The organism is Marinomonas sp. 63XJN7_7_ISO-PGPR-S23-202, assembly GCF_056173505.1.
In genome coordinates this window covers 2,906,611-3,137,296 of sequence record NZ_CM149677.1, presented here as the reverse complement: position 1 = coordinate 3,137,296, position 230,686 = coordinate 2,906,611, and the positions used below count along the sequence as shown (strand labels likewise).

General features: G+C 44.6%; 215 protein-coding genes, 3 tRNA genes, 1 other RNA gene and 1 pseudogene (2 of these 220 running past the window's edge). 143 read left to right on the top strand and 77 right to left on the bottom strand.

Features of this window, described 5'->3' with window-relative positions; all coding sequences use genetic code 11:
• Window positions 1-514, top strand: the 3' portion of a protein-coding gene (gcvA, locus tag AC0VYG_RS14595) for a transcriptional regulator GcvA (protein WP_067015426.1). The gene continues 374 nt to the left of window position 1, outside the view; only the last 514 of its 888 coding nucleotides appear in the window; its start codon lies off the left edge, out of view; its stop codon occupies window positions 512-514.
• 45 nt (window positions 515-559) lie between these two features.
• Window positions 560-850 (top strand): pyrimidine/purine nucleoside phosphorylase, encoded by a 291-nt coding sequence (gene ppnP / locus AC0VYG_RS14590; protein ID WP_475428694.1) that lies wholly within the window; start codon window positions 560-562, stop codon window positions 848-850.
• A gap of 72 nt (window positions 851-922) precedes the next feature.
• Here the strand turns inward: ppnP and AC0VYG_RS14585 are convergent, their stop codons facing one another.
• Together AC0VYG_RS14585 and gloB are read right to left on the bottom strand one after the other, a co-directional pair.
• Window positions 923-2,587: a lytic transglycosylase gene (locus AC0VYG_RS14585; protein ID WP_475428693.1), complete on the bottom strand. Its 1,665-nt coding sequence runs from the start codon at window positions 2,585-2,587 to the stop codon at window positions 923-925.
• A 54-nt stretch (window positions 2,588-2,641) separates the two neighbouring features.
• On the bottom strand, window positions 2,642-3,415 hold the full coding sequence (gene gloB / locus AC0VYG_RS14580; RefSeq protein ID WP_475428692.1) for a hydroxyacylglutathione hydrolase: 774 nt from the start codon (window positions 3,413-3,415) through the stop codon (window positions 2,642-2,644).
• 105 nt (window positions 3,416-3,520) lie between these two features.
• On the opposite strand from gloB, the gene AC0VYG_RS14575 reads away from it, so the two are divergent.
• Genes AC0VYG_RS14575 through dnaQ form a run of 3 tightly spaced genes read left to right on the top strand, consistent with a single transcriptional unit; the run spans window position 3,521 to window position 5,414 of the window.
• Complete coding sequence (locus AC0VYG_RS14575; protein WP_475428691.1) at window positions 3,521-4,261, top strand: class I SAM-dependent methyltransferase; 741 nt, start codon at window positions 3,521-3,523, stop codon at window positions 4,259-4,261.
• Window positions 4,258-4,701, top strand: coding sequence for a ribonuclease HI (gene rnhA, locus AC0VYG_RS14570; protein WP_199474545.1), 444 nt, complete (start codon window positions 4,258-4,260; stop codon window positions 4,699-4,701). The genes AC0VYG_RS14575 and rnhA overlap by 4 nt, the downstream gene beginning before the upstream one ends.
• Window positions 4,698-5,414: a DNA polymerase III subunit epsilon gene (dnaQ, locus tag AC0VYG_RS14565; protein ID WP_475428690.1), complete on the top strand. Its 717-nt coding sequence runs from the start codon at window positions 4,698-4,700 to the stop codon at window positions 5,412-5,414. Before rnhA ends, dnaQ begins: the two co-directional genes overlap by 4 nt.
• An 85-nt stretch (window positions 5,415-5,499) precedes the next feature.
• Here dnaQ and nhaB read toward each other — a convergent pair whose 3' ends face one another.
• On the bottom strand, window positions 5,500-6,999 hold the full coding sequence (gene nhaB, locus AC0VYG_RS14560; protein WP_475428689.1) for a sodium/proton antiporter NhaB: 1,500 nt from the start codon (window positions 6,997-6,999) through the stop codon (window positions 5,500-5,502).
• Window positions 7,000-7,146: 147 nt separating this feature from the next.
• Between nhaB and sohB the strand changes: the two genes are divergently transcribed.
• A complete protein-coding gene (sohB, locus tag AC0VYG_RS14555) occupies window positions 7,147-8,187 on the top strand; it encodes a protease SohB (protein ID WP_475428688.1) in 1,041 nt (346 codons plus the stop codon).
• Between the two features lie 208 nt (window positions 8,188-8,395).
• Here the strand turns inward: sohB and AC0VYG_RS14550 are convergent, their stop codons facing one another.
• The 3 genes from AC0VYG_RS14550 to AC0VYG_RS14540 all read right to left on the bottom strand — a co-directional run bounded on the left by AC0VYG_RS14550 (window position 8,396) and on the right by AC0VYG_RS14540 (window position 11,413).
• A complete protein-coding gene (locus AC0VYG_RS14550; protein WP_475428687.1) occupies window positions 8,396-9,733 on the bottom strand; it encodes a TRAP transporter large permease in 1,338 nt (445 codons plus the stop codon).
• On the bottom strand, window positions 9,726-10,283 hold the full coding sequence (locus AC0VYG_RS14545) for a TRAP transporter small permease subunit (protein WP_067343449.1): 558 nt from the start codon (window positions 10,281-10,283) through the stop codon (window positions 9,726-9,728). The genes AC0VYG_RS14550 and AC0VYG_RS14545 overlap by 8 nt, the downstream gene beginning before the upstream one ends.
• A gap of 95 nt (window positions 10,284-10,378) precedes the next feature.
• Complete coding sequence (locus AC0VYG_RS14540) at window positions 10,379-11,413, bottom strand: TRAP transporter substrate-binding protein (RefSeq protein ID WP_475428686.1); 1,035 nt, start codon at window positions 11,411-11,413, stop codon at window positions 10,379-10,381.
• 847 nt (window positions 11,414-12,260) lie between these two features.
• On the opposite strand from AC0VYG_RS14540, the gene AC0VYG_RS14535 reads away from it, so the two are divergent.
• Entirely contained in the window at window positions 12,261-12,482 is a 222-nt protein-coding gene (locus tag AC0VYG_RS14535; protein ID WP_475428685.1) for a VF530 family protein, read from the top strand.
• A 144-nt stretch (window positions 12,483-12,626) separates the two neighbouring features.
• On the opposite strand, the gene AC0VYG_RS14530 is transcribed toward AC0VYG_RS14535, so the two are convergent.
• The 7 genes from AC0VYG_RS14530 to AC0VYG_RS14500 form a co-directional block, all read right to left on the bottom strand.
• Window positions 12,627-13,109, bottom strand: coding sequence for a MarR family winged helix-turn-helix transcriptional regulator (locus tag AC0VYG_RS14530; RefSeq protein WP_475428684.1), 483 nt, complete (start codon window positions 13,107-13,109; stop codon window positions 12,627-12,629).
• Window positions 13,110-13,276: 167 nt separating this feature from the next.
• Window positions 13,277-14,038 carry a class II aldolase/adducin family protein gene (locus AC0VYG_RS14525; RefSeq protein ID WP_475428683.1) on the bottom strand — a complete coding sequence of 254 codons (762 nt, stop codon included), beginning with the start codon at window positions 14,036-14,038 and terminating at the stop codon, window positions 13,277-13,279.
• A gap of 27 nt (window positions 14,039-14,065) precedes the next feature.
• Window positions 14,066-15,043 (bottom strand): ketopantoate reductase family protein, encoded by a 978-nt coding sequence (locus AC0VYG_RS14520; protein ID WP_475428682.1) that lies wholly within the window; start codon window positions 15,041-15,043, stop codon window positions 14,066-14,068.
• A 93-nt stretch (window positions 15,044-15,136) separates the two neighbouring features.
• Window positions 15,137-15,898 carry an ABC transporter ATP-binding protein gene (locus AC0VYG_RS14515; RefSeq protein ID WP_475428681.1) on the bottom strand — a complete coding sequence of 254 codons (762 nt, stop codon included), beginning with the start codon at window positions 15,896-15,898 and terminating at the stop codon, window positions 15,137-15,139.
• Window positions 15,898-17,697 carry a branched-chain amino acid ABC transporter ATP-binding protein/permease gene (locus AC0VYG_RS14510; protein ID WP_475428680.1) on the bottom strand — a complete coding sequence of 600 codons (1,800 nt, stop codon included), beginning with the start codon at window positions 17,695-17,697 and terminating at the stop codon, window positions 15,898-15,900. Before AC0VYG_RS14510 ends, AC0VYG_RS14515 begins: the two co-directional genes overlap by 1 nt.
• Window positions 17,698-18,735, bottom strand: coding sequence for a branched-chain amino acid ABC transporter permease (locus AC0VYG_RS14505; RefSeq protein WP_067343451.1), 1,038 nt, complete (start codon window positions 18,733-18,735; stop codon window positions 17,698-17,700). It lies immediately after the preceding gene.
• A gap of 118 nt (window positions 18,736-18,853) precedes the next feature.
• Window positions 18,854-19,999: an ABC transporter substrate-binding protein gene (locus AC0VYG_RS14500; RefSeq protein WP_475428679.1), complete on the bottom strand. Its 1,146-nt coding sequence runs from the start codon at window positions 19,997-19,999 to the stop codon at window positions 18,854-18,856.
• Between the two features lie 650 nt (window positions 20,000-20,649).
• Between AC0VYG_RS14500 and AC0VYG_RS14495 the strand changes: the two genes are divergently transcribed.
• The 10 genes from AC0VYG_RS14495 to AC0VYG_RS14450 all read left to right on the top strand — a co-directional run bounded on the left by AC0VYG_RS14495 (window position 20,650) and on the right by AC0VYG_RS14450 (window position 28,581).
• Window positions 20,650-21,849, top strand: a complete 1,200-nt coding sequence (locus AC0VYG_RS14495) for an acyl-CoA dehydrogenase family protein (RefSeq protein ID WP_475428678.1) — start codon at window positions 20,650-20,652, stop codon at window positions 21,847-21,849.
• 60 nt (window positions 21,850-21,909) lie between these two features.
• On the top strand, window positions 21,910-22,272 hold the full coding sequence (locus AC0VYG_RS14490) for an IacB protein (protein ID WP_067015367.1): 363 nt from the start codon (window positions 21,910-21,912) through the stop codon (window positions 22,270-22,272).
• 30 nt (window positions 22,273-22,302) lie between these two features.
• A complete protein-coding gene (locus AC0VYG_RS14485) occupies window positions 22,303-22,821 on the top strand; it encodes a nuclear transport factor 2 family protein (protein ID WP_475428677.1) in 519 nt (172 codons plus the stop codon).
• 53 nt (window positions 22,822-22,874) lie between these two features.
• Window positions 22,875-24,164 carry an aromatic ring-hydroxylating oxygenase subunit alpha gene (locus AC0VYG_RS14480; protein ID WP_475428676.1) on the top strand — a complete coding sequence of 430 codons (1,290 nt, stop codon included), beginning with the start codon at window positions 22,875-22,877 and terminating at the stop codon, window positions 24,162-24,164.
• Window position 24,165: 1 nt separating this feature from the next.
• Window positions 24,166-24,648 (top strand): aromatic-ring-hydroxylating dioxygenase subunit beta, encoded by a 483-nt coding sequence (locus AC0VYG_RS14475; protein ID WP_475428675.1) that lies wholly within the window; start codon window positions 24,166-24,168, stop codon window positions 24,646-24,648.
• A gap of 33 nt (window positions 24,649-24,681) precedes the next feature.
• Window positions 24,682-25,437, top strand: a complete 756-nt coding sequence (locus AC0VYG_RS14470; protein WP_475428674.1) for an SDR family NAD(P)-dependent oxidoreductase — start codon at window positions 24,682-24,684, stop codon at window positions 25,435-25,437.
• An 86-nt stretch (window positions 25,438-25,523) separates the two neighbouring features.
• Window positions 25,524-26,477 carry a PDR/VanB family oxidoreductase gene (locus tag AC0VYG_RS14465; protein WP_475428673.1) on the top strand — a complete coding sequence of 318 codons (954 nt, stop codon included), beginning with the start codon at window positions 25,524-25,526 and terminating at the stop codon, window positions 26,475-26,477.
• Between the two features lie 28 nt (window positions 26,478-26,505).
• Window positions 26,506-27,009: a flavin reductase gene (locus AC0VYG_RS14460; protein WP_067015349.1), complete on the top strand. Its 504-nt coding sequence runs from the start codon at window positions 26,506-26,508 to the stop codon at window positions 27,007-27,009.
• A 45-nt stretch (window positions 27,010-27,054) separates the two neighbouring features.
• Window positions 27,055-27,216 carry an alpha-hydroxy-acid oxidizing protein gene (locus AC0VYG_RS14455; protein WP_475428672.1) on the top strand — a complete coding sequence of 54 codons (162 nt, stop codon included), beginning with the start codon at window positions 27,055-27,057 and terminating at the stop codon, window positions 27,214-27,216.
• 75 nt (window positions 27,217-27,291) lie between these two features.
• Entirely contained in the window at window positions 27,292-28,581 is a 1,290-nt protein-coding gene (locus AC0VYG_RS14450; RefSeq protein WP_475428671.1) for an amidase, read from the top strand.
• 211 nt (window positions 28,582-28,792) lie between these two features.
• Here the strand turns inward: AC0VYG_RS14450 and feaR are convergent, their stop codons facing one another.
• From feaR to AC0VYG_RS14410, 8 genes are all read right to left on the bottom strand, one after another.
• Entirely contained in the window at window positions 28,793-29,692 is a 900-nt protein-coding gene (gene feaR / locus AC0VYG_RS14445; RefSeq protein ID WP_475428670.1) for a transcriptional regulator FeaR, read from the bottom strand.
• 165 nt (window positions 29,693-29,857) lie between these two features.
• Window positions 29,858-31,357 (bottom strand): NAD-dependent phenylacetaldehyde dehydrogenase, encoded by a 1,500-nt coding sequence (locus tag AC0VYG_RS14440; protein WP_475428669.1) that lies wholly within the window; start codon window positions 31,355-31,357, stop codon window positions 29,858-29,860.
• Window positions 31,358-31,371: 14 nt separating this feature from the next.
• Window positions 31,372-32,976 carry a GMC family oxidoreductase gene (locus tag AC0VYG_RS14435; RefSeq protein WP_475428668.1) on the bottom strand — a complete coding sequence of 535 codons (1,605 nt, stop codon included), beginning with the start codon at window positions 32,974-32,976 and terminating at the stop codon, window positions 31,372-31,374.
• Window positions 32,977-33,408: 432 nt separating this feature from the next.
• A complete protein-coding gene (mhpA, locus tag AC0VYG_RS14430) occupies window positions 33,409-34,944 on the bottom strand; it encodes a bifunctional 3-(3-hydroxy-phenyl)propionate/3-hydroxycinnamic acid hydroxylase MhpA (protein ID WP_475428667.1) in 1,536 nt (511 codons plus the stop codon).
• Window positions 34,945-35,108: 164 nt separating this feature from the next.
• Window positions 35,109-36,137: a TRAP transporter substrate-binding protein gene (locus AC0VYG_RS14425; protein WP_475428666.1), complete on the bottom strand. Its 1,029-nt coding sequence runs from the start codon at window positions 36,135-36,137 to the stop codon at window positions 35,109-35,111.
• A gap of 24 nt (window positions 36,138-36,161) precedes the next feature.
• A complete protein-coding gene (locus AC0VYG_RS14420; RefSeq protein WP_475428665.1) occupies window positions 36,162-37,466 on the bottom strand; it encodes a TRAP transporter large permease in 1,305 nt (434 codons plus the stop codon).
• A complete protein-coding gene (locus AC0VYG_RS14415) occupies window positions 37,459-37,968 on the bottom strand; it encodes a TRAP transporter small permease (protein ID WP_475428664.1) in 510 nt (169 codons plus the stop codon). Before AC0VYG_RS14415 ends, AC0VYG_RS14420 begins: the two co-directional genes overlap by 8 nt.
• Before the next feature lie 122 nt (window positions 37,969-38,090).
• Entirely contained in the window at window positions 38,091-38,945 is an 855-nt protein-coding gene (locus AC0VYG_RS14410; protein WP_475428663.1) for a fumarylacetoacetate hydrolase family protein, read from the bottom strand.
• Window positions 38,946-39,062: 117 nt separating this feature from the next.
• On the opposite strand from AC0VYG_RS14410, the gene AC0VYG_RS14405 reads away from it, so the two are divergent.
• The 4 genes from AC0VYG_RS14405 (at window position 39,063) to AC0VYG_RS14390 (ending at window position 42,593) form a co-directional block, all read left to right on the top strand.
• Window positions 39,063-39,617 carry a VOC family protein gene (locus AC0VYG_RS14405; RefSeq protein ID WP_475428662.1) on the top strand — a complete coding sequence of 185 codons (555 nt, stop codon included), beginning with the start codon at window positions 39,063-39,065 and terminating at the stop codon, window positions 39,615-39,617.
• 105 nt (window positions 39,618-39,722) lie between these two features.
• Window positions 39,723-40,514 carry an IclR family transcriptional regulator gene (locus AC0VYG_RS14400; protein WP_475428661.1) on the top strand — a complete coding sequence of 264 codons (792 nt, stop codon included), beginning with the start codon at window positions 39,723-39,725 and terminating at the stop codon, window positions 40,512-40,514.
• 207 nt (window positions 40,515-40,721) lie between these two features.
• Window positions 40,722-40,994, top strand: a complete 273-nt coding sequence (locus AC0VYG_RS14395) for a hypothetical protein (RefSeq protein ID WP_475428660.1) — start codon at window positions 40,722-40,724, stop codon at window positions 40,992-40,994.
• Window positions 40,995-41,201: 207 nt separating this feature from the next.
• Window positions 41,202-42,593, top strand: a complete 1,392-nt coding sequence (locus tag AC0VYG_RS14390) for an aminotransferase (RefSeq protein WP_475428659.1) — start codon at window positions 41,202-41,204, stop codon at window positions 42,591-42,593.
• 90 nt (window positions 42,594-42,683) lie between these two features.
• Here the strand turns inward: AC0VYG_RS14390 and AC0VYG_RS14385 are convergent, their stop codons facing one another.
• From AC0VYG_RS14385 to AC0VYG_RS14345, 9 genes are all read right to left on the bottom strand, one after another.
• Complete coding sequence (locus tag AC0VYG_RS14385; RefSeq protein WP_475428658.1) at window positions 42,684-44,303, bottom strand: GMC family oxidoreductase; 1,620 nt, start codon at window positions 44,301-44,303, stop codon at window positions 42,684-42,686.
• 94 nt (window positions 44,304-44,397) lie between these two features.
• A complete protein-coding gene (locus AC0VYG_RS14380) occupies window positions 44,398-45,426 on the bottom strand; it encodes an extracellular solute-binding protein (RefSeq protein ID WP_475428657.1) in 1,029 nt (342 codons plus the stop codon).
• Between the two features lie 19 nt (window positions 45,427-45,445).
• Window positions 45,446-46,270, bottom strand: a complete 825-nt coding sequence (locus AC0VYG_RS14375) for an ABC transporter permease (protein ID WP_475428656.1) — start codon at window positions 46,268-46,270, stop codon at window positions 45,446-45,448.
• Window positions 46,270-47,154: an ABC transporter permease gene (locus AC0VYG_RS14370; RefSeq protein ID WP_475428655.1), complete on the bottom strand. Its 885-nt coding sequence runs from the start codon at window positions 47,152-47,154 to the stop codon at window positions 46,270-46,272. The genes AC0VYG_RS14375 and AC0VYG_RS14370 overlap by 1 nt, the downstream gene beginning before the upstream one ends.
• Window positions 47,151-48,230, bottom strand: coding sequence for an ABC transporter ATP-binding protein (locus tag AC0VYG_RS14365; protein WP_475428654.1), 1,080 nt, complete (start codon window positions 48,228-48,230; stop codon window positions 47,151-47,153). The genes AC0VYG_RS14370 and AC0VYG_RS14365 overlap by 4 nt, the downstream gene beginning before the upstream one ends.
• Before the next feature lie 381 nt (window positions 48,231-48,611).
• Window positions 48,612-49,937 (bottom strand): histidinol dehydrogenase, encoded by a 1,326-nt coding sequence (hisD, locus tag AC0VYG_RS14360; RefSeq protein WP_475428653.1) that lies wholly within the window; start codon window positions 49,935-49,937, stop codon window positions 48,612-48,614.
• A 114-nt stretch (window positions 49,938-50,051) separates the two neighbouring features.
• Window positions 50,052-51,539, bottom strand: coding sequence for an aldehyde dehydrogenase (locus AC0VYG_RS14355; RefSeq protein WP_475428652.1), 1,488 nt, complete (start codon window positions 51,537-51,539; stop codon window positions 50,052-50,054).
• A 166-nt stretch (window positions 51,540-51,705) separates the two neighbouring features.
• A complete protein-coding gene (locus tag AC0VYG_RS14350; RefSeq protein ID WP_475428651.1) occupies window positions 51,706-52,632 on the bottom strand; it encodes a LysR family transcriptional regulator in 927 nt (308 codons plus the stop codon).
• 365 nt (window positions 52,633-52,997) lie between these two features.
• Window positions 52,998-53,717, bottom strand: coding sequence for an XRE family transcriptional regulator (locus AC0VYG_RS14345; protein WP_475428650.1), 720 nt, complete (start codon window positions 53,715-53,717; stop codon window positions 52,998-53,000).
• 193 nt (window positions 53,718-53,910) lie between these two features.
• Between AC0VYG_RS14345 and AC0VYG_RS14340 the strand changes: the two genes are divergently transcribed.
• The 10 genes from AC0VYG_RS14340 (at window position 53,911) to AC0VYG_RS14295 (ending at window position 60,827) form a co-directional block, all read left to right on the top strand.
• Entirely contained in the window at window positions 53,911-54,195 is a 285-nt protein-coding gene (locus AC0VYG_RS14340) for a helix-turn-helix domain-containing protein (protein WP_067015323.1), read from the top strand.
• Window positions 54,196-54,445: 250 nt separating this feature from the next.
• Complete coding sequence (locus AC0VYG_RS14335; protein WP_475428649.1) at window positions 54,446-56,644, top strand: transposase; 2,199 nt, start codon at window positions 54,446-54,448, stop codon at window positions 56,642-56,644.
• Window positions 56,641-57,357 (top strand): AAA family ATPase, encoded by a 717-nt coding sequence (locus tag AC0VYG_RS14330; RefSeq protein ID WP_475428648.1) that lies wholly within the window; start codon window positions 56,641-56,643, stop codon window positions 57,355-57,357. Before AC0VYG_RS14335 ends, AC0VYG_RS14330 begins: the two co-directional genes overlap by 4 nt.
• Window positions 57,354-57,743, top strand: a complete 390-nt coding sequence (locus tag AC0VYG_RS14325) for a hypothetical protein (protein ID WP_067015314.1) — start codon at window positions 57,354-57,356, stop codon at window positions 57,741-57,743. The genes AC0VYG_RS14330 and AC0VYG_RS14325 overlap by 4 nt, the downstream gene beginning before the upstream one ends.
• 1 nt (window position 57,744) lies before the next feature.
• The gene (locus tag AC0VYG_RS14320) at window positions 57,745-58,383 is read left to right on the top strand and encodes a DUF3164 family protein (RefSeq protein WP_475449861.1); all 639 of its coding nucleotides are present in this window, start codon (window positions 57,745-57,747) and stop codon (window positions 58,381-58,383) included.
• A gap of 141 nt (window positions 58,384-58,524) precedes the next feature.
• The gene (locus AC0VYG_RS14315) at window positions 58,525-58,968 is read left to right on the top strand and encodes a Mor transcription activator family protein (RefSeq protein WP_083200887.1); all 444 of its coding nucleotides are present in this window, start codon (window positions 58,525-58,527) and stop codon (window positions 58,966-58,968) included.
• A gap of 354 nt (window positions 58,969-59,322) precedes the next feature.
• Window positions 59,323-59,817, top strand: coding sequence for an N-acetylmuramoyl-L-alanine amidase (locus AC0VYG_RS14310; protein ID WP_475428646.1), 495 nt, complete (start codon window positions 59,323-59,325; stop codon window positions 59,815-59,817).
• Window positions 59,804-60,304: a holin family protein gene (locus AC0VYG_RS14305; protein WP_083208285.1), complete on the top strand. Its 501-nt coding sequence runs from the start codon at window positions 59,804-59,806 to the stop codon at window positions 60,302-60,304. Before AC0VYG_RS14310 ends, AC0VYG_RS14305 begins: the two co-directional genes overlap by 14 nt.
• Before the next feature lie 20 nt (window positions 60,305-60,324).
• Window positions 60,325-60,525: a TraR/DksA C4-type zinc finger protein gene (locus AC0VYG_RS14300; RefSeq protein ID WP_067015293.1), complete on the top strand. Its 201-nt coding sequence runs from the start codon at window positions 60,325-60,327 to the stop codon at window positions 60,523-60,525.
• Window positions 60,522-60,827, top strand: a complete 306-nt coding sequence (locus tag AC0VYG_RS14295; RefSeq protein WP_475428645.1) for a hypothetical protein — start codon at window positions 60,522-60,524, stop codon at window positions 60,825-60,827. The genes AC0VYG_RS14300 and AC0VYG_RS14295 overlap by 4 nt, the downstream gene beginning before the upstream one ends.
• A gap of 179 nt (window positions 60,828-61,006) precedes the next feature.
• On the opposite strand, the gene AC0VYG_RS14290 is transcribed toward AC0VYG_RS14295, so the two are convergent.
• The 3 genes from AC0VYG_RS14290 to AC0VYG_RS14280 form a co-directional block, all read right to left on the bottom strand.
• Window positions 61,007-61,564, bottom strand: a complete 558-nt coding sequence (locus AC0VYG_RS14290) for a hypothetical protein (protein ID WP_475428644.1) — start codon at window positions 61,562-61,564, stop codon at window positions 61,007-61,009.
• A gap of 375 nt (window positions 61,565-61,939) precedes the next feature.
• On the bottom strand, window positions 61,940-62,965 hold the full coding sequence (locus tag AC0VYG_RS14285) for a methionine synthase (protein WP_475428643.1): 1,026 nt from the start codon (window positions 62,963-62,965) through the stop codon (window positions 61,940-61,942).
• Between the two features lie 26 nt (window positions 62,966-62,991).
• Window positions 62,992-63,969 (bottom strand): DUF1852 domain-containing protein, encoded by a 978-nt coding sequence (locus AC0VYG_RS14280; RefSeq protein WP_199474583.1) that lies wholly within the window; start codon window positions 63,967-63,969, stop codon window positions 62,992-62,994.
• Between the two features lie 435 nt (window positions 63,970-64,404).
• On the opposite strand from AC0VYG_RS14280, the gene AC0VYG_RS14275 reads away from it, so the two are divergent.
• From AC0VYG_RS14275 to AC0VYG_RS14195, 17 genes are all read left to right on the top strand, one after another.
• Complete coding sequence (locus AC0VYG_RS14275) at window positions 64,405-64,920, top strand: phage protein Gp37 (RefSeq protein ID WP_475428642.1); 516 nt, start codon at window positions 64,405-64,407, stop codon at window positions 64,918-64,920.
• A 45-nt stretch (window positions 64,921-64,965) separates the two neighbouring features.
• Window positions 64,966-65,136 (top strand): DUF2635 domain-containing protein, encoded by a 171-nt coding sequence (locus AC0VYG_RS14270; RefSeq protein ID WP_083200885.1) that lies wholly within the window; start codon window positions 64,966-64,968, stop codon window positions 65,134-65,136.
• A 2-nt stretch (window positions 65,137-65,138) separates the two neighbouring features.
• Window positions 65,139-66,596: a phage tail sheath subtilisin-like domain-containing protein gene (locus AC0VYG_RS14265; protein WP_475428641.1), complete on the top strand. Its 1,458-nt coding sequence runs from the start codon at window positions 65,139-65,141 to the stop codon at window positions 66,594-66,596.
• A 98-nt stretch (window positions 66,597-66,694) separates the two neighbouring features.
• Window positions 66,695-67,051: a phage tail tube protein gene (locus tag AC0VYG_RS14260; RefSeq protein ID WP_067015274.1), complete on the top strand. Its 357-nt coding sequence runs from the start codon at window positions 66,695-66,697 to the stop codon at window positions 67,049-67,051.
• Between the two features lie 94 nt (window positions 67,052-67,145).
• Window positions 67,146-67,520: a phage tail assembly protein gene (locus AC0VYG_RS14255; protein WP_199474586.1), complete on the top strand. Its 375-nt coding sequence runs from the start codon at window positions 67,146-67,148 to the stop codon at window positions 67,518-67,520.
• 118 nt (window positions 67,521-67,638) lie between these two features.
• A complete protein-coding gene (locus AC0VYG_RS14250) occupies window positions 67,639-69,429 on the top strand; it encodes a hypothetical protein (protein WP_475428640.1) in 1,791 nt (596 codons plus the stop codon).
• A complete protein-coding gene (locus AC0VYG_RS14245; protein ID WP_475428639.1) occupies window positions 69,426-70,640 on the top strand; it encodes a DNA circularization protein in 1,215 nt (404 codons plus the stop codon). The genes AC0VYG_RS14250 and AC0VYG_RS14245 overlap by 4 nt, the downstream gene beginning before the upstream one ends.
• Window positions 70,637-71,734: a phage baseplate assembly protein gene (locus AC0VYG_RS14240; protein ID WP_475428638.1), complete on the top strand. Its 1,098-nt coding sequence runs from the start codon at window positions 70,637-70,639 to the stop codon at window positions 71,732-71,734. The genes AC0VYG_RS14245 and AC0VYG_RS14240 overlap by 4 nt, the downstream gene beginning before the upstream one ends.
• Before the next feature lie 2 nt (window positions 71,735-71,736).
• A complete protein-coding gene (locus tag AC0VYG_RS14235; RefSeq protein ID WP_475428637.1) occupies window positions 71,737-72,366 on the top strand; it encodes a phage baseplate assembly protein V in 630 nt (209 codons plus the stop codon).
• Window positions 72,366-72,833, top strand: a complete 468-nt coding sequence (locus AC0VYG_RS14230; RefSeq protein WP_475428636.1) for a phage GP46 family protein — start codon at window positions 72,366-72,368, stop codon at window positions 72,831-72,833. The genes AC0VYG_RS14235 and AC0VYG_RS14230 overlap by 1 nt, the downstream gene beginning before the upstream one ends.
• 3 nt (window positions 72,834-72,836) lie before the next feature.
• Window positions 72,837-73,892, top strand: a complete 1,056-nt coding sequence (locus AC0VYG_RS14225) for a baseplate J/gp47 family protein (protein WP_475428635.1) — start codon at window positions 72,837-72,839, stop codon at window positions 73,890-73,892.
• Window positions 73,877-74,533 (top strand): YmfQ family protein, encoded by a 657-nt coding sequence (locus AC0VYG_RS14220; RefSeq protein ID WP_475428634.1) that lies wholly within the window; start codon window positions 73,877-73,879, stop codon window positions 74,531-74,533. The genes AC0VYG_RS14225 and AC0VYG_RS14220 overlap by 16 nt, the downstream gene beginning before the upstream one ends.
• A gap of 2 nt (window positions 74,534-74,535) precedes the next feature.
• Entirely contained in the window at window positions 74,536-75,552 is a 1,017-nt protein-coding gene (locus AC0VYG_RS14215) for a hypothetical protein (protein WP_475428633.1), read from the top strand.
• 12 nt (window positions 75,553-75,564) lie between these two features.
• On the top strand, window positions 75,565-76,068 hold the full coding sequence (locus AC0VYG_RS14210; RefSeq protein ID WP_475428632.1) for a phage tail assembly chaperone: 504 nt from the start codon (window positions 75,565-75,567) through the stop codon (window positions 76,066-76,068).
• A gap of 204 nt (window positions 76,069-76,272) precedes the next feature.
• On the top strand, window positions 76,273-77,325 hold the full coding sequence (locus tag AC0VYG_RS14205; RefSeq protein ID WP_475428631.1) for a hypothetical protein: 1,053 nt from the start codon (window positions 76,273-76,275) through the stop codon (window positions 77,323-77,325).
• Between the two features lie 274 nt (window positions 77,326-77,599).
• Entirely contained in the window at window positions 77,600-78,817 is a 1,218-nt protein-coding gene (locus tag AC0VYG_RS14200) for a phage major tropism determinant (protein ID WP_475428630.1), read from the top strand.
• Window positions 78,818-78,825: 8 nt separating this feature from the next.
• On the top strand, window positions 78,826-79,059 hold the full coding sequence (locus AC0VYG_RS14195) for a hypothetical protein (protein ID WP_475428629.1): 234 nt from the start codon (window positions 78,826-78,828) through the stop codon (window positions 79,057-79,059).
• A 163-nt stretch (window positions 79,060-79,222) separates the two neighbouring features.
• Here the strand turns inward: AC0VYG_RS14195 and AC0VYG_RS14190 are convergent, their stop codons facing one another.
• The 6 genes from AC0VYG_RS14190 to folX form a co-directional block, all read right to left on the bottom strand.
• The gene (locus AC0VYG_RS14190; RefSeq protein ID WP_475428628.1) at window positions 79,223-80,329 is read right to left on the bottom strand and encodes a class II histone deacetylase; all 1,107 of its coding nucleotides are present in this window, start codon (window positions 80,327-80,329) and stop codon (window positions 79,223-79,225) included.
• An 11-nt stretch (window positions 80,330-80,340) separates the two neighbouring features.
• Complete coding sequence (locus AC0VYG_RS14185) at window positions 80,341-81,492, bottom strand: MFS transporter (protein WP_475428627.1); 1,152 nt, start codon at window positions 81,490-81,492, stop codon at window positions 80,341-80,343.
• A 218-nt stretch (window positions 81,493-81,710) separates the two neighbouring features.
• On the bottom strand, window positions 81,711-82,709 hold the full coding sequence (locus tag AC0VYG_RS14180; RefSeq protein WP_475428626.1) for a helix-turn-helix transcriptional regulator: 999 nt from the start codon (window positions 82,707-82,709) through the stop codon (window positions 81,711-81,713).
• Window positions 82,710-82,994: 285 nt separating this feature from the next.
• The gene (locus AC0VYG_RS14175) at window positions 82,995-83,822 is read right to left on the bottom strand and encodes a hypothetical protein (RefSeq protein WP_475428625.1); all 828 of its coding nucleotides are present in this window, start codon (window positions 83,820-83,822) and stop codon (window positions 82,995-82,997) included.
• The gene (mfd, locus tag AC0VYG_RS14170; RefSeq protein ID WP_475428624.1) at window positions 83,819-87,229 is read right to left on the bottom strand and encodes a transcription-repair coupling factor; all 3,411 of its coding nucleotides are present in this window, start codon (window positions 87,227-87,229) and stop codon (window positions 83,819-83,821) included. The genes AC0VYG_RS14175 and mfd overlap by 4 nt, the downstream gene beginning before the upstream one ends.
• Before the next feature lie 4 nt (window positions 87,230-87,233).
• The gene (gene folX / locus AC0VYG_RS14165; RefSeq protein WP_475428623.1) at window positions 87,234-87,605 is read right to left on the bottom strand and encodes a dihydroneopterin triphosphate 2'-epimerase; all 372 of its coding nucleotides are present in this window, start codon (window positions 87,603-87,605) and stop codon (window positions 87,234-87,236) included.
• Window positions 87,606-88,076: 471 nt separating this feature from the next.
• Between folX and AC0VYG_RS14160 the strand changes: the two genes are divergently transcribed.
• From AC0VYG_RS14160 to sthA, 8 genes are all read left to right on the top strand, one after another.
• The gene (locus tag AC0VYG_RS14160) at window positions 88,077-89,414 is read left to right on the top strand and encodes a Na(+)-translocating NADH-quinone reductase subunit A (RefSeq protein ID WP_475428622.1); all 1,338 of its coding nucleotides are present in this window, start codon (window positions 88,077-88,079) and stop codon (window positions 89,412-89,414) included.
• 3 nt (window positions 89,415-89,417) lie between these two features.
• Window positions 89,418-90,614 (top strand): NADH:ubiquinone reductase (Na(+)-transporting) subunit B, encoded by a 1,197-nt coding sequence (locus AC0VYG_RS14155; protein ID WP_475428621.1) that lies wholly within the window; start codon window positions 89,418-89,420, stop codon window positions 90,612-90,614.
• The gene (locus AC0VYG_RS14150; protein WP_475428620.1) at window positions 90,607-91,407 is read left to right on the top strand and encodes a Na(+)-translocating NADH-quinone reductase subunit C; all 801 of its coding nucleotides are present in this window, start codon (window positions 90,607-90,609) and stop codon (window positions 91,405-91,407) included. Before AC0VYG_RS14155 ends, AC0VYG_RS14150 begins: the two co-directional genes overlap by 8 nt.
• Window positions 91,407-92,069, top strand: coding sequence for an NADH:ubiquinone reductase (Na(+)-transporting) subunit D (locus tag AC0VYG_RS14145; protein ID WP_475432548.1), 663 nt, complete (start codon window positions 91,407-91,409; stop codon window positions 92,067-92,069). Before AC0VYG_RS14150 ends, AC0VYG_RS14145 begins: the two co-directional genes overlap by 1 nt.
• Window positions 92,070-92,678, top strand: coding sequence for an NADH:ubiquinone reductase (Na(+)-transporting) subunit E (gene nqrE / locus AC0VYG_RS14140; protein WP_067015186.1), 609 nt, complete (start codon window positions 92,070-92,072; stop codon window positions 92,676-92,678).
• Window positions 92,679-92,717: 39 nt separating this feature from the next.
• A complete protein-coding gene (nqrF, locus tag AC0VYG_RS14135; RefSeq protein ID WP_475428619.1) occupies window positions 92,718-93,941 on the top strand; it encodes an NADH:ubiquinone reductase (Na(+)-transporting) subunit F in 1,224 nt (407 codons plus the stop codon).
• Window positions 93,942-94,267: 326 nt separating this feature from the next.
• A complete protein-coding gene (nqrM, locus tag AC0VYG_RS14130; protein WP_475428618.1) occupies window positions 94,268-94,504 on the top strand; it encodes a (Na+)-NQR maturation NqrM in 237 nt (78 codons plus the stop codon).
• Window positions 94,505-94,524: 20 nt separating this feature from the next.
• On the top strand, window positions 94,525-95,919 hold the full coding sequence (gene sthA, locus AC0VYG_RS14125) for a Si-specific NAD(P)(+) transhydrogenase (protein WP_475428617.1): 1,395 nt from the start codon (window positions 94,525-94,527) through the stop codon (window positions 95,917-95,919).
• A 120-nt stretch (window positions 95,920-96,039) separates the two neighbouring features.
• Here sthA and AC0VYG_RS14120 read toward each other — a convergent pair whose 3' ends face one another.
• Both AC0VYG_RS14120 and AC0VYG_RS14115 read right to left on the bottom strand, forming a co-directional pair.
• Window positions 96,040-96,594, bottom strand: a complete 555-nt coding sequence (locus AC0VYG_RS14120; protein ID WP_475428616.1) for a hypoxanthine-guanine phosphoribosyltransferase — start codon at window positions 96,592-96,594, stop codon at window positions 96,040-96,042.
• Between the two features lie 35 nt (window positions 96,595-96,629).
• Entirely contained in the window at window positions 96,630-97,472 is an 843-nt protein-coding gene (locus AC0VYG_RS14115) for a YihY family inner membrane protein (protein WP_475428615.1), read from the bottom strand.
• 363 nt (window positions 97,473-97,835) lie between these two features.
• Between AC0VYG_RS14115 and AC0VYG_RS14110 the strand changes: the two genes are divergently transcribed.
• The 8 genes from AC0VYG_RS14110 (at window position 97,836) to AC0VYG_RS14075 (ending at window position 106,351) form a co-directional block, all read left to right on the top strand.
• A tRNA-Arg gene (locus AC0VYG_RS14110) sits at window positions 97,836-97,912 on the top strand.
• A gap of 117 nt (window positions 97,913-98,029) precedes the next feature.
• The gene (gene tig, locus AC0VYG_RS14105) at window positions 98,030-99,358 is read left to right on the top strand and encodes a trigger factor (protein ID WP_475428614.1); all 1,329 of its coding nucleotides are present in this window, start codon (window positions 98,030-98,032) and stop codon (window positions 99,356-99,358) included.
• A gap of 74 nt (window positions 99,359-99,432) precedes the next feature.
• Window positions 99,433-100,065 carry an ATP-dependent Clp endopeptidase proteolytic subunit ClpP gene (clpP, locus tag AC0VYG_RS14100; RefSeq protein ID WP_067015172.1) on the top strand — a complete coding sequence of 211 codons (633 nt, stop codon included), beginning with the start codon at window positions 99,433-99,435 and terminating at the stop codon, window positions 100,063-100,065.
• A 17-nt stretch (window positions 100,066-100,082) separates the two neighbouring features.
• Window positions 100,083-101,366, top strand: a complete 1,284-nt coding sequence (clpX, locus tag AC0VYG_RS14095) for an ATP-dependent protease ATP-binding subunit ClpX (protein WP_475428613.1) — start codon at window positions 100,083-100,085, stop codon at window positions 101,364-101,366.
• Window positions 101,367-101,572: 206 nt separating this feature from the next.
• A complete protein-coding gene (gene lon / locus AC0VYG_RS14090; RefSeq protein ID WP_475428612.1) occupies window positions 101,573-103,960 on the top strand; it encodes an endopeptidase La in 2,388 nt (795 codons plus the stop codon).
• Window positions 103,961-104,090: 130 nt separating this feature from the next.
• Entirely contained in the window at window positions 104,091-104,363 is a 273-nt protein-coding gene (locus AC0VYG_RS14085) for an HU family DNA-binding protein (protein WP_475428611.1), read from the top strand.
• A 7-nt stretch (window positions 104,364-104,370) separates the two neighbouring features.
• Window positions 104,371-104,447: transfer RNA gene (locus AC0VYG_RS14080), tRNA-Asp, on the top strand.
• A 77-nt stretch (window positions 104,448-104,524) separates the two neighbouring features.
• Window positions 104,525-106,351 (top strand): SurA N-terminal domain-containing protein, encoded by a 1,827-nt coding sequence (locus tag AC0VYG_RS14075; protein WP_475428610.1) that lies wholly within the window; start codon window positions 104,525-104,527, stop codon window positions 106,349-106,351.
• A 142-nt stretch (window positions 106,352-106,493) separates the two neighbouring features.
• On the opposite strand, the gene AC0VYG_RS14070 is transcribed toward AC0VYG_RS14075, so the two are convergent.
• The 7 genes from AC0VYG_RS14070 to AC0VYG_RS14040 are packed head-to-tail and all read right to left on the bottom strand — an operon-like array spanning window position 106,494 to window position 114,500.
• The gene (locus AC0VYG_RS14070; protein ID WP_475428609.1) at window positions 106,494-107,423 is read right to left on the bottom strand and encodes a Dyp-type peroxidase; all 930 of its coding nucleotides are present in this window, start codon (window positions 107,421-107,423) and stop codon (window positions 106,494-106,496) included.
• A 57-nt stretch (window positions 107,424-107,480) separates the two neighbouring features.
• Window positions 107,481-109,313 carry a BatD family protein gene (locus AC0VYG_RS14065; protein WP_475428608.1) on the bottom strand — a complete coding sequence of 611 codons (1,833 nt, stop codon included), beginning with the start codon at window positions 109,311-109,313 and terminating at the stop codon, window positions 107,481-107,483.
• Complete coding sequence (locus AC0VYG_RS14060) at window positions 109,307-111,136, bottom strand: vWA domain-containing protein (RefSeq protein WP_475428607.1); 1,830 nt, start codon at window positions 111,134-111,136, stop codon at window positions 109,307-109,309. The genes AC0VYG_RS14065 and AC0VYG_RS14060 overlap by 7 nt, the downstream gene beginning before the upstream one ends.
• A complete protein-coding gene (locus tag AC0VYG_RS14055; protein WP_475428606.1) occupies window positions 111,133-112,146 on the bottom strand; it encodes a vWA domain-containing protein in 1,014 nt (337 codons plus the stop codon). The genes AC0VYG_RS14060 and AC0VYG_RS14055 overlap by 4 nt, the downstream gene beginning before the upstream one ends.
• Window positions 112,139-112,615, bottom strand: coding sequence for a DUF4381 domain-containing protein (locus tag AC0VYG_RS14050; protein WP_475428605.1), 477 nt, complete (start codon window positions 112,613-112,615; stop codon window positions 112,139-112,141). The genes AC0VYG_RS14055 and AC0VYG_RS14050 overlap by 8 nt, the downstream gene beginning before the upstream one ends.
• A complete protein-coding gene (locus tag AC0VYG_RS14045) occupies window positions 112,615-113,523 on the bottom strand; it encodes a DUF58 domain-containing protein (RefSeq protein WP_475428604.1) in 909 nt (302 codons plus the stop codon). The genes AC0VYG_RS14050 and AC0VYG_RS14045 overlap by 1 nt, the downstream gene beginning before the upstream one ends.
• Window positions 113,524-113,531: 8 nt before the next feature.
• Window positions 113,532-114,500, bottom strand: a complete 969-nt coding sequence (locus AC0VYG_RS14040) for an AAA family ATPase (RefSeq protein ID WP_475428603.1) — start codon at window positions 114,498-114,500, stop codon at window positions 113,532-113,534.
• Between the two features lie 129 nt (window positions 114,501-114,629).
• Between AC0VYG_RS14040 and AC0VYG_RS14035 the strand changes: the two genes are divergently transcribed.
• Together AC0VYG_RS14035 and AC0VYG_RS14030 are read left to right on the top strand one after the other, a co-directional pair.
• Window positions 114,630-114,851, top strand: coding sequence for a DUF2835 domain-containing protein (locus AC0VYG_RS14035; RefSeq protein ID WP_475428602.1), 222 nt, complete (start codon window positions 114,630-114,632; stop codon window positions 114,849-114,851).
• A gap of 40 nt (window positions 114,852-114,891) precedes the next feature.
• Window positions 114,892-115,932 (top strand): quinone-dependent dihydroorotate dehydrogenase, encoded by a 1,041-nt coding sequence (locus tag AC0VYG_RS14030; protein ID WP_475428601.1) that lies wholly within the window; start codon window positions 114,892-114,894, stop codon window positions 115,930-115,932.
• 142 nt (window positions 115,933-116,074) lie between these two features.
• Here AC0VYG_RS14030 and rmf read toward each other — a convergent pair whose 3' ends face one another.
• Window positions 116,075-116,284 carry a ribosome modulation factor gene (gene rmf / locus AC0VYG_RS14025; RefSeq protein ID WP_475428600.1) on the bottom strand — a complete coding sequence of 70 codons (210 nt, stop codon included), beginning with the start codon at window positions 116,282-116,284 and terminating at the stop codon, window positions 116,075-116,077.
• Window positions 116,285-116,402: 118 nt separating this feature from the next.
• Between rmf and rlmKL the strand changes: the two genes are divergently transcribed.
• From rlmKL to AC0VYG_RS14010, 3 genes are all read left to right on the top strand, one after another.
• On the top strand, window positions 116,403-118,577 hold the full coding sequence (gene rlmKL, locus AC0VYG_RS14020; protein WP_475428599.1) for a bifunctional 23S rRNA (guanine(2069)-N(7))-methyltransferase RlmK/23S rRNA (guanine(2445)-N(2))-methyltransferase RlmL: 2,175 nt from the start codon (window positions 116,403-116,405) through the stop codon (window positions 118,575-118,577).
• Between the two features lie 95 nt (window positions 118,578-118,672).
• Window positions 118,673-119,530, top strand: coding sequence for a formyltetrahydrofolate deformylase (gene purU / locus AC0VYG_RS14015; RefSeq protein WP_475428598.1), 858 nt, complete (start codon window positions 118,673-118,675; stop codon window positions 119,528-119,530).
• A 168-nt stretch (window positions 119,531-119,698) separates the two neighbouring features.
• Window positions 119,699-119,959, top strand: a complete 261-nt coding sequence (locus AC0VYG_RS14010; protein WP_199474630.1) for a formyltetrahydrofolate deformylase — start codon at window positions 119,699-119,701, stop codon at window positions 119,957-119,959.
• 117 nt (window positions 119,960-120,076) lie between these two features.
• On the opposite strand, the gene AC0VYG_RS14005 is transcribed toward AC0VYG_RS14010, so the two are convergent.
• Window positions 120,077-121,162 (bottom strand): DUF3549 family protein, encoded by a 1,086-nt coding sequence (locus AC0VYG_RS14005; protein WP_475428597.1) that lies wholly within the window; start codon window positions 121,160-121,162, stop codon window positions 120,077-120,079.
• Window positions 121,163-121,231: 69 nt separating this feature from the next.
• Here AC0VYG_RS14005 and AC0VYG_RS14000 point away from each other — a divergent pair, with 69 nt between their 5' ends.
• The 5 genes from AC0VYG_RS14000 to can all read left to right on the top strand — a co-directional run bounded on the left by AC0VYG_RS14000 (window position 121,232) and on the right by can (window position 126,159).
• Window positions 121,232-121,594: a YqcC family protein gene (locus tag AC0VYG_RS14000; RefSeq protein WP_475428596.1), complete on the top strand. Its 363-nt coding sequence runs from the start codon at window positions 121,232-121,234 to the stop codon at window positions 121,592-121,594.
• Window positions 121,591-122,484, top strand: coding sequence for a DUF1853 family protein (locus tag AC0VYG_RS13995; protein ID WP_475428595.1), 894 nt, complete (start codon window positions 121,591-121,593; stop codon window positions 122,482-122,484). Before AC0VYG_RS14000 ends, AC0VYG_RS13995 begins: the two co-directional genes overlap by 4 nt.
• Before the next feature lie 60 nt (window positions 122,485-122,544).
• Complete coding sequence (locus AC0VYG_RS13990; protein ID WP_475428594.1) at window positions 122,545-124,551, top strand: putative bifunctional diguanylate cyclase/phosphodiesterase; 2,007 nt, start codon at window positions 122,545-122,547, stop codon at window positions 124,549-124,551.
• 121 nt (window positions 124,552-124,672) lie between these two features.
• Window positions 124,673-125,512: a putative RNA methyltransferase gene (locus tag AC0VYG_RS13985; RefSeq protein ID WP_475428593.1), complete on the top strand. Its 840-nt coding sequence runs from the start codon at window positions 124,673-124,675 to the stop codon at window positions 125,510-125,512.
• Between the two features lie 11 nt (window positions 125,513-125,523).
• A complete protein-coding gene (can, locus tag AC0VYG_RS13980) occupies window positions 125,524-126,159 on the top strand; it encodes a carbonate dehydratase (protein WP_475428592.1) in 636 nt (211 codons plus the stop codon).
• A gap of 125 nt (window positions 126,160-126,284) precedes the next feature.
• Here the strand turns inward: can and AC0VYG_RS13975 are convergent, their stop codons facing one another.
• Both AC0VYG_RS13975 and AC0VYG_RS13970 read right to left on the bottom strand, forming a co-directional pair.
• Window positions 126,285-127,238: a LysR family transcriptional regulator gene (locus AC0VYG_RS13975; RefSeq protein WP_475428591.1), complete on the bottom strand. Its 954-nt coding sequence runs from the start codon at window positions 127,236-127,238 to the stop codon at window positions 126,285-126,287.
• 86 nt (window positions 127,239-127,324) lie between these two features.
• On the bottom strand, window positions 127,325-128,530 hold the full coding sequence (locus AC0VYG_RS13970) for an AGE family epimerase/isomerase (RefSeq protein WP_475428590.1): 1,206 nt from the start codon (window positions 128,528-128,530) through the stop codon (window positions 127,325-127,327).
• A 193-nt stretch (window positions 128,531-128,723) separates the two neighbouring features.
• Between AC0VYG_RS13970 and AC0VYG_RS13965 the strand changes: the two genes are divergently transcribed.
• Together AC0VYG_RS13965 and AC0VYG_RS13960 are read left to right on the top strand one after the other, a co-directional pair.
• A complete protein-coding gene (locus AC0VYG_RS13965; RefSeq protein ID WP_475428589.1) occupies window positions 128,724-129,926 on the top strand; it encodes an ROK family transcriptional regulator in 1,203 nt (400 codons plus the stop codon).
• Between the two features lie 120 nt (window positions 129,927-130,046).
• Window positions 130,047-131,537, top strand: coding sequence for a TyrR/PhhR family helix-turn-helix DNA-binding protein (locus tag AC0VYG_RS13960; RefSeq protein ID WP_475428588.1), 1,491 nt, complete (start codon window positions 130,047-130,049; stop codon window positions 131,535-131,537).
• Between the two features lie 150 nt (window positions 131,538-131,687).
• Here AC0VYG_RS13960 and AC0VYG_RS13955 read toward each other — a convergent pair whose 3' ends face one another.
• The 4 genes from AC0VYG_RS13955 to AC0VYG_RS13940 all read right to left on the bottom strand — a co-directional run bounded on the left by AC0VYG_RS13955 (window position 131,688) and on the right by AC0VYG_RS13940 (window position 134,837).
• The gene (locus AC0VYG_RS13955) at window positions 131,688-131,849 is read right to left on the bottom strand and encodes a hypothetical protein (RefSeq protein ID WP_475428587.1); all 162 of its coding nucleotides are present in this window, start codon (window positions 131,847-131,849) and stop codon (window positions 131,688-131,690) included.
• 252 nt (window positions 131,850-132,101) lie between these two features.
• Window positions 132,102-132,953: an HAD-IIB family hydrolase gene (locus tag AC0VYG_RS13950; protein ID WP_475428586.1), complete on the bottom strand. Its 852-nt coding sequence runs from the start codon at window positions 132,951-132,953 to the stop codon at window positions 132,102-132,104.
• A gap of 83 nt (window positions 132,954-133,036) precedes the next feature.
• Window positions 133,037-133,390, bottom strand: coding sequence for a HopJ type III effector protein (locus AC0VYG_RS13945; protein ID WP_475428585.1), 354 nt, complete (start codon window positions 133,388-133,390; stop codon window positions 133,037-133,039).
• A 244-nt stretch (window positions 133,391-133,634) separates the two neighbouring features.
• Window positions 133,635-134,837, bottom strand: a complete 1,203-nt coding sequence (locus AC0VYG_RS13940; protein ID WP_475428584.1) for a Bcr/CflA family multidrug efflux MFS transporter — start codon at window positions 134,835-134,837, stop codon at window positions 133,635-133,637.
• A gap of 277 nt (window positions 134,838-135,114) precedes the next feature.
• On the opposite strand from AC0VYG_RS13940, the gene AC0VYG_RS13935 reads away from it, so the two are divergent.
• Window positions 135,115-136,968: an ABC transporter ATP-binding protein gene (locus tag AC0VYG_RS13935; protein ID WP_475428583.1), complete on the top strand. Its 1,854-nt coding sequence runs from the start codon at window positions 135,115-135,117 to the stop codon at window positions 136,966-136,968.
• Window positions 136,969-137,050: 82 nt separating this feature from the next.
• Entirely contained in the window at window positions 137,051-137,380 is a 330-nt protein-coding gene (locus AC0VYG_RS13930; RefSeq protein WP_067015074.1) for a DMT family transporter, read from the top strand.
• A gap of 74 nt (window positions 137,381-137,454) precedes the next feature.
• Here the strand turns inward: AC0VYG_RS13930 and AC0VYG_RS13925 are convergent, their stop codons facing one another.
• The 4 genes from AC0VYG_RS13925 to AC0VYG_RS13910 form a co-directional block, all read right to left on the bottom strand.
• The gene (locus AC0VYG_RS13925; RefSeq protein ID WP_475428582.1) at window positions 137,455-139,212 is read right to left on the bottom strand and encodes an alpha-amylase family glycosyl hydrolase; all 1,758 of its coding nucleotides are present in this window, start codon (window positions 139,210-139,212) and stop codon (window positions 137,455-137,457) included.
• A gap of 94 nt (window positions 139,213-139,306) precedes the next feature.
• Window positions 139,307-140,536 (bottom strand): glycosyltransferase family protein, encoded by a 1,230-nt coding sequence (locus AC0VYG_RS13920; RefSeq protein ID WP_475428581.1) that lies wholly within the window; start codon window positions 140,534-140,536, stop codon window positions 139,307-139,309.
• Between the two features lie 77 nt (window positions 140,537-140,613).
• Window positions 140,614-141,450, bottom strand: coding sequence for an HAD-IIB family hydrolase (locus AC0VYG_RS13915; RefSeq protein WP_475428580.1), 837 nt, complete (start codon window positions 141,448-141,450; stop codon window positions 140,614-140,616).
• Window positions 141,451-142,151: 701 nt separating this feature from the next.
• On the bottom strand, window positions 142,152-142,577 hold the full coding sequence (locus AC0VYG_RS13910; protein WP_475428579.1) for a DUF3010 family protein: 426 nt from the start codon (window positions 142,575-142,577) through the stop codon (window positions 142,152-142,154).
• A gap of 357 nt (window positions 142,578-142,934) precedes the next feature.
• On the opposite strand from AC0VYG_RS13910, the gene AC0VYG_RS13905 reads away from it, so the two are divergent.
• Complete coding sequence (locus AC0VYG_RS13905; RefSeq protein WP_475428578.1) at window positions 142,935-144,167, top strand: pyridoxal-phosphate-dependent aminotransferase family protein; 1,233 nt, start codon at window positions 142,935-142,937, stop codon at window positions 144,165-144,167.
• Window positions 144,168-144,244: 77 nt separating this feature from the next.
• Here the strand turns inward: AC0VYG_RS13905 and yddG are convergent, their stop codons facing one another.
• From yddG to AC0VYG_RS13890, 3 genes are all read right to left on the bottom strand, one after another.
• A complete protein-coding gene (yddG, locus tag AC0VYG_RS13900; RefSeq protein WP_475428577.1) occupies window positions 144,245-145,141 on the bottom strand; it encodes an aromatic amino acid exporter YddG in 897 nt (298 codons plus the stop codon).
• A 128-nt stretch (window positions 145,142-145,269) separates the two neighbouring features.
• Window positions 145,270-145,989, bottom strand: a complete 720-nt coding sequence (locus tag AC0VYG_RS13895; protein WP_475428576.1) for a helix-turn-helix domain-containing protein — start codon at window positions 145,987-145,989, stop codon at window positions 145,270-145,272.
• Between the two features lie 11 nt (window positions 145,990-146,000).
• Window positions 146,001-146,909: a DMT family transporter gene (locus tag AC0VYG_RS13890; protein WP_475428575.1), complete on the bottom strand. Its 909-nt coding sequence runs from the start codon at window positions 146,907-146,909 to the stop codon at window positions 146,001-146,003.
• 337 nt (window positions 146,910-147,246) lie between these two features.
• On the opposite strand from AC0VYG_RS13890, the gene AC0VYG_RS13885 reads away from it, so the two are divergent.
• The 6 genes from AC0VYG_RS13885 (at window position 147,247) to AC0VYG_RS13860 (ending at window position 153,623) form a co-directional block, all read left to right on the top strand.
• Window positions 147,247-148,239: a Bug family tripartite tricarboxylate transporter substrate binding protein gene (locus AC0VYG_RS13885; RefSeq protein WP_475428574.1), complete on the top strand. Its 993-nt coding sequence runs from the start codon at window positions 147,247-147,249 to the stop codon at window positions 148,237-148,239.
• A 102-nt stretch (window positions 148,240-148,341) separates the two neighbouring features.
• The gene (locus AC0VYG_RS13880) at window positions 148,342-148,782 is read left to right on the top strand and encodes a tripartite tricarboxylate transporter TctB family protein (RefSeq protein ID WP_067015057.1); all 441 of its coding nucleotides are present in this window, start codon (window positions 148,342-148,344) and stop codon (window positions 148,780-148,782) included.
• A 2-nt stretch (window positions 148,783-148,784) separates the two neighbouring features.
• Window positions 148,785-150,293, top strand: coding sequence for a tripartite tricarboxylate transporter permease (locus AC0VYG_RS13875; RefSeq protein WP_475428573.1), 1,509 nt, complete (start codon window positions 148,785-148,787; stop codon window positions 150,291-150,293).
• 159 nt (window positions 150,294-150,452) lie between these two features.
• Window positions 150,453-151,133: a response regulator transcription factor gene (locus AC0VYG_RS13870; protein WP_475428572.1), complete on the top strand. Its 681-nt coding sequence runs from the start codon at window positions 150,453-150,455 to the stop codon at window positions 151,131-151,133.
• On the top strand, window positions 151,099-152,565 hold the full coding sequence (locus AC0VYG_RS13865) for a sensor histidine kinase (protein WP_475428571.1): 1,467 nt from the start codon (window positions 151,099-151,101) through the stop codon (window positions 152,563-152,565). Before AC0VYG_RS13870 ends, AC0VYG_RS13865 begins: the two co-directional genes overlap by 35 nt.
• The gene (locus tag AC0VYG_RS13860; protein ID WP_475428570.1) at window positions 152,562-153,623 is read left to right on the top strand and encodes an ABC transporter substrate-binding protein; all 1,062 of its coding nucleotides are present in this window, start codon (window positions 152,562-152,564) and stop codon (window positions 153,621-153,623) included. The genes AC0VYG_RS13865 and AC0VYG_RS13860 overlap by 4 nt, the downstream gene beginning before the upstream one ends.
• Before the next feature lie 37 nt (window positions 153,624-153,660).
• Here AC0VYG_RS13860 and AC0VYG_RS13855 read toward each other — a convergent pair whose 3' ends face one another.
• Complete coding sequence (locus tag AC0VYG_RS13855; RefSeq protein ID WP_475428569.1) at window positions 153,661-155,166, bottom strand: phospholipid carrier-dependent glycosyltransferase; 1,506 nt, start codon at window positions 155,164-155,166, stop codon at window positions 153,661-153,663.
• 517 nt (window positions 155,167-155,683) lie between these two features.
• Here AC0VYG_RS13855 and AC0VYG_RS13850 point away from each other — a divergent pair.
• The 9 genes from AC0VYG_RS13850 to AC0VYG_RS13810 all read left to right on the top strand — a co-directional run bounded on the left by AC0VYG_RS13850 (window position 155,684) and on the right by AC0VYG_RS13810 (window position 162,260).
• The gene (locus AC0VYG_RS13850) at window positions 155,684-156,364 is read left to right on the top strand and encodes a response regulator transcription factor (RefSeq protein WP_475428568.1); all 681 of its coding nucleotides are present in this window, start codon (window positions 155,684-155,686) and stop codon (window positions 156,362-156,364) included.
• Window positions 156,361-157,617 carry a sensor histidine kinase gene (locus AC0VYG_RS13845; protein WP_475428567.1) on the top strand — a complete coding sequence of 419 codons (1,257 nt, stop codon included), beginning with the start codon at window positions 156,361-156,363 and terminating at the stop codon, window positions 157,615-157,617. Before AC0VYG_RS13850 ends, AC0VYG_RS13845 begins: the two co-directional genes overlap by 4 nt.
• A 124-nt stretch (window positions 157,618-157,741) precedes the next feature.
• Entirely contained in the window at window positions 157,742-158,758 is a 1,017-nt protein-coding gene (locus tag AC0VYG_RS13840) for a pirin family protein (protein WP_475428566.1), read from the top strand.
• Window positions 158,759-158,946: 188 nt separating this feature from the next.
• A complete protein-coding gene (locus tag AC0VYG_RS13835) occupies window positions 158,947-159,462 on the top strand; it encodes an NADPH-dependent FMN reductase (protein ID WP_475428565.1) in 516 nt (171 codons plus the stop codon).
• Window positions 159,463-159,570: 108 nt separating this feature from the next.
• Window positions 159,571-160,110 carry an MOSC domain-containing protein gene (locus AC0VYG_RS13830; RefSeq protein WP_475428564.1) on the top strand — a complete coding sequence of 180 codons (540 nt, stop codon included), beginning with the start codon at window positions 159,571-159,573 and terminating at the stop codon, window positions 160,108-160,110.
• 300 nt (window positions 160,111-160,410) lie between these two features.
• On the top strand, window positions 160,411-161,475 hold the full coding sequence (gene trpS / locus AC0VYG_RS13825) for a tryptophan--tRNA ligase (protein WP_475428563.1): 1,065 nt from the start codon (window positions 160,411-160,413) through the stop codon (window positions 161,473-161,475).
• A gap of 37 nt (window positions 161,476-161,512) precedes the next feature.
• Window positions 161,513-161,935, top strand: coding sequence for a GFA family protein (locus AC0VYG_RS13820; protein WP_475428562.1), 423 nt, complete (start codon window positions 161,513-161,515; stop codon window positions 161,933-161,935).
• Between the two features lie 26 nt (window positions 161,936-161,961).
• Complete coding sequence (locus AC0VYG_RS13815; protein WP_475432571.1) at window positions 161,962-162,183, top strand: hypothetical protein; 222 nt, start codon at window positions 161,962-161,964, stop codon at window positions 162,181-162,183.
• Entirely contained in the window at window positions 162,147-162,260 is a 114-nt protein-coding gene (locus tag AC0VYG_RS13810) for a hypothetical protein (RefSeq protein WP_475428561.1), read from the top strand. Before AC0VYG_RS13815 ends, AC0VYG_RS13810 begins: the two co-directional genes overlap by 37 nt.
• Before the next feature lie 34 nt (window positions 162,261-162,294).
• Here the strand turns inward: AC0VYG_RS13810 and AC0VYG_RS13805 are convergent, their stop codons facing one another.
• The gene (locus tag AC0VYG_RS13805; protein ID WP_199474663.1) at window positions 162,295-163,743 is read right to left on the bottom strand and encodes an NCS1 family nucleobase:cation symporter-1; all 1,449 of its coding nucleotides are present in this window, start codon (window positions 163,741-163,743) and stop codon (window positions 162,295-162,297) included.
• A gap of 247 nt (window positions 163,744-163,990) precedes the next feature.
• On the opposite strand from AC0VYG_RS13805, the gene AC0VYG_RS13800 reads away from it, so the two are divergent.
• Window positions 163,991-164,659 carry a GntR family transcriptional regulator gene (locus AC0VYG_RS13800; protein ID WP_475428560.1) on the top strand — a complete coding sequence of 223 codons (669 nt, stop codon included), beginning with the start codon at window positions 163,991-163,993 and terminating at the stop codon, window positions 164,657-164,659.
• Between the two features lie 16 nt (window positions 164,660-164,675).
• Window positions 164,676-165,404 carry an aspartate/glutamate racemase family protein gene (locus AC0VYG_RS13795; RefSeq protein ID WP_199474665.1) on the top strand — a complete coding sequence of 243 codons (729 nt, stop codon included), beginning with the start codon at window positions 164,676-164,678 and terminating at the stop codon, window positions 165,402-165,404.
• Between the two features lie 108 nt (window positions 165,405-165,512).
• On the opposite strand, the gene AC0VYG_RS13790 is transcribed toward AC0VYG_RS13795, so the two are convergent.
• Both AC0VYG_RS13790 and AC0VYG_RS13785 read right to left on the bottom strand, forming a co-directional pair.
• Entirely contained in the window at window positions 165,513-166,373 is an 861-nt protein-coding gene (locus tag AC0VYG_RS13790; RefSeq protein ID WP_475432547.1) for a thioesterase domain-containing protein, read from the bottom strand.
• 6 nt (window positions 166,374-166,379) lie between these two features.
• Window positions 166,380-169,502 (bottom strand): annotated as a pseudogene (locus tag AC0VYG_RS13785) (amino acid adenylation domain-containing protein); the annotation flags it as partial.
• A gap of 415 nt (window positions 169,503-169,917) precedes the next feature.
• Here AC0VYG_RS13785 and AC0VYG_RS13780 point away from each other — a divergent pair.
• Window positions 169,918-170,799, top strand: coding sequence for an EamA family transporter (locus tag AC0VYG_RS13780; RefSeq protein WP_475428559.1), 882 nt, complete (start codon window positions 169,918-169,920; stop codon window positions 170,797-170,799).
• 37 nt (window positions 170,800-170,836) lie between these two features.
• Complete coding sequence (locus AC0VYG_RS13775; RefSeq protein WP_475428558.1) at window positions 170,837-171,184, top strand: VOC family protein; 348 nt, start codon at window positions 170,837-170,839, stop codon at window positions 171,182-171,184.
• Window positions 171,185-171,263: 79 nt separating this feature from the next.
• Here the strand turns inward: AC0VYG_RS13775 and AC0VYG_RS13770 are convergent, their stop codons facing one another.
• Together AC0VYG_RS13770 and AC0VYG_RS13765 are read right to left on the bottom strand one after the other, a co-directional pair.
• Window positions 171,264-172,295, bottom strand: a complete 1,032-nt coding sequence (locus AC0VYG_RS13770) for an asparaginase (RefSeq protein WP_475428557.1) — start codon at window positions 172,293-172,295, stop codon at window positions 171,264-171,266.
• The gene (locus tag AC0VYG_RS13765; RefSeq protein WP_475428556.1) at window positions 172,292-173,824 is read right to left on the bottom strand and encodes an aspartate ammonia-lyase; all 1,533 of its coding nucleotides are present in this window, start codon (window positions 173,822-173,824) and stop codon (window positions 172,292-172,294) included. Before AC0VYG_RS13765 ends, AC0VYG_RS13770 begins: the two co-directional genes overlap by 4 nt.
• Window positions 173,825-174,321: 497 nt before the next feature.
• Here AC0VYG_RS13765 and AC0VYG_RS13760 point away from each other — a divergent pair, with 497 nt between their 5' ends.
• A complete protein-coding gene (locus tag AC0VYG_RS13760) occupies window positions 174,322-175,134 on the top strand; it encodes a helix-turn-helix domain-containing protein (RefSeq protein ID WP_475428555.1) in 813 nt (270 codons plus the stop codon).
• A 3-nt stretch (window positions 175,135-175,137) separates the two neighbouring features.
• On the opposite strand, the gene AC0VYG_RS13755 is transcribed toward AC0VYG_RS13760, so the two are convergent.
• Both AC0VYG_RS13755 and AC0VYG_RS13750 read right to left on the bottom strand, forming a co-directional pair.
• On the bottom strand, window positions 175,138-175,338 hold the full coding sequence (locus AC0VYG_RS13755) for a DUF2986 domain-containing protein (protein ID WP_475428554.1): 201 nt from the start codon (window positions 175,336-175,338) through the stop codon (window positions 175,138-175,140).
• A gap of 124 nt (window positions 175,339-175,462) precedes the next feature.
• A tRNA-Leu gene (locus AC0VYG_RS13750) sits at window positions 175,463-175,547 on the bottom strand.
• Window positions 175,548-175,726: 179 nt separating this feature from the next.
• Between AC0VYG_RS13750 and queA the strand changes: the two genes are divergently transcribed.
• The 5 genes from queA (at window position 175,727) to secF (ending at window position 181,193) form a co-directional block, all read left to right on the top strand.
• Window positions 175,727-176,788 (top strand): tRNA preQ1(34) S-adenosylmethionine ribosyltransferase-isomerase QueA, encoded by a 1,062-nt coding sequence (gene queA / locus AC0VYG_RS13745; RefSeq protein WP_475432546.1) that lies wholly within the window; start codon window positions 175,727-175,729, stop codon window positions 176,786-176,788.
• Window positions 176,789-176,820: 32 nt separating this feature from the next.
• Window positions 176,821-177,939 (top strand): tRNA guanosine(34) transglycosylase Tgt, encoded by a 1,119-nt coding sequence (gene tgt / locus AC0VYG_RS13740; RefSeq protein WP_475432545.1) that lies wholly within the window; start codon window positions 176,821-176,823, stop codon window positions 177,937-177,939.
• Between the two features lie 75 nt (window positions 177,940-178,014).
• Entirely contained in the window at window positions 178,015-178,341 is a 327-nt protein-coding gene (yajC, locus tag AC0VYG_RS13735; RefSeq protein WP_067015003.1) for a preprotein translocase subunit YajC, read from the top strand.
• Window positions 178,342-178,418: 77 nt separating this feature from the next.
• A complete protein-coding gene (secD, locus tag AC0VYG_RS13730) occupies window positions 178,419-180,269 on the top strand; it encodes a protein translocase subunit SecD (protein WP_475428553.1) in 1,851 nt (616 codons plus the stop codon).
• 9 nt (window positions 180,270-180,278) lie between these two features.
• Window positions 180,279-181,193, top strand: a complete 915-nt coding sequence (gene secF / locus AC0VYG_RS13725) for a protein translocase subunit SecF (RefSeq protein ID WP_475428552.1) — start codon at window positions 180,279-180,281, stop codon at window positions 181,191-181,193.
• 172 nt (window positions 181,194-181,365) lie between these two features.
• Here the strand turns inward: secF and asd are convergent, their stop codons facing one another.
• Both asd and AC0VYG_RS13715 read right to left on the bottom strand, forming a co-directional pair.
• Entirely contained in the window at window positions 181,366-182,229 is an 864-nt protein-coding gene (gene asd, locus AC0VYG_RS13720) for an archaetidylserine decarboxylase (protein WP_475428551.1), read from the bottom strand.
• A gap of 25 nt (window positions 182,230-182,254) precedes the next feature.
• Window positions 182,255-183,739: an HDOD domain-containing protein gene (locus AC0VYG_RS13715; RefSeq protein WP_475428550.1), complete on the bottom strand. Its 1,485-nt coding sequence runs from the start codon at window positions 183,737-183,739 to the stop codon at window positions 182,255-182,257.
• 95 nt (window positions 183,740-183,834) lie between these two features.
• Here AC0VYG_RS13715 and motA point away from each other — a divergent pair, with 95 nt between their 5' ends.
• Together motA and AC0VYG_RS13705 are read left to right on the top strand one after the other, a co-directional pair.
• Window positions 183,835-184,689 carry a flagellar motor stator protein MotA gene (gene motA / locus AC0VYG_RS13710; protein WP_475428549.1) on the top strand — a complete coding sequence of 285 codons (855 nt, stop codon included), beginning with the start codon at window positions 183,835-183,837 and terminating at the stop codon, window positions 184,687-184,689.
• A 32-nt stretch (window positions 184,690-184,721) separates the two neighbouring features.
• Entirely contained in the window at window positions 184,722-185,633 is a 912-nt protein-coding gene (locus AC0VYG_RS13705) for a flagellar motor protein MotB (protein WP_475428548.1), read from the top strand.
• Window positions 185,634-185,717: 84 nt separating this feature from the next.
• Here the strand turns inward: AC0VYG_RS13705 and rsgA are convergent, their stop codons facing one another.
• On the bottom strand, window positions 185,718-186,755 hold the full coding sequence (gene rsgA / locus AC0VYG_RS13700; protein ID WP_475428547.1) for a small ribosomal subunit biogenesis GTPase RsgA: 1,038 nt from the start codon (window positions 186,753-186,755) through the stop codon (window positions 185,718-185,720).
• Between the two features lie 74 nt (window positions 186,756-186,829).
• Between rsgA and orn the strand changes: the two genes are divergently transcribed.
• The 35 genes from orn (at window position 186,830) to mutT (ending at window position 225,732) form a co-directional block, all read left to right on the top strand.
• Window positions 186,830-187,381 carry an oligoribonuclease gene (gene orn / locus AC0VYG_RS13695; RefSeq protein WP_475428546.1) on the top strand — a complete coding sequence of 184 codons (552 nt, stop codon included), beginning with the start codon at window positions 186,830-186,832 and terminating at the stop codon, window positions 187,379-187,381.
• A gap of 75 nt (window positions 187,382-187,456) precedes the next feature.
• Window positions 187,457-188,971: an NAD(P)H-hydrate dehydratase gene (locus AC0VYG_RS13690; protein ID WP_475428545.1), complete on the top strand. Its 1,515-nt coding sequence runs from the start codon at window positions 187,457-187,459 to the stop codon at window positions 188,969-188,971.
• 74 nt (window positions 188,972-189,045) lie between these two features.
• Window positions 189,046-189,498 (top strand): tRNA (adenosine(37)-N6)-threonylcarbamoyltransferase complex ATPase subunit type 1 TsaE, encoded by a 453-nt coding sequence (gene tsaE, locus AC0VYG_RS13685; protein WP_475428544.1) that lies wholly within the window; start codon window positions 189,046-189,048, stop codon window positions 189,496-189,498.
• Window positions 189,499-189,675: 177 nt separating this feature from the next.
• The gene (locus AC0VYG_RS13680) at window positions 189,676-191,004 is read left to right on the top strand and encodes an N-acetylmuramoyl-L-alanine amidase (RefSeq protein WP_475428543.1); all 1,329 of its coding nucleotides are present in this window, start codon (window positions 189,676-189,678) and stop codon (window positions 191,002-191,004) included.
• A gap of 52 nt (window positions 191,005-191,056) precedes the next feature.
• Window positions 191,057-193,009: a DNA mismatch repair endonuclease MutL gene (mutL, locus tag AC0VYG_RS13675; protein WP_475428542.1), complete on the top strand. Its 1,953-nt coding sequence runs from the start codon at window positions 191,057-191,059 to the stop codon at window positions 193,007-193,009.
• 1 nt (window position 193,010) lies between these two features.
• Window positions 193,011-193,943, top strand: coding sequence for a tRNA (adenosine(37)-N6)-dimethylallyltransferase MiaA (gene miaA, locus AC0VYG_RS13670; protein WP_475428541.1), 933 nt, complete (start codon window positions 193,011-193,013; stop codon window positions 193,941-193,943).
• A gap of 87 nt (window positions 193,944-194,030) precedes the next feature.
• Window positions 194,031-194,276, top strand: a complete 246-nt coding sequence (gene hfq / locus AC0VYG_RS13665) for an RNA chaperone Hfq (protein WP_199474685.1) — start codon at window positions 194,031-194,033, stop codon at window positions 194,274-194,276.
• 34 nt (window positions 194,277-194,310) lie between these two features.
• Window positions 194,311-195,606: a ribosome rescue GTPase HflX gene (gene hflX / locus AC0VYG_RS13660; RefSeq protein WP_475428540.1), complete on the top strand. Its 1,296-nt coding sequence runs from the start codon at window positions 194,311-194,313 to the stop codon at window positions 195,604-195,606.
• Between the two features lie 39 nt (window positions 195,607-195,645).
• Window positions 195,646-196,890, top strand: a complete 1,245-nt coding sequence (hflK, locus tag AC0VYG_RS13655; protein WP_475428539.1) for an FtsH protease activity modulator HflK — start codon at window positions 195,646-195,648, stop codon at window positions 196,888-196,890.
• Entirely contained in the window at window positions 196,890-197,777 is an 888-nt protein-coding gene (gene hflC / locus AC0VYG_RS13650; RefSeq protein WP_475428538.1) for a protease modulator HflC, read from the top strand. The genes hflK and hflC overlap by 1 nt, the downstream gene beginning before the upstream one ends.
• A 117-nt stretch (window positions 197,778-197,894) precedes the next feature.
• Complete coding sequence (locus AC0VYG_RS13645) at window positions 197,895-198,092, top strand: DUF2065 family protein (RefSeq protein ID WP_475428537.1); 198 nt, start codon at window positions 197,895-197,897, stop codon at window positions 198,090-198,092.
• A gap of 14 nt (window positions 198,093-198,106) precedes the next feature.
• Window positions 198,107-199,282, top strand: coding sequence for an ATP phosphoribosyltransferase regulatory subunit (locus AC0VYG_RS13640; protein ID WP_475428536.1), 1,176 nt, complete (start codon window positions 198,107-198,109; stop codon window positions 199,280-199,282).
• Between the two features lie 37 nt (window positions 199,283-199,319).
• The gene (locus tag AC0VYG_RS13635) at window positions 199,320-200,618 is read left to right on the top strand and encodes an adenylosuccinate synthase (RefSeq protein ID WP_475432544.1); all 1,299 of its coding nucleotides are present in this window, start codon (window positions 199,320-199,322) and stop codon (window positions 200,616-200,618) included.
• 177 nt (window positions 200,619-200,795) lie between these two features.
• On the top strand, window positions 200,796-201,494 hold the full coding sequence (locus AC0VYG_RS13630; RefSeq protein ID WP_067014940.1) for a response regulator transcription factor: 699 nt from the start codon (window positions 200,796-200,798) through the stop codon (window positions 201,492-201,494).
• 6 nt (window positions 201,495-201,500) lie between these two features.
• The gene (locus AC0VYG_RS13625; RefSeq protein WP_475428535.1) at window positions 201,501-202,847 is read left to right on the top strand and encodes a sensor histidine kinase; all 1,347 of its coding nucleotides are present in this window, start codon (window positions 201,501-201,503) and stop codon (window positions 202,845-202,847) included.
• A gap of 86 nt (window positions 202,848-202,933) precedes the next feature.
• An RNA gene (rnpB, locus tag AC0VYG_RS13620) (RNase P RNA component class A) lies at window positions 202,934-203,282 on the top strand.
• A gap of 286 nt (window positions 203,283-203,568) precedes the next feature.
• Complete coding sequence (gene mraZ / locus AC0VYG_RS13615; protein WP_067015808.1) at window positions 203,569-204,024, top strand: division/cell wall cluster transcriptional repressor MraZ; 456 nt, start codon at window positions 203,569-203,571, stop codon at window positions 204,022-204,024.
• Window positions 204,021-204,959 (top strand): 16S rRNA (cytosine(1402)-N(4))-methyltransferase RsmH, encoded by a 939-nt coding sequence (gene rsmH, locus AC0VYG_RS13610; protein WP_475428534.1) that lies wholly within the window; start codon window positions 204,021-204,023, stop codon window positions 204,957-204,959. The genes mraZ and rsmH overlap by 4 nt, the downstream gene beginning before the upstream one ends.
• Window positions 204,952-205,230 (top strand): cell division protein FtsL, encoded by a 279-nt coding sequence (gene ftsL / locus AC0VYG_RS13605; protein WP_475428533.1) that lies wholly within the window; start codon window positions 204,952-204,954, stop codon window positions 205,228-205,230. The genes rsmH and ftsL overlap by 8 nt, the downstream gene beginning before the upstream one ends.
• The gene (locus AC0VYG_RS13600; protein ID WP_475428532.1) at window positions 205,227-206,990 is read left to right on the top strand and encodes a peptidoglycan D,D-transpeptidase FtsI family protein; all 1,764 of its coding nucleotides are present in this window, start codon (window positions 205,227-205,229) and stop codon (window positions 206,988-206,990) included. The genes ftsL and AC0VYG_RS13600 overlap by 4 nt, the downstream gene beginning before the upstream one ends.
• On the top strand, window positions 206,991-208,472 hold the full coding sequence (locus tag AC0VYG_RS13595) for a UDP-N-acetylmuramoyl-L-alanyl-D-glutamate--2,6-diaminopimelate ligase (RefSeq protein WP_475428531.1): 1,482 nt from the start codon (window positions 206,991-206,993) through the stop codon (window positions 208,470-208,472).
• Window positions 208,466-209,812 (top strand): UDP-N-acetylmuramoyl-tripeptide--D-alanyl-D-alanine ligase, encoded by a 1,347-nt coding sequence (locus AC0VYG_RS13590; protein WP_475428530.1) that lies wholly within the window; start codon window positions 208,466-208,468, stop codon window positions 209,810-209,812. Before AC0VYG_RS13595 ends, AC0VYG_RS13590 begins: the two co-directional genes overlap by 7 nt.
• Before the next feature lie 14 nt (window positions 209,813-209,826).
• Window positions 209,827-210,909, top strand: a complete 1,083-nt coding sequence (gene mraY, locus AC0VYG_RS13585; protein ID WP_475428529.1) for a phospho-N-acetylmuramoyl-pentapeptide-transferase — start codon at window positions 209,827-209,829, stop codon at window positions 210,907-210,909.
• A 12-nt stretch (window positions 210,910-210,921) separates the two neighbouring features.
• Complete coding sequence (gene murD, locus AC0VYG_RS13580; protein ID WP_475428528.1) at window positions 210,922-212,274, top strand: UDP-N-acetylmuramoyl-L-alanine--D-glutamate ligase; 1,353 nt, start codon at window positions 210,922-210,924, stop codon at window positions 212,272-212,274.
• Window positions 212,271-213,488 carry a putative lipid II flippase FtsW gene (gene ftsW, locus AC0VYG_RS13575; protein ID WP_475428527.1) on the top strand — a complete coding sequence of 406 codons (1,218 nt, stop codon included), beginning with the start codon at window positions 212,271-212,273 and terminating at the stop codon, window positions 213,486-213,488. The genes murD and ftsW overlap by 4 nt, the downstream gene beginning before the upstream one ends.
• Window positions 213,481-214,551 carry an undecaprenyldiphospho-muramoylpentapeptide beta-N-acetylglucosaminyltransferase gene (murG, locus tag AC0VYG_RS13570; RefSeq protein ID WP_475428526.1) on the top strand — a complete coding sequence of 357 codons (1,071 nt, stop codon included), beginning with the start codon at window positions 213,481-213,483 and terminating at the stop codon, window positions 214,549-214,551. The genes ftsW and murG overlap by 8 nt, the downstream gene beginning before the upstream one ends.
• On the top strand, window positions 214,548-215,972 hold the full coding sequence (gene murC, locus AC0VYG_RS13565) for a UDP-N-acetylmuramate--L-alanine ligase (protein WP_475428525.1): 1,425 nt from the start codon (window positions 214,548-214,550) through the stop codon (window positions 215,970-215,972). Before murG ends, murC begins: the two co-directional genes overlap by 4 nt.
• Window positions 215,973-215,976: 4 nt before the next feature.
• Window positions 215,977-216,915 carry a D-alanine--D-alanine ligase gene (locus tag AC0VYG_RS13560; RefSeq protein ID WP_475428524.1) on the top strand — a complete coding sequence of 313 codons (939 nt, stop codon included), beginning with the start codon at window positions 215,977-215,979 and terminating at the stop codon, window positions 216,913-216,915.
• A 7-nt stretch (window positions 216,916-216,922) separates the two neighbouring features.
• Window positions 216,923-217,600 carry a cell division protein FtsQ/DivIB gene (locus tag AC0VYG_RS13555; protein ID WP_475428523.1) on the top strand — a complete coding sequence of 226 codons (678 nt, stop codon included), beginning with the start codon at window positions 216,923-216,925 and terminating at the stop codon, window positions 217,598-217,600.
• A gap of 76 nt (window positions 217,601-217,676) precedes the next feature.
• Window positions 217,677-218,951: a cell division protein FtsA gene (ftsA, locus tag AC0VYG_RS13550; protein ID WP_475428522.1), complete on the top strand. Its 1,275-nt coding sequence runs from the start codon at window positions 217,677-217,679 to the stop codon at window positions 218,949-218,951.
• Window positions 218,952-218,990: 39 nt separating this feature from the next.
• The gene (ftsZ, locus tag AC0VYG_RS13545) at window positions 218,991-220,232 is read left to right on the top strand and encodes a cell division protein FtsZ (RefSeq protein ID WP_475428521.1); all 1,242 of its coding nucleotides are present in this window, start codon (window positions 218,991-218,993) and stop codon (window positions 220,230-220,232) included.
• A gap of 120 nt (window positions 220,233-220,352) precedes the next feature.
• Complete coding sequence (gene lpxC / locus AC0VYG_RS13540; protein WP_475428520.1) at window positions 220,353-221,270, top strand: UDP-3-O-acyl-N-acetylglucosamine deacetylase; 918 nt, start codon at window positions 220,353-220,355, stop codon at window positions 221,268-221,270.
• Window positions 221,271-221,413: 143 nt separating this feature from the next.
• Window positions 221,414-224,116: a preprotein translocase subunit SecA gene (gene secA, locus AC0VYG_RS13535; protein WP_475428519.1), complete on the top strand. Its 2,703-nt coding sequence runs from the start codon at window positions 221,414-221,416 to the stop codon at window positions 224,114-224,116.
• Between the two features lie 15 nt (window positions 224,117-224,131).
• Window positions 224,132-225,352 carry a bifunctional glutamate N-acetyltransferase/amino-acid acetyltransferase ArgJ gene (gene argJ, locus AC0VYG_RS13530; RefSeq protein ID WP_475428518.1) on the top strand — a complete coding sequence of 407 codons (1,221 nt, stop codon included), beginning with the start codon at window positions 224,132-224,134 and terminating at the stop codon, window positions 225,350-225,352.
• Window positions 225,352-225,732: an 8-oxo-dGTP diphosphatase MutT gene (gene mutT / locus AC0VYG_RS13525; RefSeq protein ID WP_475428517.1), complete on the top strand. Its 381-nt coding sequence runs from the start codon at window positions 225,352-225,354 to the stop codon at window positions 225,730-225,732. Before argJ ends, mutT begins: the two co-directional genes overlap by 1 nt.
• 146 nt (window positions 225,733-225,878) lie before the next feature.
• Here mutT and gatB read toward each other — a convergent pair whose 3' ends face one another.
• From gatB to gatC, 3 genes are read right to left on the bottom strand one after another with little or no spacing between them, the layout of a single operon-like run.
• Window positions 225,879-227,324, bottom strand: coding sequence for an Asp-tRNA(Asn)/Glu-tRNA(Gln) amidotransferase subunit GatB (gene gatB, locus AC0VYG_RS13520; RefSeq protein ID WP_475428516.1), 1,446 nt, complete (start codon window positions 227,322-227,324; stop codon window positions 225,879-225,881).
• Between the two features lie 2 nt (window positions 227,325-227,326).
• The gene (gene gatA / locus AC0VYG_RS13515) at window positions 227,327-228,787 is read right to left on the bottom strand and encodes an Asp-tRNA(Asn)/Glu-tRNA(Gln) amidotransferase subunit GatA (RefSeq protein WP_475428515.1); all 1,461 of its coding nucleotides are present in this window, start codon (window positions 228,785-228,787) and stop codon (window positions 227,327-227,329) included.
• 13 nt (window positions 228,788-228,800) lie between these two features.
• Complete coding sequence (gene gatC / locus AC0VYG_RS13510; protein WP_475428514.1) at window positions 228,801-229,088, bottom strand: Asp-tRNA(Asn)/Glu-tRNA(Gln) amidotransferase subunit GatC; 288 nt, start codon at window positions 229,086-229,088, stop codon at window positions 228,801-228,803.
• A 236-nt stretch (window positions 229,089-229,324) separates the two neighbouring features.
• On the opposite strand from gatC, the gene AC0VYG_RS13505 reads away from it, so the two are divergent.
• Window positions 229,325-230,368 carry a rod shape-determining protein gene (locus AC0VYG_RS13505; protein ID WP_199474712.1) on the top strand — a complete coding sequence of 348 codons (1,044 nt, stop codon included), beginning with the start codon at window positions 229,325-229,327 and terminating at the stop codon, window positions 230,366-230,368.
• Between the two features lie 67 nt (window positions 230,369-230,435).
• Window positions 230,436-230,686, top strand: partial view of a rod shape-determining protein MreC gene (gene mreC, locus AC0VYG_RS13500; protein WP_475428513.1) — the 5' portion only. The gene runs 538 nt beyond the window's last position; 251 of the gene's 789 nt are visible here — the first part of the coding sequence; the start codon lies at window positions 230,436-230,438; the stop codon falls past the right edge of the window.

Sequence of the window (230,686 nt, the reverse complement as noted above, 5' to 3'; positions counted from 1 at the left end):
AATCAGTTCGTCGACGGGATTGATTGATTTCTCGGCTGGCGATATCGATATGGCGGTGTATTTTGGTTATGGTGATTGGGATGATGTGGAATCTCATTTCCTAACGCCTGCTAAATTATCGCCAGTTTGTAATCCTAAACTGATTCGTGCTGATAAACCGATCAACACTCCTGAAGATATGCGTTTTTACCCTTTATTACATGTGACGAAACGTAAGGACGAATGGCATGATTGGCTTAAGCAGAATGGCTTAGACCCGAAAGTATTCCGTCGCGGTTTGATGTTCTCCAGTGGGTCTTTGACGGCTGGTGCGGCGGCTCAGGGATTGGGTATTTCTTTATCGAATGTGGAGTTGGTCATGCCCGAGATTGAAGCGGGTACGCTTAAGGTATTGTTTGATCAGCCTTTAGTGACCGCGCGTTCTTTCTATTTAGTGTATGAAAAGCGGCGTAGTGTGACACCTGCTATGCTGGCTTTTAAAGAATGGATTATCGAAGAGATGGTTGGTAATTAGCAAGTTTTACATTGTTGTTATTCGTTGAATGGAGTGGTTGTAAGCATGAGTAAAGGTCTAACAGTAAATAGTTATTTCGATGATCAGGTGAAGTCCATTGCTTTGGAAAACCAAGAAGGGGTGTCCACTGTCGGTGTGATGATGGTGGGAGATTATGAGTTTGGGACCAGCAAAAGAGAATATATTACCGTGGTCTCTGGTGAGCTGACGGTAAAATTACCGGATGAAGACGATTGGAGAACGTTTTCTAAAGGCGAGGGTTTTATGGCGGAAGCGAATCAAACTTTTTCACTTCAAGTGAAGCAGGCCACTGCCTATCTTTGCCGCTACGAATAAATAACATATACAGCATATGGCAAACATAAAAAAGGCTGATTTAATCAGCCTTTTTTATGCTTAAAGAGTGGCTTAGCCACCAACCACATTGACTAGCAATGTCACTTTGTCACCGGGCTGAACGTATTTTTGTTTGCCGACTTCAGGGTTCCACTTTCTAATTTCATTTAAGGTCACTTTAAATTTATTGGCGACCATCGCTAAAGAATCACCTGGGTGAATCGTATAGACGACCTTTTTAATAATGCTACGATTGCTACTGTTAGCTTGTCGTTTTGGTTCAAGCCAGATGACCAGTTTTTTTCCAGGACGTAATGGATCCGCTAACCCCATATTGTTCCAGCGAGCCAGAGTTGTTGAGTTGGTATCGTATTTATTGGATATCGCCCATAAACTATCGCCTGGTTGAACGGTGTAGTTGATTTTGATGCGATTACGACCTGGTGCTCTGTCTTGCTTGGCGAGCAAGCGTTGATGTGAGCTTAGAGTGTAACTACTGATCTTATTACCCGCCACAGGAATCATCAGCTCTTGGCCGACACGAATCAATGTGGAGGACATTTTATTGACATCTTCTATGACATTGACTGTCGTGTTGTGACTCTTAGCAATGGCCCGTAAATTATCGCCCGCTTCCACGCGATAGCGAACCCATGTTACTCGATCCTTTTTCGGTATCTTCGCTAGGTTGGCCCGAAATAGGGCTGCTTTTTTTACGGGTATCAGCAGTCTATGGGGACCATTTGGTGCGGTAGCCCATTGATTGAACGCAGGGTTTAGCAAGTACACCTCGTCAATACTGATGTCAGCCATTTTGGCCGCCTGAGCAAGGTCAAGTTGTCCGCCAATATTCACGCTTTCAAAATAGGGTTTGTTTGGAATAAAAATAGGCTTGTAATGGTACTTGGCAGGATCCTTAATGATTTTAGCCAGAGCAAGCAGTTTAGGTACATAAGCACGGGTTTCTTTCGGTAAGTCCAAGGCCCAGAAATCGGTTGGTTTGCCTTCCCGTTCGTTTTTATGTATTGCGTTTAACACCGTTCCTTCACCTGAGTTATAGGCTGCTAATGCCAATAACCAATGACCATGAAACATTTTGTGGAGTCGAGTTAGATAGGCAATGGCGGCATGGGTAGAGTCGATGATGTCGCGTCGTCCATCATACCACCAGTCTTGATCTAAACCGTATATGCGCCCAGTTGAAGGGATAAATTGCCAAGGCCCAGAGGCTTGTCCATGACTGTAGCCAAAGGGGTCAAAGCCGCTTTCAACAATCGGTAAGAGCGCTATTTCTGTTGGGATGTGAGCTTTTTGCAGTTGAGTCACAATATAGTATAAATAGCGTTCACCACGTTTTGAAACACGATCAAGATAGCCAGGATGAGAGCTAAACCAGCGTAATTGAGAGGATAGCCGAGGTTTATTAACATTTAGGTTAAGCTTAAAACCGTTACGAATTCTGGTCCAAAGATTTTTGGGGGGTTGTGGTTTGCTCGCTTTTTGTTTGGATGTGGATGTATCAACGTCTTGAGTTGATGAAGAGGTGTCATTGTCATCAGGCGAAACAGGTGGAACCGTATCGATGAAACCGATTTTGTTAACATCGGCAGGTGTGGCATCTGAATCTGCGTCAGCTTCAAGGTCTGTTTTGCTGCTGCCATTCTGGATATTGGAGGCTGTTTGGCAACCCGTTAGTAATAGGCTTATCAACAAAACCCAAAAAAAATTTTTACTCATAGCTATCACAAATTGATTAAAAGTCGCAACATTTTAAAGATGTGGTATTTTAAATCAACCATAAGTGTCCTTTGCCCGCCTTACTTGACTAAATGCAGACGCTGGATCTTGGGCGATTTCTTCACCAAGTTGTAGTGCGGCATGCTCAATAATGTGAGTAGAATCAGTCCTTAGAAACGGATTGGTCGATTTTTCGAGGCCCATTTCACTGGGTAAAGTGACTTGGTTATTTCCTCTTTTTTCTTCACAGATTTTTTTTGTTTTTTGCAGTATAAGGTTGTTTGGATCAAGGTGTTCTGCAAAACGGTAGTTTGCCAGGGTATATTCGTGGGTACAATAGACGAGTGTGTTGTCAGGCAACTTGGCCAATTTATTCATCGCGGCAAGCATTTGCTCTGGTGTGCCTTCCATGATTCGTCCACAACCTCCTCGAAAAAGGGTATCGCCGCATAAAAGAATAGGGGTGTCAGAGCCGGAAAAATAACACAGGTGGTCCAGAGTATGTCCAGGTGTCTCTAACACGCTAAACTGACGAGAGAAAATGGAAACGCTATCGCCCTCATAGACAGGATGTGTAACGAGGTGTGTGAGGTGTTCTGGTCCGAATACGTCGCAATTGAAATGAGATTTTAACTCAGCAACACCACCTGTGTGATCGTGATGATGATGGGTAATGAGAATGCCACATAGGGTTAAGGTCTCTTGTTGGCAATATTGGAGGACGACACTCGCATCACCTGGATCGACGGCCCAGACCTGTGAACTATCTTTCTCTTTGATTATCCAGATATAATTGTCATTAAAAGCGTGAAGTGGAATCAGTGTCATTGTCACCCTATCCTTATTTCGTGTTATGGGCATTGGCACATGGGTGCTTATGTGTCTCCATGTTTTGCTGAATATAACGCCAAAATTAATTAGAGATTTCATTGTATGTTGGATGAGCAATCAAGACAATTGTTTCAAGCTTGGTATGAAAGCGATCTTGGGCAGCATCTTCGTCAGATTGAAGTAACCGAGGTAGAAAGGGAGATCGATCATGAGGTGGGTTATTATTTGGTGATTCAATCCCCGCTTCAAAATATTGCTCTTGAGAGCCATCGTTTGCGTGAAACGATGGTGATTGCGCCAGAGCTTGAACTAGGAGCGCCTAAAAATACCGTTGTCGCGAAGTCGAATGAACTACCTTTTGAATCGGATGGAATTGATGTGCATGTGATGCACCATACGCTCGATTTGTCTTTAATGCCTCACGATGACCTTCGCGAAGCGGCAAGAACCTTGTTGCCAAGCGGTAAATTAATCATAGTGGGTTTTAATCCATGGAGTTTGTGGGGGCTGCGGCGTTTTTTCTCAAAGCGTGCGGGCGCACCTTGGAATGCTCGCTTTATAAATCATCGGCGCTTAGAGGATTGGTTAAAAGTCGCAGGATTGTCATTAGATAATAAGCGCTTTGTGTCTTTTGAGCCGCCATTTCATAACAGTTGTTGGCGTCGGCGCTTTGCTTGGGTCCGGTATTTGCTAAAACCGTTAAAGCTTCCATTTGGTGGGGTTTACATTATGACGGCTACCAAGTTGACACCACGCTATATACCATTAAAGCCTCGTTGGAAAACGGCAAGAGTGCATGTGCCACCCTTTACTAAGCCGACAACAAAAGGAATGAAAGAGTGAAAAACGTTATTTTATATACCGATGGGGCTTGTAAAGGCAACCCAGGTATTGGTGGCTGGGGCGCTTGGCTCACCTTTGGTCAGCATGAAAAACGCCTTTGTGGCGGCGAGCGTGATACGACCAATAATCGTATGGAGTTAATGGGGGCCATTGAAGGGCTAAAAGCCCTTAAAGAAAAATGCCAAGTCACGCTTTATACTGACTCATCGTATGTACAAAAAGGCATTACGGAATGGCTGGCTGGCTGGAAGCGAAAAGGCTGGAAAACGGCCTCAAAGCAGCCTGTGAAAAATAAGGATTTGTGGCAAGCCTTAGATGAGCTGTGTCAGTTTCATGATGTAACCTGGAAATGGGTAAAAGGTCATGCTGGCATTGAAGGTAACGAAATTGCGGATCAATTAGCAAATCAGGGTATTGAAGAGTTGAGAGCGAAATCATGAGACAAGTTATTCTGGATACAGAAACAACAGGCATTGACCCTAAGCAGGGCCATCGCATTATTGAAATCGGTTGCGTCGAAATGGTAGATCGCAAACTGACCAATAACCACTTTCATGTTTACATTAACCCAGATCGCGAAGTGGAAGAAGAAGCGTTTAAAGTCCACGGTATCAGTAATGAGTTTTTGGCCGATAAACCGAGATTTCGTGATGTTGCGCAAGCGTTTTTTGATTTTATCAAAGGAGCGGAATTAATCATTCACAACGCGCCGTTTGATATTGGCTTTATCGATCATGAGTTCTCCCTGCTAGGGGGGTATCCCAAGGTTGCAGACGTTTGCGATGTTTTTGATAGTTTGGTGTACGCCCGTAAAAAACACCCTGGCCAGAAAAATAGCCTTGATGCTTTGTGTAAGCGTTATGGTATTGATAACTCGCATCGTGAATTACACGGGGCTTTGTTAGATTCTGAGATCTTAGGGGATGTCTACCTGTTAATGACGGGTGGGCAAACCAGTTTGGGATTAAGCAGCAGTTCGGAGCAGGATTCTAAAAGAAACGATGATACGGGTGGAACCATCTATCGACTCAGTTCTGATCGTCCAGTGTTAAAAGTCATTCGAGCCAATGAAAATGAGTTGAAAATGCATGAGGAACGTTTGGACTTGATAGAGAAAAAGTCCGGTCAAGCCTTATGGCGTATAGAGCATTAGCCGTTCTATTCTATTTTAGTCCCCTAGATCCCTCTGTTGTGGTAACAGAGGGATTTTTGGTTAACTCATTGATTCACGTGCTCTTTTACAGTAAGTAAGTCACACATAACCCTCCCGTCACACTTAAGATAACCGTGTAAGGCAAGGCCATCCAGACCATTTTTCCATAAGAAAGGCGTAGCAGTGGAGCAATGGCAGAAGTCAGCAAGAATAGAAAAGCGGCTTGACCATTTGGCGTGGCAACACTGGGTAAGTTTGTGCCTGTATTAATGGCGACGGCAAGAGTATTAAAGTGCTCAAGACTGATCATGCCAGACTGCAAAGCGGCTTTGACTTCTGTGATGTAAACCGTTGCGACGAAAACGTTATCACTAATCGCCGATAAGAGGCCATTCGCAATAAAGAACATGAGGGGTTGAGAATGGGTTGGCATATGCAAAACCGCATCAATAATCGGCTGAAAAAGATGTTGAGAGTGAATGACAGACACAATGGTAAAAAACACCACTAATAGCGCCGTAAAGGGCAGGGCTTCTTCAAAAGCATGACCAATACGATGCTCTTCTATTATGCCATTAAAGGCTGTTAATAAGACGATGACCATCAAACCAACCAGCCCCACTTCTGCAACATGAAAAGCCAGTGCGAAGATTAATAGCACCGCAACGATCCCTTGTATGACTATCTGTGCTTTGTGTTTCGGTGTGCTTTTTTTGGACTCTTCTTCTTCGAAGTTTTGCAAAATATTGCGAACGTTCTCAGGTAACGTAGCACCATAGCCAAACCAAGACATCTTTTCTAATACGATGACAGTGAGCAGTCCCATAATCAACACAGGGATAGAAACTGGAGCTATGCGCAGGAAGAATTCAATAAAATCCCAACCAGCGACTTTGGCTATCAATAAGTTTTGTGGTTCCCCTACTAACGTTGCAACGCCACCTAAAGCGGTGCCGATGGCGCCGTGCATCAAGAGGCTGCGCAAAAAAGAACGAAATTGCTCTAGATCATTAGCATTGACTGGCAAGATAGTATCGTCATTAGTGTGGTCGTATTTGTCGCTGGGCTGTCCTGAAGCTACTTTATGGTAAACCGAGTAGAACCCAATACTGACACTAATCAATACGGCGGTCACTGTTAACGCATCTAAAAAAGCGGACAGTAAAGCGGCGGCAAGGCTGAAAAATAACGAAATGGCAATTTTAGATCGAACCTTCACTAAGAGTTTATTAAAAATAAACAGCAGCATATCTTTCATAAAGTAGATGCCCGCCACCATGAACATCAATAACAGTATGACTTCAATATTGCTTGTTACTTCATGGTAAACCCCTTCAGAGCTGGTCAGATTTAGCATGACCGCCTCAATGGCAATCAGTCCCCCTGGTTGAAGTGGGTAGCATTTTAGTGCCATGGCAAGGGTAAATATAAACTCAACAATTAATAGCCAGCCTGTCACAAACGGACCAAGCAGGGCTAGTGACAATGGATTTAAGATAAGAAAGGCGATAATGACTTGTTTGTACCAAAGGGGTGACCCCCCAAGAAAGTTCTGACCAAATGCTTGTGAAAGAGTGCCTTTCATTCGTTGCTCCTTTGATGTGCTCGTTGCATATACAATTCTTATTCAGTGGATAATAGCTTATTCGCTCATAATCTTACGCTAGATGTTGCTATTTTTTCCATTTGCCCCAATATCATCAAGAACTTACCACGTTAGAGGAAGAGAATATTGGAAATTTTGACAGATTATGCAGGTTTTTTATTAAAACTCGCTAGTATCGTGATTGCGATTGGTGTGGTGCTGGCCATGATAAGCAACAGTAAAGGCAAATCTCGTTCTGGACGTCTCTCTGTCTCTAAGCTAAATGACAGCTATGATCAGATGAAATCAGAGCTGGATCAGCAATTGTTAGATAAAAAAGCGTTGAAAGAGAAAGCCAAAGAACGCAAAAAACAGAAAAAAGAGGAGAAGAAAACGCATAAAAAAATGCATTCACTCGATGCAGAGAACATAAAAAAACGTCTTTATGTATTGGATTTCGATGGTGACATCAAAGCCTCAGCGGTGACCACTATGCGTGAAGAGATCACGGCGATTTTGAGTGTTGCTCGCCCTGAAGATGAAGTGGTGGTTCGCCTAGAAAGTGGTGGTGGTATGGTGCATGGATATGGCTTGGCGGCCTCTCAGTTACAACGTATCCGTGAAGCTAACATCCCGTTGACGGTATGTGTGGATAAAGTCGCCGCCAGCGGTGGTTATATGATGGCTTGTGTGGCCGATAAGATCATCGCTGCGCCTTTTGCTATCTTGGGTTCTATTGGTGTTGTGGCGCAAATTCCTAACGTCCATCGCTTGTTAGATAAAAATATGATCGATGTTGAGTTACATACTGCGGGTCGTTACAAACGTACGCTGACCATGCTGGGTAAAAACACAGACGAAGGTCGTGAAAAGTTCAAACAAGATTTAGAAGACACCCATGATTTGTTTAAGCGTTTTGTGTCGACACAACGTCCGTCGTTGGACATCGATGCGATTGCTACTGGTGACACATGGTATGGTTCCGAAGCGGTAGATAATAGGCTGGTGGACCAAGTGATGACCAGTGATGCCTACCTCGTCTCTCATTATGAGCAAGCAGATGTTATTCATATTGCTTATAAACAGCGTAAGGCCATGAGTGAGCGTTTAGGCCTGTCTCTGTTTTCTGCCTTTGAGCAAAAAGCCGTCGCTTGGATCAGTAAAGTGATCCAGTCTCGAGGCTATTAAGGTTGACTGAGCAGTCTTACTATCATTTAGCCTTTGTATAGAGTCATTGGGTGCGCCGAGGTTCGTACCCGATGACTCATTTATTTATAATCATTAGGATGGTGTACTTTCTTGAGTTTGCATCACCATGAAGTTATCTAAATCTTTCAAGAATTTCTTCTTATCAGAAGGGCGAATCATCAAAGATGTATTCGCCCATATCAATCTCTTAGTTCGGCAGCCAAGTAACCAATGATGGGTAAAGGGCGACGATGGTTAGCGTTAATAGTTGCAGCATGACAAAAGGGATTGCGCCTTTGTATATCTCAGCCATGCTGATGTTGCTCGCTGCACTTCGTATGTAGAACAGTGCCATTCCAACGGGAGGTGTCAGGAAGGATGTTTGCAGACACAAGGCCATTAGAATCGCTACCCATACCGGATTAAAGCCAAAATTTACTAAAATTGGCATAACCAGAGGGGCTACGATCAAGACGATTTCCATCCAATCTAAGAAAAAGCCTAATAGAAATATGATGAAAATAACGCAGAACAACACACCTTCCGGACTCAATGGTAAGGCGTGAAGCGCGTTTTCAATCACTTCATCGCCACCGTAACCACGTAAGACGACAGAGAAGCAGGATGCACCAAAAATAAGTGCGTATAAGAAGGCGACAGATCGACCTGTTTGATAGCAGACGATACGTAAATCCAGCCATTTTAATCGGCCAGAGCTCCAAGCCAAAAAGGTGGCGCCAGCTGCACCAATCCCAGACGCTTCTGTAGGTGAAGCAATACCTGCAATGATGGAGCCTAATACCGTTAACACTAATAGGAGTGGTGCAAATAATGCTTTAGATATGTCTAAAATAATGTCGAATTTACTTATGTTGCTCTCTTCATCTAAAGCAAGTTTAGGCATATTAGCGGGTTTAAGCAGGGCATAAATAAAGATAAAAACTACGAAACTGGTTGCGAGTAACAGCCCTGGAATGATAGCCCCCATAAACAGGTCACCAACAGGGATTCGTAACTGATCTCCCATCACAACCAGCATGATAGAAGGTGGAACAAGAATGCCCAGACAGCCTGTTGCTCCGACGGTCCCAGCGCTGATCCATTTGGCGTAGCCAGCTTTAAACATAGTGGGTAAAGCTATGGTGGAAAGCAAAACCACAGATGCCCCAATAATACCAGTAGAAGCAGCCAGTACGACGCCAATCAAGACCACGGCGATAGCCAATCCGCCGGGGGTTTTACCTAAGACACGACGCATTGCTCCAATTAAGCGCTCAGCAATTCCGGAGCGATCAAGCATGAATCCCATAAAAATAAACATTGACATGGGAATGAGAGAATAGCTTGAAATAGTGGAAAATGTTCGGTTAGCGACAAACCCAATGGTGCGTAATTCTGCTACGTCGTATATGTTAAATGAGACAAGGATGCTGCCTAAAGTGGCAAATAATACCCCGACACCACCTAAAATAAAGGCAACTGGAAATCCTGAAAAGAGGATGAGCATAAAGATGGAAAACAGTAGAAAAACGAATAACTCACTCATGATGCGTCCCTTTATTCACTGGAGTTGATGGTGTGGATGTGCTGTTGGGTTGGATCAAAAAAGCTACATTGTGTAGCAGAATAGCCACACCTTGGAGTGCTAAAAGGCTTAATCCAAGGGCCATAACGCCTTTGATAAGGTAGCGAGCGGGTAAGCCAGAAGGCATTGGGGAGCCTTCACGTAATGACCAAGAATAGCTGGCCATTTCCCATGCATGCCATGAGACGAGAATAATATAGGGGAAAAACAAAAATAAAATGCCAAGAATCTCGACCCAAGCTCGGCGCTTAGGGCTGAACCTACAATGAAAAATATCAACGCGAATGTGTTCATCAACTTGATAGGTGTAAGCCAAGCAGGACATGACCACTATAGCATTTAGGTGCCATTGTACTTCTTCTAATTCCACCAAGCCGATATTGAACACATAGCGTAATATCACATTAACCAAGATGGTAATGATGAGAATAGGCAAAATGAGAGAGCCCGCTTTGCCGATAGCAACAGATAAGGCTTCAATTTTTTTAACAATGGAGTTTACGCAGCGCATCAAGAAATACTCCGATCATGTGTGATGAGGATAGGTAGCAGGTGTTAAAGATAAAACCGAGCATTACTGAGGGCGATGCTCGGTTTTATTAGGCTTTAATTACCTTTATATTCAGTCCATAAAGACACTTTTTTACGATAGCTATTGAGTGAGTCTAAGGTGCGTTTGAAATCTGCATCTTTGCTTGCTTCTTCACTCATGACTTCGTCTGTGCTTTTTTTGAAGGCGGCTAGAACGGCAGGAGGGAATGATTTGATTTTGGTACCTGCGGCTTTGAATTTCTTAATGGCTTCGGCGTTGGCGATAGTGGTAGAAGAGATTGTCCATAGTTGAGTTTCACGACAAGTATCTTCAATTAGGTCTTGTTGGGCTGCACTCATAGAGTCCCATTTGCGCTTATTAATAATGAGCTCATTGATTGCTGCAGGTTGATGCCAGCCGGGTAAATAGTAATATTTGGCAACTTTTTCAAAGCCCATTGCAGCATCAATCGCAGGCATGGAAAACTCCGTTCCATCTATGACGCCACGTTCTAGATTAGGGTAGATATCGCCACTACCAAGTAGTACAACTGACGCGCCAGCTTTTTTCATTACTTCACCAGCCAGTCCTGCGAATCGAATTTTTTTGCCTTTTAAATCATTCGGAGTGTTGATTTCGAAGTTATACCAGCCACCAGCTTCAGAATCCATTAAGCCACATGGGACGGTCACAACGCCTTGTTTGGCATATATATCACGCCATATTTTTAAGCCGCCGCCGTTATAAATCCAATCCAAATACTCTAATGCTGGTGGGCCAAATGGTACGCCGCCAAAAAGTTGTAGAGCAGGGAATCGTCCGGCAACGTAGAGTGGTGATGTGTAGCCAGCATCAAGAGTTCCTTGTTGAACCGCATCAAAGATTTCTAGCGGTGAAACCAGTTTTCCCGCTGAATAAAGTTTTACTCTTATGTCTTTTGAGGTGGCTTTGAGTCTGTCAGCTAAATGCTGAGCACTTTGTCCACTGGCAGGTAGTGTAAGAGGCCAGGCACTTTGAATATCTAGACGGACTGTGGAAGCACTAGCTTCGATGGATCCCATTAGGGCAATGGATGAAAGAAATGCAGTTACTAATGGCTTGTAAGGCATTGGGGGTCTCCTTGACGGTGCTCACTATCTAGAGATAGTTTGAGCTGCATTTGGCGGTTTGATCCGCAATAATTTTTATTTGAACTTTAATTCGACTCGCCTGAGAGGGAGTTATAATGCATTTTTATAAAAGCATATTTTTAATTAAATGTTCAAGTAAATGTTCAAGTAAATGTTCAAGTAAATATTCACGCATTCAAGTATTGTGCCAAGCTATATTATGTCGATTATTTTATTTGGAAGGGTAAGAAATAGTGTGCTCTAAATATTTTTTGATTGAGTTTTTTAATTTTAAGTTTTTGATTTTTATTCTTTTATTCATTCTTTATTGGTTTTTGGAGATGGTCGAGGAAGTTATTGTCGCTTGTTTGATGTGAAAATTTTATATTTAAAAAAATATGTTTATGATTGTAAAAAAATGTAAGTGCACCGTGGTTGAGCGATAATCTCGCAGGAAATAACTTTGGCGCGTTAGGGGTGCAGATTGGGAGAAGAAGATAAAGTATTCCGGTTTACTCTATTGAAGCTTTGTCTCCGCCAGTGCTCTTTATACGCAGGGTGGTATCACCTGATTGCCCTTCCTTTCAGCATCATTTAGAAGGTAATCGCGATAATCTACTTCACCTTGTAGGACAGTACCAGTTCATTCACAGGTTCGGCACATTCCACTCCATCACGGCAGAAAAAAGGAATCATAATCCCCGATTGTTTGAGTGTCTCCAATAAACTGGCTTTACTAGGAACTCGCTAGGTGGAGCCTTTTGGTCGCATTATCTTTAAGCGGCTTTTTTCTGTTTGCTGTATACTCTCTATCAAATAGCCAATTGAGTGATAGGAATAAAGAGATATGGTCGGAACACAAGTTAATAACCCTTTGCATGGTGTAAAACTGGAAAAGATTGTCACAGATTTGGTTGAACATTACGGCTGGGACGAGTTAGCGACTCGTATCAATATTAATTGTTTTAAAAGTGACCCCTCGGTGAAGTCCAGTTTAAAGTTTCTACGTAAAACCGAATGGGCTCGGGGTAAGGTTGAAACACTTTATATAGAGACGTTTGTCTCTTAAGTGGTCAAAGAGTGACAATTTCTCTGAAATCTAAGATTTAGCGTCACTTGCATCAACCATTGTCATAAATCATGCGGTTTATGTAGTGTGTAGTGATTTATATGTTCTTCGAGTCGTGGGAGAAGTGTTCAAGCTTTTCTTAGCTTAGTGTTCTGGTAGATTGTGGAACAGCTCTTCAAGTAATTTATTGAGTCTTTTTATTTTTGCTTCTGTCATGCCTTTAAAACTTTGTTTGAATAAATCTTTGGTGACACAACGGATATCTTCAACAGCAGCGATGCCTTTTTCTGTGATCATGACTTCTGTGACGCGGCCGTCATCACTTCTTACTCTTGTGTCTACAAGGCCATCTTGTTTCATGCGTTGAATGATTTTTGTTACAGTGGGCAGCTTTGCAATAGCGTGAACTGCAATCTGCGAGACACTGCAGGTGCCTTCTTCTTTTAGCGTGAATAAAATTCGCCATCTTGGGATGTCAAGGTTCACTTTTTTTAATGCTTTTTCAATGGCGGCGCTGTAACGACCATGAACTTGATTTAACCAATAAAATGGAAAATCTTCTTTATGGAAGTCATCACTTGCGGGATTAAATCGTTGACTTCGCGGTGTTCTAGGCTTGCTGCTCATTAAGAGTCCTTGATTTTAAGAAGGGTGAAAATGTACAAAAAATGACGTTTTTAGTCAATTGAATTATCAAGTATTTATATCAATAATGATTCTCATTTGCAAATTTTCTATAAGGTGTGCCGTGTAAAAGAACCAGCCATAGGTTGGCTGGCTCTTTTAAGGTTGTATTACCAACAAGGGCCTTTTTCAGATTCCATTTTGCGTACCATTGCACTGTAAAACTTGTCAGCAAAGCCACTATCTTTAATGAGCATTTGTGTTAGATCAGCACACTTCTTGCTTATGCTTTGTTCTAGTAATACATCTTCACCACCTAGCGCTCCAGACGTTACCTGAATTTCTGCAGCGCGTTGTACTGTCCAGAGAAGGAAGAAGGTGCGCTCTATATCAAATTCTCCCACTGCGATACCATGATTTCGTAAGACAAGAATATGCTTTTGCCCTAGGCTCTCCAGCATGCGGCTTTTTTCATCATCAAATAAAGTAATGCCTTCAAACTCATGATAACCAACACGCCCATAAAGTTGCGCGCCGTAAAAACTGTCATGGCTGAAACCTTGTTTTTTCATGGCGATGGCTGAAACTTCATTGGTGTGAGTGTGGATGACACAATGTATGTCTTCTCGTGCAGCGTGAATGGCGCCGTGAAGAGCAAAACCAGCCGGATTACCATCGTATGGAGAGTCGTCTAATTTATGGCCGTTAACATCCACCTTGATTAAATTTTCCGGGGTGATTTCAGTATAATTTAACCCGAATGGATTCACTAAATATTCGCCTTCAATGTGGGGCAGGCGGGCTGAGATATGATTAAAAATCGTCTCAGTCCAGCCGAAAAAGTCTATTAAGTGGTAGCAGTGAGCCAATTTTACGCGAAGCGCCCATTCTTCTTCGCTAATGTGGGTGGGGCGTTTTGTTGAATTGTTCATGAGTGTGTTCCCTCCATTTCGTCAGTGTTAAGAATTTGCTTGGGGTTGTGAGGCAATAAAGTGGGTAAGATCCAGCAACTGTTGTGTAGTCGTCATTGGAATGCTTACTTTGTTTGCTAGCTCTAAGACGGTGTAGCCGATTGCGTCAAGTTCTAAAGGTTGGCCTGCCTCGTAGTCTTGTAACATAGAGGTTTTAACTGCACCCATGCCTGCTCCAAGTTCCATGAAGGTATGAGGGTCAAAACGAATTCGGGCACCATAGGCCGCGGCAACCAGTAAAACTTCATCGAGTACTTTGCGCACGAGAGGTTTTAAGCGAGTGTCGCTATAGAGTTGCTCAAGTGTGCCTTTGGTCACCACAGAAAGTGGGTTAGAGGTGATATTTGCAGCGACTTTGGTCCATATCTGGTCGCGAATGTTGTCCGTGGCTCGCGCTTCGATACCGGCGTCTTCCATTACCTTTCGCACTTGCTCAAGTCGTTCACTCATTTGGTGATTGATTTCACCAAATACGATGAGGTGAGGGTTGGTTGAGGTGACGACACCTGGTGAGTTTCGAAATGCGGTAATAAATACCACGCAACCAATGAGGTGATTGTAAGGTAGCAATTTGCTAACACTGCCTTCAGGGTCGATGGCTTGAATGCAATCACCAGAAAATCGTCCCTCAATGCCTTGGAAATACCACCATGGAATGCCGTTTACCACAGGAATAACCATGGTTTTTTCCTGCAGCATAGGAGCGATCAGTTTTAACATCGTTGGCAAGGCGGGGGCTTTGCTACAAATAAAAATAAGATCTTGTGGGCCTAACTCTTCTGCTGAATCTGAGGCAATGACGTTAACTCTGTGTTCGCCGTCTATATCTGTGAGATGGATACCTTTCTTTTGAAGAGTCTCAAGCGTTGCGCCTCTGGCAAGTACTTTAACATTTTGACCTGATTTGGTTAGGCGGGCTGCGAGCGTGCATCCAATAGCGCCAGCGCCTGCAATACAAATGTTCATAATTCATTTTTCCATTAAAAAATGAGAGAGCCTCAAAGATGAGAGCCCTCTCCGGCTGTTGGTAAACTCTGTTTTTTTTGTGGGGGGATCTCCTTAGCTGGAAAGCAGTTCCTGGTGCTTGCTTGCTAACCCTAAATAGGCTTCGATCACCTTGGGGTCATTGGTAAGTTCTGCTGCTGGGCCTTGCATGGCAATTTGTCCACCTTCTAGAACATAGGCGTAATCCGCTACTTTTAGTGCTGCGCGAGCGTTTTGTTCCACCAGAAGTATTGAGACTCCTTGGCTACGTAAATCGGCAAAAATACGAAAAATCTCACGTGTAATTAATGGCGCTAACCCGAGGCTAGGTTCATCTAGCATTAAGAGTTTTGGTTTGCTCATCATGGCGCGACCAATCGCCAGCATTTGTCGTTCACCACCGGATAAAGTGCCGGCCTGCTGTTGGCGGCGTTCCCATAGGCGAGGGAAGAGCTTATAAATTTCGTTCAAGGTTTGGTTGTAACTTTTATCCCCGCGGCGGTAACGCTGGAACGCACCCAGTAATAGATTGTCTTGAACGGTCATGGTGGAGAAAAGCTCGCGCTTTTCTGGAACCAGACCAAGTCCATGGCCAACCAGGGTTTCAACATTTGGGCAGATAAAATCTTGGCCATTAAAGTGAATTGTGCCTTTGGAAGGCAATATTCCCATGATAGCCGACAGTAGTGTGGTTTTGCCGGCGCCGTTCGGGCCGATAACGGTGACCAAATTTCCTTCCTTGAGGGTTAGGTCGATACCGGTAAGGGCTTCCACTTTGCCATAGGCAACGTGAAGATCGCTGATGTCGAGTAGGTTTTTTTCTGTGGCTTGAGTCATTATTCTGCACCTCCCAAGTAGGCTTCTAAAACAGCAGGGTTGGATTGGACCTCTTCGGGTAAACCTTCCGCAATCTTTTCACCAAATTCCATTACCACAATTCGATCGGCAAGATTCATCACAAAGTCCATGTCATGTTCAACCAATAAAATGGCTAAGCCTTCTTGTCGTAGTTTCTTGAGTAGTTCTGCAAGAGCTTGTTTTTCCTTGTGGCGAAGTCCCGCTGCCGGCTCGTCCAGTAGCAACACGCATGGATCGGCACAAAGCGCACGAGCAATTTCAAGGATGCGTTGTTGCCCAAGAGATAGGCTGCCTGCTTCTGTGTAGAGGTGTTCGCCTAGACCAACTCGCTCAAGTTGGTATTGCGCTTCTTTTAGAAGGCGTTGCTCTTCTTCACGTTCAATGTGAAGTGCTGAGCTGATAATACCTTTGTTGCCGCGCATGTGAGCACCCAGTGCGACGTTTTCTAACACTGTCATTGTGGCGAGCAGTTTGACGTGTTGGAAGGTACGGCTCATGCCCATATGGGCCACTTGGCGAGAGCTTTTACCTTTTAAGCTTTGGTTCAAAAACAGTATTTCACCATCACTTGGTGTATCGACCGCTGAAAGCTGGTTAAACATGGTGCTTTTGCCTGCGCCATTTGGACCGATTAGCGCGAGTACTTCGCCAGCATGCAGTTTTAGATTCATTTGATTGTTGGCAACCAAACCACCAAAGCGGCGAGTAACGTTACAGGCTTCTAGTATCAATTTGCCTTTTTGTGGTAAATCCCGACGTGGTAGTTCGGCGGCGGAAGAGGTGATCTTTATATGGTTTTGATTGCGCCATGAGGCAGGTGCAAGCTTCACTAATAAAGGCCAAATGCCACCAGGTGAGCGTTGCATCATGAAAATAATTAACAATCCCAAAACAATGGCTTCGTATTGGCCATTGTCGCCCATGACAAGGGGCAACCAATCCTGAAGCCATTGCTTGAGCATGGTTAAAATGCCTGCACCAAGCAGTGCTCCCCAGACGCTGCCAACACCGCCAACCAATGCCATAAACAGGTAATCAATACCCATGCTAAGACCAAAAGGGGTTGGGTTGACAAAGCGTTGAGTGTGCGCGTAAAGCCAACCTGAAATAGCAGCGAAAAGAGCGGAAATTAAGAAAATCACCATTTTTGAGCGAAAAGTGTTCACACCCATGGATTCCGCCATTAATTGACCGCCTTTTAGGGCTCGAATGGCACGGCCTTCACGGGAATTAAGTAGATTGCTGGTAATCCAGACGGCTACCATCAAAATGGCCCAAATCAAGTAATAAATCTTTTCGCCTTTATCGAGAAGAACACCAAACAGGCTTAAAGACGGTAATCCACTGATGCCTGTGTAACCGCCCATGGAACTCATGGTGCCAAACAAGTAATACAGTGAAATGCCCCAAGCAATGGTGCCTAATGGTAAATAGTGTCCTGATAATTTAAGGGTAAGGGCGCCAAGGAACAAGGCAACAGCAGCGGTTAATAGTAAGCCGATAAGTAACCCCACCCAAGGTGATCCTGCCGACCAAGCGAGCCAGCTTGGTAGTTGTTCTGTGGTGGTTAGGTAGGCGGTGGAGTAGGCGCCAAGTCCAACAAAAGCCGCTTGACCAAAGCTGGTCATGCCACCTACGCCAGTGAGTAATACCAAACCCAATACAACCAGTGCATATAGACCAATATAGTTAAGTAGAGTGATCTGAAATGTGGGTAATACTTGGGGTGCAATGGCGAGTATGACTAAAACAATAATAATTAAATTACGCGATTTCATTTATTCGTCATCCTCTACATTGTGGCTATTCATCGAGCGCCAGATTAAGAATGGAATAATCAGGGTGAAAACGATGATTTCTTTGTAATTACTTGCCCAAAACATGGAGAAAGCTTCGATCATGCCAACTGCGACAGCGCCAATGGCGGCAATGGGGTAGCTGACAAGGCCACCAATAATGGCCCCGACAAAACCTTTTAGGCTGATGATGAACCCCGAGTCGTAATAAAGGGTGGTGATGGGGGCGATCAAAATCCCCGATGCGCTGCCGATAAAGGCGGCTAGGGCAAAAGTGGCCTTGCCAGCAAAAATCGGTGAGATGCCCTGTAAACGAGCCCCCATTCTATTTACCGCTGTGGCGCGAAGTGCCTTGCCATATAGCGTGCGCTCAAAAGCAATGAATAAAGCCACAATGAGGAAGATAGAAACCAGAATGACCCATAGGGTTTGGCTTTTTAACATGACGGCACCTAAGCGGAAGCCCGTGTCTGAAAAAGGTTGTGTGCGAGCCCCTTCAGGACCAAACAATAATAAACCCACGCCTACCATGGTGACATGAAGGGCAATGGAGACAATCAGTAAAACCAGTGCGGGAGCATCTGCTAATGGCTGGAAAAATAAACGATATATAATGGGGCCAATGGGCACGATTAAGCAAAGTGTTAATGCTATTTGGGCGATCATTGGGATTTCTGATAATGACAAATTATTTAGCAAGGCGATTATGATCACGGCATAGCCAAGTTTAAGAGCGATCATTTTCATTTTGTTTCGATCAATGTGGCGTTTGATTTGTTGGTATACATCAAGTGCGCAATCGATTAAAACTAGACCTAATAATAGCCATTCCAATTTTGGTGTTTTGCCCATCTGCATGGCGGCCATTGTTAACGCGCCAAATGTCACGAATTCTCCTAATGGGATGAGAAGTATTCGCGTGACCGTAAAAACCAGCAAAATTGATAGGGCCAATAAGGCGTAGATGGCCCCATTGGTTAGGCCATCCTGTCCAAGCAGTGTGGCAATCTGAAAGTTCATTTAATGTGATTCCTTTTGTTCTCATTGATTTTTGTGGCTTCGTGGCGACAAATTTTTTTTAGTTTTTCTTATGGAGGTGGGCTGGCTGGTGTACGCCCACCTCCTTATGGGGCGGGTGTTATTTTAATAGTGTCCATTTGCCGTCTTTGACAGTAATTAAAACGCGGCCGCGTTCGTCAAAGCCGCTGTGGTCTTCTGCTGTCATGTTATATACGCCCTGTGTAGCAGGCATTTCTTTGGTCTTTTCCAGTGCATCACGGAGTGCGCTACGGAATTCTGCTGAACCTGGTTTGCCTGACTTTAGTGCGCTTGGAATGGCGTTCTCAAGGAGTAGGCCTGCATCTAACACATTGCCGCCGAAGGTAGCGGGTGTTTCGCCATAAAGTTTTTTGTAATCTGCGATGTATTTTGTGGCGATTTCTTTGGAGGGGCTGTCTGGTACTTCATCTAAAACCAGCATGGAGCTTGCGGCTAGGATGGTACCTTCAACGGCTTTGCCGCCAAGACGGAGGAAGGGGTCTAGTGCTGCACCGTGTGTTTGGTAAATTTTACCGCTATAACCTTGCTCTTTAAGTGTGGTTTGTGGCATTACCGATGAGCTTCCAGGTGCGGCAATCAGAACGGCATCTGGATTGGCCATTAGGATTTTTAAGCCTTGACCTGTCATGGAAGTGTCTTGGCGCTGAAATTGTTCATTCGCGACAATTTGAATGCCTGCTTTTTGGGTTAGGTCTTTCATTACCTTGGCCCAGTTTTCACCATAGGGGTCTGCTGTCCCGATAAGTCCAATGGTTTTGATGCCGGTTGCTTTCATTTGTTCGACCAATGCTTTGGCAATTAGGTCGTCATTCTGTGTGGTTTTGAAAACCCATTTCTTTTGTTTTGTCATTGGCAATACAACGGCAGCGGTCCCAACTGGCGCTAACATTGGAGTACCTGATTCTGCCGCGAATTGAATAACGCCCATTGCGTTGCCTGAACCACTTGGACCTATGATTGCGTCCACATGTTCTTCGTCAATTAACTTCTTGAATGCTTTAACCGTCGCGGTTGGATCGCTTCCGTCATCCAGCGATATGTAGGTGATTTTTTCACCACCAGCAGAGGTGGGAAGGAGTGGAATGGTGTTTTTTTGAGGGATACCTACTAGCGCGATAGGTCCAGTAGTGGAGCTGACTACGCCAATTTTTATGTCAGCGTTTGCTAGCGGTGTGAGTAGCGAAGAGCTTAGAAATAAAGCAGATATTACTTTTTTAGGTGTCATGAGAGGTTCCTTTTATGTCGTTAACACTACTTGATGTTTACAGCGTTTTTTTATCCCCTAGAGATCATTATTCGCCTCTTTAACGGGTAACTATTTTTCTAGCTATTTTTATTGGAGTTATGCGCTTTCATATCTTAATCAGAAGTTAGCCTGCCACTGTTTTTTGTAAAAAACAACACAAAAAAATAAATAAAAAATGCATGAAAAAGCGCTTTTCTCTCATATTTTTAGTTTTCATGTAGAGGAGAGAGATGTTTTTGTTTTGACTTATTTTTGCCATTAAAAATCGACTTTTTTGCTTAATTTTTGTTTTAAATCAGCTGTTTAGTGTATTTTTGTGCGTTTTTATTGACATGATTTTTGTTTGATGTCCGGTTTTTAACCTGTTATTTTGTTGATAATTAACTTGAAAAATTAGTTGACAAGTAAAGTAATTAATAAGACCTTATTAATATTCTTTATACGTTAACTTAAGGTTTTTGAGTGGTGCAAAGCGGGATGTTGGATGACGGTGGTTTCTGTTGTTCGATGGTGAAAGAGAGAAGTTCTTAGTCTTTTTATCGATGCAGTAAAAAACAATAAGAACCTTCATTTGAACAGTGTATTCGTCCTATAGGGTCGTAACTAAATCTGCATTAGAGGAGCTAATTATGAGTCTGAATAACATAGGTACGCCTTACCAAGAAGAAAAGTCCTCAGGATCTGTATTTGATGCTTTGGGAACTGAGGCGTTTGAGCAAGTGATGAGCGACATTAGAACTCGTGCACGTAATAACGAGTTCGATAGCCAGCAATTTATTAGCCAGGACGTTATTGAGAAATTTCGCAGTTTGGGCATTTACCGTGCCTTGGTTTCTAAAAAATTTGGTGGTGATGAAATAACAGCGGCTCAATTCTGTGAGGTTGTAGAAGAAATTTCTAAGGCTGACGGTTCGGCAGGTTGGGTAGCGAGTTTTGGAATTGGTGCCATCTACCTATCCGCATTGCCTCTGGCTACTCTAGAGAAAATTTATGCAGACTCACCAGACATTGTTTTCGCTGGGGGGATTTTTCCACCTCAACCGGCAGAGCTTAGTGCAGGAAATTACAATGTGAAAGGTCGATGGAGCTGGTCTAGTGGCTCTAAAGGCGCTGATATGATTGGTGTCGGTATTTTACCTAAAGACGGCGCGGGCGAAACAATCGGTGCACCTCGCATGGCTGTGATGCCTTCAAGTAAATTAACAATCGAGCATAACTGGGATGTGACCGGGATGGCCGGTACGGGTAGTCATGATTTGGTTGTCAATAACGTTGATGTTCCTGAAGACTGGACTTGTATTCGTGGTGGCGCGTCTAGCCTAGAAGGCTCTATATTCCGTTACCCATCGCTTTCTTTAGCGACTCAAGTGTTGGCAGTCGTTAGTTTGGGTATCGCGCGAGCGGCGTTGGACGAACTTAAAGCCATGGCGGCAGGTCGTGCTTCGGTGACTGGCGCTCCAAATATTGGCGAGCGTCCTCTAACTCAAGCGGAAGTGGCTAAGGCTGATGCGGATCTACGTGCAGCACGCTGTTTCTTCTACGATGCAATCAATGATGCTTGGCAGACGTTAGAGAAGAACGAAGACTTGTCTGTTCAGCAAATTAGTTTATTACGTCTTTCTTCGACCCATGCTTCTCGTGTTGGCGCTGATGTTGCGCGTAAAGTGCAAATGGTCTCCGGTATGACGGGCGTTTATAAGAGCAGCCCATTATCGCGTTTTGTTAACGATGCGCAAGTGGTTACTCAGCACGCTTTTATGGGTGACATTACTTGGCAAAATGCCGGTGCCATCTTCTTCGGGCAAAAGCCATTACCAGGTTATTTATAAGAAATTAGCCTAATTTTATCTATTTTTAGACGAACTTTTTGATTATTGGAGAAATGTATTATGAGCGATAAAAAACCATTACGCGTACTGTTTTGCATGGGGATTAACCAAAACTTTATGGATGCAGCACGCGATGAGCAATTAGATGTTTGGGCGGCATTTGGCGAAATGTGGAATGGCATTCACGATATGGATGGTGTTGACGTTATCGGCAATATGGACGATGACCAAAGTATGGTTGGTCCGTCTGCTGGTTACCCTTGGACAACCTATCTGTTGGCTGATGTAAAAGACTACGACACTGTGGTTGCCTGCTGTAACTTGCTACGTACGACAGCGGTAGGTGATACACCATACAAGCTTTGGCGTTACGTGAAAATCGAATCCCGTATCGGTCGTGAACTGATTGTACAACGTGCCTAAGGCCTAACGATAAATAAGAAGGGTACAAGTATGAAGGACACGAATGAGCTAGAAGCGATATTGGCACGAGTTGACGCTTTAGAAAGCGACCGCGCGATTCGTGCTTGTATCAATCGTTATATGGATCTATGTGATCACCTAAACCCAGCGACTCCATTGGATGAATTAGGTGACTTGTTTACCGAAGACGCCAAGTGGGAAGGCAAGGGGGCTCGCTATTCGAAAAGCTTCGGTGGCTATGAAGGTCGTGATGCCATTGTCGCTATGTTGTCGAAATACACCGTTGAGCCGGCGCATTTTTCGTTAAACGTGCATTACCTGTCATCCGAAGTGATTCGCGTGGATGGCGATAAGGCTTTTGGTAGCTGGAACATGATCCAAGTGTCTAGCTTTAGTGCAGGGGGTTCTCATCTCAACAGTGCCCGTTTGAGCGTGTCGTTTCGACGTGATAACGGCGTATGGCGAATGGCACATTTTCAAACAGAGAATCTGTTTAGCCGTCCGGTATCGGATTGGAATGATGATGCCACATTGCCTGTACCTAAATAAGCTGGTGCGAAAGCGATAGGGTCGATGTCTAAAAGATTAAAGAGAGAAAGAAGATGAGTGAATTAATTGCGTTGAAAAATATCAGTCAAAAAGCGGCAGATATGGTTGAAGAGGGTCGCGTCCACAAAGCGTTGTATTCAGACCCAGAAATCTTTGAAGAAGAACTGGATAAAGTGTTCCAAAACACATGGGTCTTCATTGGTCACGAAAGTGAAGTGCCAGAAGCGGGCAGCTTTAAAACGTCTTTTGTTGGTCGTCATCCTGTTATCTTGAGCCGCGACCGTAAAATGAACCTACATGTTTTGCTGAACCGCTGTCGTCACCGTGGTGCAACCGTGTGTGAAGGCCGTAAAGGTAAAACGAAAGCTTTCACCTGCCCATATCACGGTTGGGGGTATGGTTTGGATGGTGGTTTGCGTGCGATCCCGAAAGTAGAAGAATACGAAGGGGTTCTTGATAAAAGCGATTTGCCACTAGAAAGTTTGCGTCATGAGTCGTATCAAGGTTTGGTTTTTGCGACCTTTAAAAGCGACATCGAGCCACTAGAAGATTTCTTGGGCGGCGCGAAAAAATGGATCGACTTGTTTGTTAAGCAAGGCGGCGGTTACCCATTGAAAGTGTTGGGCGAGCATCGCTTTAATTTCCCAGGTAACTGGAAAATTCAGCTTGAAAACACGACGGATGCTTACCATTTTCCAATCATCCATAAGTCATTTATCAGCTCGTTGGATAATGCCACTGCGGACATTTTTGATTTCCTAGATGGCGACGGCTTCGTTGAAGATTTGGGGCATGGACACAGCGTCATGGTAATGATTCCTGACTTAGTGGATTTAGAGGCAGATTTGGATCAGCCGATTCCAGAGCGCTTTGAAGATCTTGCACAGGCGTTGCGTGATGAAGGTCAAGACGAAGAACAAGTGAAACGCCTTGTACGTGCTGCCCATGGCACAGGCTTTAACTTGAACTTATTCCCGAACGTGTCTTGTTCAATGGCGTTTTTCCGCGTCTTACGCCCCGTTAGCGTTGGGGTAACAGAGATTCAACACGTTGCTATTGGTGGTGAAGGTGCTCCGGCGCCCTTTAACCGTAAACGTATGCGTTTACATGAGCATTTCCAAGGACCTATGGGCTTCGGTACACCAGATGATGGTGAAGCATGGGAGCGTGTTCAAAAAGGATCAATGGCGGGTAAAGATGGCTGGATTCTTGTTAACCGCGGTATGGAGAATTTACATACATCTCCAGATGGTAATGTCGCGGGTGCTGTGTGCTCTGAAACAGGCATGCGTGGTGCGTATCAAAAATACAAGCAAATGATGGCCGCCGAAGGGGAGAAATAAGATGACAATTAATACAGACCTGCTTAATAAGGCAACGGCGTTTATTTGGCACGAAGCTGATTTGTTAGATCACAAAGAATATCAAGAATGGTTGTCTCTTTGGGATAAGACCGGTTTATACATTGTACCGACCGACAACAATGAAACGGATTATGAAAACACCTTGAACCTAGCGTTAGATGATGCCGATATGCGTCGTATGCGAGTGGCTCGCTTGGAAAGTGGTGAGTCTGTGTCGGCAGACTCAGTCAGCGGCACCGTTCGTATGATATCCCGTGTGCGTGTCTTAGAAGAAGCGGCCGACTATGTGGTTGTGCGCTGTGCTATGACATTGAATGAATTGCGTCACGGTAATCTCGTTTCATACCCAGCTGACTTAGAGTATCGCTTAAAACCAACCGCTGACGGTTTTGTGATTGCTCGTAAAGTGGTCAAACTGATGCATGCTGACGGCTTCTTACGTACAGTAAGTTTCATCTTTTAACGGTCTTTGATGACCCAAAAAGAGGGCGAAATAATGTCTCAATCTACACAATCAAACGTGGCACTGGTAACTGGTGCCGCGCAAGGACTTGGATTTCATATCGCATCACGTTTGTATGCGGCGGGTTTTCGTGTGGTATTGACCGATGCCAATGTTGAAGCGGCTAAATCCGCTGCGCTTTCCCTTGATCCAGAAGGGAAAAACGCCATTGCTTGCGAGTTAAATATCGCTAAGAAGTCCGATTTCGATAATGCACTGAAGTTTGCTCAGGCTGAGTTTGGTGCATTGCATGTGCTGGTCAATAACGCGGCGGTAACGAAAGCCACACCAGTGATGGATATTTCCCCAGAAGAGTTTAATGAGGTGGTGAATATCAATCTTGGCGGTGTGTTTATTGGTTGTCAGGTGATGGGTAAACACATGGCTGAACAAGGCTATGGCCGTATCATCAATATGGCGTCTTTGGCTGGGCAAAATGGAGGCACTTCAACGGGGGCTCATTATGCCGCTTCCAAAGGTGGCATTTTGACGGTGACCAAAGTCTTTGCCAAAGAGCTGGCTAGCAAGGGGGTAACCGTTAATGCCATAGCGCCTGGCCCGATTGATTCGCCGATGGTGACCGCTTTGGTACCAGAAGAGCGCTTGCCAACCTTGTTGGGGGCGATTCCTGTTGGTCAACTAGGTGATGCGGACTTTATTGGTGACATGGTCGTGCAGTTTGCTCGTCCAGAAGCCTACTTCACCACCGGAACAACATGGGATGTCAATGGCGGTTTGTTTATGCGTTAAGCAGTGTTGTCTGCTTAACGAGTTCTATTTGAGTTATGTTTGTGAACCAGGGTCCCGACTTCGGCCTGGGTCGGGAGGAGAGTTGCATGTCTGAAACATTATTGAAAGTCGTTGTTCGTAAACGAGAAAACCACACTGACGGTGTGATGGCTTTAGAGCTTGCGAGCCTCAATGGTGAGGCATTGCCAGCTTTTGAGGCCGGGGCGCATGTTGATGTGCATTTAGGTGATGATCTGATTCGTCAGTATTCACTGTGTAGTGACCCTGCAGACACCAGTGCATATCGTTTAGGTATTTTAAAAGATCCGAACTCCCGTGGTGGGTCGGTGGCTGCTCATCTTAATTTGCAAGAGGGCTCCGAGCTAACCATTGGTATTCCGCGTAACCACTTCCCATTAGAGAAAAGTGCTAAGCGCTCTATATTGATTGGTGGCGGTATCGGAATCACGCCGATGATTGCGATGGCGTATTCCTTGAAGGCAGAAGGCAAGGCGTTTGAGTTGCATTATTGCAGTCGTTCACCTGAAACAAGTGGTTTCCTTGATGAGTTAGCGTCTTGTTCATTCGCCAATCATGTTGATTTACATTTTGATTCTGAAGATCAGCGTTTGGATTTGGAAGCGGTTTTGAAAGACGTTGATGCGGATACTCATCTTTATGTTTGTGGTCCGAACGGTTTTATGGACTGGGTGATTAGCACAGCGAAAAATCTCGGGATGGCGGATAGCAACGTACACAAAGAGTTTTTTAACGTGGAAGTTGAAACAGGCGGTGCAAGCTTTGAAGTCGTTGCTGAGCAAAGTGGCGTTACGGTGCAGGTTGGCGAAAACGAAAGTATTGCTGATGCACTAAAAGCGGCTGGCGTGAAAGTGAAAGTTTCCTGTGAGCAGGGGACATGTGGCACTTGTCTTTGTGATGTGATTGAAGGCACGCCGGAGCACCGTGATGTTTATCTGACGGAAGAAGAGAAAGAAGACAATGATCAAATTACTTTGTGTTGTTCTCGTTCACTTTCTCCTCGACTTGTTCTCGATATTTAATACCCCCTGATAAGGGAAGGAGAATACTATGATTGATACAAAACTATTCCGCGATGGCATGTCTATGCTGGGTGGTGCCGTGTCCGTGATCACTACCGATGGTGAAGCTGGACGTTTTGGTTTTACAGCAACCGCTGTAACCAGTGTGACAGATGAGCCACCGACTTTGTTGGTGTGTATGAATCGTAACTCATTCGCTAATCCTCACTTTAAAAAGAACGCGGTATTGTGTGTGAACGTATTGCAAAGTCACCATCAAGATGTTTCTTGGGATTTTGCCAACCGTGATTTAACCAGTGAAGAGCGCTTTGCTAAGCATCAATGGACAACGCTTACAACGGGCGCGCCTGCACTGGATGAAGCCTTGGTTAGTTTTGATTGCGAAATCCATGAAAGCCATGAAATTGGCTCTCACAATGTCTTTTATTGCCGTGTGAAAGACGCAAAAGTCGGCACGGATGGTCAAGGCTTAGTGTATTTCAACCGAGCTTACCACTGCTTGAATGAGCAGTCCGTCGCTCAAACAAAGTAATCCATAGAGAGGCTGTGATTGCTCACTATCGATTGACCGCTTTAAGTGAGCAATCATAAGGATCGTCAGCTTGATGGCGTCTTGTCTTCCTTCAGCGCTCTACCTGCCATTATCCATGGGATGGATGGTGAAATAAGCATATTGCAAGACAGAGGCTTTCGTTGTGGTAGCAACGCAGTGAAAGTCATCTTGGCGCGCAGGGCGTGATGTTAGGTCGAGCGACTTTATTTACTCTAATGAGATTTTAAATTCTTTTTTACAACACGAGTAGGCAGTTTATTTATGAATAAGAGCATTGATGTAAATGAAATGGGCTTGTGCCAAATGCTACGCGCCATAGAAGAAGGGGATTGCACTACTGAAGCGATCATTCACGCTTGTTTTGATCGCATAGAAGCCCGTGAGCCTGAGGTGGGTGCTTGGCAAAAGAAGCGCACTCGTGATGAATACCTTGCTTATTATCGAGCTGATAAAGCCTTCTTTGATGCCAGTTTATTAAAAGGGCTGCCATTGGGTGTGAAGGACATTATTGATACCGAGGAAATGCCAACGGAAATGGGCTCATCGATTCATGCTGGACGACAGCCAGTTGAAGACGCAACCTGTGTCGCCTTAATTCGTGCTGCGGGTGGCATAGTGTTAGGGAAAACCGTTACGACAGAATTTGCTTATTTTAAACCGGGAAAAACCAAAAATCCTGCCGATTTAGAACGTACACCGGGTGGCTCGTCTAGTGGTTCTGCTGCTGCCATTGCTGACAACATGGTGCCAATGGCGTTGGGTTCTCAAACCGCAGCGTCGGTGATTCGTCCTGCTGCTTATTGCGGTACCATTGGTTACGTAGGAAGTCGTGGCGAATTTTCATTACGCGGTGGTCAGCCATTGGCGCAGTCGCTTGATTCACTGGGGCTGTTTGCGCGTAATGTCGAAGATATTCAGCTACTGCGCGCGATCTTGTTGCGTCAGCCTGTTTCTATTAAAGCGAGCGAATCAATAGCGCCAAAATGCGTATTGGTCTGTCATGGAGAATCGGTCGGTGAGACGTCACCAGCGATGGAAAGTGCTACACAAAAGGCTGTAGATAAGCTCAAGGCGCAAGGCGTCAAAGTGGTTGAGTTGGATGCTGGTAATCGCATAAAAGACATGGTGAACCACCATATTAATATCATGGCCTGGGAAGTGTGTCGTAACTTAGTGATAGAATCCTTTCAGCCAAACCAACTAAGCGACCCATTAGCCACTTTGATGGAACAAGGTCTTACTATGGATCGTTCAAGTTATGTCGCGTCATTGGAGGCAGTGCAAGCGTGTCGAGATTGGTTATGGCGTTATGTGCCAAAGGCTGATGCCATCTTAGCGCCAGCCGCACCAGATATCGCACCGCTAGGTCATGCAGCCACTGGGGCACCACACATGAGTCGTCCTTGGCAAGCTATGGGGCTTCCTGTGATTAACGTACCGGGCATGAAAGATGAAAATGGCATCCCTTTAGGATTGCAGCTTATCGGTAAAGTACGTGAAGACGATGACCTATTGAGCCATGCTAGCTGGTTTAAAGAACTGTTAAATTAAGTTGTCTTGCTCTGATAATAAGTGTGGCTTATTCGATTTATGCTATCTAATGAATAGGGACGCTAAACTTATGGTTACTTTTCACTAGAGAAATACGTGTTTTAGTGTCCCTGTTTAGATCAATATTTCGATAAGGTTTTCATCGTATTAGAGAGTGTTGATCTTTTGAGGATAAAAAAATAAGCCGCAAAATATGATTGAACGAGCTTAATTACGCTTGGCTTTTTCGCCACTGTCTTGGAGAGACCCCTTTGACTCGCTTAAAGGCGCGAGATAGTTGTGATGCGTCTGAAAACCCCCAACGATAAGCCACTTCCGTAATTGATAATGGTTGTTGCATTGCATCCGCAGTAAGCATGTCTTCACAGCATTTTTCGATGCGCATCTGCAAAATAAATTGAGCTACGCTGAGATTCTCTTCAGAGAAAAGTCGATAGAGTGATCTTTTCGACATGTTCATGGCGTTTGCTATATGGTCTGGACTAAGGTTTTCTTCGGTCAAAAGGCGCAATATGTGCTGTTTAGCTCGTTCTTTCATCAAAGACGCTGAGTCACTATTTGTATGCTCAAGGGAAGGTTTGATTAACGCGCTAATGGCGTACTGCAATGCATCGCCATCTTCCTGAAAAGAGGGGTTTTGGTAATCAGTATTGGCCAATTGACGTAACATAGTCAGTAACATTTGACTGCTGGAACGGTTCTGAGCAATTTTGGTGATTCGGTGTTGTGCGTGTATAGAGCATAAACTGTCAACATAAGCTTTTGGTAAATGCACGGACATTTGTTGTATTAGGCCTTGGGGATGCATGTCGTAAGGCAAAGACGAATCAATAAGCGCAATTTCGCCTGGTAACAATAGGTCTTTGTTATTCGACCAAGAAAACCCCATGGTGCCTTGCTTTTGTAGAATGACAAAATAGTGTTTGTCGTCTTGGCTCGTTGACTTTGAGCGGACTATCTTTTCTGCATTGGTTTCGATGTGAACCACATCCAAACCGTTATGATCATCCAGTCTCATATTGCCGATAAAAGGGATGTTGCGATGTGGTTGAGTGTCAAAATTGCCGCAAATAGAGTGTACAGAGTGTTCCCAGCGATCTAAGTCGAGCATTTCTTTCTCCCATTATGCATGGCTCTCTAGAGATCGACTTATTGATGTATAAGTACCTTAAAAGTCATGCGAATTTAGTTGAAATATAAACTATTTCAGCAAGTATTGTTCCAACTAAATTCACATGATGTCAAGGTCTAATCTTTTGCAGTTTTCTCTTGGTTTTTAGTAGCACATGATCACGGATTTGACTTCGGTATAGTCATTGATGAATTCACGGCCAAACTCTCGGCCGACACCGGATTGTTTAGTGCCCCCAAATGGCACAGAAGGGTCAAGGATAGAGTGCATATTGACCCAAACTGTACCAGACTCAATTTTCGGGATCATTCGCATGGCTTGAGATAAGTTATTGGTCCAGATACTGCTGCTTAAACCAAATGGCGTATTATTGATTAGATCAATTAACTCTTCTTCGTCTTCATAAGGCATAAAGCTAATGATTGGTCCAAATGTCTCTTCTTGCATGAGTGTTTCATCAACGCTGGATGCTTGCACTATCGTAGGCTCAACAAAAAAACCTTCGCCCTCAATGGCTTTGCCGCCGTGTAAGACTCGGCTTTCTTTGTGGGCAATTTCTAAGTATTCGCAAACCTTGTTGAATTGCGGTTCGTTAGAGAGGGGGCCGAAATAAACACTTTCATCAAGCGGAGAACCAATTTTGGCTTCACTCAATTTTTGTGCGAGCTTCGTTGTTAATTCGTCAAGGCGAGAGGAGTGAACATAAACACGTTCTGGTGCGGCACATACTTGGCCTTGATGTATGTAACCCAACTGAAAAAGGCCGCCAACAACCCGATCAATATCCGCATCTTTTAAAACTGCAGCGGTGTTTTTGCCACCTAGCTCTAAAGTGCAGCGAGTCAGATCAGCGGAAGCTGTTGCGCTAATTTTCTTGCCTGTCGCGACAGAACCGGTAAAAGAGACTTTGCGAACTTTAGGGTGTTGGATAAGTTGTCCACCAACATCGCCTTTGCCATTTACTATGTTAAGAACACCGTCTGGTACGCCAGCTTCTTTTGCTAATTCAGCAATACGCAGAATAGTCAGCGGTGTGAACTCACTTGGTTTAAGAACAATGGTACAACCAGTACAAAGTGCCGCGCCGATTTTCCAACAGGCAATCATGACCGAAAAATTCCAAGGTAAAATACCGGCGACGACGCCAATGGCTTCTCTGCGAGTGAAAGCACTGTATTCTTCCCCTTGCATAGAAGGAAAAGACGGCGTCATGGTTTCGCCATTTATTTTAGTGCTCCAACCAGCGAAATAACGCAAGAACATCGCGCTTTGTTGCACTTCAAACATGCGTGAAAGGTGGATGGATTTGCCGCTACACAAGGTTTCTAATTGGGCAATTTCTTCCCCGTTCTGTTCAATTAAATCCGCCAGTTTATTGAGGATAACGCCACGTGTATAAGGGGATGTTTTCCCCCAAGTACCTTTAAATGCTTGGTAGGAGGACTCTATTGCCGTGTCGACCTCTTGAGCTGTGGCGCAGTGAATTTTAGAAATAATGGCTTCTGTCGCAGGGTTGATAATATCGAATGTACCACTGGCAGGCGTTTGAGCATTTTTAGTGTAGCTTGATTGGCCATTAATGAACTGACCATGTTCTTGTTTCAAAAAGCCTTGGGTAGCATCTAATAATGGAATGTCTGACATAATGTTATTGCTCCTTAATTTGAAGAATTTAGTGTGAAGTGCGCGCCGCGCTCGCCAATCATCATGGCAACGGCGTTGGTGTTACCACTAGGTACTTGTGGGCAAATAGAGAGATCCACCACTCGAAGGTTTTTGGTGCCGTGAACTTTGAGTTCTAAGTCAATGACAGAGTCACTACGAGACACTCCCATTTTGCATGTGCCGCCGGGGTGGTAGACGGTTTTGATATTTTGACGCACAAAGGTTTCCAACGCGTCTGTGTCATCGATAGCAATGTTATTTGGCTCGACCACCTTCTTGATGATGTTTTTTAATGCGGGTTGCTCCATGGCTTTTAGGCCCATTTGAACCGCGCGAATTTGGTTTTTTACATCATCGGGGTGTGACAAAATTTGAGCATCAATTTCGACTAAGTCGCTTGGGTTATTCGATTTTAAGCGCACTTCTCCACGGGATTTAGAGCGTAGATGGCCCACCTTGATCGAAACGCCATGACCTTCTGCCTCGGGCTTTTCGCCTGGGGTGTTGTCAAAATTATCAAGCAGAGGAAGGAAGTGAAATTGAATGTCAGGGCGACCCACATTTTCGCTGTCGATAAAGGCTCCGCCTTCCAGAACGTTGCTGGTTAATAAGCCAGAGCGAGTCGTCATCCACTGCATCATATGTTTTATGGCCGATAAGCCTTTATCTTCATTGAAAATACTGATGTCTTCTTTGGTGGTGGCATTGATCGACATATGTTGGTGATCGTGAAAATTCTTGCCGACGGGAAGGTCTATCTTAGGGTCAATACCCATCGCACTAAGATGCTCGGCAGGGCCAATACCAGACAGCATAAGAATTTTAGGGCTGCCAAATGCACCTGAGCTGATGATGACTTCTTTGCGAGCTTTTGCCGTTATCGCTTCACCATCTTTTATTGAATAGACGACACCTGTGGCGACATCGCCTTCAATATTTACTTTATGAACAAGGGCATCTGTCTGAACGGTTAGGTTTGGATTATTGATAACGGATTTGAGGTAGGTTTGCGATGTACTGGCACGCTCACCATTTTTTGTGGTGGTTTGGTAAAACCCCGTACCTTCTTGTGAGGCGCCATTAAAATCATTGGTGTAAGGCAAGCCCATTTGTTGGCAGGCACGAATACAGGCTTGTGTTAAAGGGTGACGGTATCTATTTTCACTGACAGGAACGGCACCCGTTTCACCATGATAGGTGTCGCCAAGGCTTTCATTGGCTTCGGCACGTTTGAAAAAGGGTAGTACATTCTCATAGCCCCAACTTTCGCATCCCCAGATAGTCTTCCAATCATCGTAATCTTGTTTTTGCCCGCGAATATAGATCATACCATTCACTGAGCTGCCACCGCCTAACACTTTGCCTTGTGCGATTAACATTTCGCGGTTGTCGCACTCAGGTTGTGGAAGCGTCATATAGGGCCAAGATTTTTGTTGGAAAACCTTAACAACAGTGGCCGGGATTTTATGAAATAAACTGCTGTCTTTTTCGCCTGCTTCGAGCAGAAGCACTGATCCGGCGTTTGCTTCGATAAGACGCGCTGCGACCACACAGCCAGCTGAACCTGCTCCTGCAATAATGTAGTCAAACTCTTTCATTATATGTTCCTCTTTATAATCTTTTATTATGATTCCCCATTAAACGCATTTGCCTTGATTTGTCGCATGGCAATCAGTGCCAAAAAAATGGCATTTTTGGACAACTTTTAAAGTGTCTGTCACTTCCTGCTTTATTTGTCATGGTCGAGAAATAGGGTTGAGGGGGGGATTTGGCTGAGCTGTGTTTAAAGCCCGTTTTGCTAGACGTTGGCATATTTTTAGGTCAGTTGAATAGAAAAAAGCGCGTCACTTGAGTGATGCGCTTTTTTTATGTTTGTGGTGTGTCTTTTGTCACTGGCTGTTGGCAGGTGCTAGACGACGAGGTTATCGATCAGTGTGTATCACGTAGATGCTGCCATCGATCATCAAAGTGTTATTGTTGATGGTCGTCTTCACGCTTCGAGGTTTAAAAGTATAAGAGTCGTAACATTATCAGACACAATGGATATCCCTATTTGTCACAACTTGTGATGGCGATTCGGGAGCCTCTAACAACAAGTCTCTAAGCTCATCAACGTTGTTAGCCGTCCCAAAGATGTAACGATCAGCACGCGTCAATACAGCATTTGTACCCAATTGATCTAGATATTTAATCATATTTGGGGCCTGGTCTGGCGTAATAACTTGTAGATTGTGGGCGTCTATATCTAATGAAGATAAGTCAATTTCAAAACGTAACGGATCAATAAAAAGTGCTGAAGCATAGCCAATTTGATCATCAACGTATTTGCCACTTAGCAATTGTGGTTGAGCAAAAAGTCGCCCTGACTGCTCCTTATTGCCCGCCGCTAGACCGGAGCCTAAATTCGGAGAAATAGATTCCATCTGAGTAGAACCATCATCTCTTTTAAATGCCGCTTGCAATGCCTTTTCAGTAGCACAAGCATTTATCAGTCCACCAAGACGGACAGCTGTGCCAATATACGCTTTAACATGCGGGTGACGCTCTGTAGCATAGCTATTCAAGAGTGAGTCATCATGTCCTTTTTGAGCACAAACTGCTAATTTCCATCCCAAATTTGAAACGTCACGAATACCAGCACACATGCCCTGTCCCATAAATGGTGGAGTCACATGCGCTGCATCACCAGCAACCATCAAGCGTCCTTTTCGCCACTGTTTAACAATCTTTGATTTAAAAGTATAGACAGCAGAACGTTCAATCTCAGCTTCTTTTTCAGTAACCCAATTTTCCAGTAGCTTCCATACCTGTGTTTGATTTGTTATGTACTCATTGGTTTCTTCATCCAGTACTTTAAACTCCCAGCGACGACGATTTCCAGGGCTACGTACATAAGTCGCCGAGCGTTCCGAATTACAATATTGAATGGAGTGATCACCCAGAGATGGCTTATCCTTATTGAGTAGCACATCAACAACCAACCAGCGTTCACTGAAGCCAAGATCCTCCATTGCATCATCGATTGTGTGACGTACGAGTGAATTAGCGCCGTCACAGCCAACAACATAGCGAGCAAATATAGTCTGTGTACTACCATTAGCTCTATCTTTTATCTCAACCGACACTTGATTACCAAGATCATTAATATCAGTCGCTTCACAAAGGCTTTTAAACTCAACACTTGAGTAACGCTTTAGTCCATCACGTAGTATTTTTTCTAAATCAGGTTGATGGAAGCGATAACTAGAATGCCAGCCCTGAGGACTGATTTCTTGTGGACGAGGCCAATCAAGAATCAGTTTTCCTGCCTTATCTACAAATCGCATTCCAGGGTTCACTCGAAGTGTTGCTGCGACCTCATTTCCCAAATCAATAGTCTGGAACACTCGCATCACTTCATCATCAAAATGAACAGCACGAGGAAGATTGTAACTATCTTCTTCACGATCGATAATTAGCGTATCGATACCACACTTACCAAGCAGATTCGCGAGGGTTGCCCCCACTGGGCCATTACCTACTATGACTACATCGTAATTACTTTTAAGGGTTATCTTGTTACTCATGTCCATTGTCCTCACACATAAAATACCATTAAGCGAAAAATCACCTAATAAAAAAGCACTACTAACGATATGAGGTGAGCGATACGTTATGATGCGATACCACTAGATTACATCTGATACAACTAACACATCATACTGGTGAATCACCTCGAATCATCCCCTCACTATTTAGTACGACTTACTTCACGTGCTTTATTTAAAGTAACAGAACCATCTATATCGAACCTTTTTTGTATATCTAGCCAAGCATCGGCGGAACCACTAAGAGCCGTAGCCCATTGTTCTTTCTCCGCTTTTGTTAGCTTGATCAGATTAACATTTGGATCTTTATAGAAACGTTTCGCCTGATCTGTATCATACTGATCGACTATATCGGCGATCCACTCGCTTTGTGCACGTCCAGACATTTGATTTATAACATTTTTATCCGCATCGGATAGCGACTCATAAGTTGACTTATTCATTACAATTGCTAGAGGAGAAGCTGTTAACTCTGTCATAGTGACCTGAGGGGCCACTTCATTGAGACGAAATGATTTATAAGCATCAAATACCCAAATAGCCCCATCAATAACACCTCGATCCAGGTTTTCATATACCTGAGGCGCGGGAATTGAGACGCCACTCCCACCCAACATAGAAATCAGTACTGAGCCGTAAGGTGACGGAGTTCTGATTTTCATTCCTTCTAGATCTGCTGGCAAACGCACTTCCTTCTTTCTTGATAAGATGCGATAGCCATGTGTACTGAACAAAGCAATCAATTTAAAATCTTTGTATTCGCCCACTAGGTCACCCGACTCTAGAAGAGAATTAAGTACATTCGTGCCTTGCTTACTGGTTGGTGCAATGCCGGGAACCTCAACCACGCTGGTCAACGGAAATAAGCCCGGTGAATAGGATTGAACAATTAAAGCAACATCAGCGACACCTTTCTTAACAAGTTCTTGCTGTGCTGATGGTGCGCCTAGAATGCTACCTGGATAAAGTTTGAAACGATTACCTTTTGATAGTTGTTCATTGGCATGTTCAATCCAAGTAGATAGAATTAAACTATAGAACCCTTGCGCTGGCTCAAAGCTTGATACGCGCATTTCACGCGCTTGAGCCGGTGCTAATGCAACGATATTTAAAGTGATAAACAGTACACAACTAACCGAGTATGATCTGAGTTTCTTATATTTATTATTCATTGATATCTCCAGTTTGTTTTTAATTTAACGAACATTTAGAGGTAACCACAGCACGATCGCTGGGATCATGACTATGATTCCAATTCGTAATAGATCTGCGACGACAAACGGTAAAATTCCTCGCCATAGCTGAACCAAGCGAATCTCGCTAAATGCAACACGCACTACAAACAAATTCATTCCCACAGGCGGAGTAATTAAACCTAACTCAACCACCATCACTGCATAAATACCAAACCACACTAAGTTAATTCCTGCGGCATCCGCGATAGGAACAAACAAAGGAATAGTCAATAGAATCATGGCAAGCGAATCCATAACCGTACCTAATACAAGGTAGATAATTGTCATTAACAAAATCAGCAATAAGGGATGTTGAATCAGATCACCAAACAGTGAAGTCAACGAAAACGGTAAACCTGACAGAGCAAGATAGAAGTTAAAAATATTAGCGGCAATTAATACTAGATAAAGTGCACCGCAAGTCAGCGCAGTACTGATTGAAGCCATCACAATCCCTTTCAATACTAATCGTCGAGATAGCAACCCATAAGCCGTCACTAGTCCAACCCCTACCGCGGCAGTTTCATTGGCAGTAAACAGACCAGACCAAAGCCCTCCCATCATCACAGTGAACACACCCACAGGTGCAGTAACATCTTTTAACGCATCTATACGCTCAGCTCGATTTGCTTTTGGACTATCTGGCGCTTTCTCCCAGCCCATGAACAGTGGTATATAAATCGCTAAGCAATAAAGAGCGATCGCAAGTACAATAGGGCCCAATGCCCCCAATAGCAGAGAGTTAATAGATTGTTCAGCCAAGAAACTATAAATAACAAGAATGGTTGAAGGTGGAATCAATATGCCCAAAGATCCACCCGCTGCAACTGAGCCAGCAGAAAGAGACAAGGAATAACCCGCTGATTTCATCTCTGGCATTGCAATTCGGCTCATGGTGGCTGTTGTCGCCAGCGAAGATCCGGAGATCATGCCAAAGCCTGCGGATGCGCCAACAGTAGCCAACGCCAACCCACCTTTACGGTGGCCAATTAATTGTTTCATTGAGTTATACAGACGTGATGATAAGCCGCACTCCGCAGCAAGATTCCCCATAAATACAAATAGCGGAAGTACAGTTAGGGTATAGTTATTCAGTGAATTCCAAACCGTTGATGATGCAATTGTTGCTGAGGGGGCAACACCAAGAATCCACGCACACCCAGTAAGACCAACCAGCCCCATGGCAACGCCGATAGGAACTTCAAGAAAAATCAGTAGGATCACAACAAGCATCCCACTACCGCCAATAATTAGCCCACTATCCATTCTGAACATCCTCACTTTTCGCACTTTTGGCTCCACCAAAACTTTGCACTGCAGCGTAGAGTGATGCCATCAATGCCAGCAGTAATGTAAAAACAACAATGGATAGTAAAATATAGATAGGTATACCAGTATCAGGCGTTATTTCAGGACTGCCAAATTTTTCTATCAACTGAAGTCCGCATGCAACCAACAGTAACATAGCGAATAGGACAGACAGGCTTGCCCCCAGAATCCCCAAACTTTTATTTACCCACACCGGAGCAAATTCACTAAGCAATTTTGCGGTTATATGTCCGCGTCGAGCATAGGCAACTGGCATTGACAGCAACGCACCAAGAGCGATGGTTAATGTCGTCAATTCAATTGCACCATTAATATGACTGTTGAACAGTGCACGTGCACCGATGTCGCTTAGAGTGATTCCCGCCCCCACTAAAAAACAACCGGAAGCGGAAAGTAACAGCACCTGACTAATGATCGAGGTCACAACATATTTAGACATAGCTTAGGGTCCCGTATAGTGCGTTATATTTTATTTTTTTATAAACTTGGAGAACCGTTCTGCTAATTGATCTAACCGAAAGCGAACTGTTCTACCGAATAAACAGAGACATAATCAAAGATCTATTCGGCTGCTATTTTGTTAATCAAGGTTCCCACCCTATCAACTTCGATCTCAACCACATCACCTGGTTTCATCCAAACTTGTGGGTTGCGACGAGCACCAACTCCGCCAGGCGTACCAGTAACGATTACATCGCCTGGTTGTAGCGGTGCAATTGTTGAAGTGTAGGCAATTTGTCGCTCAATACTGTGAATCATCATGCTAGTTAATGCATGTTGCAGAACTTCACCGTTTAAGCGGGTAGTAACCGACATAACCGTTCCAGCCGGAATTTCATCTGATGTGACCATCCAAGGGCCAAAACCTCCAGTCTTCCAGAAATTTTTACCTGGATCCCATTGTTGGGAATGTTTCTGCCAATCACGCAAACTACCGTCGTTGTAACAAGCATAGCCAGCAATATGATCCCAAGCGTCGGCTTCGGATATACGACGCCCTGGTTTGCCAATAATCACTGCCAACTCGCCCTCATAATCAAGCATCACAGACTCTTTCGGACAAATAATTTCATCGCCATGCGCTGTTTGAGAATCGGCTATACGTAGAAAAAAAGTAGGATTTTCATTTACCTCTCGATTGGTTTCGCGCACATGCTCGCTATAGTTCAAACCACAGCACCAAATCTTGCCTGGATTCGGAATCACTGGGAGTAAAGTCACTGACGCCAATGGGTAATCAGCGACAGCACCTTGTGTCGCGGCTTCAGCTTCTTTGAATGCGTCAGCGGCAATGAAGGCACGTAGGTCAACATATAGACCTCCTAATGCTTTCCCTAAGTCAACGATTCCGGTATCTCCATCAACTACGGCGCCAAAACTCGCTTCGCCATTCACAAGAAAACTGATCAATTTCATAATTCACTCCAGTATCATATTTGTTGTTTTTTCCCAATATTTGGGATTTAATTACACAAATTGATAATTGTCAACGCCGATTAAACTATTTTTCAACGTCACGACAGGATGAAAATAATGAAAAAAAACGGGTTTAACTTCAGCCATATTGGTATTTATGTGAACGATTTAGCCGCGATGGAATTATTTTATACAAACGTACTAAAATTCACGGTGACAGATAGGGGGGATCTTGAAGGGCCCAATGGGTCAATGACGCTAACTTTTATGAGTAGGGATCCTGATGAACATCATCAGATTGTATTAATAAGTGGTCGACCTGAAAATCTAGAGTTTAATGTCATTAATCAGATTTCATTGAGAGGAGATAGCCTTACGTCGCTTAGAGCAATGCTTAAAACACTAAAAGAGGTTGGAGCTAAAAATATTGACCCTGTTACACACGGAAATTCTCTGTCTATCTACGTTCATGACCCCGAAGGCAACCGCATAGAGCTTTACATCAATATGCCTTGGTATGTAAATCAACCGATGCGTGTACCTGTTGATATGTCAGTTGATGACAAAACCTTAATGTCGACACTTGAACAACATGCACGCTCATTGCCTGGTTTTCGCCCAAGGGAAGAGTGGCGTGCAGAAATGGCAAAAAAAATGGGATTAACAAATTAAACTAATGTGAGTGCATAGTGAAAAGTGTTGCTGGAGTAACCCTCTTTAGTTACCCATATATCTATGTATACTACACATCCTCATTCCAAAGGAGTCGCATGTAAAATGAGTAGTCCTGGACGCGTATTAGCCATACTCCAGCTTTTTTCAAAAGATCGTCCAGTTTGGAATCCAGATCAAATAAACGAGTTATTGGGTTACACACGAACAACCGGATATCGTTATGTAAAAGAGTTAGTCGATACTGGTTTCTTGAAAAAGGTTTCTACTGGCCTGTACTCCCTTGGACCACGCATTATCGAGCTTGATTATCAGCTTCGAGAAAGTGATCCCTTGTTACTCGCAGCAAAACCTATCCTTGAGGAAATTTCTCTAGAAACAGGTTATAACAGTGTCATCTCGGAACTGTTTCTCAATTCTATGCAAATCATTGATACCTATCGAGCTAGCCCACAGACGGGTCTTGAATTAACCTATGGAAGAGGGCGCCCTCGTCCCTTTTTAATATCCGCGGCTCCCAAAATCTTACTTTCCGGCTTGAAGTCTAATCAACTTAAAGGCGTCTTTACTCATTACAAAGAGCAGATTAAAGACAGTGAGATGGGGCCCAGTTGGGAAGATTTTCGCGCATATTTAAAAGACGTAAAAAGACGTGGGTACTATTGCTCGTATGGTGAACTGGAAACAAAAATAGGTGCAGTGGCTGTGCCTATTTTTAATCGTGATGGTGATGTTGCAGCGGCATTTGCATTGGTTGGAAATGTAAACAAAATTCGTACAGAAAACCCTGATGTATTAGCCCAAAAAATGCAACAAGTCTCGCAGAAGATTACTCAACGCATCGAAATTTCGACTGATATTTATGAGACAATGAGTGATTTAGAGAAGGGCGAATAGATGTCACTTCCTGCTTTATTTGTCATGGTCGAGAAATAGGGTTGAGGTGGTGTTATTTGGCTGAGCTGTGTTTGAAGCCCGTTTTGCTCGGCGTTGGCATATTTTTAGGTCAGTTGAATAGAAAAAAGCGCGTCATTTAGGTGATGCGCTTTTTCTGCGTTGGTTGTTTCTCTCACTGATCTCTCACAGAGGGTACGAGTGCTTTCTATGAATCATTATTCCTCGCAAGAGAGTGTCGCCCTGTTGGATAAAGCGCAGGGCTTCACTCTCTTTTTTGCAAGCCTATTTTCGAGAATCATAGGGGAGTTTGACGACCGAGCCTTGATGAAAACCTTTGGGCAAGTCGGTGCCAGTGTGTTTATAGTGCCATCAGCCATTGCCAAAGAAGTCGAAAAACCGTTTCAGGTTGAAAGCATCAGCCGCAATCAAAAATACATTCCGATCAGCCTTAAGGGCAACAATGGATATGAATGGCGTTAAGCAACGCTTGTTATGGCCACATTAAGCCATCAATCACACCTTTTAGAGAAACGCTGAACCAAAAAAAACGAGCAATTTAAGCGTATTCATTAGATCTGTTTTTTTAATGTAGTACTAAAGAAATATGTATTTTAACTATAAACAGCAACGCTTTATGTTAAGGAGGCTAACTATATTTCAAAGGTTCAATAAGGAGTCATCCAGAGAATGAATTACACTGATAAAAACATGCAAGATGTCTGGAAAAAAGATAAAGACCATCACATTCACCCTTGGACTGATTTTGCGACCTTCGAAGACACTGGCGCTATGATTTTATCTAGTGGCGATAACGCCCATGTTGTAGACGGTGAAGGAAAAAAATACCTAGATGGTATTGGTGGATTATGGTGCGTCAACATTGGCTATGGCCGCCAAGAGATTGCCCAAGCCATGGCGGACCAAGTTATGAAAATCCCTTATTATTCGGCATTTGGCCATCATACAACACAACCAGCTGCAGAACTTTCCGCTAAACTTGCTGAGCTGGCACCGGGCGACCTAAATCATGTTTTATATGGCTGTGGGGGTTCAGTGGCAAACGATACCGCTGTTCGCTTAGTGCACTTTTACTTTAACCAGTTAGGCAAGCCGACTAAGAAAAAAATCATCTCTCGTATCGATGCTTACCATGGTAGCAGCTATATGACGATGTCTATCACTGGGGTCAAATTCGACCATATTGGTTTCGATGTAGAAAAAGACCTAGTTCACCATATTTCTTGTCCCAATCCTTACCGCCGACCAGAAGGACAAAGCCTAGAAGCCTTTTGCGATGAGAAAGTACAAGAGCTTGAAGATAAAATTCTTGAGCTAGGGCCAGACAATGTGGCGATGTTTTTTGCAGAACCCATCATGGGAGCTGGCGGGGTGATCGTGCCACCACCGGGTTACCATAAACGCACGTTAGACGTATGCCATAAATACGGTGTGCTATACATTTCTGACGAGGTCGTTACTGCCTTTGGACGCTTAGGCCATATGTTTGCTTCCGAAGAAGAGTTTGGCATTGTTCCTGACATCATTACGTGTGCGAAAGGTTTAACCTCTGGCTACACACCGCTTGGCGCAACCATCATCTCCGATAAAATCTACAACGTCATCAACAAACCACAAGCAGAAGGCGCCTTGTTTACACATGGCTATACCTACTCTGGTCACCCTGTTAGCTGTGCTGTCGCGCTTAAAAATATTGAGATATTAGAGAGAGAAAAGATTTGCGACAACGCCAAAACAATGGGCGCTTACTTTGAATCGCAACTACGTACCCTAATGGATCTGCCGATTGTTGGGGACGTACGCGGCAAAAAATTCATGATTTGTATTGAGAATGTCGCGAATAAAGAAACAAAAGAGCTGATTGATGCCAAGGCCAAAGTCGGTGACCGTATTGCGAATCATTGTGAAGAAGCCGGCTTATTAGTACGTCCTCTCGCTCACATGAACATCTTGTCTCCACCTTTGATTCTTACCAAAGAAAACATCGACTTTTTGGTGAGTACATTACGAACCGCGATCGAAAAAACAATCTCAGATCTGAAAACAGATGGATTTCTTTAAGTGGCTTATTAGGTTCCTCCCAGCCCTATAGATGAGCCTTTTTGAGGAGCTAAGCTTACGCTTAGCTCCTCTTTTTTTATGGTCAAAAGCTTACTGAGTCACAGACGTTGCGTTATTTTCTGACAATATGGCATCAGATGCTTTTTCCCCAATCATGATGCAGGGAGCATTGGTATTGCCACTTACCAAAGTCGGCATAATTGACGCATCCACAACGCGAAGCCCTTGTAATCCATGTACTTTTAGATCGACATCAACCACAGCCATAGGGTCTATTCCCATCTTACAGGTCCCTACAGGATGAAAGACCGTCGCACCATACTCACGAATATACTCAAATAGCTGCTCGTCGGTTTGTACCTCTTTACCGGGCAACATTTCTTTCCCTCTTACACCATCAAAACTCGAAGACGCGAGTATTTTTCGAGCCATTTTAATACCTTCGATCAGGGTTTTAGCGTCCCTGTCATCACTGAGCATATTGAAATCGATATTAAGTTCTTGGTTTTTCCCTAGGGTTACTTCACCCAGACTCTTAGGTCTTAGCACACAAGTGTGAATCGCATAGCCATGACCCCATTCAAATAAGCGTCCTCGGTGGCTGCGATAACCAGGAACAAAGTGAAATTGAATATCTGGCACCGTTTCTTGTTCCGAGGAAAAAGCAAAACCGCCAGCCTCGACATAATTAGTGGATAACCACCCTTTACGATTGAACAAATAACGCCATGGTGAAGTGAAAATGGCAGGCAGCGCCTTTAAAGAAAACCCCAAGGTTTTAGGGCTGCTTGAACGAACCGTCACTAAACCATCCACATGTTCCTGCAAGTTTTTCCCCACGCCAGGAAGGTCATGCTTTACATCGACACCCGCATTAATGAGGTCGGATTTAGGCCCTATGCCTGACTTCATCAAAATATGCGGACTACCTAACGCTCCAGCACATAAAATAACCTCTTTATTTGCCTTTATCTCCGAACTACCGGCTGCGTTTTTTAGCATAACGCCAGTGGCTTGCTTGCCATTGAGAATGACCTTCTCTACCGTGCAATTCGTCAGAACATCAAAATTGGCTCTTTGTGATAAGATTGGAGCAACGAACGCTTGATAACTTGATAGTCGGCGACCATTTTTTTGCGTGAGATTGTAAATGCCCCCTCCATAACTGGAATGACTATTAAAGTCTTCGTTATGAGGTAATCCAATAGCCTGCTTGGCGGCTTCTAAAAATTTATAAGAAAAAGGATTGGGATCTTTTGCCTTATCCACCAATAACTCGCCAGTAAATCCATGATAATCCGGGTTTTGATGTAATTGGTTGCCTTCTGATTTTTTGAAGTAGGGTAGCACATCTTGCCACCCCCAACCTTCGCACCCCAATGAGGCCCATCGTTCATAATCACTCTTATCGCCACGAATATAAATCATGCTATTCATAGAGGATGACCCACCCAACACTTTCCCTCTTGGCGTATGTAGGGATCGATTATTCATGGTTTTTTGCGGCGTAGAGAAGTAGTTCCAACTGAAGTGTTTGCTTTTATATAAAGTGATGGTGCCTGCTGGTACCTGTACCCTCGGGTTCGCATCCGAGCCCCCCGATTCGATAAGACATACCTTAATATTGGGATTTTTACTCAATCTATTAGCAAGTACACAGCCAGATGAGCCTGCACCTACGATAATATAATCATAACCTTTGCTAATCATATTAATTACACTCTGTTTAAAATTGCTGTCTAACTAGAATTTGAAATAAAAAAAGCCAAGAGAATCTTGGCTTTAGAAAAGAAGGTCTAGAAAGTTATTCGAGTAATGTGGTCCAAACACGGTCGACCAATTTTTGTGCCTTAGGAGAGCAAGCCTGAGCCATAACAACAGGAACCGTTGGGAAAAGTTCTGGTGCATTTTCTTGCGTATTAATGGACTTGCTTAAATCAACCTCAACGGCTGGAGAATGACCGTAATAATTAGCTTGCTCTGTTGCATGCTCTTTTTCGCTAATCCAGTTGATGAAGGCTTTGGCATTCTTCACATTAGACGCGCCTTTGGGTACGACCAAAGAATCCATCCATCCTACTAAACCTTCTTTTGGTTGAGCGTATTCGATTGGCGCACCATCTACTCGGCGGGCTTTCATAGAGTTGCCGTCCCACCAGCTGTGCATCGCTACTTCACCGCCTCCAATTCGCGATCCTATATTGTCTGAGCTGTAAACCGCCACATAGGGTTTCTGCTTTTTCAACAAATCAAGAACTCGTTTCATCTCCTTGCTGTCTTCACTGCAAAAAGGAATGCCTAAATAGAGTTGAGCGGCTGGTATCACTTCATCTGGGGTACTAAACACCGCAATTTTTCCCTTCAGAGCCTCAGTGGGTTCAAAGAACTCCTTCCAAGATGTCGCTGGTCCATCGTATAGATCACGATTTACCGTGTAGCCCGCGCTACCATATGCGAACGGTATAGAGTACTCAGAGGTTTTATCCCACCATTGGTATTGCCATTGCTTATTAACATGCTTAAATGCAGGCATTTCATTCGCATGAATATTTTCAAGCAAGCCTTCTTTAATCATAATATCGACAAAGTGCTGGCTTGGAGAGACTAAGTCATAATTGGTTGTGCCCGATTTCAACTTCGCCAATAAATCTTCATTCGATGTATAGCTATCAAAGACCACTTTAATGCCTGTTTCAGATTCAAACTGGCTAATCAGCTCAGGCTTAATCGATTCAGCCCACGCGTAGATATTCAACGAGCCTGCTGCTTGAACAGACAATGGTAAAGATGAAGCGATAACCGCTGCTGTGAGCGCAGTTTTAAAGTATTTCATGTCAACGTCCTCTTTAAATTTAATGTTTAGATTTACTTTTTTTATTTGCTAGAAACCAACAGGGTGTCGCCACAACAATTGAGACCATCATGATCAAGGTTGAAATGGCATTTAATTCAGGAGATACGCCTTGTTTAACCAAGGAAAATATATAAACAGGAAGTGTGGTTGCACCGCCTCCAGATAATATGTTGCTTGTTATAAAATCATCCATAGAAATAACAAAACTCAGCATGGCCCCAGAAAATATACCGGGCATAATAATGGGCAGTGTTATTCTTCTAAAAGCGATCCAAGGAGAAGCGTATAAATCTTGAGCGGCTTGTTCTAAATCTAAATTCATACCTTGCAACCGTGCTCTAATAGGTAAGAAAGCAAAAGGAATACAAAAACAGGTATGGGCTAGAATTAGCTTGAGCATGCCGTTTTTAATTCCTAATTGAGAGAACAGAATTAAGATCGCAACAGCAAAGACAATTTCTGGAAGCATCAAAGGCAAATTAACAACGGTATTTGATATATTTTTGAACTTAATTGTTTCACTTCGTGTTAACGCTAATGCGGCTAAAACGGCAATAATAGTGGCGAATATCGTAGCAAATATAGCCACAGTAAAAGACACTCTCAAGGAGTCCATTAGGGCACTGTTTTCAAGAGCACTTTTATACCATCTTGTAGAAAAGCCTCCCCACATGGACACTATCTTATTTTCATTAAATGAAAAGAACACAATGACGAATATTGGAGAGTATAAAAATACAAAAAATAAAATAGAAACTAAACCAAACCCTGGATATTTTCTTGGATCAGAATCATTGATCAAACCACTCAATAAACGCTCCATTAGTTAACTCCTCTATTGGATAGTTTATTTGCTCGTTGAGATTGAATAAGCATAAATAGAAGAACAACACCTAATAGTAGAATCGTTAAACTTGAACCAAAAGACCAATTACGGGATACCCCAAACTGATTTTGAATCAAGTTACCTAACATCATGGTTTTGCCCCCACCTAATAAGGTGGGTTCCAATACTGTTCCGAGACATGGAACAAAGACAAGAACAAAACCCGCAATAATCCCTGGCTTACACAGAGGCAAGATAATCTTCTTAAAGGTTGTAAATCGAGTCGAGTACAAATCACTAGCCGCTTCTAATAGTCGAACGTCTAATTTTTCAATACTGGTATAAATAGGCAGAATCATTAATGGGATATAGCTATAAACCATGCCAGTTAACATGGCGCCATTGGTATATAAAAAGCTGTCTATGTTGCCGACAAGACCAAAGAACCTCAGCCCAGATTCTAAGACACCATCATCTCCCAAAATTAATACCCAAGCATAAACTCGCACCACCATACTCACCCAAAAAGGAAGAGTGACCAGATAGAGTAATAAGGTTTTAACTTTGGTGTTTTGTCTTGATATGTAATAGGCAACAGGAAACCCAACAACAAGGCATAATACGGCGGTCACAATAGATAAAATGATGGTTCGAATCACAACTTCTATATAGTGAAAGTTTAATACTAGGTTTTCATCCCAATCATAACTATAAAGAATTTGAACATAGGAATCTAAAGAGAAAATACTTTTAAACCCACCATACGGATCGGATGTCATAAGAGAAACATAAAAAATAATACCGAGCGGTATGATCATCAAAAATGACATGATGATATAAGCAGGAATCACTCCCCAGAAATGTATTGATAATTTTTTCATTCGTTTAACACCCTTACTGATTTAGGTGAAAAACTCAAACTTACTATCTCATCTTGTTCGTATTTAACATCATCACTTATGCTGTTTCTTTTTGAGACTTTAATATTAAAGCCGTCATTCAAAACCACATTATAATGAGTGTACCCTCCCATATAAGTAGAATGAGAAATGCGACCATTAATGGCTATTTCAGCACCAGCTTTATTAATAGATATTTTTTCAGGTCGTAAAGAAAGGGTAACCTCATCACCCGTTGATACAGTGGGTAAGTCAGCATCGTTTTGCGTTAGACTTACCCCAAATGAGGTTTCAATGATGGTAGCGTTTTCTCTTTTATCTAGAACTTTAGCCGACATAAAATTCGTTTCACCAATAAAATCAGCAACAAATTTATTGGCGGGGTTTTCATAAATATTAATCGGAGAGTCGATTTGTTGAATCTTCCCTTCTGCTAATACACAAATACGATCGGACATCGCTAACGCTTCTTCTTGGTCGTGCGTCACAAAAATGAAAGTGATACCAGTTTTACGCTGGAGAAGTTGTAGCTCTTCACGCATCGCCTGTCTTAACTTTAGATCTAGTGCGGATAGAGGTTCATCAAGCAAAAGTACCTCTGGCTCAGGGGCAAGTGCTCTTGCTAAGGCAATACGCTGTTGCTGCCCACCAGATAGTTGAAAAGGATAACGGTTTGCATATTGTTCCATATGAACCAGCTTTAGCATCTCCTCCACCCGCTGCTGGCGCTTTGCTTTATCCCAATTGATCATCTCAAGACCAAAAGCCACATTTTCTGCCAATGTCATATGTGGAAAGAGTGCGTAGCTCTGAAACACCGTATTCACACGACGCTTATGGGCAGGGAGCTGGTGGATGTTAGAGCCATGAAGTTTTATTTCACCCGCGTTTGGCATTTCAAAACCAGCAATCATTCTGAGTAACGTGGTTTTTCCACAACCACTTGGACCTAATAAGGTAAAAAATTCGTTGTCATGAATATCAAATGAAATATTTTTAGCCGCCTCATAAGAACCGTAGCGTTTTGAAATATTTTTAATTTGAACGGATTCACTCATATTAAAACTCACACATTATAAATCGACATTAATGGGCTAAAGCGATGTATATGCTTTATGTATGAATCGAGATTAACTTGAATGGCTTTATTACATAAATAATACTTTTCTAATCCTCTGTATTAAAAATACCGATGCTACTCAAGTGCGCACTAAACTAAGGTTTAGACAATAAAAAAACCTTCTAGACCTTTATAAAATGTTCAAAAGCCTAAAAAATTAAAGTAAAAGCTCAAAATTAGTGCAAAAAATTATTTTCCGCACCATTGCAAGACAGAATGAGAAATTGAGATAAGATCAAAGAACTAAGAAAGCTTTATTTTTATCAAAAAAAAGAGCAAGAAATTTCTTTCCTACTCTCTTTTTTAATAACAATGTATGTCACATCTTTAAGTATTGCTTTCTAATGGCTGATACGGCATTCGAGTGAGCATCAAAGCCCTCATAGTTCGCTAGCTGTTCAGCGTGTTTGGCCATTTCTGGGTAACCGAACTCAGTAACATAAGCGACAGACATAAACTTCATAAAGTCCATAACACCCAATGGAGACACCGTTTTCGCGGCACCTGATGTGGGCAGTACGGCATTACATCCCAATACATAATTGCCTAATGTACTCGGTGAATGCTGGCCGAGCAGCACTTCCCCTGCGTTTTCTATCAAATTAAGAAATTGCCACGGGTCCGTACTCAGAATTTGCAAATGCTCTGGCGCATAATCATTGATGAACTGAAACGCACTTTGCTTGGTGGAAGCCAAAACAATCCCACCCATGGCACCACACAATACCGTTGAAGAGTAAGAGGTTCTCACGTCTTCCATTCTCCCCCAATGCTCAGGAAGAGCGGCCAAAGCTTCCTCCATTACTTTACGACTGGTGGTGACTAAAAGAGCCGAAGAATCCGGTCCATGCTCAGCTTCGATCAACAGATCGAGAGCCGCTAAACCACCGTCCACAGAATCATCCGCAAATACAATGGATTCAGAAGGGCCAGCAGGAATCCCCGGATCAATGATGTTTGATAACAACGTTTTTGCAGCCACCATCCACGGACTACCAGGCCCAACGATTTTTTTACATTGTGGAATGGTCTCTGTTCCATAAGCCACTGCGGCAACCGCTTGAGCGCCTCCACATTTGTACACATCCTTAATACCAATCTCTTTTGCCGCAACCAAGGTGGCCGCATCTACCGAGCCATCCGGTCCTGGAGGCGTAATCACAATCGTTTGCTTAACTCCTGCAACAAGAGCCGGAATCGCGTTCATTAAAAGTACGGAAGGAAAAGAACCTTTGCCTCGGGGCACATAACAAGCCACTGAGGAGATGGGTAAAAAGCGCTCGCCAACAAAGCTTCCCTTACGGACCTCTTGCAAAGTCATTTCACCAGGCTTTTGACTTTCGTGATAACGACGAATATTACTCGCGGCAAAACGAATAGATTCATGGGTCGTCTCATCAAGCGATTGCTCTGCGATAACAAACTCGTCCTCGGTGACTTTCAATTGATCGAGTGACAAGGACACACCATCAAACTTGCTGGTAAATTCAAGCAGTGCGTTATCCCCGTGCTGTTTGACCTGCTCAACAATTGGGCGAACGTTATTGAGATAATCACTTAAATCAGATTCTGTACGTTTTAATAAAAGCTGTCTTGCTTCGCTAGACAAGGCATCTAGCTCCCAAACACTTACTTCATGTTCCATAGTGCATCCTAACAATGACATTGTCAGCTAAAAAAGACTGGTCCTAGCCTCCTAAAAAGGCGCCTATTCCAGCCCGTTATTTACGCTAATCTCGGTAACTTCTTGAGGTTTTTGCTAAGACAGTTTTATCCAAGTTGTCTTCAACTGAGTAAACTTATCCAAAGCATATAAAGACAAATCGCGACCAAAACCGGATTGTTTATAACCACCAAAAGGCGTCGTAAAATCCAGCGCGTCTACTGTATTGACAGACACCGTACCGGCTCGCAATCGTTTTGATACTCTATAAACACGAGAAACATCATTACTCCATACCGAAGCCGCCAACCCATAAATAGAATTGTTTGCAATATCAATGGCTTCTTCTTCACTATCAAAACCAATAATAGAAGCCACGGGGCCAAAGATCTCTTCTTTTGCCACGTCCATTGAAGGAGTCACTTGATCAAAAATGGTTGGGTATAAAAAGCGTTTGCTTAGGTCTGCGTTCCCACCCAAGACTAATTTGGCTCCCTGCTGTTTCGCTGTTTCAATGGCACCTAATATTCGCTCGACTTGAGTTTGATCAATGATTGCCCCGACCTGTGTTTCAGGATCAAGCGGATCACCAATTACCAACTTTTCAGCCGCCTCTACAAAGGCCTCTACAAATTTAGCGCGAATGTTATTATCAACCAGAATCCTAGAGTTCGCGGAGCACACTTCGCCTTGATTGAAAAATATGCCATTAATTGCCCCTTCAACGGCTTTATCAAGATCACAATCCGCAAAAATCAAATTGGGGCTCTTACCGCCTGTTTCTGGCCAAACCTGTTTCATATTGGACTCGGCTGAGTACTTCAAGAAACGTTTGCCTGTCGCAGTCGAGCCCGTAAAAACAAGACTATCCACATCGTTGTGTAAACCCAGTGCTTGACCTGCAACCGCCCCAACACCCGTGATGATATTCAATACGCCATCAGGCAAACCTGCCTCTTTTGCTAATTCAGCCAACTTCAAAACCGTATGCGGTGATTCTTCTGCGGGTTTTAAAACCACGGAATTACCTGTCACTAACGCAGGGGCTAACTTCCAAACCGCAATATCAAGCGGGAAGTTCCAAGGAACAACCGCCCCGACAACACCAACAGGTTCACGCGTAATAGTGGCAACATTATTGGCGTCGGTTGGCGCAACATCACCGTAAATTTTGTCTATCGCTTCGGCATACCATTCAATGCACGCGGCCGATCCGGGAATATCAAGGTTAAGCGCATCAGCCACTGGTTTGCCCATATTTAGTGACTCAAGAAGGGCGAGTTCCTCTAGGTTCTGGCGAATCAAAGCCGCTAACTTTTTCAACACCTCTTTGCGATGACTTGGAGAAGACATACTCCATATTCCGGACTCAAATGTTCGCTTGGCCGCAGACACCGCCAAATCAACATCTTTTTGCTGACAGGCTGCCATATTAACAATAATCTCACCTGTTGCTGGGTTCGTGACCTCATAAGTTTCACCACCGTAAGCGGAGTGCCACTTGCCGTCTATCCACGCTTTATCTTGATAAACTAAGGTATTTTTCAGCTCTAACCAGCCTTGTTTCGTAGTAGGTGATGACATCTTGTATCCTTTTCAACGCATAATTAATTTCATTCGATGGAAACACATCTCCAGCCTCTGACAAATATCAAATCCTGAAGCATTGCTTTTGAAAAACTAATCCAGTCACAAAGTCGGAAAATTCACCCAGAGATAAATGATCTGATTGCTTAAATTGGAAGAGCGGCTATATCGACAGCGAAGCGGTAATTTCCTCGGTATAGTCTTTTAAAATGGCTAAAAAAGCTTCTCCAGCGGGGGTTAAGGGATTCTGATGTAACATCGCAACCCCCATTGTCAGAGGCGTAACAGAGCCCTCGATAGGAATAGCCACCAAGTTAGAGTTATCCGCAAATTTATCATCCGTAATGGGGACATTAAGCAAAGAGTAACCAAAGCCACTCTCTACCATGCCACGCGCCATACCTGTCGACTGGGTATAGTGGGCAATATTGGGCTTAAGACCATTATTAAGGAATAAGGAAGTAAAATATTGTCGGCTAATGGGCCAATCCAACATGATCAAAGGATAAGGTGCTAAGTCTTCTAAACTGACCGAGTGTTGATCAGAAAGCGTATGATCTTTATTGATCAAAACATAAGGAGGCAAAGAGGCTAAGGGGTAAAAATCAATCGTATTTGGTAACTCCATATCATAGGTAATTCCCATATCATAATGAGAGTCGAGAATGCCGCGGATCAAATCTCGCTGGTTCATTTCATCGCAATCAATGATGACATTTGGATACTTATCAGAAAATCGCTTCATGAGTATCGGTATTAAACGTGGAGTGAAAGTAGGAAAGCTGACTAACTTTAAAATACCCGACACCTCACTTCCCAGACTCTCAGCGAACTGAGCCAATGCACTCGCTTCGTCTAATAGCTTACGTGCCTTACGATAAAACTCTAATCCTTGAGACGTTAGACTTAACCCCTGTGCGTGATGTCGGATAAAAAGCTTGAGACCCGTTACCTTTTCCAAATGCATAATCGCAGAGGAAATAGAGGGCTGAGAAACAAACATTATCTCTGCGGCTTGAGTCACGCTACTTAATTCACCCGCTGCGGTGAAATAACGTAACTGCTTCAACGTAAAATGTACTGGAGTCATTCTTAAGCCTTCAACGAATAAGATAGGTTAAATAATAAAAATACTTACTCTGTATAAGCAAAACCTATACCAAAAGAAGAACCGCTGATCACGATAGGCACAAGACAAAAATGAACAGGTCCTGTTTATTAACGAAAGACATAAAAGAAATGAAAAATATGGAAGGGAGTTGTCACTTCCTGATTTATTTGTCATGGTCGAGAAATAGGGTTGAGGGGGTGTTATTTGGCTGAGTTGTGTTTAAAGCCTGTTTTACTAGGCGTTGGCATATTTTTAGGTCAGTTGAATAGAAAAAAGCGCGTCACTTAGGTGATGCGCTTTTTTTGTGTTTGTGGCGTGTCTTTTGTCACTGGCGTTAGCCGGTGTTAGATGTCTTTGCCGATCCAGACAACGCGGCCGATGACTTCTAGGTCGTTGGCTTCATTGGGTTCGATCATTTGCTCTTTGTAGTCTTTATTGTCGCTAAGCAAGAGTAAGCCTTTATTGATAAGTTTTTGCACACGTTTGACGACGAGGTGGTTGTCGGTGCGTATTACGTAGATGCTGCCGTCGATCATGTCGCGCTGGCTGGTGTCGATCATCAAGGTGTTGTTATCACTGATGGTCGGCTCCATGCTGTCACCACGGGTGAAGACAAGGACGAGATCTTTCTCGTTGAGGCCACGATATTTCAGCCATTTGTGGCGAAAAGCGAGAAAACGTGTAGGTTCTTCTTCCATGGGGGCGGTGCCAGGTCCTGCGGATACTTGGATTTTGTAGCCTGGGATCATGGCGAATTCTTTGGTGATGTCGTCTTTCGGTTGCGCTTCTGTCGATGACGCTACTTGTGAAGCATTGTCCGTTTTTCCTGTAACGAGCCAGTTGACAGACACACCGCCGGCTTCGGCGAGGGCCAGCAAACGCGTTAGGGTGGGCTCTGAGTCGCCTTGCTTCCATTTACGAACCACAGATTCAGACACGCCTGACAAACGTGCGAGCGCGCTGGTGCCACCCACTTTCTCTGACAGCATGTTTATACGATCCTGAAACGAGTCATACCCTAATTCGTCCAAGTGTGACCCATTATTTGGTATTTTTTCTTTCATTTAGATCGCTCTTAAGTCTCTGATTTATATAAACTTATTTTCATAAACGCACAAAAAGGCGAATTATTGTCTCGTGTGACCGCACAAATGTGTTGATTGGTCGTATGATTGTGCTATCTTATTAAAGGCAAATCATGAACAGAGCAACTCAATAGGGTTGTTCTATAAAACTGCATAGAAGGAAGCCAAAAAAATGAGCAAGCAATGTACTCACTCAACAACACTCTCTGACTGGCATCGCCAAGACATTATGGCGGCGATTCGCAAAAAAGGAACCACACTCGCCGAGTTAGGTCGCCAGCATGGCTATGAAAGCCCAGCGGCGCTCTACAATGTCTTTAACATGTCCTATCCAAAAGTGGAGCGTATTATCGCTGCCTTTTTGGAATCACATCCCAGTGAGATATGGCCATCCCGATACCAAAAGTCGGATATTGATTTTAAAACATCCATCAGTTTAACGCACTTAAAGAAGTAAAAACCAATTAACTTTAGTAAACCAATAGATAAATAACAAAGCAACGAAAACCGCGTCAATAAATCGTCACTAGGACGATTAACTATAGCAAAGGATGCCGTTATGCACAGCAAGCACCATATTGAATCCGTTAAGACATACGCTCTATAGCGTCTTGTAACAAGCCAACCCCATAAAAATCAAATAGATAGGCGATTCCAAGGCATCGTCCTAGGAAAGTTGCGCCCAAAATTTAGGGTCGGAGACACACATGAAACAATGGTTAACCGCAAAAGATATCAGCGAGCAGCGTTTGCCAGGGCTACCTGAAAGCAAAAGTGGCGTGCTGCGTTACGCAAAACTGAATAATTGGGAATGCCAAACCACCGCTTCCAGTGGCGGTTTGCGCTATGAATTCCACATTTCGAATTTATCAAAAGCCGCTCGTGAGGCGTTACAAGAGCAGCATCGCCTAGCGGTATTGAAAAAAATGACTTTGCGGCCCACCGCAGGGCAAAACAATAGGGCGTTAATCGCACCAAGCAGTAAGAACAACACCAGTATCCGTCAGCGTGATACGGCCAATAGTCGCGCTATGGTGTTGCGTGCTATCCAAGGCATGGTTGATGAAGGCATTAGCCAAGAAAGCGCCATCGCGACGATTTTGACGCAAGCGCAGTTGGGCACCTTAGGGCAAAGCAATCCGGTGTTGGAAAAAGCCTTAGCCGAATCAGTGGATGCCCGAGGGCATACTCGTTACGTTCATTCGTGCGATTCACAAACAGCAGGGCGCTCTTATCCGAGTAAACGCAGCATTATGCGTTGGTTTGCCGAAGTGAAAAAGCAGGGCGATTTGATCCCTAAAAAACGTGAAAAAGCCCCTTTGCCCAGTTGGTTTGCCACGTTTCGAACATTCTATAACGTGCCAGAAAAACCCAGTGTGAACGGCGCCTACGAGCTATTTCGTGACAACTGGCAGGGCGACGAACCTTGTCCGAGCATTTACGCGGTGCGTCGTGCCTTGAATAAGTTGGGCAAAGTCGAACGAGAAAAAGGCCGTATGGGCAGCCACGATTTGGTGAACATTCGACCCTTTGCTCGACGTCGTTTCGACCATCTTTTGCCCTGCGATATTTACAGCGCCGATGGGCATACCTTTGATGGAGAAGTCTCCCATCCGCTCCATGGTCGTCCGTTTCGTCCAGAGATCACGACCTTTATCGATATTGCCACTCGCCGAGTAGTGGGTGTGTCTGTGACCTTGGCAGAATCCGGTATCGCCGTGTTGGATGCCTTGATGGATGCCTGCAAATGTGGCGTGCCAGCGCTTATTTATGTGGACAACGGCTCGGGCTATGTGAACCACATGTTAAAGGACGAAGCAAAAGGCATTCTTGCTCGGTTGGGGTCTGAAATGACTCACTCCTTGCCGTACAACTCGAAAGCGCGAGGGGTCATCGAGCGTGTGCATCAAACTTTATGGGTGGCTGGCGCGAAGACTCTGCCAAATTATGTTGGCCAAGACATGGATCGCCAAGCAAGACTGGCCAATTTTACCGCCTCACGCAAAGGCGCACAGGGGAACGGTCCGATCAGCACCATGAGTTGGGAGGCCTTTATGAAATGGGTCGACGAGCGGGTGGACTGGTACAACAAGCGCCCCCATAGCAGTTTGCCGAAGATAGACGACCAAGGCACTAAGCGCCACCAAACCCCTTTGGAAGTTTGGATGGATAAGGTCGCTACTGGCTGGGAGCCGTTGGAACTTAGCAACGACGAGATCGCCCATGTGTTCCGTCCCCGAGAAGAGCGCACCGTGGTGCGTGGCGAAGTGCGTTTGTTCAACAATCGCTATTTTTCTCCTGAACTTGAAGAGTTTCACGGCCTTAATGTGCATGTGGCCTATGACATTCATGACGCAAATCGCGTTTGGGTGTTCGACATGGAAACCGGTGAACTGATTGCTCAAGCCGATTGGAACGCCAACGAGAGCAAATATTTCCCTGATTCCATGCTTAACCAAGCGCGGGAAAAACGTGCTCAAGGTCGTTTGAATCGGGCGATGAAAAAGGTCGACGAAATTGAAGCAGAGCGCACTGGCAATGGCACCTTAGAGGCATCGCCTTCTGCGTTTTATCTAGAAGAGCAGAACCGTTTGGATGCCTGGCAAGGGGCGTTTTCTCTCACCAGTGCGCAACGAATCAATACACAGCAGGCCGAGCCGATTATCGACTCCGTTGCTCAGCAAGCAGACAACGTACGCCAACCAGCCAATCCTTATGAGCCCTTGTCGCCTGCGGGTCGCTATGCCTTATACCAAGCGTGTCAGCGTGATCCAGAGCAGGCGCAGGCGCATCAACGCTGGCTCGGTACCTACCCGTTAACCAAAGAGTATCAGTATTTTCGTTCATTAGATGAATCGTCCCATGAACGAGACGACATCAACAAAAAACAGGAGCCGTCATCATGATAGGAATCGCGCAAACCGCCAACCTCGCCCTGTGCGACATGGCCATCGAACGCGCCCAAGCGCGCACCCAATCACTGCCCGGCATGGTGTGCCTATATGGCCCCAGCGGCACTGGCAAATCCGTCGCGGCAAGCTTTGTGGCGAATCGCCGTCGTGCTTATTACGTGCAGGCGAAAAGCGTCTGGACCAAGAAGTTTTTCCTGCAAGCCATCTTGCGGGAAATGGGCATCAGCACGGTGAAAACCTTGCCAGAAATGCTGGAAATTGCCGCCCAAGAACTGGCGTTGTCGAATCGGCCTTTGATCATCGATGAGATGGATCACCTGATCGACAAAAACGCCGTGGAGCTGGTGCGAGATTTATATGAATCCAGCCAAGCGGTGATCCTACTAATCGGCGAAGAGCGCCTGCCAGACAAGTTGAAAAAGTACGAACGTTTTCATGGTCGCGTCCTCGATTGGGTGCCTGCCCGTTTGGTGGATTTAGACGATGCGCGCCAACTGGCGACCCATTATGCACCGAGCATCGAGGTGGCCGACGACTTATTAGACATGCTCATCGCCCATGCGGCAGGCAGCATTCGGCGCATTGTGGTCAACCTTGAGCGCATCCACGAAGTGGCACTGTCTTGTGGTTGGACCATTGCCGACCAAGCGAACTGGGCCAATCGCCCACTGTATACCGGCCATGCGCCAAAAAGGAGGTTGTTATGACACAGCACAGATCGAATACCCAAGCCTTAGTGGATGTATCCGCCTGGGGAGAAGAGCCACCCCATTTTATCCGCTTACTGGCCGATGCGGTGGCCTTGAGCAGCCGCGCCACCGTAGCCCGTCAAATTGGCGTGAGCCGTTCGGCGGTATCGACCTTATTGTCGAACCGTTATCCGAGCAAAACCACCAATAAAATCGAGCAAAAAGTGGTGGATGCCCTAGGGCGAGTAAATTGCCCCACCTTGGGGGACATCACCTCTGCGAAATGCCATCGCACACGGATTCGTCCTTTTATGAACACCAATAACCAAACCATTGCCCAGTTTCGCGCTTGCGCCAACTGCCCAAACAACCCCAATCGCCGGAGTCAACAAGATGAGCAATAGTATGAATCACACACAGCAAGAGAGCCAATCGTCCATCATTCCAATGGGCTACCGCCAGAATGCCAGTGGCCACTTGGTACCAGAAAGCGCCATTCGCGAGCAAGATTTATTGCGCGATCAAGTGGTGCAAAGTTTGGTGCCCAAAGCCCTTGAATTGCATAACGCCTTGCAGGCATTTAAACAACTGGCCTTGCAAGACATCGACGACTTGATCCAAATCGCCGGAGAACGCTACGGTGCCAAACTGGGTGGTAAAAAAGGTAACGTCAGCTTAACCACCTACGATGGCCGTTATAAAATTCAGCGGGCGTTTCGCGAAGTCTTGGCCTTTACCGAAGAGATCGAAGCCGCCAAAGGGTTAATTGATTCTTGTCTATCACGCTGGAGCGAAGGGGCTAACGACAACATTCGTGCTGTGGTTAGCCAAGCCTTTCGAACCAACACCAAAGGCGAAATCAAAACCGGAAAAATCCTCGACTTGATGCGTTTAACCATCGAAGACGACGAATGGAACCGCGCCATGGATGCCTTACGGGATGCTCTCAAATCCATCGGCACCGCCGTCTACGTGCGCATCTACGAACGCATCGACAACACGGATCAGTATCGCCCCGTACCGCTGGACCTTGCTGCCTTATAAACTAGCCAGCCACGATACTTGTCACAAAAAGAGAAACGACAAAACCACCCATCGAGGTGGTTTTTTATTGCTAGTGATCCGCTAAAATTCATTGACCGTTAGAATTTTTTACTAACGCATCACCATGCTAGTTTTCTTAGCATGATGACTTTAGAACCTTGGCAATCTTTATTGCCCGACTCAGCGCAGCAGCTTATTCATGTAATTGGATGGGCCGATACGGCGCGTCTTATTAATACCTTTGGCGGGACGACTTTGCCGATGCCGTCTGGCGTAAACGCCATTGGTCGCGCCACGTTAGCGCTGTTAGCCGAGAAAATGGGCGATGAGGTAACACAAAAACTCGCCCAATATTACGGTGGCGCGCCCTTGTACGTACCCCGATGTTCAGCGGCTCTGCGTCGTGCTCGGGATAATGTGATTATCAGTGAATTTGAAGCTCGTATTCGTGCCAAAGAAACCGCCACCAGTGCGGTGAATCAGTTAGCCATGGAGCATAAACTCACGGATCGTCGTATTTGGAAGATTTTAAAAACCACCCCGCCGGATGATCCCACACCGGATTTATTTCAAGGCTTTGCCTAATTCATTGTCTCTTACATGGCCCTAATCGGGCCTTTTTTATGTCTGCGATTTTGTTATTTCCCCTTAAAAAAGGTGAATTTCAATGATATGAACTCAATTACCTCTTCGCTCCAACAAGGTGATTTCGATGCAACGACGTTGCACGATAGTAAGGGGCTGAAAGTCTGATACAGCAGAGCGGAACAGAACTCATCCATATAAAGCCATTAAGCTAATCCAACGAAACAAGCAGCACAAATCTCCCCTCTATTACTGAATCCATCCAGTCAGGTTCCTTCTCTTGTGTCTTGTAATGTGAGGCAAAGCTCGCGGCAGTTGGCCGTGTGTGAGGTGTATTTTGAAGAGGAGAAAACGATGGGAGCCCGTCGACAGTTAAGCGTAATCGATAGTGTGATTATTCACCATGCAGAAACCCCTAATGGCCATGTGTTTACGGCTGAACAGATTGATCAATGGCATGAAGCGCGCCATTTCGAACGAGACATGAGTATTTGTCCGGGTTATAGCCCGTTAAAGCACATTGGCTATCACTATGTGATTGAGTTAGACGGCACGATTCAACGTGGCCGACCACTGGAAGAGGTGGGGGCGCACACCTATGGGAAAAATGCCAAAAGTATCGGTATTTGCCTGATTGGTATGGATAAATTTGCTTTGGTGCAATGGCAACAGTTGCTCAAGCTTATTCAAAGTTTGGATGACAAGTTAGCCACTTCGCTGGCGGTGTACGGCCATAACCAATTTAGCCCGAAAACCTGCCCAGGTTTTAATGTTCCAGCTTGGATTAGTCGCAAGTTTCGGCCGTTGGATCAACATATTTTAGAAGGTGACTTCCATGGGGTGGTTTAGCGATTTGTTTACGTCGGGAGCGGGATCCTTGGTGTCGTCCATTGGCGAGGTGGCGGATCGCTTTATTGAATCGCCGGACGATAAAAACGCCTTCAAGTTGCAAATGCAAACCCTGATCCAGCAACGAGACAGTGAGATTGAGCAGAGTTTGCGCAAAAACTTGGAAGCCAAAGAGCGCGTCTTAGTGGCGGAGTTAAACCAAGGGGACAGCTACACCAAACGGGCTCGCCCCACGGTGGTTTACGCTGGGCTGATTTTTATCGCGATCAATTATGTGGTTTTTCCTTTGCTTGCCCGCATAGCGACGGCCACGGGTGTCACAGTGGATGCCTCGCCGTTGGCGGATTTGCCTGGGGATTTTTGGTTGGCATGGGGAGGCATTTGTGCGACTTGGTCGATCGGCCGAACCATAGAAAAACGTGGAACGCAGACCCCGCTTACGCAAGCGGCGACGGGCTCTAAGCCAGTAACCAGCTTGCTTAAGTAAGGATGGGATAGGACAAGATTATGGATTTATTAGATTGGGCGGCGGACTTAGAAGAAGCCTTTCGTGCTGCCTCGATTCAACAGCACAGACAACAAGGGGAGGCGACCTTCACAACCCATTGTGTGGACTGTGATGAGGTGATTCCCGCCCCACGGCGGGCAGCGCTACCGCATACCACACGCTGTATCGATTGCCAGCAAGATGAGGAGAAACGCCAATGACAACCGATTGGGGGCAATGGAAATTTTGGTTTGATGTAGGGCAGTGGGGGATTATGCTGATGTTATCGGGCTGGATGTTTATTGACAAAGGTCGTGCTAAAAACAGCAACGCCATTCGCGAGATGGCCATGAGCCAACAAACCTTGGACAAACGCATTACCCAGCTCGAAAACAAAGCCGCCACCCATGAAGACATCGCCAAACTCACCGCCGAGATGGAAGGGTTAAAAAGCACCTTAACCCGTCTGACGGTGACAACAGACCGGATACACGACTATTTATTGAATAAGAAGGAGTCTTGATTGCTGCTGAAAAAGCTTTATTATTGAGAGCGTTCCTGCTCTGCATCGCATCAGGCATTCGAGACTGCATTAAGGTCCGTCCCGTGCAGCCAGCCCATTCTAAAGCGATTACAAGCTAGTTTGGTGCTGAGATCAGGCTCCTTTTTGGGGCCTTTGTTTTTTTGTAAAGTCTATTAGAGTTATGAGAATAGCACTTCCTGATCGAACTTTAATGACTCTATCTGCTCCCTTAATTTCAGTTTTTTATCCGCTTTTTCAAAAGCTGAAGGGCTCATGTATGAGATAAGCCTTTCTAGATCACTCACTTCTTTGATCTTAAGAAACTCCTTGCTCTTATTAATATAGACAAGAGACATCTTTTTCCTTTTCAACAGTTCGATGGCATTACTAAGGGTTCCGGTGCTTTGAGTGTCCCAAACCATAAACCCATAGTCGCAATCTTCGGCCATTTTTATGTCTTTCGCTGTGAAAAAAGCTCTTGTGCCAGATGGGGCATTGGTCTCAATGAGTTGTGTTTGCCAATGACCCAAATTGTTCCTGGGCGTTTTCCCTGAGCAATAGACAAGAACTGATTTGCTGGCTTTGGATATCAGGTATTGTTGAATAGAGCTATCCACACCATTAGCATCACCAACGATGACTTGGTAATTTGAGTCAATAATATTGTTGATTCTTCCCAACACATTTGTGTCTAAGTTCTTGATTCCCATAGAACCTGAAATGAATACTTTATGCATCGTTATTTCCGTGTCACTGTAGATAGCCTAGTGTCCAAGGCCCATAAATCCGTTTAATGTTCACATCCATGTAACAACCTTTTAGCTTTATTTGAGAGTAAAGTCCTTATCTCAGGAAGCGTTATATCACACATTTCCTGTCAGTTCATTTAACGCTTTTTCTACAGATCCCCTCACGCCTTCAAGCCTCGACCCACTATATTGCCCTGTGTTTTTCGCGAAATCCGTTTCTAACAGGGGGCTAACGGGGTCTGCGTGGCGGTTATTTTGTGGGGGGAATGTTTTTTATTGGAGAGAAAAAATCAGGGTGCCGAGTGGGCAACCTGATTGGCTAAGGGTAGCAATAGGGGAGCGGTATTAGGTAAGGTCGATTTATTAGCTAAGTTCTTGGCGAACGATGGCGGCGCCAGCGCTTAAGGCTTCGAGTTTGCCTCTGGCAACGTCCCGGGATAACGGTGCCATGCCACAGTTGGTGCATGGGTACAGTTTGTCTGCGTCTACATATTGCAGTGCTTTGCGTAAGGTATCCGCGACTTCTTCTGGGGTTTCGATGATGTCGGTGGCAACATCGATGGCTCCCACCATGATTTTCTTACCGCGAACGAGCGCCATTAATTCCATAGGTACCCGTGAGTGATGGCACTCTAAGGAGATAATGTCGATGTTAGAGGCTTGCAGTTTAGGGAAGATTTCTTCGTACTGGCGCCACTGTGATCCTAAAGTTTTCTTCCAGTCGGTATTGGCTTTGATGCCATAGCCATAACAAATATGGACGGCGGTCTCACATTGTAGGCCTTCAATGGCGCGCTCAAGGCAGGCAACGCCCCAGTCGTTCACATCATCAAAAAAGACGTTAAAGGCCGGTTCATCAAACTGGATAATATCCACCCCTGCTGCTTCCAGCTCTTTGGCTTCTTCGTTGAGGATTTTGGCGAATTCCCAAGCCAGTTTTTCTCGGCTTTTGTAATGGTCATCATAGAGAGTATCGACCATTGTCATGGGGCCAGGAAGGGCCCACTTTATGGGCTGCTTGGTCTGCTGGCGTAGAAATTTGGCGTCTTCGACGAAGACGGGCTTCTGACGAGACACCGCGCCGACCACAACAGGGACGCTCGCCTCATAGCGGTCGCGGATGGTGACGGTTTTACGGTTTTCAAAATCCACACCGTTAAGGTGTTCGATAAAGGTGGTGACAAAATGTTGTCGTGTTTGCTCGCCATCGCTGACGATATCAATGCCAGCATGGCTCTGCTCATGAAGAGACACTCGTAAGGCATCGCGCTTGCCAGCAATGAGGTCGTCACCCTGTAATTTCCAGGGTGACCAGAGTGTTTCTGGTTCAGCAAGCCACGATGGTTTAGGCAGGCTACCAGCGGTGGAGGTGGGTAATAATGTTTTCATAATAAATGTCTTATCGTTGAGGTGAATTAGTGCGCCGCATTCGCGGACCATTGTTCAAGGATGTTTTGGTAAGGCTTAATAAAGTGCTCCTCAGTAAACTTTCCTTGCTTGATGGCCAGTTGGCTGCGTTCTTCTCGATCGTATTGAATGGGCGTCAATGAATGATCTTGATGTTGTAAGCTCGGTTTGAAACGCTCACCAGCCGGGGTATTGGCGTGATAAATCTCGGGCCGATAGATTTTTTGGAACGTCTCCATGGTGCTGATGGTGCTGATCAGTTCTAGATTGCTGTAATCGTTTAGCAAGTCGCCAAAGAAATAGAAGGCCAATGGCGCTTTGCTGTTTTGCGGCATGAAATAGCGAACTTGTAGCCCCATTTGTTGAAAGTAATGCTCGGTCAGAGAGGATTCGTTGGGTTGGTATTCCACGCCTAATACTGGGTGTTGGTTATTCGAGCGCTGGTAGACCTTGCTCTCTGCGACACTTAGGCAAATAACGGGCAGTTTACTGAAATGACGCTGAAAAGTGGTGGACTGAACAAAGTGCTTAAATATATTGCCGTGCAAGGTGCCAAAGTTTTCGGGAATCGTAAAGCGTGATTGATCCTTGTTGTGGTCAAGCAATAAAACACTGAAATCGTAATCACGGATATAAGACGAAAAGTTATTACCGATCATGCCTTCAATGCGTTGATTGGTTTGATGATCTAACACCGTGGTTTGCAACATTTCAATGGTCGGGAAGGGGCGTCCGTTGCCTTCAATATCCATATCCACGGAGACAATATCCAACTCAACGGAATAACGATCGCCATTGGGGTTGTCCCAATGGGCTAGGGCATTGAAGCGTTGATTGATCATGCGCAAGGTGTCACGCAGGTTGTCATAACGTCTCTCACCCCTGGCTAAATTAGCGAAGTTGGTGGTAATGCGGGTGTTATTCGAAGGCCGATAGTTCTCGTCGAAACGAAGGGTCTTAATGGAAAAGGCAAAATTCTGGCTCATAATGTTCGTTATCTCATTTCTGTGATGTCTCTCAAGGGGCTTCCCTGCTTTGGATGATCTTTCGATTGCGTCAAAGTCAGCAAAACAATGTATGCCAGTACTCTAGTCTTGATTTTTGTATGAGTAAAATTCTATCTATTCACTATTTGTTGAATAAAATTAATAGTTCCTGTTTTGTGATTCGAATGCATTCCCCTTTCTAATAGGGCGACGGCGCTTTTGTGCTGACCTTCTTTTTTCTCCACTGAACTCTCTTTTCCTTACTGAACTCTTCTTTTGCCCTCTCTTCTCTTGTTTTGTTTTTTCTTCTAACGCTGAACTCTGTCTTGGTTCGTGAAAGTTGGCTTCCCTTTAATCTTGCCTTATCGAAACGCAGACGCTTTTCGGCGCTCACCCAGCGGGTGAGATGAGTTTTCAATATGAGGGTTTTATTTGATGTTTGCTCAAGTAGACAGTGCGCTTAAAGCCGCGATTACCACGGCCTTGGGCAGTCATGTGAAAGAGGTGGCGAGCCACCCGGGTCATTGGAGCAAGGATGTGGTGAACAGCATGTTGCTGAGTGCGCCAGCGGTGTACACCAGTTTCACTAAGGGCAAGTTGTCCGATGTGAACAAGCTAAAAAGCCGCTGGACGCTGTATTTGATCACCCAGTATCCCGCAGGCGATGAGCAATCGTCCGCGTATGCCTTGATAGTGCGTTTGCTGCAGGCTTTGCATGGCTTGGAGCTGGAGCAAGCGGATGGGCTGATGTTTAAGTCGGTGAAGAATCTGGCGTACTTGGCGGAGGATCAAACCGGTTATCAATGCCATGAGCTTGAGTTTAGTTTGCTGATGCCATGGCCAGATCAGGTGGCACTTGACGATCTGGACGATTTTTTACGCTACCACGCCGATGCGACAACGCTCGATGGCAAGCAGGTCTTAATCGCCGCTGACACCAAGGTCTTGTAGGTGGGACTTTCGACCTACCAGAGACATTTTAGCAAAGGAGCAAGTATGCAAGCAAAAGCCGCCGTGACTGTTCGCCCTGCCAAAGGGCGTCAGGTACGCAAAGAGAACGGCCAGATCATACCGAAGGACGGTATCGATGTGGTGCTAACGAGCTATTACCGTCGTCGTATTAGCGACGGCGACCTTATCGCCATTCAATCTTTAGGAGACAAATAATTATGGCTATTTCTTTTGACAATATTCCCGCGACGCTACGCAATCCAGGGACGTACATTGAGTTCAATAACGAGCTGGCAGGCGCGTCGTCCACTATGTTCAAAGTGGCCATTGCCGGTCAGCGTTTGAATACAGGCACACAAGCGGCGGGCATTCCGGTGCGTGTAACCGATCCCACTCAAGCGACGGCCTTATTTGGTCAAGGCTCGATGTTGGCGGGTCAATGTGCGGCGTTTTTGAATGCCAATACCGATACCGAAATGTGGGCGATTGCCCTAGACGACAACGACAGCGGCACAGCGGCCGCAGGCTCAATTACCGTCGCAACCGCTCCGGTTAGTGCGGGCACAGTGGCCCTGTATGTGGGTGGTACACGCTTAAGTGTGGGAGTAAGTGCCGGTGATTCGGTGGCAACCGTTGCCTCGTCCATTGCGGCACAAATCAACGCGGCATTGGATCTGCCTGTTACAGCAAGTGCAGCGGATGCGGTGGTGACTGTCACGGCACGTCATAAGGGCGAAGTCTTTAATGGCTTGGATTTGCGTGCCAGCTTCTACGATGAAGCCATGCCGTCTGGTTTAACGCTTTCGTTTGCAAATCTATCTGGCGGTGCGGGTAACCCAGATGTGTCAGTGGCCCTGGATGCCATGGGCGATGAGTGGTTTAACTGGATGGTCTGTCCGTTCACGGATACCGCCAACCTGGTGTCTCTTGAGACGGAATTGGGCGATCGCTTTGGCCCTATGCGTCAGATTGGTTGTCGTGCCTTTATTGCTTTTGCCGGCACTCATGGGGAAACCGGTACGTTTGGCTCAAAACGCAATAGCCCGCACGTAAGCTGCATGGCAACGGGCACTAGCCCAACGCCGACTTATTTGGTATCGGCGATTAACGCGGCGGTGGCGGCGAAAGCCTTGGCGATTGATCCAGCGCGTCCTCTGCAAACCTTGGTATTGAAAGGCATGTTGGCGCCAAGTCGCCATCAGCGTTGGAGCCAAAGCGAGCGCAACTTGTTGTTGTTCGATGGTATTTCCACCTTCACCGTGGGCAGCGATGGCACCTGTCGTATTGAGCGTCAAATCACCATGTATCAAAACAATGCCAGCGGCTTAAGCGATGCCAGCTATTTGGACATCTGTACGCCAGAAACCTTGGAACGCATTCGTTACGAACAGCGTTTGATGATTTCGCAACACTATCCACGTCATAAATTGGCGAGCGATGGTACGCAATACGGCGCAGGTCAGGCGATTGTGACGCCACAGATTATTCGCGGTCAGCTGCTGTCTTTGTACCGCTCTATGGAGCAAAAGGGCTGGGTTGAGGATTTTGATACCTACACGGAAAAACTCATTGTGGAACGCGATGCAGACGATGCGAACCGTCTGAACTGGCGCGATACACCGAACCTGGTGAACCAATTGCGTGTGAGTGCAGGCAAACAACAATTCATCATTTAACTCAGAGGAGCCTTTTCTACAAAGGAAGGGCTCACCGTTTTTAATCCGAGCGTTTAACAGAGCGCTTGAAACAATGCTTAACAAGTAGGAGCAAAGACATGGCTAAGGTCGCAAAGAAACTGTATTTCGATATTCCAACGATTGGACGCGTGAACTCGCTGTCTGGCGCAACGTTTAATCCAGGCGGCAGCAAGCGTGATGCCGTGATGGCCGACACCGGTGTGGCAGGCTTTACCGAGGAGCCAGTGGCCCCATCGTGTGAATTCAAAATCGTTAATACCAGCGATATTGATCAAAACCTGTTGCGTAATTTGGTGGACGTAAATGTCACCGTACAAGACGACAACAACAAAGTGTGGGTCATCAACGGCGCTTGGATGACCGAGCCACCGGTGTTATCCGGCGGTGAATACAGCTGCAAAATGCAAGGCATCAGTGCGGATTTGGTGAAGTAAGCCCAATTCGTCGCCATTGGCGCAGAGCAACACATAGCAAGGTGGGCGCTTAGGCATAAGTGCCCCGTGAGACCATCGATTAGAGGAAATCATCATGCATCAAGTCACGTTAGAAAAAGGCCTTATGGTCGGAGAAAAACAGCATCTTAAGGCCACTTTGCGGCCGTTATCGGCGGGGGACATCATCGCCGCCATGGAGGAATCCGAGCGAGTGATAATGGCCCCCAATGGGGAAGGCAAATTTGAGCCCACTTTATTGCTGTCCAATGCCTTAATGGGCGTCAACACACTGCGTCGCCAAGTGGCCTCCCTTGGGGAGATCCAAGGGCCACTGGAAGTCGAGCAGTTCAAGTTGTTGTCGGATGTCGATTTGGACTTACTGCAAAAGGGCGTGACGGCGATGGACATGGCGACCGCTAAGGCGATGGTTGAACGGGGGCGAGATGTCGCTACGGGCTCAGACGATTGAGCGAGCCTTAGTGCTTTTCTCAACGCGACTCCCTTGGACTCGTAGCGATTTTCTTTCCATGACAGAGCGCCAGCTAGTGCGCCTGTCTAGCAATCTCAAAGGGATTAAGTAGGTATTTATGAGCGATCTAAAGGCATCTCTTGCGGTGGGGACAGCGGAGAACTTTGTACAGCGTGCCCAGCAATATGCGGATGCGGTGTCAGCAATGGGCCAGCGAGGCAAGCAGGTAATGGGTGCCTTTAGCAGCTCGTTAGGGCAGGCATCGGCTTTTATTGAGCGTTTACAAGCGCAACTGGGTGAGCCCAAAAAGCAAGACAACGAAACAGGGCAGGACGCGAGCGATAAAGCAGAAAATTCCCCGCTAGATAAGGTACTGGAACAAGCCGAAAGCCTCGTGAATGAGCTTTCCCACGCCGTGGATACAACGTCGACGGTGATTGAAGGGGTGTCTAACGCCGCAGGTGAAGTCAACGAGTTTTCTTCGGCATCGGTATCGGCATGGCAAGCCATTACCAGCAACAAGTCGAAAACCAGTAGCGAATACTGGAGCGGCGTATTTCAAAGCGTTAGCAACGCATACAAAGAAGGCAAAGACGTGGTGACTTCCGTGCAAACAGTGGTCGACACGTTATCAGGCAAGGCTTTGGATAAAGGTAAAGAGGCGAAGAAACCGACTGTCTCCACCTCCCCTTTATCCAAAGACGTCTTGGCAACGAACGCAGAAACAGCATTAACAGAACATAGGCTTGCTGGTGGGGCGAATAACAAAGGGGCGACGCCAGCGGCGAATGTGCAGCGCGTCTTTGTGGTCAACATGCCGAAATCTGGGGTGTTCGCAGTACAGCGCGATCAAACCAATGTGACTTCCGTGCAAACAGTGGTCGATACGTTATCAGGTAAGGCTTTGGATAAAGGTAAAGAGGAGAAGAAATCGACTGTCTCCATCTCCCCTTTATCCAAAGACGTCTTGTCTCAAACAAATAAGAGACAAAAGAATAAGACACAAAATGTGTCAAAGAAACGAAGACCCGCTGGTGGGGCGAATAACAAAGGGGCGACGCCAGCGGCGAATGTGCAGCGCGTCTTTGTGGTCAACATGCCGAAATCTGGGGCGTTCGCAGTACAGCGCGATCAAACCAATAACACCAGCGAGCCTTCTTGGTTAGACCAGGTCAAAAGTGCCGTCGATATCGGCAAGGATCTGTTGGATCTAGGCAAGGGTATTAAAGACTTTCGTAATGGCGGCACAAAAGGCGAGTCCCTGTTGGACCTGAGTGATATCGCTGGCCGGAACGAGAACAGCGGCGCAAAAGCCCATGGTAAACCACAGAGTTTGTTGCCGCATCTAGTGGACAAAGTGGATGCGGATTTTGACAAGCCTGCGGTGCCTGCGAAGCGTTTTCAGCCATCGAAATGGATAAAGGGCATTAAGGGCAATGGTGTTGTCAACGCCCTGGCGGGTTCAGCTGAGCTGGCGGAAGTATGGAATGGCGATGCCAGCGTGAAGGAAAAGGTCAAGCAATCCGGCGGCGTGGTGGGCTCGGTCGTCGGGTCTGGCTTAGGTACCTGGGGCGGAGCCGCGGCAGGGGCCGCCATTGGCTCGGTGGTGCCCGTGATTGGCACGGCGGTGGGTGGTCTGATCGGTGGCGTTTTGGGCTCCATGGGCGGTGGTGCCGTTGGGGAATCCTTAGGCAGCCGTTTAACCAGCTGGTTCACTGGTGACGATGAGGAGAAGGCGCCTAGCAAAGCAAGTAAGCCCAACGCACAGGGGGCGGCAGACGCCGCGCTAGATAAAGTGCACGGAGAAATCAAAATCAGCGTGGAAGACAAGCGTGTAACGGTGTCGTCGGTGACGGCCCATAACCTGAACTTGTCCATCGCAGGAAGTTCAATGGGAGGCCATCCATGACGTGGCGAGATCGATTACAGCAAGGCACCTTTCGTGGTGTGCGCTTTTTTACCGAGCAGGCCAGTGGCCAAGCCGGTCGACGGGTGGCGGTACATGAGTACCCGCAACAGGACGTGTATTTTGCGGAAGATTTAGGCAAAAAAGCCGAGTCTGAACGTTTGACACTCTTTGTTGCAGGGCAGGATTACGACCTGGCGCGCAATCAATTGATGCAAGCCTTGAATAAGCCTGGGGCGGGTAAGTTGGTGCACCCCTATCTTGGCACCTTGATGATTCAGGTAACGGATTACGACTGGACCATCCGTACGCAACGGGGCGGATACTGCCAATTCACCGTGCAATATGTGCGGGCTGGGGCTTTATCTTTCCCTGTATCAATCAGCAGCGCCAGTGTGTTAGCCAAGGCGATAGACCAAGCGTCGCAAACGGTACAAGCGGATTTTGCCAAGACGTTTAGCGTCGATAAAAACGCGTCTTTTGTGGAAGACGCGGCGCGGGATTTACTGCAGCAAGGCGCCACCTTACTGAGTCATTTAAACGGTCAAATGATGGGATTATTGACGCCGTTATCGCAGGTAGAGAGCAAGGTGGCGGACAAGATCGACGATTTTGTCGGCAAGCTGGACGACTATCTGACGAACCCAGAAGCACTGGCCAAAGGGGTGAGCGAAGTTGTGAGCACGGTGTTTGACGACATGGACGACATGAAAGCCGTGTTGTCTGGCTATCAAGAGACCTTGGACACCTTCGCGACGGATCTGACCAAGCAAGTGAATACCGTGACCATGACCTTTAATCGGCAACAGGAAGCCTTGAACAAAGCGGCGTTGAATACCCTGTTTACGGCCAACGCGACCTTGTCCATGGCCCAGGCCATGGTCACGCAAACGGGCTTGTTTACCACCTTAAATGAGGCGCGTAAAACGCGGGATCTGGTGTTGGCGCAAATCGACGATTTGATCGAAGTGGGCACGGATCGAGCCTACGAGGCGTGGGCGGATGTGCAAACCGCCATTATGAAACGCATTGATGAGCTGGAGCCAAACTTAGCGACGGAAGCGACAACGCAATTAGAGCAATCCGTCCCTGCGTTGGTGATGGCGTACAACCTTTATGGGGATGCCCGTCGTGAGTTGGAGTTTATCCGCCGTAATGGATTACCCAACCCTTGTAGCGTGCCCGCTGGTGTGGAACTGGAGGTGCTGAAATGAACGAATTACAGCATGTGTTTGGTGCCAAGGAGGGCGCCACTGATCGATTGTTGGTAAGCATTGATAACAAGGTGCATCGCTTTTGGACGCAAGCCACCATTGCTCGCTCCATGGAGCGGGGGGCCCATTCGTTTGAATTGTCCCTGACGGACAGCTTAGAGGCCACTGGCCTAGGCGGCCACAGCGCGTCAGCCCGTGCCGTGCAACCCGGTATGAGCGTCACCGTGTACGTCAACGATGAGCCCATCATTGCTGGTTATATCGACGATGTGAACGTCTCCTACTCCAGTAAGAGCCATCAACTGAACGTGACGGGGCGCAGCAAAATCGGCGACTTGATCGATTGCACCACCGTGGGTAAGCAATTTCAGGTCGGACAAACTCTGGCGGGCATTGCTCGTCAATTATGTGCGCCCTTTGGGATTGAGGTCAGCGTGGCAGACAGTGCCAAAGACGCCGCCAACGACGTGTTCAAGAGTGATCAAATGTTGGATCTTGGGCAATCCATTTGGGAATTTCTCGAAGGGTTAGCGCGTTTGAAAGCCGTTCTCTTGGTATCGGATTGGTCAGGGAATTTGCAGATTACCCGAGCGGGAGCGGACTTGGCCGAGGTGGCCTTGGTACTTGGAGAAAACATCCAAAGTGCTTCTGGTCACTTCAGTGCCCGTGGGGTGTTCAGCGAATACACGGTGACAGGGCAACAGATGAAAACCCCATCGACGAATCAGGATGCTAAAGCCATTACCCAGAATCAGGCCAAGGTAACGGCAGCGGGGCGCTATCGTCCGTTTGCCTTGAGCGCCGATGGACCAGCGGATGTGGCCGCCTGTGAAACACGGGCTAAGTGGCAGAAAAATGTGAACGAAAGCCGCGCCAAAACCATGACTTATACCGTGCAAGGCTGGCGACAAACGCCGAATGGCACGCTTTGGGCACCCAATGCCTTGGTCTCGGTGCAAGACCCTTGGATGGGCTGGGATGGGGAGCTGTTGATCACGGAAACCCGTTTGATGCTCAACGAAGGTGGCTCGACGACGGAGATTCATCTGTTGCCAAAAGGGGCGTTTGATCTTAAGCCCGTTAAGGGGAAGTAAGCATGGATATGGTAAACAGTTTAGTTCGAAAAATCCGCCGTTTGGCGGGGCGTGCCTTGATTCGTCGAGTGCGATACGCCAATAAGATTCGCTACTTTCAAGTCCAGCAAGAGGGCGGCATGCCCCTAGACAACGTGGAGCATATGGAGCCCTTTGGTTTTACCTCGCATCCCTTGCCGAATGCGGAAGCCGTGGTGCTGGCCTTTAATGGCAATGGCTCCAACAGCGTCGCCATTATGGCGGGAGATCAGCGTTATCGCTTGGTGATCGACGAAGGGGAAGCGGCGGTTTACAACCACCATGGGGACAAGGTGCATCTGAAAAAAGACCGCACCATCAGCGTGGAAGCGGCCACTAAAGTGGAACTGGTGACGCCCCACACCCATATGACAGGCAAGTTGACCGTGGCTGAGACGATCGAGGCCCAAGGGCACATCACCTCGCAAGACAAAATCACCGCTGCGAGCGTGGTGCAAGGGGCCAGCTTTGTCAACGCCGCAGGCTCAGGAACCCTAGACAAAAACGGCACCATGACGGTGACAGATGTGGTCGCTGGTGGCATTAGCTTGAAAAAACATACCCATATGGACGCAGAAGGGCGTCCGACAAATCCCCCGACAGGAGGTTCGTAATGATGATTTCTTTAGCGTACAGCAATGAACTTGGCGGTTTAGACATCGTCCCCGCCACCGACGACGCGCTGACTTGGTTGGACAATGCGATTTCCATCTCGCTCTTTACCGATGCGCGAGCCAATGACGATGATCTCTTGCCCGATGGCAGTCAAGACAAACGCGGCTACTGGGGGGATATGGATTTGCCCGATAAGCAAAGCTTGGGCAGCAAGTTGTGGTTGTTGAGCCGTAGCAAGATTACCCAAGAAACGCTCAACGCCATGCACGATTACCTCACTCAGGCAGTGCAGTGGCTGATCGACGAAGGGCACTTGCAGGCGATCAATATCAAGGTGGAGCGGGACAGGGCAACACAACAAGGAGTTGGGGATCCGAATCGGGTGAATTTTCGCTTGGATTGCCAACTAAACAATGGCGAGTGGGTGTCGGTTTTTAGAGCACACGACATAACAAATGGAGAGTAAAAGATGGCTTTTTCACGCCCAACACGAACAACAATTCAAGCTCGTGTCGCCGCTGACATAGAGCGACACAGTGGCCAAAAAGCCACTCGCCGAGGGGATGTGTATTACCCATTGGCACAGGCGGTGGCCGGGGCTGCCCATGGTTTGCATGGGCACCTGCAATACAACGTCGACCAATTATTTGACGACACATGTGATGATGACAACTTGCTGCGCCGCGCCGCTGAGATGGGGATCTATCGAACCCATGCCTCCCGCGCGTCGGGCACGGCGACGATCATCGGGAATAACGGCGCCACCGTGCTGGTGGATACCTTATTGCAAACCGACGACGAGGCGACCTATCGCGTCACCCAAGCGGCCACCATTGCCGATGGTCAAGCGATACTTGCCTTGACGGCGGTCAACGCGGGCAGTGCGGGTAACTTACCGGCAGGCAGTACATTGCGCTTTGTCAGTACCCAGTTGGATATCGACGTGGAAGCCACCGTCATCAGCCTTACGGGTGGTAGCGATATGGAGGCCATCGATCGAGTGCGCAAGCGTCTAGCCGAACGTCGTAAAAATCCCAGTATGGGAGGCAATAAGGCGGATTACATCACCTGGACCTTAGCGGCCCATAACGATGTGACTCGGGCCTGGTGTTATCCCCATGAATCGGGATTGGGGACGGTGACGGTGCGCTTTGTCACGGAGGATTTACCGTCGCCCGTGGCGAGTGAGGCACATCTTGCCGCGGTGAAGGCGTATATCGATGAAAAGCGCCCTGTCAGCATGAAACAGTTTTATGTCTTGCCAGTGATCGCGAAGCCTTTGGACATTCGTTTTACCACGGTTGCGCCGAACACCGCTGCTGTGCGAGCTGCCATCATCGCTGAGTTAAAGGACTTGCTGCGTCGTAAAGCCGAGCCTGGTGGCACCTTGTTTTTGAGCCAAATACGGGAAGCCATTTCCCTGGCTTCAGGGGAAGACAACCACGTGATTGACTTAACCCAGGATGTCACCTGTGGCAAGGGTGAGTTTCTGGTATTAGGAGAGATCTCATGGGCAGCAGGCTAACGAATCAAACAACGGCGATGAATCAATCATTCGCCAAGCCAGTGCTCAGCGAGCCAGTCAGCGAATACCAGCATGCTTTACTGGCGCTCTTGCCCCGGGGTAACGCCTGGGCCAAGGTGCCAGATTCTCAGTTGGGTAGGCTGATGGCAGGCATTAGCGAAGAGTTGGCGCGAGTGGATCAGCGGGCGTTGGATGTCTTAAAAGAATCTCACCCCAGCCAAGCCTATGAAACCTTTGCTCAATGGGAGGCGGAGTATGGTTTGCCTGATCCTTGTAGCGGCGTTGATCCGTCGTATCAGGAGCGGTTGGCGGCTTTGCTGCAAAGCTATCGTATGAAGGGCAGCCAGAGCCGAGAGTTTCTGATCGAGATCGCCGCCATCATGGGCTATCAGATCACCATTACAGAGTATGCACAACGTTTATATGGTGACCATTACGGCGATATCTACGGCGTGAAAAACGCTGATTATGTATATATCTGGCAAATTAACGCGGCGAAATACAGCCCAAAAACACGGCACTATGGCGATCCATGGGGGGATAGATATCGCACCTGGAGCAACCAACGACTCGAATGTGTGTTCAACCGCCTTAAACAGGCCCATACACACCTTATCTTCAGTTATCACGACAGGAAATAATTATGGACTATCCAAACAGAGATGACCTATTAAATGGAAAATTTACCGATGGCGATCCGGTTAACGATATTCCCGCCAGTCGGGACAACGCCGCGCAGATGAACGCGGTGTATGACGAAATTCGCGCCGCCATTCAAGCGGGAGGATTGACGCCAAACACAGATGATTTAACGCAATTGTCCGCTTCGATCCGTAAACAGACCCGATCTAAACAAGGCTTTAGCGTATCGGGAGATGCCAATGCCATCGTGCTAACCAGCATGGCTGGTAAACCTAAAGTGACCGAACTAGAAGACTTCGATGAAATTCAATTTATGGTATCGGCCACCAATACCAGCGCCTCGGTGACTGTGAAAGTGGATGGCCTTGCGCCCGTGCCACTTTCGAGCGTGGTGGCGGCCAATCAGTTGTTTGTTGGTTCGTTAGTGACATTAGTTTATCTACAAGGGCGTTTTCAACTAAAGCAAGCGATTAACCCTAAAACAGGGAGCCAAGTGAGCGATATCGGCAAGCTGATTATGGATTCCTTAGACATTATGGAAGTCGGTGAAGTGGCGCTTAATGGCGCTACGCTAAGTCGTACTGAACACCCGATTTTATGGGCAAAAGTACAGGCTACGTCGAACTTAGTGGATCAAGGCAAGAAAAACGCCAACCAGAAAAACTACGCGGGTTACTATGGCACAGGCGATGGTAGCACTACCTTCACTCTACCTATTGTTGGCGGTGAATTTATCCGAATGTTTGATGATAGTCGGGGTGTGGATGCAGGGCGAGTGTTTGGGTCTTGGTCTGGCGATGAGCTAAAAAGTCATAGACACAGGATTACTGCTGCTGATGTTTATAATCCTGCATCAGCTTTTGTTATTAATGATAATTCTGGTGACCGTATTGTATCGTCAGACAATATCCCTGGAACTAATGCGACCATACGTAATGGGAGGTATATCACAGAGTATGCTGGCTCATCAGAAACGCGCCCGCGTTCTATCGCTTTCTACGGTAAAACACGATTATAAGGAGAGATCAAAATGCAATTATATACCTTTAAACAAGGCGAGACCTACCCCGTTTTTGTTGGGCAGCTAGAAGCGGCCATCGATTCTGTAACGGGAAAAGAATTGATACCCGCTTATGGTACGCAAGAACCAATCATTGATGAAAAAGCGGGCTTTCAACGCTATTTTAAAGACGGTAAATGGCACTACGTTGTCGATCAAATCGGCAAGGAATACTGGGATGCCGATGGCACCAAGCACACCATTTCTGAATTGGGTGTAGAGGTACCAAAAGAGGCACTGTTAGAAGCGCCTGTGATTCCACCTAGCACCGACGAATTAGCGGCTCAGGCCCGTGCTAAACGCGATGCTTTGGTGGATCGAGTGACCCGTGAAATCAACCGCTTGGAAGACGCGGGTAAAGACGCCAAAGCATGGCGAGACTATCGTATCGTCTTACGAAATGTGCCAGAACAAGCAGGCTTCCCACAAGAGATTGATTGGGGCAAACAGCCTGCGGCCTTCACTGGGAAATAGGATTGGAAAATAAAAGCGACTAATTAAAGCTGAGAAGTCGCTCTGTCACTGATCTCTAACAGAGGGTACTTGTTCCTTCTATGAATCATTATTCCTCGCAAGAGAGTGTTGCCCTGTTGGATATAAAACAGTGCTTCACTCTCTTTTTTGCAAGCCTATCTCCCTAAGAGGATAGGTAACGAATACATTCAAAGGAGACAGTCGATGAACTACCCAGATAGCAATGATCTTTACCAAGGCAAATTTACTGATGGCGACCCACTAACAGGCCTTCCTGCTAGCCAAGACTCCGCCGAACAAATGAATGCGGTATACGATGAGCTGATTAATCTAATTCGAGAAGGGGATGTGGTCGAAAATGCCAGCGCCTTATCCCAGCTTGCTTTATCGGTGAAAAACCAAATACGTGGCACATCCGTTATGACCACTCGTGGCGACGCTAATGACATCCAATTGACCTCACCTGCTGGTAAGCAAACCGTCCAAGCGCTAAAAGATTATGACAAAATTTACTTTCGAGTAAATCTTTCAAATTCACAGAGTAACATCACCCTGACTATCGATGGACTAGCCCCTATAGCCCTGTCCAATGTAGTGGGCGCGAATCAGCTATTACAAGGCGCATTGGTGACCGTTACCTACCTCGATGGCAGTTTTTGGCTCACCGATCAAATCAATCCCAAAACCGGTAACGATGTAAATGATATCGGCAAACTCATCGTCGACACCACCAACCATACGGCTCCTGGGGAAATCGTGCTCGATGGCTCAACACTGAGCCGAGCAGATCACCCCATCTATTGGGCTAAAGTACAGACCATCTCCAACCTTATCGATCAAGCCCAAAAAGACGCCGACCAGAAGACTTATGCTGGTTATTACGGCACTGGTGATGGCAGTACTACCTTTACCTTACCAATTGTAGGCGGCGAATTTATTCGTATGTTTGATGATGGGCGAGGAGTGGATAAGGGAAGGGGTTTTGGCTCTAGACAGAAAGGTTCGGCTGTTTCGGCAAACGAAAGGTTTGAGGGATATGTTCATGGAATAGAGGTGAATTCATCTTCAGGAGGATCTCAGGATTATAGAGATAAGTTAGGTGTGGATTATGGCGATCCTAGTGATTATGATGGTACCCGAGCCATCGCAATAGAAACCAGTCAAGTAAAGGACGGTGATTGGATGAATGATTATAATTGGGGAGGGGGCGAGTCTCGCCCGCGAAATATTGCTTTCTACGGTAAAACCCGTTTATAAAAATCAGTAGTTCTTCTTTAAGCCCCTCAGAGCTATCGTCTCTGCGGGGCTTTTTAATGTCTGTGATTCACGTTGTGAAAAGCTAACACTGAACCCTGACAGACAGCACCCATCGCGCTTTCCCCGCATTATAAATACCAAGAAAAGCGGCGGGCTTTGCTCAAACCAAGTCTACCTCCTTTCTTTTTCTTCTCTCAATAAGCGATACCTTGCACCAGCCGCCTTCTGCGTCTGACTCGCTGATTGGAGTAACAACCTAAATAGGAGACAGTCAATGAACTACCCAGATAGTAATGACCTTTATAACGGCAAATTTACCGATGGTGATCCACTTAATGACATCCCTGCCAGCATCGCCTCAGCAGACCATATGAACGCGGTTTATGATGAGTTGATTAATGTCATCAAGTTTGCGGGCGTAACCCCAGAAGCTAACGCGAAAGATCAGTTAACACAAGCGTTGGAATTTTACCGTAATGCAAGCCATCTAAACGCAGGAACCTTACCGATTGCTAGAATGCACGGTTCTAAAACGTTATTCGAAAAAAATATTGCCTCCCAGCCTGCATTCCAGCTTGATTCTGAGACGTTGAAAAACGCAGCAGACCTGACTGTTGCAGTAAATGGCGTGGCTTACGAGTACAGAGAAGGCGTGGAGTTGGTGTTGCCGGGCTCTATGTCAATCGGCACAGATTACGCAATCTACGCGACACCCGATGGTTTAGTTGTGTCTCCTAATTTCACCGTGCCCGAAGGCTATACAGCCCAGACATCTCGTCGCGTGGGCGGGTTTCACTATCAAAATGGCGAGATTAACGAATTCTCATTGTATGACGTGAAATACTGTCCAAATGCTCGCAATGCTCAGACGAAATCGAATGACCCTCGAGGGATGTTTCGGATACCTGGTTACGGTTGGTCTGATATTTATTTGCTCAACACGACGCCAGATTTGCTGGGAACTAGCGCATTCGGTGCGCAGATAGCGGACGGAGACAGCCCGCCGAAGAAGCCTGCGTTTTGGGGTGGTGACGGAACGGCTCAGTATTCGAGTTTCACTCAGTACGTTGCAGTGGAAGTGCTGTCAGCGTACGGCAAGCGCCTGCCTAGCCAGCACGAATTCGCAATGCTGGCGGCTGGTGTGGAAGCGGGCTATGCAGTAGGAACGGATCCTGGAACTGTACAGTATGATGCTCCCACCACAAGCCGATTTGGCGCTGTCGGAGCAAGCGGTGTTATGTTGCAATGGGCTGATGAGAACTGGGATAGAGGCAATGGGCTCAGCGGTTATGATGTTTATGCAGCAGACACAAATGGAGCTGGCCGAATTTACACCTCTGGCACTTCTGGGGTGGGCGCGTTAGTAGTCGGAAGCTCCGTTGGTGTGCCTGCTCGATCAGGATCTAGGGCGACAGACTGGACTTTTGAACCGTGGAATTCGTTTAACTATGTAAGCGCCCGAGGCGTCTGTGGTCACCTTGAGCAACTATAGGAGGAAATATGAAAGGCTCAACAAAAATATTAAATACACCTGATGATTTAGCGATGTCACAAATGACGCAAGAGCAGATTATCAAAATGGCAACGATCAAGGTGAGGACGGATAAGGCTGTCTATCCAGATGACTATGATAAAGAGCTAAAATCTGGTGATGACGGATATATCGAGCCGGATTATCAGTATGATGAGAAAATTGACCAAGCAGTATTAGATCGATTTGGAATTATTCATTAAGGGTTTTGCCTAGAGTATCGAGCAAATCAAAATAAAAAAGCGGCCTATCTTAACCATAGATAAGCCGCTTTTTTGTGATGCCAATTATCACGGAAAACACTGACATAAACGGCAGTACATGACAGAGTGAACTAACTCACAATTTAGTCTGCCATTTTAGACGTTATAAAACGGTTTTCTTTAGTTGGTCGATGGTTTGTTTTTGGTATTCAACAAAATCGGCGCTCGGTTGCTGTAAGCTAATGAATTCTAACAGCGGGTCTTCAACGTCTGTTTTGTGTCCCGATAAGGCTTCCATGGTTGCTAGACCACAAAAGGGCACATAACTTTCTGCATAGCCTCCTTCATGGGCCAATACTAATCGACCTTCACAGAGTTGCTCAGCTGCTTTTTTGAGCATTGTTGTCATTGCTCGGAAGGTATTGCTGTGAGCTTGCATTCTCGCCAGAGGGTCAACGGCGTTGGCATCATAACCACAAGCAACGATGATTAAGCCTGGCTTATATGCTTCTAATGCTGGTAGTACAATTTGTTCGAAAGCATAGATATACGCATCGTGACCGCTGCCGGGGAGTAACGGGATGTTAATATTATACCCTTCGCCTTTTCCTACTCCTCGGTCGTTCGCGCCGGAATAACCAGGAGGAAAGCAATTTTCTTGATGAAGAGAAATGCTGAGCACATCATCACGTTCTAGGTATATATGCTGAGTACCATTACCATGGTGTACATCCCAGTCGACAACCGCAACGCGCCCTAGGTTGTGCTTCGCTTTTGCTTTTTCAATGGCAATAGGAATGTTTGCTAGAAAACAAAACCCCATTGCTTGGTTAGGTAGGCAATGGTGACCTGGTGGTCTGCATAATGCGTACGCATTGATCACCTTCCCTAACATAACGTCTTCTACCGCTTGGCTTACTAATCCAGCTGATAAACAGGCAATTTCAAAGCTGCCGTTCCCAATGCTTGCATTGGGGCCGAGTTCTCCACCGTTGAGATCACTTAACTCTTTGAATTTTTTAAGATAGATTTCTGGGTGAATACGTTGTAAATCTTCATAATCAGAAGGAGAGGCGCCATTTACGTTAAGTTTTTGAGTCAAACCCGAGCGGTCCATTAGATTTTTCAAGCGTCGTTTTGTCTCGGGAGACTCAGCATGGCTGGAGCCAGACGGAGGTTGTACCCAGCCTCCAATAGGAAGGGGGCCGACGTAGGATCCAGCAACGTGCCAGAAACAAGTTTCATTATAATAAAAGCCTGTAGTTTTCATTTTTGAGTTTCTTACTGAGTTTTTGGTTGGAGGTAGAGTGTTAGGAGTAGCGATGCAAAGGCCAGTGCCAAAGCAAAAATCAGAACGGAGTGAAAACCTCCGAATTTCTCAATCATTAAGCCAGCGACCATTGGACCAATGGCAATACCGCCGCCTATAACGAGGTTGCTGAGGTTCATAATTTGACCGTTACGGTCCAATTTAGATATGGTTGCGAGTATGAAAGGCAAGGAAAACGTCCATGCAAATTTGAAGCTAAAAGCCGCAAGATTAAACATCGTTCTATTTGGCGAGAACAGAATGATAATGCCTAACATCATTAGCCCGTAACCAACAATGAGCAGCCAGGTATAGTGACGACGACCGCCTAACAAGGTAGCGACAAGCGACCCCGCAATACCAAACAATGTTGCGATGGCCAAAACATTGCCACTTGTTTGACTATCAATTCCTATTGAAGACGCTATTGAGCCGATAAATGTCCACACTCCCATTAAGCTAATGTAGAACAATAGAATCGCAATTAATCCAATAATTGCGTGGCGGGGAATACGGGATGGGGTGTCAGATTCAGGGTGCCTTTTTGTGATGGTCGCTGGTAATAAACGGGTTAGAGGTAGGCAAACTAGCATCAAGATGGCCATGGCTAAGAAAAAAGCTTTTAAGCCAAATTCTTGAAATAGACTTGGCAGAATACTCAGACCAAGTGCCCCAAGTCCTAATTGACCAAATACCCAAAGGCCATAAGCTCTGTCTGGTTTAGGTAACATAGAGGCTGAGGTCATACAGATCACCATTAATGATCCACCTGCAATCCCACTGATCATCCTAGTAATAATCAGTGAGGTGGCAGAGTCCACTGACATTGAGGCAAGGTTGGCGAGGATAAACACCGCACCAAATAGAAGTGATATTGTTTTTAGGTTATAGCGTGATAACCAAAAAAGAGCGGGAAGGGTGGCTAAACTCATAGCACCATTTTCAGCCATAAAGAGTAAACCGATTGCGGATGGCGTCATATGACGTTCAGTTGCTAATTGACTTGCCACCACGGGGCCCATTAATAGCAGTGATGGGACAATGGCGGCAATGACTACAATGGCCAGTGTTGTAGCGTTAGCGGATTTTATGAGGGGGTTAGATTGAATATCAGGATTGATCATGCATCACCTCTCAATATCCAAACGATGAACCAGTAAAATTGATGAGGTAGTGGAGGGGGATTCCTCCTACTATCTGAGGCAGTTTTTTTGTGCGGATGTTGTTCATTTTATGTTCCTTTTGTGTGTTTTTGAACGTAGTTAGCCCCAAGCGCCATTTTGGTACTTGTGAGATTTTTCTTGTTAGAAAGTTGTTATTTGAGAACTGAGCTATGAATTTACTAAGAGCTATTTTTTGTGGGCAGTTCGGCTAATAAACGACTAATATCGGCCTTATTGTGTACTTCAAGTTTGGTATAAATGGATTTTATGTAGTATCGGACGGTATTGGGTGAAATGCCTATTTCTAGGGCGATTTCTTTATAGGTAAGACCTTGTCCAAAACGGATAGCCACTTCTTTTTCTCTGGTCGATAATTGATCAATGGCAGAGATAGGATGGGCAAGCAGTAGAAAAACATCGACCTTCGCTTGAATATCAATGACCAGATGACGGCCATTAATGCTCTTTTGAGTAGGGTTAAAGGGTAATTGTGGTCCATGCCAATCTGGGTATTCTGTTTGAATCAATTCAGCAAAAGCCGGCTCACTACTGCGCAAAAGACCATTGTTATCACAGGTGGCAAGTGCAACATCGGTACCATTTTGGGAGCCAAAAAGTTCGTGACAGTTTCGAATATGATTAATGGATGAAGCCGCAAGTAAATGGGGCATTAATGCTTGAAAGAGTTGTTGCTCCAATGTTGAAAACATCGGTGCGTATTTGTCTCGATATATACTTAGATGGTTGCCTAGTCCAGAAATTGTATCATTGTGTTGCACACACATGATTTTGTTAAAATGAAACTCATGACCCAGTTTTATTAAATGCTCTGACACCTTGTCAGTTTGTAGATTTATACTAATGGCCTCACCGAAGTTTTTTTGAACCAATTCGATGGTATTGTCAAAAAAACGCATCTTATACCACGCATCGAAATAGTTGTCCGGCAAGTTGTAGAAGTAGCAACTGTGCATTGCGCCAGGTGTATAGATGTTCTCAGAGCCTCTGCCCCACCAAGCAGACTTAAAGGGAATCATTGATTGAAGACATTCCAGCATCGTTTCCAGAAAATGTTCCAAAGGTTCTTCATTCGCCAACCGATAGACCTCAAGTAGTGTTCTACTGAAAGCGTCGATAATGGCGCCCTCGGAAGTACAATGGTGATCTAATTTTGGCATTTCGACTCCAGTATGAGCGATCCTAAAATTGACTATAAATTGATCTTATCCCTATTTTTGATCGGTAAATACCCTACAGATGTAGGGGGAGTGGTAAAAAATAAGCGCGTTTTAAGCTGAAATGTTATTTAAACAGGCATTTTTTGGTTGAGTCTTTTGTATAAGCAACTTAACTTATGTTAAGAGGGAGAGTGATGCATTAACAAAGAGAGAAAGCGCTTCCTTGCATTGAATTTTGGTCTTCCTTTAACCCCTTCCAGATCACCTATCGATTAATACATTGTATTAGGGCGTGCTTGTCGTGCTGTTTGTTCCGGCTGTAGTGTTTGTCCCATTTGCCGTGTCTGTTTCTGTGGTATCCGAGCTTTGTGTTTTAAGTCGATCTAGGTTTCGCTGTTGAATGGCATCGTCTAGTTTCATTGGCTCGAAGTAAAGTAGGGTGCCGATAATAGGGTGGTCAAGATAGTTTAGTTTTTTGCTGGCAGTCTTATTTTTCAGCTCAACATTTAACACTTGAGTAGGCATGGGGCCAAGGGGTTGATCGCTTGCTTGTCCGGGACTGTCTTGATTGCTACTTTGAAGGTCTGTGCTGTCGTTGCTTGTACCCTCAGGCGATGTGGTTTCAGGTAGTGGCGTAAAGAGATAATGGTGATATTTGATGTCTGTTTCTAAGTAGTGAGCATAGCGAACAGAGATGGTGCCGGTTAGTTCAGGGTAGCCATTGGTGTTGGCATCACTGTGGAACGATTCATGGATAACATCGCCTCTTTTATCAAAAATCAAAATCCACCGTTCATTGATTAGCACCGGAGCATGGGGAGCAATTTTATTTTTAAAGTCATCAAAAGGAACATACAAGGGTTCAATATCGGCCCCTTTGGATGAGTTGTCGTCCGTGTTAGTGTTGTCTACTGGATATTGCGGGAGCGCACTCGGGTCTTTGACCTTTTGATAAGTAATCTTCTCGCTAGAGGCATAGCTAGGCCATATAAAGGTCAATAAATAAGCCTGATAAGCTCTGGCAGTGTCTGGATTGATATCGTCACTATCAGCAGCGAACAGAGGGGTGCTGAGTGATATCAGAGTGAGTAGGAGTATGTAATATCGTTTCAATGTAATTGTTCCAGCGTTTTGTAGGTTTGTTGGAAGCGCTCTTCTGCGCTGCTCATTGTTGCCATGTATTTTAGTGTATCCGATCCAACCAATTTATATTGGTCTGGCTTTGTCTGTATGAGCTTGATCAGTTTCATTGGATCAACAGGGGTTTTACTACTGAAGAATATTTTACCTTCTTTTTGATTCGCTTCAATTTTAGTGATGCCAAGCTTCTCCGCTTTGAGCTTGATGTCCGCTTGACGAAACAGATTTTTCGTTGGGTCGGGCAATAGACCAAAGCGGTCGATCATTTCCACTTGTAACTCTTTCAGCTCTTCATTATTTGAGGCACTGGCAATACGTTTATACAGAATTAAGCGCGAATGCACATCACCTAAATAATCTTCTGGTATCAAAGCCGGAACACGCAAGTTGATATCGGTTTGTGCCGGAGAGCTAATATCCACATCAGGGGATTCACCATTTTTTAGGGATTTGACAGCTCGGTCAAGCATGTCCATAAATAAAGAGAAGCCGACGTGTTCAATGTGTCCGCTTTGCCCTTCACCTAATAGTTCCCCCGTGCCGCGAATCTCTAAGTCATGAGTTGCTAAGGTAAAGCCTGCGCCAAGGGTGTCGGCCATGGTGATGGCTTCAAGACGTTTCTCTGCATCTTTGGTAAGCTTTCTGTCTTTGGGTGTCAGTAAATAGGCATAAGCTTGGTGATGAGAACGGCCAACGCGACCACGTAGTTGATGAAGTTGGGCTAAGCCAAATTTATCCGCCCGTTCGATGATAATGGTGTTGGCGTTAGGAATGTCTATCCCTGTTTCAATAATGGTCGAACACACTAATACATTGGCGCGTTTGTGGTAGAAATCGGACATCACTTGTTCGAGTTCTCGTTCGCGCATTTGTCCATGCCCGACCAGTACCCGAGCCTCAGGTATGAGTTCGCTTAGCTCTTGCGCGGTTTTTTCAATGGTTTGAACTTCATTATGTAGGAAGTAGACTTGGCCGCCACGATGTAGCTCACGCAGGATGGCCTCTTTTATTTGGTATTCGTCTCTTTGTTTGATAAAGGTTTTGACTGACAAGCGTTTTGCCGGCGGTGTGGCAATAATCGATAAATCGCGAATGCCAGAAAGAGACATATTCAATGTACGAGGAATGGGTGTGGCAGTTAAGGTTAGAATATCCACTTCTGCACGCAAGGCTTTGAACTGATCTTTTTGTTTCACCCCAAAGCGATGCTCTTCGTCGATGATAACTAAGCCAAGGTTTTGGAATCTAATATCGCTTTGAATGAGCTTATGGGTACCAACAACAATGTCGGCTTTGCCTTCTTCAAGCCTTTTTACGGCATCAGTGGTTTGTTTGCCTGAGCGAAAACGAGATAGGAGTTCTATTTGCACGGGCCAGTCGGCAAACCGGTCGCAAAAGTTTTCGTAATGTTGTTGTGCTAGCAAGGTCGTTGGGACCAGCACGGCAACTTGTTTACCGCCAGCCACGGCTAAAAAAGCGGCACGCATGGCAACCTCGGTTTTACCAAATCCGACATCACCGCAAATCAGCCGATCCATGGGTTTCGAGTTAAGCATGTCTTTGACCACGGCATCGATGGCCAGTTGCTGATCTGGCGTTTCTTCGAACGGGAAACCGGCGGCAAATAGCTCATACTGTTCGTCGGGTCGACTAAAAGCATGACCAACACGTGCTTCACGTTTTGCATAAATTTCTAATAGTTCGGCGGCGGTATCACGGGCTTTCTCAGCCGCTTTTTGTTTGGCAACACTCCATTTGTCCGTGCCGAGCTTATGGAGTGGGGCGTTTTCTTCGTCGGCCCCTGTGTAGCGAGAGATTAATTGCAACGACGAAACGGGTACATAGAGCTTGGCATCGTTTGCATAGCCGAGAGTTAATAATTCAGTTTCTTGCCCATCTATTTCTAAATTGGTAAGTCCTAGATAACGGCCTACACCGTGATCAATATGAACGACGGGGGCGTTGAGACGAAGTTCGGTTAAGTTGCGAATGATGGCGTCTTCATTGACGTCACCGTGCTTACGTCGGCGTCGCTGAGAAACACGCTCCCCAAGGATCTCACTTTCGGGGATGAGGGTTATCTCGCCCCGTATTTGGAAACCACGGGAAATACTTCCTTCGCTAATGGCAAGAGGACTTTTTCCTGAGATAAAAGTGTGCCAGCTTTCACTGTAGTCAGGGTTGATTTTGTATTTTTTTAACAGCTCTAACAGGGCTTCACGACGACCAGCGGTTTCCGCGACGATGAGCACACGAGTGTTTGTCTCGCTAAGGAAACGTTCCAATTTACCGATAGGGTTGGGGGATTTTGAGTCGATTTTGACATCACTGATTGTGGTGAAACGATCGTTTCTGCCGTTTTTTGTAAAGATAACGCTAGAGAATTGGTTCAAGGCCGCAAAGAGTTCATCTTCTCTTAGGCAAATTTCATCAGGTGTCAGAATAGGTCGTTCGATATCATAGTTGAGTGATTCGTGGCGGCTTTTGTAATCAAGTTGAACGCTGGCGACTTGTTCATTAAAACTGTCGGTGCGAATAATCAGTGCTTCATCGGTGAGGTAATCGAAAAAATGACTGGTCTGGTCAAAAAATAAGGGCAAGTAATATTCGATACCTGATGGAATGATGCCACTGGATATGTCTTGATAAATAGGGCTGGATAGTGGGTCGACATCAAAACGTTCTCGGAACGCTTGGCGAAAGTGCTGTATGCCTTGTGCGGTAGTGGGAAATTCTTTTGCGGGTAGCATATTAATTTCAGCGACTTTTTCGATGCTACGTTGGGTCTCCGTATCGAATAAGCGAATGGTTTCAATATCGTTATCGAACCAGTCAATTCGAATGGGGGTGTTGGCCCCCATCGGAAACACATCCATTAAAGCACCACGAACTGCAAACTGACCATGCTCGTGAACATTGTCAACATTCAAATAACCTGCATCCGTCAGTTTTTGAGCGAGCTTTTCTAATGGTAGCGTTTGTCCTTCCTTGACATGAAAACGTTGAGCTTCTAAATGTTGGCGAGGACAAAGTCTGATAAAACAAGACGCGACGGTTGTCAAAATAATAGGGTTGGAGGATTCTGACAGCTTAGCTAAGGTCTCGAGACGCTGGGAAACAATGTCCTGATGGGGAGAAAAGGCATCGTAGGGGAGTGTTTCCCAATCACTAAAGCGTAATATTTCTTGCTCTTGGTCGCTTAAGAAGGTGAGTTCATCTTCCAGTTCGTTGAGTTCGGATATGGTATCCGTGATGAAAACAATAGGGCGTTTTTCCTGTTTGGCAATAGCCAGCAGTTGTAAGGCACTGCGGCTACCGTCAATGCCAGGTAGAAGGTTTTTGTAACCGGGTTTTAAATTAAGCGACAGAGTATCTGGCATGGTATTAATCGATGTCTTTTGTAGCGCAAAGAGTTAGGGAAACAGAGTCGGCAAAGCGTAATGCATGGGGTTTTTCAATTTTTACTTTTACTGAGCAGACGTTGCTGGGCTTCATGCAAAGAGTGAGTACATCGGAAGTGAGCTTCTCAAGTAATAGGAAACTATTCGTTTCGACGTGATGGATGATTTCTTTGCATATGGTGCGATAATTAACCGCTTTATCAATATCATCGGTTTGGCTTGCTTCAACTGCTGGGTAGTCAATCCAAGCGTTTATCACAACATCTTGTTTGTTTTTCTTTTCCGATTCGTTGAAGCCTATATAGGTACGTAGCCGAAGGTTCTCAATGTGAATTTGGGCATTGGCTTGCTTCATAAATGTCTTATCTTCCTAATAGTATTGGTGAAGTTGAGCGAAAAAACCGTTCCATATAGCTAGCTAGTATTATTGTGTCGTTTTCACTGAATGATGGCAACTGAAAGTCATGCACATTGTGCCAGCCTATTTTCTGTCGCATTTAAGGGCCTTTTTGTGACTAACCGTGAGTAGACTGTTTAAAAAAAGGATAAATAGAGTAAAAAACGCATATAATGTGCGTTTTTTGTACAGCTGGCGTATTAATATGGACGAATATCGCGAAAACAGTAAAGGATAAGTCCGAAAGAAACTGTGGAATAGTAGTCAAGGCCAACAATGATCACTATAATACCTCGGTTTTTTGGTGAAGTGGATTTGCGTTTTATAACAAACATTTCGTTTGCTATTCGCTTTCGAATGTTTTCCCGGAGGGGGTCGTGAGCAAAACGTACAACGCTTTTGTGTTCAATTTATTGTTGGGCAGAACATATGTATAAAATTACTAAAGGCCTAGATCTTCCGATCAGCGGCGCTCCCAATCAGGTGGTTGAGAATGTGGCAGCGGCAAAATCAGTTGCTGTGATCGGTCCTGACTATCATGGAATGAAACCCACCATGATGGTTCAGGAAGGGGACAAGGTCAAAAAAGGACAGGTCATCTTTACGGATAAGAAAACGGAAGGGGTAAAGTACACCGCTCCTGCCTCAGGTGTTATCTCTTCTATTCACCGCGGACAACGACGTGTGTTTCAGTCTGTGGTGATTGATGTGGAAGGAAATGAAAAAGAGACTTTTGCTTCATACGCTGGCACAGAGTTGAAAGGTCTTGAGCGTGATAAAGTGGTTGAGAACTTAGTTGATTCTGGTTTGTGGACGGCTTTTCGTACTCGCCCGTACTCTAAAGTGCCTGAAATTGCCTCTGAACCTCATTCTATATTTGTTACAGCAATGGATACCAATCCATTGGCCGCCTCTCCTGAAGTTGTTTTGGCCGATCAAGGCGAAGCTTTTGCTGATGGTCTAACTATACTGACACGTTTGACATCAGGAAGCGTTTTTGTGTGTAAAGCGCCTGATGCGAAAATTCCTACGACGTCAGATGTTAAAGTAGAAGAGTTTGCGGGCGTTCATCCTGCTGGTTTAGCTGGTACGCACATTCATTTCTTGGACCCAGTTAGTGAAAAGAAAACCGTTTGGTCCATCAATTATCAAGATGTGGTGGCAATCGGTAAGTTGTTCCTGACAGGTGAACTGTTTGTTGAGCGTGTAATAGCCGTTGCTGGCCCTCAGGTTAAAAAACCACGTCTTGTTCGTACCCAGTTAGGGGTAAACCTTGATGTGCTAATGGCTGATGAGCTAAAAGACGGTGAAAACCGTATTATCTCTGGTTCTGTTTTAACGGGCCGTAAAGCGTTTGGGCCATTTGCTTACCTAGGTCGCTATCATAATCAGGTTACTGCGCTTCAAGAAGGACGCGAACGTGAAATGATGCATTACTTGCGAGCAGGTGCCAAAAAACATTCTGTCTTGAATGTTTTCTTGTCTAAGCTCACAGGGACATCATCATTTGATATGACAACAACGACCAATGGCAGTGATCGTACCATGTTACCACTTGGTCATTTTGAACGCTTAATGCCGCTAGATATTTTGCCAACTCAATTGTTGCGAGCATTGGTGGTAGGGGATACAGAACAGGCGCAGAAATTAGGCGCTCTAGAGTTAGATGAAGAAGATTTGGCGCTGTGTACTTACAGTTGTTCGGGTAAGTTTGAATACGGCCCGATCCTTCGGGATTGTCTAACTCTGATAGAGAAAGAGGGTTGATTTATGGGGCTTAGAAAAGTACTCGATAAAATGGAGCCTGAGTTTCATGCAGGTGGTAAATATGAAAAATGGTATGCGCTCTATGAAGCGGTTGATACGATTTTTTATCGCCCAAGCTCAGTAACGAAGAACGGTTCTCATGTACGTGATGCCGTTGATATGAAACGCATCATGATTTTGGTGTGGCTATGTACTTTCCCTGCCATGTTTTTTGGTATGTACAATATTGGTTTTCAAGCTAATACGGCTATAGCAGCCATGCATACTAGTGCTGGTGACTCTTGGCACCAGTCTATCATCGGATTTTTGGCCGGTCATAACCCTGCTAGTATTTGGGATAATATGGTGTACGGGGCCGCTTATTTTTTGCCTGTTTACCTTGTTACCTTTGTTGTGGGTGGTTTTTGGGAGGTCTTGTTTGCGACCGTTCGTAAACACGAAATAAACGAGGGTTTCTTTGTTACCTCAATTCTATTTGCTTTGACAATGCCACCGACTGTGCCGCTTTGGCAGGTTGCGCTGGGTATTACCTTTGGTGTGGTATTGGGTAAAGAGGTATTTGGCGGCACAGGTAAGAACTTTCTCAACCCTGCATTGGCGGGTCGAGCGTTCTTATTCTTTGCCTACCCTGCTTCCATGTCGGGCGATTCTGTTTGGACGGCGGTTGATGGTTTCTCCGGAGCAACACCATTAAGCCAGATTGCGGCGAATGGTGTGACGAGTTTGAGCACAACTTGGTCTGATGCTTTCTTTGGCTTTATTCAAGGGTCGATGGGAGAAACATCAACCTTGGCGATCTTTATCGGTGGTGCCATTCTAATGGTGATGCGTGTTGCTGCTTGGCGAATCGTTGCAGGTGTGATGATTGGTATGATTGCAACATCTTTGTTGTTTAATTGGATAGGTTCCGATACAAACCCAATGTTTGCAACACCTTGGTACTGGCATCTGGTGCTGGGCGGTTTTGCTTTCGGCATGATGTTTATGGCGACGGATCCGGTGTCTGCCTCTATGACTCAGCGTGGTAAGTGGTTCTATGGTGCTTTAATTGGTGTAATGGTGGTGTTAATTCGTGTGGTTAACCCTGCTTACCCAGAAGGTATGATGTTGGCAATTTTGTTTGCTAACTTGTTTGCACCTTTTATTGACCATTTTATCGTTCAGGCAAACATTAAACGGAGGATTGCACGCAATGGCTAGCGGTAACGAAAGCATCAAAAAGACGATATTAGTTGCGCTGGCTCTATGTTTGGTTTGTTCTATCTTTGTTGCGGCTGCGGCGGTCGGCTTAAAACCGATTCAAAAAGCCAATAAAGCTCTAGACCGGAAACAAAATATCTTGGCGGCGGCTGGGATGTTAGAGCCAGGTAAATCTGTTGACGAGCTTTTCAAACGTGTTAAAACGCGAATTGTTAATCTGGACACAGGTGAATTTGCTACTCCAGAGGAGCTCAAAGCAGCGGGTATAAATCCACTAACATACGATCAAAAAGCGGCGGCTCAAAATCCAAAATTGTCTCGCGCTTTACCATCTGACCAAGATCCAGCGGATATTAAGCGTCGTGCTAAATTCGCGCCTGTATATTTGGTGATGTCTGGCGATAAAATCAATAAAATTGTCCTACCTGTTCACGGCTACGGACTTTGGTCAACAATGTATGGATTTATAGCGCTTAAGAATGATTACTCTACTGTTGTTGGTTTTGGTTTTTACGATCAAGGCGAAACACCTGGATTAGGTGGTGAAGTAGACAATCCAAACTGGAAAGCGTTGTGGAAAGGTAAAGAAGTTTATAACAACCAAGGCAAGCCCGTTATTCGCTTGGTAAAAGGTGGTGTAAACAATGCTAGTCCTGATGCTATTCATGAAATAGATGCTTTATCTGGGGCGACCTTGACCAGTCGTGGTGTGACGCATCTGGTACAGTACTGGATGGGTAAACATGGCTTTGGGCCTTTCTTGGCAAAGCTTCGTAGCAAAGGAGTTCAATGATGTCTGAAGTAAAAAAAGTCCTTTTTGGACCCATTTTAGCGAATAACCCAATTGCTCTACAGATCTTGGGGATCTGTTCGGCTCTTGCGGTGACCAGTAGCATGAGTGTGAGTTTGGTAATGGCGATTGCGTTGACCTTGGTAACCGCCTTTTCTAACTTCTTTATTTCGATAATTCGTAATCATATTCCTAGCAGTATTCGTATCATTGTGCAGATGATCATTATTGCTTCTTTGGTTATTGTTGTGGATCAAGTGCTACGTGCGTTTGCCTTTGAAATAAGTAAACAGCTTTCCGTGTTTGTTGGTTTGATCATTACAAACTGTATCGTTATGGGGCGTGCAGAAGCCTATGCTATGCAAAATGGCCCTGTGATGAGCTTCTTGGATGGTATTGGTAACGGTCTTGGGTACAGTGCCATGTTGATGCTGGTTGCCTTTTTCCGTGAGCTGCTTGGTGCGGGCAAACTGTTTGGTCACGTGGTTTTTCAAACGGTCCAAAACGGTGGTTGGTACCAGCCCAATGGATTGATGCTTCTTCCTCCAAGTGCCTTTTTTGTTATTGGTCTTATTATCTGGGTGTTACGCTCAGTGAGAAAAGAACAAGTGGAAGAGCCTGAATTCAAAATAGCGGCTAATTCACGTACGCAGGAGGCTTTATAAATGGAACATTTAATCAGTTTATTTGTTAAGGCTGTTTTCGTTGAGAATATGGCGTTAGCCTTCTTCTTGGGAATGTGTACTTTGTTGGCTTTGTCCAAGAAAGTTGAAACAGCTCTTGGTCTTGGTGTGGCGGTTATTGTGGTGCTTGCTATCACCGTTCCGCTAAACAATTTGCTGTATCAGAACCTGTTGAAAGATGGGGCGCTTGAGTGGGCAGGATTGCCTAATGTCGACTTAAGCTTCTTGGGATTATTGAGCTATATTGGTGTTATTGCCGCAGTGGTTCAGATTTTAGAGATGACGCTTGATAAGTATGTTCCAGCATTATACAACGCGCTCGGTGTGTTCTTACCTCTGATTACTGTTAACTGTGCCATCATGGGGGCGTCGCTGTTCATGGTTGAGCGCGATTACAATTTCAGTGAAAGTGTGGTTTACGGTGTTGGCGCAGGGATCGGTTGGGCTTTGGCAATTGTGGCGTTGGCGGGTATTCGTGAAAAACTCAAATATTCGGATGTGCCAGCGGGTCTACGTGGTTTAGGTATTACCTTCATTACCGTAGGCTTGATGAGCTTAGGCTTTATGTCGTTTTCGGGCGTGCAGCTTTAATTGCATAAAATGGACAACCAAGAATAAGGTTTAGCAAACATGAACTTAGAAATTATTCTAGGTGTAGTGATGTTCACTGCGATTGTGCTGGCTCTGGTGGCGATTATCCTCGCTGCCCGAGCTAAGCTGGTGAGCTCTGGTGACGTCACGATTAGCATCAATGGTGAAAAGGAAGTGACTGCACCTGCAGGTGGTAAGTTGCTTCAAACCCTAGCAAATAGCGGTATCTTTTTATCCTCTGCCTGTGGTGGCGGGGGAACGTGTGCGCAGTGTAAGTGTAAGGTGTTAAGTGGTGGCGGTTCTATGCTGTCCACTGAGCAGTCTCACTTTACTCGTCGAGATGAAAAAGAAGGTTATCGACTTTCATGTCAGGTATCGGTTAAACAGGACATGGAAGTTGAGGTGCCAGAAGAAGTGTTTGGTGTTAAGGCTTGGGATTGTACCGTTGAGTCTAACCCCAATGTGGCGACCTTTATCAAAGAGTTGACGCTTAAACTCCCAGAAGGCGAAAACGTTGATTTTCGTGCCGGTGGTTATGTTCAGCTAGAAGCGCCACCGCATACGGTACATTACAAAGATTTCGATATCGAAGAGGAGTACCGTGGAGATTGGGATCAATTTAATCTTTGGAAGTTTACCTCTAAAGTGGATGAAACCGTCATTCGCGCTTACTCGATGGCTAACTACCCAGAAGAGAAAGGGTTGGTTAAGTTTAATATTCGTATTGCTTCGCCGCCACCAAGAAAAGATGATGTGCCACCTGGTCAAATGTCATCCTATGTTTTTAGTTTGAAGCCTGGTGATAAGATCAAAGTATATGGTCCGTTTGGTGAGTTCTTTGCAAAAGATACCGATGCTGAAATGGTCTTTATCGGTGGTGGTGCTGGTATGGCGCCCATGCGTTCTCATATTTTTGATCAGCTCAAGCGCTTGCACTCTAAGAGAAAGATTTCTTTCTGGTATGGTGCTCGAAGTATGCGAGAAGCGTTTTATATTGAAGAGTACGATAAGCTTCAAGAAGAAAATGAAAACTTCGAATGGCATTTGGCCTTGTCAGATCCGCTTCCAGAAGATAACTGGGAAGGTAAAACGGGCTTTATTCATAATGTGTTGTATGAAAACTATTTGAAGGATCATCCTGCACCAGAAGATTGTGAGTTCTACATGTGTGGACCTCCAATGATGAATGCGTCTGTTATTAAAATGCTAGAGGACCTTGGGGTTGAGAAGGAAAATATTCTTCTTGATGACTTTGGTGGCTAGCAACCAAAAAAGACCCGCCTCTTAGGTGGGTCTTTTTTTATAGAGGGATTGGGTAGGTGGTGTGTGAGGTGTTTGGATTAGAATTCAACAACTTATCATATTTTCTCCTAATTTGATTGGCTTTTTAGATGGGGTAGAGTGCGCGCCTTATGCAAAAAGCTTTATAATGGGGTACCAGATAATGAAACGGAGGTTGGCTAATTCGCTAACTTTCGAATGAGTAGTTGAGTGATGTTAGGCGTTAGTTATTCATCCATTAGCTAGCGCACCTTAACTACCTAAATATGGAAAGGCTTGTAGGGCCTTTTCAGATAGGAGGATTAATTATGTTAACTGTTGTTTTAGTGTTTGCTTTGATGTTGGTTGTTGTTGCTGCAATGGCTGTTGGTGTGATGATGGGAAGAAAGCCTATTGCAGGTTCTTGCGGTGGCATGAGTGCACTTGGAATGGAAGTCGCATGTGATATTTGTGGTGGAGATAAAGGGAAGTGTGAAAAAGAGTCTAAAAAATTAGCCACCAAAAAAAGTGTATCGGATGAAGCATTCTACGATGCATCTAAGTAATTGTATTTGAAGGGGATAAAATGACGACGAGACATTATGATGTCGTAGTATTAGGCACAGGCCCTGCTGGTGAGGGTGCTGCGATGAATGCAGCCAAAGCTGGAAAAAAAGTGGCCGTAGTGGAAGCAAGTCCACAAGTGGGTGGTAGTTGTACGCATCTTGGAACGATTCCATCAAAAGCACTGCGCCATGCGGTAAAAGAGATCATTGTTTTTAATACCAACCCTATGTTCCGTGATATTGGTGAGCCTCGTTGGTTCTCATTTCCTAAAGTGCTTGACCGTGCGAATAAGGTCATCGATAAGCAGGTAATGGGAAGAACCGAATATTATGCGCGTAATCGTATAGATATTTATTTTGGTCGTGGCAAATTCAAAGATGCGAATACCATTGAAGTAAACACCTACGAACGTGGTCCTGAGGAGTTGGTTGCCAAAAATGTTGTCATTGCGACAGGTTCTCGTCCTTATCGCCCCGCTAATATTGACTTTACTCACCCTCGTATTTATTGCTCAGACACGATTTTAAGTTTGAGCCATACACCCCGTTCTTTGATTATTTATGGTGCGGGCGTTATCGGTTGTGAATACGCTTCTATTTTTTGTGGTTTAGGGGTGCGTGTTGAGTTGATTAACCCAGGCAAGAAATTGCTTAGCTTCCTAGATGAAGAAATTACTGATGGATTGAGCTATCACCTGCGCGATGGTGGCGTGCTAATTCGTCATAACGAAACCTTTGAGTCAGTGGAGACCACAGACCGAGGTGTTGTATTGAATATGGTATCCGGTAAAAAATTGCGAGCGGATGCGCTGTTGTTCTGCAATGGCCGATCCGGTAATACGGAATCGTTAGGGCTTGATAGTATTGGTTTAGAGCCAAATGGACGTGGACAGCTATCAGTGAATCATATGTATCAAACGGCAGTAGAAAATGTCTTTGCGGCTGGTGATGTGATCGGTTGGCCCAGCTTAGCAAGTGCAGCTTATGATCAAGGTCGTGCTGTTGCTGCCAATATGTTTGGTATAGAGGGTGGTCACTTTATTAGTGAGGTGCCAACTGGTATCTATACCATTCCTGAAATCAGTTCGATTGGTAAGACTGAGGCTGAGCTAACCGCAGAGAAGGTGCCTTATGAGGTTGGGCGTGCATTCTTTAAGAATACGGCACGAGCTCAGATCACAGGGGAAGCGGTTGGTATGTTGAAAATTCTTTTTCATCGCGAGACGCTTGAAATTTTGGGGATCCATTGTTTCGGTGACCAAGCGTCAGAGATTATTCACATCGGTCAAGCTGTCATGAAGCAACCGGGTGAACAAAATACCTTGAAGTACTTTTTGAACACGACGTTTAACTATCCAACGATGGCCGAAGCTTACCGTGTGGCCGCATTAAATGGCTTTAACCGCGTCTTCTAAAGCGGTTGTTTTGTATTGAATGAGAACTCTGTAGCTTGCTCGAAGAGCAAAAGCAAAAAGGGCGCTATCTTCCTAAGTTAGCGCCCTTTTTTACGGACATAGGGTATAAAAAACGCTTGATTAGCTATCTTTAATGGCGTAAATGCCTTTTAGATTACGAAATGCGCCTTTGTAATCCATACCATAGCCAAATAAAAAACGGTCTTCTACGTCCACACCAATATAATTTGGTGTTAGATTGATTTTGCGGTTATGCAGTTTATTGATAACCGTTGCCGAATAGACTTTGTGGGCCCCTTGTTGTTCGAACCATCCGATGATGGCTTTTAAGGTGTGACCTTGGTCAAAAATATCGTCAATAATTAAGATGTCACGATTTTTTATATCGGTTTGAGGATAGCTCAGCCATTGAAGAGCGGTGCTGCCTTCTGTATCCATTCCATAACGAGTGGCATGAACGTAATCAAGCTCTAGTGGAAAAGAGAGTCGATCAAGTATGCCAGCAGTAGGTATCAGTCCGCCATTCATGACGCAAATAACTAAGGGGAAAGTGTCTTGTAGGTCTCTGGTGATTTGTTCGCCCATTTTATCTAAGGCACTCTCGATTTGTTCCTTGCTGACTAGGCAGTCGGCTTGCTCTAAAATGGTGTTTAGATCGTTAATTTTGTTGATCATAGCTAACTCTATTAATAAATTTCGGCAATTTTAACCTAATCTTGATCGAATGCTAAGCTCTTAATGTGATGTATGCTCGCGCAAAGGCAAGTTGATGCCAAAATAATGATCCATGTGAACTGTAGCCAGATCAAAAAAATCGGCAAGGCAGCAAATGCCCCATAAACGACTTGGTAAGAGCTAAAAAAGTGAGCGAAGCTACCAAATAAGGTGTTCAGCAAAAACAGTCCAATGCTGCCAATAAATGAGGCAAAGGCGGCAATTTTCACTGAAACATCGGTATTAGGAGTCAAAAAATTTAAGGTAAACAGCATAAAAAAGTACAGTGCAGAACTGCCAAAGTCGATTAAGTTCTTTATCGATTCGCTCGCTTGAATGTCTCTGATTTCATAGGACAATAATGTGCCGTATAAGCTCAGAGAGGCGGCAAAAATAATCGGACCAAGGGTGAGGATTGCCCAATAAGTAAGCAGCTTGTCGCGAATTTTACGTTGCTTTTTAATATTCCAAATGGACTGGACGCTACCCTCAAATGTGTTCAGTAGTAGAAGGGCTGTAATAAACAGAGTCACGATACCAGCAGCAGGAAGGTTTTTTGCCTGTTGAGAAAATTTAATTAAATACGGGAAGATAGTATCTGTTGTTCCTGGTGTTAGGTGGGTGCTGAGAAAATTAAAAAGTTGTGTTTGCATGTCTTTAAGAGCTGGCGTTAGGCCAAGGATGCCGATCACGATAGTGATGATCGGTACAGCGGCCAATAAACTTGATAACGTGAGTTGTGCTGCTCGTTGTGTCAAATTGCTTTGTATAAACCGTGATGAAGTATGATGAGTGTAGCGTTTACTAAGGATATAGAGATAACGGAAACGCTCTTGCATCAGATAATCCTCATAAATTAAGCTCAAGTGAGTGATTTTATCATGCCTGATTTTATTCAGTATATCGCCTATTTGTCATGCAAATAGTTGAGATAAGTAACAGTATGTGCACAAAGCACAAATATGGTGCAAGGTGGCTCAGGTTGGGGCGTTGGGCTTGTTTTATTGTTTGATTGTAGGTAGTATGTGTCTTGTTCCTTTTGTGATATTTGTTCCGTTGAAGACTAAATTTTTAGTTGAATTCGGTTCCTTGGTGACGAAAAGTCATTTTTAGCCCAGTTTACTGGGCTTTTTTATGTCTTTGAGTTGACGATTGATATTCCATCCCTATAATAGCCCACCAAATGAAATGTAATGAGCTTTGTTCCGTTAGCTCAGTTGGATAGAGCAACCGCCTTCTAAGCGGTAGGTCACTGGTTCGAATCCAGTACGGAGCACCATTTCAGTCCATTACTTTAATAGGTTTAAATTTAGGTTTTGTTGCTGTTGTCGACTGGTGATTAAATTTAACCGTGACAACATCAACAAGTTAAAACACATTCCCGAGAGGAAGTTTTATGCAAGTTTCTGTAGAGACAACGTCTCCAATCGAGCGCATTCTTACAATCAGCGTTCCTGCTGCTCGAATCGAAGAAAAAGTAAGTTCTGAAGTGGCTAAAACTGCGAAAACTATCCGTATTGATGGTTTTCGTAAAGGCAAGGTGCCTGTAAGCGTTGTTAAAAAACGTTATGGTCAAGGTATTCGCATGGAGGCTATTGAGCAAATTATGCGCGATGCCTACATGGAAGCACTACAAAAAGAATCTATTCAACCTGCAGGCATGCCATCTATTGAGCCTAAAAACGTTACTGAAGGCGCAGATCTTGAATTTGTAGCAAAAGTGGAAGTTTATCCAGAAATTACATTGGCTGATGCATCCACTATCAATGTTCAGCGTGTTAATTCTGAAGTGACTGATGCTGATGTTGATACAATGCTTGAAACGCTTCGTAAGCAAAATGCTGATTGGTCTGCTGTTGAGCGTGAAGCGGCTGATGGTGATCAGGTGACAATCGACTTTGTTGGCTACCTTGGCGATGAAGCGTTCGAAGGTGGTGCGGCACAAGGTCATAAGCTGGTTCTTGGTTCTAATACTATGATTCCTGGCTTCGAAGACGGTATCCTTGGTGCTAAAACAGGTGAAGAGCGCACTATCTCTGTCACTTTCCCTGAAGACTATCAGGCAGAAAACTTGAAGGGTAAAGAAGCAACCTTCAAAATAACGGTCTCTGAAGTAGCAGAACAAATTATTCCTGAGTTGAATGATGCCTTTGTTGAGAAGTTTGGTCTTGAAGAAGCAACAGTAGACGCTTTGCGTGCCGAAGTTCGTAAAAACATGGAGCGTGAATTGAATCAAGCTGTGAAAGCGAAGTTGAAAAACAGCTTGTTTGATGGTCTATTATCTATTAATAGTGATGTTCAAGTGCCATCCGCTATGGTTGATCAAGAAGTAGATGCGTTGCGTAAGCAAGCTGCCCAGCAGTTTGGCGGTGAAGGTTTCGATGCATCTCAGCTACCAGCTGAATTATTTCAAGAAGAAGCTTCTAAGCGTGCTAAACTGGGTTTGTTGATTGCTGAAGTGATTAAACAGCAAGAGCTAAAAGTGGAAGAGGATCGTGTTCATGCGTTCCTTGAAGATATGGCCCAGGCTTATCAAGAACCACAGCAAGTGATCGATTACTACTTGAAGAACAAAGAACAGCTTTCGCAAGTTCAATCTGCTGTACTTGAAGAGCAAGTTGTTGATAAACTGTTGGAAACAGCCCAAATTACTGATGTAACATTGGGTTATGAAGACGCTATCAAGCCAGAAGCCCAAGTTGAAAAAGAAGGCGAAGAAGCATAATACTCTTCTTATCTTTTTAAATAAGGCCGGCATAGCATTTGTTATGCCGGCTTTTTTGTATTAAGGAATGCGATATGAATTTGAAAAACCCAACTACTGGTCCTGTTGCAATCACTAGCAATGGTCTTGTTCCAATGGTTATAGAGCAGACAGCTCGTGGAGAAAGATCATTCGATATCTATTCGCGTTTGCTCAAGGAGCGAGTCATTTTTTTGGTGGGCCAAGTGGAAGATCACATGGCGAATCTGGTTGTTGCTCAGTTATTATTTTTAGAGTCTGAAAACCCGGACAAAGATATTCACTTGTATATTAATTCTCCAGGTGGTTCTGTCACGGCGGGGATGTCCATTTACGATACCATGCAGTTCATTAAACCTGATGTCAGTACTATGTGTATTGGTCAGGCGGCTAGCATGGGGGCGCTATTGCTTACAGCAGGTGCTGCTGGTAAGCGTTATTGTTTGCCTAACTCCCGTGTTATGATTCACCAGCCATTAGGTGGATATCAAGGTCAAGCCTCTGATATTGAAATTCATACACGTGAAATTTTAAGTATTAAACACAGACTCAATGAGATCATCTCATTTCATACTGGTAAGGCCATTGAGGACGTTGCCGTCGATACAGATCGTGATAACTTTATGAATCCAGAAATGGCGAAAGAATACGGTCTAATTGATGATATTTTACAAAAACGAACTGTTTAAAAAAAAGGGTGGAGTAAATGTCGGATGATAAATTTAGCAGCCGTGGTGACCACTCTGATCGGCTACTATATTGTTCTTTCTGTGGAAAGAGCCAAGATGAAGTAAAAAAACTGATTGCAGGGCCATCGGTTTATATCTGTAATGAGTGTGTGGATCTTTGTAATAACATTATCACGCAAGAGTTGTTGCAGGGGGATTCATCGGGTGAAGCGAGTGACGAATTACCCACACCATCTAAGTTAAGAGCGGCGCTTGATGATTATGTTATTGGGCAAGATAAGGCCAAGCGTGTTCTAGCCGTTGCGGTTTACAACCATTACAAACGTTTGCGTCATCAAGGAAAAACGGATAATAACGTTGAGCTTGGCAAGAGTAATATTTTGCTGATTGGTCCGACTGGTAGTGGTAAGACCTTGTTGGCTCAAACGCTTGCTCGCGTTTTGGATGTGCCATTTACCATTGCGGATGCAACCACTTTGACGGAAGCGGGTTATGTAGGCGAGGATGTTGAAAACATCATCCAGAAATTGCTACAGAACTGTGATTACGATGTCGAAAAGGCGCAGCGTGGTATTGTCTACATTGATGAGATCGACAAAATTTCGCGTAAGTCTGACAACCCATCTATTACCCGTGATGTTTCTGGTGAAGGGGTTCAGCAAGCGCTATTGAAATTGATCGAGGGAACGGTTGCTTCTGTGCCGCCTCAAGGTGGTCGTAAGCATCCTCAACAAGAGTTTTTGCAAGTAGACACATCCAATATTCTATTTATTTGTGGTGGTGCATTTGCAGGTCTTGAGCGTGTTATCAGCGATCGCACAGAGAAAAGTAGTATTGGTTTTTCTGCAACGGTGAAAAGTAAGGAAGAAGGGAAATCCTTTTCTGAAGCGGTTCACAAAGTAGAAACAGAAGACTTGGTTAAGTTTGGTCTCATTCCAGAATTTGTTGGGCGATTACCTGTCGTCGCAACGCTTTCTGAATTGGATGAAGAAGCGTTGGTGACCATTCTGAGTGAGCCTAAGAATGCTTTAACTAAGCAATATCAGCATCTTTTTGAGTTGGAAGGGGTTGAGCTTGAATTTACGCCGGAATCTCTAAAAGAAGCGGCGAAGCTGGCTCTTGTTCGTAAGACTGGTGCTCGAGGTTTGCGTAGTATTTTAGAATCGTCGCTATTAGATTGCATGTACGACTTGCCAACACGTAGTGATGTTGTGAAAGTTGTGATGGATGGTGCTTCAATGCGTGGAGAGTCTTCGCCATTGATGGTTCTTGAAAAAGAAGAATTAGCGAAAAACGGATAATTTGAGTTTTTCAGCTATAGTTAAAAGCCGAGTATGAATCTTTGTATTCATAGTCGGCTTTTTTTTAGTGTGAGATTTAGAGGCAGCATGTACACTTAATTCAACATGCTGATACGGTTGTTTTTTTTATTATTGTCCTTATCTCTTTCCTAATCATAGAATGAAATGAAAGTGCGCGGTATTTTGCGCCCGGATTGGAAAAAAATATGTCGAAATTCTTGAAAATGCCAATGTTGCCTCTACGCGACGTGGTCGTATATCCCCATATGGTGTTGCCGTTATTTGTTGGGCGTCCTAAATCCATTGCTGCTCTTGAGGCTGCGATGGAAAATGATAAGTATGTTTTTTTGGTTGCTCAACAAGATGCCTCAAAAGATGACCCGCAACTGGGTGACTTATATTCGATTGGGACAACGGCGAAAGTCATGCAATTGCTTCGCCTTCCCGATGGTACGGTAAAGGTTCTGGTGGAAGGGGGGAGTCGTGCCCGTTTAGATGGCATTGAAGATGATGGTGAATTCATCTCAGGCCGCATTACTGAAATAGAGTCAGAAGATGATGAAGGTGCCGAGCATACGGCGATTCGTACAGCGCTTCTGAAACAGCTCGATGAATATGTGGCTGGTAGCAAGCGCATTCCTGCCGAAGTTGTCACCTCTGTGAAGTCCATTGATGATTTATCGAAGCTGATTGATAGCATTACCGGCCACATGAGTCTGAAGTTGGAAGATAAACAGCAAGTGCTTGAGATTGCTTCATTGACTGAACGTGGCGAATATTTGATGGCTTTGATGGATGGCGAATTAGATATCGCTCATCTTGAAAAAAATATCCGTAGTCGTGTTAAAAAGCAAATGGAGAAAAGCCAGCGTGAGTATTATCTGAATGAGCAAATGAAAGCCATTCAGAAAGAGCTAGGAGACATGGAAGACGGCGGTAACGAGCTGGATGTCCTTCAAGAAAAAATCGATGAATCGGGCATGAGTAAAGAAGCGACCGAGAAAGCGGAAGGGGAGTTGAAAAAGCTGCGTATGATGTCGCCTATGTCGGCGGAAGCAACGGTTGTGCGAGGTTATATTGACTGGTTGATTTCACTGCCTTGGAAAAAACGTAGTAAAGTGCGTAATGATTTGGCTTACGCTGAAAAAGTGTTAAACCAAGATCATTTTGGTTTGCAGGATGTGAAAGAGCGTATATTAGAATTTTTGGCAGTACAACAACGGGTTAAAAAGGTTAAAGGTCCTGTGTTGTGTTTGGTGGGGCCGCCAGGAGTGGGTAAAACCTCTCTGGGTCAATCCATTGCTAAAGCGGTTAATCGTAAGTATGTGCGTATGTCGTTGGGTGGGGTGCGAGACGAAGCTGAAATTCGTGGTCACCGCCGCACTTACATCGGTTCTATGCCGGGTAAATTGCTACAAAAGCTAGCTAAAATTAAGGTGAAAAACCCGCTATTTCTCTTGGATGAGATTGATAAAATGGGAATGGATCAACGTGGAGATCCAGCATCGGCACTGCTTGAAGTGTTAGACCCAGAACAAAATCACACGTTTAGCGACCATTATCTTGAAGTGGACTATGATTTATCTGATGTGATGTTTATTTGTACGTCAAATAGTATGAATATTCCAGGGCCTTTGCTGGATCGTATGGAAATTATTCGTATCCCAGGCTATACAGAAGATGAAAAGCTAAATATTGCCAAGCGCTATCTATTGCCTAAGCAAATCAAGCTAGCGGGCTTGAAAGACAAAGAGATCGATGTCTCTGACGACGCGATAATGGACGTTATCCGTTACTATACCAAAGAAGCGGGTGTACGAGGTTTGGAGCGTGAGCTGAGTAAAATTTGCCGCCGTGTTATCAAGCAGCAAACACTGAATAAAGGCGCTGATACGGTTGTGGTCAGCTCTGATAATTTGGAAGACTTCTCAGGAATTCATAAGTTTAGTTACGGCAAAGCGGAAGAGAAAAATCAAATTGGTCAGGTAACTGGTTTGGCGTGGACGTCGGTTGGTGGTGAGTTATTGACCATAGAGGCCGCTGGAGTGCCTGGTAAAGGTCGTCACGTTAAAACGGGCTCATTAGGCGACGTGATGCAGGAATCGATTCAGGCGGCTCTCACCGTCGTCAGAAGCCGTGCTGTTGGCTTGGGGATCGATGCGGATTTCCATGAGAAGACCGATCTACACTTACATGTACCTGAAGGTGCCACTCCAAAAGATGGTCCAAGTGCAGGTATTGCCATGTGTACAGCCATCGTTTCAGTTCTGACCAAGATCCCTGTTAAGGCGTCAGTTGCCATGACAGGTGAGATTACTCTACGGGGTGAAGTATTACCGATTGGGGGCTTGAAAGAAAAATTGCTGGCGGCTCATCGTGGAGGAATTAAAACGGTTGTTATTCCACAGGAAAATGCTCGGGACCTAAAAGAAATCCCGGATAATATTAAAGCCGATATGAAAGTTATTCCGGTTAAATGGATTGATGAGGTGTTGGACATTGCTTTAGAGTACATTCCTTCACCAAAAAAGGAAGAAACATTAACTTCTAAAGAAAAAACTGTTGATGAACAAGAAGCTGTGAGTCATCATTAGGTCAAACCCAGTGTTGACACGGGGTAGGAAGGGCTTGTATAACTTTGGCTCGGCCTTATCTATGAGCATTATTTTAATACAGTGCCGAAATGATTCTAAGGATCTACTTAAAATACTGAAGGGGTAAAACGTGAATAAATCTGAACTGATTGAGGCTATTGCGGCTTCTGCTGATCTTTCTAAAGCTGCTGCTGGCAACGCGTTGGATGCTACGTTAAAAGCAATAGAAGAAGCGTTGTCTAAAGGGGATCAAGTAACTTTGGTAGGGTTTGGTACTTTTCAAGTAAAAGAGCGTGCAGCACGTACAGGTCGTAATCCTCAAACTGGTGCGGAGATTGAAATTAAAGCGGCTAAAGTTCCTAGTTTTAAAGCAGGTAAAGGTCTTAAAGACTCTGTAAACTAAGGGGTCAGGAGCAGTAGTTCAGTTGGTTAGAATACCTGCCTGTCACGCAGGGGGTCGCGGGTTCGAGTCCCGTCTGTTCCGCCACTAGACACAAAAAGGTGTATTCCGTGCGGAATGCACCTTTTTTATTTAGAAACATCATTAACTCATGTGGAGGCAGAATGCTCCAAGATATAAGAGATAAGTCACAAGGCATCGTGGTTAAGATCATTGTTGGTTTTATTGTCGTGACTTTTGCTCTATTTGGCGTCGAGGCCTTAGTCAAAAGCTTTACCTCAACCGATAAGGTCGCTAAAGTGGATGGTACTGATATTACTCGTACGCAGATGTTGCAACAAGCGGATCTTCAACGTCGTCAGTTGATTGCTATGTCCAATGGTCATGTCAACCCAGCGATGCTACAAGAAAATGTACTGCAGAAGAATGCATTAAATGAGTTGATTCAAAGTGCCTTAGTAGACAATCAGATTGCGTCGCTTAAATTAGGTGTATCGGATGGTCAAGTTGATTCTTATTTGCTGCAGAACCCTCAGTTTCAAACCAATGGTAAGTTTGATCAAACCAAATACGTGGAGTTTATTCGTAGGTTGGGCTTTACCCCTTTGGCGTTTAAAAATCGTGTGCGCGAAAGCATTTTGTCTCAACAGCTTGAACGAGGTGTTGTAAATTCTGATTTTGTTCTTCCTTATCAGGTTGATAGTATTGCTCAGTTACAATCTCAAGAACGTTCTTATGATTACGTTAAGTTCTCTTTAGCTGATCAAGCTGAGAAAACCAATGTGACAGATAAAGAGCTAAAAGCCTATTACGATGAACATAAAAATGAATTCATAACGCCTGAGCAAGTAAAAATTAATTATGTTGAACTCACAGCGGCTGATTTTGCGAACAAAGTAAAAGTAACCAATGCTGAACTTCAAGATGCGTATAAGGCGTTTGTTGCTGGGCTTCCTAAAGAAGAGCGTGAAGCATCCCATATTCTGATTGACAATACTCATACTGAGAAACAAGCGAAAGCGATCTTGGATAAGATCAAGGCTCAGTTAGCGAAAGGGGTAAGCTTTGCTGACTTAGCCAAAAAGTACTCTGATGATCTAGGCTCTAAGAAAAAGGGCGGTGAGTTAGGGTATATTACTCAAGGGACGATGGTTAAACCGTTTGAAGACGCTTTGTTTAGTATGAAGAAAGGTCAGATTAAAGAGGTAAAAACCAAGTATGGCTGGCATTTAATTAAGTTAGAAGCCATCAAAGATCCAAAAGTCCCTTCTCTTGCTGATAAAAAAGCAGCCCTAGAAAAACAAATCATCGCTAAAAAAGCACAAGAGGCGCTATTCGCGGCTCACGATAACATTTCTGATTTGGCCTATGCCAGCGATCAGCTTAAACCGCTTGCCAATGAGTATGGTGTGAAGATTCAGACCAGTAATTACTTTAGTCGTGAGGGTGGCAGTAATGCGATTACTTCGAATGCGGCGGTTATCAGTGCGGCGTTTGGTGATACCGTTCTTAAAGATGGTCAAAATAGTGATTTGATTGATTTGGGGAACAATAAGGTTGTTGTGATTCATCTTGCGGATCATAAACCTAAGTCAGTTCAATCTTTTAAACAGGCGAAAAAAGAAGTCACATCTAAACTAGTGCAAGCAAAAGCAGAAGCCGCCATTATGGCTCAAGCGAAAGCGGCAGAAACGAATCCAAATACTAAGTGGACGTCCGTTAAGTTAGCGAAGCGTGGCCAGGATGAAATTGCTTCTTTAGCCTTTACCATGGCGCACCCGGAAGGTAAGCCTGTTATGGCTATTAAGAAGTTAGATAATGGCGATCTTGTTTTAATTCGACTAGACAAGGTTCAGGCCGGATCTGACAAGGCCTCTGATCGCCAAGAGCAGGCTTATGGACAATATCTTCGTGAGACGGAATCTAATATGAATCTTAGATCACAAAGAGAATGGTTAAAGAGCAAAGCAGACATAGAAACAAACCTGTGATCTAGCTATTCTTAGATAAATTTGTCAAAGCAATAGTATGAAAAAGCCAGCAACTGCTGGCTTTTTTTGTTTTATGGCGTTGTGATTGGCTTTGCTGGTTATGACACGGTCATCATTTATCTAGTCAAACAAAGAGACGGTTTTACTCGCCATTCCCCATGCTTTCTAACCAAGTAACGGAAGGAACAAAGAAGGCATTACCTGTTTTAGCTGTGGTGTATTGCATTAGATGATCTTGATTGCCGCTTTCATCACCTTCAATCATGCTTTTTAACATTCGGTTGAAAATGGTGGGGGTTTTGCTGTAGCTGGCAAACATAAGACCTTTACAAGTTAATGAGGCGAACGGCATGCTGTGACGGAGTATTTCCAGCGATTTTCCATTGTGGTCTTTTATGGAAGTTCGTTTAGTGTGAGCATGGACGGATTTATCTGTGGAGGCGTACTCTTCATTTGCGTACTTAGTGCGTCCGTAGGTGTCTTCTTGAGCTTTAAGGTCTAGCTGTTCCCATTTGTTTAGATCATGCTCAAAGCGCATGAGATTTAGATAGGAGCCATCTTTAAAGTGTATATCTTCCTCACCGACAAGTGCTACCGCTTTTCTTGCTTCCCCTTCAGGATTTTCTGTGCCGTCGACAAAGCCTGTTAGGTCTCGATTATCTAAGTATTTGAAGCAGCTGATCTCGTCGATAATGTTCAGGCTATTATCAAACGCTTGATATAGAGCGTTGGCCAGTAAATAAGAGGTATCCCTACGCATTGAGCGGATGTGGAATACCAGATCTCCTTTTGTCTCGCCCACTTCGATATCATTATGGGCAAAATGAGGGAAGGGCGCTAATTCTGCTGGACGCACGTTTGAATCAAAATAATGCCATGCAGAATCACTGATACCGATAGAAGCATAAAGGTGCACGTCTGGGAATTGTTGCTGCAGCTCTCTGATAATCGTCGGGCTCATGGCGAGGGCTTTTTTCGCGTCAGCAATGCGCTCTTTTTTGACATCAAAGGTGATAAATAAAGCATCACTTGAGGCTTCTGGAATGATGCCAGACTGAAATGTATGGGTCATGACTTATCGCTTTCTCCGTCTGTTTTCTTCATGAATACGTAAATAAAAGCCAGTGACTTAAAAGTTGGGATAGAGTGCCTTAAGCTGACTGGCTTGAGTTTTTTTAGGTTGTCCCGTTTGATACTCTTCTAGTGCATCAGCAAGTGGGGTCCCCTGCCATTGATGGCTGGCTTGGTTTGAATACAGCATCAGCTCTGCCTCCATCAGGAGCTGCGTCAATGTGACAGAACCTGCGAGGCGCTTAATGTCTTCTATGCTGTGTATTTGTTCGTCTCCCCAGCGGTGGCGAGCCCATTCTAAAAGGTGCGACCTTAGCTCTGTAATATTGTCTTGTCGGCAGCATTCAATCAAGCTTTGAAAGGCGCTTTTTTCATCACTACTGGTTAATGGCGCAAATTCTTTCAGTGTCGGTACATTGGCCTCGTCGTCTTTTGATTTTTTCTTTTTCCAAAATAGTAACAGACAGGCGAGCAGTAGCAGAATAAGCAAAATAGCCAAGCCAATAATGCCATACAGGCGCCAATTGACCTCATTCTGCTCTTTCACTAATTGAGGGTGTATGGGTTTGGGGGTGTTATCTGATGGATTGGCTTGATCGTTTTCGTGCTTGGTCAAAGATATAGGAGCAACAGAGGGCGATTGTGGTGGCAGAGGATTGTCGAGTGCCTTTGGCTTTTGTGTGCCATTGTTTGTTGTTGCACTTGCGCTTGTTGGTAAGGGAGCAACGGTCAATTCGGGTGTGCTTTGCGTCACGGTTTTTTCAATGCGCTTGTTGGTATCCCAGTAGGTGACGGAAACATCTGGTAGTTTAATTGTGCCCTTTTGTGTGGGAACAACTTGAATTTTAATGGTCTGATGACCAATGATGCCTTTGTCATTCTTTTGGCTGCTAAATGTTGCTGGCTCTGGATAGAGTTTGTAGGCTTTGGTGCTATTGAAAGTAAGCTGAGGGATTTGTTCGGGCAGGGAATCTTTCGCGTTAATATTAATTGTCCAAATGAGCGTATCTCCCACGCGTACCGTGCCTTTAGGTTTCTCTAGTTTGGTGTTGATGGTAACGCCTTCGCTTGGTAGCCAGTTATTATTTGTATAGCTAGGAGGGATAGGTAAGACCTGCAAGTTAATGGGCTGACTTTGAATTCTAATAATGCGTTGTCCCGACCCCATTTGCATCATGGCTTGCATGGTTTGTGGGGCAATGGTGATTTTTCCGCTTTTTTGTGGGAAAGCTAGGTACTTACGAGTGAGTACTTGGTAGCGCGTGCCGTTAATATCCTTGAATTCGCTTTGGTCATCTTTAAGTTGTTCAAAAATCAAATCAGGGTTAGATGGCACAGAGATGTTAGCGTTGTTAAGCGATACTGATGTATACAACTTCATTGTGAAAATGACTTGTTGTTGCAAATAAGGGGTATCAGACGAGACTTGAGTTTTCAGCATGACCAGTGGGTTGCCGTTTTTATCTAACTGTTCAGGCGCGTTTTTAACGGTCAGTGTCAGAGGCTGGGAAGAATATTGACCAATTTTAATCGGAGGGATGGTAAAGGTTCCGACGGACTTAGGCATGAGCGAGATGACCCAGTAGCTCATGGCCGTGTTGCTGCCTAGGTTAAAGCTAAACTGACTGCTTTGGCTTTGGCTAACAATATCGAAGTCTTTTTTTAATGGCGTGAGATCTGGGCCGTTGCCTGTGTTGGTGAAGTCGGCTCTTATGGTCAGTTGTACAATATCGTTTTCGGTCACGACATTTTTATCAAGAGAGGCGGTTACGCTATCGGCATACGCTGGTAACGCCAAAGAAAATAATCCCGTAATAAGCAGCGTTGCCAGAGAAAAGTGCATTTTTCTGATTAAGGCAAACATGAAAAAATAAAACTGCTTCATTACCATGGGTTAATCCCATCCTCTTGATTGGTGTAATTTTCGTGGCTTTTTTCTTGATGTAAATACCACAATTTGCGCTGTAATAGTGTGCCAGGATTGTCCTGTATTTGTCTGAGCCATTGTTTTAAGGCTTGCTTCTGTTCTCTATTGAGTTCAGCCTTAGCGGATTCCTGTTGCTGCTGTTTTTTTCCAGACGCTTGCTTATTATCCTCAGACGATGGCTTTTTGTCTTGTTTTTCAGGACTTTTATTCTGTTTTTTTGCGGCTGAATCATGGGGTGCTTTATCCGATGAGCGAGAAGGCGGTGTTTGTTTGGATGAGTGGTTTTGCTTGCTGTTCGAATGGCTTTTTCCCGATGAGTTATGTTTATCCGATGAGTTGTTTTTATCAGATGAACTATTTTTGTTTGATGAAGACTTTTTATTAGGTTGTCCTTTCTTATTAGATTGTTTTTTGTTGTTAGCATTTTTTGCTTGTTGCTGTTTTTTTTGCTTCTCTAGGTACTTTAGATTGTCTTGAGCTTTTTTCATGGAGGGATCGAGGGCGAGCGCTTTTTTATAGGCGTCAATTGCTGGTTGCAGTTTACCTGATAGGGCAAGTGCATTGCCTAGATTGTAAAAATCAGCGGCGCTTTTGCTGATGCTGGAGAGTGTATTAGCGGCTTGGCCGTATTTTCCCAAGGCATATTCGGATGCCGCTTTCCAATCTGGTTGCTGAAAATATTGGTTCGCTTTTTTCCATTGATCGTGATTGGCGGCTTCTTGACCTAGTTGATCTGGGGTTTTGAACCAGTCTAATGGTGAGGCACTTGCTTTATTGGATGGCAGCAAAAAGACTGCCAACATCAGCGTTAAGAGCATGCCACGACGAAACTGAAAGGCGAGCCACAGCAGAAAAGGGAGTGCAAACCAATGACCTTGATCGATCCAGTGATAGCTTCGGTTATCCGCTTGTTGATCTTTTGCGTGTTGGTCGGTGTTTTGCGTAATGGCATTTAATTGCGCAGGCGTTAAGCGGCCGTGGTAAAAGTGCGCATGGATCGTTTTTGCGAATGCTTTTAACTGATCGACAGGCGTGTGTGGAATGACGTTCTTTCCGTCTGATGTCAGTATTTGTCCATTGGGTAATAGGACAGTCCCCCCTTTCTTGGTGCCAATCGCTATCAAATCCGTGTGAAGGTGACGACCAGCCAAAAGAGATGGAATGACTTTTTTGTCTTTTGCATCCAAACTATCGGTCAAAATGATGAGGTGCGCGGATGTTTTCTTATTGGGGATGAGTGAGAGAGCATCTTTGATGCCACTGGTTAGATTGCTTCCATAAACGGGCATGATGATGGGCTCTAACGCCAATAAAAAGTGTGTGATGGTATTTTTATCTTGGCTGAATGGGGTAATGGTATAAGCATCCCCAGCATACGCGACGAGAGAGATTTCGCCGTCTTTACTTTGTCCTAAAATGTCCCGCACTGTTTGTATTAGCAATGTTTGGCGATTGGGTTGAATGTCTTTTGCATACATGGAAAGAGACTGGTCAATCACGAAGATTGTTTTACTACTGGACTCATACATCATAGAAGGCGCTTTTACCCAGCTTATGCCCGACAGCCCGATCACGCATAGAGAGATAGAGAGTAAGCCTAGCCATTTATTTATCTGGCTCGGTTGTTCGGATTGTTCCAGATGAACGAGTAGGTTTTGATCAATGGCTTTACTGAGTGTGTTGCTCCCCGTATTTTTATAGCGAATCAGGAAAAACAGTAGCCAGACTAATGGTAATAGAAGCAGCCAATAAGGGCGTGCGAAATGAATTATAGAAAATATAGTCATGGACGTTTCCTCATGCTGGACTTAGATCGGCTGAGGGAAAGTTTGCCGCTAGTGAGCAGAGTCAGAGCAAAAAAGATGAGCGACGCCAGACCTAACCAGTGAAAATAGCTGGTAATAGGTCGCTGCCATATCGGTTGCGCTTTCATTGGTTCAAGCTTATTGATATCCGCGTAGATGCGTTTTAAATCTTGGGTGTTTCTGGCTCGGAAAAACTGTCCGCCTGTTTTATGCGCAATGCTTTTCAACAATTTTTCATCTAGATCGCTGGATGGGTTGATGGTTTGTGGACCGAAAAAACCTTGTACGACCATACGGTCAGCACCAATGCCAATGGTATAGATTTTGAGGTGTTGTGACGCGGCGAAGTCAGCTGCTTGTTCTGGGTTGACTTGTCCAGCGGTGTTAGCACCATCTGTCATAAGGATGAGGACTTTTTTGTCATCCGGTTTGTTTTCTGTGCGTTGAATGGCCAAGCCAATGGCATCGCCAATGGCGGTTTGCTGTCCTGCAAAGCCAATTTGAGTTTGCTGCACTAACTGGTTAATGGTCTTTGTGTCGAAGCTAAAAGGCGCTTCTAGGTAGGCTTTGGTGCCAAATACGATTAAGCCAATGCGATCACCATGGCGTTTTTTGATAAAGTTAGATAACACCCATTTTTCGGCAGTTAACCGATCAACTGGTTGATTGTTTAGTTTCATATCTTTAACTTGCATGCTGCCCGATAAATCTAGCGCAATCATGATATCTCTTCCGGATGGAACCACTTGCGTAGGAGCACCTCGCCATACGGGTCTGGCAATACCAACCACAAGACATATCCATGCGAGTAATAAAAACATTAATGGCAAGCTAATAGCATGTTTACTAGGGCGCTTTTCTTCATGATTTTGTAGATATTTTGCATTTGGAAACCAGATGGCCTGGTCTTTCTTGGCCACTTTGGGCAAAAAGTAAAATATGACTGGAACGGGAAGAAGGCAAAGAAGCCAAGGCCAAGTAAATTCAAACACGGTGCTTCCTTATCCAATAACAAGTTAAACGGATCATGGTCGTTTTTTGTTCAGGCGTTAACGACACATCGGCACGATACTGACCGTTAATGAAATCGTCTCCTAACTGATCAAAACGTCGTTTTTTAGGCAAGGTGCTGTCTATTTGTGCTATTAAAGACTGTGATGGGAGGGCGGCTTGGCTGATTTTATTTTCACTTATTAAGCAGCGACGAATTAACTCATGGCAGGCCGTAATGAGCTCTTTATCACTCAAATTATCGCTGGTATTTTTGAGTACCATCAGTGCTTCACGACGATATTTTCGTTTACTGCGTCTTTTAAGTAACACTAGCGTAAGGCTGATGAGGGCGATAATTATGCAGGCAATCACCAACCACGTCCACCATACAGGTGGCCACATGGGGATGGCTTCGGGTAATAAGTACCCTTTATGAGGTAGATTGAGTGGTGTGCTTGTCGGTGTCATTAGCGTAATGCTCCTTGATCAAGCAGGTATTTAGCAATTTTTTCAGGGGATTCGCTAATATCAAACAATTGATGGCGAATGCCTATAGAGGCTAATTTTTTTCGCAATCTAGCACTGTCTTCGAAGAAGTCTTTTTTGGCTTGTTCGGTACTTTTTTTCGTTACTTGGAGGGTTTTAGGGCCATCGGCATCGGCAAAACGGTATTCACCTGGTGGTAACTCAAACGCATGATGATCGAAAACTTGCACCCAATGAACACGATTATGTTTAGCTAATTGCCATAAAGAGAGTTGTTCTTGTTCGTTCCAAGTGTGCTTGTCCGTTAAAATGATGACATCTCTGTTGTGAGCTTTGGTCGTGATGGCTGAGCGATGCCAACAGGCTGTGTGCGGTTCATACTGTCGGTTTTTGACTTGGGTGGCGGTGGCCAAATGGGAGAGGAGATGATGGATGGACCGTTTACCGCTTTGTTCATGGCTTTCGTTGCCAAACACAAAGCGATATGACAGCTTGTCACCTTGTTGTTCGCTACGCCAAGCAATGATACCCGCAAGCTGGCTCAACCGAGTCGAAATAAATGTATGACGAGTGCTAAAATACGCCGTTTGCGATAGCCCTAAAAATAATAAACGTTGATGATCATTCTCCTGACTATAGACGCGGGTGTGTGCGTGGCCTGTTCGAGCGGTGACACGCCAGTCAATGTGTCTTAAATCATCGCTAGGCTGATATTGTCTCAGCTCTAGCATTTCCATGCCGTGCCCTTTTTGATTGGAGCGTCGCTCACCATTTTTAAGGGTAAAGCGTGTTGCTTTGTTGGCACGTCCTAGGAGCTTTGCATAATGGGCCAACAGGGCAAAATCCGTTTCTTCAAGTTCTGGTGAATCAGGTGATAATAATGGATTCATGGCAAAAATTATAAAGCAGGTACATGGTTAATTAACCGTGTGAGTAATTCATCCGTTGAAATACCGCTTGCTTGTGCCTCAAATGACATGATAACGCGATGGCGGAGAACCGGTAAGGCAACTTCTCTTACGTCGTCGGGTGTGACAAAGTCACGACCATTTAATAGGGCGTTCGCTCGGGCACAGCGATCTAATGCAAGAGTGGCACGTGGGCTCGCACCAAAGTCAATTAAACTTTCACCATTCGGACTGAGCCCTAGGTAGTGTTCTGGATGGCGAGTCGCCATGACCAGTTGTACAATGTAATGCTCAACAGATTCTGACATATAAAGTGACAAGGCTTTTTGTTGCAAGGCTAAGATGTCAGTTGGTGTACAAAGCGCCGTCGTCGCGGTGGCGAGCGTTTTGTGTTGATCTTGCTGGCGGACGAGTCGAAGTACTTCTAATTCGCTTTCAGTACTGGGATAACCTAACTTTATTTTTAATAGAAAGCGGTCAAGCTGAGCTTCTGGTAGTGGGTAGGTTCCTTCTTGTTCAATGGGGTTTTGCGTGGCGATCACAAAGAAGAGCGGAGGCAGTTGGTAGCTGTGGTTGCCAACGGTGACTTGGTTCTCTCCCATGGCTTCAAGTAAGGCGGATTGTACTTTTGCGGGGGCTCGGTTGATTTCATCGGCTAGGACGACTTCGTTCATAATAGGGCCAGCAACAAATGTAAATTGCCCCGTTTCCTGCTGATAAATATCTGAGCCTGTCACATCGCCAGGTAGTAGATCTGGGGTGAACTGGATGCGCTGAAAACGGCAGTCAATGGCACCTGCAAGCGCTTTTGCGGCGGTGGTTTTGGCGATACCTGGCGGTCCTTCAAGCAACACATGGCCATTTGCAATGAGTGCAATCAGTAATTCTTGAGTTAAGTCAGGTTGACCGATAACGGCATGATTAAGGTGATCTTTTAATCTTTCAATTACTGATTCCATCGAACCTAAGTACCTCATACTTCTGTCAAAAAGGGTGTCAACACAATATAATGCGTACCATCTTATCGGATTCAAAACTTTACGTACAAGGCGTTAGTTGTAAGAGTAGCGTAAGCATAGGAAAGAAAAGTGGCAAACATTGTCGTAGAAGTGACATTGAGTGCATTACAGTACCAGACTCTGTACTCAGGACAAGCTAAAAATGTTGTCGCGCATAGTCTAGATGGACGTAAAGTTCAGTTGCCTTTATCTGCTTTTCGGCGCTTTGTTACCCATGGAGGCATTGATGGGATTTTTGACGTAGAATTCGATGATCAACATAAATTAGTGGCCATAACGCGAATACGTTAGTTCGCCCATTTTATACTTAACACGGTTAGGAGCCTTGTCTATGTATCACCTTGCTCGAGCACTACTCTTCAAATTAGATCCTGAAGTGTCTCATGAATTATCATTGGATCTTTTGACGGCGAGTAGTCGGTTGGGGCTAACGAGGTTTTTTGATGGTTTGCCTTCTTCTCAGCCTGTTGATGTGATGGGGTTGCGCTTCCCGAATGCAGTAGGGTTAGCCGCTGGGTTGGATAAAAATGCTGATGCGTTTGAAGCGCTTGGTGCATTGGGGTTTGGTTTTGTCGAAGTCGGTACTGTGACGCCAAAAGGGCAGTCTGGTAATCCCAAGCCACGGTTATTTCGTTTGCCCGAGTACGAAGCCATTATTAACCGCATGGGATTTAATAACAAAGGCGTTGACCATATGGTTTCGCGTATTAAATCCCATCGCTATCCAGGTATTCTTGGGGTGAACATTGGTAAAAATTTAACCACGTCGGTGGAAGAGGCCGCAGCGGATTATTTGACTTGTTTTGAGCAGGTGGTGCCTTATGCCGATTACATTACGGCCAACATTAGTTCGCCGAACACGCCTGGGCTGCGCAGTCTGCAATTTGGAGACAGTTTGGCGCAATTGATTAACCCGCTTGTTCAGGCCAGAGACCGCTACCAAAATCAATATGGCAAGCGTGTTCCTTTGGCGGTGAAAATTGCCCCAGATATGACAGATGATGAAATTAAGTTAGTGGCGGATACCCTAGTAGAACAGGGCGTGGACGGTATTATAGCAACCAATACCACCTTATCTCGTGATGCGGTTCAGGGTCATCGCTTCGCAAATGAAGCGGGTGGTTTAAGTGGTGTTCCTGTTCGTGAGGCTTCTACTCATGTGGTTCATGTTTTGGCGGAGCGTCTGAAAGGTGCCTTACCCATTATCGGGGTGGGGGGGATCTCAAGCGGTGATGATGCTATAGAGAAACTTCAAGCAGGGGCTCAACTCGTGCAGATCTACTCCGCATTCATTTATCAAGGGCCTGAGTTAATTAAAGAGGTAGTCGCCAGTACGGACGCATACTATCGAGAGTTACGATTGGATAGATAGAGGCAGTTGCTCGCCCATTATGGCGAATAAATGCCTCTGATATACGTAGAGTTGTAAAAAACAGGCGGGATAGACCCGCCTGCTTTTTATAAGAGCTTTTTTGATTTGCTCATTGTGATACGACATCTGAATAACGAGAAAATTAATGTACCATGCTGAATGTTTTGTGGGTGCCTTCGACGGGGGTTAAACCACTCCACATGTCTTCGCGTCCTTCGCGCCATCCAGCGAGCCAATGCGAGCGGGCATTTTCATGGTATTGCATAGAAAGGCCTTTTGTTTTGCCTGCCATCCCTGCGCGGTAGCCACGGATATAAGCGCGATGATGAAGGTCTCGTTTTTGCTTCTTCATTAGTTTTTTCCTCTTATTCTTTTCCATGTTGAACTTTGAAACTAGTAGAGAATTGATGAATTGTCTAAAAACTCTTTGCTCTAACACATTTATAGAAGGTTTAAAAAAGTAATTAAAAATGAACACACAAGTAGAAACTGTGGATACAGTCGGTCAGGCTTACCACTTAGAGATTACCTGTCCACTGGGATTAGAGAATGTGCTTGAGCAAGAGCTGCACAGTGAAGGTCTAATGAACACTCGTTTAGGCGAAGCTCAAGTCAAATTGACGACCGATTTAGAAGGTATGTACAAGGCCTGTCTTTGGTCTCGAGTGGCCACGCGGGTTATGTTGCCTGTTGCCAACTTTAAGATGGAGTCAGTCGATGATCTCTATGAAGGCGTAAAGGCTATTGCGTGGTCTGATCATATGACGGCAGCGAATACCATTGCCATCGATTGTCATGGAACAAACCATCATATTCGTAATACGCAATTTGGTTCGGTCCGTGCGAAAGATGCGATTGCTGATTACTTTGTAGCGTTTTCCGGCGAGCGTCCTAATGTTGAAAAGGTACAACCGGATGTGCGAATTTCCATTCGTATTAAGCGTGATATTGTGACCGTGAGTATCGACCTGTCGGGTGACAGCATGCACCGTCGTGGTTATCGTCAACAAGGCTCTATGGCGCCACTGAAAGAAAATCTTGCCGCAGGATTGCTGCTCCGAGCGGGGTGGAACCGTGATTGTGGGTTAACACAGCTGATTGATCCCATGTGTGGCTCTGGAACCTTCTTAGTCGAAGCGGCGATGATGTCACTCGATATGGCGCCTGGTTTACGCCGAGGCTACTGGGGGTTCAAAGGTTGGAAGCAGCACGATCATCGTTTATGGCAGCAACTGATGGATTTTGCCAAAAACCGCAAGAAAGATCCGGCTGAGTTAGGTATTCGTTTCCAAGGTACGGATCGAGAGCAACGTGCTATTGCCGCGTCCCGGGAGAACATTAAGCGTGCTGGGCTGGTGGGCGTGATTGATGTGTCCATGGCGTCTTTCCAGCAGCATGATTTTGTCATTGACCAAGAAAAGCCCGGATTAGTGATTTGTAACCCTCCTTATGGTGAGCGTTTGGGGGATGAAATGGCGTTAATTGCTTTGTATCGCCAATTGGGAGAATGGGTTGTAACGCATGTGCGTGGTTGGCAGTTTATGATGCTAACCAGCAACGAACATTTAGCCCGTCAGATTCCGGTTCGTCCTGAGAAAAGTACCCGGGTGATCAATGGTGGTTTAGAATGCCGTGCCTATCGATTCCCGTTGCTGGATGGTCACATTAAAGAAGATGCTGTGGCGCAATCCATCATGACTCCTGGTGCGCAAATGTTTGCCAATCGTTTGCAGAAGAATGCCAAAAAGCTGAAAAAATGGGTCGAAAAAAACAACATCGAGTGTTACCGGGTTTATGATGCCGATATGCCTGAGTACGCAGTTGCTATTGATGTTTATCAGGATTGGGCGCATGTTCAAGAGTATAAAGCGCCCAAAAGTGTTGATCCGGAAAAAGCAAAGCAACGCTTGTTTGAAGTGGTGTCGTCTATTCCAACCGCGCTTAATATTGCGGAAGCCAATGTGATCGTCAAGCATCGCCAAAAACAAACCGGTAAAGCACAATATGAAAAACTAGATCAGTCTAATCATGAGATAATCGTCAAGGAGTACGGTTGTGAGTTTATTGTTAATCTGAAAGATTATCTGGATACGGGGTTATTCTTGGATCATCGTCCAGTACGGAAACTAATACAAGACCGTGCCAATGGTAAACGGTTTTTGAATTTGTTTTGTTATACCGCATCGGCTTCGGTCCATGCAGGGGAAGGGGGTGCCCGCAGTAGTTTAAGTGTTGATATGTCTAATACCTATACTGAGTGGGCGCGACGCAATATTGAGTTAAACGAATTCTCTGAGCGTGACCATAAGGTTGAGCGGGCCGATTGTATTGAATGGTTGCGTCATAGTAACGATGAATTCGATTTAATTTTTATGGATCCTCCTACCTTTTCTAACTCGAAGAAAATGTCAGAGATCCTGGATATTCAACGGGACCATGGGGAATTGCTGCGCCTAGCAATGGCGCGCTTATCGAAAGACGGCGAGCTAATTTTTTCAAATAACTACCGCCGTTTTGTTTTGGATAAGGATATTGAAGAAGAATTTGCTGTGCAGAACATTACTAAATTAAGCATGGACCCAGATTTCGAACGAAATACGAAAATCCACCAATGCTGGATTCTCCGCCACCGTTCTGAAAGCTAAGTTGTGTTTTTAATGGGCAAATATTTTGTCCATTAAAGTGACGGGCTGTAAAGAGCTCTAATGATATGTATTTAAAGGTTTTATAAGTTTGTAGTATGAAGAAAACATTTCGTCTTGTTATTAGTTGTCCTGATCGTATCGGGATTGTTGCGGCCGTGTCTCAGTTCTTAAATGAACGTAAAGGATCGATAGCAGAAGCCAGTCACCATACGGATCAAGAATCTAAATGGTTTTTTATGCGTCATGAGATCGATGCAGAGTCTTTGTCCGTTGATGTGGCAACCTTTCGTGAAGAGTTTGCATCGGTCGCCGAAGAATTTGATATGAAATGGTATGTCAAAGACAGCGAAGTGCTGCCTAAGGTCATGTTGTTGGCCACTAAAGAATCCCATTGTTTAAACGATATTATGCACCGTTGGCATACTGGAGAGTTGAACTGCGAGATTGTTGGGGTGATTGCTAACCATGAGTCACTCCGTTCTATGGTGGAATGGTATAACATTCCTTATTACTGCATTCCTGTGCCGAAAGAAGATAAGATGCCTGCCTTTCATCAGATTGAGAAATGTATTGATGAGGCACAGGCAGACACCATTGTGTTGGCGCGTTATATGCAAATTTTCCCTGAATTTTTGTGTCAAAAATATCAGCACAAGGTCATCAATATTCACCATAGCTTCTTGCCTTCTTTTATTGGGGCGAAGCCCTATCATCAAGCGGCAGTACGTGGTGTGAAATTGATTGGGGCAACCTGTCACTATGTCACTGCAGATCTGGATGCTGGTCCAATCATCGAGCAAGATGTTATTCGTGTTCGCCATAGTCATACGGCGACGGATATGGTGCGCTTGGGTAAAGACATAGAGAAGCTTGTATTGTCCCGGGGGCTGCGATACCACTTGGAAGACCGAGTAATCGTGCACGGTAATAAAACCATTGTGTTTGCTGATTAATTCTATCTCATTGAAAGTTGCGGAAAAAAGAAGGCCAAGTGTCTTCTTTTTTTATGTAATCATTCAAGGATAAGTATAGTTTATTATTGTTCACTTTTTGTTCTGTAAAATATTGTCTATAGTTAAGTTCAAGTGGTTCAAAAATAGACAGCTTATGAGGGGAGCGTTATGAAGCTTAAGCTAACACCAACTCAAAACTTATGCGTCGGTTATTTGGAATCAGGTTTCGAGGTTGTTCAGATGGAAGAGCAGTTTTTCTTTGTAAAAGGCGATAAGCGTCAGAAGGTGTTGCCAAAAACATTGGAGGCACTGGTCAACCGAGGGGCTCTGAAATACACCACACAAGGAGATTATGAACTGAGTGATGAGTTTGTCGAGCACAGAAAAAAAATGTGTTCTCCTGTGCGTAGCAAACATACTCGACATTAATCCTTAGTGAGCTCGATCCGTTATCGAGTGCATTCATGGCTCAGAAAAAGCCAATCGTTTAGGGCGATTGGCTTTTCTTATTAGGTGCTGTTGGCAGCACGATAACCATACGCTTGCTTATTGAAGGGTGTTGGGTGCCTGAGTAAAGAGATGGCTTACTGCTTGCGCCATGGTTGCGCTAATGCGCTCTTGTCTCAATAGGGTCCAAAGCGGTTGCCGCGTTTCAGGATGTTGGCTTAACTCAATGGCAATTTGCTTAAACGCGATGAAAGCATCGTCTCTATGAGCCAATTTTTCCATGACGATTCTTAATAATTGGCCGTCACTGGCCAGCCAATGGGGGCATTTTGCTGCTAATGCTGTGATCGGATGAGTTTGCTCATCTGAGCATTCAGTTAAATTGCCTAACATAGCAAATAATGGCAACAGCAGGTTGTTGTTCAACGGTGTATTGGAAAGCGCCCGGAGGTAACTTGCTTGCATCAATGGATCTTGTTCAGCAAGTAATTTATCGATTAATGTGTTTTCAATGTCTGCTGGTAGCGTTTGATGCTCTAAAGAATGGCAAAGGGCGCTAACAAGAGGGTTGGGAGCATGAATCAAAGCCTTTTTGATAAGAGAGCTGTGTGTTTTGCTATTTACTTGCACGGCTAATTCCGCAATGCCCTGAAGTCCAAGGGCTTGCCATGAGTCGTCTTGTTGATCAGATATATTTTCGTTTAGTCTATTCGTGACATAGTCCACGACACCCTCATAATAATGTGAGGCGGGTGTACCTAGTTGTTTTGCTAGTATGGCGTGGAAATTGGCCATTCGTTCTTGGTCCGGTTTAAACGCATAGGGACTATCTTCTAGCGCCTCTGCTAGTCCTGCCTCTTCCCCTTTGTGTAATATTTTATCAACGATGGTTTTGATAAAATGATCACGTGTTCCTAGGTTTAATGCGCCTGACTCGTCTAATGGGAGCTTGATAAACCAGATAACAGCATGGTCTGCTGTTTTTGCTTTACTGGTATCTTTCGTTCTCAGTAAGCAAGCCAGCCAAGCATGTTGGCGAAATGGGTAAGGGTAAGCTTGCTGTTTTTTATCAAATTGGATGGCTTGTTGTGGTGTGATTTTCGTAATGCGACGACCAAGATCAAAAAAGCTTGCTTCACACCCCACCATCTCAAAAAGATCGCCAAGCGATTCAATGTTTTTCATGATAAATTAGATGCCTATCAAAGGGTTAAAATTTCCTTTATGTTACCGTTTTTTACGGGAGAAATCAGTTTGAATACAGCTTATCCTATTCATTCTCGACTGGCCGACCTTTTAATTGATGTAGAAATGGTGTTGCGTGCGGGCGGTCTTTGGGAGTGTGAGCAACCCAGTGAAAAGGCCATGCAAAGCCGCGTTCCCTTTTGTGTTGATTCCATGAGTTTCGCTCAATGGTTGCGTTACATTATGATAGAAAGATTTAAAGTCTTGATTGCGCATGGAGCGCCATTGCCAACGCAATGTTATGTTTCTCCCATGGCTGTTGAGGCGTTTAAGGGATTGGACCAAGTGAGGCTCAATACACTCGTGCAGTGTCTTGATAAAATCGATCAACACTTGAGTAAACAAACCTTGTTAGATGATTCTGCGCAATGACGATGGTGGGAGTTAATCCATATATCGCTGATTTGGCTTGGGTGGTCGGTTGTAAGCAAGGGGATTTTAGCCAATACCCTGCCGTCAATCTCATTGAAAGTGATGTGGATGTGTCCCAATTTTGGGTGCCAGATATCAATGAGAGGCTGGCGGTGCTGGCGATGAATCCCGAGCCATTAGAAAATGCGGTTCGTGCCTGTAAATCCCATTTCTTAGGCAGCTATTTCGAAACCTTGTTTTCGTTTGCCATGCACCATTTATCCAGTCTTAACGTCCTTTGTGAGCATATCCAGGTTAAGGATAAGGACAAAAGAACGCTGGGAGAAATAGATATGCTGGTGGAAACTCCTTCTGGAGAGTGTATTCAGTTTGAAGTGGCTATCAAATTTTATTTGGAGCGTAGCGATTTGTATCCGCATCACTGGATTGGTCCCAATAAAAATGACAGTTTGAAAAAGAAAGTAGATCGAGCGCGTCGCCATCAGTTGCAAATATTGAAGACAGAAGAAGGGAAGCGAATATTACAGTCTGTTACTAACGATATCTCTTTTCGGGCAAAGTTACTTATTTTTGGTCGCTTATATTTGGCTTTATCCAGCCCCGAAAAAGTGATTTCGTTTTGCAATCATTCCCATTTTGGTGGATGGATTAGGGTGTCCCAAGCCGATCTTTTACTGCCTTTCTTCTCATATTACATGTATTTGAACAAGCCACATTGGCTAACCATTTCAAATAGTTCTCGCGATTTATGCTCCTTTGAAGCACAATGCATGGATGAATGGAGAAAATCATTCCAAGAGGATGTTCGCCCGAAACATATTGTGTTGTTGAGGGAGTTGGAAGGTCGTATGTCCTGTCACTTTGTTTTTATTGTGCCAGACAATTGGTAATATTTTAAAAGTGAAGGCGCTTTTAATATTCAGCTTTTCCTTATGTAGAATGAATTTTTCATGAGTCAGACTGCGAATAAAATAAATGATGCTTTGTGCATTGCGTTGTGGGTTATTGATACAGATCGAGCCAGCATTGCTTGGAGTAACCGTCATGCTAAAACTTTGTTGAGGCAGAATACTTCGACTGCCAATTTTGAGGGAGGCTTCTTCTTCGATCATGACTTTCTAGCCACGCTAAGATTGATGGTTGTGGCTTACGACATCGGTGAGCAAGTTACTTTTGAATGGCCAACCCCCCTGGGGAAGGACGATGCTATTGAATGTGTTAGCACTATTATTTCATTAGGTGGCGAGCGCCGTGGTTTAGCGGTTCAGGCACTCTTGTCGAATGGATCCCCTCTGGATATCGAAATTGGATTGATTAAACAACTTGGTAGCTTGTCTGTTGCCATGCTCAATTATGATGGCGGCTTCCTTGAAGTGAGTGATGTGTTTGCTTCTCGTTTTGGTGCTGTCTCGTCGATGAGTGATTTATTTGTCACTAACAGCAATGTCTCTGCATTTATGAGTAAGCTGTCCCTTGGTCAACCCTTTACTCAAGAAATTCGACTGTCCACGCTTAATGGCGTGCGTTGGCATCAGTTGGAGGTAGTGTTTCACCCTGAAGGCAAAGTGCTTTTAATGGCGAACGATATTCAGCAAGAGAGAGGACGAGAGAACGAAATCTTCCGCTTGCACCACTTTGATATGTTGACAGGGTTACCGAATCGCTATCATTTATATCAAACGTTAGAGAACATCCTAGAAAGTGGTAATAAACGCTTTGAACATTGGGGTATTCTTTATCTGGACTTAGATAATTTCAAAATTGTTAATGATACTTTTGATCATCGTGTCGGTGATGAGTTGATTCAGCAAGTCGCATTGAGAATTCAAAGTGTCATTCCGAATAATGCGGAGTTATATCGCTTAGGTGGGGATGAGTTTGTTATTTTTTTGACCAATATATTGGGTGTAGAGAGCTTACAACAAGTCGCGAATCTCATTACTCGAAATGCGTTGAATACGTATTTTATAGCCAATATGGAAATGATGGTAACGGCCAGTATCGGCATCGCTTGTTACCCTGAACATGGTGATAATGTCGATCACCTGCTTAAAAATGCCGATGCAGCGATGTATCGTGCGAAATCGATTGGTCATAATACCTCCTTTGTCTTCGATGTGGATATGATCGACACCATTCGAGCGCATTTAACGTTAGGTGGTGGTTTACGTAAGGCCATTGAAGAAGAAGAGTTTGAATTGTTTTATCAACCTAAAGTGCGCTTGTCAGACGAAGTAACGGTTGGTGCCGAGGCTTTGATCCGCTGGTTTCACCCTGAGCTAGGGCTCATTAGTCCTGATCAGTTTATTCCTATGGCAGAAGAAAGTGGGATGATTTTACCTCTTGGTGAGTGGGTCATACGCACGGCATGTAAACAAATTAAAACTTGGCAGGATCAAGGCATTCCCCCCATTAGTGTATCGGTAAACTTGTCTGGTCGTCAGTTTATGCAGACAGATTTAGTCGAAATGGTAGCGCAAGTGCTTGAAGAGACAGGCGTCGACTCCCAATACTTAGAACTTGAGCTAACGGAAAGCATGCTAATGGCGGATGCTCAACAAACCATAGAGAAGTTACATGCTTTTCGTAAGTTGGGCGTAACCTTATCGATTGATGACTTTGGGACAGGTTATTCGTCTTTGGCTTACCTTAAAAAATTTCCTATTCAAACGCTAAAAATAGACCGCTCTTTTGTGAATGATCTTGGTATTAGTGGTGGGGATGATGCAATTGTTAAAGCCACCATTGCCATGGCAAAAAGTTTAAATCTCAAAGTGATTGCCGAAGGGGTGGAAAACCGCTCCCAAATCGATGTGCTTAATGGCTTTCAGTGCCAAGAGGTTCAGGGGTATCTTTTTGCTAAACCTATGAATACTAAAGACTTTGTTCACTATATGAAAACTCAAAAAATGATCGGCGTTAGTGAGGCTTTGGACTCTGCGACATCGACTGTTTAAGCAATATTAGAAAAGACTTGATGGATGAGGCTCTGTTTTAACAGAACAAGTCACCTTCCTGGCTTGTCTATCGGGAATGATGTCCATAAACTAGGTAAAATTTATAAATTTTGGAAGCATTGTGTCAACGTTAGAAAGCCTTTCGTGCCCTATCGATCAATTACCTCTAAACCAACAAGAGAGAAGTTTACGTTGTGCCAACGGTCATACTTTTGACTTGGCTAAATCAGGCTACGTTAATTTGTTGCCAGTGCAAAATAAGCGCTCTAAACAGCCTGGTGACAGCAAAGAGATGGTGCAAGCGCGTCAATCTTTTTTAGAATTAGGTCATTATTTTCCAATTGTCGAAGAAATTACGCGCACTTGGCCTGTGGTTTTGAATGCGAAACCCACTGTTCGCATATTGGATGCGGGTTGCGGTGAAGGCTATTACCTGCAACATTTAGCGAAACGTTTGGCCGACTCGTCAATGGTTACCGAGTGCGTGGGAGTAGACATTTCTAAATGGGCGGTCGCGGCGGCCAGTAAACGAGATAAATCAACGTCTTGGGTGGTAGGTAGTAATGCTAGCTTGCCTACCCCAGCGGGGCGTTTTGATGCCATTTTATGCTTGTTTGGTTTTCCTGCTTTTTCTGAATTTCAGCGTGTTTTGTCGGATGGTGGTGTATTATTATTAGTTGATGCAGGTCCCGATCATTTAATCGAACTGCGTCAGATTTTGTATCCATCTATCCATGAATACAAAGCGCCCTATAGAGAAGGAATGGAGGATTTTCGTCTTATTCAAGAATCCAGTTTGAGCTATTCGTTTTCTTTGTCCTCTCAAGAGGAGATTCAGCAATTACTTTGTATGACGCCACATATACATAAAGCCTCTTATGCCGGCAAGGAAGCCGTCAAACAACTTAGCAATCTGGCGTTGACTGCTAATATTTATTTTCGTTGGTATCAAAAAGGATGAAGTTATAAAACATGCCTAATAGTTTGGATACGCTTTTTGAGAGGAATAAAGCTTGGTCTGAAAAGGTCACAGCGGAAGATCCTGAATTTTTTTCCACCTTATCCCAACAGCAGCGTCCTGAATATTTGTGGATTGGTTGCGCTGATAGTCGCGTGCCAGCGAATCAGATTGTTGACTTGTTGCCCGGTGAAGTGTTTGTTCACCGTAATATTGCCAATGTGGTGGTTCATACCGATTTGAATTGTTTATCCGTGATTCAATTTGCGGTGGATGTGCTAAAAGTGAAACACATTATGGTGGTCGGGCATTATGGCTGCGGTGGTATCAAAGCCGCAATGGATTCCCGTGAGCATGGCCTAATCGATAATTGGCTACGTCATATTAAAGATGTCTATCGCTTGCATAAAGCAGAAGTGGATGCCATTGGCGATGACTGTGAGCGCTTTGATCGTATGTGTGAATTGAACGTTATAGAGCAGGTTGCTAATGTGAGTCAGAGTAGTATTGTGCAGAATGCGTGGCGTATCGGCCAGGAGTTGCATGTGCATGGATGGTGTTACAGCATTAATAATGGTCGCATTAAGGATCTAAAAGTGTCTGTAAAAAATGCTCAAGAAGCACAAGACCAACTCAATAAAGGGTATTGAGAGTTCGGCTTGCCTTATATAAGGCAAGCTTGAAGACTGTAGTTTCTCAGTGTGCCGTTCAACATAACAATATGTCTTCGCTGGTTTATGTTGAACGGTCAATAAGCAAGACTGCCTTATGGTGCCTATAGGTGGTTGTTTTCGGCAATGGCTCTTGCGCACCCTGCGATGGTCGAACGTAACCATATGTGGCCTGGGTCGTGCTGCAGTAATGGGCTCCAAAGCATCTTCAGTTCAACGGGAGGAATATCAAAAGGAGGCGGTAAGACCACAACATTTTTGTTACCTTCCATCAGTTTGGTTGCCAATGAGGGTAACGTAGCAATTAAGCCCAATTGTTCCGTAGATCGCATCGCCACGTTATAGTTGCGCGTGAAAAGACGAATGTTTCGCTTAAAACCAAGGTCGGCTAAGCTACCATCTACCCAGCCAAGCTTTTGTACTTCTTCAGGTTGAATGCCAACCCCTACACCAAAACCTGTTTTGCTGACCCACACGTGAGAAGCTGCCAAATATGTATCCAGCGTAAAGTTTTTTGCTATGTCCGAATCGGCTGGTAATAAGCAGGAGAAGCGATCTACCCAAACGGATTTCTGATGAAAAGACTGCGGTAATGTATCGAAGCGGTTAATCACCAGATCAACTTTGCCTTTTTCCACATCATGAAAACTAACATCACTCGGATTCATGACGTCTAAAATGACACTTGGTGCTTCGCTTTGCAGCTTTTTCATTAGCGGAGGAATTAAGGTGGCTTCCGCATAGTCACTTGCCATAATGCGAAAGACGCGTGAGCTGGATTCTGCTTCAAAGTTTTGGCCAAGGTGCAGCACTTCATCTACAGATTGAAGAATGCGTTGTACGCGGGGCTGTAATTGAATAGACAGTGCTGTTGGCATCATGCCATCACTGGTGCGAACCAATAATGGATCATGGAAAAGATCTCTAAGACGTCTTAAGCCGTTACTCATGGCTGGTTGGGTAATCCCCAGCTGGTTAGCAGCGTGAGTCACATTTTGTTCGCGTAACAGGGAGTCTAAATAACGAAGTAGGTTTAGATCGATTTTATCTAGCTGCATAAGGGGCTCATGTCAATTTGCACTTGCTTCATGATACTGTATTTACGTGTCAAATAGAACGATCAGCCCCGAATTATGGCATCAAATTACTTTTTTCGAGTCAGTTGAGAGATGACTTCATAACAGGCCCCCATTGTATGGTAGTCCGTTTTTCCAGCAGGGCTTTTGCAATCGTCATATGCTTGGTTGTTCTGCTGCAAAATACGAAACCAAGCGCCGTACTTATGATCAATCATATGTTGCCAAGCGTACTGCCAAATAGCCTGATAACGCTGCCAGTAGACGTCTTTGCCTGTCGCTTGAGCGAGCATAGCGGCGGCGGCAAAGGATTCGGCTTGAACCCAGAAGTATTTATCACCATCACAAATATTCCCTTCGGGATCGTAGCCATAGCAAAGACCTTTATTTTTCTCATCCCATGCTTTTTCCCAGGCTTGATCGAAGAGATAGATTGCTTTATCAACGAACCCGCTCTGAGTCTGTTTTTCTAGGTTGACTCGTTGGTGAATCAATAATAACAGTTTGGCCCACTCGGTTTGGTGGCCCGGTTGGAATCCCCAAGGGCGAAACAAGTGTTTCGGATCGTTTTTGTTGTATTCCCAGTCAATCTGCCAATCTTGGGTATAGTGCTCCCAGATTTCTCCTCCGGCAAGACTGGCTTGTCGTTGGCAAATGTTTTCAGCAAGGAGAATGGCTCTATCCAGATAAGCGGTTTCTCCCGTGGCATCATAAGCGGCAAGCATTGCTTCACAAGTATGCATATTGGCGTTTTGCCCTCGATAAGGCGAAACTTGCTGCCAGTCTGCGGAAATTTCATCCTTATACAGGCCATATTGTTCATCCCAAAAGTGCGTTTCTAATAAATCGACGGTTTCTTGAATCCATGGATAGGCCTCCGTTAGGCCCGCTTGATAGGCACAGGAGTAAGCCAGTAAGACGAAAGCGAGACCATAACAGTGATTGGTTTCATCAAGATTGGTGTCTTTATTAAGCAGCCAGACATACCCGCCATTATCTCGTTTATGTCTCTCCCTTAGATAGTGTATTCCATGTTGCACAGCCGCTAAATATTCGACTTTGGGTTGGTTCTGATAAGCTTTGGCGTAGTTAAAAACAAATCGAGTACTGCTGACTAAATGACGTGTGTCTTTGTCATAAATATCGCCGTTATCTTTAAAAAATTGGAAAAAGCCACCATTAGGGTCGATACAGGCAGGATGATAAAAATGCATAGTGGAGTCTATATGCTGCTGTAAAAAACCCACAGAACGAAAGTTGGGAAGTGTGCTCATATGGTTTTCCTTATTATTGATATTAATGGGTTTTATGATTGTTTTTACGCTCTTTTTTAGACATAGTAACGACCAGAGATAACAGAATACTAGCGCTTTTTTGTCCCTTAAATCCATCTTCTTTCGTCATCTCATTATCACGGGTCAATACTCAACCATAGAGCGTTTTATTATTTACCAAAGAGTCATGTTTATGAAATCCCTTGGCAGCACATCAGAACAAAGTCGCATTTATAACGAACGAATTATTTTGCATTTAGTGCGCCGGCGCCCCGGCATTTCTCGGGTGACAATTGCCGAAGAAACAGGACTTAGTACACAAACCATTTCGGTGATTACTTCATCCTTACTGGATCAAGGCTTGCTTGAAGTGTCAGGTAAAGTGCGTGGAAAGCGTGGTCAACCATCGGTTAAGCTAAGCATTAATGCCCAAGGAGCCTATGGACTGGGAATCAATGTTGACCGTGATCATATCAGTGCAGTATTGCTGGATTTTAGTGGGCATTGTGTTTTATCTCTGGAACGGGATGTGCCGTTTCCAACGGAGCAAGTGGCAAAAGACATTGCAAGTGAGTTGATCAGTGAAGTGAAAGCGCGCCTTCAGGACGATTGGATAAAAGTTAAAGGGATTGGTTTGGCGAAGCCGGATTATATGGATGGTTGGCTAGACTCGTTAGTGACTGATAGCGAGTTGCGAGTGGATTTAGTTCGCTTACAGGCAGAATTAACCTATTGGCAATCCGATGCGTTTGAGACCTGGTTAGCCAGTGAAACGGGCTTAATGTGCTATAAAGAAAACGATGCTGTTGCGGCGGCAACCAGTGAATTATTGTTTGCTCAAGGGACTCAGGTAAGGCACTTTTTCTATCTATTTGTCAGTATTGCTTGCGGGGGCAGTATTGTTGCGGATGGTGAGTGCTATCTTGGTGCTCACGGTAAAGCGGGTAGCTTTGGGTTAATTCCTACCTTATCGGGTAAGCATGGTCGTTGGATTCTTGAAGCGTTATCTCTTTCCTCATTAAGGCGGTTTTTTGCCCATCACCTTCAAGAATATCCACAGTCGCATGAGGCTTGGAAAGCACCAGATGTTGTGGGTTTAATTGATAGATGGAGTGGCGAGGTTGCTGAAGAAATACAACCAGCCCTCAGCGCGGTGATTGCATTGCATGATCCGCAGATGATCATGATTGGTGGGCGTTTACCCGTTGCAGTTGTTGATCATTTGATTCGTCATATGACTCGGTTACTTAATCAGCAAAGCGTTTTGCCTGTGCCTACGATTAGTGTTGCTCAGCATACAGCGACAGGAGTAACCATGGGGGCGGCGGTGCTGCCCCTTTATGAAACCTTTGCTCCTCAGCGTGATGTTTTGTTGTTAACTACGAATGTCAAGTAATTGACATCCATGCGAACGGGGCGCGCGTGGTGAGTTTATGGGTTGCGCTTGATCACTGAAATAGTGATGTTATTCACATACTATCGTTTACGACAGAGAATATTTACCACAGAGAAAACTATGCGTTTAGAGATCCAGTGTGAAGATAGAATTGGCATGATAAGGGGGATTCTTGATTTTTTTATCCCTTACCAAATTGATATTCGCTTGATTGAAACGGACTCAAAGCGCCGATGTTTGTATTGCGGTTTTCCCGATATTCCTTTTGCTGATTTGCAGTCTTTGTTAGCGGATATTCGTCGTCTTGATGGGGTTGAGGACGTTAAGACTGTTATGTTTACGCCCTCGGAGCGTGAGTATAACGCCTTGAATACCTTGCTTGAAGCCTTGCCAGATGGCGTTGTTGCGGTGGATTTAAAAGGCTATATCACTATGGCCACCGAGTTGGCTGCGGCGGATCTGGGAGTGCCGATTGGCGCATTAGTGGGAAAGCCGTTACAGCAGTTTATCAAAGGAGTGAATTTCTCCAGAATGGCTTGGGAAGACATGGCAGAGGGAATCAGTAAGCGTATTCGTCTGCAAAATAAATCGGTTCTTTTGGAAATGAAGCCCATTTTTGTTCCAGATGGAGAGGGTCATGCTAATCCAGCCGGTGCGGTTATTCATTTAAAATCCCAAGCAAGGTTGAACCGGCAAACAGAGCATTTTAAACAGGCACCGGATATTGAAAAGCATCTTGAAACTTATTTTCAGAAGGACGTCATTCAAAGTGCGGCCATGTGCGACATGCTACAAAAAGCCAAAGCGTTTTCTATCATGTCAGAGCCCTTATTGTTGTATGGGGATGTAGGGACGGGTAAAAAAGAGTTACTGCGTGCTTTATATCAGTATTGGTTAGAGCAGCAAGCGGACGGTGGTGCCCTGATGCTTCGTCATGCTCGCGAGATAAGTGCTGAGGACATTGCTAAATTGGATCATGCTTCTGGCTGGTTTGCCATTGAAGAATTGGAATATTTGGCGCCAGAACTGCAGGTAGATTTGGCGAATTGGTTATTGCGTCAGCCAGAGCATTCGACCAGTGAACAAAGAAAAGTAAGGCTTATCGGATTGACTTCTTTGCCGAAAACGCAACAGATTGGCGAACAGATCCATTCGACGTTGTATTTTGCATTATCTTGTTTGCAATTGCGTGTTCCCTCACTAAAAGAGCGTACAGATGATCTTAAGGGGCTGGTTCAGCAGACACTTCAAGGGTTATGTGAGCGTTACAGTGTCCCTATGCCAAGCTTGACTAAAGCGGCTTTAGTCAAGATGTCGTTATACTCTTGGCCGGGTAATATCAAAGAGTTAGAGAATGTATGTTTACAATCACTTGGTTTGGGGAAAAGCCAATGGGATGCCGATGACCTTGTCTTAACCGATGATCGGAACGAAGAAATAGCGCTTGAGCTTGTGGATGGCTCTTTAGATAAAACGCTGAAGTTATGGGAGTCACAGTTATTGCGGCAATTGTACCCACAGTTTCCGAGCACTCGGCGTTTGGCGAAAGCTGTGGGATTAAGTCATAGTGCGATTGCGAATAAACTAAAAGAGTACAATATTGGTGGCTGAAGAAGAGGAAGGAATAAACAATAAAAAAAGCCACTCATCGAAGATAAATAGCTTTTCGTTGTGCGTTACTTTCTTGGTAGGTGACCCTTCATGGTAGCGGTCAACTTGAACTGTGAGTCTGTACTGTACCAGACCTGCAGTGGCCAAGCATTAGTAATAGCGGCGATGAGGCATGCGCTTAGGGGTTTTTTTCTCAGTCTCAATTTTAATCGGCTGCATAGTTTTTTTGGGCTGAGAAACTTGTCTCTGAATAGTCACTGCAAAAAATGCAATGGCAGCACAAGCAGCTACGAACATTATAAATTCAAACATAGTGTCTCTCCAAAAATATCTTTATCTTTATTAAGACAATCATGAGTCATAATCATGACTGCGTAAAGCCTGTTTTGTTGTAATTAAGTAAATGGGGATGATCAAAGTCAAAAACAACCCTATTTAAAAACGATCACATTTTTAGTCATTTTGAGTGTTAATTGATCTAAATTGATGATTCGTCAAAAAGGTCGATATACTAGCCTTTTTGATGAATCATGGTGATATAACCTATACTAGCTGGAAAAACGGTTAAAGACTGTATCGTTCACGTAAATATCGAGCAACACCGTCTTCATCATGGTGGCCGATTACATTGTCTGCTGCCTTTTTTATATGTTCTAAGGCGTTGTCTGTGGCGTATGCTTCATCTGCCATGGCAAACATGGTTAGATCGTTATCCCCATCACCAAATGCGATAACACGTTGAGCTCCTATCTCCTCTTTCAATTCCATCAAAGAAGAGCCTTTACATGCACCGCTATGGTGTATATCCAACCAATAAGCGTCTTTATTATAAATGCCACCACCGGAATAGGCGGTGATGTGTTTGTGTTCACGACTGTCTACCACAATGCGTTCAATTAATTCGGGTCGACCTAATGCACTGATGTTTGTGATAACAGCGTGAGGATCGAGTTCTTCAATAGGGTGAAGGCTTAGTTGATCGTGGCTGCCTAATTCATTGGCAATGTGATCGCTCAATCGGCCTTTTAGTGCTGGGTGGTAGACTTTATGTGAGCCGTTTTCATCCAAACAAAACACGAATGGCGTGATCTCGTGCATTTCGAAAGATAAGAGTGTTTGGGAAATTAACTCAGGAGTTAAAAAGTTGCGATGGCGATAGGTTTGGCTGTTGGGATTCCACCATTCCACACCGTTTTTGAAAATTTGCCAGAGAGGAAAGTCATGGCCTGCGATACAGGGCTTTGCGGCAAAATGCGTGCGTCCAGTGGCCACTGTATACGCTATTCCGGCGGCTTTTAATCGTTCTAGTGTGTCGCATGTATAGTCTGATAGACGCTGACCCTGATTTAATAAGGTACCATCCAAATCAAATGCTAATAAATCCATCTCTACCTCACGTTCATAGGGCTTATTCATAGGGAAAGGCACTATGGATAGCACTGTTGTGTTAACAAGCCAGTATAGAGTTGAAGACTGGCTTGTTCGAGCCGAACAATTGATTATTCGGCTTTTTTGCTTAACGCCACCCCATCAAAGGTGATGCCATCCCAACCATGTTGCATAAATTGACGAATGTTTTGATGATCTGTCCCTTCTGGATTTTCTAACACGTCGATGCGGTAGAAGTGACCAAATAAAGGTAAGGTTTCTTCAGGAGAAAGCTGATGTAATTGAGCAAAGTAAAAAATTTTACAGGAGCCATTGTTTTCGTTTAGCCCATTGACTAGTTGGCCATTAGTAAACGAGGTTGCAGTGAAGGTGTATTCGTTTTCAATGACGCTAATGACTTCTTTAAACTGTACTTGATCTGGTGCGCCTTTGACTTGTTCTAATATTGAGTCGGTTGTTAACATGAGTTCTCCATTCTTTTACATCTGAAAGAAGAGGCGAATACGCCTTGTGCATCTCGGATGATCATATGGCTCGCCTTACAAGCCTCTAATCGCTTGTTATTCAGGCCATGCCGGAACAATAACCGATCTGCACTTATTGTCATCTTTCCTTAAAGCCCGCTATGGCTTAGGGGATTATAAAACGGAATGCTAAATATTTGCACGACCATTACATTGTTAACCGATTGAAAAGTCTTTATTAGATTTATGCGGCCTCTTCTAACTCTGGGGAGTCGAAGTACCTGATGACAATTTGATAAGTTATCACACATAGCACACCACACGCTGCCATGGTGCCAAGCATGGGGATAAAGGTGCCGTTGTCTAGCAAGCTGACGATGACACCGCTCAATGCCCCAGAAGAAAATCGTAAAGTTCCTGCTAAGGCTGCGACACTACCGTTATGCTTGCCAGAATGCTTTAATGCACCCGCCATAAAGCCGCTACCTAAGATACCAATACATCCGGTAAACAGCATACAACTGATGACGAGTGCAGCCAGAGGCGGATGTTTAAAGAAGGTTAAGACAATCATTGCAACGGTGGCGCCGAATAACACCCTGACAGTGTATTTAACCAAATATTCAATACCAACTTTTTCGACAAAGCGATTATTAATCGTCGTGGCAATCATCATGGTGATGATATTGAGGCCAAATAGAAAGCCGAAATGGGAGGGTGCCACATCGTATAGTTCAATATAGACAAATGATGATCCTGTTACAAAACACATTAAGCCTGCAAACTGAAAGGATCCCGCCAGAATGTAACCCACCACAGCAGGCTTTCTCAGAATAACACCATAATTACTTAGGGCAGATTTAAAGGATAACGGTGAGCGATTATCTTTATGTAATGTTTCTGGGATGGTCTTTAAAAATAGCCAGATGGCTACGGCCGCGATAAGCGCTAAGAAGATAAAAATAAAGTGCCAATTAAATAAGGTTAAAATCGCTCCCCCTACAATGGGGGCAACCAAAGGTGCTATGGACATGACTAGGATGACCATGGACATGGCTTTGGCAAATTGGTCGCTTGAAAGGCCGTCTTTGACTAATGCCGGAATGCTGACGGCGACCGCTGCACCGCCAACAGCTTGTATGGCACGACCAATGATCAAAGTACTGAAGCTATGTGAGAACGCACAAAAAATGCTACCAGCAATGAAAAAAGAGAGGCCTGCAACGACAACTTTGCGGCGACCAATGGCATCGGAAATAGGGCCAAATAAAATTTGTAGCACAGCAAAGACAATTAAGTACATGCTGAGTGTCATTTGTACCAAATGAATGGGAACATTTAAACTCAATGCAATGGTGGGTATGCTGGGTAAATACGTATCGATCGCCAGTGGCGTAATGCCAGCCAAAAGACCGAGTACTAAAAAAACAGGTAAGGTTAATTTCATAAAGTTAGCTGCGCATCAATATAGAGAAATAGAGCATCAAATTTCGATTTAGGCTTTTGTCTGATGCTGGGTCGGATATTATAAGGGCTTATAATCAATATCATTCCTTTGAAATGTGTAAGCACTGTGGACAGTTGCTTTTTTAAGCAAGGTTTTGCCCTGTTTTGCCACTATTTAGTAGTAGACTAGTCGGATTTTCTCAATGACTTTGATCTTTATCATAGATCTTAGCATTAATGTTTGTCGAAGCGTCAAAGATTAATGAACAAGGAAGCATATGTTACGTTTTTTTGAAAAATGGGTGGATCCTTACCCTGAAATAGAGGTGCGTGAAGCGCCCAATACGTTGTTCGCTTTTTGTCGATACTATTCAAAAGGAGTCGAAATCCCTCTGCTTGTCATGTCGATATTAACCGCCACTATTGCGGTTTTGGAAGTGACGATGTTCAGCTTTATGGGCCAATTGGTCAACTGGTTGGTCAAGAAAAACCCCGATACCTTTTTAAAGGATGAAAGTGCTCATCTTATTACGATGGGGGTTGTGGTGCTGGTGGCGATGCCGTTAGTGTCATTTTTACACTCGGCTGTCCTGCATCAAACTTTGCTGGGGAATTACCCTATGCGCATACGCTGGATGTTTCACCGCTATGTGCTGAAACAAAGTATGACATTTTTTCAGGATGATTTTGCTGGCCGCGTCGCAACAAAAGTCATGCAAACCTCCCTGGCGGTTCGGGAAAGTGTCATGAAGCTGATGGATGTGTCGGTATACATCATCGTGTACTTTTTTTCCATGTTGTTTTTAATAGGGCAAGCGGACTTTCGATTGGTGGTGCCTATTCTTATTTGGATGGTGCTGTACCTTATTTTGCAATTTTACTTTGTTCCTAAATTGAAAAAAGTTTCCTCTGAGCAAGCCGATGCGCGTTCGAGTATGTCGGGGCGTATCGTCGATAGTTACACCAATATTTCGACTGTTAAGTTGTTTTCACATACACAGCGTGAAGCCAGCTATGCGAAAGACAGCATGGACCTTTTTTTGCGAACGGTATACAAGCAAATGCGCTTGGTGACGGGGCTGAATGTAGGGGTACAGATTTGTAACTATCTATTGGCTTTTTCCGTGGCTGGCTTGTCTATTTGGCTATGGAAAGAAAGCATTATCAGTGTGGGAGCCATTGCGATTGCGGTGAGTTTAGCTCTGCGCTTAAATGGCATGTCCCAGTGGATTATGTGGGAAGTCAGTTCGTTATTCGAAAACATCGGCACGGTTATGGATGGTATGAAAACCATGTCTAAACCCTTGTCAATCCAAGATAACGCTGGTGCGAAACCATTGCATATTACCAAAGGCGAAATTTGTTTCGAACACGTTCATTTTCATTATGGGAAAAAACACCGAAAAGTCATCGAAGACCTTAATTTTACGGTCAAGCGGGGTGAAAAGGTGGGCTTGGTCGGTCGATCTGGTGCGGGTAAATCGACCATCGTCAATTTATTGATGCGTTTTCATGATAGTGAATCGGGGCGAATTCTTATTGACGGGCAAGATGTCAGTAAGGTGAAACAAGATTCGTTGCGTTCTCACATTGGATTGGTGACACAGGATACCTCTCTATTACATCGTAGTGTTCGGGAGAATCTATTGTATGGTCGTCCTGATGCAACAGAAGAAGAGATGATTGCGGCGGCGAAAAAAGCAGAAGCCCATGATTTTATCCTGCAGTTAACTGACCCTTATGGCAATAAAGGGTACGATGCAATGGTGGGGGAGAGAGGGATAAAGCTTTCAGGTGGGCAGCGCCAACGTATCGCGATTGCGCGAGTGCTTTTAAAAGATGCGCCATTGTTGGTCTTAGATGAGGCAACATCCGCTCTAGATTCAGAAGTAGAAGCGGCCATTCAAGAAAGTTTGTATCGTTTGATGGAAGGGAAAACGGTGATTGCTATCGCACACCGTTTGTCTACTATCGCAGCCATGGATACGCTCATTGTATTGGATCAAGGTAATGTCGTGGAGCAGGGGTCTCATGATGAGTTGATTCAACATGGCGGTATCTATGCCAAACTATGGGCACACCAAACGGGCGGCTTTTTGGGGGAAGATATTGTTGAAGAGGCAGTTTATTAACGATGTTTGAAAAAACTGTCGGATAGTAGAGCGAGTCATGTAAGTAGAATAATCCAGTCCATTGGTATAAGAGGGGAATAGAATGACATACATAATTTTATGTTTGGCGATTGTGTGTGAAGTGTTCGCGACAACGTCGTTAAAAGCGTCCGATTCCTTTTCTAAATTAGGGCCAACGGCCATGGCTCTGATAGGTTATTGTGTATCCTTTTATTTGCTTAGTGTGGTGATGAGAACACTCCCTACTGGTATTACCTATGCTATTTGGGCGGGACTGGGGATTGTGCTGATATCCTTGTTTGGTTATCTGTTCGCGGGTGAAAAATTGGATCTTGCCGCATGGCTGGGGATGAGCTTGATCGTGATTGGCGTGGTGATTATTAACCTATTTTCTAAAACGGTTAGTCACTGATTCGTTACAGAGACTATGCAAGCGGTGCTTATGATACGCACCGCTTGCATAGATGACATGATAACTTATCTTTACTACACAAGTTTTACCTTACCTTTCTTGTTTGCTAGCCATAAAAATTGGTAGGGCATTAAAGTGACTTTCGCTAAATGATCTTCATATACCGTGTCTGTGACCAAATCGGTCCAGTCGTCTGTGGCGATAAGGTTTAGTTCTGATAAGTTAAAGCTTTGCGGCTGATCCGTTATATTGAAGATTGCAAATAAACTTTGGCGACGGTCTAAGCTTTGGCGCCAGAAAGCAAATAGATGATCTCCCATATGTAGGATGTACTGGGTGGCGTTGGGGTGAAATGCTGTTTGTGCTCTCCGTATCTGAGCTAAATTAGTGATGGCGTTGAACACTTTTTGGTGATGGGTTGGGGTGTTAAGGACGTGCTCTAAATCGTCCATCTTCCAAATATGACGGTTAATAGAACGAAATTGCCCTGTATTATCCACTCGATCCACATCGTTTTCTGTGCCAAAAAAGCTATGTATATAAAACGCTGGTACTCCTTCCAGTGACATCATTACCGCCGCCGCGCAATAGAATCGAGCAAACTGCCATTGATCAGGGCCTTGTTGTACTGAGCCTGCTAAAGCGTTCCACAGACTGATGTTTATCTCATAAGGCTTCGCTTCACCGCTGGGTGTGGTGCGAGAACTAATGCGTCCTCCAAAGCGTTTCATGGTATTGATTAAGGTTTCCAGTTCCCAATCTGTTAGCAAGCCTTCCGTTGGGCGTAAGCCAATACCATCATGGGAGGCAATAAAGTTCAGGTAGGTGGTGCCCTGTTGAGCCGGTGGCATGCTCATTAGCCATTGTTTTAGGTGTTTGCAGTTACCCGTGACCAAACTATTGATCAGTAATGGTGGCAGTGAAAAGTTGTAAATAAGGTGGGCTTCGTTGGCATTACCAAAGTAGGTTAAATTCTCTTGGTTAGGGATATTGGTCTCAGTAATGATGACGGATTCGGGCGCATAGTGCTCGATGACAAGGCGTAACAGACGAATCATCTCATGGGTTTGCGGCAAGCTGATGCTTGGTGAGCCTGGGATCTTCCAAAGGAAGGCGACGGCATCAAGACGAAACCAGCGGATCCCTTTTTCCAAGTACAGACGAATAATGCGTAGAAATTCTAATAAAACGTCTGGGTTCTCGAAATTTAAATCTATTTGATCGTGACTAAACGTACACCAAACATATTTGGTGCCGTTTTTGGTTTGCACTTCACGTAGTAGAGGGGATGTTCGTGGCCTAACAACGGCGCTTAGATCGGCATTAGGGTCTGCTTCATAAAAATATTTTGCCCCTGGATCGACGCCCGCCTTATAGTTTTCAAACCACATACTACGGCTAGAACAGTGATTAATGACTAAATCGCCCATGACCTTAAAGTCTTTCGATATTTCCGAAATATGGTGCCAGCGCCCTGATGCTGGATTAACGCTTGTGTAATCCATGACGCTAAAACCATCGTCCGAGCTATAAGGAAAAAAGGGCAATAGATGAATGGCTGAAATGCTGTTGATGAGTTTGGTTTTGACAAACTTTTGCAAGGTTTCTAATGGCGCCTCATCCTCAGATCTTAGGGTGTCCGCATAGGTAATCAACATAATGTCAGACTGATCCCATAAACTTCTGTGGGGACGAGGGGATTCTGTTTTCGGATCTAAATTAAAGGTAGTCAGACAGTTACGGGCAAGTTCGGTGGCGTCACGATTAGGGTATAGAACCTGAAGGTGACCGATGAGTCGTTGCTCTAATTGTGATGGCACTGTATTTTCCATAGCTGTCTACCTGTAAAAATATCTGAAAATAGTGGAGATGAGGTTGTAACCTGCATCTGTCTTATCAACTTAACCAGAGGAAACGGACACTGGATTATTTGTCCGGACCAAATTCCTGCATGTCTTGTTCAACGGCAAGCGCCAGTTGTTTCATAACGCCGGGAAATGCACTCACAACACGGTTCCAGCTTGGAATAAAGGGAGCTTCCATAGGGTTATCAAGGTACATATTTCCTGCCTTCATGACATTGCTGGCGAACAGCTCAACGGCTTGTTCTTCTTGGTGTACATCTAATTTTAAGCCGTTAATTTCTGCATCATTGCGATAGGTTTCAATAAAGTCCAATGCCGCTCGATAGTATGTCGCTTTGATGGTACGGAAGGTTTCTTGATTAAAAATAATACCATTGGTTGCCAGTTTGCGGAAAATAGCTTTTGTTATATCAATGGACATTTTCGATAATCCACCGTCGTCGTTATCGGCTGATAGGTCTTGATGTTTATGATCATAAACATCAGCGATGTCAACCTGACATAAACGGTTGTTTGAGTAGTTACGTTTCATCTCGCTGAGAACACCAATTTCTAAGCCCCAGTCGCTTGGAATGCGCAAATCTGTCATCACATCACGACGAAATGAGAACTCCCCAGCAAGAGGGTAGCGATAGCTGTCTAGATAATCTAAGTATTCTAAGTTTCCAAAGACTTTCTTTAGAGAATAAAGCAAGGGTGTGACCAGTAGACGGCTGACACGGCCATTCATCTTGCCGTTTGCGGTACGCGAATAAAAGCCTTTACAGAACTCATAATTGAAATTGGGGTTTGCGACAGGGTATATCAAGCGAGCAAGTAACTCGCGATCATAGGTGACAATATCGCAATCGTGCATTGCTACGGATTCAGCTTTACCCGCTGCTAGATTATAACCCATACAGAACCATACATTTCGACCTTTTCCTGGGTCAGTAGGTGAAAGCTGCTCCCCTTTTAAGACGCTATCGATGGCACGAAGGCGAGGGCCATCGTTCCAGAGGACTTTGTGCTTTTGTGGCAGAACACTGAAAAATTCTAGAGCGTGGCGATACTCCGCTTCTGTTGCTCTGTCTAAACCGATAACGATTTCATCAAGATACGGAACTTGTTTGAGGTGTTCAATGATGTTTGGCATGGCGTCAGTAGCCAATTCGGAATATAAGCAAGGCAGAATAAGCGACATTGGTCGAGTTTTAGCAAATTCGCACAGCTCTCTCTCCATGTCTTCAAGCGGACGGTTGGCTAAGTTATGAAGCGTAGTGATAATGCCGTTCTGGTAAAAGTCGCCCATTATTGTGTCTCCTAGAATGTGAAATCGTTTTGACGATTGTGGGTCGCGAATCGTCTAAATAATACGTGTTTTTCTTGTTATACAATGCCTCGTGAAGCAAGCGCTTTGTTGACGGCTTGTGCCCATCCTTCTGGTCCATAGGCGTCTGTTAGCCATGCATCGTAACGTCCTGGTATTTCTGGTGGTGCATGAACAGGTGATCGCACCACAACGGGAATATCGGCTTTGCTTAACATGCCAATATCGTTTTCCCCATCCCCAAGGGCCATATTGGTCACAGTGCTTTGGTAAAAGGCAGCATACCGTTCACTAAGCCATAACATCGCGCGTGCTTTGTCGCAGGATTTCCCCATAAGGTGAGTAAAGCGTCCGCCTTTTTGCACTTGAATGTCTGTGTCTTTTAGCGTGTCTCTAAAAAGGTTCAGGGCATTAGCTGAATCTTTCCACACCATAGGCTCTGTAAACTCGCGCTGCATCGCCAGCTTGGCACTTTCTTCCGTTAAACCTGTTAGCTCAGCCACATCTTGCCATGTCATATCGCTAAAGCGTTTAAATTGAAAGCGGCTGCTTAAGGGGGTAGTGATGTCTATCAGAGTTTGTCTATGTGGGCCAAATGCTTTCAGCCAATAATGGCCGTGGTCTTCTAAGGCATGTTTGTTCTGGTCCTCATTACTTATAAGTCCTAACTCTTTTGGAATATAGACAGCCGCACCATTTTCGATGATAAACGGGTCTTTGTGGCGCAGTGATTGGCGTAACTCGCTCAGTTCTGCAAACGTTTTGCTAGTGTTTAAAATACACGGGATAGTGAAAGTTTGAAGCGCTTGGAATGTAGAAAGAGCGGGTTGAAAACTGTATGTATGATGGTCCAATAAGGTGCCATCTAAGTCTGTGAATACGAGTAGTTGTGTCATATTTTTTTAAGATCTTGGTCGGGTGAAATGTACTTTCCACCGAAAAGTCGATCTATATCCTCCTTCGTCATGCAACAGCTGGGAAAGTTCAGTCTCCTTGTTGCTTGTTACCAAATTAAGGAACGGTGTTCAAAAAATGGTAAAGGTTTATTGTTTATAGCAAATCCAATGCCAGTATTTGAAAGTGTTCTACCTTCCCTAATGACTGTTTCTATTCGTTTTTTAGCTTAGCGGCTTTTATGAACAAATTAATGACAACCTTCCTAAAACACATATTTTTTCCTTTTATTCGCATAGGTAGAATACTGTTAACCCCTATCTGACAACGGTTGAAGGAGGACTCTGCTTTCATGCTTTCTTGTGTGAATGCTGCTTGTGTACTTCTATTGCTCCGCTATATTTTTGGGCAAGTAAATTCTTGTTACCTCTGCCTCTATGGTTGGCTTTTGAGAAGGGATTTAATAGAGACTTTGATCACCTCTCACTAAAAAGGTGCATGGAAAAGTAAGGCGTTCTGTAATATTGCATTATTTTGGTGCGGTTTTATTAGGTCACTACATTTAGGAAAAATGAGGCAATGGTCGGTTTAGAGTAGAAATAGCAAGTAGATAAAAGAAAGAAAAGACAGACTTTTCTTTCTTGGTGATTAACCGTGTTTTTTTGACCGGAAACGAAACACCATAGTGTGTGAGTTTTATGACTTATTCTTCACAAAGAGCTATGTAGCCTACCGTGAACGCTCCTTCTTGAAAGGCGCGTAACCCCGTCGCCTTGAATGGTATGGGCATTGGGTGGTTTTTTAGCACCTCTTTCACCGTTGCACCACTAAACAAATCCACCTGAACGGTATCAATTAGTTGAATGGCTGCTTCAATTTTAAATCCGATGGCTCCGCCTGCAAATTTCCCTTTTGTTGGGCGCTCTTTTATCACTGCGCGAGTTACTTTGTAATCTTCAAACAGCTTTTTCAGTATCTGCTGAAATTTGCGAACGCTTTCACAGTCATTTGGGTGGTTCAATGTGTGACGCACTTGGCGACAGTCGGCGATCTGAAAAAGACCGTCTTGCTTAGAAAGTAAGCAAAGAATGGCTTCGCTGCCTTTGATCTCGATACCACAAGTAATCATATTGGATCCTGTATAAGGGAATTTTGCGCATTATGGCACACTTCGAGGAGTGCTAGCAGAGTAAAAAACACTGCTTTGCGAATTCAACACACGTCATATGTAATGCAAAACAGATTCGTGGTGGTAGATCGTACTCTTTTGAGTTTTATGACTCTTATTTTACAGAAGAATACGCTACTATTTTGGAATATTATTTTGAAAATATGGATTACACGATATTTTATCCTGATAAATGTCAAAAAACTGCGATTCGATCGTGTCTTCTTATTTTCGATTCCTGGGACATATTCTCACAAAGTTCTTCCTATTTTTGTGAGGTGGTCTCCTATTCTTTAACGAACCATAAGGCTACTTAACATGACTGCTTCATCGCCCAAGGGGATTTCTCGTCCCCAGGTGAAATCGCTAGATGAAATCCTTCCTGCTGAACCTCTTTTAATGATGGGCGCAGGCCCAGTTCCTATTCCTGAATGTGTTGCCCGAGCGAACTCGGTGGTAATCAACCACCTTGGCAGTGTGATGGCGCAAGTCATCAATCAAGTAAAAAGCATGGCACGCTACGTATTTCAGACGGAATCTAAATGGGTATTGGGTGTGGCGGGACCGGCGTCGGCGGCGATGGAAATGGCTGTGTCTAACTTAATGGAGCCAGGGGAACCGATTCTGTGTATTAACAATGGCTTTTTTAGTCATCGTATGGCAGAGATGGCAACACGCATTGGCGCGGATGTTCACGAGTTGCATGTTCCAGTATTGGAAGCGGCAGATCCTGAACGTGTGCGTAAAGCCATTGAGACAGTGCGGCCGAAAGTGTTGACTCTAGTTCAGGGGGAAACCTCCAATACGGTTTTCAATCATGCTTTAGAAGACATTGCTAAGATCGCTAAGTCCTATGGCTGTTTAGTGGTTGTTGATGCGGTTTGTACGTTGAGTACCATGCCGTTAAAAATGGATGAGTGGCAAGTTGACGCGGTGATTACTGGTGGTCAAAAAGGCTTGTCGTCTATTCCTGGGGTCTCTTTGTTAGTCTTTTCTGATGAGTCATGGAAAACGGTCAAAAATCGCAAAAAGCCGGTTGTGCAATGGTGTTTTGATGCGCAGCTTGCGGAAAACTTTTGGCACAATGATGGCTACCATTATACCGCTCCTGTGTCGGGTATCATGGCCCTGCATGAGGCTCTGAAACTGGTTTGCGATGAATCTTTGGAGCAACGTTTTGCAAGACATTTGCGATGTTCAACAGCATTGCAGGCGGGTATAGAAGGTTTAGGGTTGAATTTGTTTATTCCTGAGTCGTCCCGCTTGAACTCGGTAGTGGGCATTCAGTTACCTGAAGACTTAACCGCAGGGCAAATATGCCGCCATATTTCTGAGGTGTACCGAGTGGAAATTGCTGGTTCCTTTGGGCAGCCGATTGTACGTATTGGTCAAATGGGTGAGCAGTGCCGTGAGCATAACCTATTTCGAACCTTACATGCCTTGGGCAGCACCATGAGAGATTTAGGTGTTAAGGTCGACCAGCCTAATGGTATGGCAGAAATGGAAGCTTGTTTACAGCGTATTCCTCGAACGTTATCTCAAGTGGCTTAAAAACGGCGAATTAGACTTAGTCTTTTCCGCTACGACCCCCACTTCCCATTTGGAGATGGGGGTTTTTGTTATGGCTTTTATACGAGTGATGTGTTGCGTTTCGTGGGCATTAGGCTTGCAAAAAGAGCGCTAGCTGTGATCATCACACAAGCAACCACTTGAGTGTCTGTTGGTGTTTGGTGGCCAAACAGGCCAAGCCATGCCGTCGACAGTGCTGGAGCGGTATAAGACAAGACCCCCAATAGTGATAGATTGCCGCGTTTAACCCCCATATCCCAACAGAAAAAGGCAATACCAACGGGGCCGAGTCCTAAGCCGATAACAGCCACCCAAGTGTTCGTAGCAAAATGCCAGTGTAAAGGTTCCAATAGTAAGTGAGCGATGCCTGCGAGAAGAGCCGTCATCAAGCAATACCAAAGCACAGCACTGGAAGGCACCTTGCTAAAACGGCGGTTGGCGACAGAATAGCCTGACCAAATAAATGCGCAGGCAAACGCCGCTCCATAGCCAAGAGGTGTGGTTTGTATTTCATTGTCGGAACCCGTGGCACGAGAATGAAGCATCATGCCTGTGGCGATAAAAGCGACGACTGCACCCAGTAGATGAGTCCAAAGAAGTTTGTTTGTGCTACTCATCCCCGCCATTAAGACAATAAGCAGGGGCCAAAGGTAGGCAATCAAGCCCGCTTCTATTGGAGGGGCATGCTGAAACGCATAAAAATAGCAGAAGTGATATAAGAAAAAGCAGATTCCTCCCATCAATTTTGCACGAGTGGGTGTTTGCTGCCAAGAAGAAACGAGCTGTCCCTTTATCAGATAGACAATGGCAAACAGCACACTGGCAACACTAAAGGTTAGGGCTAACAAGAGTAATGGCGGGACAGCGCTTGCCTGTGTGGTAAATAACGCCAAACTGCTCCACAGTAGAATGGCGATGCTGCCAATGATGGTGCCTCTCGTGCTGGTCAATGACATGATTCCTTTTCCTCATTTTATTGTGACATAGGGAGTAAAAGGAGGAGTGTAGCTAGGGCATGACAAATGATCGTTGGTAAAAATCCGCCTATCACTTGTTAAAAAGACGCGACTTGAATGACTCGAAATTAGTGTGACTGAGCTCGGTACTGTCCAGGAGTCTTCCTTAAATGCTTACTGAAAAGTTTGATCAAAGCACTGGCGTCTTGCATACCCGTTAGATGAGCGATGTCATCAAGACTTTTATTAGACTCAATTAATAGTTGCTTGGCTTTATTAAGACGCTGAGTCAACAAATATTGTTTTGGCGTCATGCCTATATAGCGTTTGAATAATATGGTGAGCTGGCTTTGACTAAGATGAACCTCGTCGGCAAGTTCTTGAATTAAATTGGGTTGATCAAAATGCTTGTCTAGTTGGTGTTTTGCTTTGAGAACACGTTGATCACTTTGTTGGATGCGTTCCTTAGGAATGGGTAATAAATATTCGATGAGACTTAAGGCTTTTTCTAATGCCAGTGGGTTGGAGCCTGTTTCGGACAACTTGGATAAAAAAGGTAAATAGGCGATAGCCTGTTCGGATAATTGGACAAAAGGTTGGTTGCTCTCTAGTGTTTTGTTCCAACAGGCTAGGTTATTGATTACCAAGCAACGATTTCTTTGTTCCGCAAAATGATGGTGAGCATGCTGGTTAGAAATCAAACACGCTTGCCCTGCTGTCACCAAACGCTGCGTTTTCTCTACTTCAAGATAAAGAGCGCCCTCAAGGGGCAGGACAATTTGAGTGTGGTGGTGCTCGTGAGGCTGGGCTGTGCCATGATAAGCCATAATTTCAATGGAATCTCGCATGATTCGTCACCTTACTTTCGGCTGCCTTTTTTAGGTCGGTAGAAGGAGATTAGCACGCCAATGACAACGACGATGACCGCTATTATTTGTTCGTTCCCAATCGCTTGTTTGCCAAATAACGCAGTCCATAAAATAGACAGGGCTGGGGCCGTATAAGATAAAACACTTAACAGAGAAAGGTCCCCTCGTTTTGTGCCAATATCCCAACATAAAAAGGCCACACCTATTGGTCCAAACCCCAAGCCTAAAATAGCGATCCATGTATCTTGAGAAAAGTCGTAAACATGAGGCTCTAGGGCAAAGTGAAAGCCTGTTGCCAGTATGGCTGCGACAATACAATTCCACAAGACGCAGGAAGAGGGGACATTTAAGCGTCGTCTATTAGTGAGTGAATAGCTGCCCCAAATGAGGCTGGCGGTAAAGGCAGAAAGGTAGCCCAGTATGGTAGGAGGCGTGTTCGTATTATTGCTGGCGGTGGTGTCCAATATTGTGCTCATTTGTGTGCTTGAGTGAATCATTAGGCCTGTTCCTGCTAAGGCAATGATCCCACCGATCAAGTGTGTCCAATTAAAACGGCTGAGTTTACGTGAAGACAGGCACAGGATGATAAGCAGTGGCCACGAATACGCCAATAGGCCCGCTAATAGCGTTGGCGAGTGCTGTAATGCATAAAAATAAAAAAAGTGATAGAAAAAATAGCTGGAGCCACTTAGTAACATGGACTTAATTGGCGTGTCTTTCCAGGATTGAACGAGTTCACCGCGCACAAAGTATACAATGGTCAAAAAAACACTGGCCATGCTAAAAGTGATGGCTATCGCCAGCATGGGAGGTACTGAACCTACTTGTGAGGTGAATAAGGCCAAAGAGCTCCATAAAAAAATGGCAATAAAACCAATACCCGTCGCCTTTTTATTCATTCGTGTCTCTTTTTTGCTCTCTTATCTGTCTGGGCTTGTATCAAATAGGGGGTTTTTACGCATTAATCAATAAAGACTTATCATATTTAATTTCTCAAGGATAACAACTAATTCCGGCTTTTTATAAACAATTTACATGGAACTTTTTAATTATCTTAGATAAACAAATTGATAGTTTATTACAAATAAAGTGCATTTAATTGTCATTAAATAAGAACAGTGACAGGTTGGTGACAGGTTTGAGTAGTAAGGTGTGCTCACTGGCTATTTTTACTAATAAAAAATAACACTTTGATACCAGATCAAAAACAACAAAAATAACAAGCAGGAGAATACCATGCTTAACAAGATATCTATCAAGTCTGTTCTTATTTCAGGTGCGGTTGCACTCGCGTTTGCGGGACAGGCCCATGCTTACGAACCCGCTCGTAGTGTAGAATGTATTGCGCCCGCGAACCCTGGCGGTGGTTGGGACTTTACCTGTCGTAGCGTTGGTAAAGTACTTGTTGATCAGAAATATATTAAAGGTAATGTTCAAACCGTTAACATGAGTGGTGCTGGTGGTGGTGTAGCCTTTGCACACACAGTTAGTAAGCGCTCAAAAGATGACAATCTTATTGTGGCTGCAAGTACCGCAACCACTACTCGCCTTGCTCAAGGCCAATTCCCAGGATTAAACGCAGATCAAGTACGATGGGTGGGAACACTCGGTGCGGATTATGGCGTTATTGCGGTAGGGAAAAATTCCAAATACACATCATTAACTCAAATGATGAACGCTCTAAAGAAAAATCCTAGTGCCGTTAAGTTTGCTGGTGGTAGTGCCTCCGGTGGTTGGGATCATTTAAAAGTACTGATTGCGGCCAAGGAAGCACACGTTACTAATCTGCCTAAAATTCGTTATTTAGCTTTTAGCGGTGGTTCTGAAGCTTTGGTCCAAGTCGTTGGCGGTCACATCGATGCTTTTACTGGTGATATTTCTGAAGTTAAGGGGTTCATGGAATCTGGTGATCTTCGAGTATTAGCGGTTATGTCTGAAAAGCGTTTACCGGCCCCATTTAACAACATTCCTACTGCCAAAGAACAGGGGATTGACGCGATTGCTCCAAATTGGCGTGGTTTTTACGTACCCGGACATGCAAGTAAAGCGTCTTATGATTGGTGGGTAAATACCATGAATGAGCTTTATAAAACAAAAGAGTGGAAAGGCATTATGGTGAAAAATGGTTTAATGCCATTCCATAAATCTGGTGCAGAGTTCACTGCGTTTGTTAACAAACAAACAAAAGATATCAATACCTTGTCGAAAGAAATTGGTTTGATTCGATAACGGTCACTAAATACAGTCATCCACACGGGAAGTGAGGCTTTTTTCCTGTGTGGATGACTCTATTTCTATATTTAAATGATTTAACTTACTCGGAGCAGAGACATGCGTATTAATGATCGTGTGTTCGGCATGCTGATGCTGATTCTCGCCGTTGCTTACGGTTGGGAGGCAACACAATTCCCCATTCCTTTTGGTGGAAATGAAAGTGTTGGTCCAGAAACTTTCCCTATTATGTTGTCCATTATATTGGCTATTAGTTCAATTTACTTGATTGTAAAGCCTGATCCAGACGAGAAATGGGCACCTGTCCCCATGTTGCTTCAGCTTCTAAGCGTGGCCGTTGCATTGTTGATTTTTGCTTGGGCGATTGAACCTGTTGGTTTTATACCATCTGCTGCTCTTGTGGTGAGTTTTATTAGCTGGCGCATGGGAGCAACAGTGAAGCACAGTGTGATGACTGGCATTGTTAGCTCCATTGTTATCTTCTTCTTGTTCAACTATGTGCTTGAATTGGCATTACCTCTTGGTATTTTGGAGCTGTAACCATGGAAACAATGACTTTATTGATGCATGGCTTCGCGGTGGCCTTAACCCCAGAAAGCATTATGTTTGCCATTATCGGTGCCATACTTGGTACGTTGATTGGCGCTTTACCAGGTCTTGGGCCTGCCAATGGTGTGGCAATATTGATTCCTTTGGCGTTTAGTTTAGGTTTATCCGCCACTTCTTCCTTGATTTTATTAACGTCTGTTTATGCTGGTGCCATGTATGGCGGACGTATCTCTTCCATTTTATTGAATATTCCTGGCGATGAGCCAGCCATGATGACCTGTTTGGATGGTTATCCAATGGCGTTAAAAGGTAAGGCGGCAGAGGCGCTGGCTATTTCTGCTATTGCGTCTTTTATTGGTAGCTTTATTGCGACTGTCGGTCTGGTTATTTTAGCGCCGATTCTTGCTAAATTTGCCCTTAAATTTGGCCCGTCTGAATACTTTGCTCTGTTTGTCCTGGCGTTTGCGACATTAGGCGGGGTAACAGGGAAAAATCAATTTAAAACCATTATGGCAGCCGCCCTTGGTTTGATGATTGCCACGGTAGGAATCGATATCTCAACAGGTGTGCAACGCTATACTTTCAACATGCTTGAGTTATTTGAAGGTGTTGATTTTATTATTGCCATTGTGGGCTTATTTGCGATCAGTGAGTTGTTTTTCTTTATCGAGCGTCATGCTGGCGATGGTCTAAAACAAGTAGCTATCAATAAACTAAAATTAACGGCCGCCGACATTATCAGAGTCTTGCCTGCCTCCGTTCGTGGTGGCATTTTGGGCTTTGTTGCTGGTGTATTGCCAGGCGCTGGTGCTTCCTTGGGGTCGTTTATCAGTTACTCGTTGGAAAAGAAAATTTCTGATAAAGGCGAGTTTGGTAAAGGGGATTCTCGTGGTGTTGCCGCACCAGAATCCGGTAATAATGGTGCTGCATCGGGGGCGCTGGTACCGATGCTGACTTTGGGGGTGCCAGGTAGTGGTACCACAGCGGTGCTATTGGCGATGTTGATTTCTTTGAATATTTCGCCAGGTCCGATGCTGTTCCAACAAAACGCTGATTTAGTGTGGGGTGTAATTGCGGCGATGTTTGTGGGTAACCTCGTACTATTGTTGCTTAACATTCCAATGATTGGCATCTTCGTTAAGCTATTAAGTATTCCACCTAAGTATCTTATGCCTGTTGTGACCTTGATTGCTTCTGTTGGTATTTATGCGGTTAGCCACAGTGCGATTGATCTCTACTTCATGGTTGGTTTTGGCGTATTGGGCTACATTTTACGTAAAGTGGATATTCCATTAGTACCCGTCATCTTAGGTATGTTGCTTGGTCCTGAAATGGAAAAAAATCTACGTCACGCCTTAGTGTTGTCTGATGGCGACTGGAGTGTTCTTTTCAACAGTGGTTTAAGTATTACACTATGGGCCATTTCTATTTTAGGGCTTGTGCTACCGATTGTTATTGGGCCGATTATTCGTTCTAAAATGTCAAAATCCAAAGAGGCATAAATAGATTAAAGGCTTATACTCTCTACATCGGTGTAAGGGATGCTGATGTTGGAATAGTAAAGCAAGCATTGCGTTAGTGATGAAAGTTCGAGTCGCAAAAGTGGCTCGAACTTTGTTGTTTTACTTTTTATCGTACTGTGAACGTAGTTGTATTTTATTATGCGAATTTTGGTGGTAGAGGATACTCAAGTACTCGGGCAGGCCATTTTAGAACGACTTACCAGTTTGGGTCACGGCGTAGATCTGATTGATGATGGCAAACGAGCTCATGATTTGCTTAAGTATCAATCGTTTGATTTGATTTTGTTGGATTTAAATTTACCAGGCTTGTCTGGTTTGCAATTGCTGCAAAAACTTCGTCAGAAAGAGGACGGCACGCCCGTTTTGATTTTAACCGCAAGAGATCAAATCGAAGATCGTATTCGCTTGCTGGACGAAGGCGCAGATGATTATTTAACTAAACCCTTTGATTTCGGTGAGTTGGAAGCCCGTTGCCGTGCTTTGTTACGTCGTAAGCAGGGGTATGCGGCCAATGTTAGTGAACACGGTAATTTGTTAGTCAACCGTGATAGCCGACAAGTCTTTATTAACGGCGAACTCGCAGCGCTTACCAATCGTGAATTTCGGTTGTTGGAGATTTTTTTAGGCCATCTTGGGCGTGTGCTTAGTAAAGATGAAATTACTGACCATCTGTTTAATTTTGATGAATCCCCGGGCCCGAATGCGATTGAGTTGTATGTGGGACGTCTTCGTAAAAAGCTTGTTGCCAGTGATTTTTCGATCACGACTCTCAGGGGAATTGGTTATGTGGCAGAAGTTTCTGCGTCGCCAAAAGCCTAATAAAGAGGAGCTGGTGTCTGAGAGTACGCCTTCTTTGCGCCGACGATTTATCATCGGCGGTATTATCATCATTAGTGTCATTGCTGCGCTTGCCATCAACTTTGTTTTTGAATACAGCCAACGGTTGGCCGATATTTCCTATGATCGTTTGCTTCGTAGTGCTTTGTTGCAGATGGATGAAAATATTGGCTTAGTACATAACGAAGTGACTATTGATATTCCATGGTCAGCGTTTGCCACTCTTGCCCAAGCAAATGATGATAGGGTGTTTTATAAAGTTGTTAGTTCATCTCAAGGGTTTATTACGGGTTATCGTGACTTAAATATTACGCCACCGAAGCCTCCAAAATTGGACAAAATACAATTCTTTGATCGCGAATATTCAGGGGAAATGGTGCGTTTTGCTTGGTTGGAGCGTCATCTAACGGAGTCTGAGTCGACAGGTACGGTGCGTATCATTATTGGTCAGACGCGTTTATCTCGAGAAGAACTGTCTTCGTCGGTGACGGAGCGAGCCGTTGAGGTCGTGTTAATGATTGCATTGGTGGCTGTGGCGCTGATTGTTATTGGTAGTCAGTTGGTGCTTAGACCTCTGCATAGAATCAGTCGGGTGCTGGAAGAACGTCAGCCAGGGGATTTGACGCCGATTAATATTAAAACACCAAAAGAAACGCATCATTTAAAAATGGTGATTAATCATTTTATGGCGCGTTTGCAAACCAACCTAGAGCAATTAGAAAATTATACCGCTGATGCAGCCCATCAATTGCGTACTCCCCTTGCTAGCTTACGTGCTTTAGCCGAGAATGCTCGCGATAAAACCTCCCCAGAACGGCAGCAAGAAGCCCTTGAAAATATCGTGACGCAATGTGATTCACTCAGTCAAACGGTCACGTTATTACTGAATCAAGCGGTAGTGTCCCATCGTATGCAAACCAATCCAAAAGAGCCGGTGGATTTGCTGGTTCCAGTTACCGCATCGTGTCGAGAGCAAGCCATTACGGCATTACATAAAGGGGTGAGTTTGTCATTAGAAGCGGATGTTGAGCGAGCGATGGTATTTGGTGATGCATTTGCTTTGCAGCAGATGATGCAGAATCTGATCGAAAATGCGGTACGCTACAGTAATCTTGGTGCCGAGCAAGCAACGGAAGTGGTTGTCAGGGTAGAAGAATTTTCCAACTATTATCGAGTTAGCGTCATCGACTATGGTGCGGGGATTCCTGAAGAAGAAAAAAAACGCGTCTTCGAGCGGTTTTACCGTGGCCGTTACGATGTTTCAGGCAGTGGTGTTGGACTGGCGATGGTCCAAGACATTATTGATCATCATACTGCGAATATTATCATTCTTGATACTCAGCCAAATGGCACCACCTTTCAAATTGATATTGCCAAGTATCAATCGAGCAATGATTCGGAGTCGTTACTATGATGAAATGGTTGCTTCTTTCTTTCAGTCTGTTTTTGATGAGCTTTAACGCTTTTGCTCAAGCGGGAGGACAGCGCGAAAGCATTGAATTTGGTAAGAAGGATGCACCACGTGTACTGCGTATTCATTCCTCCATAGATCTTGCTTCGTTTGGCCCCTTGATTAAAGGGTTTGTTAAGCGTTATCCCAATATTCGAGTATCTTATACAGACATTAATACCGCAGAACTATACAAACAAACGATTAAGGAAAGTGCCCATCCCCAGGCTAGCTTGGTGATCAGTAGTGCGATGGGGTTACAGATAAAGCTGGTGAACGATGGGTACGCGCAAACCTATGAAACGGATCATTTACCCAATTATGCCCAGTGGCGCCATCAGGTGTTTGCATTTTCCTTGGAGCCTGTGGTGATGTTAGTGAATAAAGACCGTTATCCTGGGCCGTTACCAAAAGATCGCCAAGGTGTATTACAAACGATTCGTCAATATTCAAATTTTATGAAGGGGCGCATTGGTACTTATGATATTCGTAAAAGTGGTGTGGGCTATTTGCTTGCCAGTCAAGATGCTCGCCAAGCGGATACTACATGGGGGCGATTAATTGAAGCCTTTGGTAGCCATAAAGTAAAAACTTATTGTTGTACCCACGAGATTATTGACGATGTTGCTAATGGCAAATTAGTACTTGGTTATAATTTATTGGGTTCTTATGCGGCCCAACGAGTAAAAGAGGATTCTCGTCTGAAAATGATCTTGCCCAAAGATTATACCTTAATGGTGATGCGCGTTGGATTGATTCCTAAGAAAGCTCCTAATGCCCATGATGCAGGGTTGTTTTTGGATTATTTACTGACGTACTCGGTGCAAAAGCGCATGCAAGCTGAGACATTGATGTTTCCTATTCAACCTGGTGTGATAACAAAAAATACCCTAAATATACTGGGTAAGTCAGGTCCACAGCGGGTGGTGGAACTCGATCAGCAGTTATTGGTTGGGCGTGACTATGCGAAGCAGCGTCGCTTTATAAAAAGCTGGGAAGAAGCTCTAGAAATCCCTCACTAATTGATCATTTTACTGAGTCAGGCCCTAGTACCTTATCCTATGGTTGAGGTTTCCCTGCCAAATTCGTTTTCTCAGTAGGGTTGGAGTTTGCTAACGCATCTGGTGTGACCTTGGTAAGGGCTGGTTTGCAATAGATGAGTTTTTCATCGGCCTCTTCGGCTCGTTCTTCACAGGACCAATTTGGATAGTGTGTGCTGTATCTACTTTTCTGAATAATGAAAAATGGCGTAGTCTGAGTGCTTAACCATTTAGAAATGTCACCAGAGCGCGCTTCGGCTTTTCCATCTGAATAAAACAAGGCGGAAAAAGGGCGTTTGTGAAGATAGAAGAGGTCTGCTGTCTTTGTTTCCGATTGTATCTTCCAGTCTGAGATGATGGCCATTTGCGAATAGTTTTTCGTCAAATGGAAGTGAATAGCTCCCACTATCACCATCAAAAGCACAGGGGTAACAATACCAAGGCTATAGACCCATTTAGGCAGTGGAAAGTTTGCTTGGTAGTATGCAAGCAGCATCGCCATGGCTGGTAACGATGGCATGACAAAGCTGATGAGAATATTTCCTGTGAAAGTGTACAGTACTAAAGGAGTAGATAACCATATAAGTAAGTAACTACCAAAACCGTCGCTGCTTCCTTGCGTATCGCCGCCTTTTTTCAAAATGCGGATCCATTGAATAATGAGGAGTGGCGTCCAAGGCAGCATGGCGATCAAAGCAAAAACCCAAATCGTGCCACGTACATGGTGATGAATCGAAGCGTAAAACTCTCCCTGCATGTTGCCTAGGGAAAACCATTGGATATATTCGTTGCTTAGATAGTGATGCAGGAAACCTGGCATTTGGTATTCTGCTAATGCAAGCCAAGGAAGAGTCAGGAGTAAAAAGAGCAACGAGCCGAAGCCCCAAGGCAATTGTTTTTTTAGGTACAGCCAACGGTTATTGTACAGTAACCAGAATGTTAAGCTGAAAATGATTAATAGAAGTGCGATTGGTCCTTTTGATAGGAAGCTAATGGCTAGGCCGACAAAAAAGGCATAGCCCCATAGGGATTGTTTTTTACTCCAGGCAAACCAGAAGCTCACCATGGTGAGAGTGGTGCCAAAAGTCATTGCTGTTTCTGGAGAGATGGCTCCGATAAGGATTAAGAATACGCCGGTTGTCGCCAAAATGGCGCTTGCGAAACACCCCATGCTTGCTGATTTAAAGTAGTGCTTAGCAAAATAATACATCAGTATTAAAATACCGATGCCGGCGACTAAATGTGGAAGACGCGCAGCGACGCTGTTTAGACCAAAAAGCGAAAAGCCTGTTGCACTCAGCCAAGCGAACATAGGGGGATTCCCCATATATGGCATATGCGGGTTAAGCATGGGGATAACCCAATTATGTGTTTCTGCCATAAAGCGAGCAACTTCTGCGTACCTGGCCTCTGTTGAGTCTAAAATAGGGTACATAGAAAGTGACAAGAAGCGTACAACCACGCTGCCGATCAGCAAAAACAGAAGTCCCTTTGCAGAAGGGAGCTTTTTATATAGATGATTCATAATTTGCTTCCAGAAGAATGAATGTTGTTTTTTCTTCCTTGAAGGTGCAAAGGAACGGCTGTTCTAAAGCAAACCAATGGTCGCGCTTAGGGTTTGGCATAATAAACCTTATTTAGATTCAGGGCTCTCGAAGCGTCGCGACAAAAACAGGGATGTATAGTAACGATCTTGTAAAAAGGCGCCAAGCTTACAGTGCCAAGCGAACGTAAATCTTTTTTACTAAATGAGATTTTCGCGATTTTCATTATGATTTTGAGACATATCCAGTGTGAAAGAAATCCTATGTGTCCAAATATTTTGGTTCGTTTATTTATGTCGCGAAAAAAGCGATTGATGGCTATGCTGTCTAAGCGATTGGCGTTTTCTCTGAAAACTTCGAATTATGGGTGCCGATAATTCGGGAAATTGCCTTTATCTTAAGTGGTGGGATGTCGTAAAAAAGTGATTCACCTTTTTTTCATTTAAAGGCAGAGACAATCGGTAATGGATATCTATTTCTATATTAGGAGTGACGGGCATGAAATTGTTGCTGGTGGAAGATCACAAAGACATAGCAGGTATTATTTTTGATTATTTCGAAATTAAAGGGGATGTACTGGACTACGCCAATAATGGCTTACAAGGGTACGAACTGGCTAAAAGCGAGCACTATGATGCCATTATTTTAGATGTTATGTTGCCTAAAATGGATGGCCTTACTGTGTGCCAATCATTGCGGGAAAGTGGGATTGATACTCCCATTTTGATGTTGACTGCGCGTGATACAAAAGAGGATGTGCTGGCAGGATTCGACCATGCAGCGGATGACTATCTAGTAAAGCCTTTTGATTTAGATATTTTGGACATTCGTTTACGGACCTTGGTGCGTCGCCGTAATGGCAGCATGGCGAACCGTGTTTTAACATTTGGCGCATTATCCTTAGATATGAATACCCGTGTGTTACAGCGCGAAGGTAGTCGGTATTCCTTAAATCCATCGCAATATAAAATATTGAAATGCCTAATGAATCGAGCACCTGAAGTGGTGACGAAAGAAGAGATTGGTGATGTCTTATGGGGCGATGAAGAGCCAGATAGTAAGGTACTACGTAGTCATATTTATCAGTTAAGAAGCTTGATTGACCGACCCTTCGAGCATGCCTATCTTAGGACCATATCGAAAGTAGGGTATCGGTTAGTCGCAGAAGGAGAAGAATGAAGCGGATAAAAAGTGCTAAACAGCTAACCTTTACCTACTTTTCGATTGTTGCCTTCGCTATTATCGCGTTTCATTTTGCCATGTTTGACACGATGTTGGAAAGCATGGAAACGATTTATGCGCAAAATAGGATGGATAAAGACCTTAATACCGCCGTACATTTATTGCAAGGAACCCATCTTACCCACGTGGCAGTGCCACCCTTTTCTGACGCTTATGTTGGAGAAAAAAGCCTCCCCCCTTGGATTGTGTTGCAGCCTGATGTGTCAGATGACAAGCCCTACCATTTAGCCCCCAGTTCAGACACTAACTTAGAATATTTCTCCATGAAAAAGCGGGTAATGCTGAATGGTAAAATGCAAAATATCTATTTGATTTACTACGATGAAGTCTATGAACAAAGTGAATCACAAATGTTCAAAACCCAGACGACGCAAACCATCATGTCCATATTATTGCTGGTGATTAGTCTATGGGTCGTGATGCGTATTTCAGCACGTCTCACCAATCCCCTTGCCCGCTTAAGTCAAGAGCTCGAAGGGCGCAATGCTCAAGATAGCACGCCTATACCGATGCCTGATGGTGCCGCAACCAGAGAAATTCATCAGTTAGTCAATCAGTTAAACAGCTATCAAAATCAAATCCAAGCTTTGTTACACAGAGAACGTGCTTTTAATCGTTATGCCAGTCATGAACTGAGAACCCCATTGATGGTGATGAAAGGGGCGTTGACGCTGCTTGGAAAATCTGATTCTAAAGCCTTTTTAGAGCGTCAACGAGGGCGAATGAGCAGCGCTTGCCAAGAAATGGAAGACTACATCACCACGCTGCTTTCTTTGACGCGAGAAGATGATATCGATGCAATGTTGCTCCGGGAGGTCGACGACAATGAGCTGCAATCAATTGTGCGTGCTCATACCGAATATAATTCAGGAAAACCCGTCGAAGTGGTGCAGCACAGTCGTGGCGTAGTCAAAACTAAATTACCGATGCCGACTTTGCATATTCTTATCGGTAATTTGGTCAAAAATGCCATTGCTTGCACAGAGCAGGGGCAGATTGATCTGATCATGTCTGATCAAGAGATCAAGGTGGTTGATACGGGGTGTGGTTTACAGGGGAAACCAAGCGGTGAAAGCTATGGTCTTGGCTTAATGATTGTCCGAGATATTTGTCAGAAATACCATTGTGAATTCAGCTTAGTAGATAACGAAGACCAGGGCTGCACTGCCAAAGTGATTTTTCCTGCATGATTAAAATAGTGGAAGCGGTGAAATAGATTAAATAATTAGATGGGTAGGATTGAATATCAGCATGAATTAGTCGTGCGTGACAGTGGTATCATACTGATATTGATAATTTATTCAGGAGGTAAAAATGAGTTCTGCTATCGAAAAGCGTTTACCCCTTCAGATGTTCTGGCCAACATTTGACCCGTTTTTATTTTGTGCTTTTCATCAGGATCGTTACCCAAAAGCGACCCCAGAAATGGAACCAGCGGCATCGTTACAAGGTCGACCATTAGGGCAAGATTTTCACGGCATAGATGGCTGGCGTATGTATCATGGTCGAAAAGTGCCAGGCTTTCCCGTTCATCCACATCGTGGGTTTGAAACGGTGACTATTGTTAATCAGGGCTTTGTTGATCATGCGGATTCTATTGGTGCCGCTGGACGTTATGGACAGGGTGATACCCAATGGATGACAGCAGGCAGTGGTGTTCAGCACTCTGAAATGTTTCCATTATTAGATGAGGAAAAGGAAAACCCGCTTGAATTGTTCCAGGTCTGGTTAAATTTGCCTGCGAAAAATAAGATGATGCCGCCGCATTTTGGAATGTTATGGAACGAGGATACGCCTATCGTTAAACATCAAGATGCTAATGGTGTTGAAACGTCTGTTAAAATCATCGCTGGCGAGTTGGACTCAGTGACAGCATTGGATTGTCCGCCCGACTCTTGGGCAGCGGATAAAAACAATCATGTGGCAATATGGTTGATCGATGTGCCAGAAACAGGTTTATGGACCATGCCACAAGCTCAGCCTGGTTTGAATCGCACTTTGTACTTCTTTGAAGGTGACAGTGCGATTATAGATGGTGTAGAAGTTAGCGTTAAAGAGGCGTTTGTGCTTAAAAGTGACGAAGCGGTTAGTATTCAAAATACAGGTAAAAAAGCCCGTTTCTTGTTGTTACAAGGTAAACCTATAGGTGAGCACGTCGAGCAACATGGTCCATTTGTAATGAACACAAGACAGGAGTTACAAGCGGCCTTTAATGACTATCACCGAACTCAGTTTGGTGGTTGGCCTTGGCCACGTAACGACCAAGTGCATGACAAAGCGAAAGGTCGATTTGCGCATCATGCGGATGCGCTGGATGAGCGTCCAGCTTGATCATAGAAAGGCCTCTATTATAGAGGTCTTTTTATTGTGCTGTCGGTCAAGTTAAGCGGAGGATAAGTCAGGTTTAATAGATTACAAATAAGTATTTTCAGTGTATTTTAACGGGCAGTTGACAAGTTTACCTATCACTAAAAAATAGTTGATTATTTAAATTTATACCTAAAGATAAGGAATGTTATATGAAAATTGTTGCTTTTGGAGCGAGTTCTAGTCGTCAATCCATAAATAAAACCCTTGCAGGCTATACCGCAAGCCTGATAAACGGTGCTGATGTGACGGTATTGGATCTCAATGATTTTGATATGCCCATCTTCAGTGAAGACAAAGAAAAAGAGTTTGGCATTCCAAGCGAAGCACAAGCTTTCGTTGATACTATTGCACAAGCTGATTTGATCATCGCATCGTTTTCAGAGCACAACGGTTCCTACAGTGCGGCCTATAAGAATATTTTTGACTGGGCATCGCGTATCGAAAAAGCCGTGTATCAAGACAAGCCAATTGTCGTGCTTTCTACTTCCCCAGGCCCAGGCGGCGCGAGCAGTGTATTGGCCCAAGCCGTTAATAGTATGCCCTTCTTCAAAGGTAACGTGATTGGTAGCTTGAGCGTGCCAAATTTCTATGATGTGATGAAAGACGGTGAGATCGTCGACGCCTCTGTTAAGCAATCCATTCAAGATATTCTCTCGAAAGTATAGTCTTTCTACGCTCCCATCATGTTAAATAAAAACCGGCTAAATGGCCGGTTTTGTTATGGCACAGTGGTTGTTTTGTTGGCTAGATATCAAGAAGTAAAGGAGGATGGAGTGGGTAGAGTGGTATCGTTAAGCAAAGATAAAGCGCATCAATTTTCTAAAAAAGTGGTTGATAGTCTATCCATACTGGAAGGGTTGGGGGTCGAAGGGGATGCGCATTGCGGTAAAACGGTGAAGCATCGCTCGAGGGTGGCTGTTGATCCAACGCAACCTAACCTAAGGCAAGTGCATTTAATCCACTCTGAATTGCTTGATGAATTGCAGAGCAAAGGGTTTGATGTAACAGCGGGGACGATGGGAGAGAATATTCTTACGGAAGGCGTTGACCTTCTTAGCCTTCCTCAAAATACGCTATTAAAAGTTGGCAAAGACGTTGAGCTAAGAGTGACTGGATTAAGAAATCCTTGTGCCCAGCTAGATAATTACCAGGAAGGGTTGACTAAAGCGGTTCTGGACCGAAATGGAAAAGGCGAACTCATTCGAAAGGCCGGCATTATGACCGTGGTGGTTCGAGGTGGGGTAGTGACGTTACAGGATGCTATCGACGTCATATTGCCACCAAAGCCACATTTGCCCCTTGAACGAGTGTAAAGTTTTCTATGTCATCGCTTAATACACTCTTTAACATAGCATTTTGTTCTTTTGACTTCCTGAAATGTCTAGCGAGTTTTGTTAAAACAGCTCACTGCTTAATGCTTGTTTTGCCTGACCTAAATTGATAAGTTAGCAGTATGACAACATATTCTAAGTTACGCATTATCGCTATTTTTTGGTGGCGCTCTATTTTTTAGAGCGGCGTTGAATCACGTTTATTCAAAAGCCGTCGGTAGACTGACTGTTTTTGAATCGACAAGTGATGTCTCCGATGGGGTATACAATAGGAGACATACTATGCACAGCAATACATCAAGCCATTCTAATACTGCTTCCTTTACTAAAAACACTTTTCAGGAAAGCAATCAGGAAAAAGTTCTTACAGGGGATAGACCAACAGGTCAGTTGCATCTTGGTCATTTTGTCGGGTCTCTCCAGCAACGTGTTGTGCTCCAAGAGAGTCATCAGCAGACGATTTTAATCGCTGATTTACAAGGTCTAACCGATAATGGGCATAATCCTCACAAAGTTTCGACTAATATTTTAAATGTGCTTGCAGATTATCTTGCGGTTGGTATAGACCCGTCTAAAACAACCATTAGTTTGCAATCCGCTATTCCTGCTCTGTCTGAGTTGACCATGTATTATTCGAATCTAGTTTCTGTCGCGAGGCTGCAGCGAAATCCAACGGTGAAAAATGAGATTGCGACTAAATCTTTTGGTCTCTCTATTCCTGCTGGGTTTTTAACTTACCCAATTAGTCAGGCAGCGGATATTACAGCCTTTAATGGCACATTGGTTCCTGTCGGGGATGATCAACTGCCGATGATCGAGCAAACAAACGAAATCGTAAGAAAGCTCAATCGAATTGCAAAAGAGGACATTTTGCTTGAATGTCGCCCTCTGCTGAGTCATGTTCCGCGCTTACCTAGTACCGACGGGAAAAGCAAAATGTCTAAATCGCTCGGGAATTGTATTTTATTAGACGCCTCAGAAAAAGACATATCGCAAGCGGTAAAGTCTATGTATACCGACCCGAACCATTTGAAAGTCGACGATCCAGGTCGTGTTGAGGGGAATGTGGTTTTTACCTATTTAGAGGCATTTTGTTCAGATGTGGCCTATGTTGAAACATTAAAATCGCAATATCGACGAGGTGGGTTAGGGGACGGTGTCATCAAAAAAATTCTGGAAGATTGTCTTCAGGAAGTGATAAAGCCGATTAGAGAGCGGCGTCACCTATTTGCTTCTGATAAAGCACAACTTATTGATATTATTCGACAAGGGAGTGACAAATCTCAGGCTGAAGCGAGTGCGGTGTTGCATCGCGTCAAACACGCTTTTGGTCTTACTCTGTTTTAAATGACTATATTGCTCTTAACATAAGGACGGCTCTAAGATGACTAGCATTTATAAAGGAAGTTGTTTATGTGGTGAGGTTCGGTTTTCTGTGGAGGGATTTAGTGAGCAAGCGGCAAACTGTCATTGCAGTATGTGTCGAAAATTTCATGGTGCTGCTTTTGGCTCTCTTGTTAGTACCATTGGTTTAAAGTGGATATCGGGTCAAGATTATCTCAAAGAGTTTACGGCACCTAATGGCACAGTACGAACGTTTTGTCGTCAGTGTGGTTCGAGTTTAGGTTTTAGAAGCAAAGATAGGCGACCTGAAGACATGGAAATTGCTATAGCAACGTTTGACCAAGACATTCCTGTTCAGATAGACGCGCATATTTTTACAAAGTATAAAGCGAATTGGTGTGTGATTGACGAAAAATTACCTGCTTTTTTGGAAGGGCGAGAGAGCGAAGTTGTTTCTGTTTAACATCTAGGTAGCGAAGAGGCGAAATAATGGGGCTAAAAGCGTATTTAGAAGTAATGGCGGATTATAATCAGTGGATGAATCATAATCTCTACGAGGCAGCTGGAAAACTAACGGAAGCTGAGTTATTGCAAAGTCGAGGGACATTTTTTGCTAAAAACGTTGGCCATTTGTTGCAGCACTTTTTAACCATCAAACGCACCATCGAGGCCAAGTGTCGACACTGCTTTGTCAAGCAGGTATCGACATAGGTGTGACGAACTTACTTGTTCGTATAGTGAGTGAGCTTAGGGCTAAGGGCATTTGTTTTTATGTGGGTCAATCGTAGCGCTAGCCATTTTTTAGACCTAAGCTCAGGAAGTTTACGCTTGTTTTGCTAGTTTTAATTTTTCAGAGTGCATAATGGCTTCTTTGCTCATTAGCTGTTTGTAAGCGATCGCGGCAATTCCACCACTAATAAACAGTGAAAAATTCGCTAAATCAGTCAAGACAAACGATGTGATGATCGAAGAAACACCGGCAATGATTAGGGCATACACCGCTTTTTTATTGATGCCATTGTCATACCAATAGGCTTGGTCGGTGTCCTCGGTATACAGAGCATCCACATCAATCTGCTGTTTTCGAACGACGAAGTAATCCATCAAGATAATCCCGTATAGTGGACCAATAAGAGCGGCCAGTAAATCGACGGTGTAATGAATCATTTCTGGATTGTTGAATAGGTTCCATGGTGTGAGCAGGACGGAACCAAATGCAGCAATAAAGCCACCCGTTTTAAAGCTGATTTTACTCGGGGAGACGTTAGAGAAATCAAAAGCAGGCGCAACAAAGTTGGCGACGATATTAATACCAATGGTTGCCAGAATAAACGTCAGGGCGCCCAGTACTGTAATCATTCCAGAATCAAGCTGCTTTACGGTTTCAATGGGGTCGGTAATCATTTTGCCAAATAAAGGAATAGAGGCCGCTACTATCACCACGCTAAAAATAGAAAACACCATGAAATTGAGAGGGAGTCCCAACAGATTACCAAGCTTCATATTCTTATAGCTGCTGCAATAACGTGCAAAGTCACTAAAGTTTAATGTTGGACCAGCAAAGTAACCTGCGACCAATGCGGTTGCCACAATCATCATATTAAATGCTTGCCAACCTGTGAGGGATTTTGATGATAAGTCAAAATTGATTGCACTCCAGCCTGTTTGGGTAAGCATGTAAGCACATAAGGCAAACATGGCAATGTATATAGCGGGGCCAGACCAGTCGATTACCTTACGAATCATTTTCATGCCGAACATAAAGACGAATGCCTGAATCACCCACATGGACATAAAGCCAATCCAGCCGAGTGCCGAAAGTCCTAAGAATGTTGTTTTTTGTAGGGAAGCCATTTCAGGAAAGAAGTATAGAATTAGAATGATAAAGGAGCTGGAAGCAAGAAAGGTTTGTATACCGTACCATACCACTGCAATGAGACCTCGAATAATGGCCGGTATGTTTGCGCCTTTTACTCCAAATGACATACGACAAACAACGGGGAAAGGAACGCCAACTTTTTGTCCAGGTGTTCCCATTAAGGTGGCAAAAAAGTATACAATCATGATGCCCATGAGCAGACAAATAAATACTTGCCAGCCCGCGAGTCCGAGGGCAAATAAGCTGGCAGCGAATACATAACCGCCAACACTGTGAACATCGGACATCCAAAAGGCAAAGATACTATACCAACCCCATTCCTGTTTTGTGTCAGGAGCGAGGTCGTCGTTAGTCAGGTTGTGGCTTGTTGAAGGGGTCGGGGGCGTTTTCATTGGATTATTCTCCATTGTTGATTGTATACAATAGTTAATACAATTTTAGTGCCAAAGTGTTTAAACTAAGGAAAAATAAGGAATTTTAATAATATCTTTCCGTTAGCTTACTATTCAAAAACGATTTTTTGTCCTGTTATGGTGCGAAATGGTTTTTTTTAGTGCAGTCGAGCCTCTAATTTTGTTATCTAATAAGTATTGTATTTTTTTATTGTATACAATCTAATGGTAGTAGGTTTGTGAGTATATGAGAAAAGACGAGTTAATTTATCAGCAAATGTTGAAGGCGATCGTCGAGCATCACCTTTTACCTGGTGTTAGGTTGCCAGAAGATCAATTGGCTGAGACCTTTCAAATCAGCCGTACAGGCATTAGGAAGGTTTTACATCGGCTGGCTTTGGAAAGGTTTGTCACCATTACGCCTAATAAAGGAGCCCATGTGGCCAAACCGACCGCGGAAGAAGCTCAGCAAGTGCTGGATAGTCGTATTTTGGTTGAGCCAGTGTTGATCGATGACGTGGTGACACATTGGGATGAGTCGAGCAAAACTCGCCTATACGGCATTGTGCAACAAGAGGAATTGGCAGAGCAGAATAATAATCTCAAAGATATGATTCAGTTATCGGCGCTATTTCATACGGAGCTTGCGTCGCTTTCAGGGAATCAGGTCATGGCGGAATTTGTTAATCAGCTTACCTTGCGCTCTTCTTTGGTGATTGCCGTATTTGGCTCGAAACAAAGTGTTGGATGTGATTGCGGTCACCACCATGATTTGGTGGACATGCTGGATAAAAGGGAAGCGGGACCCGCTAAAATTTGGATGAAACGCCACCTGGAAGCCATTAAAGCGTCTTTGCAATTTACTATCGACAAACCAAAAAGCATTAATTTCAAGGACCTTTTTTCAACGATCTAAGAGTGGAGTATCAGCCATGCGTGTGCACATTATTAACCCTAATGCCAATCAAGAAATAACGGAAAAAATTCGCTCTGCCGCTCAGAGCGTGGCGCATGATGGCACGCGCATTATTGCTCGTAATGTGGCGCATGGACCAGAAACGATCGAATGTGCTGTTGATGAGGTGTTGGCAAGCGCGGGTGTGTTGGATCTTATCCTTCAAGGAGAGCAAGATCATGTTGATGCTCACGTTATCGCTTGTTTTGGTGACCCTGCCTTAGATGCTGCGCGGGAGTTATCGAGTGTTCCTGTGATTGGTATTGCAGGTGCCGCGTTTCAAATAGCGAGTTTGGTTTGTCATCGTTTTGCGGTGGTGACAACCCGTAAGCGTACCGTGCATTTTGCCAAAAACTTGTTAGTGCGTTATGGCTATGAACATCAGTGTTCTGGTATCTATGCTAGTGATTTGGCGGTTGCCGACTGCGAGTCAAACCCTGAAGCAAGTTTTCTTCAGATTCGAAAAGATGCGCTCAAAGCGTTAAGTGAAGGCGCTGAAGCGATTGTTTTAGGCTGTGCGGGGATGGCGGACTGGGAGGACAGATTAACCCGAGAGTTGCAGGTGCCAGTGATTGATGGGGTTAAAGCCGCAGTGACCCTAGCGGAGTCTTTGGGACAATTGAAGATAGGTGTGGCTAAAACAGGTCAATATGGTTTGCCCTTTCCAAAACGCTTTATTGGCCGCTACGAACATTTTTCAGCGTAATGTATAGTTCATTTGGTTATGCGCAAGATGGCTTGTCGTGTTGATGAAACAGGAAAAACAAAAACGCCCGATCCTATGACCGGGCGTTTTTGTTTCGATAAACACTTTTTATAGGTTTGTGTTGGACTCAATTAGATGGGCTTTAATAATCGGCCCTATTTGATTCATGTAATGGGGGTCTAATATTTCCTGATGGCGACACTTGATATTGTGGACATCTAGCTTACCTGTCACTCTTGATTGCCATGCGTCTGCCCGATGTTCCAAGATCTTTCCCATTGAACCGTTCATGCTGTCTTTAGCAACAAAAAATAGTAAATTGGCGTCGATCTGGCGAGGGATAAAGTGGTTAGCAATAGTGAGGTTGTTGGTTATCACTCGCTCGATATGCTCTAAAATATTGGGGTGTTGTTTTTGTATTTCCGCGACGACGGCCAGAGAGGAGTCATCAAATTCCTGCCATAAAAAAGCGGCGAGTTCGGTTTTGTTTTTGGGGGGGGTAGGGATGTTATTAAGATCATAACCAAGAAATAAAAGGGATGACTGAATCATACCCGCTTCATCTTTTGGTTCTGCTACGTTCAATTGATAGGGGTAGCTATCCAGCATGCATAGAAAGGCGATCTCTTCACCCTGTGCTTGGAGTTTTTCAGCGATGGCGTGAGAGACCAATCCACCGAACGACCAACCCAATAATTGATAAGGGCCTTTCGGTTGGATTCTTTTAATACGGATAATATAATCCTCGGCCATTTCCTCTATGGACATGGGCAAGCGCGAGGTGTGGTTTAGTCCATCGGCTTGCAAACCATATAGCGGCGTTGACTCAGGAAGATAACGTAATAAGTTGGTGTAGCTTAGGGATAGTCCAAGAGCTGGGTGAATACAGAATAGAGGTGGCTCATCACCGTCGGTTTTGAATGGCAAGACATGGGCGAGCGGGTCGTGCTGATGGTCGTTGTCTAGCATTTCTGCAAGGTCTGAGATGGTGGATGTTTTAAAGAGTACGCCCAGTGGAATGTCTATCAAGAGCTGTTTCTTTACTTGATTCACCATTTTTGTGGCAGAGATTGAGTCTCCGCCAATGGCGAAAAAGTTATCGTGAATGCCCACTCCACGTACCCCGAGAATGTCTTCCCATAAGATGGCCAAGGCGGCCTCTGTTTTATTGCGTGGGGCGACATAATGGCTTGAGTCGGTCCAGCTGGGTTTGGGTAAGGCCTTACGGTTAATTTTGCCGTTCGGTGTGAGTGGCATTTCTTTCAGCATGACGTAATAGTTTGGCACCATATAATCGGGCAAACTGGCAATCAGTTGGCTGCGGATGGTTTGGCTGTCCAGTGTTTCATCCACTGGTATGATATAGGCCACAAGCTGCATATCATCTGTGTTGGAAGCCTGCGCAACCACAACCGCTTGCAGCACTTCACGACAGGACAGCAGGCTTGTTTCTATATCGCCCGTTTCAATACGGAAACCGCGTATTTTTACCTGATTGTCTTCACGGCCTAAATATTCAAGTACACCATCTTGACGCCATCTGGCTTTGTCGCCTGTTGCGTATAGGCGTGTGCCGCTCTCAAATGGGTTGGGCGTAAAACGTTCTTGTGTTAAATCGGGACGTTTGTAATAGCCTAATGCCAATCCTTCCCCTGCAATATATAGATCGCCAGTGACATCTACGGGAACTGGTTCCATTGCCTTATCTAACACGTAGACTTGAGTGTTGAAAATGGGGCGTCCTATTGGTGGGTGGTTAAGATCAGTAGGGTTGTCTAGAAACATGATGGTAGACCAGATGGTGGTTTCTGTGGGGCCAAACAGGTTAAGGACAGGATGCCCAAGCTTTGCCATATGATTCGCCAATTGGCCTTGCAGGGCTTCACCACCAACCAAAGGCCTGATGCCGTGCCATTGTTCTGAGTAGGTAGGTAAAAGGGCCTGCCACAAGGAGGGTGTTGCCTGCATTAGGGTAGCATTGTGATCAACGGCAAAACGAGTCAGTGATTCTGGGTCACGCACGATGCTTCGTTCTGCTATCAAGACGGACGCACCCACGGTAATAGGCAAAAATAATTCCAGTATGGAAATGTCAAATGAAATGGTGGTAACAGCGAGAAATCGGTCTTTTGGTGTCAGTGATAAGGCATTTTGCATAGCATATAGAAAGTTGATAGGTGCTTTATGAGGGATTTCAACACCTTTCGGTCGTCCAGTGGACCCAGATGTATAAATCACATAGGCGGGTGAGTCTCCGGTAATAGCGATATTGTCTAAGTGCTGATGAGCCTCGGCTTGATGGATGTTAAAATCGGGCTTATCAAGAAACAGGGTCTGAGTATTTGTGTTTGGGAGTTTATTGACTGCGGCTTGGCAGCTTAGGACTATTTTGGGTTGGGCATCTTCTAAGATTTGTAGAAGACGCTCCTCAGGAAAGTCTGGATCTAATGGTAAATAGGCCGCTCCCGTTTTTAGTGTGGCTAACAAAGCCACCAACATATCGGTATTTCGATTTAGTGCGATAGCGACGAGGTCGTGTGCGCCCACTGTTTCTTGTTGTAGTCTACGGGCCCAAGCATTGGCACGGCAATTTAGCTCAAAGTAGGTGAGAGACTCTTGTTCATCGGTGACGGCAATGGCCGAAGGCGTTCGCATTACTTGGGCGTCGAAGAGGTCGACCACAGAAATCTTAGGAATGGGTTTAGAACTATCATTCCAGTGTTTTAATATTTTATTTCGTTCACCGTCACTCAATAAACTGGCTTTGCTGATTGGCTGGCTAGGATCCATGACTAGATCTTTCACCATGCGCTTGAATTGTTCTGAATGGTTGGTTAAATCTTGCTCAGTGTAGCGGTTTGGGTTCACATCAAATTCTATTTTTAGTCCACTGTTGTCGTGTCTGTCGAAAATAAACACTGTTAAGTCATCAATGACGGCATTGGATAGATTATGGAGAGATGTACTGCAGTTGCCAAAAGTAAGATTGTAATCAAAGGGCTCAATATTGACCCCTAAAGAGGCAATTTGCTGTCCGTTTGACATCAGCCCTAGGTCACGTTTGAGATCTTCGTATCGGTATTGTTGGTGCCTAAGAGATTTAAGGACCACTTTTGATACCTGTTTAATTAGGCTTTCAAAATTCGTATTGGTGTCAATATTAAGTCGAATCGGAACTGCATTTGCCATCATGCCCGGAGTGCTGCGGTGTAAACGACTTGTTCTTGCGGTAACAGGCATGGCAAACACCAAATCCTCTGCCCCTGTCATACGGTAAAAATAGGCTGCAACCAGAGCAATTAGTGCTTGGGGAAGGCTGGCCTGAAGATGTTTGCTCATTATAGATAGTTCGTCTTTTAATGCTTGAGGAAGCTGAATCGCTTTGCGTAGTAAGCTTTTATTCGAAGGTGCAATTCGTTTGGATAAAGAGACGGCATCTGGAATATGGACAAGGTTTTCCAGCCAGTATTTACGGTCTTTTTTGAAGCGGCTAGAGTGTTTGTACTCTGTTTCACTATTGATTAAGTCAACCAAAGAGCCAAATGGATTGGGCCCTGTATCTTAGTTAGTTTCTATGGCGTTATAAATTTCAGATAATCGTTGTGTTAGCAGGTTTCCAGCATAGCCGTCTAGTGCGACATGGTGGCAACGGTGATACCAGTAATGATGTTCTTCTCCTACTTTAATCAGGGCACTGCACCACAGGGGGTCATGACTCTGGTTGAGAGGTTGCTGCATGTCTTTATGCATCCAGCTTATTGCGGCGGCATGAGGGTTAGCTGAAGTGCTAAAGTCTAATAGGGAATGATAGCCTCTATCATCATCAAGAATGATCTGTAAGGTTTGGTCATCTTCTTCAATAATGCGGCTACGTATGCAGTCCGCTTCCCTAATCAGTTGCTTGATAGCTAATGAGAATGAGTTGGGATTGAGGTTGCCAATGATGTCCAGATATTCCGCAATATTAAATGCTGCATTTTCATCATTGAGTTTTTGGGCGATCCATTGACCTCTTTGCGCTGTTGATAGCGGTAGTTTGTGTTGTAAGCATAGCGCAGCTTTTTTCAATTCAGCTTGATGCTGGGTTAGCTCAATCATTTTTCTGCTCCTGCAAAAAGTAGTTGTCCATAAAATGTCAATGATTATTTCTTAAAGCTGTTTATAAACGTAACATTTACTTACAATATAGGAAATAATTAATTTGTAAGTTAATTAAGTGATTTGTATCAAGTTTGTATTTGTTTTTTATGATAGATCTCTTTTTTTCTCGTTGAGATGGTAATAAATTATTTTTATATCAATGTCTTGGAATTGCTCTTCCAATGTAGAGAAAATGTGACCAAAAAGGAGAATTCAGTAGATTTTTCGATTTTACTGCCCATGAGAAAAGTCGTTAACTGTGTTTTTCTATTCTTTTAGGGAATCCAATGAATGAGTTTTATTCCTTTTACAAATATATGGTCAGGCTTCATGCTTGGACTTTCATTTTGCTTCTTAAGGAAAGAATTCCAGTATGTGGGTCTTCATCACACTTTTTGCCGCGGCTTGCCAATCTGTTCGTACCGCTTATCAAAATACCTTGGCTCGTGAGTTGGGTTTTTTGCATGCCACTATGTCTCGTTCACTTTACGGCCTACCTTTGGTGTCGGTTTATGTGTTGGTGTGTGGTTTATGGCTTGGCTGGGTGACACTACCAGCAGGGTCGATGTTTTGGGCTGCCGCGACACTATGTGCACTGGCACAAATTATGGCAACTTATCTTATGTTACGGGTGTTTCAGTCTGGTAGTTTTGCGCTGGGAACCTTGCTAGCGAAAACAGAGGCGGTGCTGGCAGCGCTGATTGGGATACCAATACTGCACAATTCGTTGAGTGTATTGGCTTGGCTTGGTGTTGTGATTGGGGTGCTAGGAGCGTTGGTGATGAGCGTTAAATGGAAAAATATTAAATTGGTTCATAAAGATACTTCGCTGGTATTTGGTTTGGGAAGTGGGCTTTGTTTTGCGATTACTTCTGTGTCAGCCTCGGTGGCAAGCCATGCATTGAGCGGCTCCATTATTACTTGTGCAGGGGTGACCTTATGGTATGTTTTGTTGCTGCAATCGATTATTTTGTGTGGTATTCAAATAACCAAGAGACAGGACATATTTGCGCCTTTTCGTTCTAATTTTGCATTAAGTTTAAAGGTCGGGGCCTTGAGTTCTCTAGGGTCAATTGGCTGGTTTACTGGGTTTGCGCTGGTAAATCCAGCGTTGGTGAAAACATTAGGCCAATTAGAAGTTATTGGTACCTTGTATTATTCAAAGCGGCGTTTTGCGGAGCAAATTAGCAAGCAGCAATGGGTAGGAGGTGCCATGATTATGATTAGTGTGATATTGGTTGTGACCGCTAAATAGGCTCAAGGTGCCACTTTATTGGATTGTAGGAGCATTTATGCAAACGAATAAAATTAATTATGTTGAATTGCCTGCTCGTGATTTGGCATTGAATAAAACCTTTTTTCGTCAAGTATTCGGTTGGGGGTTTAAGGACTACGGCCCTGACTATACGGCTTTTGAGAACGCAGGGTTAGATGGTGGATTCTTTCAGGCCGATTTTTGTTCTCGACCCCAAAATGGGGCTGCATTAGTTATACTCTTTAGTGATGATTTAGAAGCAGCGCGAGATAAGGTCGCGCTTGCGGGTGGTATTATAGAGCAGGAGATTTTTGAGTTTCCTGGTGGTCGACGTTTTCACTTTTTAGATCCGTGCGGTAATGAATGGGCTGTGTGGGGACGTTAAATGGTAAAGATGACACGAGAAAAATAGACAGAAGGCCACTGTTCTTTTGTGGCCTACGTTTTGTCTATGTGTCTCAAGGTTACGCTATGCTGAATTCCCCACAAAGGTTGTTGTGCCATTTTTCAATAATGGCGTAGTAATCTTCGCCCTTGGCAAGTAAAAAATGAAGCTTGCAAAAGGCGGCTTCTAAGGTCATATCGTAACCACTTAAAACTTTCATAGAAGACAGTATTGAGCCTGCAGCATAGGTGCCTTGTGATACGCCACCGTGAAGACATTGAGTCAAATTAACAATATTTTTCTTGCGTAGCATGGCCTCGGTTAAGAAATTCATAAAGTGCTCGTTTCTATCGGGTACATTTCCGGCCCCGTAAGTCATTATTACGATGGCCTGACAGTTTTCATCATCCAATAGGCTTTGATACATCGAAATAGGCTGGCTTGGGTGCAGTGTTAATACGGCTACAGCACCTTCTCGAAAGCGGATGATGGCGTTTTCTATAGGTTCAATCGTATTCTGTTTAACTGGCTTTATCATGCGGTCTGCATAAACTTGCATCTCAATGGCCAGTTCACCCAGTAAATCATCGTTTGGTGTTTGAAAAGCTTCAAAGCGTCCACTGCTGACTTTTTTCACCCGATTACCGCGCATTAATTTTCCGTCGAAGGCTAAGCTAACATCGGGGATCCTGTGGTTAGCAGCTAACGAGAGCGCTGCTTGAAGATTTGCTGTGGCGTCACTTCGACTCATGCCAATAGGAATTTGCGAGCCGGTCAGTAGGACGTTTTTTGTGCAAGCGCCTAGCATGAAAGACAAAGCGGACGCTGTATAGGCCATGGTGTCCGTGCCGTGCAAAATAACAAAGCCTTGGTAATCTTGCCAATGGGTTGCCAGTACGCGAACCAATTTGGTCCAGTTGGTTGGGGCAATGTTAGCGCTGTCTATTAATGGGTTGAGTTCCAGTACTTCAAAGCTCGGTAGAGATTCAAGACTGGCTCCCATTGCTAATTCAATACGCTCTTGCAAGCCAGAGGCAGGGGCTAAGCCCTGCTCTGAGTGAACCATGCCAATGGTGCCGCCAGTATAAAGGATAAGAATATCTGAACTCATAATTTGTCCTTTTTAGACGACGATTTTTTCTTTGATGGTGCTTTCTTTTTGGTCGTCACTTTTTTATCAGAAGCGGCTTTCTTTTTTGCAGGGACTTGAGTATCGGAAGAGGGTTTTTCTGCTGAAGAGAGTAGTATTTTGCTGGGAGAAAGCATGGATTCTGGGCTGAGCAACAAGTTAACTTGTTCTTCTGTAAGTAAGTTTTCTTCAATGACCAAAGCTTTAACTGTGTTGCCAGTATGTAGGGCGGTATTGGCAATACGTGAGGCATTGGAGTAGCCAATGTGAGGAACAAGTGCGGTGATAATGCCGATACTGTTTTCAACATGATCAGCACATTTTGCTTCATTGGCAGTAATGCCATTGATGCAGCGCTTTTCAAGCATTTGGCAGGCTTCTTTAAGCATTTTGAGCGAGTTGAGTAGGTTGTAAATGATCATGGGTTCCATGGCATTAAGCTGTAACTGACCCGCTTCGGCAGCCAAGGTAACGGCCAGATCCGATGCAATCACCTGATAGGCGGTTTGGTTCATGGCTTCTGGTATAACAGGGTTGACTTTACCTGGCATGATGGAAGAGCCAGGTTGCATTGGTGGTAGGTTGATTTCACCAAGACCAGTGCGAGGACCACTAGAAAGTAGCCGCAAATCATTGCTCATTTTGCTGAGTTTGATGGCAAGGCGCTTCAGAATGCCAGAGAAAAAGACAAATGCCCCCATATCGGAAGTGGCTTCTACGAGATTAGAAGCAGGCACTAAGGGTTTAGTCGAAATGGTCGCTAATTTTTCCACGACTAATTTGGCATAGCCTTCTGATGTATTGATGCCTGTGCCGATGGCTGTGCCCCCAAGGTTGACTTCACACAATAGGGCGCAGGCTTCGCTAATGCGGTCAATATCTTCTCCCAATGTGACAGCAAACGCCTCGAATTCTTGACCCAGTGTCATGGGAACCGCATCTTGTAATTGAGTGCGGCCCATTTTGACAATGTGCGCAAATTCTTTGCCTTTCGTTTCCAGTGATTTTTTTAGGGAGGCGAGGCTTGGTACGAAATTGTCCGCAGCGAATTGAATGCCGAGGCAGGCAGCCGTTGGGTAGGCATCATTAGTCGACTGTGAGCGGTTTACATCATCGTTTGGGTGCAAATATTTGTATTCGCCTTTCGCATACCCGAGCTTTTCCAGTGCGATGTTGGCGATTACTTCATTCGCGTTCATATTCGTAGAGGTACCTGCTCCCCCTTGAATGACGTCGACAATGAATTGATCGTGATACTTGCCAAGGATTAAATCCTGGCAGGCTAGAACGATGGCGTCTGCTTTCTCTTTACTGAGTAGATTCATGTCCTGATTCGTGCGGGCAGCCGCCGCTTTCACCATGGCCAAGGCCTTGATGAGCTCAGGGAAATGAGAAATAGGGACGCCAGTGATGGAAAAATTTTGCGCTGCGCGAAGGGTTTGAATGCCATAAAAAGCTTCAGAAGGAACGTCCATATTACCAAGCAAATCGTATTCAGAACGCGTATTCATGATTGTTTGTCCTATTAATTAAAGAGAGCACGTTTTACCGTTAGAAGAGTAAAACTTGCTTGGGGTTACTGATTAATGGTTCCTGTTTTCAAGCCAGTGATGTTTACCTGTTGATCTTGCTTTATTGGGGTTGGCCATGCTGCTTTATCCAAATCGAGATAACACAGTAAACCAAACGCCAAGCCCGATTAGAACGGCGATCAGGACTTTGCCCCATAGTAGGTCGCTAAGCATAGATAACATTTAACAGAACTCCTTTTCGGTATGAACCGATTTTATATTTTTTGTAGGAAGAGAGTCGTTATTGAACAAGAGATGGGCGATTCTTAGAAGTTTGTAACTTTGTCTTTTTTGATGTGAACTGATGCTCTAATAGCGTCAATTAGCATCAGTTTTAGTTGTGGTTTTATGTTTGGGTGATTTACCATAGGTAAAATAACAATATTTGAGTGAGTGGTGCGTCACCGTTTCGCTTATGTCTTCAGAGTGGTATCACTGTGCCTGATAATTTTAAAGAAAATTTGCGTTTACTTTGTAGTTATTACAAATCCACTTCCGAGGTGTGTCGTCGTCTTGGCATTAACCGGCCTCAGTTTAACCGCTATTTAAATGGCACCAATCGACCATCGGCTAACACGATGCGACGTTTTTGTGAGTTCTTTGGGGTTGAGGAAGGTGAAATAACGTTACCTCATGCTCAGTTTCAGCGCTTGGTACAAGTTCGCCCCACTCATAAAGTTAATTCATCCGCCATCTCTCTAGAACAGCAGCACTGTGATAATTTGCAGCGCATCAGTTTGACCGGTCAGGATAAATATCTTGGCTATTATTTCGAATACTATATATCCATGGCATGCCCTGGGAAAATTTTACGGACTTTGGTGTGTATTGAGTTGCGCAATGGAAAAATGTACTTTCAGCGAACGGAGCGTTTGCGAGAAGAGGGGCGGGCTAAACCTTTTCACGGTATTTATAAAGGGATAGCGTATTTTTTGGCGGATCGAATCTTTCTGATGGACTATGAAACCCTAACGGGCCATGAAGTGACGCAAACGATTTTGTTTCCGTCGTTTAAAAATCGTATTGATCGACTGACTGGGTTGAAACTGGGGGTGTCGGGTAGTGGCGAGCGTATGCCTTGTTGTGCGAGGGTGGTTTACGAGTATTTGGGTAAACAAGTTAACAAACGTGAAGCGCTCTCTTTATGTGGTTTGTATGATGCGGATAGTGAGCAGATTGATGCCAGTATTCGTCAAGCGATTGCTAATACTATTGCGCCGGGTGAGTGGCACTTTAGGGCGCGCTTTTAAGTACTAATTTTGCTGTTGATCTGTCTTTTGAATGTTTATTGTTTCATCAATAGCGGGTGCTTGATTTGCGGTTGCTTCAGATTCTAGGCGAGCTCTTTCTGCCTTAGATAGGTATTTAGGTTTCGCTTTTGGGGGATTGTCCTTACGATTTGCCTGTTTGCTGCGCTTGGTTAGAATGGCTTTTATTTTTTTACGACGGTTCATGCTGTGTCCGAGATAAGGCTGTAAGAAGCTTGGTTGGTAGTCTACGATCTTGGATATTTCTATTGATATGGCATTTCAAAAAGCAAAAAAAAAGCCCTAATCGACGATTAGGGCTTTCTTACGTTGGTACCAGTAGGCGGACTCGAACCGCCACACCCGAAGGCAACGGATTTTGAATCCGTCGTGTCTACCAATTCCACCACACTGGCCTTGAAAAAGGTGTTGCGTATTTTATGGGTTTTGATTGCGTTGTCAATGCTCACGCTAAAATTTTTAGCTTTTCTTTTCTGTTGTGCTGCTTTTCTCATGTCTGATGCACATGGAACGTACCTTTTTGGCGAAAAATTCGCTAAAATACTGGGTCATTTTTCTAGGTCGTTTTCTTCGTATGCGTGTTTCTGATTATCATTTTGATTTGCCTGACTCTCTTATTGCCACTTACCCAACGCCTGATCGAACCTCAAGTCGTTTGTTGAAGCTTGATGGACCCTCTGGCGAGCTGGCGCATTTGCAGTTTTCTAATGTGTTGGACTTAGTTCAGCCAGGTGATCTGATGGTGTTTAACAACACCCGAGTCATTCCTGCCCGCGTGTTCGGTGAAAAAGAGTCTGGCGGTAAAATCGAAATTTTGATTGAACGTATCACAAATGAGACTGAGGCGTTGGCTCATATAAGAGCGAGTAAGTCGCCTAAGCCTGGTAGCAAGCTTTTTTTAGGTCAGGATAAGAACGAATCGATTGAAGTGACGATGGTGGATCGCTCAGGCGCCTTGTTTTGCTTGGCTTTTAGTGAGCCCGTTTTGCAAGTGCTCTCGCGAGTGGGTCATATGCCATTGCCTCCATACATTGAACGTCCTGATGAAGACAGCGACCAAGAGCGTTATCAAACCGTTTATAATCAAAAACCAGGGGCGGTGGCAGCACCGACTGCAGGTTTGCATTTTGATGAAGCCTTACTTGATAAGATTCAAGCGAAAGGGGTGGATACGGCGTTTGTTACTCTCCATGTTGGGGCGGGCACTTTCCAGCCAGTTAAAGTAGATCATGTAAAAGATCACATCATGCATGCCGAGTATGTGGAAGTAGAAGAAGCGGTGGTCGAGCAGGTAAAAGCGACAAAGGCTCGGGGTGGTCGAGTGATTGCTGTGGGCACAACCAGTGTACGTAGTTTGGAGTCGGCCAGTCAAAGCGGCGAAATCGAAGCAATGAAAGGCGACACCAGTATTTTTATCTATCCAGGCTATGAATTTAAAACGGTTGATTGTTTGGTGACGAATTTTCATCTGCCCGAATCGACCCTGATTATGCTGATTAGCGCGTTTGCAGGGTATGAGCAGGTGATGAATGCTTATAAATCTGCAGTGGAAAATGATTATCGATTTTTTAGTTATGGCGATGCCATGTTTATAACACGTAATGCGCAGGCTAAAGGCCCGCAGAGTAAGGAATAAGACGTATGTCAGATAAACGTCCAGAATGTTTTATGGACTTCGAGCTACACAGCACGTCCGGTAAGGCGCGTCGTGCCACATTAACGTTTCCTCGCGGTAAAGTTGAAACGCCTGCTTTTATGCCTGTAGGTACCTATGGCTCTGTTAAGGGCATGCTAACCAAAGACATCGAAGAAATCGGTGCGGATATTATTCTTGGTAATACATTCCATCTGTGGTTGCGACCTGGTACAGAAGTCATTAAAGCCCATGGTGATTTGCATGATTTCACGCAGTGGAAGAAGCCAATTTTGACAGATTCTGGTGGTTTTCAAGTGTTTTCACTGGGTGAAATGCGTAAAATCACGGAAGAGGGTGTGAGCTTCCGTTCGCCCATTAACGGCTCTAAAGTATTTTTGAGTCCCGAGATCTCCATGCAGGTGCAAAAAGATTTGGGCTCAGATATTGTAATGATTTTTGACGAATGTACGCCATATCCTGCCACGCCAGAGAGTGCAGCGGCTTCCATGCGTATGAGTTTGCGCTGGGCTAAGCGTTCAAAAGATGAGCATGGGGATAGTCCGTCGGCGCTATTTGGTATTATCCAGGGTAGCATGTATGAGCATCTTCGGGACGAGTCCCTTGAAGGGTTAACGGACATTGGTTTTGATGGCTATGCCATTGGCGGGTTGTCTGTTGGTGAACCAAAAGAAGAAATGATGAAGGTGTTAGATTATGTAGCACCTAAAATGCCTGAGAACAAACCACGTTATCTAATGGGAGTAGGTAAGCCAGAAGATTTGGTAGAAGGGGTGCGTCGCGGTGTGGATATGTTCGATTGCGTGATGCCTACCCGTAATGCCCGTAACGGACATTTATTTACCTCTGACGGTGTGGTGCGTATTCGTAATGCAACAAATCGTCATGATACGTCCCCATTGGACAAAGAATGTGACTGCTACACTTGTAAAAACTTTTCTCGGTCTTATTTACATCATTTGGATAAGTGTCAAGAAATGGTGGGAGCGCAATTAAACACCATTCATAACTTAAGATACTATCAAACCTTGATGGCGGGATTGCGTCTAGCGCTCGATGAAGGTAGATTTGACGCCTTTGTTGATGAGTTTTACGCAAAACGTGGATTAGAAACGCCACCTTTGAGCGATTAGTAATCAATTAGCAAGATTTATGTCAATTTTTATTGAATTGATAACAGTTTTTTAAACCATTGGAGAGTTAATAACATGATCTCATTGATCTCATCCGCATACGCAGCTGATGCTGCACCAGCTAGTGCAGGTATTTTTAACCTAGTACTGCTTGCTGGTTTTGTCGTTATCTTTTACTTCCTTATGTGGCGTCCACAGGCGAAGCGTACTAAAGAGCATAAAAACTTGCTTGCTTCTCTGGCAAAAGGCACTGAAGTAGTAACGGGTGGTGGCTTGTTGGGGAAAGTGACAAAAGTTGAAGACAATTACGTAACACTTGAAGTTTCTGAAAATATTGAGATGAAATTCCAAAAGTCTTCTGTAGCGGCTGTGCTACCGAAAGGAACACTGAAATCCATCTAACCTTTTTAGAAAAGCGCCTTGTTTAGGCGCTTTTCTTCTTTCATTCGTATTATTATTTTAGGTGTAAAGGATTCTTCATGCTCAACAAGTATCCCTTGTGGAAGTATCTCGCAATACTTTTCGTTTTGGCGGTGGGGATAGTCTATGCCTTACCGAACTTGTATCCAGATGATCCTGCTTTACAAATTTCTACTCAAAAAGCAACGACCGTCGTAAACGAACAGACATTGAAAAAAGTAGAGGCCTCTTTAGCTCAGGCTCATATTAAGTTGAAAAAAGCAGAATTGGATTCTACTGGTGCTACCTTGCGTTTTTATAATGGTCAGGATCAATTAGCGGCCAGACCTGTTGTGGCTGCAACCTTAGGGAGCGGTTATGTCACGGCGTTAAATCTTGTACCGACCACACCAACTTGGTTGAGAGATATTGGTGCCAGTCCAGCAAAACTGGGTTTGGATTTGCGTGGCGGTGTGCACTTCTTATTGCAGGTGGATATGCCTGCTGCCTTGAAGCAGAAAATGGAAGTGGCTTCGAGCGAAATGAAAACCGATATGCGTCAACAGCTTATCCGTTATCGTAGTATTACTGTTAAAAATGGTGTTTTGTCTATTCGATTCCTTAAGAAAGAAGACCGTACGTTAGCTGAGTCATTGCTGAAAGATAAGTTTAACCAATATGTCTATACTGAGCGCGATAGCGGTAAGGATTTTTACCTGGATGCGAAGTATACAGAAGCAGCACGTAAAGAAATTGAGTCCTATGCGATTCAGCAAAACTTAACCACTTTGCGTAATCGTGTGAATGAGTTAGGGGTAGCGGAGCCATTGGTTCAGCGTCAAGGCAGTGACCGTATCGTGGTTGAATTGCCTGGTGTACAAGATACCGCGGCAGCAAAACGTATTATTGGTGCTACGGCAAACCTTGAATTTCATTTGGAAGCCGGTTTAGATCAGAGTGGCTCTGATGTTGAAACCTTGCCATTTAGAAATAACAGCAACCGAACCGCTCGATTGGATCGCGATATCATTGTTACCGGAGATAATGTCTCTGATGCGTCTTCGTCTTTTGATCAGAATGGACGTCCGCAGGTCAATATTCGTTTGGACTCCATTGGTGGTAAGAGAATGGCGCGTGTAACGCGTTCCGCCATTGGTCGTAATATGGCTGTGGTCTTTATTGAGCATAAAGCGCGCAATGTGTACGTGAAGAAAGATGGTAAGTTGACTGAAGTGCGTAAGCCATACGAACAGAAGAGTATTATATCTCTTGCTACGATTCAGACGACTTTGGGTAACTCGTTCCGAATTACGGGATTGGACAGTCCTCGTGAGGCGTCCGAGTTGGCCTTGTTGCTTCGTGCTGGTGCGTTGGCCGCCCCTATTTACTTTGTGGGAGAGCGTACGATTGGGCCAAGCTTAGGGGCGCAAAATATCCATTTAGGCATGCAGTCAGCAAAAATTGGTTTGCTTGTTGTTATGCTATTTATGCTGGCTTATTACCGTTTATTTGGTTTGTTTGCGAATATTTCGTTGGCTTTGAACGTGGTATTGCTATTAGCTTGCATGTCTGTGTTGGGGGCAACGTTAACCTTGCCAGGTATTGCGGGTATTGTATTGACGATGGGGATGGCGGTGGATGCCAATGTGCTTATTTTCTCGAGGATAAGGGAGGAGGTGGCAAATGGTATGCCAAGTCATCAAGCCATTTATTCGGGCTTTAATCGCGCATTTACCACCATTCTTGACTCGAACTTAACCACTTTGTTGGTGGCGGTTATTTTGTTTGCCGTCGGAACTGGCTCTGTAAAAGGCTTCGCGGTCACATTATCTCTCGGTATTCTTACCTCTATGTTTACAGCGATTGTTGTAACGCGTGCCCAGATTAATTTGGTGTACGGTGGTAGTAAGAACAAGAAATTGTATATTTAGGGGAACGCCATGAAAGTGACAAAAATTCCATTTATGGAGATGCGCAAGATCGTGGCTTGTTTTTCGCTTGCGTTGATTTTGATCTCCATTGTTTCTCTTGCAACAAAGGGAATTAAATTCGGCTTGGATTTCACCGGGGGAACATCGATTGAGGTGACTTATAAAGAGGCGCCTAAATTGAATCAAGTTCGTCGGCTGCTGGATACTGGTGGTTATAAGGATGTGGTTGTTCAGAACTTTGGTTCGCCAACAGATATTGTTATTCGTATGGCGAACAAATATACCCCTGAATTAGGTGGTCAAGTCTTGTCAGCGTTGCAAGATGACGGAAAGGTTTCCGTCTCGTTGGTTCGTTCTGAATATGTGGGGGCTCAAGTAGGCCAGCAGCTGCGTGAGCAGGGTGGTTTAGGGATGCTCTTAGCCTTGCTGGTTGTCATGGTCTATGTAGCGATTCGCTTCCAGTTTAAGTTCTCTGTGGCGTCTGTTGTTGCCTTGGTTCATGATGTGATTATCACCTTGGGCTTTTTCTCCTTTTTCGGTTACGAGTTTGATTTATCGGTATTGGCGGCTGTGTTGGCGCTGATTGGTTATTCCTTAAATGATACCATCGTAGTTTGTGACCGGATTCGTGAAAATTTCCGTATCATGCGGGACATAACGCCCCATGATTTGATTAACGTGTCCATTAACCAGACGTTGAGTCGTACTATTGTTACCTCTTTGACAACAGTATTTACGGTTATTGTGTTGTTTATATGGGGTGGTGAGTCAATTCATAACTTTTCTTTGGCTCTGATTGTGGGTATTACCATTGGTACGTATTCTTCTATTTTCGTGGCGGCAAACTTATTGCTGACCATGAAAGTCTCTCGTGAGGATTTGGTTCCCGCACCAAAACCTGAGTTTGAAGATGAACTGCCATAAGTATCACTAGATAAGCAGTGAGCATGTTTGCTAAGGCGATGAGTTGGTTTAACAGACTTGCTTAATGTTAATTAGAAAGGCCTGTAACGATTGTTACAGGCCTTTTATTTTGTTATGGCTTGATGAGTCTCTTCTGTAAAAAAGAGAGGCAGATGAAAGATGAAAGGAGGTGTTAGGTTATTTGGTTAATGGTGCCGAATTTCATGCCCATTTTAGTTTTGCTGTCAGCCTGAATGCTTTCTTCCCATTTAACGGCGTCTTTACCGAACAGTACAATGGCTGTTGAGCCGAGTTTAAAACGCCCCATTTCCTCTCCTTTTTGGATTTCAATGTGGCTAAGCTCTTGGTAATCCCAAGTCACCACGTTTTTGTTAAATGGAGTGACTTGGTCTGCCCAGATGGTTTCAATGCTTGCCACAATCATCGCGCCAACCAAGATCACTGCCATTGGCCCTGCTTCTGTATCAAATAGACAAACGGTGCGCTCGTTGCGAGCGAATACGCTTGGAATTTGCTCGGCCGTTACCTTGTTGACCGAGAAAAGTTTGCCAGGAATGTGGATCATTTTAGTTAGTTTGCCTGTTAGAGGCATGTGCACCCTGTGGTAATCTCGAGGTGATAGATAGACGGTGGCAAAAGAGCCGCCTAGAAATTGGTCTGATAGCGAGGCGTCCCCACCTAGTAGGGTGGTAAGGCTATAAGTGTGGCCTTTTGCTTGATAAAGTGTGCCGTATTCGATTTGGCCAATTTGACTGATGGCGCCGTCTGCAGGGCATGCGATGCTGTTATCTTCATTGCAAATTGGACGCAATTCTGGGCGAATAGCACGAGTGAAAAAGTCATTGAAGTTGCGATAGGATAACGCGTTGCTGTTGATGGCCTCTGACATGTCAACTTGATATTTTTTGACGAACTGGCTAATGAATGTATTCTTTACCCAATTTGTTTCACATGCAGCGATTTTGCCGATCAATCTAGATAAAGTTTTTTGAGGGGTGATGTGTTGTGCAAAGGCAAACATTTGATCTTTTGTCACGGTGTATATGTCCTAGTATTGGTGTTTATTTTGCAGGGTAGCTAATCAATTGTACTACCTGCTTTAAGTGGTTGTAGTCGTTTTCTGTGAAAGGAGAGATGGACGCCAGCCATAGAATGTGAATTTCATCTTCTGCGACAGTGGTAGAGGCAAGCATTAAATGATCATTCCGGCTTAAGAGTTTGTTGGCATTAATGGGGAATTCGCTAACAAGGCGCGCCAATTTATCACCACTAAGCTGAACAGCGGATCGTTTTTTCGACAACTTGCTAAATATGCTGGAAGGGCTGTTCCACGTTACGGCTTTTATTTTATCTATCTCATAGCCTTGTTGAAAGAGTGGGCTTATTTTTCCTTTGCTGTATTTTAATATGATGGTACGTTGATCACTTTTAATGATTTCGTTTAATGCTTTTAGGGCCGCTATGGCCTTGTGCTTGGCTTGTGTGTCATTACTCTTGCAAAGTATCTGAAGTGAGTTTAATGCTGATGGTTTCTTTTTGATTGCTTTTAGCTGAACACCGAATGTTTCATCTTTAGTGTACAGGGTAGGTGACAATAATTGGCATGCTAAGGGGATTTTGCCTCTGTTGGGATAAAGCGAGGCGGCTTCTACACTGGCGCTGTGAGTAAGTTGAATGGTGCGTCCTAGGTGGCAATGAATAACCGTCGAGATGACTCGATAGTAAAAAGGCAGTGTTTTTGCTTGCCAGCCATAAGTGGCGGCCTCATGGGCAACTTTGCTGGCGCAATAGGAAAAAATCAGTGGATTGTTGGCCAGAAGTGTTAAGCGCTTGTCTTCCGTATACTTGGGAAGCTCCTCTGGGTTGTGGGTAAGCTGAGCAAGCTCTTGAAGTTCTTTGGTCGTAGGAATAAATTTGGTAATAAACGAGTGGATGATGTTAATTGGGGTTCCCCAATATTTGCTGATATGCACTGTAATTTCATCCATTCGACATCCTAAAATATCGCTTTCGGCTTGGTTGGCTTTCTCGCCTTCAAGAATTTTTTTCTGCAGCATACGCATGGTCGGGTAGCAGTAGAACCACATTAGCCAGCGTGGGGAGTCGCGAAAAAAAGTTGTCCAAAAAATGTCTTCTTCGTGACTCGCACGTTTTTCAATTGCCCAGTGTTTTGCTATGGTTGCAGCCTCGTAGCTGGATTGAACCTCCCTTGCCATGGCGGCATGAGCAGGGTCTTTTGCTAAAGGCTCGTAAGGCACCAAGTTTTTTAGCACGGCGGTGATGCCATTCATACCAATCATTGCGGCGGCATGGTGAGGTGTTTTTATGTCACTTCGTTTGTTGGATACCGATTTGTTGGCTTCATTTAAAAGAGCAAAAGCAATAAATGGTTCAGATGCTATATTTGTTTGTAGGCGATCAAGAGCTTCATCCGGTGTCTTGGTTTGGTTTTTTAGGCGCGCTAAATTACCCTTCTTGACAGGGAATTTTTGTTTTTTGAGAAAATCTAGCCACTCGTTGAGGCCAAAAGGGGGCTTTTTATCCATAGCTGTTTATTTTAAAGACTCTTAAATGCTTTATATTATTAATCATACTGTATATTTAGAAATGAGCATACTTTGACTGTACTAAGGAAAAAAATATGTTTGCGCTAGCGGGCATTCTAATTGTCATTATCAGTGTTGTGACAGGTTACCTTGCTTCCCATGGTAATCTTTTAGTGTTATGGCAACCCTATGAGGTGCTTATTATTTGTGGCGCTGCGCTAGGCTCTTTTATGATGGCGAATCCGTTTTCGCTGCAAAAGAAAGTGCTCTTTATGTTGCCCCAAGTGATAAAAGGCAGTCGTCATAATAAAGTTTTTTATTTGCAGCTGCTAGGTTTGGTCTACTCGCTGTTACAAAAAAGTCGTCAGAATGGTTTTTTGTCCATAGAGGAGGATATTGAATCTCCCTTTACGAGTGAGTTGTTTAATCGGTTTCCTGATGTAATGCTGGATCATGAAGTGGTGAATTTCTTGACCGACAATTATCGGGTATATACGTTAACTGGTTTGCCCGCTTATGAGCTTGAGGCCATTATTGACTCGGAGATTGAGCAGATTGCTGAGGAGTTGTTGGCGCCAAGTCATGCGTTAAATCGTGTGGCAGAGGCCTTGCCAGGGTTTGGTATTGTGGCGGCAGTATTGGGTATTGTGATAACAATGGGCGCCATCGGTGGGCCGATGGAAACCATCGGTAATCATGTGGCGGCAGCGCTGGTTGGGACCTTTTTAGGGATTTTCTGTGCTTATGGTTTTATTGGGCCTGCCTCCGCACATCTAGAGAGTTTGGGGGCCCATGAACTTAAAGCTTACTTATGTATTAAATCGTGTTTAATTTCTGTTGTGTCGGGTTATGCGCCTCCTGTTGCGGTGGAAACGGGGCGTAAGCTATTGCCGCCTGATATGCGCCCAAACTTCATTGAGCTTTCTGACGAGTTGAAGCAGTATAGATGATAGACGTGTGGATAGACTGATGAGGAGCGTATATGGAGCGTGAAGGTCTTGTCATTCGTCGTGTCAAGAAAGTAAAAAAAGGGGGGCGTCACGGCGGGGCCTGGAAGATTGCCTTGGCGGATTTTGCTTTGGCCATGATGGCGTTTTTCTTGGTGCTTTGGGTAATTAATGTGTCTTCTCCGCAACAATTGGCAGCGATCCAGGGGTATTTTAATGATCCAATGGGGCCTTCAACAGCAGGATACAGTGCAAGCCCTATTGATCTTGGTGGGAGTCCAGCGAAGAGTAATCAGAAAAAGCTTGATCTTCAGTTGCCACAACCAGGCAGTACTGCCAACCCTACTAAAGAGTTAAAGCGAGATGTTGGCGGTGGTGTGAAGAGTGAAGATCAAAGTGAGGAACAGAAAGAGGAGCTTGCTAAGAAACTGGAGAGCATGGATATTATCCAAGCGAATAAGGACAATATTAAGATTGATATTACCCCAATGGGGGTGCGTATAACCTTATTAGATGACCCTAGAGATCCTATGTTTGAACGGGGTAGCGCTCGCATGATGCCGGATATGGTAAATACGCTGCTGTCTATGTCGCGTTTTTTTAATACGGTGAGTAATCCTATTTCGATCACGGGGCATACGGATGCAACACGTTATAACGATAAGAGTAAGCTGGACAATTGGGATTTATCTTCCATGCGAGCCAATGCGGCGCGCAGGATATTGGAAGAAGGTGGTGTGAAAGACAGTCGTATTGCTCAGGTCATTGGTCTATCGGATACGGTGCCTTACAATCGTTTTAACCCAGACAGTCCGCAAAATCGGCGCATCAGTATAACCTTGTTAACAGATAAGGCTTATAAGGCTTTATTAGAGCGAAATCGTCTTAATTATGGCCCTTCTGCTAAGCAATCCGAATACGATTTAAAACCACAAAATGTTTTTTAAGCAAATTCGCTAAATTTAGGGAAATGTAAAAAAACCATTAAGGCGCGCTCTTAATGGTTTTTTTGCTTTTAAGGGCAAGGGTATCTAAAAAGTGGCGTTGTTATCTCGAATGGATTGTTTGATGCGGATATAACTTTCGAAGCGCTGCGAGGAGATTTTACCTGCTTCTAATGCCTCCAAAATTGCACAGCCGGGCTCTTTTTCGTGTGCGCAATCGCGAAAGCGGCAGTAGCCAATGTGCGGTCGAAACTCGATAAAGCCATTCAATAGCTCTTCTTCTGATATATGCCACAGTCCGAACTCTCGAATACCTGGTGAGTCGATCAAATCTCCGCCTTTAGGCATATGAAATAAACGAGCTGTGGTGGTGGTATGTGTGCCTTTTTTGCGTTTCTGAGACAGTTCGCCCACGCTGATATCGATATCAGGCAATAAAGTGCCAATGAGTGAAGATTTGCCTACGCCAGACTGTCCAACAAAAACGCTGGTCTTATCACTTAGAAAATCATAGAGAGATTCCATACCGGCTTGATGGGCAATGGATGTGCGAATGATGGGATAGCCGAGCGATTCATAGGTGCTCATCAGTGCATCTAGTTCTGCTTTGTTGGACTCATTAATCAGATCGCTTTTATTGAGCAAAATGACAGGAGGAATGCCGACTGTTTCTGCTGCCACTAAGTAGCGGTCAATCAAGTTGGCATGTGCGACGGGTTCTACGGCAATAACGATAACGATATGGTCGATATTGGCGGCAACGGGTTTGAGTCGTCCGTGCATATCTGGGCGCGATAGGGATGTTGTGCGTGGGGTGGTCGCGACCACAACACCGCCTTCATTTTGTTTTGGTCGCCATACGACTCTATCACCAGTGACGAGTTGTCCTAAATTTGCGCGCATATTGCAACGTGTTGCGACGCCTAGAAAAGGCGCTTGAGTGCCCTCAACTTCGACTTGGGTGCCAAAGTGGGACAAAATTACCCCCTCCGTTTCTGGGCCAAGGTCGGAGGACTGTAGTGTTTCTTGGGCTCGCTCATCGCGTTTTTTAGTACGTTCAACACGCTCTTTTTGGATGCGTTCGATACGCCAAGTTTGCTGTTTTGTAAGTTTTCTCTTCGACATTCTATTCAGCTGGTCATAAAGTAAGGCGCATAGAGTATAATGCTTAGCATTGATAATAAAGGATTTGACAGCAGATGAGCTTTAGTAATGAAAATTTAGTGTGGATTGATCTGGAAATGACTGGATTGGATCCTGAAAAAGAGACAATTATTGAGATTGCTACCGTCGTAACCGATAAGCATTTAAATATCTTGGCGAAGGGGCCTAACTTGGCAATTCATCAAGAAAAGGCAGTGATGGATGCAATGGATGAGTGGTGCACCAAACATCATGGAGACTCGGGATTAACGGCGCGAGTCTTGTCATCCGACATCAGTATGCAGCAGGCCGAAGCGGAAACAATTGCGTTTTTAGAACAATATTTGCCAGCTGGCGCGTCGCCAATTTGTGGTAATAGTGTAGGGCAGGATCGTCGCTTTTTGTATCGCTATATGCCTAAGTTAGAAGCCTTTTTTCATTATCGATATATTGATGTGAGTACCATTAAAGAATTGGCGAAGCGTTGGAAGCCTGAGGCATTAGAAGGCTTTAGCAAGCAGGGATCTCATTTGGCATTAGATGATATTTTAGAGTCGATTGGCGAGTTGGCTCATTACCGAAAAACAGTATTTGGTTTGGGCGAATAGGAAGCATATCCCGTTGATCGTTTAGAGTGGGCTTTTGAGTGATGATTTTCCATCGAATGTTAAAAGGAGAAAGGTATGGGTGAGAGTGTTGGAGGCTATCCTGTTCGTGCTTTATTCGATGTGAAGACCATACGAACGATTGAGCAGCAGCTATTTGAGGTATTTGACAGTTTTGAGGTGATGGCACAGGCCGCGAATGCTTTGTATAAGCGAATTTTTCAGCGCTGGCCGCAAGTGCAGCGTTTTATCGTTGTGGTCGGTGGTGGTAATAATGGTGGTGATGGTCTGTTGTTTGCCGGCTTATTGCAAGAAGCAGGATACAGCGTTTGTGTATTCGATTGTGCCTTAAAAGCCAGACAAGGCGATGCCCAAAAAGCGTATGAGTTGGCTTTAAGTAAAGGGGTTGTGTGCCAGCGCTTTGCTGATGGCGTGGTTCAGTATGCTGATAACGAGTTTGATAATATCGTTGTCGTTGATGCGTTGTTAGGGATTGGGGCGAGGTTGCCGCTGAGTGAAGAGGTGGTTAAATCGGTTCAATGGATGAACGGTGCACGTGCATGCGGCGCTCATCTGGTTGCGGTTGATATAGCAACAGGTGTTGAGTCTGATACGGGGTACGCTGAACAGGATGCGGTGATGGCGGACCTTACGGTTTCTATGCTTCAACTTAAGTTGGGAAATGTACTGGGTAAAGGAGGGATTGCCTCTGGAGAATTAGTGCTTGAATCCCTTGGTTCATCGTCTATGCTTCCTGAGCCAACCGCTTACTGGCTTGAGGCTGAGCGTTTAGATCATCGATCGCCTTGTCCTCGACAAAAAGACAGCCACAAAGGAATGTTTGGTCATGTGGTGGTTATTGGTGGGGATTATGGTTTTGGCGGCGCGGCCATTATGGCCAGTGAAGCAGCCGCTAAAGCGGGGGCTGGAACGGTTGGACTGTTAACGCGAGGTGAGCATTTATCGGCTTCGCTTTCAAGAAACCCGAATGTCATGGTGCTGGCCTCAGAGACGGAATCTTGTGAGCAGTGTCTGTTGCGTAATCATTCCACTTTGGTCATTGGTCCTGGATTAGGTCGAGCGTCATGGGGTAAGGCGTTGTTCGAGAATTGGTTGGCTCTCGCTGTGACAAATGAGTGTCCGGTTGTTCTTGATGCCGATGGTTTGTTTTGGTTAGCTCAAGCGGGAGAAGTTGTGTTGCCGAATGGTTCTGTCCTAACGCCCCATCTTGGTGAGGCAGGGCGTTTATTGGGGTGCCCCGTTGATGATATTCTGAAAGATCCCGTTGTAGCCTGTTTGGCGCTGGCGAAACGATACGATTGCACCGTCGTGCTGAAAGGAACGACGACCATTGTGTCAGATGAGTTTGGTTCTGTCTATGTGACGGGTAGGCCTGAGCCTATGTTGGCAAAAGGCGGCTCTGGAGATGTATTGAGTGGTATGTTAGGTACTTGTTTAGCTTATTATTCAAGCTCGCTAACCGCTTCTGTTTTAGCTGTTGCTTGGCATAATCACGCAGCTGGATTATCGGCAAGGGCGCTAGGCGAACATAGAGCACAACCTTGTGATTTGTTGGATTATGTTGACGGATAAGATGTTGCGTCTAGTTGGTTAGCAAATCCTAGGCTTCTGATGTAATAAAAGGTACTGGAGAAGGTGACGGTATAATGCAAGTTGAGCGAGAGGTTTTTGGTGAAGAGGCAATGGTGTCTCTTGGTCAGAGTTTGGCTGATCATTTCAAAAAGGGGGCTGTTGTATACTTGGAAGGGGATCTAGGGATGGGCAAAACGACTTTGGTGAGAGGGTTGTTGCAAGGTCTTGGGTATGTTGGTCCTGTGAAAAGTCCCACCTATACCCTTGTCGAGCCCTATGAATTGCCAGGGCTGGAAGTCTTCCACTTTGATTTATATCGATTGGGCGATCCTGAAGAGTTAGAGTATATGGGGATTCGCGACTATTTTGCTGCCAATAACTTGAGTTTGATCGAGTGGGCTGAATTGGGGGCTGGTGTGCTGCCTAAGGCTGATGTAATTGTGCGCTTGAGCTTGATAAAGCAAGGCCGTTCTGTGGAAATTAAAGCCAATTCTCCTCATGGGGAAGCTTTGCTGGTAGGGTTGTAGGAATGTGGCTTTTGATAGGGATGGGAAAATGTTTTCTTATTTCGATCAAGTATTTTAGGAAGTAGTGGGGAGAGTAAGTTATTTATACATTATTTGGCGAAGTCTTTGTTCTTGGTAAGATTGAGATCCCGCTGACCACCAGTTATAGTATAACAATATACTGGCTAGCTGTCTGATATGCATAATAAATTTCGTAATCTTCTGTTTGTTGTTAGTTGTTTTGTTTTATTGTTTGTTTCGATGCAGGCTTCAGCCGGCGAAATTCGAGACATTCGTGTGGCGCAGCAAAAAGGCGTCACTCGTATTGTATTTGAATTATCCAAGCCAGCTGAACATCGTTTATTCCCTCTTTCTAACCCAGATCGTGTTGTGCTCGATATGAGTAACGTGACTCTGAGTCAGGGGGTGGTGAATAGTTTGTCAGCGTTGTCTTCCGATGTTTTGATGCGTGTTCGTTATGCTCGTCGTCACGATGGTGTGCGCTTTGTACTTGACCTCTCTAAAAAAGTGAGGGCAAAAAGTACTGTGCTCCCTGCTTCTGGGCAGTATGGCCCGAGGATTTTAGTGGAGCTTGAGTCTGGTTCAAGTAAAACCACTCCTTCTGTAAAAAATTTAGCCAAGCTGTCTGGCGGTAAACGCGATATTGTGATCGCTATCGACCCTGGTCATGGTGGTAAAGACCCTGGTGCATTGGGAAAGTACCGCGTCAGAGAAAAAGATGTGGTGCTATCGATCGGTAAGGAGTTGGCGCGTCGAATTAATCGAGTAGAGGGGTATAAGGCGGTATTAACACGGTCTACCGATAAGTTTATTAAGCTACGGGAGCGTTCACGTATTGCGCGTGAGGCGAATGCTGATTTATTGATTTCCATTCATGCAGACTCGTTTACTAATGCCAGGGCCCGTGGAGCGTCCGTTTGGGCGTTGTCATTAAGTGGCAAGAGTTCTGAGATGGGGCGTTGGTTGGCTCAACAAGAAAATGCAGCGGATTTAGTTGGCGGTATTTCTTTGGATGATAAAGATCAAGTCTTGGCGGAGGTGTTGCTTGATATGTCCATGAACTCGACGATTCAGATGAGTCTGAATGTTGGAGAGAGTGTGCTGGATAATTTAGATAATGTGGCTAAGTTGCATAAAAGCTCGGTTCAGCAGGCAGGTTTTGTTGTGTTAAAATCACCGGATATTCCGTCTATCTTGGTGGAGACTGGGTTTGTATCTAACAGTACCGAAGCTAAAAATCTTGCGAGCAAGACTTATCGCTACCAATTAGCAAAGGCTATTGCTTCCGGTGTTATTTCTTATTTTACGCGGAATGCGCCTAAAGGGACACTGGTCGCATGGCAGCAAACCCATCACAATGGTGAGACCTATACGGTCACTAAAGGCGATACGTTATCGGATATTGCGCGCCGTAATCGGGTATCGGTGAAGTCTCTTCGGGAGGCGAATACGTTGAAAAATGATGTGATTTGGGTCGGGCAAAAGTTGCTTATTCCCGCAAGTTGATTTCTAGAAAGCCCATCTGTTTACGGGGCTTCTTTCTGACTAAAGGCAATTCATGCAAAGAATTAATCTTTTATCCCCTCGCTTAGCAAACCAAATTGCTGCGGGTGAAGTGGTTGAGCGTCCTGCTTCTGTTGTTAAAGAGTTGCTTGAGAACAGTTTGGATGCAGGGGCAACGCAGCTGGATATAGAGGTGGAACAAGGCGGTGTGCGTCGTATAAAAATTCGTGATAATGGGACTGGGATTGTTAAAGAGGATTTATCATTAGCGTTAAGTCGTCATGCAACCAGTAAAATTGTCACCTTAGATGACCTTGAGGCAGTTCGAACCTTGGGGTTTCGTGGCGAGGCTCTGGCCAGTATTAGTTCTGTCTCGCGGATGCATTTAACGTCTTTGGCGCAAGATGAAGCGGAGGCGTGGCGAGTCGAGGCAGAAGGCAAGGAGATGAACACGGCGATTAGGCCGGCTTCTCATCCACAAGGTACTACCATTGATGTTCGAGATTTGTTTTTTAATACCCCAGCTCGCCGTAAATTCTTGCGCACAGAAAAAACAGAGTTTAGTCATCTTGAAGAGGTGGTTAAGCGTTTGGCATTAAGCCGTTATGATGTGGGATTTCGTTTAAGTCACAATAGTAAGCAAGTATATGATTTGCGCCCGGTGACGGATCAGCTTCATGCGGAACACCGTTTGGCAAATCTCTTGGGTAAGAAGTTCATTGAAAACTCCTTGACCATTGATGTCGAGGCCGCAGGGCTTCGTTTATGGGGCTGGATTGGTTTGCCAACGTTTTCCCGTTCTCAGGCAGATTTGCAGTACTTTTTTGTCAATGGGCGAGTGGTAAAGGATAAATTGGTCGGCCATGCCGTACGACAAGCCTATCGTGATGTCTTGTATAATGGGCGTCATCCGACTTTTGTTTTGTACCTTGAGCTTGATCCAGCCACGGTGGATGTAAACGTGCACCCTACTAAGCATGAAGTGCGTTTCCGAGATGGGCGGTTAGTGCATGACTTCTTGTTTAGTCGTATTCATAAAGCCATTGCCGATGTGCGCCCTGAAGCAGAAGGAGAGCGCTCTAATGCAAGTGCTTGGCTGCCTTCTGATACAGAGCCTCAAGAGTCTGTTATGGTTGAGCAAGAGGCGTTGCCTTTGATGAGTCAACGGTCACCTGCTGGCTCGGATTGGATGAAGTCCTCGCAGGCGGTTGATTCTGCGCAAATTACCAGCCAACTCAATGGTATGCGTCAATTATCGGATTACGCGCAACATTATACTGAGAATCAGTATGAAGAAGTCGATCCAGAAACGGGTGAGGTGCGTATAGTAAAAACCAGTGCTCCGGTTGAGAGTGATGCGACTTTTGGGGCGGATGTTAATTCGAGCCCATCATTTGAGGTGAGAGAAGGGGAATATCAGGCGATTCCTCCCTTGGGTTTTGCTGTTGCTCAACTGCACGGTGTTTATATTTTATCGGAAAGTGAGAGTGGCATGATATTGGTTGATATGCATGCTGCCCACGAGCGCATAGTTTACGAGCGCATGAAACAATCTTTCTATGATAAAACAATCGCATCCCAACCTTTATTGGTGCCGATTAATGTGTCAGTGTCCCAGAGCGAGGCAGATCTGGTTGAGGAAAATGGCGATGTGTTTTTGGCGTTTGGTTTTAAAGTCGAGCGTACGGGACTGGAAAGTGTGATGGTTCGAGAGGTGCCGATTATTTTGATTAAAGCCGATGTGGAAAACCTTGTGCGAGATGTGGTGAGTGATCTTGCGACCAATGGTGTGTCGGATTTGATTGAGGCACGAGCCAATGAATTAATGGCGACGATGTCTTGTCATGGTGCTGTTCGCGCAAACCGAAAGTTAACCATTGCAGAAATGAATAGTCTTTTAAGGGATATGGAAATTACCGAGAGAAGCGGACAATGTAATCATGGGCGACCAACTTGGACACAGATGACAATGTCAGACTTGGATAAGCTCTTTTTGAGGGGACGTTAATATGCTCAAACCTAGTGTGGTGTGTTTAATGGGGCCAACCGCTTCCGGTAAGACGGGATTAGCTGTTGAGTTGGCTCAGAATCATGGGTACGAGATTATTAGCGTCGATTCTGCGCTTGTTTATAAAGGTATGGATATCGGTACAGCGAAACCAGATGCTGCCACGTTGAAAAAAGCACCGCACCGCTTGATAGATATTATTGATCCCTTGGAATCTTATTCTGCAGCGGACTTTGTTGAAGATGCAGTAGAGCATGCAAAAGACATTATCGCCAAAGGTAGAACACCTCTTATGGTAGGTGGGACGATGATGTATTTTAACGCATTGCAAAAAGGATTAGCCCCTTTGCCGCAAGCAAATGAGGCAGTGCGTAAAGACATTGAGCAAGAAGCAAGTGTTAAGGGTTGGGCGGCCTTGCATGAGGAATTGTCTCGTGTTGACCCTGAATCTGCTCAACGTATCCATCCAAATGACCCTCAGCGTTTGCAGCGAGCTTTAGAGGTTTTTCGAGTGTCAGGTATTTCCATGACACAGTGGTGGTCAGAGCAAGAGCCAGTATCTTTGCCATTTGAGATGGTGAATTTGGCTGTGATGCCTAAAGAGCGCAGTGTCTTGCATCAACGTATTGAACAGCGTTTTTATGAAATGATGGACCAAGGATTCCTGTCTGAGGTGGAGGGGTTGTATCAGCGTGGCGACTTGTCTATTGAATTGCCATCCATTCGTTGTGTGGGCTATCGTCAGTTATGGAGCTATTTAAATGGTGACGATTTGCTCGAAGATGCTATCTTTAAAGGGGTGGTTGCCACTCGCCAGTTGGCGAAGCGTCAGCTGACTTGGTTGCGAGGTTGGGAGGATTTGATGATTTTTGATAGTTTGTCAAAAGAACTTGTGCCAGAGGCCTTGAAATACTTAGAAAGCAGGATTATATAGGGGAAATACAAAAAGATTTGGTGTATTATCTAGCGTATTGTTTTAACAAGATTAATTTTTATTTTTACCCTAATTAAGGAGATTCCAATGTCAAAAGGGCAATCGTTACAAGACCCTTACTTAAACGTCCTTCGCAAAGAACGGATTCCTGTTTCTATCTTTCTTGTGAATGGCATCAAGCTACAAGGCCAAATCGAGTCATTTGATCAGTTTGTGATTCTTTTGAAAAATACAGTCAGTCAAATGGTGTATAAGCACGCTATTTCAACTGTTGTACCTTCTCGAACCATACGCATCCCGACGACTGATCAGTCGGAAGATGCCGTTGAATAGTTTGCCGTTATAGGGCAAGCTGAGGAATATTAATTTGTTTTTTGAACGCCCCGATAGTGGTGAAATTGCGGTACTGGTTCATATTGATTTTCATGATCAAAATGAGTCTTATGGGCCTGAAGAGTTTGTTGAGCTGGCGATTTCCGCTGGTGCGGATCCTGTTGCGGTGGTAACAGGGTCACGTCAGCGACCAGATTCAAAATATTTTGTCGGCTCCGGCAAACTGGATGAAATAAAAAATATTGTTGATCAAGAAGGCGCTCAAGTCGTTCTTTTTGATCATGCTTTATCTCCCTCCCAAGAACGAAACCTTGAAGCGGTCCTAATGTGTCGTGTGCTTGACCGCACAGGACTCATTTTGGATATCTTTGCTCAGCGTGCACGTACCCATGAGGGTAAGTTGCAAGTTGAATTAGCTCAGCTCCAACATATGTCAACACGGTTGATTCGCGGTTGGACTCACTTAGAGCGCCAAAAGGGCGGAATCGGTATGCGTGGGCCAGGTGAAACCCAGCTCGAGACTGACCGACGTTTGCTTCGTGAGCGCATTAAGTCCATTCAGAAGCGATTAGCTAAAGTGGATTCTCAGCGGGATCAAAGTCGTCGCTCAAGGGCGCGGTCATCTGTGCCGACGGTTTCTTTGGTAGGGTATACGAATGCGGGCAAGTCGACTTTATTTAACCGTGCGACAGGAGCGGATGTGTATGCAGCCGATCAGTTGTTTGCTACCTTGGATCCAACGTTAAGGCGTTTGGATTTAGAACAAATCGGTACGATTGTTCTTGCTGATACGGTAGGGTTTATCCGTCAGCTGCCTCACCGCTTAGTAAAAGCGTTTCAGGCGACGCTGAAAGAGTCTTCTGAAGCGGATTTGCTTCTTCATGTGGTTGATGCTGCTGACCATTCTCGAGAAGAGAATATGGTAGAAGTGGATAGCGTGTTAGAAGAAATTGGTGCTAATGAAGTTCCTACGTTAAAAGTATTTAATAAAATAGACGCTTTGCCAACGGCTGAGCCACGCATTGATCGCGATGAGAATGGAATGCCTATTAGAGTTTGGCTTTCGGCGCGTGATGATGTTGGTATTGATTTGTTGCAACAGGCTATTGCGGAAATCTTAGCGGTAGATGTCTTGGATGAGACGCTTATTTTGCCAAGTGAGTTAGGTCGATTAAGGGCTATGCTATTTGAGCAAGGGGCAGTTCGCTCGGAATGCTATGATGATTTTGGGCGATCGGTGTTGGAGGTGCGGTTGCCTAAAAAGGATTACTTACAGATTTTATCGCGCGCAGGTATGTCTGAGGATCAGATTGAAGTCGAAGCGGCATAAGACACGACAGAATTATCATTAGAAAAGTGGAGATGTAGTATGGCCTGGAATGAACCGGGTAATAACGACAAGGACCCGTGGAATCCTGATAAGAGCCGTAACGGTGGTGATCGCCCTGACGGTAAAGATAAGGAGACTGGAAACAGTGACCCATGGGGTCGCCCAACGGGTGGAAAAGAACAAGGGCCGCCAGATTTGGATGAAGCGTTTCGCAAACTTATGGATATGCTTGGCGTGAAAAAATCGCGCCGGGGTGGATCCGGTGGCGGTAATGGTTCGGGGCTTTCTGGCAAATTCAATCGCAGCCTGCTTGCCATCTTGGTGGTTGGCTTGTTCGTGCTTTGGGCGGCGGCAGGTGTTTACCAGATTGACCAGCAAGAGCGAGGCGTTGTCCTTCGTTTGGGCAAATACTACGAAACGGTTAAGCCTGGTTTGCATTGGAATCCACCATTGATTGACCATGTTACGAAAGTGAACGTGACAAAAGTTCGTTCTCTTGATCATAAAGCGTTAATGCTTACGGTAGATGATAACATTGTTGAGGTGAGTGTATCTGTGCAATATTCGGTACAAAACCCTAAAGATTTCCTATTAAATGTGAAAGATCCAGAAGAATCGCTTGCTCAGGCAACTGAGAGTGCTTTGCGGCATGTTGTTGGTAGCTCTGAAATGGATCAGATTTTGACAGAAGGTCGTGAATTGCTTGCGACAGAAGTGAAAAAACGTTTGCAGGATTACATGAGTGCTTACGGAACAGGGTTGTTAATCTCTAAAGTTAACGTTGAAAATACTCAGGCTCCGACTCAGGTGCAGGCTGCATTTGACGATGTTATCAAAGCTAAAGAAGACGAATTACGTGTACGTAATGAAGCGGAATCTTATGCGAATAGTATTATTCCGAAAGCGCGAGGTAATGCGCAGCGTATTCGTGAAGAGGCAGAGGCTTATCGCTCCGAAATTGTTGCTCGCGCCAGTGGTCAAGCGGATCGTTTCGAACGTTTGTATCGTGAGTATGTGAAAGCACCAAAAGTGACTCGTCGCCGTCTCTATCTTGAAACAATGGAAAATCTTTATAAGAACACCAATAAAGTGGTTATTGATACGGAAGGTGGTAACAACATGATGTACTTGCCGCTTGACCAGTTGATGAAAAATCAATCGTCATCGAAAAAGCTTGATGCAAATAAACTTGATCCTGATGGTGTGAGCGCACTAACAGATCAGGTGATTAATGAGATTCGTAAGCGTCAAGGAGCATCGACAACTAGGCAGGGGAGAAACTAATGAAAGGAACTTCTTTTGCAATTTTATTTGCTGCTTTAGTTGCGATTCTAATCGCGTCTCAGTCGATGTACGTGGTCAACGCAACGCAACGTGCTGTTGTTTTACGATTTGGTGAGATTGTTGATCCTGATGTTAAGCCGGGTCTTCACTTTAAAATTCCGATTGTGAATGAGGTGAAGAAATTTGATGCGCGTATTCAGACAATGGATTCTCGTCCCCAGCGTTATTTAACGTTAGAGAAAAAAGCCGTTATCGTGGATTCTTATGTTAAGTGGCGGATCGAGTCCGTTTCTAAGTTCTATCAAGCAACATCTGGCGATGTGTTTGTCGCAAACCGAGTGTTGTCTTCTCGCGTTGATACAGGGCTTCGTAACCAGTTTGGTGAGCGTACCATGCATGAAGTTGTGTCTGGTCAACGTGATCAATTGATGACAGAGCTTCGTGACAAACTGGATAAAGTGGCACAGTCTGAGTTGGGTATCAAAATTATTGATATTCGTGTGAAGCGCATTGATCTTCCGCCAGATGTTAGTGAGTCTGTTTATCAGCGTATGCGGACGGAACGTGAACGTGAGGCTCGTGAGCACAGGTCGAAAGGTTTAGAGCTTGCTGAAGGTATCCGAGCGGATGCTGATCGTCAGCGTGTTGTTATTGAAGCGGATGCTCAGCGTGATGCTGAAATGATTCGTGGTGATGGTGACGCTAAGGCGGCAGCGATATACTCTAAAGTGTATAAGCAGGATCCTGAGTTCTATGACTTTTATCGAAGCCTTCAGGCTTATCGCGATAGTTTCGAAGGAAATAAAGATCTGTTTGTCATTCAGCCTAATGGTGAGTTCTTCAGATACTTGAATAACTCCAATGGTAAAGAAAAAACAGCTAAATAGAATAGTAATATTCAAAAATATTGGGCTATGAGACCTATTTGTTAAAATAGGAAACATGGTATTATTCTACAAACCGGGTTATGCCCGGTTTTTTAATGGTCAAAATAAAGAGAGTCTATGCAGGAATTGTTGCAGTCGATGCTTATTGGCGTCAGCCTGTTATTGATCGCCGAGGGGATTTTACCTTTTTTAGCGCCTAATTTGTGGCGAGAAATTATGGTGAGAGCGCTCGCAGGTTCGGATCTGAATTTGCGCATTCTGGGCGCGGTTAGTATGTTTCTTGGATTAACGCTCCTTTTACTGACCCGAAGCTAAGAGGAAATAGATTAATGACATTAGCAGATCGTTGGTTACTTCCTGAAGGGGTTGATGAAGCGTTGCCTAAAAAAGCGGCGCAAATTGAACACCTTCGAAGAGCCCTGCTGAATCTCCATGAAAGTTGGGGATATCGCTTAGTAATTCCACCTCTTTTAGAGTATCTAGACTCTCTTCTTACAGGGGCTGGTTCTGATCTAGAAATCGAAACCTTTAAAGTTATTGATCAATTATCCGGTCGCTTGCTTGGTATTCGTGCAGATTTTACTTCTCAAGTGTCCCGTATAGATGCCCACTGTCTAAAAGGCGAAGGTGTTCAGCGTCTAAGTTATTGCGGTAGTGTGTTACGTACCATGCCCGCGGGACTGGATGGTACGAGAAGCCCTATTCAGTTGGGTGCCGAGCTTTATGGTCATGGCGGCGTAGAAAGTGACATTGAAGTCTTGTCTTTGATGCTGGAAACCCTAAATGTTGCAGGTCTAAATAATTTGGTATTGGACTTGGGGCATGTGGATGTGGTTCGGGGTGTGCTTGATGCCTGTCACTTATCTAAAGATCAAGAAGCGAGATTGACTGAGTTTTATAAATCTAAAGACTTGCCCGAGTTGGATGCTTATGTTGCAGGGCTTGATGTGACTGAAGAGCAAGCGGGTTGGCTTGTTTTATTGCCTAGATTGTGTGGCGGCTCTGGTGTACTTGATCGTGCTACGGTAGGGTTGTCTGGTGTAGGAGCTTCTGTTTTGGATGCGATTGCCTTGCTTAGTAAAGTAAGCGCGCTTATTTCTCGTCGTTATCCGAATGTTGGGCTGCATTTTGATTTAAGTGATTTGGTGTCGTACAGCTATCACACAGGCCTGCTTTTTGCGGCTTATGTTCCAGGTCATGGTAATGCCATCGCTCGGGGTGGTCGTTATAACAACATTGGCGAAGTATTTGGTCGCTCACGCCCTGCAACAGGTTTTAGTACTGACGTTAAGGCGTTGGTTGCGTTGGTGGATTTTGAGGTGGCGACGCCCAAAACGGTGCTGGCGCCTATTTGTACCAGTGATGCTGTATGGCAAGCCGTGAAAGCTCTGAGAGCAGAGGGTTACCGTGTTATTGAAGCGCTGGACGATGCTTGGGCAGGTCGTGTTGATTTTGTGTTGAAATTTGCTGATGATGCTTGGCAACTAGTGCCTGCAGAGAAATAGATCATCCTAAGAATTATTTTGAATGAGACCTGATATTATGGGTAAGAATGTCGTTGTTTTGGGCACCCAATGGGGTGACGAGGGTAAAGGTAAAGTCGTTGATTTGCTGACAGAAGATGTGGCGGCGGTTGTTCGGTTTCAAGGTGGCCATAATGCAGGGCATACGTTGGTGATCGACGGCAAGAAAACGGTTTTGCATTTGATTCCTTCTGGTATTCTGCGTGAAGGTGTGCAATGTGTTATTGGTAATGGTGTGGTTTTATCGCCTTCTGCACTTAAGCACGAAGTGCTTGAGCTTCAGGAGCAAGGGGTGCCTGCCATTGATCGTTTGAAGATTAGTGCAGCCTGTCCTTTGATCCTTCCTTATCATATTGCAATGGATCAAGCTCGAGAGCTTGCCAAGGGTGAGAAGAAAATTGGTACCACTGGCCGTGGTATTGGACCTGCTTACGAAGATAAAGTGGCGCGCCGTGCTATTCGGGTGGGGGATTTGTTGGATCCTGAGCGCTTTGCAAGTAAGTTAAAAGAGGTGCTTGAGTACTACAACTTTATTTTGACTAACTATCATAAAGTTGAGCCAATTTCTTACTCTGAAGTGTACGAAGAAGGGTTGGAAATGGCTGAGTTCCTTCGCCCAATGGTAACCGATACAATTTCTCTCCTGCATAACTTGAGAAAGTCTGGTGCCAATATTATGTTTGAGGGGGCTCAGGGGTCTCTGTTGGATGTGGATCATGGTACCTATCCTTACGTTACCTCGTCGAATACCACCGCTGGTGGTGCGCCGGCAGGGACGGGATTTGGGCCTTTATACCTTGATTACGTGCTGGGGATTACAAAAGCTTATACTACCCGTGTCGGTTCAGGGCCTTTCCCGACAGAGTTGTTTGATGGAGATGGTGAGCGCTTAGGTACTCGTGGCCACGAATTTGGTGCAACAACAGGGCGTTCGCGTCGCTGTGGTTGGTTTGATGCTGTCGCACTGCGTCATGCTGTACAGATTAACTCTGTTTCAGGTATGTGTCTGACTAAGTTGGATGTACTGGATGGGTCTTCTGTTATTAAAGTGTGTGTGTCCTATACTGATGATAAAGGCAATCCTGTTGCTGGTTGTTTAGTCGACAGCGAAGGCTATGAGCAAGCTTGTCCGGTTTATGTTGAGTTGCCTGGGTGGGAAGAGTCGACTGTCGGTGCGGAGAGTTTTGAGGCGCTGCCTAAAAATGCACAGGACTATATTCGCTTTTTGGAGGAACATGTGGGAGTGCCTGTTGATATTATTTCCACGGGGCCTGATCGTTTAGAAACTATTGTTTTACGTGACCCTTTTAAGCAATAATTTGAATATACTTTTGTTCTGTTTTGACTGTAAGGTTCATTTTATTAGCATTAATTGTAAATAGAGTGAAAAAGGGGGGCTGTCTTTTTTGAACTCTAGGGTAGTATTTACAATTGACATTACGGCGCAAGAATAAAGCTGTAAAATAATAAACTTACTGGAAGAGAGATTCTGAATATGATGAAGATATTGCTTGCAGATGATGATGCGCGTTTATCGGACTTGATCAAAGAGTATTTTGATGGAGAAGGTTATGATGTTGCACATGCTTGGAACGGTCGTGAGGCTCTTGAATTAATGGCAGAGGAAATGCCTGATATCGTTATTCTTGATGTCATGATGCCGGAGTTGGATGGGTTTGAAACACTAAAACAAATTCGAAACAAAAGCTCTGTCCCTGTCATTATGCTGACGGCAAAAGGGGATGATATTGACCGTATTCTTGGTTTGGAAATGGGGGCAGACGATTACTTATCTAAGCCGTTTAATCCTCGTGAATTATTGGCTCGTATTAAAGCGATTTTACGTCGCGCTAGTCAAGAGAAGGAGGACGATCCTACCGCAGACATCGAATTGTCTGGTGTATTGTTGCGTCGTAAAGATCGCAGTGTGTTTTTGGAAGGTGAATTAGTCGAATTGACGACCTCTGAATATACGTTGTTAGAGTGTATGTTGATGGCGCCAGGTCAGGTATTGACTAAGCAAGAGCTTTCAGAAAAAGCCCTTGGCCGTAAGTTAACTATGTATGATCGCAGCTTGGATATGCATATTAGTAATCTTCGTAAAAAGATTGGCAATTTAGAAACTGGAGATCCTCGTATTAAAACTGTTCGTGGTGTGGGTTATATTTTTGTTGCCAATGAACAGGGTGCTTAATACGTTATGAAAAATACCTTTTTGCGAGTGTTTCTGGTGGTTTTGTTGTCCAATACGGTTGTGGTGAGTATTGGTTTAACAATTGTTCAGTTTGTCCAGAAACATAACCAAGTATCGGCTGATTTATTGGGTGATATTGGTGTGCAATTGGTTGCTAGCTATGAAAAATTTGGACTGGAGTCTCTTAAGGAAGAGGCGAGAAAGGCTGAAAAACGTCTTTCAGGTAGTATTTATTTATACCAAGAAAATGGGCGTCCTTTACTAAAGCCATTGCCTAAAAATTTCCGAGATAGTAATACCGCTGCGACGGATTCTCCTTCGGATTCCAGTGGGGATTTGGCAAGAGTCGATGGGCGTCCATCTGCCGATTTTTTACATAGTCAATTTATTCAAGTTATTGGTGCGAATAATGTCCAGTACTTGTTGATATTTAAACCTAATCCTGAAATTAATTCGTTAGCTCCAGAACTTGTTATCGGTTTTTCTTTATTAGGGTTGCTTGTTTCAAGCGGTGTGTTGGCTTATTGGTTATTAGGTCCATTGCTAAAACTTCAGAGTGTTGCTCGTTTGTTTGGTCAGGGTGACATGACGGCTCGAGTTGAAGATAAGTTAGTCAGGCGAAGTGATGCAATTGGTAAGCTGTCTCGAGAATTTAACCAAATGGCTGTGCGCATCGACACTTTACTGTCTTCTAAGGAGCGTCTAATGCGAGATGTTTCCCATGAGTTGCGTACTCCACTTGCGAGGATTGAAGTGGCTTTAACCATAGCTGAAGATAAATATGGCATGGAGTTGCAAAAAAGTTATTTGGCGCGAATTCGGACCGAATTGCATGAGTTAGACGAGTTAATAGGTCAGGTATTAACTTTGAGTCGTCTCGAAGCGGCAGCGTTAAGTAAGCAGAGGGTGGATTTCCAGCGGTGGCTTGAAGAAATTGTTGAAGATGTCAGTTTTGAAAGTCAGTTAAAAGGGATTTCAGTGGTTAAGTCGGGGACGAACCCCAAAAGCTTGTTGGGAGATCCACTCCAATTACGTCATGCGATAGAAAACGTGCTGCGTAATGCTTGTTTTTATGCTGGAAAAGGGGGGCTGATTGAGGTTTCCACGGAAGAGAAGGATGATCACGCGTTTATTTATATTCGTGATAATGGACCGGGTGTGCCTGACGAAAAGTTAGAAAAAATATTTCATGCCTTTTATCGCTCCTCAGAAGCGCGTGAAGCAAACAGTGGTGGCTTTGGCGTCGGTCTGACTATTTCTAAACGAATTATTCGTGCTCATAAAGGTCAAATAGAAGCCAAAAATAGACCGGAAGGTGGTTTGGAGGTGTGCTTCAAGATTCCACTGGCGTGATGTTTTATTTTTTTGATGTCGAGTATTTTGCTTGGCATCAAAAAAATCCTTGTTATTTTCCATACTGGTAAGTAAGATGCGCGTCGCAAGTTGGCTAGGCAGTCGCCGCTCAATCTATTGAGGGGAGGAAAGTCCGGGCTTCGCAGGGTAAAGTGCCAGGTAATACCTGGGGGGCGTGAGCCTACGGAAAGTGCAGCAGAAAATATACCGCCTAAGCAGTTTACTGCCGGTAAGGTTGAAATGGTGTGGTAAGAGCGCACCGCGCGACTGGCAACAGCTCGTGGCAAGGTAAACCCCACTTGAAGCAAGACCAAATAGGAACTCTTTGGCGTGACCCGCGCTGAGTTCGGGTAGGTTGCTAAAGACGTGCAGTGATGTACGTATTAGATGAATGACTGTCCACGACAGAACCCGGCTTATCGGCCAACTTGTGTTTTTCTCCCTTCTTTTATTCTATTTGAAGAGTGCCATTTCGGTGCTTCTTTTGATTTTACTTTTCTGGCTATCTTATCCCTACTCTATTTGACATGAACAGACTTCTTTTTATGTCAAAAGTGTCGTTTTGTGGGTCTTTTCTGTTTTTTCTCTGTTTTCTCCTTCTAATTAGTCGTCCTTACAAAATCATTTCGTCTATTTTTGCCTATTTGGTTGGTTTTTTTTTACTCTTTTAAAGAAATAGTGTTAAATTGTGGGATAAAGTGTCGTTAAGTGGGATATGACAATGTTTCGTGGGATCCATCATGTAAGTGTTGATGCAAAAGGGCGTATGTCCTTGCCTACACGCTTGCGCGATGAACTTGCCCAATACGAAGACGAAGGTGTTGTTGTCACTATTGATCCGGCTTCTAAGTGTTTGCTGTTGTATCCGCTGATTGAGTGGGAGCAGATCCAGGAGAAGCTGGATAAATTGCCAAGCTTTCAGCCACAAGCACGGCGTTTACAGCGTTTACTTGTAGGTCATGCAACGGATTTAGATGTGGATAAAGCAGGCCGTATTTTGTTGCCTGCTCCGTTGCGAGACTTCGCTAACCTTGACAGAAAAGTGACTCTCTTGGGTCAGGGTAAAAAAATTGAAATATGGAGTCAGGAAGAGTGGGATGCACAGCGAGACGATTACTTATCTCAGGATTCCATAGATAACTTACAACTTGAAACCATGATGGATATCTCTTTATGACAGACACCGTGCCAGAACATATCAGTGTCATGCTGAACGAATCCGTTGATATGTTGGTCACCAATGTGGATGGTCTTTATGTTGACGGCACTTTTGGTCGAGGAGGTCACACGCGCTTGGTGTTGGATCGTTTAAAGCAGGGCCGTTTATTGGGGTTTGATAAAGACCCAGTGGCGATTGATTTTGGTAAAGCCTTACAAGAGGAGGATGAGCGCTTTTCTATTGTTCAGGATAGCTTCGCCAATATGACCGACCATATCGTGACCTTTTTTGGTGGCGATAAAGTGGATGGTGTCATGATGGATTTGGGCGTTTCTTCACCGCAGCTAGATGATGCGGAGCGTGGCTTTAGTTTTATGAATGACGGCCCTTTGGATATGCGTATGAATCCAAATAAAGGGGAAAGCGCAGCACAATGGATTGCCCATGCTCAAGAAAAAGAGATTGCCGATGTGATGTATCAGTTTGGTGAGGAGCGTTTTTCACGACGCATTGCAAAAGCCATTTGCGAGTACCGCGCTCATACACCAATTGTGAGCACTCTGCAGTTAGCCAAAATAGTAGCAGAGGCAAATCCTGCTTGGGAAAAAGGTAAAAACCCAGCAACTCGTGCTTTTCAGGGTATTCGTATCTTTATTAATAACGAACTAGGCGATTTAGAAGTAGGGCTTGAAGCGGCAGCTGAGGCATTGAAAGTAGGTGGGCGTTTGGTGGTCATCAGCTTTCACTCTTTAGAAGATCGAATTGTTAAACGCTTTATGAAGCTGAAATCTAAAGGCCCAGAGCTGCCGCGCCATTTGCCTATTCAGAATGCTCATTTAGATATTAAGTTTAAAACCATTGGTAAAGCAATTAAGCCATCTAAAACGGAAGTTAGTGATAACGTCCGCTCTAGAAGTGCTGTATTGCGTGTTTTGGAGCGAGTCAGTGACTAGATTTCAATTTTCCCCATGGCCTTATTCGGTTGGCGTTGTGCTGTTGTCCATCGTTTCGATTCTGGTGGTAGAACAGGTTTACAGTTTCAGGATGGATTACGCACATCTTCAATCGCTGAAACAAGATGAATCCAACTATGAGGTGACATGGGGGCAATTGTTGCTAGAACAAAGCGCATTGACTCAGCCAAGTCGTTTAGAGCAAGCGGCGGTAAATCGCTTGCATATGCATGCACCCACTAAAGAAGAAATAGTTATCGTTAAACCATGAGTATTGAAAACGGTAATCACCGTCCCGATAAATGGCGTTTTAGGTTTGTATACGGCATCGCATTTATCTTATTTGCCGTCGTTGCAGGTCGCTTATTTTATTTGACTGTTATTGATAAGGATTTTTTACAAAATCAGGGAGAGATGCGCGCCGTTAGAACGGAAACAATCCCTGCCACACGCGGCATGATTTTAGATCGCCGTGGTGAGCCGTTGGCTGTCAGTGCGCCAACGTGGACTTTGATTGCTAATCCCAAAAAACTGTGGAATATGGATCAAAACCCCGAAAAAGGTGAGACGCCTGAGCAGGAAATCAATCGTTTAGCTGATGCGATGGGTGTTGGTCACTCTTGGTTGACAAATAGATTCGAAGCCAATAAAACACGCTCTTTTATGTACTTGAAGCGTCAGATTTCTCCCCATGAAGCGGATAAAATTATGGCCGCCCATGTTATTGGTGTGACAAAACGTAAAGAGTATAAGCGTTTTTATCCAGCTGGCGAAATGACGGCGCAAGTGGTTGGCTTCACCAGTATTGATGATAAAGGCCAAGAAGGGTTGGAGTTGGAATATAACTCTGAATTAAAAGGCTCGCCTGGAAAACGTAGTTATATTAAGGACCTTTCGGGGAATGCCATTCGTCCAATTGGTCAAGATATTCCGGCGCGTCCAGGGGAAAATATCCAGCTTAGTATTGATATGCGCTTGCAGTATTTGGCTTATCGGGAGCTTAAAGCGGCGGTGACCGAGAACCGTGCTACATCGGCTTCTGCGGTTATTTTAAACGTCAAAACAGGTGAGATCTTGGCGATGGTGAATCAGCCATCTTACAATCCTAATGACCGTTCGACTTTGGATTATGATGAGTTGCGTAACCGCGCGGTTATTGATTTGTTTGAACCTGGTTCCACGATGAAGCCTTTTACGGTGTCAGCGGCCTTGATGTCTGGTCAGTATAATACGGAATCCATTATTAATACGTCGCCAGGTTATTTACGCGTTGGGCGATTCACCATTCGTGACGATGGTAACTATGGTAAAATTAACTTAGAAAAGCTGTTGGAGAAGTCCAGTAACGTTGGGGCGTCAAAAATCGCTTTTTCTTTGCCTCCAGATAGTATTTGGAAGGTGGACCATTCATTAGGATTTGGTTCTTCAGTTGGGATTGGGTTCCCAGGTGAAGTGTCTGGGGTTTTGCCAACACACGCTAGATGGCGTCCTGCAGAGCTTGCGACCTTATCTTATGGTTATGGTCTATCTGTTTCGACGTTGCAGCTTGCTCAAGCTTATATGACGTTGGCTAATGGCGGTTATCGTGTTCCTGTGACTATTTTTAAACAAGATGCCCCACCGAAAGGTAAGCAAGTCATTCCACGAAAGGTCGCGAAAAGTGTTGTTAAAATGCTAGAAGGGGTAGTGCTGCATGGTTCGGGTAAGCGGGCGCAGGTGCCTGGTTACCAAATTGCAGGTAAAACGGGTACGGTTCACGTCGTGGGTAACGATGGTTATCAGTATGATGAATACAATGCCATTTTTGCTGGCATTGCTCCAGCCTCGGATCCTCGTTTAGTTATGGTGGTGATGATCCATAACCCGAAAGGCCGTAACTATTATGGTGGTGAAGTGGCCGCACCAGTGTTCGCTCGAGTCATGCGCGGGGCGCTGCGAACATTAAATATTCCACCCGATATGCCCGACGGGTTACGAGAAGTGAAAGTTGATAGCAAAAAAATTCCCTTTAGAGTGGCGCAGGGTAATTAAATGGAAAATTTAACGCATGCCCAATTGCTCAGTTTTTCAGCTGTTGAGCAAACAGGCAATACGACTGATTGTTTCTATACACATCTAGAAACAGACAGTCGCAACATAGACGCTTCGGGCGTCTTTTTTGCCCTTCCGGGGGTGGCAAGTCATGGTTGGGATTATTTGGATAAAGTGGCGTCATTGGGCGGCCGTGTGGCGGTTGTGCCTCGTTACCTTAATTTGTCTCATCCGGTTTTAGAGCTTATCCATGTTGAAGAGCCAGCCAGTGTTTTAATCAAGTGTTTATACCATATGGTTGGTCTTCCTCCTAAGCACCTGGTGGCGGTGACAGGGACAAATGGGAAGTCGTCAATCTGCTTTTATCTTACACAGATGGCGCAAGCCATTGGCTTTTCCAGTGGGCTGATTGGCACATTTGGCGTGGGGCCGCTGGACCAGCTTCAAGAAGCTCGACAAACCACGCCTGACTTGTTGTCTATGCATCAATTATTGAGTCAAATGGCCGAGCAAGGGGTTGATTTTGTTGCCTTTGAGGCCTCATCACACGCCCTTGATCAAGGGCGTTTATACGGTGTTCCTTTCCAAACAGCTGTGTTTTCAAATTTGTCCCGAGATCATTTGGATTATCACGGAACAATGGAGGCGTATGCACAGGCCAAACGTCGTCTTTTTTCTTTTCCGACCGTTGAGCAAGCGGTTTTGTGTTTGGATGACTCTCAAACTGCATTTATGGCGGAGGCTGTGACGGATAGGGCGAATACCTTCTACTACAGTGAGTCCAATGAAAAAGCGGATTTCTATGTGAAGGATTTGCAGTTTCATCCTGCAGGGTGTGAGTTTATCTTGTGTCATCCTCAGGGTAAAACGTCGGTATTTTTACCTTTATTGGGTCGTTTCAATGTTCAAAATGCCCTTGCTGCCTTGGCGAGCTTATGGTCATTGTCCACGAATAAAGCATTGCTTATTTCTGCGCTAAAAGAGTTAAAAGGTGCGCCTGGTCGGATGGAGAAAGTATTGGCAGGGGATCTTTCAAGTGTCACTAATAGACCAACGGTTGTGGTGGATTATGCGCATACTCCTGATGCATTAAAAGTGGCTCTTGAAGCGTTGAAAGAGCATTCTCCAGGGCGCGTGATTTGTGTGTTTGGGTGTGGAGGAGATCGAGATCGTGGTAAGCGTCCCATTATGCTGAGTACAGCGTTACAGTATGCTGATGATGTTTGGTTAACCTCTGATAACCCAAGAACAGAAGACCCTGAGCAAATTATTCGTGATGCTGTTGAGGGAGTATCGGAGCATGCTGTTTATCGAGTTGAAGTGGATCGCCGAGTCGCAATCGTCAAGGCGATTGCCAGTGCTGATAACAGAGATATTGTTTTGATCGCTGGTAAGGGACATGAAACCTACCAAGATATCCAAGGGGTTAAACACCACTTTGATGATAAAGAAGAAGCGTTGAAGGGCTTGGCATTATGTTAATCGATATGACTCTTTCTGTCGTTGCTGAAATATGTGGCGGGCAGTTGATGGCAGATGATCGGCTTTTTACAGATGTTGTAACCGACACGAGGAAAGTTGCAAAGGGGGCTTTATTTGTGGCGATCAAAGGGGAGCGCTTCGATGGCCATGATTTTGCTCAGGACGCGATTAATCAAGGAGCCGTTGCGGTTTTGTCTGATCGGGAACTGCCCAATCTTCCTTATGTGAAAGTGTCTAATACGGTGGATGCCTATGGTCGAATCGCCCGGTATGTTCGGGATGCATTTCATGGCAGCATTATTTCAATAACGGGAAGTAATGGTAAAACAACCGTAAAAGATTGGTTAGCTCAATCTTTTGTTGGGCAAAATGTGTTAAAAACTCGCGCCAACTTAAATAATCAAATTGGCGTGCCCCAGACTTTATTGGAATTAATGCCCCAGCACGATATTGCTGTTATTGAGGCTGGAACAAGTTTTCCGGGTGAAATCAAAAAGTTATCCTACAGCATTTATGCTGATGTGGTGATTTTAACCAATGCAAGTGGCAGTCATTTAGAAGGATTTGGCAATTTAGAAGGAATCGCGATAGAAAAGGGCGAACTGATTACCGGGGCGAAAGAGTCGGCAACGGTCATTCTGAATGCGGATGATGGCTTTTTTGATTACTGGTGTGGTTTGGCGGCAGGGCGTCAGGTTTTGTCATTTGGGTTTTCTTCTACTGCGCATTTGTATGCCAAAAACATTCAGTTAAATGCGCAAACCAGTCATGCTGTATTTTGTTATCAGGGTCAGGAGATTGATGTTGAAATTGGTTGCGCGGGTAAGCACCAGATTGCTAATGGTATGGCGGTGGTGCTGGCACTGATCGCGACAGGGACAGGGTTTGTTGATGCAGTCAAGGCGCTTCGAACACCTGTTCAGGTAAAGGGGCGATTAGAGCGGTTAACAACAAAAAATAACGCCTTGTTAATTAATGATTGTTACAATGCGAGCCCAAAATCGGTGGAAGCAGCAATTGATGTGCTGACCATGCAACCCGTCGAGAAAACGTGGCTAGTATTAGGCGCTTTGGGGGAGTTAGGCTGTCAACAAGATGAAATACATGCCTCGCTAGGGCGGTATGCAAGAGCAAAAAATGTATCGTGTTTAGTGAGTGTTGGGCCTATTGCCGCGATTGCTGCTAAAGCGTTTAAAGACGCAGGTGGTGAGGTCGTCATGTGCCAAGACCATAGTGAAGCGGCGGCTGTGATTCAGTCGCTTAATGAAGCACATGCCATTTTGATTAAGGGGTCGCGCTCTTCTCAGATGGAAAATGTGATTGATATTATAATGAATTAGGAATAAATCCTCTCATGCTACTCTTGTTGACCGATTACTTGAGCAAATACTACACTTTTTTTTCTGTATTCAATTACCTATCTCTGCGCGCTATTTTGGGCGTCTTGACGGCCTTAGCCATTTCTTTGTTAATTGGTAATCGAGTGATTTCCTTATTGCAACGTTTGCAAATTGGTCAATCCGTGCGCAGTGATGGCCCCCAGTCCCACTTAAGTAAGGCTGGCACACCAACTATGGGTGGGGCTTTAATTATCTTTTCTATCAGTATCAGTACCTTATTATGGGGAGACTTACATAACCGTTATATTTGGCTAGTACTGATTGTGATGCTGGCGTTTGGCGTTGTCGGTTGGGTGGATGATTACCGTAAAGTGGTGGAAAAAAACTCGAAAGGCTTACCTGCGCGCTGGAAATATTTTTGGCAGAGTCTTATCGCCATCGGTGCTGCTTGCTATTTGTATTCCATTGCGTCAACGCCTATCGAAACTTCGCTCTTAATTCCTATCTTTAAAAACTTAGCGATACCCTTAGGCCTATTCTTTATCGTTTTGACGTATTTTGTGATTGTGGGTACCAGTAATGCTGTCAATTTGACGGATGGTTTGGATGGTTTGGCAATTGTTCCAACAATCTTGGTTGGAGCGGCTTTAGGTGTGTTTGCATACCTTACAGGTAATGTGAAATTTGCTGATTATCTATTGATTCCATATGTGCATGGCTCTGGGGAGCTACTTGTTTTCTGCTCTGCTATGGTTGGGGCTGGCCTTGGCTTCTTATGGTTTAACACCTATCCTGCTCAGGTTTTTATGGGGGATGTTGGCTCCTTAGCTTTGGGGGCGGCTCTGGGGACGATTGCTGTGGTGGTGCGCCAAGAGTTGGTGTTGTTTGTTATGGGCGGTGTGTTTGTTATGGAAACCGTGTCGGTTATTTTGCAAGTGGCTTCTTATAAATTAACCAAGAGGCGTATTTTTAGAATGGCACCAATACATCACCATTTTGAATTGAAAGGGTGGGCGGAACCAAAAGTCATTGTACGTTTTTGGATTATTACGGTTTGTCTTGTCTTAATTGGTTTGGCCACACTAAAAGTTCGCTGATAAGGAGCTGATATGTCGTTAATTGGATCGGATCGAGTTAGAGCGGTCGTTGGTTTAGGGGCGACAGGGCTGTCTTGTGTACGTTTTTTGGCGAGCCAAAACATTGACTTTTATATAGTGGATTCTCGCGAGAACCCACCAGGGTTGGAGCAAGCCAAATCATTGTGTCCTTCTGAGCGCATTTTTACGGGTGGTTTATCTGTGCTTGAAACCTTGCCTGTGACAGAGCTGTATGTGAGTCCAGGCATTTCATTAAAAACTCCTGTGCTTGCCTCATTGGCGCAAAAAGGGGTGGCAATGCGTGGCGATATTGATCTGTTTTGTGATTACACCAATGCACCTTATGTAGCTATTACGGGTTCAAATGCAAAAAGTACAGTGACAACACTGGTTGCTTTTCTATTGGAGGCTTGTGGTAAAAAAGTCGTTGCAGGTGGCAACCTTGGTACACCGGCTTTGGATATGTTGAGCGCTGGAGTGGATTTTTATGTACTTGAGTTATCAAGTTTTCAGCTTGAAACTACACCTGCATTAAAGGCAGATTTGGCCTGTATTCTAAATGTGTCAGAAGATCATATGGATCGCTACGACGATTTGTATGAATACCAAAGAGTGAAGCAAAGAGTTTATCGAGGATGCAAGGCAGCAGTTTGTAATAAGCGGGATATTCTGACGGCGCCATTGTTGCCTGAAGGGGTGCCTGTGCGTGCATTTACCACTAAAAGCCCAGATTTAAATGAGTATGGCATGTTACCCGACGATGATAATGGAGCTTGGCTCTGCAAAGGTGTTCAGCGTTTATACCATACCTCCAATATTGCGCTACAAGGTTCCCATAATCATGCCAATGTTTTAGCCGCTCTCGCCATGATTGAGTTATTAGGGCAGGATGTTCTAGATCTAAGAATCGCAGAGGCATTAAAAACCTTCCGAGGCTTACCTCATCGTTGTGAAAATGTCAGAGTGCATCAAGGCGTCACTTATATTAATGATTCTAAAGGGACTAATGTCGGGGCGACGTTAGCAGCATTACAAGGCTTGGGCCATGCTTCGCAAAAGAATATTTTGCTGATTGCTGGTGGGGAAGGTAAAGGCGCTGATTTTTCTCCCTTGGCGAGCCCTGTTGCTGAGTTTGTGCGTAAAACATATTTATTCGGTAAGGATGCACAGACTATTAGCAAAGCTTTATTAGACACGTCTGAATATGCTTTTTTTAACACGTTAGATGACATTATTGAGGCGATTCGACAGGAGGCGCTAGAGGGCGATATTGTTTTGCTTTCTCCAGCCTGTGCCAGTTTGGATATGTATAAAAACTATGAAGTTCGTGGTGAACATTTTGCCCGCTTGGTTAGAGCATTATGAATCTGCTAGGTTTTTTTGATCGAGTTTCTTGGCGTGAGTTTAGCCAAGTGGATTCCATTTTTATCGCTTCTGTTGTGTCCTTGTTGGCGCTGGGAATTGTGATGGTATCCAGTGCCTCTATTTCTATATCGGTTGATCAGCATAACGATTATACCTTTTTTATGTGGCGCCAGATTCTGTATTTGGGAATGGGGTTAACGTTAGGTTGGGTGATGCTGTCGTTGCCAACGGATCAGTTGCAAAAGTGGGGCATACTGCTTATGGCTGTTTCACTGATGTTACTGATTATGGTGTTGCTACCAGGAATTGGTAAAACGGTAAATGGTAGTCGTCGTTGGATTAATTTGGTGGTGTTTAATTTGCAGGCCTCGGAAGTTGCAAAGGTTTGTATGGTTGTGTATGTATCCGGTTATCTGGTGCGTCGAGCAGAACGGGTGCGAAGCGGTTGGGTGGGCTTCTTCTTACCTTTATGCTTATGTAGTATTTTCCTGCTTTTTTTATTGTTTGAACCCGATTTCGGCGCTTCTGTGGTACTTCTGGGTACTGTGATGGCTCTGTTATTTCTTGGCGGAGCGCCACTTTATCAGTTTCTGTTGTTGTTGGCGGGCGCTATTTTGATGCTTGGGGTAGTGGCCATATCAGAAAGCTATCGTATGAAGCGTTTAATGAATTTTATTGACCCGTGGGCAGACCCATTTAATGAAGGGTATCAGTTAAGTCAGGCGTTAATTGCGTATGGTCGAGGTGAATGGTTTGGCCTTGGTTTGGGAAATAGTGTACAGAAACTGTCTTATTTACCAGAGGCCCATACCGATTTCGTTTTTTCTATTTGGGTAGAAGAAACGGGACTAATCGGTGGCATTGTTTTGATTTTATTATTTGGCGTAATGGTAAGTCGTGCCTTCAAAATAGGCAATAAAGCGATGGCTCTATCGCGTCCATTTGCGGGTTATGTTTGTTTTGGGTTTTCTATTCTGATTTTAGCTCAGGTGATTATTAACATTGGTGTGAATACCGGCTTTTTACCAACAAAAGGTTTGACGCTGCCTTTAATAAGTTATGGAGGCAGTAGTTTAATTATTACCTTGGCCAGTTTGTTTGTTATTGCACGGGTAGACATTGAAAATAAACGTATAGAGTCTGCTCAAACAAAACAAAATGAACAAACCGAAAAGCGAAACAAATCAACCAATATTGAGGCGAGTAATGACTGACATCAAACGTGTTGTCATTATGGCTGGTGGAACTGGTGGACATATTTACCCAGCACTGGCTTGTGCGCAACAATTTAAAGAAAAAGGCTTTGAGGTTTTTTGGTTGGGCTCTAAAGGCGGTATGGAAGAAACCTTAGTTCCCCAGCATGATATTGCGATTCATACCGTTTCTATTAAAGGAGTGAGAGGCAAAGGCGTGTTTGGGCTATTGGCGGCGCCTTTTCGGGTTTTACACGCAATTGGCCAAGCATTTGCTTTTTTGCAAAAAGAGAAGCCATCCGTTGTGTTAGGGATGGGCGGTTTTGTTGCTGGGCCAGGTGGGGTGGCTGCAAAGTTATTGGGAATCCCTTTGGTGATTCATGAGCAAAATGCCGTAGCAGGAACCACGAATAAGTTGCTTGCGAAAGTGGCTAATGTTAGTTTGCAGGCGTTTGATGGGGCGTTGCCACAGGGCATCCATGTCGGCAATCCTGTGCGCGCTGATATTTTGACGCAAGATGTTCGAGCCCCACGTGACACAATGGCTCGGCCATTAAAACTTTTGGTTGTTGGAGGCAGTTTAGGGGCAAAAGCCATTAACGATATTATGCCAGAAGTGTTAACAAAATGGCCTTTGTCTCAGCGTCTAGATGTGTGGCATCAGACTGGAAAGCGAAACTATGATGATGTCTTAGAGCTTTATAAAAAGGCGAATGTATCCGCTCGTGTAGAAGCCTATTTGGATAACATGAATCAGGCCTATTATTGGGCTGATATCGTGCTTTGCCGTGCGGGAGCGATGACGGTAAGTGAGTTAGCGGTAGCCGGGCTACCTTCTATTTTAGTGCCATATCCTTATGCCATAGACGACCATCAGACAGAAAATGCGCGCCATTTAGAGCGTGTGGGGGCGGCGTTTTTATTGCCACAACCTGAGTTAACAAGTGACAAGGTGATTGAGTTATTGGCTCCCTTGCTAGAGAACGAATCCATATTAGTAAAAATGGGAGAGCAGGCCAAAAAAGTTGCCCATCCCAATGCGACTCATGATGTAGTTGCAAATTGTTTAAGGTTAATAAAATGATAGGAAACAAGTTTCAGTACGATATCCCCACAATGCGCCGCATTCAAAATATTCATTTTGTCGGTATTGGTGGTGTCGGTATGTGTGGCATTGCAGAAGTGTTACATAATCAAGGGTATCGAGTGTCAGGCTCTGACTTAAAGTCCTCTGCAGTGACCGATCGTTTGGCTGAGTTGGGTATTAGCATCCATATTGGTCACCAAGAGAGCAATGTTCACGATGCACATGTCATTGTTGTGTCGACAGCCATTAATTTGCAAAACCCTGAAATCCAGTGGGGAAAAGAAAACCGTATTCCTATCGTTCGTCGGGCCGAGATGTTGGCGGAATTAATGCGTTATCGTCATGGTATTGCCATTGCAGGAACCCATGGGAAAACAACCACGACCAGTTTAATGGCGTCTGTGTTGGCGGCGACAGGTGAGGCTCCCACTTTTGTAATCGGTGGTCGTTTGACTAGTGCGGGTGCAAATGCGCAATTAGGCAGCAGTGCCTATTTGGTGGCGGAAGCTGACGAAAGTGATGCATCGTTCCTGCATTTGCTGCCCCAAACGGTCATTATCACCAATATCGACGAAGATCACATGGATACTTACCAAGGTGATTTTGAAAAAGTAAAACAAACCTTTGTTGAGTTTGTGCATAACTTACCTTTTTATGGCTTGGCAGTGGTGTGTGTGGATGATGCGAATGTTAGGGAAATATTGCCCTCATTGAGTCGTCCGGTACTGACTTATGGTATCGACGTTGAAGCGGATTTTTATGCGACAAATATTGTACAAACAGGCCGTTATTGTGAGTTTTTGGCGCACTGTCCTGATCAAGAACAACCACTAAACATACGCTTGCCTATGCCAGGGCGTCATAATGTTCTTAATGCGTTGGCAACTATCGCAGTGGCTTTTGATCTAGGTGTGGACCCCGTCGCTATTCAATCTGGTTTGATGGGCTTTGAGGGGGTAGGTCGCCGTTTCCAAGAGCAGACGCCGTTGGTACTTGAAGATGGCTCGCAAGTCATGTTTGTTGATGATTATGGTCACCACCCAAGTGAAGTGGAAGCGACAATTAAGGCAATTCGAGCGGGTTGGCCTGAGAAGCGATTAGTCATGGTCTACCAGCCACACCGTTTTTCAAGGACTCGTGATCTGTACGAAGATTTTGTGAGAGTTTTGTCGCAAGTGGATGTCCTTCTGTTGTTGGATGTGTACCCAGCAGGTGAGACGCCTATTAATGGCGCCGACAGTCGCTCTTTGTGTGGCAGTATTCGTCAGCGAGGTACCGTTGATCCTATTCATGTGGCTAATGCGTCTGATTTGCGTTCGATATTGTCTAATGTGCTAAAAAATGGCGACTTGATGATTACCCAAGGGGCGGGTGATATCGGGTTGATTTCAAAAGCCTTAGCAAGTAGTGGGATTTAGCTTTATGGCTATGTTATTAGAAGAAGCGACCATTGCCGTCATTTATGGTGGGCGTTCTGCTGAGCGTGAAGTCTCTTTACAAAGTGGGCCGCTCGTGGCAAATGGCTTGCAGGAAAAAGGTTATCAAGTGGTAACGCTTGATCTATACGGCCCAGAGGGACTGCTTGAACCTATACAACAATTGCAAGAAACGCATTTTGATTTGGCATTTATTGCGCTCCATGGTGGTGAAGGCGAAGATGGTCATGTACAGGCGTTACTGGATATGCTCGGTAAACCTTATACGGGAAGTTCACCTTTGGCATGCGGATTGGCGATGGATAAGGTGATGACAAAACGCTTTTGGCAGGGTATTGGCTTGGCAACACCAGCGTATCTATCGTTTGAATATGAAGCCGATGTTGATGTCATTGAAAAAGAATTGTCTTACCCCATGATTATTAAACCCTCAAGAGAGGGGTCGACGGTCGGTATTAATAAAGCCAATAGTCGCCAGCAACTGGAAGTGGCTTTGCAGAACGCGCTTGAGTTCGATTCTGATATTTTAATTGAAGAGTTTATCAAAGGCCCTGAGTTTACAGTGAGCATCATTGATGATGTGGCTTATCCTGCTATTGGACTCAAAGCGTCTGCTAGTCATGAATTGTATGACTATGAGGCCAAATATATTGCAGATGACACAGAGTATTTACTGCCATGTGGCTTAAGTGAAGATGACGAGAATGAGCTGCAAAATTTAGCGATGGAAGCGTATCAGTCATTAGGTTGTTCTGGTTGGGGGCGTGTTGATGTGATGCGCGATGAAGCGGGTCAATTTTGGGTGTTGGAAGTAAATACCTCACCAGGTATGACTACCCATAGTCTGGTGCCTATGGCGGCCGCGTATGTTGGTTTGGACTATGCCTCATTGGTTGAAAAAATTGCACAAAATGCTTGGGTGTAATTAAGGGATGAGAATAGCTGCGCTTATTGGTGCTATTTTATTGATTGTGATAGCCGTTTTTCAGGGTAAAGAGTCTCCGGAAAACTGGTTTGCTATTCATTCTATTGAGATTAAAGGACAGCTTAAATACAGCTCTCGTGATCAATTACAAAAAGATTACGCTAGTTTGCAGGGTAAAAGCTTGCTAACCACTTCTATTTCGCAGATAAAAGCAGTGACGTTGTCACCACAGTGGGTTCAAAGCGTCGAGGTTCGTAAAGTTTGGCCAAATACCTTGCAGGTGGTTGTGCACGAACATGAGCCGCTAGCATACTGGAACGATGGGCAAGTCATTACCACAGGAGCGGTGATTATATCGCCTAAAAGTATCCCTAATTTGCCGCTTCCTAAATTATTAGGGCCGAAAGATTCAAGTGATGTGGTATTAGAGCAATTTGGTTTGATTAGTCAGGTATTATCTTTAACCTCATTGCGTATTGATAGCTTGCAATTAAAGCCGCGTGGGGCGTGGGTAATCGTTTTTAAAAATGGAATTAAGGTAAAACTGGGCCGAGAAGATATTTTAGAAAGATTACAACGCTTTATAACGGTGTATAAAACCGATTTATCGGGTAGAATAGATCAGATTAGTTCTGTGGATGCAAGATATCCTCATGGTGTTGCAGTTGCTTGGAAAAAACAATGAAAACTTGGCCTGTTTGTTGCTTTTTTGAACAATGGACGGAAATGGTTATAACAGCGTTAAGTGCTGGGAAGGTTAAATGATAGTCGGTTTAGATGTAGGCACATCAAAAGTTATTTGTTTAGTCGGGGAAGTTCTGGCTGACGGTAGTTTGGAAATTGTCGGTATTGGCTCTCACAGCGCGAAGGGAATGAAGCGCGGTGTAGTTATAAACATAGAATCGACTGTTCAGTCTATCCAGCGTGCCGTTGAAGAAGCTGAGTTAATGGCAGGATGCAACATTCATTCTGTATATGTGAGTGTTGCGGGTAGTCATGTTAGAAGTTTGAACTCCCATGGCATTGTGGCCGTGAAAAATGGTGAAGTTCAACAAGAAGATATTGATCGAGTCATTGATGCGGCGCAAGCGGTACCAATTTCTTCTGATCAGCGTGTATTGCATATTCTACCTCAGGAATATCACATCGATTCTCAAGAAGGAATTAAAGATCCTCTAGGAATGTCCGGTGTTCGCTTAGAAGCCAATGTGCATATGATTTCAGGTGCCGCAAATGCGGTAATGAACGTAGAAAAATGTATCAAGCGTTGCGGGCTTGGTGTGGATGGTGTGATTTTGTCGCAACTGGCTTCTAGTGATTCTTCATTAAGCGAAGATGAAAAAGAACTTGGTGTTTGCTTGGTCGATATTGGCGCTGGCACATCGGATATCGCTGTTTGGTTGGATGGGGCGCTACATCATACGGCGGTTGTGCCAGTCGCTGGTGATCAGGTGACCAATGATATTTCTATGGCGTTAAGAACGCCAACGCAACATGCAGAAGACATTAAGATAAAATATGCTTGCGCTATGTCGTCTATGGCGAGCGGTGATCAAGCAATTCAGGTTCCAAGTGTGGGAGATCGTCAACCCAGAACGATTTCTCGCCATGCCCTTGCCGAAGTAGTTGAAGCAAGATATGAAGAAATTTATAGCTTGGTTCAAGATGAGTTAAGGCGCAGTGGTTATGCAGAGAGAATCCCTGCAGGCATTGTAATTACTGGTGGGACGTCTCTTATGGAAGGGGCGGCTGAATTGGCTGAAAAGGTATTTGATATGCCAGTTCGCCTTTCAGTGCCAGATTGTATTAAAGGAATGTCAGACATTGTCGATAACCCTATATATTCAACAAGTGTTGGATTATTGGCTTATGGAAGCAAAGAGGCTGAGATGACTGAGCCATCTGCGCAGACTATGTCTAAGACGCAAAATAAACGAGATTTATCAGTATTGGCTGCAAAAAAAGAAGCTAGGTCTTCCTTCAGTCCAGCGAAGGTATGGCACAATTTAAAGCACTGGTTTCAGAGTTATATGTAGTTAATAAGGGTATTGAATTAATAAAGGAGCGATAAGCCCATGAACGTCTTTGATTTAGCCGATGATAATGTATCCGATAATGCTGTTATTAAGGTTGTCGGTGTTGGCGGCGGCGGTGGTAACGCTGTCCGTCACATGCTTGAGAGTCAATTGGAAGGAGTGGAATTTATCTGCGCCAATACAGACTCCAAAGCCTTGATTGGTTTTGATACTGGTGTGTCTTTGCAATTAGGCTCAACCATAACAAAAGGGTTAGGCGCAGGCGCGAATCCTTCTGTTGGCAGAGATTCCGCGTTAGAAGATCAAGAAAAAATTACACAATTGCTAACAGGTGCCGATATGGTATTTATCACCGCAGGAATGGGTGGTGGTACTGGGACTGGAGCAGCCCCTGTTATTGCTAAGGTTGCACGTGAATTAGGGATATTGACTGTGGCGGTGGTCACTAAACCGTTTCCCTTTGAAGGTAAACGTCGTGCAAAAGTGGCAGAAGAAGGTGTTAAAGAATTACGAGATAATGTCGATTCATTAATAACAGTGCCAAATGAGAGATTGTTGCCAGTATTAGGTAAAAATATTTCTTTGCTGAAGGCCTTTGGTGAAGCGAACAATGTTTTGTTTAACGCTGTACAAGGTATTACTGACCTTATTATGCGTCCAGGCTTGATCAACGTTGACTTTGCCGATGTTAGAACCGTGATGTCTGAAATGGGCATGGCCATGATGGGTACAGGGTCTGCGTCGGGTGAAGATAGAGCGAGAGTGGCAGCAGAAGCGGCTATCCACAATCCTCTTTTAGAAGACATTAATTTGCGTGGCGCACGTGGTGTGCTAGTAAATATTACAGCCAACGAGGAAGTTGGCTTATCAGAGTTCACCGAGGTTGGTGGCATTATTGAAGAATATGCATCTGAGGATGCAACAGTTGTTATTGGTTGTGCAATTGATCCAAGTGTTGGTGATGAAATGCGAGTGACAGTTGTTGCGACTGGCTTAGAAGGTCGGATTAGCGCTGAAGAGGTACAAAGCGCAGTAGGTGATTCGGTTGTTTCTCAGCCAGAAAAGGTAAAGGTTGAATCAGTAGTTGAAGAGAAGGTTTCTGTTCAACCTGCGGCTTCACCTAAGCCTGTATTAACGCCTTCTGCTGTGAAGAAGGATGATGGGGTTGAGAAAAGCTCGGAAGTGGACAAAGGAGAATTGAATAACTCTTCGTCTTCTTCGAGTAGCGATAAATTATCGTATTTGGATATCCCCGCTTTTTTGCGTCGACAAGCTGATTAATTAATTTGTTTAATTTGCGAAAAAAAGAAGCAATGTTGAAGCGGTGAATTGTATAAAAATTACGATATTGATATTATTTCTCAATTGAGATATATCTTGTCATTGAAGTGTAGGAATCTAATGGTACGTCAACACACATTAAAAAACATTATTCGAGCTACAGGGGTGGGACTTCACTCTGGTGAGAAGGTGTATTTGACATTAAAACCTGCTCCTGTGAATACAGGCATCGTTTTTGTTCGCACAGACTTAGAGCCTGCGGTCGAAATACATGGCGATGCACGGGCAGTCGGCTCAACAAACTTCGCTACAGCTCTATGTAAGGGTGATGTGACGATTAGTACCGTAGAGCATCTACTTTCTGCAATGGCAGGGTTGGGTGTAGATAATGCCTACGTTGAAGTAAGTGCGAGTGAAATTCCGCTGATGGATGGTAGTGCGAGTCCTTTTGTATTTTTGCTGCAGTCTGCAGGTTTGGAAGCACAGAATGCTCCGAAGAAGTTTATTCGCATTAAGAAACCTATCCGTGTTGAAGAGGGTGATAAATACGCCACTCTGGAGCCGTACTCGGGTTTTCGTTTGTCATTTACTATTGATTTTCAGCATCCGGCGATTGGTGAAGATGTTCAACATACGTCTTTTGATTTCTCAGCAACGACGTTTGTTAAGGAAATCAGCCGTGCGCGTACCTTCGGTTTTATGAAGGATCTTGAATACTTCAAAAACAACAATCTTGCTCGTGGTGCGAACATGGAAAATGCCATCGTGCTTGATGATTACCGTGTATTGAACGATGAAGGTCTGCGTTATCGTGATGAGCTGGTACGTCATAAGGTACTTGATGCGATTGGTGACTTGTATTTGTTAGGTCACAGCTTGATTGGCGAATATAAGGCCTTTAAATCTGGCCATGCGCTAAATAATAAATTGTTGATTGCTCTTCTTGAGCATCAAGAGGCATGGGAATACGTTGTTTTTGAGAATGAGGAGCAAGAAAACCCTATCTCTTACGTTGATCCTGCTTTGGTGAGCGCTTAAAATTTAAGCAAATTCTCCTTCTACACAAAAAAGCCAGACACTTTGTCTGGCTTTTTTGTGTTTAGGTTATTGATAATTCATGTTTTGTCCCACATTAAAGTGATAGAATCTTTTCATTACTAATTGGCTGCGATGTATTCAAGATGTTAGGAAGCGTAATTAAGAAAGTCATCGGTACAAAGAATGACCGAGAAGTTAAGCGATTTAAAAAACTAGTCACACAAATTAATAAATTTGAAGAATCTTTTACTGACCTGTCAGACAGTGATTTATCAAGCAAGACAAATGAATTTAGAGAGCGGGTTAGCGGTGGTGAATCTTTAGATTCGATATTGCCTGAAGCATTTGCGGTGGTAAGGGAAGCCAGTAAGCGAATTATGGGGATGAGACACTTTGATGTGCAGCTCATTGGAGGTATGGTTCTACATGAAGGGAAAATCGCGGAGATGCGTACAGGGGAAGGTAAAACCCTCGTTGCGACTCTGGCTGTCTATCTGAATGCGATTTCATCTAAGGGTGTCCATGTCGTTACGGTCAACGACTACTTGGCAAAGCGTGATGCGAACTGGATGCGTCCTCTTTATGAGTACCTGGATATGAGTGTGGGCGTTGTTTTCTCAGGACAAGATAAAGAAGAAAAGCGTGCAGCCTACTTATGTGACATCACTTATGGTACGAATAACGAGTTTGGTTTTGATTATCTTCGTGACAATATGGTGTTCCGTTTTGAGGACCGTGTACAGAGAGATTTAAATTTTGCGGTGGTGGATGAAGTCGACTCCATCTTGATTGATGAGGCGCGTACACCACTGATCATTTCTGGGTCTGTTGAAGACAGCTCTGAGCAATATCGTAAAATTAATCACTTGCCCCCCTTATTGTCTCGCCATGAAGTGAAAGAAGGTGAGTCGGCAGAGGATATTGTTGGTCATTATATTTTTGACGAGTCCCAGAAGAGTATTGAATTGACGGAAGTTGGTCACCACTTTGTGGAGACTTGGTTGGTTGAGCAAGGGATGTTGAATGAAGGTGAGAGTCTTTACTCCGCGAGTAATCTTTCCTTGTTGCATCATGTCCATGCTTGTTTGAAAGCGCATGTCATCTTCCACAAGAATATTGACTACGTCGTTCAAGGCGATGAAGTGGTTATTGTTGATGAGCATACGGGTCGTACAATGCAAGGCCGACGCTGGTCTGAAGGTATCCATCAGGCTGTTGAGGCAAAAGAAGGAGTGACTATTCAAGCAGAAAGTCAAACCTTGGCATCGACTACTTTCCAGAACTATTTCCGCTTATATGAAAAGCTCTCTGGTATGACCGGGACGGCGGATACAGAAGCTTTTGAGTTTCAACAGATTTATGACTTGCCCGTTGTGGTTATCCCAACTAACCGTCCTGTGCAACGCAAAGACTTTAATGATTTGATCTACATGTCAACTCAGGACAAGTTCGAGGCCATTGTGATCGATATTGTCGATAACGTGGAGCGAGGAAGACCTGTTTTGGTGGGTACAGCCTCTATCGAATATTCTGAACTGTTATCTGATTACCTAAACAAGCAAAAAATTCCGCATAATGTATTGAATGCGAAACAGCACGAGCGTGAGGCTCAGATTATTGCTGAAGCGGGTCGTCCGGGTGCTGTGACCATTGCGACGAATATGGCGGGTCGTGGTACGGATATCGTGCTGGGGGGTAATGTTCAGGTTGAGATTGATCAACTTGGTGAAAAGGCTTCTCAAGAAGAAATTGATGCCCTCAAGGCGGAATGGAAAGAGCGTCATGAAGCTGTATTGGCCGCTGGTGGTTTGCATATTATAGGGACAGAGCGGCATGAGTCGCGCCGTATTGATAACCAGTTGCGTGGTCGTGCGGGTCGTCAGGGGGACGTAGGGTCATCGCGCTTCTATTTATCGCTTGAAGACAGTCTAATGCGTATTTTTATGTCTGATCGCATCAAGAAAATGATGGTGGCATTAGGGATGGAAAAAGGCGAAGCGATTGAGCATAAGATGGTATCCAATGCCATTGAAAAAGCGCAGCGCAAAGTGGAGGGGCGTAACTTCGATATTCGTAAACAATTGTTAGAATACGATGACGTGGCTAACGATCAGCGTCAGGTTATTTACCGTCAGCGCTTTGATATGATGGTTTCAGAAGATCTTTCTGAAGCGATTATTGCGATGCGTGAAGATGTTGTGACCAGTCTGATCGACGAGTTTATTCCGCCACAGAGTGTCTACGATCTATGGGATTTGACAGGGCTTGAAGAGAAGATACGTAATGAGTTTGGCTTGGAAATCCCCGTTGTTAAGTGGGTGGAAGAGGATAGCAAGCTTTTCGAAGAGCCACTACGTCAGAAAATTCTAGACGCCTTTGTTGCCGATTATGTAAGTAAGGAAAACATTGTAGGTGGTGAGCCGCTAAGATCCTTTGAGAAGCAAGTATTATTGCAAGTTCTGGATACCTTGTGGAAAGAGCACTTGCAGACAATGGACATGTTGCGTCAGGGAATTCATTTGCGAGGTTACGCTCAGAAGAACCCTAAACAAGAGTATAAGCGTGAAGCGTTTGAACTGTTCCAAGGGTTGATGGAACAGATTAAGTATGAAGTGATTCAAATTGTTTCTCGTGTTCAGGTTCAAACCCCTGAAGAAGTAGAGAAAATAGAAGAAGAGCGCCGTGCCTTAGAGGCAAAAACCCAGTTAAGTATGAACCATGAGGATATGTCGTCTCTTGATGATGGTCGCTCTATGGCTCAAAATTACCCTAAAGTGGGTCGTAATGAGCCTTGTCCATGCGGTTCTGGTAAAAAGTACAAACAATGTCACGGTCGTCTGGTTTAAAGAAGGAAAAGCTAAATGGCAGTTGGGTTGAAAGGTTTCCCGAATATCCCTGAAATTGATGGGGTGAAAATAGGTGTTGCTGAAGCTGGCATTAAAAGACCAAACAAAAAAGACGTTGTGGTTTTTGAGCTGTGTGAGGGGGCGTCTGTTGCGGGCGTATTCACACAAAACGTTTTTTGCGCAGCGCCAGTGCGTTTGTGTCAGAAACATTTGGCGTTAGCGGATACGCGTTATTTGTTAATCAATACGGGTAATGCTAACGCGGGAACAGGTAAGTCTGGTGTGGAGGATGCTTTAGAAACGTGTCGAGTTCTTGCAGACCAGGCGGACGTGCCTGTTGAGGCTATCCTACCCTTTTCAACGGGAGTCATTGGTGAGCCTTTGCCAGTTGATAAAATTGTGACAGCAATTCCGTCGGCATTGGATGATCTTTCGGCTGACGACTGGCAATCCGCTGGTGTAGGTATTATGACGACAGACACCTTGCCAAAAGGTTCTTTTCGTACTTTTGAATTTGAAGGCCAGACTTTTACGGTTGGTGGTATCTCGAAAGGGGCTGGTATGATTCGCCCCAATATGGCGACCATGCTGGGTTACGTTTTTAGTGATATTGCTATTGAAAAATCTGTCCTTCACGCTGTTTTAAAAGAAGTGGTTAACAAGAGCTTTAATCGAATTACCATTGATGGTGATACGTCTACTAATGATTCTTGTATTGCTGTGGCGACCGGTAAGGCAGGAAATGAGTTGATTACATCTCTGGATTCTCCGCTTGCTAAAGCTTTTGTGTTGGCCTTCACTGAGGTTATGCAAGAGTTGGCGCACGCCATTGTGCGTGATGGAGAAGGGGCAACGAAGTTTGTAACTGTAGAGGTGGTTGGTGCTGCTAAGGTGTCTGATGCGACGAAAACGGCGTTTGAAGTGGCTCATTCTCCTCTGGTAAAAACGGCTTTATTTGCATCTGATCCTAACTGGGGGCGTATCTTGGCTGTGGTGGGTCGTTCGGGTGTTGAAGGGTTGGATGTTGATAAAGTTCAACTGCACATCAATGGGTTTGAAATTGTTCGCGATGGTGGTCGTTCGCCTGGCTATATAGAAGAACATGGTCAAGAGGCGATGTCCCCTGAAGAAATCCATATCGTGATTGATCTAGGGGCTGGAGAGGCCTCCGATACGGTTTGGACAACGGATTTTTCCCATGAATACGTGACCATTAATGCGGAGTATCGTACCTAATGTTGGTTCGGGTGGCGGCAGGCATTGTTTTGCGTGAGGGTCAGGTATTCATTGCCTTGCGCTCTTCTGATAAACATCAAGGTGGTTTATGGGAGTTTCCGGGTGGCAAATGCGAAGAAGGTGAAGTTTCCCTTTCTGCACTGGCAAGAGAGTTAAGTGAAGAGTGTGGTATTGAAACGCTTGATGCTTCGCATTTTCAGACTGTTGCGCACGATTATGGCGATAAACAAGTTGAATTGGTATTTTTCACTGTGACAAAGTTTAACGGTGAGCCACATGGACGAGAAGGACAAGAGGTGCGCTGGGTTCCTTTGGGGGATTTAGCGAATTATGCTTTCCCTGAAGCGAATCGGGTTATTGTCGAGAGCTTACTTAAATAACAAGTAGCACGTGTTTAAAAAAGGCATCATAAATTTTATGGTGCCTTTTTATTTGTCTAATGGATGGTTTGTCTGGATTGATGTTACAAAAAAAAGCGACCTTTAGTCTGAAATGAAAAAGGTCGCTTTTTATGGTGAGGTTTATTTTAGCCTTTTAACATCTTGGCTAGAATTGGGTTAACAATCCCAGGGTTGGCCTTGCCTTGAGATGCTTTCATCACTTGTCCAACAAAGAAACCAATCATTTTTTTCTGTTTGTCTGGATCGGCGGCACGGTACTGCTCAACTTGGGTAGCGTTGGCATCTAGGATTTCCTGAATCATGGCTTCAATAGCACCCGTGTCGGTGACTTGTTTTAGGCCTTTGGTCTCAATGATCTCATCCGCAGAGCCTTCACCGTTCCACATGGCTTGCAAAACGTCTTTGGCGGTTTTGCCATTAATGGTGTTATCCAGAACGCGGCTAAGAAGCTCGCCCAGTGCCTTAGCGCTCACTGGAGATTGTGTGATTTCAAGTTGTTCTTGGTTGAGTAGTTTGCTTAGTTCACCCATTACCCAGTTGGCTGTCACCTTAGCGTCCTTTACTAACTCATTGGCTTGCTCAAAGTAATCTGCCATTGCGCGCGAAGCGGATAATACGCCCGCATCGTATTCGCTCAGTTTGTATTCCTCTTGGAAGCGCGCGGCTTTTTGATTTGGTAGTTCAGGAAGATTGGCTTTGATTTGATCCACGTATTCCTGAGTCAGCTCAATTGGTAGAAGGTCTGGGCAGGGGAAATAGCGGTAATCGTTTGCGTCTTCTTTGGAGCGCATGCTGCGCGTTTCGTTTTTATCTGGGTCGTACAAGCGCGTTTCTTGAATGATTCGGCCGCCGTCTTCAAGAATGTCGGCTTGGCGCTCAATCTCTGTATAAATGGCTTTTTCAATAAAGCGGAACGAGTTGACGTTTTTGATTTCAGTTCGGGTGCCGTACTCTTCCTGGCCTTTTGGTCGTAATGACAAGTTGATGTCACACCGCATAGAGCCTTCTGCCATGTTGCCGTCACAAATGCCTAAGTAAGTCACGATAGAGTGAATCATTTTGACGTAGGCAACGGCTTCTTTGGCGGAGCGAATGTCGGGTTCTGAGACAATTTCTAGTAGAGGGGTGCTGGAGCGGTTTAGGTCGATACCAGTCATGCCTTGGAAATCTTCGTGCAGGGATTTACCTGCATCTTCTTCAAGGTGTGCTCGGGTGATGCCAATGCGTGACGTAGAGCCATCATCAAGCATTACATCAAGATAACCTTTGCCTACGATAGGGTGATCCATTTGGCTGGTTTGGTAGCCTTTTGGTAGGTCAGGATAGAAATAGTTTTTACGGGCAAAAACTGAGTGCATGCCAATTTCTGCATTAATGGCGTGACCAAACATAACCGCCATGCGCAGCGCTTCTTTGTTTAACACGGGTAATGCGCCGGGCATTCCTAAATCTACTAATGTAGTTTGCGTGTTTGGCTCTGCGCCAAAACCAACGGCTGCACCAGAAAATAGTTTTGATTTGGTAGAGAGCTGGGTATGAATCTCTAGGCCGATAACAACTTCCCAATTCATGCTTACGCTCCTTTTGCCATTGTTGGAGTTTGTAGGTGCCAATCTGTGTGTTGCTGGAATTGATGGGCAACATTTAATAGCTTGGCTTCGGCAAAATAGTTGCCCATGATTTGCAGACCAACAGGCATGCTGTCGACAAAGCCAGCTGGAATGGACATGGCAGGAATACCAGCAAGATTCACGGACAAGGTGTAAATATCTTCTAGATACATGGCCACAGGATCATCGGTTTTGCTGCCAATGCCAAAGGCAGTGGTTGGTGCAACTGGTCCCATAATAACGTCGACTTCAGACAGGGCGGCAACAAAGTCGTTTTTGATCAGGCGGCGAATTTTTTGGGCTTTCAAATAGTAAGCGTCGTAGTAGCCTTCTGATAGGGCATAAGTGCCTACCATAATACGCTTTTGGACTTCGCCTCCAAACCCTTCTGCGCGTGTTCTCATGTACATATCAAGTAAGTCTTTTGGGTCTTCGCAGCGGTGACCAAAGCGTACACCGTCAAAACGAGACAAATTAGAAGAGGCCTCAGATGGTGCAATGACGTAGTAGGATGGAATGCTTAGTTGCAGATTAGGAAGTGAGATCTCTTTCACTGTTGCGCCCAGCTTTTCGAATTCTTTTACTGCCGTCATGATGGTTTCAGCAACTTGCGAATCCAAACCTTCCCCAAAGTATTCTTTTGGAAGGCCGATCTTTAAGCCTGTTAATGGTGTGTTTAGATTGGCTAAATAATTTTCCGTCGCTGTTTCGGAGGAAGTGGAATCCTTTTCATCGAATCCAGCCATGGTTTGTAATAAATGAGCGCAATCTTCCGCGCTTTTTGCCATTGGGCCACCTTGATCAAGGCTGGAGGCAAAAGCAATCATGCCAAAGCGAGAAACACGGCCATAAGTTGGCTTAAGACCTGTAATGCCACAAAAAGAAGCGGGTTGGCGAATTGAACCTCCAGTGTCTGTGCCTGTCGCAGCCACAGCTAGGCCTGCTGCAACAGCGGCAGCAGAGCCGCCAGATGAGCCACCTGGAACAGTGTCTAGATTCCAAGGGTTTTTAACGGCTCCGTAAAAGCTGTTTTCGTTAGAAGAGCCCATGGCGAACTCGTCCATGTTGGTTTTACCCAGCATGACGGCACCTGCGTCTTTAATGCGTTGCGTGACGGTAGACTCATAGGGTGGAACGAAGTTATGGAGCATTTTTGAGCCGCAAGTCGTTAGTGTGCCTTGGGTGCAAAACAGGTCTTTATGAGCCACTGGGATGCCAGTTAGGCTGGTGCCTTGACCGTTTGCAAGTCGTTCATCGGCAGCCTTTGCTTGTTGTAGAGCAAGGTCTTCGCTGATGGTTATGTAGCTATTGAGTTGTGGGTTAAGCTTTGTCACGCGGTCTAAAAAAGTGCGTGTTAATTCAACGCTGGAAATGTCTTTATTACGCAGTTTTTGCGCTAAAACGGAAATACTTTGTTCGAACATGGTTTGCTCTCGTTTAGTCAATCACTTTCGGTACAAGGAAAAGACCCGCTTCGGTTTGCGGTGCGTTGGCAAGAAACTCTTCTCTACGGTTGCCTTCTGTTACCACGTCTTCTCTTAATCGTTGTGTCATTTCAAGCGGATTGGAAAGTGGTTCTACACCATCGGTATTAACAGATTGCATTTGTTCTACAAGTGATAAAACACTGGACAGTGAATGTTGGTACTGAACGGCATCTTCCTCAGTGAGGGCGAGGCGAGCCAAGTGTGCAATTTTTTGCACGTCTTGTTTGTCTATGGACATGTTCCACCTGATATTTAATTGTCGAAAATAGCTACCATTGTATCGCTTCGAGCTTATGCTAGAAAGTAACTCAGGTGAAAAAGCGGATTCTTTTCGCCGAAATCAAAATTTTTTGTACAAACAATGAAATACCTAAAGACTTTTTACTATTTTGCACTGAATCGGCTTGCCCAATTTGCAAGCGATTGTTACATTTTGACGTTATTCGTTTCGTATTCATCAGGGTGTGGAAATTCATGTTTAAAAAAATTAGGGGAATGTTCTCAAGCGACTTGTCAATTGACTTAGGAACAGCTAATACCCTTATCTATGTACGCGAGCAGGGGATCGTTCTAGATGAGCCATCTGTTGTTGCCATTCGACACAATGGAAATCAAAAAACAGTAGCGTCAGTGGGTACTGATGCTAAGCGAATGTTAGGTCGTACGCCCGGTAATATTACGGCAATTAGACCAATGAAAGATGGTGTGATCGCCGACTTTCATGTTACCGAAAAAATGCTGCAATACTTCATTTCCAAAGTTCATGAAAATAGCTTCTTAAAACCAAGTCCAAGAGTATTAGTCTGTGTACCATGCAAATCCACACAAGTTGAGCGGCGAGCGATTAAAGAGTCTGCTTTGGGTGCGGGGGCTCGCGAGGTTTATATCATAGAAGAGCCCATGGCAGCGGCGATTGGGGCTGGCTTACCTGTTGCTGAAGCCTCAGGCTCTATGGTGATCGATATCGGTGGTGGTACCACTGAAATTGCCATTATCTCGTTGAATGGCATTGTAACATCGGAGTCTATCCGAGTGGGCGGTGACCGTTTTGATGAGGCGATTACGACTTACGTACGTCGTCAATATGGTAGCTTGATTGGTGATGCCACTGCGGAGCGAATTAAGACGGAAATCGGTATGGCCTACCATACGGGTGAAGAGTTGCAGATTGACGTGCGTGGCCGTAACTTAGCTGAAGGTATTCCTCGCTCCTTCACATTGAGCAGCACTGAAATTCTTGAAGCGCTTCAAGAGCCTCTTGCACAAATCGTACAAGCGATCAAAGGTGTTCTCGAACAATCCCCTCCAGAGCTGGCGGCGGATATTGGTGAAACGGGTCTTGTTCTGACTGGTGGTGGTGCGTTACTGCGTGAAATTGACCGTCTAATCAGCGAAGAAACAGGCCTTCCAGTTATCATTGCTGACGACCCACTGACCTGTGTTGCTAGAGGTGGTGGTATGGCTCTGGAAATGATGGATAAGCACGCTGCCGAGCTTTTTACTGCTGAAAACGAGTAAAAGGTAGGAGCTCACCATTAATAATTCGATTTATTTTAATGGCAAGATATCCAGCGCACGCTTTATTGTGCTGGTTATCTTATCTGTTGCTATGATAGTGGGCGATGTCCGCTATTCTATTTTTGCCCCCATTCGACCCTACCTTACCTGGCTGGTTGCCCCTATTCAAGTTGTGGTAAATACGCCCCAACAAATACTCTTTTGGGCCAATGATCACTTGCAAAGCCGTGAAGATTTGGTGAAAGAGAATCAAAAGCTTAGCCAAGAATTGTTATTGTTGCGCAGTCGTTTGCAACAGTTCTCATCGTTGCAGGCAGA

Excerpts from the sequence above, each read along its gene's own strand:
- ppnP (WP_475428694.1), top strand. The coding sequence starts at position 560 with ATGAGTAAAGGTCTAACAGTAAATAGTTATTTCGATGATCAGGTGAAG.
- AC0VYG_RS14585 (WP_475428693.1), bottom strand. The coding sequence starts at position 2,587 with ATGAGTAAAAATTTTTTTTGGGTTTTGTTGATAAGCCTATTACTAACG.
- gloB (WP_475428692.1), bottom strand. The coding sequence starts at position 3,415 with ATGACACTGATTCCACTTCACGCTTTTAATGACAATTATATCTGGATA.
- AC0VYG_RS14575 (WP_475428691.1), top strand. The coding sequence starts at position 3,521 with ATGTTGGATGAGCAATCAAGACAATTGTTTCAAGCTTGGTATGAAAGC.
- dnaQ (WP_475428690.1), top strand. The coding sequence starts at position 4,698 with ATGAGACAAGTTATTCTGGATACAGAAACAACAGGCATTGACCCTAAG.
- nhaB (WP_475428689.1), bottom strand. The coding sequence starts at position 6,999 with ATGAAAGGCACTCTTTCACAAGCATTTGGTCAGAACTTTCTTGGGGGG.
- AC0VYG_RS14550 (WP_475428687.1), bottom strand. The coding sequence starts at position 9,733 with ATGAGTGAGTTATTCGTTTTTCTACTGTTTTCCATCTTTATGCTCATC.
- AC0VYG_RS14545 (WP_067343449.1), bottom strand. The coding sequence starts at position 10,283 with ATGCGCTGCGTAAACTCCATTGTTAAAAAAATTGAAGCCTTATCTGTT.
- AC0VYG_RS14540 (WP_475428686.1), bottom strand. The coding sequence starts at position 11,413 with ATGCCTTACAAGCCATTAGTAACTGCATTTCTTTCATCCATTGCCCTA.
- AC0VYG_RS14535 (WP_475428685.1), top strand. The coding sequence starts at position 12,261 with ATGGTCGGAACACAAGTTAATAACCCTTTGCATGGTGTAAAACTGGAA.
- AC0VYG_RS14530 (WP_475428684.1), bottom strand. The coding sequence starts at position 13,109 with ATGAGCAGCAAGCCTAGAACACCGCGAAGTCAACGATTTAATCCCGCA.
- AC0VYG_RS14525 (WP_475428683.1), bottom strand. The coding sequence starts at position 14,038 with ATGAACAATTCAACAAAACGCCCCACCCACATTAGCGAAGAAGAATGG.
- AC0VYG_RS14520 (WP_475428682.1), bottom strand. The coding sequence starts at position 15,043 with ATGAACATTTGTATTGCAGGCGCTGGCGCTATTGGATGCACGCTCGCA.
- AC0VYG_RS14515 (WP_475428681.1), bottom strand. The coding sequence starts at position 15,898 with ATGACTCAAGCCACAGAAAAAAACCTACTCGACATCAGCGATCTTCAC.
- AC0VYG_RS14510 (WP_475428680.1), bottom strand. The coding sequence starts at position 17,697 with ATGAAATCGCGTAATTTAATTATTATTGTTTTAGTCATACTCGCCATT.
- AC0VYG_RS14505 (WP_067343451.1), bottom strand. The coding sequence starts at position 18,735 with ATGAACTTTCAGATTGCCACACTGCTTGGACAGGATGGCCTAACCAAT.
- AC0VYG_RS14500 (WP_475428679.1), bottom strand. The coding sequence starts at position 19,999 with ATGACACCTAAAAAAGTAATATCTGCTTTATTTCTAAGCTCTTCGCTA.
- AC0VYG_RS14495 (WP_475428678.1), top strand. The coding sequence starts at position 20,650 with ATGAGTCTGAATAACATAGGTACGCCTTACCAAGAAGAAAAGTCCTCA.
- AC0VYG_RS14490 (WP_067015367.1), top strand. The coding sequence starts at position 21,910 with ATGAGCGATAAAAAACCATTACGCGTACTGTTTTGCATGGGGATTAAC.
- AC0VYG_RS14485 (WP_475428677.1), top strand. The coding sequence starts at position 22,303 with ATGAAGGACACGAATGAGCTAGAAGCGATATTGGCACGAGTTGACGCT.
- AC0VYG_RS14480 (WP_475428676.1), top strand. The coding sequence starts at position 22,875 with ATGAGTGAATTAATTGCGTTGAAAAATATCAGTCAAAAAGCGGCAGAT.
- AC0VYG_RS14475 (WP_475428675.1), top strand. The coding sequence starts at position 24,166 with ATGACAATTAATACAGACCTGCTTAATAAGGCAACGGCGTTTATTTGG.
- AC0VYG_RS14470 (WP_475428674.1), top strand. The coding sequence starts at position 24,682 with ATGTCTCAATCTACACAATCAAACGTGGCACTGGTAACTGGTGCCGCG.
- AC0VYG_RS14465 (WP_475428673.1), top strand. The coding sequence starts at position 25,524 with ATGTCTGAAACATTATTGAAAGTCGTTGTTCGTAAACGAGAAAACCAC.
- AC0VYG_RS14460 (WP_067015349.1), top strand. The coding sequence starts at position 26,506 with ATGATTGATACAAAACTATTCCGCGATGGCATGTCTATGCTGGGTGGT.
- AC0VYG_RS14450 (WP_475428671.1), top strand. The coding sequence starts at position 27,292 with ATGAATAAGAGCATTGATGTAAATGAAATGGGCTTGTGCCAAATGCTA.
- feaR (WP_475428670.1), bottom strand. The coding sequence starts at position 29,692 with ATGCTCGACTTAGATCGCTGGGAACACTCTGTACACTCTATTTGCGGC.
- AC0VYG_RS14440 (WP_475428669.1), bottom strand. The coding sequence starts at position 31,357 with ATGTCAGACATTCCATTATTAGATGCTACCCAAGGCTTTTTGAAACAA.
- AC0VYG_RS14435 (WP_475428668.1), bottom strand. The coding sequence starts at position 32,976 with ATGAAAGAGTTTGACTACATTATTGCAGGAGCAGGTTCAGCTGGCTGT.
- mhpA (WP_475428667.1), bottom strand. The coding sequence starts at position 34,944 with ATGAGTAACAAGATAACCCTTAAAAGTAATTACGATGTAGTCATAGTA.
- AC0VYG_RS14425 (WP_475428666.1), bottom strand. The coding sequence starts at position 36,137 with ATGAATAATAAATATAAGAAACTCAGATCATACTCGGTTAGTTGTGTA.
- AC0VYG_RS14420 (WP_475428665.1), bottom strand. The coding sequence starts at position 37,466 with ATGGATAGTGGGCTAATTATTGGCGGTAGTGGGATGCTTGTTGTGATC.
- AC0VYG_RS14415 (WP_475428664.1), bottom strand. The coding sequence starts at position 37,968 with ATGTCTAAATATGTTGTGACCTCGATCATTAGTCAGGTGCTGTTACTT.
- AC0VYG_RS14410 (WP_475428663.1), bottom strand. The coding sequence starts at position 38,945 with ATGAAATTGATCAGTTTTCTTGTGAATGGCGAAGCGAGTTTTGGCGCC.
- AC0VYG_RS14405 (WP_475428662.1), top strand. The coding sequence starts at position 39,063 with ATGAAAAAAAACGGGTTTAACTTCAGCCATATTGGTATTTATGTGAAC.
- AC0VYG_RS14400 (WP_475428661.1), top strand. The coding sequence starts at position 39,723 with ATGAGTAGTCCTGGACGCGTATTAGCCATACTCCAGCTTTTTTCAAAA.
- AC0VYG_RS14395 (WP_475428660.1), top strand. The coding sequence starts at position 40,722 with ATGAATCATTATTCCTCGCAAGAGAGTGTCGCCCTGTTGGATAAAGCG.
- AC0VYG_RS14390 (WP_475428659.1), top strand. The coding sequence starts at position 41,202 with ATGAATTACACTGATAAAAACATGCAAGATGTCTGGAAAAAAGATAAA.
- AC0VYG_RS14385 (WP_475428658.1), bottom strand. The coding sequence starts at position 44,303 with ATGATTAGCAAAGGTTATGATTATATTATCGTAGGTGCAGGCTCATCT.
- AC0VYG_RS14380 (WP_475428657.1), bottom strand. The coding sequence starts at position 45,426 with ATGAAATACTTTAAAACTGCGCTCACAGCAGCGGTTATCGCTTCATCT.
- AC0VYG_RS14375 (WP_475428656.1), bottom strand. The coding sequence starts at position 46,270 with ATGGAGCGTTTATTGAGTGGTTTGATCAATGATTCTGATCCAAGAAAA.
- AC0VYG_RS14370 (WP_475428655.1), bottom strand. The coding sequence starts at position 47,154 with ATGAAAAAATTATCAATACATTTCTGGGGAGTGATTCCTGCTTATATC.
- AC0VYG_RS14365 (WP_475428654.1), bottom strand. The coding sequence starts at position 48,230 with ATGAGTGAATCCGTTCAAATTAAAAATATTTCAAAACGCTACGGTTCT.
- hisD (WP_475428653.1), bottom strand. The coding sequence starts at position 49,937 with ATGGAACATGAAGTAAGTGTTTGGGAGCTAGATGCCTTGTCTAGCGAA.
- AC0VYG_RS14355 (WP_475428652.1), bottom strand. The coding sequence starts at position 51,539 with ATGTCATCACCTACTACGAAACAAGGCTGGTTAGAGCTGAAAAATACC.
- AC0VYG_RS14350 (WP_475428651.1), bottom strand. The coding sequence starts at position 52,632 with ATGACTCCAGTACATTTTACGTTGAAGCAGTTACGTTATTTCACCGCA.
- AC0VYG_RS14345 (WP_475428650.1), bottom strand. The coding sequence starts at position 53,717 with ATGAAAGAAAAAATACCAAATAATGGGTCACACTTGGACGAATTAGGG.
- AC0VYG_RS14340 (WP_067015323.1), top strand. The coding sequence starts at position 53,911 with ATGAGCAAGCAATGTACTCACTCAACAACACTCTCTGACTGGCATCGC.
- AC0VYG_RS14335 (WP_475428649.1), top strand. The coding sequence starts at position 54,446 with ATGAAACAATGGTTAACCGCAAAAGATATCAGCGAGCAGCGTTTGCCA.
- AC0VYG_RS14330 (WP_475428648.1), top strand. The coding sequence starts at position 56,641 with ATGATAGGAATCGCGCAAACCGCCAACCTCGCCCTGTGCGACATGGCC.
- AC0VYG_RS14325 (WP_067015314.1), top strand. The coding sequence starts at position 57,354 with ATGACACAGCACAGATCGAATACCCAAGCCTTAGTGGATGTATCCGCC.
- AC0VYG_RS14320 (WP_475449861.1), top strand. The coding sequence starts at position 57,745 with ATGAATCACACACAGCAAGAGAGCCAATCGTCCATCATTCCAATGGGC.
- AC0VYG_RS14315 (WP_083200887.1), top strand. The coding sequence starts at position 58,525 with ATGATGACTTTAGAACCTTGGCAATCTTTATTGCCCGACTCAGCGCAG.
- AC0VYG_RS14310 (WP_475428646.1), top strand. The coding sequence starts at position 59,323 with ATGGGAGCCCGTCGACAGTTAAGCGTAATCGATAGTGTGATTATTCAC.
- AC0VYG_RS14305 (WP_083208285.1), top strand. The coding sequence starts at position 59,804 with ATGGGGTGGTTTAGCGATTTGTTTACGTCGGGAGCGGGATCCTTGGTG.
- AC0VYG_RS14300 (WP_067015293.1), top strand. The coding sequence starts at position 60,325 with ATGGATTTATTAGATTGGGCGGCGGACTTAGAAGAAGCCTTTCGTGCT.
- AC0VYG_RS14295 (WP_475428645.1), top strand. The coding sequence starts at position 60,522 with ATGACAACCGATTGGGGGCAATGGAAATTTTGGTTTGATGTAGGGCAG.
- AC0VYG_RS14290 (WP_475428644.1), bottom strand. The coding sequence starts at position 61,564 with ATGCATAAAGTATTCATTTCAGGTTCTATGGGAATCAAGAACTTAGAC.
- AC0VYG_RS14285 (WP_475428643.1), bottom strand. The coding sequence starts at position 62,965 with ATGAAAACATTATTACCCACCTCCACCGCTGGTAGCCTGCCTAAACCA.
- AC0VYG_RS14280 (WP_199474583.1), bottom strand. The coding sequence starts at position 63,969 with ATGAGCCAGAATTTTGCCTTTTCCATTAAGACCCTTCGTTTCGACGAG.
- AC0VYG_RS14275 (WP_475428642.1), top strand. The coding sequence starts at position 64,405 with ATGTTTGCTCAAGTAGACAGTGCGCTTAAAGCCGCGATTACCACGGCC.
- AC0VYG_RS14270 (WP_083200885.1), top strand. The coding sequence starts at position 64,966 with ATGCAAGCAAAAGCCGCCGTGACTGTTCGCCCTGCCAAAGGGCGTCAG.
- AC0VYG_RS14265 (WP_475428641.1), top strand. The coding sequence starts at position 65,139 with ATGGCTATTTCTTTTGACAATATTCCCGCGACGCTACGCAATCCAGGG.
- AC0VYG_RS14260 (WP_067015274.1), top strand. The coding sequence starts at position 66,695 with ATGGCTAAGGTCGCAAAGAAACTGTATTTCGATATTCCAACGATTGGA.
- AC0VYG_RS14255 (WP_199474586.1), top strand. The coding sequence starts at position 67,146 with ATGCATCAAGTCACGTTAGAAAAAGGCCTTATGGTCGGAGAAAAACAG.
- AC0VYG_RS14250 (WP_475428640.1), top strand. The coding sequence starts at position 67,639 with ATGAGCGATCTAAAGGCATCTCTTGCGGTGGGGACAGCGGAGAACTTT.
- AC0VYG_RS14245 (WP_475428639.1), top strand. The coding sequence starts at position 69,426 with ATGACGTGGCGAGATCGATTACAGCAAGGCACCTTTCGTGGTGTGCGC.
- AC0VYG_RS14240 (WP_475428638.1), top strand. The coding sequence starts at position 70,637 with ATGAACGAATTACAGCATGTGTTTGGTGCCAAGGAGGGCGCCACTGAT.
- AC0VYG_RS14235 (WP_475428637.1), top strand. The coding sequence starts at position 71,737 with ATGGATATGGTAAACAGTTTAGTTCGAAAAATCCGCCGTTTGGCGGGG.
- AC0VYG_RS14230 (WP_475428636.1), top strand. The coding sequence starts at position 72,366 with ATGATGATTTCTTTAGCGTACAGCAATGAACTTGGCGGTTTAGACATC.
- AC0VYG_RS14225 (WP_475428635.1), top strand. The coding sequence starts at position 72,837 with ATGGCTTTTTCACGCCCAACACGAACAACAATTCAAGCTCGTGTCGCC.
- AC0VYG_RS14220 (WP_475428634.1), top strand. The coding sequence starts at position 73,877 with ATGGGCAGCAGGCTAACGAATCAAACAACGGCGATGAATCAATCATTC.
- AC0VYG_RS14215 (WP_475428633.1), top strand. The coding sequence starts at position 74,536 with ATGGACTATCCAAACAGAGATGACCTATTAAATGGAAAATTTACCGAT.
- AC0VYG_RS14210 (WP_475428632.1), top strand. The coding sequence starts at position 75,565 with ATGCAATTATATACCTTTAAACAAGGCGAGACCTACCCCGTTTTTGTT.
- AC0VYG_RS14205 (WP_475428631.1), top strand. The coding sequence starts at position 76,273 with ATGAACTACCCAGATAGCAATGATCTTTACCAAGGCAAATTTACTGAT.
- AC0VYG_RS14200 (WP_475428630.1), top strand. The coding sequence starts at position 77,600 with ATGAACTACCCAGATAGTAATGACCTTTATAACGGCAAATTTACCGAT.
- AC0VYG_RS14195 (WP_475428629.1), top strand. The coding sequence starts at position 78,826 with ATGAAAGGCTCAACAAAAATATTAAATACACCTGATGATTTAGCGATG.
- AC0VYG_RS14190 (WP_475428628.1), bottom strand. The coding sequence starts at position 80,329 with ATGAAAACTACAGGCTTTTATTATAATGAAACTTGTTTCTGGCACGTT.
- AC0VYG_RS14185 (WP_475428627.1), bottom strand. The coding sequence starts at position 81,492 with ATGATCAATCCTGATATTCAATCTAACCCCCTCATAAAATCCGCTAAC.
- AC0VYG_RS14180 (WP_475428626.1), bottom strand. The coding sequence starts at position 82,709 with ATGCCAAAATTAGATCACCATTGTACTTCCGAGGGCGCCATTATCGAC.
- mfd (WP_475428624.1), bottom strand. The coding sequence starts at position 87,229 with ATGCCAGATACTCTGTCGCTTAATTTAAAACCCGGTTACAAAAACCTT.
- folX (WP_475428623.1), bottom strand. The coding sequence starts at position 87,605 with ATGAAGCAAGCCAATGCCCAAATTCACATTGAGAACCTTCGGCTACGT.
- AC0VYG_RS14160 (WP_475428622.1), top strand. The coding sequence starts at position 88,077 with ATGTATAAAATTACTAAAGGCCTAGATCTTCCGATCAGCGGCGCTCCC.
- AC0VYG_RS14155 (WP_475428621.1), top strand. The coding sequence starts at position 89,418 with ATGGGGCTTAGAAAAGTACTCGATAAAATGGAGCCTGAGTTTCATGCA.
- AC0VYG_RS14150 (WP_475428620.1), top strand. The coding sequence starts at position 90,607 with ATGGCTAGCGGTAACGAAAGCATCAAAAAGACGATATTAGTTGCGCTG.
- AC0VYG_RS14145 (WP_475432548.1), top strand. The coding sequence starts at position 91,407 with ATGTCTGAAGTAAAAAAAGTCCTTTTTGGACCCATTTTAGCGAATAAC.
- nqrE (WP_067015186.1), top strand. The coding sequence starts at position 92,070 with ATGGAACATTTAATCAGTTTATTTGTTAAGGCTGTTTTCGTTGAGAAT.
- nqrF (WP_475428619.1), top strand. The coding sequence starts at position 92,718 with ATGAACTTAGAAATTATTCTAGGTGTAGTGATGTTCACTGCGATTGTG.
- nqrM (WP_475428618.1), top strand. The coding sequence starts at position 94,268 with ATGTTAACTGTTGTTTTAGTGTTTGCTTTGATGTTGGTTGTTGTTGCT.
- sthA (WP_475428617.1), top strand. The coding sequence starts at position 94,525 with ATGACGACGAGACATTATGATGTCGTAGTATTAGGCACAGGCCCTGCT.
- AC0VYG_RS14120 (WP_475428616.1), bottom strand. The coding sequence starts at position 96,594 with ATGATCAACAAAATTAACGATCTAAACACCATTTTAGAGCAAGCCGAC.
- AC0VYG_RS14115 (WP_475428615.1), bottom strand. The coding sequence starts at position 97,472 with ATGCAAGAGCGTTTCCGTTATCTCTATATCCTTAGTAAACGCTACACT.
- tig (WP_475428614.1), top strand. The coding sequence starts at position 98,030 with ATGCAAGTTTCTGTAGAGACAACGTCTCCAATCGAGCGCATTCTTACA.
- clpP (WP_067015172.1), top strand. The coding sequence starts at position 99,433 with ATGAATTTGAAAAACCCAACTACTGGTCCTGTTGCAATCACTAGCAAT.
- clpX (WP_475428613.1), top strand. The coding sequence starts at position 100,083 with ATGTCGGATGATAAATTTAGCAGCCGTGGTGACCACTCTGATCGGCTA.
- lon (WP_475428612.1), top strand. The coding sequence starts at position 101,573 with ATGTCGAAATTCTTGAAAATGCCAATGTTGCCTCTACGCGACGTGGTC.
- AC0VYG_RS14075 (WP_475428610.1), top strand. The coding sequence starts at position 104,525 with ATGCTCCAAGATATAAGAGATAAGTCACAAGGCATCGTGGTTAAGATC.
- AC0VYG_RS14070 (WP_475428609.1), bottom strand. The coding sequence starts at position 107,423 with ATGACCCATACATTTCAGTCTGGCATCATTCCAGAAGCCTCAAGTGAT.
- AC0VYG_RS14065 (WP_475428608.1), bottom strand. The coding sequence starts at position 109,313 with ATGGTAATGAAGCAGTTTTATTTTTTCATGTTTGCCTTAATCAGAAAA.
- AC0VYG_RS14060 (WP_475428607.1), bottom strand. The coding sequence starts at position 111,136 with ATGACTATATTTTCTATAATTCATTTCGCACGCCCTTATTGGCTGCTT.
- AC0VYG_RS14050 (WP_475428605.1), bottom strand. The coding sequence starts at position 112,615 with ATGACACCGACAAGCACACCACTCAATCTACCTCATAAAGGGTACTTA.
- AC0VYG_RS14045 (WP_475428604.1), bottom strand. The coding sequence starts at position 113,523 with ATGAATCCATTATTATCACCTGATTCACCAGAACTTGAAGAAACGGAT.
- AC0VYG_RS14040 (WP_475428603.1), bottom strand. The coding sequence starts at position 114,500 with ATGGAATCAGTAATTGAAAGATTAAAAGATCACCTTAATCATGCCGTT.
- AC0VYG_RS14030 (WP_475428601.1), top strand. The coding sequence starts at position 114,892 with ATGTATCACCTTGCTCGAGCACTACTCTTCAAATTAGATCCTGAAGTG.
- rmf (WP_475428600.1), bottom strand. The coding sequence starts at position 116,284 with ATGAAGAAGCAAAAACGAGACCTTCATCATCGCGCTTATATCCGTGGC.
- rlmKL (WP_475428599.1), top strand. The coding sequence starts at position 116,403 with ATGAACACACAAGTAGAAACTGTGGATACAGTCGGTCAGGCTTACCAC.
- purU (WP_475428598.1), top strand. The coding sequence starts at position 118,673 with ATGAAGAAAACATTTCGTCTTGTTATTAGTTGTCCTGATCGTATCGGG.
- AC0VYG_RS14010 (WP_199474630.1), top strand. The coding sequence starts at position 119,699 with ATGAAGCTTAAGCTAACACCAACTCAAAACTTATGCGTCGGTTATTTG.
- AC0VYG_RS14005 (WP_475428597.1), bottom strand. The coding sequence starts at position 121,162 with ATGAAAAACATTGAATCGCTTGGCGATCTTTTTGAGATGGTGGGGTGT.
- AC0VYG_RS13995 (WP_475428595.1), top strand. The coding sequence starts at position 121,591 with ATGACGATGGTGGGAGTTAATCCATATATCGCTGATTTGGCTTGGGTG.
- AC0VYG_RS13990 (WP_475428594.1), top strand. The coding sequence starts at position 122,545 with ATGAGTCAGACTGCGAATAAAATAAATGATGCTTTGTGCATTGCGTTG.
- can (WP_475428592.1), top strand. The coding sequence starts at position 125,524 with ATGCCTAATAGTTTGGATACGCTTTTTGAGAGGAATAAAGCTTGGTCT.
- AC0VYG_RS13975 (WP_475428591.1), bottom strand. The coding sequence starts at position 127,238 with ATGCAGCTAGATAAAATCGATCTAAACCTACTTCGTTATTTAGACTCC.
- AC0VYG_RS13970 (WP_475428590.1), bottom strand. The coding sequence starts at position 128,530 with ATGAGCACACTTCCCAACTTTCGTTCTGTGGGTTTTTTACAGCAGCAT.
- AC0VYG_RS13965 (WP_475428589.1), top strand. The coding sequence starts at position 128,724 with ATGAAATCCCTTGGCAGCACATCAGAACAAAGTCGCATTTATAACGAA.
- AC0VYG_RS13960 (WP_475428588.1), top strand. The coding sequence starts at position 130,047 with ATGCGTTTAGAGATCCAGTGTGAAGATAGAATTGGCATGATAAGGGGG.
- AC0VYG_RS13955 (WP_475428587.1), bottom strand. The coding sequence starts at position 131,849 with ATGTTTGAATTTATAATGTTCGTAGCTGCTTGTGCTGCCATTGCATTT.
- AC0VYG_RS13950 (WP_475428586.1), bottom strand. The coding sequence starts at position 132,953 with ATGAATAAGCCCTATGAACGTGAGGTAGAGATGGATTTATTAGCATTT.
- AC0VYG_RS13945 (WP_475428585.1), bottom strand. The coding sequence starts at position 133,390 with ATGTTAACAACCGACTCAATATTAGAACAAGTCAAAGGCGCACCAGAT.
- AC0VYG_RS13940 (WP_475428584.1), bottom strand. The coding sequence starts at position 134,837 with ATGAAATTAACCTTACCTGTTTTTTTAGTACTCGGTCTTTTGGCTGGC.
- AC0VYG_RS13935 (WP_475428583.1), top strand. The coding sequence starts at position 135,115 with ATGTTACGTTTTTTTGAAAAATGGGTGGATCCTTACCCTGAAATAGAG.
- AC0VYG_RS13930 (WP_067015074.1), top strand. The coding sequence starts at position 137,051 with ATGACATACATAATTTTATGTTTGGCGATTGTGTGTGAAGTGTTCGCG.
- AC0VYG_RS13925 (WP_475428582.1), bottom strand. The coding sequence starts at position 139,212 with ATGGAAAATACAGTGCCATCACAATTAGAGCAACGACTCATCGGTCAC.
- AC0VYG_RS13920 (WP_475428581.1), bottom strand. The coding sequence starts at position 140,536 with ATGGGCGACTTTTACCAGAACGGCATTATCACTACGCTTCATAACTTA.
- AC0VYG_RS13915 (WP_475428580.1), bottom strand. The coding sequence starts at position 141,450 with ATGACACAACTACTCGTATTCACAGACTTAGATGGCACCTTATTGGAC.
- AC0VYG_RS13910 (WP_475428579.1), bottom strand. The coding sequence starts at position 142,577 with ATGATTACTTGTGGTATCGAGATCAAAGGCAGCGAAGCCATTCTTTGC.
- AC0VYG_RS13905 (WP_475428578.1), top strand. The coding sequence starts at position 142,935 with ATGACTGCTTCATCGCCCAAGGGGATTTCTCGTCCCCAGGTGAAATCG.
- yddG (WP_475428577.1), bottom strand. The coding sequence starts at position 145,141 with ATGTCATTGACCAGCACGAGAGGCACCATCATTGGCAGCATCGCCATT.
- AC0VYG_RS13895 (WP_475428576.1), bottom strand. The coding sequence starts at position 145,989 with ATGCGAGATTCCATTGAAATTATGGCTTATCATGGCACAGCCCAGCCT.
- AC0VYG_RS13890 (WP_475428575.1), bottom strand. The coding sequence starts at position 146,909 with ATGAATAAAAAGGCGACGGGTATTGGTTTTATTGCCATTTTTTTATGG.
- AC0VYG_RS13885 (WP_475428574.1), top strand. The coding sequence starts at position 147,247 with ATGCTTAACAAGATATCTATCAAGTCTGTTCTTATTTCAGGTGCGGTT.
- AC0VYG_RS13880 (WP_067015057.1), top strand. The coding sequence starts at position 148,342 with ATGCGTATTAATGATCGTGTGTTCGGCATGCTGATGCTGATTCTCGCC.
- AC0VYG_RS13875 (WP_475428573.1), top strand. The coding sequence starts at position 148,785 with ATGGAAACAATGACTTTATTGATGCATGGCTTCGCGGTGGCCTTAACC.
- AC0VYG_RS13870 (WP_475428572.1), top strand. The coding sequence starts at position 150,453 with ATGCGAATTTTGGTGGTAGAGGATACTCAAGTACTCGGGCAGGCCATT.
- AC0VYG_RS13865 (WP_475428571.1), top strand. The coding sequence starts at position 151,099 with ATGTGGCAGAAGTTTCTGCGTCGCCAAAAGCCTAATAAAGAGGAGCTG.
- AC0VYG_RS13860 (WP_475428570.1), top strand. The coding sequence starts at position 152,562 with ATGATGAAATGGTTGCTTCTTTCTTTCAGTCTGTTTTTGATGAGCTTT.
- AC0VYG_RS13855 (WP_475428569.1), bottom strand. The coding sequence starts at position 155,166 with ATGAATCATCTATATAAAAAGCTCCCTTCTGCAAAGGGACTTCTGTTT.
- AC0VYG_RS13850 (WP_475428568.1), top strand. The coding sequence starts at position 155,684 with ATGAAATTGTTGCTGGTGGAAGATCACAAAGACATAGCAGGTATTATT.
- AC0VYG_RS13845 (WP_475428567.1), top strand. The coding sequence starts at position 156,361 with ATGAAGCGGATAAAAAGTGCTAAACAGCTAACCTTTACCTACTTTTCG.
- AC0VYG_RS13840 (WP_475428566.1), top strand. The coding sequence starts at position 157,742 with ATGAGTTCTGCTATCGAAAAGCGTTTACCCCTTCAGATGTTCTGGCCA.
- AC0VYG_RS13835 (WP_475428565.1), top strand. The coding sequence starts at position 158,947 with ATGAAAATTGTTGCTTTTGGAGCGAGTTCTAGTCGTCAATCCATAAAT.
- trpS (WP_475428563.1), top strand. The coding sequence starts at position 160,411 with ATGCACAGCAATACATCAAGCCATTCTAATACTGCTTCCTTTACTAAA.
- AC0VYG_RS13820 (WP_475428562.1), top strand. The coding sequence starts at position 161,513 with ATGACTAGCATTTATAAAGGAAGTTGTTTATGTGGTGAGGTTCGGTTT.
- AC0VYG_RS13815 (WP_475432571.1), top strand. The coding sequence starts at position 161,962 with ATGGGGCTAAAAGCGTATTTAGAAGTAATGGCGGATTATAATCAGTGG.
- AC0VYG_RS13805 (WP_199474663.1), bottom strand. The coding sequence starts at position 163,743 with ATGAAAACGCCCCCGACCCCTTCAACAAGCCACAACCTGACTAACGAC.
- AC0VYG_RS13800 (WP_475428560.1), top strand. The coding sequence starts at position 163,991 with ATGAGAAAAGACGAGTTAATTTATCAGCAAATGTTGAAGGCGATCGTC.
- AC0VYG_RS13795 (WP_199474665.1), top strand. The coding sequence starts at position 164,676 with ATGCGTGTGCACATTATTAACCCTAATGCCAATCAAGAAATAACGGAA.
- AC0VYG_RS13790 (WP_475432547.1), bottom strand. The coding sequence starts at position 166,373 with ATGCTAGACAACGACCATCAGCACGACCCGCTCGCCCATGTCTTGCCA.
- AC0VYG_RS13780 (WP_475428559.1), top strand. The coding sequence starts at position 169,918 with ATGTGGGTCTTCATCACACTTTTTGCCGCGGCTTGCCAATCTGTTCGT.
- AC0VYG_RS13775 (WP_475428558.1), top strand. The coding sequence starts at position 170,837 with ATGCAAACGAATAAAATTAATTATGTTGAATTGCCTGCTCGTGATTTG.
- AC0VYG_RS13770 (WP_475428557.1), bottom strand. The coding sequence starts at position 172,295 with ATGAGTTCAGATATTCTTATCCTTTATACTGGCGGCACCATTGGCATG.
- AC0VYG_RS13765 (WP_475428556.1), bottom strand. The coding sequence starts at position 173,824 with ATGAATACGCGTTCTGAATACGATTTGCTTGGTAATATGGACGTTCCT.
- AC0VYG_RS13755 (WP_475428554.1), bottom strand. The coding sequence starts at position 175,338 with ATGAACCGTCGTAAAAAAATAAAAGCCATTCTAACCAAGCGCAGCAAA.
- queA (WP_475432546.1), top strand. The coding sequence starts at position 175,727 with ATGCGTGTTTCTGATTATCATTTTGATTTGCCTGACTCTCTTATTGCC.
- tgt (WP_475432545.1), top strand. The coding sequence starts at position 176,821 with ATGGACTTCGAGCTACACAGCACGTCCGGTAAGGCGCGTCGTGCCACA.
- yajC (WP_067015003.1), top strand. The coding sequence starts at position 178,015 with ATGATCTCATTGATCTCATCCGCATACGCAGCTGATGCTGCACCAGCT.
- secD (WP_475428553.1), top strand. The coding sequence starts at position 178,419 with ATGCTCAACAAGTATCCCTTGTGGAAGTATCTCGCAATACTTTTCGTT.
- secF (WP_475428552.1), top strand. The coding sequence starts at position 180,279 with ATGAAAGTGACAAAAATTCCATTTATGGAGATGCGCAAGATCGTGGCT.
- AC0VYG_RS13715 (WP_475428550.1), bottom strand. The coding sequence starts at position 183,739 with ATGGATAAAAAGCCCCCTTTTGGCCTCAACGAGTGGCTAGATTTTCTC.
- motA (WP_475428549.1), top strand. The coding sequence starts at position 183,835 with ATGTTTGCGCTAGCGGGCATTCTAATTGTCATTATCAGTGTTGTGACA.
- AC0VYG_RS13705 (WP_475428548.1), top strand. The coding sequence starts at position 184,722 with ATGGAGCGTGAAGGTCTTGTCATTCGTCGTGTCAAGAAAGTAAAAAAA.
- rsgA (WP_475428547.1), bottom strand. The coding sequence starts at position 186,755 with ATGTCGAAGAGAAAACTTACAAAACAGCAAACTTGGCGTATCGAACGC.
- orn (WP_475428546.1), top strand. The coding sequence starts at position 186,830 with ATGAGCTTTAGTAATGAAAATTTAGTGTGGATTGATCTGGAAATGACT.
- AC0VYG_RS13690 (WP_475428545.1), top strand. The coding sequence starts at position 187,457 with ATGGGTGAGAGTGTTGGAGGCTATCCTGTTCGTGCTTTATTCGATGTG.
- tsaE (WP_475428544.1), top strand. The coding sequence starts at position 189,046 with ATGCAAGTTGAGCGAGAGGTTTTTGGTGAAGAGGCAATGGTGTCTCTT.
- AC0VYG_RS13680 (WP_475428543.1), top strand. The coding sequence starts at position 189,676 with ATGCATAATAAATTTCGTAATCTTCTGTTTGTTGTTAGTTGTTTTGTT.
- mutL (WP_475428542.1), top strand. The coding sequence starts at position 191,057 with ATGCAAAGAATTAATCTTTTATCCCCTCGCTTAGCAAACCAAATTGCT.
- miaA (WP_475428541.1), top strand. The coding sequence starts at position 193,011 with ATGCTCAAACCTAGTGTGGTGTGTTTAATGGGGCCAACCGCTTCCGGT.
- hfq (WP_199474685.1), top strand. The coding sequence starts at position 194,031 with ATGTCAAAAGGGCAATCGTTACAAGACCCTTACTTAAACGTCCTTCGC.
- hflK (WP_475428539.1), top strand. The coding sequence starts at position 195,646 with ATGGCCTGGAATGAACCGGGTAATAACGACAAGGACCCGTGGAATCCT.
- hflC (WP_475428538.1), top strand. The coding sequence starts at position 196,890 with ATGAAAGGAACTTCTTTTGCAATTTTATTTGCTGCTTTAGTTGCGATT.
- AC0VYG_RS13645 (WP_475428537.1), top strand. The coding sequence starts at position 197,895 with ATGCAGGAATTGTTGCAGTCGATGCTTATTGGCGTCAGCCTGTTATTG.
- AC0VYG_RS13640 (WP_475428536.1), top strand. The coding sequence starts at position 198,107 with ATGACATTAGCAGATCGTTGGTTACTTCCTGAAGGGGTTGATGAAGCG.
- AC0VYG_RS13635 (WP_475432544.1), top strand. The coding sequence starts at position 199,320 with ATGGGTAAGAATGTCGTTGTTTTGGGCACCCAATGGGGTGACGAGGGT.
- AC0VYG_RS13630 (WP_067014940.1), top strand. The coding sequence starts at position 200,796 with ATGATGAAGATATTGCTTGCAGATGATGATGCGCGTTTATCGGACTTG.
- AC0VYG_RS13625 (WP_475428535.1), top strand. The coding sequence starts at position 201,501 with ATGAAAAATACCTTTTTGCGAGTGTTTCTGGTGGTTTTGTTGTCCAAT.
- mraZ (WP_067015808.1), top strand. The coding sequence starts at position 203,569 with ATGTTTCGTGGGATCCATCATGTAAGTGTTGATGCAAAAGGGCGTATG.
- rsmH (WP_475428534.1), top strand. The coding sequence starts at position 204,021 with ATGACAGACACCGTGCCAGAACATATCAGTGTCATGCTGAACGAATCC.
- AC0VYG_RS13600 (WP_475428532.1), top strand. The coding sequence starts at position 205,227 with ATGAGTATTGAAAACGGTAATCACCGTCCCGATAAATGGCGTTTTAGG.
- AC0VYG_RS13595 (WP_475428531.1), top strand. The coding sequence starts at position 206,991 with ATGGAAAATTTAACGCATGCCCAATTGCTCAGTTTTTCAGCTGTTGAG.
- AC0VYG_RS13590 (WP_475428530.1), top strand. The coding sequence starts at position 208,466 with ATGTTAATCGATATGACTCTTTCTGTCGTTGCTGAAATATGTGGCGGG.
- mraY (WP_475428529.1), top strand. The coding sequence starts at position 209,827 with ATGCTACTCTTGTTGACCGATTACTTGAGCAAATACTACACTTTTTTT.
- murD (WP_475428528.1), top strand. The coding sequence starts at position 210,922 with ATGTCGTTAATTGGATCGGATCGAGTTAGAGCGGTCGTTGGTTTAGGG.
- ftsW (WP_475428527.1), top strand. The coding sequence starts at position 212,271 with ATGAATCTGCTAGGTTTTTTTGATCGAGTTTCTTGGCGTGAGTTTAGC.
- murG (WP_475428526.1), top strand. The coding sequence starts at position 213,481 with ATGACTGACATCAAACGTGTTGTCATTATGGCTGGTGGAACTGGTGGA.
- murC (WP_475428525.1), top strand. The coding sequence starts at position 214,548 with ATGATAGGAAACAAGTTTCAGTACGATATCCCCACAATGCGCCGCATT.
- AC0VYG_RS13560 (WP_475428524.1), top strand. The coding sequence starts at position 215,977 with ATGGCTATGTTATTAGAAGAAGCGACCATTGCCGTCATTTATGGTGGG.
- AC0VYG_RS13555 (WP_475428523.1), top strand. The coding sequence starts at position 216,923 with ATGAGAATAGCTGCGCTTATTGGTGCTATTTTATTGATTGTGATAGCC.
- ftsA (WP_475428522.1), top strand. The coding sequence starts at position 217,677 with ATGATAGTCGGTTTAGATGTAGGCACATCAAAAGTTATTTGTTTAGTC.
- ftsZ (WP_475428521.1), top strand. The coding sequence starts at position 218,991 with ATGAACGTCTTTGATTTAGCCGATGATAATGTATCCGATAATGCTGTT.
- lpxC (WP_475428520.1), top strand. The coding sequence starts at position 220,353 with ATGGTACGTCAACACACATTAAAAAACATTATTCGAGCTACAGGGGTG.
- secA (WP_475428519.1), top strand. The coding sequence starts at position 221,414 with ATGTTAGGAAGCGTAATTAAGAAAGTCATCGGTACAAAGAATGACCGA.
- argJ (WP_475428518.1), top strand. The coding sequence starts at position 224,132 with ATGGCAGTTGGGTTGAAAGGTTTCCCGAATATCCCTGAAATTGATGGG.
- mutT (WP_475428517.1), top strand. The coding sequence starts at position 225,352 with ATGTTGGTTCGGGTGGCGGCAGGCATTGTTTTGCGTGAGGGTCAGGTA.
- gatB (WP_475428516.1), bottom strand. The coding sequence starts at position 227,324 with ATGAATTGGGAAGTTGTTATCGGCCTAGAGATTCATACCCAGCTCTCT.
- gatA (WP_475428515.1), bottom strand. The coding sequence starts at position 228,787 with ATGTTCGAACAAAGTATTTCCGTTTTAGCGCAAAAACTGCGTAATAAA.
- gatC (WP_475428514.1), bottom strand. The coding sequence starts at position 229,088 with ATGTCCATAGACAAACAAGACGTGCAAAAAATTGCACACTTGGCTCGC.
- AC0VYG_RS13505 (WP_199474712.1), top strand. The coding sequence starts at position 229,325 with ATGTTTAAAAAAATTAGGGGAATGTTCTCAAGCGACTTGTCAATTGAC.